Raw genomic sequence first — 230686 nt, forward strand, 5'->3', positions numbered from 1 at the left:
CATTGAAAGAAACATTGTTATAGTTTAATTGAGGACGCGTCAAAATTCTGTTTTGATCAGTTTTCACATAAAATTCTGGAAAAACGTTGGCATATCTTCCTTCCCAATCGCTTTTGTCATACCATTTCGTGACATCATAACGGGCGAAATCATATCTCGCTCCAGCTTCAAAATTAAAATGATTCGAAATTTTATATTTAAAAACCGAATAAGCACCCGCAGAATATTTGTCATAATTAGGAATCAGACGTCTCGCTTTTGTCGCAGGATCTGAATAATTGTTTTGAAAACTACCGTCAATACCTGTTTCTAACGACCATTTTTCTCTTTCCAGTAAATCATTCAAATTAAACTGATGCGTCATCAATTCAAGATCCAGAGAAGGCGTATCTTTCAATTCACCTCTTCTGATGTCGTACTCCTGTCTGTGATTGTACTGATAACTGTACGTTGCAGAAAGTTTTCCGATCGTTGAAAATCTTTTAAAGGCCGAAACTTTAGCAATATGATGCTCAATCACCTGTCGCGGATTATCAATATCATAACTGAAATTCCCCGAATAAACAGGAATACTTGCAGTCATGGCTCTGTCATAATCACCCGTTGTAGAAACGTGAGAATCTCTTAAAATCCCTATATTCTGATTGGTCAAATAATAATCAAATGAAATTCCTTTTTCAAATGTATTATTCTGAACCGTGAAATTGAAGGAAGAAAAATCCATTCCCGTGTTTTTCAGGTTATAATCCGGAGCACTTTGATCGCCTAATTTTTTGATGCTTCCTCCAGATTTAACCGCCCATCCGTTTTTCCATACCTTGGCAACATCTACATCAAGAGCTAAACCTCTACCATTTGAAATTCCCGAAAGACCGATCGAACCTTTAATTGTATCTTTTTTAGGAAAAATCTCAGGCTCAAGGACGACAACTCCTCCGATCGCATCGCTTCCGTATTTCAAAGCCGAAGCACCTTTAATGACATCGATATGTTGAAAGTTGTTGATATCAACATTTGGCGCATGCTCAACGCCCCATTCCTGCTCGGCAAGTTTCACTCCGTTGTTTAAAATAGCGATCCGGCTTCCGTAAAGACCGTGAATAACCGGTTTTGAAACATTATTACCCGTTTTTAAGGCAGTAACGCCAGAAATTTTTGATAATAAATTCCCAAGATTATCGGTCGTGTTTCTTTCGATTTCAGACTTGTCAAGGGTTTTAATTATTAAAGAACCATTTGTTTTATGACTTCCATGAATGGTCACTGTTTCGATTTCGCCAGCGTGATGTTCTAACGTAATCGACAGATGAACATCCTTCGTAACTCCTACATTTTCAGTATAATCATTACAATCAGGATGCTTCGCAATGAGTTTGTAATTTCCCGCAGGAATTTTATTGAAAGAAAACTTTCCGTTTTTATCTGTTTTGGCAGTGAAATCTCCCAATTTGACCACAGCATTTTCGAGCATGGTTTTGTCGTGGAAATCCTGAACTGTACCCTGAACAGAAAAAGTTTTCTGTGCGTTTGTAATTACTAATCCACAAAAGATCAGTAATAAACTATATATCAGTTTCATTGTAAATAGCTTGAATTGACTTTACACAATGATGCGATTGGCAACACCTGTAAAGTTGTGTTTGTTTAAAAATTTGACTGGATTTTTTGTTTAAATTAAAACTCACAGCCATTCATATTCTGAATATATTTTCATTAAAAATTTAATGAAAAAACTTGAGTTTCAAATTTGAACCATTAAGATTGATAAGTGAATAAGGTTTTTAAGATTCAAATAAATTTGAAGTAAGCGAACCGCTTATCAATATCTTTTAGATATTAAGCTTAAAAAAACTTAATATTTTCACTTTCTTAATGTTTAAATTTTGCGGTTTAAAATCAAAATATCGTTTAAACATTTAATTTTTAAAAATTAAATCAAAAAATCCGGCAAGTAAATTGGAAATTAAGAAATTGTGGGTGGACCCCGAAGTTGAAAAGTATATTTGGTTTGAGACCAAATTTTTTCCTGTAATGTAAGAATCTGTTCTACTTCCTGAGTGTAATTTTCAAAAGTAAAATTAAATTCTTCAGGAACTAAAGTATTTCCTGTAGCCAAAAAATGACACGCCAGACAGTCACCGGCTTTTTCTTTGGCATCAGATTTTGAAATGTTGTTTTCTGTTTTTTTAAAATTAAATCCTACAAAAACATCTGAAGATTCATGACTGTGAAAACTTGAAGAAAACAACGCAAAAAAGTAGATCCCAAACAGAAGTTTGGAAACGAAACTTTTCAGATTTCTGCTTTCTTTGAAAATCATTTAGCAAAAATAAGAATAATATTTTAAAGGATTTTAATTAAACATTAAATTATGGATATTTATGATGATTGTATTCACCTAATAAAATTCCATGTTTACGAAACTGATAAAACAGCACAACTTCCACAAAAAAAGGATGAGTTATAAACCCATCCTTTCATATATTTTTAAAGAAATAAAATTACTCAAGCTGAGTTCCAAGATATTCCCATTCCTGCAATGCTGCGTCAAGATCTTCTTTTGTTTTATTGTATTTTTCTAATGTTTCGTCAGACGGATTTTCAGAAGTGAAAGTTGCTTCCATAGTTTCTATTGCCGTTTCCAGTTCAGAAATTCTTTCTTCAACTTTTTTTATTTTATTCTGAATATTTTTTTGCTCTTTGCTTACGATGACAGTCGATTTTATCTCAGCTTTGGCTTGTTTTTCTTCTGCTTTAGCTTTTTCCACAATCTTTGCATCTTCGTCATGAAGTTTTGCTTTTTCGGCAGAAATTTCTCTGATTGATTCTTTTTGTCTGAATTCAAGATATTCATTCACACTTCCTAAGAATTCTTTCATATGTCCGTCACGGAATTCATAAATTTTATCACAAAGTCCCTGTAAAAATTCTCTGTCGTGAGAAATAACGATTAAAGTACCTTCAAATTTCTGTAGAGCCAGTTTGATAATCTCTTTAGATTGAATATCAAGGTGATTGGTAGGCTCATCCATAATCAACGTGTTGAACGGACGGAGCAATAATTTACAAAGCGCCAAACGGTTTCTTTCTCCTCCGGAAAGTACTTTCGTTTTTTTATTCACCGCTTCACCCTGAAATAAGAAAGATCCTAACAAATCTCTTACTCTCGGTCTCGTTTCTTCGGTTGCAGAATCTTCAGCTTCTTCCAGAACAGTTTTATTCGGTGTTAAAACCTCTTCCTGATTTTGTGCAAAATAACCGATATTTACATTGTGGCCTAAGTTCCAACTTCCAGAATAATCTTTAATATCTCCTGCAAGAATTTTGGCTAAAGTTGTTTTTCCCTGTCCGTTTTGCCCAAGAAGCGCAATTCTGTCACCTCTTTGAACAATAAAGTCTACCTCATCAAAAATCTGCTTTTTACCGTACGCTTTTCCTAAATGTTCTGCTTCGAAAATCACTTTCCCAGGAACAACAGACTGTTGAAAACGGATATTAAATTTAGAAACGTCTTCGTTATCAACTTCAATACGGTCAATTTTATCTAATTTTTTAATAAGCGACTGCGCAAAAGATGCTTTGGTGGCACTTGCACGAAACTTATTAATGTTATCTTCCATTTGCTTCTTCTCCGCATCCTGATTCTTTTTAGCCTGAATCAGTTTTTCACGACGTTCTTCCCGCATTACCAGATATTTAGTATAATTAGTCTTATAATCATCTACTTTTCTGTTGTTTACATCAAAAGTCCTGTTACAAACTGCGGTCATAAACTGTTTATCGTGACTTACCAAAACGATTGCTCCTGGATAATCTTTCAAAAAGTTTTCCAGCCAAATGATCGATTCCATATCCAGGTGATTGGTAGGCTCATCGAGAAGCATCAGATCATTTTTCTGAAGAAGCAATTTTGCCAGTTCAATTCTCATTCTCCAGCCTCCTGAAAATTCATCAGTTATTTTTTGAAAATCATCGGCTTTAAAACCTAAACCAAACAATACTTTTTCAATATCACCTTCCAGATTATACGCGTCATGATGCATCAAAAGATCATTCAGCTCCGTCATTTTGTTGATGATATCCGTATAAGCATCACTTTCATAGTCGGTTCTTGTTGCCAACTGATGGTTAACTTCTTCCAACTCATTTTTCCATGCATTAATCTGCTCAAAAGCCTGCATAGTCTCTGCCCAAACGGTTCTACCCTTCACGAAATCCAGATCCTGCTTCAGAAAGCCGATCGTAATATTACCTTCCGGAACGACCACGCCTTCGTAAAAAGTGATTTCTTTGGAAAGCATTTTTAACAAAGTGGATTTCCCCGCTCCGTTTTTACCGACCAAACCAACTTTATCATCCTTTTTGATGGTGAAATTGACGTTTTGAAACAGATAGTTTCCCGAATGATGTAAACCTAAACCTTGAACCGAAAGCATCTTTATGAGTAATTAATGATGAATAATGTATACTGAATATTTTTCGGGTGCAAAAATACGCAAAATAAAAGACTTTAAATTTAATAATTCCGAACCGTCACATGAAAACAGCTTTGCTGCCTCTCTTTGATGTAAAAAATCTGCCCTGCATTGACGTAATATTTTAAAACTTTTTCAAGTGCGGCTTCCATTTTCTCATCTGGTCTCAATTTATTATTAAATCTTACATATGAAATATCAAAAGAATTACCGTAATTGTGCGAGCTGATTCCTAAAGACGCATTGGTATTAACTTTTCTTAATCTGCATTGATCTTCCAGCGTTCTGGTAATAGAAGAAACAGTAAATGTGCGCCCTTTTGTTTCTTTGCTGAATCTAGCTCCTATTTTTTCTAAAGTTTTTTTTGCCTTAGAAACCAGGTATGGCCTGCTATAATCTAATTTTTGCACTCTATATCCTTTTCCTGTCTTATTGATAGTGTGAAATTTACCTTTATTGATATATTTCTGAACGTTTGATGTGTTTTTCAGAATATTTACATTAAAACTTTTCGAAGCATCCAAATGAGGTTTATAAAGTGCGGTAGGCTCAACTTTCAAAACCTCGGTGAGATCATAGCATGGCAATGTTTTCTTCGATGCCTGACCTTGGGCAAACTGATAAAAAGCCAGTATTATAATGTATAAAAACTTCCTCATAGAAACTATTTTCAAATTTTAAACGTAAAAAACAGAGATTTTGTTATTGCCAAAGATATTAATTTAATAAAACGACATAAAATATTATGATTGAAATATAATCAATGATATATAAAATAATTATAACTAAATCTAATAAAATATAATATTATTTATTTAAAATTAAATTTATTAACCATAATTATGAATAATTAATTTTTGTACATTCGCTCAACAATTTAAAATACATTAAAAGATGATTTCAAAAACTTCAAAATTTGTTGCAGAAATGCTCGGTACCATGGTACTTGTTCTAATGGGATGCGGAAGCGCAGTAATTGCGGGCGCAGACGGCACTACAGGAGTCGGACTTCTGGGAATTTCTTTCGCATTCGGTCTCAGTGTAGTTGCTATGGCTTACGCAATTGGTCATATTTCAGGATGTCACATCAATCCCGCGATCTCAATTGCAATGGTTGCTGCCGGAAGAATGAAAATGGATGAAGCCATCCGCTATATTATTGCGCAGATTATTGGCGCTATCATCGGAGCAGGAATTCTTTATATAATTTTCATGAATCATCCCGGTGCAGAAATGAAAGAATGGGCCTTGGGTTCCAACGGTTGGGGAACGGGATATCTTGATGCTTACAATACAACAGCAGCTTTTGTAGCAGAATTTATCTTTACCTTTATTTTCCTTATGGTAATTTTGGGATCAACTTCTACAAAAAATATCAATGGCGGCTTTGCGGGTTTGGCGATCGGATTTTCTTTGGTTTTAATTCATATTGTAGGCATTAAAGTGACCGGAATTTCTGTAAATCCTGCAAGAAGTATCGGTCCTGCAATTTTTGCGGGTGGTGCTGCTCTTTCACAATTATGGTTATTCGTTGTTGCTCCGGTTTTAGGAGGAGTTGCAGCAGCTTTTACCTATAATTTATTGATGGAAAGACCTGAACAGGCAAAATAATAAATACAGATATATCAAAATCCTGTCTTTTGACAGGATTTTCTATTTTAATTTCTTTATTTCAAAAGGGTTTTTGAAGATAAGCTCTTCATGTTTTCCTTTAATCTCCATTTTTCGCTGGAGTAAGTTTAAGGCCATTTTTCTGATAAAAAGATCTTTATCATTCAGTTTCCAATAAGAATCTTCGTGTACTTTTTTGGGTTTCCGAATGAGATAAAATTCTGTTTCCCAAGTATCAGCATTGTGGTAAAATTCAATAATTCCACAATGTTCCGGAATCTGAGCATGCTCAATCATTCCCATCGGAAGCAAAAAACTGAATGAGTTGCACGGATAATCGCCACAACATATTTTATCATGCTTCAGAAACTTCTCACCAGTTTTAGCATTGACGTACGATTTTTTAAAATCATTTTTAAAATCACTTTTTGAAAGTTTAATTTCAATTTCGTGACTGAATCCTTCAAAATCAATAATCAAAATATCTGCTTCCCAATCTGAATGAAAATGGTTGCTCAAAACAATTTCTTTTTCAAAATCACAGTTTGTGTGAATGTAAGCGTGAACTAATTCTTCTATTTTTAACACTTTTAATGCCTTTAAATTTTTAACGCAAAGTTTGCTAAGATTTTTTTTAAGTATTGAGAATATTTTTTCGTAAGCAAAGGCGTGTCACTCAGCAAAGATCACAATCCCTAAAACTCTCTCTTATTCTCCCACTCTCAAACCCATCAACTCACCAACAAACTACATCCCCGAATATCCGAATGATCAATTCTTCCCAAAACCTGAAATTTCTTATGATCTTCAATCAATAATTTACCCAAATCCTGTGTTGCAATAAACGAACACGAATGAATATTTGCCAGATCAATTATGTTGACAGCTCCCGTTCTCCCGGCTTTCTCATATCCGAAAGGATCTTCGGCATTTCGTATCAAAACCCGCATCCAATTCGGACATTTGTAAATATTTTTGCCCAAAGAATAGGCCTGCGAAAGCAATTCTGTCATCGAATATTCTGAATATATTTGTTCAGTACTAAAACCGTTCTGAAGAATTTTTAAAAGTTCGTCTTTCGTCATTTCTTCTTTCCTCCCTTTCATTCCGCCTGTTTCAATAACTGTCAAATTATTAGATTTTATCAGAGCCTGCGAATTTGAATTACAGAAATCCAAAAAATCTAAAAGAGCAAATGAAACACCAAATAAAATGACTTTTTTGTCTTTCAGTTCATTTAAAAGGTTGAATAAATCTGCGTGATTGTAAAGGAAATATCCATTTTCCGGTTTGCCAGATTTTTTCATTAGAAAATCTACCATATAGATCAGCGAAGAATTCTGTTTTTCGAGGTAACTTGGCAACAATCCAAGAAAAATATAATCTTCCGGCTTTCCTATAAATTGCTCAAAACTCTTGTAAATACTTTCCTGATAAATGTTTTCGTCTGCGATGAAATGTTTAGACAAATTCATCTGAGTAGTTCCTGAACTTTGAAAATACAGATCAGTAGAGATATTTTTGTCTAAGATCTGATGATTTTTAAACATTTCGATCGGCAAAAAAGGAATTTTATCTAATGACATTATTTTTTCAACATCAATATTGAGATAATCTACAAATTTTCTGTAGACTTCTATGTTTTTATACTGGTAGCGAAAAGTCGTCAGCGCCAGATTTTCAAACTCCTGCTCGGTTGTGATATCAAATATACTTATCAACGTAATATTTTTTAAACTTTATTGATTCATTATGAATCACTTACAACATTATAATGAAAACTTTACAGTTTATTAATCTATAAATGATCAGGTTGGTCGGTTTATTGCAAGTCAATCTGCGGAATATGGATTAGAAATAACAGCCGTAGAAACTGTTATTCGGAATTACCTCTTCGGAGGTAATTTTTTTTATTTCTGTTCAAAAGTTTTCAATTCAAAATCATGTCGAAAAACTCCGTAAGTGAAATAAGAGATCCAGTCCCCAAGATTGATGTACTTTGAATTTTCACTTAAATCTAATACCATTGGCAGATGTCGGTGACCATAGATAAAGTAATCAATTTTTTCAGTTTTCAGCTTTTCTTTGGAGTAAATGATCAGAAACTCTTTATCTTCTCCCAAAAAAGCTTTGTCTTCATCTCCTGAAATCATTTTATTTTTCTGTGAAAGATACAGAGCCACTTTCATTGCAATATCAGGATGAAGCCATTTGAAAAACCACTGTGCAACAGGATTTGTAAAGACTTTTTTCATTCTTTTATAGCCTTTGTCACCTGGTCCCAAACCATCACCATGAGCTAAAAGAAACTGTTTTCCGGCGATTTCAAAATATTGCTTTTTATAGAAAACAGTGCAGCCAATTTCTTCTTCAAGATAGTCTTTCATCCAAAGATCATGATTTCCGACAAAAAAATAAACATGAACGCCGCTATCTTTCAATTCAGCAATTTTCCCCAAAACTCGCACATAACCTTTCGGAATGACATGCTTCCATTCGTGCCAAAAATCAAATAAATCACCCATCAAAAACAAAACCTGAGCATCTTCTTTGATCTCATTCATCCAACGGATAAATTTTTCTTCCCGAATTTTGCTCTGTTTCGGATCGGGAGCACCAAAATGCTGATCTGATGCAAAGTACACCTTTTTTCCGGGTTCTAAATTGATGGTCGTTTTTAGCACTCTTTACTTTTAAATTCAGAAAAATTATTGGTTATCTTCTGCAAACCACTCTCCGTAAGAGTTTTCTGTTTCGTGAAGTTTTAAATAAGCCAAAGAAACATCCGCAGGAAGTTTTGATTTTATTTTTGCAGCAATTGCGTACAACATATTTTCACAAGTTGGCTGAAAGTTGCAGTAAATCACTTTCTGACCTTTATTTTCTAATTCCTCTCCCATTTCTCTATGCGGAGAAACCCCGTTGATCAACACCGAATGATCCCAAACATCTACGATTTCAGCTTTTACAATGGCTTTAATATCTCCGAAATCTACTACCATACCGTTCTTAGGATTTTCCAGATCATTGATCGGTTTTCCTTTTACGGTAACAAAAAGTTTGTAAGAATGCCCGTGCATATTTTTACATTTCCCATCATAATTGTATAAAACATGAGCTGTCTCGAATGTAAAAATTTTTGTAATACGTATCATATTGCAAAGATATAGAATTTGATTAAAAAACCAGAGTTTCAATCGTAATGCTGGAATATGATATTTTCATTAAATTTACACTCAGACACACACAAATGATTTTAGATATATTTTTTCCGAATCGCTGCATTCACTGTAACAGAATTATCAATGGCAAACTGCTTGTCTGTAATCTCTGTTTTGAACAAATTCATTTTACTCATTTTGAATATTCTGAAGAAAACAGTTTAAAAGAAAAATGCAAATTGCTGTTTCCGATCGAGAACGCTTATGCATTGATGCAGTTTGAACAAGAAAATCTCAGTCGGAAAATCATTCATGAGTTAAAATACAGAAGTCGCGAAACGACAGGAAAAATTCTTGCAGATTGGGTAATTGAGCGTTTGGATTTTAAAAACGAAAAACCTGATTTGTTGGTAACCGTACCTCTTCATCCCAAAAAAGAGAAAGAGAGAGGGTATAATCAATTGCATCTGTTTACAAAAGTACTTTCAGATTTTCATACTATTCCGTTTGATCATCATTTATTTAAGCGAAACCATTACTCAAAGGCTCAAGCGTTAAAAGATAAAAAACACCGTCTTGAAACCCAACATACTTTTTCTTTAATTAAAAACGTTTCCAATCAGCATATTTTAATAATTGATGATGTTTTCACCACAGGAAATACTTTGGCTACAATTGCCTGGGAAATTTTGAAAGCAGGAAATAATAAAGTGAGTATTTTGGTGATGGCGGTTGATGAATGATGAGCGGAAGGATTTTACTGCGAGAGTGCAAAATTTAATATAAATTAATCTTTATCCTTATTTACTATTTGTTTTGTACATAAATAAAATATTCTGATCGAAAAGAATATAAGTAAGATTCCAAAAAAATAAAATACTGCTGGCTTTTCGTCAGCAGGGATTATGAGGAAAACAATTCCTCCAATTAAAAGAAATACAGCAACGCCAAAATTAGTTTCGACACTCCCTAAAGAAACTTGAAGAACTCCGTACAGAAATTCTTTAACGATTTTCAATATCAAACTTTTTTTCATCTACATCAATTATCGCTGCAGTTTTTCACCATAGCTCAAATCTCCGGCATCACCTAAACCCGGCGTTATATAACCTTTCGTTGTTAAATTTTCATCAATGGCTCCAACCCAAATTTTTGCCTGTGGATAAGCTTTTTCAATGGTTTCTACACCTTGTCGGGAGGCAATTGCCACAACGATGTGTAACTGAGAAGGTGTTCCGTTGGTCAAAAGATCTTTAATGGCTTCGATTAACGATGCTCCGGTTGCCAACATCGGGTCTGCAACAATCAAAGGCCGTCCTTCAATATTCGGACAGGTAAGATAATCCTGTTTGATTGAGAAATAATCATTGGCATCATGTTTTCTGTAAGCGGCTACAAAACCACAATCTGCTTTGTCAAAATAATTTAAAATTCCTTCAAATAAAGGTACCCCGGCTCTTAAAATGGTAGTAATAACCGGTTGAACGGCAATTTCGTGAACTTTTATTTTATCTAAAGGAGTCTGAATTTCAATTTCCTTTGTTTCTAAATCTTTGGAGATTTCAAAGGCCGAAATTTCACCAATTCGCTCCATATTTCTACGAAATCTCATTCGATCGTGCTGAATTTCTACATTTCGAAGTTCGTTAATCCACGAATTAACCAAAGAAAAAGTTTTTGAAAGCTCTACCGTCATAATTTTTGAATATTCTGCTCACAAAACTATGAAATTTAAAATAAAAATCCCTCTCAGAAAATTACTGAGAGGGATTTGTTTGTATGATTTAAAATCGCAAATAATTACGATTATTTTTGTCTGAAATATACTTCGATCGGAACTCCTGTAAAGCCAAATTCTTTTCTAAGTTGGTTTTCTGTAAACCTTTTGTATGGCTCTTTCACATACTGAGGAAGATTACAGAAAAATACAAATTGCGGTGAAGGCGTTGGAAGTTGCACACAATATTTAATTTTAATGAATTTTCCTTTGTTCGCAGGCGGCGGTGTACGTTCGAAAACAGGAAGCATTACTTCATTTAATTTTGAAGTTTTGATCTTCTTTTTACGATCTTCGTAAACAACCATTGCCATTTCTACAGCTTTTAAGATTCTCTGCTTCGTCAAAGCGGAAACAAAAAGAATAGGAATATCACTGAACTGACCAATTTTTTCTTTGATAGACTGCTCAAAATCTCTTACGGTATTTGTCGTTTTATCTTCAATCAGATCCCATTTGTTGACAACGATAACGATACCTTTTCTGTTTTTCTGAGCCAGACCAAAAATATTCATATCCTGAGATTCCCAACCCAATGTTGCGTCTACCATGATGATCACCACATCAGAATATTCGATGGAGCGAATTGATCTCATTACAGAATAAAACTCCAGATCTTCATTTACCTTTGATTTACGACGCATTCCGGCAGTATCTACCAACACAAACTCATGACCAAATTTATTATAAAGTGTCTGAATACTGTCTCTTGTGGTACCTGCAACATCTGTTACAATATTTCTTTCTGCATCAAGCAAAGCGTTAGTTAAAGTAGATTTTCCTACATTCGGACGACCTGCAATCGTGATTTTTGGAAGACCTTCAAAAGGATCTTTATAATCAGTTGTTGGAAAATCATTTATCACAGCATCAAGAATCTCACCTGTACCCGAACCTGTAGCCGAAGATAAAGTGTAGTATTTTTCGATTCCCAGCTGATAAAATTCTGTAGCCGCCAATTCTTCTTTCGAAGAATCTACCTTGTTAATCACATGATAGACAGGTTTTTTAGCTCTCCTTAACATTTCATGAATCTCAATATCTGTATCGGTAAGACCTTCTTCTACATTCATCATAAAAATGATAGAAGTAGCTTCATCAATTGCAAGCTGCACCTGTTTTGATATTTCTTCCTGAAAAACGTCTTCACTATTTACTTCGTATCCACCTGTATCAATCACAGTAAAGTCTACACCACTCCAGTCAGATTTTCCGTAATGACGGTCTCTGGTAACTCCGGAAGTAGAATCTACGATAGCTTCTCTTCTTTCTAGCAGACGATTAAAAAGTGTGGATTTTCCTACGTTGGGACGCCCAACGATTGCAACAATATTTGACATAAAAAATGTTTAATAATCCTTGAGATATACTCAGGATCAGATTATCAATGGGTTACTCCAACTATTGGAGCCCAATTTTTTTGCAAAGATAAGGTTTTTATTATTTAAAAATAGAAAAGCTTTTTTTAAAGATCTAATTCACAAACCTATACTCAGAATTTTTTCATAAATTTATAGCTATGCATGAGATTTGATTTAATCAAAATCCCGTATATTGATTTAGCTATGAAAAAAATACTTACAATATTGTTGGTTGCATTTATCATCATTCAGTTTTTCCCTATTGATAAAACCAATCCGCCGGTGAATGAAGGAATGGATTTTCTGAAAATTAAAAACACGCCGGAAAACATCACAAAACTCATTAGTAATTCTTGCTATGATTGTCATTCTAATGAAACGCGATATCCTTGGTATTCAAATATTGCTCCTTCTTCATGGTTTTTAAAAAATCATATCGATGAAGGGAGACAAAATTTGAATTTCTCCACATTCGCAATGTACGAACCTAAGAGACAGATTCATAAAATGGAAGAATGTATTGAAATGATTGAAACTGCTGAAATGCCTTTAGAATCTTATTATATTGGTCATCAGGACGCAAAACTTACGGATCAGCAAAGGAAAGAACTTGTTGTTTATTTTAAGAAACAAATAGAAGATACCAAAATTAAAATGCAATAAATTATGCAGGAAAAATGGAACGATAAACACATTGTTTTTTTTGACGGAGAATGTGGTGTTTGCAATTTTTGGGTTCAGTGGATTTTGGAAAGAGATAAAAATGATCAGTTTATGTTTGCTTCTCTACAATCACCATTCGGGCAGAAGTTTCTTTCTGAGAGAGGTCTCGAAACGAAACAATTCAAGACCATGTATCTTTGGAAACTTAAAAGTTATTACCTTACAAAATCTGAGGCCGTTCTAAAAATCGCCAATTTACTGGGAGGAATTTACAAACTTACAGTTATCGGAAAGCTGCTACCATCTTTTTTGAGAGATAAGATTTATGATCAAATTTCGGAGAACAGAATGAAAATGGCGAATCAAAAATGTTATCTGCCAACACCTGACGAAAGGAAAAAGTTTATTGAAATTTAAGATAAAAAAATAAGACTGCCTCACAATTGAAGCAGCCTACTTTCACTCACTGATTTACACAGATTTTTGATTTATAAATTTCTAAAATTATTGATTTAATGACCAAACCGAATAACTGTTTGGCGGACATTGAATTTTCACCCATTTGTCTCCCTGTGTTGTAGGATACCACGAAGAATTACCTGTAAAATCTTTGATTTGCTGACTTGCCCAATTGGTCTGAATCCATCGTTCCTGCCAGTTTGAAGAACTATTGATGTAAACAACCAATCCCGGATTTCCGTTGTAGCCGTTTCTTCTTGCAATATATTCATCATTGTCGGTGTAAAGAATTGAGGTATTTCCTGTTGCTTTATTATTATGAATCCAGATCAGATTATTCATCTTTTCTTTGTTCAGCCATTCTTCATAATCTCTGTAAAAAATTGTAGGATATCCTTCATGAGTTAAAATGTAAGCGTACGCCAAATTTTTATTATGAATAATATCTGTGTCATGATTTGAAACGAAAGTTACCGCTTTGTAAGGATTTCTCTTCCACATCATGTCGTCGTTCAAAACATTTAAATTTCCGTTATCAAAAGCTTCATCCATTTTGTAATAAGCGGCAAAATCAAATACCGAACTGTTGGCATTATTTGCCCACCATTCAAGAGTATTAACATTTGAATCCCATAATTCGCCGACAGAAAATCCTCCAACATTTGAGTTCCAGTTATTGACAACCCACGGTCCGAAACCTTTAACATAATCGAACCTCCAACCATCAAATTTCATTACATTTTTGTAATATTTCCCGACAGAATCTTCTCTTTCCCACAGCCAATTTTGCACGTAAGGATTGGCATGACAAAGATCTGGAAAACCACCGAAAGCGCCTTCGTCATTGTTTCCGTAAGAATTTTTGTAAAAATCATTGTAACCTCTCTGAAATTTCCCTGAAGCTACACCCGAAAAATCAGTCCATGTGTTTGTTCCTGTAAAAGGATTGGCCTGCGATTGCCCACCACTGTTGTGATTAATAACAATATCGGCATACACCTGCATATTTTCTGCATGTGCTTTTGTAATTAATCCTTCCAATTCAGTCTTTGAACCGAAACGGGTTTCTACAGTTCCGTTTTGATTGTAATTTCCAAAATCGTAATAATCTGTAGGATCGTAACCCATAGAATACGCACCATTTTGCGCTTTTGAAGCCGGGGGAAGCCAAATTGCGCTCATTCCTGCATTTGACCAATCGGTCACTTTGTCTTTGACGGTATTCCACCAGATTCCGCCATCCGGAACATCCCAATAAAAGCCCTGCATCATAACTCCTCCACCGGGTCCGGCAACAAACTTTCCATTAGCAGAAGAAGAATTTCCTGTACTGAATGGTTTTCCGTCATGGGTAGTAACATTCACTATTTTGTCATGTACTTCTAATTGTTCTGGAGTTTCACCAATCGCTTCATCACTATTCTGGCAAGAATTTATAAACCCTAAAACCACAAGGGAAGCTAATAAATGTGTTTTTTTCATATAAAATTGTTTTAATTATTAAACTGACAACTAAATTACACATTTTGCTGAATAAATTTCATAATGCAGAAAATTTTTTACTGACTTGTGAGTATTGATGTACAAATTGTTTTAAAATTTTTATTAAAAAACCATAAACTTTTCACATTTTGGAGCCATATTTTTTATTAATCCATATATTTGCATATTATGGAATACAATACCCAAAGAACTCAGCTTAATATGCCTGAATATGGCAGAATTATACAACAACTGGTTGAGCGTTGCAAGGAGCTTTCTACGAAAGAAGAGAGAAACGATATGGCAATGGCAATCATTGATTTTATGGGTCAGAGAAACCCACAACTACGCGACGAAGACAATTATAAACATAAACTTTGGGATCATTTATATATTTTGGCTAAACATGATCTGGATATCGATCCCGTTTATCCTTTCCCTACCAAAGAAGAACTTGAGGAAAAACCAAAAAGAATGGAATACCCTAAACTTCAGGGTGATTTTAAATTTTATGGAAAAAGTATCCTTCAATTGATAGAGAAAGCAATCGAGCTGGAACCAGGCGACGAAAAAGAAGCCTTGATCGAAGTGATTGCCAATAACATGAAGAAATCTTACAATGTTTATAATAAAGAACATGTAACCGATGATGTGATCTTCCGTCATCTGAAAGAACTATCATCAAACAGACTTGATTTAACGAATATTGAATCTCTTGAAAAAAGCAAAATCTATTACGCTACAGCCAACCGTAATAATCTTAACAAGAACAACAACAATAACAGGAATCAGGGAAATACTAACAACAATCTAAACAAAAGAAGATTTACAAATAACAACAATAATAAGAATAGAAGATAATGAGTGGGACATTTCAAATAAGAGGAGGAAAGAGACTGCAAGGTGAAATCACTCCACAAGGAGCAAAAAATGAAGCTCTTCAAATCTTATGCGCGGTTTTATTAACGGATGAAGAGGTAAGAATAAAGAATATTCCGGATATTCATGATGTCAACAGATTGATTGAGATTTTAGGCGATTTTGGTGTAAAAATAACCAAAAATGCACATGGCGACTTTACCTTTAAGGCAGATCATGTCAATTTCGATTATATTAAATCAAACGAATTTAAAAAAGACGGAGCAAAACTTAGAGGATCGATCATGCTGATGGGACCAATGCTGGCTCGTTACGGCGAAGCTTACATGCCAACTCCGGGAGGTGATAAAATTGGCAGAAGAAGACTTGACACTCACTTCCAGGGTTTGGTAGAACTGGGTGCAGAATTTCACTATGACGAAAATGAATTTTTCTATTCACTAAAAGCGAAAGAGCTTAACGGAAAATTTATCCTTCTTGAAGAAGCTTCCGTTACAGGTACTGCAAACATCGTGATGGCAGCAGCTTTAGCAAAAGGAAAAACAAGAATATACAACGCAGCCTGTGAACCTTATCTTCAGCAACTATGTAAAATGCTGAACAGAATGGGTGCTCAGATTTCAGGAATCGGTTCAAACTTACTGACTATTGAAGGGGTTTCGGAACTGAACGGCACAGAACACACAATGCTTCCCGATATGGTAGAAATTGGTTCATGGATTGGTCTTGCAGCCATGACAAAATCTGAAATTACCATTAAAAATGTAAACTGGAATCAACTTGGTGTTATTCCAAATACATTTAGAAAACTGGGAATTGAGCTTGAACAAAGCGGAGATGATATTTACATTCCTTCTCAGGAACATTATAAAATTCAGAAATTTATTGACGGATCTATTCTTACGATTTCCGATGCGCCTTGGCCGGGATTTACTCCGGATCTACTTTCTATCATTCTGGTAGTGGCAACACAGGCAAAAGGAAGTATTCTGGTACATCAGAAAATGTTTGAATCGAGATTATTCTTTGTTGATAAATTAATAGATATGGGTGCACAAATTATTTTGTGCGATCCTCACAGAGCAACCGTTATTGGTTTGAATCAGGAATCACCTCTTCGTGGAACAACAATGGTTTCTCCGGACATCAGAGCAGGGAATGCACTTTTGATTGCGGCATTATCTGCAGAAGGAAAATCTATCATTCACAACATTGAACAGATCGACCGTGGTTACGAAAATATTGATGGAAGATTGAAGGCGATAGGTGCCGATATTGAAAGAATTTAAGTTTAGACAAAATTACAATTAAGGTAATAACTCAACTAATAATAAAAGAAGCGTTTAGAAGTAATTTTCTGAACGCTTTTATATTTAATTATAGATAATTTGACATTATTTTATAATTTTTTGCACGACAGATTACCAGCCGCCACCGCCACCGCCACCTCCGCCGCCGCCGGAAGAACCTCCGCCGGAAGAACCACTTGAGTCGGAGCCGCCTGAATACGAAGAACTGCCTGAAGAACTTGAGGATGAGGATGAAGATGAAGAAAAACTGCTTACAGGAGACACCGTAGATCCTTTCAAAGTGCTTGTGAACGAATCGGCAAAGCTATAATCGAACTGATTTTTGATTTCTAATGGTTGAGAATCTATGCTATCCTGTAATTTATTTCTAAATCTTTTGCCCCAAATTCCTTCTACTCCAAAAACGATTGCATAGGGAAGAAATTTTTCATAAACATCGGTCGTCATTTCCGGAGGATTATGAAATTTCAACTGATTTTCTTCGGCTGCACTCAAGTACATCTTAAAGCCTGCAATTTCAGATTCCATTTTTAATTTTTCTCTACTCGGACTTTTTATAAAATATCTGAAGACAAACAGTGAAGCAATTGAAAATATAAGGAATTTATAACAATTTGACTGAAATGATGATAGTTCGGAAGACTCTGAAAATGCCATCACGAAAAAAGGAATGATAACAGCACAGGCAAAAAACAGAACAACATAAAATACAACTTTATTTCTGTCTTCCCATATAACCACTAATATTGCTGCAAATAATCCTGCAAACACACTCATTACAGCCGTCATTCCTAAAACCTCAAAACTCCGGTAAAAGAACGAATGAATAATCAGCGCAAGGAAAAAACTCACGACAATAATTTTAAGAGCTTTGTACACCAACTTTATATTTGAGTTGTTTTGGACGTAAATTTTATTCTCCGTAACGATCTCTTCTTCAAAATCTTCAATAGCGTCCTTAAGATTTGAATTGTATTTACCGTCGACAGATATCGTATCTTGCTCTCCAAAAATCTGTTTTAAAAGTAATTTCTGATCACTTTGTAAATCGTGAGAGCCTATTTTTAATTTTTTCAAAATAAATATTCGCGACAGAAAAGTTTCCTTACTATCTTTTACCTCATCAATATCCACCAAGCCTTTTATTGATAAATCTACAAGACTCGCGGTAACCAGGTTGGCATCAAATACACCATTATCAATATAACCCAGAGATGCGGGAGACAAGTTTCCAGGAGCATTAAACTGGGGAATTACCACTGGTTTTTCGGGATCTACTCCGTGTTTTTTCCAGTTTCTGTAGTAAAAAAACAGCAGATAAATTCCAACCAAAAATAATGGCAGACTTTCTAAATTTCTCCTCATCCATTTAAAAAAAGAAGAAGGTTCTTTTAAAACTCCATTTTTAAATCCCACAGCAACTGTAAGATTTTCATTTTCTTTTAAATCGTTAGCTTTAAAAACAATTTCCGTGGAAGATATTTTGTTACTCGTGCAGTTTTTATCTTTACTTCCATGAAGCCCGGTATAACATGAGTTTTGAAGAATATCTGCATTTTTGGGAAGGTGAATCGTTGCCTGAATATTTTCTACAGGAAAATCCCAGTCTGTACCATTGACATTCCAGTAAAATTCATCGTACCCTTTAAATTTACCTATTTGATCTTGCGTTTTGTAAACAATTTTATAAGTATAAATGCCGGAACTTAGTTGATAATCCTTATCACCAATGTAGATCGTGAATACTCCATTTTCTTTTTTGCTGTGGTGCGGCTCTTTCGCTCCTTCTCTTTCTACAGCAATAATTTTGTAATCAATATCAATCTTCCCACCGTTAATATTTCTTACAGTTGGCAATGCGCGGAAAATACCTCTTTTAATTGCACCTCCGTTTGCAAATACTTTAATTATTTCTGTAACGGTGACATCTGCATTTTCTGCAATAGAAATATTTGAATTAAATGAAATAATTCTTTCTTGATCAGCTTCAGGTTCAATTACATCTGTTGCAACAGCGCTGGAAGGCGATAAAACATAGTCGTCTTGTGCAAATGTGAGAAAGCAGAATAGTACCGCAAATATTTGAATCAACTTTTTCATAACTGTTATTTTACCAGCCGCCACCGCCGCCGCCGCCACCGCCGCCGCCGGAAAAACCACCCCCACCTGATCCAGAACCGGAACTGCTGCCAGAACTTGAAGGTTGCGTTGATGAAGACTGTATAGAATTGGTTAAGCTTGAATTTAGAACATTCGACATGGCAAAATGATTCATAGATGAGCCGACATACCAACTGCTTTGATATTCGGCAGACATTTTTTGAAGTAAATCATCAAATTTCTTCCCCCAAATCTCATCAACTCCTAAAACCATCGCAAAAGGGAGTAGTTTTTCAAAAGACTGCGGAGTCATTTCGGGTGGATTATGAAATTTAATCTGTTCGTTTTCTGCTGCACCCATGTACATTTTGAAACCTTCAATGAGCGATTTTTTCCGAAGTTTTTCTTCTGACGGCCGTTTAATCAAAAACTGATAAATCACTAAAAACATACTGCTCAAAATAATAAAAATGTAGCAAACATTGAAGTTATTGTCAATCGTAAAATCACTTTCATTATGAATGAGTATCGCCAAAAGCACGAAGGCAATCACTGGGAACGCCAGAAAAACTTTAAATAAACCCGGAAAGAATTTAAACAAGACAACCGCAACTATAAAAAATACCGTTAGCATCGCAAGAATAAAAATCCCTAAAAAAACTTTCTCGAACTCTGGGAAAATCCTGAAACTCAAAAATAATCCTAAGAAATATACAGACAAAATAATCAGAATGGGAGATATCAGTTTCTTAGAATTATTACCTTCCTTTAAGAAAGAATCGTGCTGAAACCTCATTGATGACTGGAAAGTACTTACCGCATTGTGAACTTTAGGATCATATTCTCCATTAAAAGTAACAATGTCTTTGCCGATTGTAAAAAGACTGTTCATCAAACCAATTTCCTCTTTCGGTAACGTTTGATCTGGTTCTATGAGTTTTTTGACAGTGTAAATTTTTGATTTAAATAAACCCAAAATTCCAGAATCTGCACCCTCAATAATCTGAACATATCCTTTCACAGCCAAATTGACTATGGCTGCGGTAAGAAATTTATTTTTAAAACTTTCATTCTGAATATATCCCAATGAAGCCGGCGAAAGATCGTCGGGTGAATTAAATTGTGGATAAACAACGGGTTTTTCAGGATCTACACCATACTTTCTCCAGGTTGAATAATAATAAAACAGTAAACCTAAAAATATAAGAACTCCTGCAATTAAAATCCCGAACTTCTCAAGAAAAGTTGGCGGTGGCGGAGGAACCATCACACCTTTTTTAAAACCTACAGCAACCGTCAAACCCTCACCGGAACTTAGATTTTCTGCACTCCATTCAATGGAATATTTTGATAAAATATTGGCAGTACAATCCTGAGAATTACTTCCGTAAGATCCTTTGTAACACGAGTTCTGAAGAATTTGCGCACCTTCAGGGAGATTGATTCTCGCCGAAATACTGTCCACCGGAAAATCCCAGTCATTGCCATTCACATTCCAGTAAAGTTCATCATATTTAGGGAAAAAGCCAATTTGCTTTTCTGTCGTATATTTTATTTCATAGTCATAATCGCCCGGTTCTAAAATGACGTCTTTATTTCCAACATAAATTTTAACAGTACCATCTTCAAATTCTTCATGATAATCTTCATCTACCCCATTTTTCTTCACAGAAATAATGTCGTATTGCACTTTCTGTCTGGTATTATTAAGATTTCTTGTCAGTGGAAGAGACCGGAAAATCCCTCTTTTAATTTTATCTCCAAGACTGTGTACTTTTATTTTTTCAGTAATGCTTAATCCAGAATTTTTATCAACATTAATATCTGCATAAAACGAAATGATCCTTTCAGAACCTTCATAAGAAGTACCAGATTCTAAACTCACAGTTTGAGCACCTTCTGCTTCCTGAGCATAATTAAAGGAAAATACAATAATAAAAAGAAACGCAAATATATTTTTCATTCTTTAAAATTTCACCATTGGAACTTCCCTTTCTGCAACATTTTCAAGCTCAAAGAATTTGGCTTTTTCAAATTTGTACATATTAGCGACGATATTACTAGGAAAAGATTCTACCAAAGTGTTATTTTCTCTCACGGTTCCGTTGTAATATCTTCTAGATTTTTCGATGTCGTTTTCGATTGAACTAAGTTCTGCCTGCAACTGCTGGAAATTGGTATTTGCTTTCAAATCAGGATATTGCTCTGCAACCGCAAAAAGATTTACCATTGCCTGGTTCAGATTTTTCTCTGCAATCTCCTTCCCTTCTACAGAATCTGCTCCTACTGCAAGATTTCTGGCTTTAGTTACATTTTCTAAAGTTTCGCGTTCATGTGTCGCATATCCTTTCACTGTTTCCACTAAGTTCGGAATGAGATCGTGACGTTTTTTCAGCATCACATCAATACTGCTCCATGCTTCCTGAACAAGATTTCTGAATTTTACAAGACGGTTATAAATGGAAACTCCGTACAAGGCCGCAATGATTAAGACCCCAAGAACAATAATAATTGTCATCATATATGTAATTTTATTTTAGCTAAAAATAATGTTTTTCTCTGACAATTGAATAAAAAAAGCGCTCAATACATTGAACGCTCCTCAAACTATATGGACTTACAGCTTACGAATACTTTCTGCAGGTATAATCTACAGTTGTATTCATCAGTTTATGTTTATTAAGGAAAAACTCCAGCTCCTGAGATTCTTCTTCGTTTGCTTTGATATGTAGTTGAAAAGATCCGAAATTTGCTCCGTTCATATATTCTACATTGACGCTCAAAACCTTATAGCAGATTCCTGTTTGCTGATAAATTACATGTAGAAGATGATCAAACTTCATTTTGCCGTTCAGTTCGACTTCGATGATCAAATCTTTTTTAGCAAGGCGACCATTTTTTGGCAAGGTTTGGAAATCTGGAATCATCATAATTTAAACAATTGATTATTAAAATTTTCTGAATTACATCTTGAAATATTGAATCATTAATTCTTAACAAAAGTATAAAAAAATATTAGTCTACAAAATTAGTAGGGTAATAATTTTTGATTTTAACAAAAAAAGAGAAGATTTATACCTTCTCTTTATATTTAAAGCTCTCTAATTCTTTCTATTTTGTCTGAAGCGGCAAGTCCGTTTGGATTACACCCTAGCTCGCCTTCCGGGACTTTGAGTTTTTTTCTGGAATAAAATTCTTCCCAAAATGTGTTAGTTTCACCAGTTTTAGGATCAATAAAAGTCATGGGTTCTAATTTGAAAATATGATCTTTCCTCAATGCTCTTTCAATAAAATCTGAACAGTAATATGAATTTTCGTCTAAGATATAATTGAAATTGTAAGGTTTCCCCAACATTGAATTTGCTTTTTCAATCGCATTAGGAATCACATTTCGGAATTCGGGCTTTAGCCTGTAGACAATAACTTTTTGTCCGTCATTTGCCTGATCTTTTAAAAATTCTTCGAGATTTTGTTTTTGAGAGCCATTCTTTGGGGCCGCGTGAAGCACAAAAGTATTTTTTCCTTCTTTTTGTAAAATTCCGATATGATCAAATGAGGCATTTTTTTGCTTTTGGGTAACATTATTGATCGCTCCGGAAAGTCCGTCTTCTTTTGCTGTTACAAATAGCAAATCACCGTTTTTCAGATTCGAGGAAATCGAGTTTTTGCAAGCCGTTAATAGAATAAAAAAACAGGTAATTGCTACGATTTTAGCAACATTATTATTTTTTAAAATTGCTTTCATAAATATTAATCCATTCATCAACGGTCATTTTTTTGCTCAGTTCGGCGATTAATTCAAAAGGAATTTCATCCATCTTTTTAAAACGGATACAAGATTTTCCCATATCCAGTTTTCTTTTAGAATGTTTAGGAAATTCTTCTACGAACCAGTCTAAGAGCTCAGGTTTTGCATAAATTCCCATATGATATAGTGCAATAAAATTTTTCTGTGAAACCAGAGCCAAAAAAGGTAATGGTGAGCCCGGTGTACAGTGATAACCTGCCGGATATTTTTCCAAAGGAACGTTCCAGCCGATCATTCCGCTGCTGAGGCCGTTTTCAAAACCTGCCGGTAAATTTTGATTGATGATATCAAAAAGCTGTTTAAAAACAACCTTTCTTTCTTCAGGAATTTGAGAGATATAATCTTCTACAGTTGACGCAGGAATTTGCATACTATAACAATTTTAAGTTTTCAAATTAACAAAATAATATTTAAATAAAAAAGCAGCCCTACTTTCGTAAAGCTGCTAAAAAATAATTCAAAAATAAAGGTTATTTCTTGATTGCTTTTGTAACAGATTCTGTTCCGTCCTTAAAGCTTACTTTAATCATATACAATCCTTCTTTCACTTCAGATAAATTGATTTCTTTCGAAGCATCATTTAATTGTTTTACGATACGACCGGCAACATCGTAAACTGTTACTGATTTGATATCTTTCGTTTCAGAAATATAGATTACGTCTTTGAATGGGTTTGGATAAACTTTGACCTCTTTTTTAACCGCAGAAGTTTCCGCAGTCGCTAAAGTTGCATCATAAGCAGAAATTCTAAACTGTCCGTTTGTAGAACTTGAGTAATTCCAAGCACTAATCAGCAAAGTAGCTCCAGGAGTTTGGCCTGTTAAAGTGACAAGAGAGAAGAGTCCATCTGTTGAGCCGTCGTCATCACAGCCAACCTGCGTTAAACTACCACAAGATCCTGTATAAACTCCTAAAACAGTATCTGTAACTGATGACCCAGTTGCAGATTGCGTCTCTATAGTAAGGCTTCCGCTTGCAGGAACTATTACAGAATACCAAGTTTCATTGTAGCCTGTATTTTGACAGCTATGAGTAGCAGTTGTATCTGATGTAGTAGTTGCTCCTACAGTTGTCGCGATCACAGGATTTGTTCCAAACGTTGCTCCGGGAGTAATAGCAACAGGTGCAGAACACTCATCATTTATAGCTTTGGTAGCAACTGTGGCACTCATCCAAACGCTCGCACTGGTGGCAGTACATTTTGATCTTACCCATAAATAATAGGTTGTGGAAGGAGAAGGTAAAGCTATCGTAGCCGTGGTTCCTGAAACAGATGTTCCACTTCCTGTAGGTGCAACATTCGTAGTTGTAAAAGCATACTCATATCCAGATGCAGGAACAGCAGTAGGTGCCGTCCAGCTTAATGTAGCAGAAGTTGCTGTAATAGCAGAAGTTGTAAGTGCTGTAGGTGGAAAACAAGAAGGAACAGCTTCCCAAACCACATCATCCCAGTAATAACCTTTACCATCAGCAGTATTACGAATTGCCAATCTTGCATTTGCAGGAACGGAAGACGGTACAATGACAGTATATTCAGGGTTAGTACTCGTATAGTTTGTATTGGCAATACTTAAAGCCTGTATTAAGACAAAAGTGCTTGGATCTGTAGGATTAGTAACATATCCAACATTTAATGTTCCGGTCGCAGTATTGACTCTCGCTTTTAATTTCAGCCAATGAGTACCGGCACTGATATTACTAAATTCTGGCAAAACTGCAGTTGTTGGAACTTGTGTTGTTGAACTCGTCTGGTAGACATTTCTATTTCCAGATGCTGGAGTAGTACTGCTGATTGATAAGGTACCTGTAGTAACAAATCTAGCCCAACAATCAGGAAAAGTAGTTCCTGTAGCATAAGAATCAAAATTTTCAGATAATGACGTCACCGCACCGCAAGCTGATTTGAAAGTTGTAGCGTAAGCCCATTGTCCTACATTTCCTGAGCAGTTTGATCTTATCCAAACATGATATTTCGTTAAAGCAGATAATCCACTCATAGAAATTATTGTTCCTGTAACCCCTGTAAACGAAGGTGTTGTTGCTGCAGCCGGAGCAACCGTAGAAGAGGTATAGTACACATCATAGCTGCTTGGTGCAGTTGCGGGCGCAGTCCAGCTTAGTGTTGCTGAAGAAGCTGTAATAGCAGAAACTACAGAAGCAGTCGGAGCCAAACATGTAGTATATTTATCTGCAGAAACACCAAAAATATTTACAAATCCGGAACCTGAAGTTTTGGTAAAGGCAACACTTTGTACAGTTTTAGTTTGATTAGCTGCTGTTATTGCTAATGGAATCTGATAAATCCTTGGATTAATACCTGCCCCATCTTCTAATACGTTACTAACAATATTAATTCTGCCAATGCCTTGTATTGCAAAATTGGGTTTATCGTACCAGTCGCTCACCGCTAAATTTGTAAATGCCTGTGATGTTCCGTCTGAGAAATTCACTGTTGCTCCTACAACTGCATCACCACTACCTCCGGTTGCTAAAAAATAAAGATTGTAAGCCGCAGTAGGAGTAGCAAAAGTTAATGTTCCGACATCATTTGCTACACTCAGCTTTATTGCATTACTGCCGCTGTAAGGAGCTAACTGGAAAGTAAGACCTGGTGTAGATGTATTAACTGTCATAAACTGACCAGTTACAGGAAGACCGTATGAAAGTACGGGACTTGTAGCAGTAGACTGAAAATCTTTAGCTACATAAGCAAAGTCAACAGCATCAACCGAAGTAGTTGTACTGGTATTGGCATTACCAACTCCGTTTGCAATTACATCTTGCGTAAAACCAGATACCGATACCGGATAATAGTACTGAGCCGATAAGCCTGAGGAAGCTAACAGAAAGGCCAAACTGGCAATTCCAAAAAATCGATTTGTTTTCATATTATTAATTTTAGATGCGCTAAATTAATAAAAAATCAATACAAATTATTTAAATTTAATTATAATATGTTAATATTTTACAATTTAACTACTAAAACGCAATTCTATAATATTAACAATTTTAGCATAAATTCAACAATTAAATTCTCACAATGAGACAACAGTAAAGTTATTGTTGAAAATTTAAACAAAATTCAAATTCTAGCGAAATATAACATTCTTTACATAGTTTTTAATTATTAAGAATTTTAATCTTATTTTTGTCGTACAAATTTTAGAACAATGCCCAACATCTCAAACAGAGCACAACAAATGCCGCCTTCGCCGGTAAGAAAACTTGTTCCTTTTGCATTAAAAGCAAAACAGAGAGGAACTAAAGTGTACCACCTGAATATCGGCCAGCCGGATATAGAAACCCCGGAAACTGCTCTTAATGCTTTAAAAAACATTGATTTAAAAGTATTGGAATATGCACTTTCTGAAGGAAATATAGAATACAGAAAAGCACTTACCGATTACTATCACTCGTTAGATTTCACAGATCTTACTCCAGATAATTTTATCGTAACAAATGGCGGATCAGAAGCGTTGAACTTCGCAATATCTACCTTGTGTGATGATGGCGATGAGGTAATTATCCCAGAACCTTATTATGCAAACTATAACGGATTTACAAGTACCTTCAATGTGAATGTTGTTGCCGTACCCTCAACAATTGACACAGGATTTGCGCTTCCTCCGATTGAAGAATTTGAAAAAAAAATAACAGCAAAAACTCGGGCAATCGTTATTTGCAACCCCGGAAATCCTACCGGATATCTTTATACAAGAGAAGAGCTTCAGCAATTGGCTGATATTGCTTTAAAATATGACATCGTAATCATTTCCGATGAAGTTTACAGAGAATATGTTTACGATGGCAAACAGCAAATTTCAATGTTTGCTTTTCCTGAATTGGCAGAAAACTGCATCATTATCGATTCAGAATCTAAAAGATACTCAATGTGCGGAGTAAGAATTGGCTGCCTGATTACCCGCTCAAAAAAAATTCATGATGCCGCGATGCTTTTTGCACAGGCAAGATTAAGCCCTGTACTTTTAGGACAAATTGCGGCAACTGCTGCTCACCAAAATGACGGAGCATATATCAGAGCAGTGAGAGAAGAATACACACACAGAAGAAATGTATTGGTTGATTTACTGAATGCAATTCCCGGTGTTATCTGTCCTAAGCCAAAAGGCGCATTCTACTGCGTGGCAGAACTTCCGGTAGACGATACTGAAATATTCGCACAATGGCTTTTAGAAAAATACACTTTGAACAACGAAACCATCATGGTGGCACCGGCAGGAGGATTCTACAGCAACCCCGAACTGGGCAAAAAGCAGGTAAGAATCGCATATGTTCTGAAGGAAGATGATCTTAGGAAAAGTGCTGCAATTCTGAAAGACGCTCTCGAAAAATACAGACTGGAATTTAATTTCTAATAAAACTGATGTCAGCAATAAAACTGAATATTCTGAAAATATTTTTTTCAATATTATTATTGCTGACATTACTTTTTTGCACAAAAAATGAGTCTGCAAAAAAAACATCTTCCGCAAATCATGAGGAAATCACTTTCATCGAATTATCACATGTAGGAGGAGAATTAGGAAGCTATAGCAATCTGAAAATCACAAAAGATTCCATCCATTTTGAGCGCGGAATGTCTGCCAATAAAACCCATAATGAATGGCACAATAAAATAAGCACGAAAGATTGGAAAAACCTTACATCTTCTTTCAAAATTAAAAATTTTAATTCGATAGAAAGTTCGCCCAGCATTCAGCCAATCGATGGTATGGACGAAACTTTTCAGATTAAAACCACAAAAAACTCTCACGTATTTGTTAACGCATACAGCGACAAACATTACAGACAATTTGAAGAATTTAAAATAAAACTTCAAAATATAATTCCTAAGAAACATCAATAGCATCATAATTCTTGTCTGCTAAAAACAATTTAAAATTCAAATCTTTAATGCACGAAAATTTTTCTTTAAAAGCTTACAATACTTTCGGCGTCGATGCAAAAGCCCAATATTTCGCAGAAGTAAATTCAGTAGAAGAATTAATTAAGTCAATCAAGCCGGCAAATTCTCAGATTTTCAAGATCCTTTTTCTTGGAGGAGGAAGCAATATTTTGTTCACCAAAGATTTTGACGGATTAGCTATTAAATTAAATTTAAAAGGAATTACAGAAGAAATTTTAAATGAAAACGAAATTCTAGTTACCGCAAAAGCAGGAGAAAACTGGCATGATTTTGTGATGTTTTGTTTAAATAAAAACTATGGCGGACTGGAAAATCTTTCGTTGATTCCGGGCAACGTAGGAACTTCACCCATGCAGAATATCGGAGCTTACGGAACAGAAATAAGAGATATTTTTGTAAACTGCAAAGTTTTAAATCTCGAAACGCTTGAAGTTGAAGCATTTGATCTTGAAAAGTGCAGATTCGGATATAGAGATTCTATTTTTAAGCAGGAAGGAAGAAATAATTATGTAATTCTGGAAGTTACCTTTAAACTTACAAGAAAAAACCACATCATTAAAACCGAATACGGCGCAATAAAAACCGAACTGGAAAACTTAGGAATTCAAAACCCTACAATTCAGGACGTTTCTAGAGCTGTAATCAATATCAGGCAAAGCAAATTACCTGATCCGAAAGTTATTGGTAACGCGGGAAGTTTTTTCAAAAACCCAACCATTCCTTTAGTTCAGTTTGAAGATTTAAAGCAAAAATTTGAAAACATTCAAGGATATCCAAAGGGAGATTTCGTAAAAGTTCCTGCTGGTTGGCTGATCGAACAGTGTGGCTGGAAAGGAAAACAGATCGGGAATGTGGCTTCTCATCAATTACAATCTTTAGTCATCATTAATGCTACCGGAAATGCTACGGGAAAAGAAATTTTTGATTTTTCGACGATGATTATTGATTCGGTGAAAGAAAAATTCGGGATCGAATTAGAGAGAGAGGTGAATATTATTTAAAAATAATACATCAAAATCTAGTTTTAACGATAGAATTCATTACTTTTAATGTTTAAATAACTTTCAGAAAACAACTGAAAGACTTCATCGTTTAAACAACACACAAATGAAAATTGCCATCATCGGAGCCGGAAACATGGGCTTATCTTTCTCAAAATCATTTCTAAAATACGATCTCATAAAACCTGAAAATCTTCAGTTGATCACGAGAAATGAATCTAAAATTCCAAAAATATCTGCAGAGTTTCCAAAATCTAAAATCTCTATTTTTCACGATGTTGAAGAATTAACTGCTGATTTAATTATTATTGCTGTAAAACCACAGGATTTTCAACATGTTGCAGATTGTTTTAAATTCAAACTCAATGAAAACCAGATGATTCTGTCGATAATGGCCGGAATTAAGATTTCTAAAATCCAGAAACTACTTCATCATCAATCGGTTGTAAGAGCAATGCCAAACTCTCCTACTCTTCTCGGAATGGGAATTACAGGCTACACTTCTGCGGCAGGAATTGCCTTCAATGAATTAATGAATGTGGAGCGACTTTTAAACAGTACTGGAAGATCAGTTTATCTGGAAAATGAAGACTTACTTGATGGCGTCACCGCACTCTCAGGAAGCGGCCCGGCATATTTCTATTATATCGTTGATGCCATGATCAAAGCCGGAATCAAGATGGGAATTGATGAAAATCTCTCGAAACTTTTTGTAAAACAGACGATGCTTGGTGCTTATCATTTGATTAATAATTCGGAGAAAAATCTTGAAGAACTCATTAAAGATGTTGCATCAAAAGGCGGAACAACTGAGGCTGCTCTGAAAACATTTGAAGAAAATGATTTTAAGGAAATTTTACAAAAAGGAATTTTGAATGCTGAAAAAAGAGCAAAAGAACTGAACGGGTAGATATTTTGGAGTGAAATTATCTTTTTAAACAACTAAAGATTTAAAACGTAATTCCAGAAACTCACAGATTTTCCATCCCAAACAAACCCCAAAAGTATTAAGAATAACATCATCTACGTCAAAAACTCCGCGTCTCGAAAAATATTGAAAAGCCTCAACAATTATAATTACAGAAACAAAATCTATTGTAAGACTTTTTAAATCTTTCAGACGAGGAAAAACCCATCCTAGAAATCCGAAAGGAATAAACATCAGAACATTTCCCAATACGATTGTCAAAATATCTTTTAACGAAAACGTTTCTTCAATAAAATATATAGTAGAAAGAATTGGTTTAATTCTAATGATATTATATTCCATCTGATGTCTCCCCATCCCAAAAAACATTAGATAGAGCAGAAAGATTGTGTATGGTAAGATTATGAATTTATATAATTTCTTTAACATCATTTGCAAAGTTATTCATTTCAAAAACATTAAATTTGTATGTTAAAATAATTTAATGAAATACGTTTTACTTACGCTCATTTCAGCGATGCTTTTATCCGTATCGTGGCCAACATACGGAATTCCGTTTTTTATATTTTTTGCGCTTGTTCCGCTTTTAATGATGGAACACGGCGTTTCAAAGTTTTCACAATTTAATAGAAAAAGCTGGGTCGTTTTCGGACTCTCTTATCTCTGCTTTATTATCTGGAATATCGTAACTACAGGCTGGCTTTACGGTTCAAAAAACCCGGACGGAAGCCATTCTATGATGGCAGTTGTTTTTCCTGTTTTGGTTAATTCCTTTTTATATTCAATCGTATTTCAATGCTATCATTGGTATAAAAATGCACAGGGAAGTTATTGGGGGCTGGCTTTTTTTGTTGCAATCTGGATGAGTTTCGAAAAATTTCACTTAAACTGGGAATTTACCTGGCCTTGGCTGAATTTAGGAAATGTTTTTTCAGATTACCCTCAGTTTATTCAATGGTATGATACCTTAGGGTCAACCGGCGGAAGCTTCTGGATATTGTTAATTAATGTGCTCATATTTTACACAATCAGAGTATTTGAAGCGGAAAGAAAAAGAAAAACGCTCATCAGAAATTCATCAATTGTTACTTTATTGATCATTGTGCCGATGATTATTTCGCTGGTTAAATTTCACAACTTTAATGAAAAACCAATCGGCGAGGTCAATGTGTTAATGTTACAACCAGCGCTAGATCCATATGCCGAAAAATATTCTAAAGAAAGCGTCACCATCGTAAAAGAACTTCTGTCGCTAGCCGAACAAAATACAAAAGGGAAAATCGACTATTATATTGCTCCGGAAACGGCAATTCCTGGGAGAGGCTCTATTTCTGAGACAGCATTCGAAAAGAGCGGACTTCTGAATGATGTGAAAGGATTTTTAGCCAAACATCCCGGTTCGGTTTTCACAACCGGAATTTCATCGCATCGTTTTTACAAAAGCGGAGAAAAATTACCAAAAGAAGCTTATCAACTCAATCCGCAATTATGGGTCGAAAATTATAATTCTGCGGTGCAAATTATTCCTAATCAAAAGGTTGAAGTTTACCACAAAGGCAAATTGGTTCCCGGCGTTGAAATATTCCCATATATGAGCGTTTTTAAGCCTCTTTTAGGTGACGCAATGATTAATCTGGGTGGAACCGTAGCGTCACTTGGAAAAGACGATGAACGTGTGGCTTTTTCTAATCCTTATAATAAAGGAAAAATTGCTCCGATTATCTGCTATGAAAGTATTTACGGCGAATTTGTAACGGAATACGTAAAGAAAGGAGCAAACTTTTTAGCAATCGTAACCAACGATTCTTGGTGGGGCGTTACAGAAGGTCACAAACAGCTTTTATCGTACGCAAGACTGAGAGCCATCGAAACGAGACGTGAAATTGCAAGATCTGCAAACAGCGGAATTTCTGCCCACATTAATGCAAAAGGTGAGATTTTGGAAGACACTTTTTACGGAGATCAAACAGCTTTATTTGCAAAGGTGAACCTTTATGACCATGAAACTTTTTATGTAAAATCCGGAGATTTGCTGACTAGATTTTCTATCTTTTCTTTTGGCTTCCTTCTTTTTTACTTTTTAATTAAATGGGCTCAGAACAAATTTCAGAAAAAGAAAGTTTAATATTAAAAAAAATTAGACAAAACATAAGGGAGAAAAAGCTAGAAAGAGCTTACGATCGCAGTATTCAACTACTACTAAATCAAAATTGTTTCAGAATAAGAATAAAATACAAAAAATTATTATAAAAGTTTTGCAGAAAACTTGTCTGTCTAAAAAATTATTCGTTATTTTGCAACCTCAAATATTATACAAATAAGAACATCGAGATATGTCAAGAATTTGCCAGATAACAGGAAAGCGTGCAATGGTTGGTAACAACGTTTCCCACGCTAATAACAAAACGAAGCGTCGTTTTGAAATTAACTTATTGGAAAAGAAATTTTACCTTCCAGAGCAAGACAAGCACGTTACGCTTAAAGTTTCAGCTCATGGATTGAGAATCATTAACAAGATTGGAATCGAAGAAGCTATCGAAAGAGGCATCAGAGAAGGATTGATTAAAAAGAACTAAGATCATGGCAAAAAAAGGAAACAGAGTTCAAGTAATTCTTGAATGTACAGAGCACAAAGAAAGCGGTATGCCAGGAATGTCTAGATACATTTCTACAAAAAATAAAAAGAACACAACAGAAAGATTGGAATTGAAAAAATACAATCCTGTTCTTAAGAGATCTACCCTTCACAAAGAAATCAAGTAATTTATAAATATAATTTACCATGGCAAAGAAAGTAGTAGCAACCCTACAAAGCGGACAGTCAAAGAAAATGACTAAAGTGGTGAAAATGGTGAAGTCTTCTAAATCAGAAGCTTACGTTTTCGAAGAAAAAGTAATGAATGCAGACGAAGTTGACGCTTATTTGAAAAAATAATCAATAACTTTATTTACAATACAAAAAACTACTCATATTTTGGGTAGTTTTTTTGTTATCTTTGCTTTTAATACGCTGGGTGTCGGATATCTGATGCTAGATGTTTCTAATATATATATTTTAGATTCTAAATATCCATCCACCACATCCTTCGTGCCACAATAATTAAAATTCCATAATTCATAAGATGAGTTGGTTTAAAAATATTTTTAAAAAAGAAGAAAAAGAAACGCTAGATAAAGGTTTGGAAAAATCTAATCAGGGGTTCTTTGAAAAAATGACGAAAGCCGTAGTCGGCAAAAGCAAAGTAGATGACGAGGTTCTTGATGATCTTGAGGAAATACTTATCGCTTCTGACGTTGGCGCGTCTACCACCATCAAAATCATTCAGAGAATAGAAGAACGTATTGCCAGAGACAAATACGTCAATACAAGCGAATTAGATCGTATTCTGCGTGAAGAAATCTCAGGACTTCTGCTGGAAAATCCACAGGCAAATACAGGAAACATTGACAATTCAAAAAAACCTTACGTCATCATGGTAGTAGGCGTAAACGGTGTAGGAAAAACCACAACAATCGGAAAATTAGCTCATCAGTTTAAGGCTGACGGCAAAAAGGTTGTTTTGGGCGCAGGAGACACTTTCCGTGCAGCTGCAGTTGATCAATTGACTATCTGGAGCGAAAGAGCAGGTGTAACAATTGTAAAGCAGGAAATGGGCTCTGACCCGGCTTCCGTTGCTTTCGATACTGTACAAAGTGCCGTTGCTCAAGATGCTGATGTAGTGATTATCGATACTGCTGGGAGACTACACAATAAAATCAATTTAATGAATGAGCTTTCTAAAATCAAGCGAGTGATGCAGAAAGTAATTCCTGATGCTCCTCACGAGATTTTATTGGTATTGGATGGTTCAACCGGCCAGAATGCATTCGAACAGGCAAAACAATTCACAGCCGCTACCGAGGTAAATGCTTTAGCGGTAACAAAATTAGACGGTACCGCAAAAGGCGGAGTTGTGATAGGAATTTCAGATCAGTTCCAGATTCCTGTGAAATATATCGGCGTTGGTGAGAAGATGCAGGATCTCCAATTATTTAATGGTACAGAGTTTGTAGATTCATTCTTCAAGAAGAGGTAATTACTTTTATCTCTTGAAAATAAATCACATTCACTAACATTAAAAATTTAAACTATGGGAATTTTAACATGGATCATTTTTGGTCTTATCGCAGGGGCAATCGCTAAAGCTTTACATCCGGGAAATGACCCAGGAGGCTGGATCGTAACGATCATCATCGGAATTTTAGGAAGTATGCTGGGAGGCTGGATAGGATCAATGATCTTCGGAGTAGATGTTTCAGGATTTAACTTATCAAGTTTCCTTGTTGCAATCGGAGGTTCAGTTTTATTACTTGCAATCTACAGGATGGTAACTAAGAAATAAAGAACTACAAAAAATAAAAAGCCGGATTTGAAATTTCAAATCCGGCTTTTTTGTGAACAATTTAGTTGATTTTAATCTGATATGGCATTTCCATTTTTACTTCAGATTTCAGTTTCTGATCTGTCATCTGCTGGAATATTTCGTAGTTTGCCTTACCAATTTTGTTTTTGATCACTCTTGCAGAAATATCATCTTCATTTAAATCCTCAAAAATCTGTTCGAATGCAGTCTTCGTTTTTGGGTAAGAAGAAACATGATAAGATTTTAAGCCTGCTTTTTGTGCTGCAAATTTCACAGCATCTTCTAGACTTCCCAGCTCATCTACCAAACCAATTTGTTTTGCACGTGTACCACTCCATACTCTTCCTCCACCAATTGCATCGATATCTTCGAAAGATTTTTTTCTGTTCTCTGTAACAAAATGTACAAATCGTTTGTAAGTTCCTTCTACACTTTTTGTCATCAGCGTTACTCCATAAGGTGTTAATCCGTTTAATGAAGAATAATATGCTGAGTTGGCATTTGTAGCAACGATATCAGATCGTACACCGTTTTTGTTGGCCAATTCTTTAAAGTATGGCAAAACACCAAATACTCCAATCGACCCTGTAAGCGTATTAGGTTCGGAGTAGATTTTATCGGCAGCCATCGCAATATAATATCCTCCTGAGGCAGCATAATCACCAAAAGACACAATTAGCGGTTTTTTCTTTTTTAATTGTTGAAGTTCAAATAAAATTTCATCAGAAGCATTAGCACTTCCACCCGGAGAATTGATTCTAAGAACCACTGCTTTCACTTTTTTGTCTTCCTGAAGATTTTTAATATAATCAATATATTTATCAGAATAAATATCGCTGTATTCATCGCCATTATTGATAGATCCCGATGCGTACAGTACTGCTACTTTTTCGCCTGATTTATGTTTATCAAAAAAAGAATCTATATATTTTGTTAATGAAATTTTATTTAATTTATCATCATCTTTTAAACTCAGTTTCGCTCTGATCATTTGATCATATTCAGTTTTTTGAATCAATTTATCTGCAAGCTTAAATTTCAAGCCTTGATCGGGAATCATACCGTACAAACTGTCTACAACAGTTCTAAACTGAGAAACATCCATTTTTCTGGAAGCAGCAATTTTTGACGCTGTGTTATCCCAGATATCGTTCAAAAGCGTGCTAAGTTGTTCTTTATTTTCCGGTGAAATATCGTTTCTTAAAAACGGCTCAACGGCAGATTTAAATTTTCCATGACGAATTACTTCAATACCTATTCCGTACTTTTCAGCAAAATCTTTGAAGAAGGTAACTTCGGTTGAAAGACCCTTCAACTCTATACCACCTGAAGGATTAAGATAATACTGATCGGCAACAGATCCCAGATAATAAGAAGACTGCGAAACAACATTACCATAGGCGTAAACGAATTTTCCGCTTTTCTTAAAATCCTGAATTGCAGCCCTTAAATCATCGATTTGAGTAATCCCTGCGTTAAGATTATCAACCTCAATACTTATACCTTTGATTTTATCATCAGTTTTGGCTTTTTTTACCGCCTGCAAAACATCATAAATAAGAACGTTTGTATTTTTCTTATTCATATTAAAGATACTTTGCTGATCTTCTGTCGGGCTATCGATGATATCAGTATTAAGATTGATCGTAAGAACAGATTTATCTTTTACACTGACTGATTTTTCGCTACTCATAGATCCAAACGCAATCATCATGATAAAAAAGAAGAAAAACACTACGCACAATATTGCAATTGCGACTATATTTGCCAATACATTTTTAAAGAAACTCTTCATAAATAACCATTTTTCAATATGTCGCAACATAAGGTAGTTTTGTTACTGGGAAGTAACATTTGTGATAAAAAAAACAATCTTGATCACGCTTTAGAAAGGCTAAAAGAGGTGGGTGACATATTAAAAAACAGTGAATATTTAACATCCGAACCTGTGGAATTTGTAAGTTCCAATAATTTTTGTAATATTGCATCGTTAATATTTACGCATCTTTCGCCGATTCAGTTATTAAATTTTATAAAGAAAATTGAGATTGAAATGGGCAGACTTAATGATTCAAAGATATCGGGAAGCTACACAGATAGAATTATTGATATTGATATTGTTACTTACGATGCCTTGAAGTTTTCATCAGAAAGATTGGAGATCCCTCACACAAAACATCTTTTTGAAAGAGACTTTTCGAGAATATTATTAAAAGATTTTATTTAATCAAAACATAAAACAAATTGTATGAAATTAGGTTTATTCTTATTGGCCACATTGCCTATTGCTACGTATGCACAGGACACCATTGCGGTTAATACATCAGACCAGTATCCCAACACTTTTTCGTCTGGTTCTGCAAACATTCAAAAATTTGACAATAAAGCACGTAGATTCAACGATTGGTCTGTTTCGATTGGTGGAGGCCCGGCTTTCATGACATTCGCAGACGTAACATCGTTTTACGGAGACAAAATCAACTGGGGCTGGAGTGCTTATGCAAGTATTGATAAGCAGATTACCCATACCTTTGGATTGAGTCTGCAATATCAAATGGGTGAAACAAAACAACAAGCTCAACTTCCGACAAATCCAAAAGCAGGTGTTGCCAATGCATGGACAAAGTTTAATCAGGTATCAATCTTAGGAGATGTGAACTTCTCAAATTTATTGAGAAGAGTTGATAACAAATCACCATTCAGATGGGCTCTTCACGGTTATTTAGGAGGAGGTTTCCAAGGTTATAAAACTGAGCTTATCGATAAAGACATCTCTCAATGGCAGACCAACCCGCCAAACTTTCCTATCATGGTTGACCAAAAGCTAGGTATCGCATCATTTTTTATGCAGGCAGGAGTTGGTTTGAAATATAATGTTTCTAGGCTGATTGATGTTGAGGCAAGAGTAATGTATATCAATAGTTTTGATGAAGAATTTGATGGCGGAGGTGATGTGAGAGAAGTAAATGGTCCAAATGGATACAGACTGAACTATAATTTAATTAACGACTCTTACTCTGATGCAATGATGTCATTTAATTTGGGCTTATCATTCAAATTAGGAAAACAGCAATCTCACTTAGCTTGGCACGATCCTTTGCAGGAAGTTTATTACAAAACATATCTGCTTGAAAATACAGCGGAAGATCTTGTAGTATGTGAAAAAGGAGATAACGACAATGACGGAGTTTGTGACGACTGGGATAGAGAACTAAATACGCCTGCCGGAGCTAGAGTTGACGGAGCTGGTGTAGCATTAGATATAGATCTTGACGGTGTAATCGACTTGTACGACAAGTGTGTAACTGTTGCGGGACCTACAGACAACAATGGTTGTCCAAAATAATTCAAATAATAACAAATCAATTAATTAAAAAAATACACTATGAAATTAAGTTTAGCAATTGTTGCATTTGCTTTAGCAGTACCTACTGTAGCGTTTGCACAAGATTCAATAGCGGTAGTTTCAAATGATGGATATCCAAATACATTCTCATCTGGCTCTGCTAATGTTTCTCCATTTACTCAGAAATCAAAAAGATTCAATGATTGGGCAGTTTCATTCGGTGCAGGTGTACCTCTGCTTCAATCGGCTGATTTGACTTCCATTAAAAACGGTAACGGAAAAAACCTTATTGGTTATTCTGCTTACGTAAGTATTGACAAAGCAATTACCCATGCCTTTGGTATTAACTTACAGTATGACAGAGGAGAAACTAGACAAGGCTGGTTTAATACCAAAGATGCAGCTCCAACTAATGCAGCAGCAAACAGACAGGAAGGTGCAAGAACTCAATATGATGCAATTTCAATCTTAGGGGATATTAATTTTTCAAATCTTTTAAGAAGAGTTGACAATAAATCTACTTTCAGATGGGCACTACATGGTTACGCAGGTGTAGGAACTTTAGCATATAGAGCATATCAGAAAGACGATTCAGGTCAGAGATTAATGACAGAAGTTAAGCCTTTCAAATTTGGCTCATTTTTCGGCCAGGCCGGAGCAGGGCTTAAATTTAAAGTAAACAGAAGATTAGATCTTGAGACAAGATTAATGTATGTTTACACCGGTGATGATGAATTCGACGGTGGAGGTGCTCAGTATAGTAACATTAATAAAAGAGAAGATCAGATTTCTGACAACTTCTTCAACGCTACTGTAGGTTTATCTTTAAAGTTAGGAAAACACGAGTCTCATCTAATGTGGCATGACCCATTGCAGGAGATTTACTACAAATTAGATGTTTTGGCTAACAAAAACCAAGATATTGAAGTTTGTAAGAAAGGTGATGCAGATAACGACGGAGTATGCGACGATTGGGACAGACAACTTGATACTCCTGCAGGTGCAAGAGTTGACGGTGCTGGTGTAGCTCTTGATGCAGATTTAGATGGTGTAATTGATCTTTACGATAAATGTGTAACGGTACCGGGACCAGTTGAAAATGACGGTTGCCCTTTAACTCCTACCACTCCTGTAGGACCCGTTGATGAGAAGGTTACAAACATGGAAGGAATTGAATTTGATTTAAATTCTGACAGAATTTTACCTTCAAATACTCCAATTCTTAACAATGCTGTAAGCTATATCAATTCTTCAAGCGGTTCTTATACTGTAATCGGAGCAACTGATACCAGAGCTTCTGACGCTTACAACCAAAAGTTATCTGAAAGAAGAGCAAACAGTGTGAAAAATTATTTAATCAAAAATGGTGTAGATTCTTCTAAGATCAACGCTGTAGGTAGAGGCGAAAAAGACCTAAAATACCCAGAGTGTGATCCTGCTACTAAATGTCCTGAATGGAAAAACAGAGCAAACAGAAGAGTTTATTTTGAAGCAAAATAATAAACTTCTTATATAGTAAAAAGTCACGCAGTGCGTGGCTTTTTTTGTTAAATTAGTTTCTATATTATTACAGTATGATTTCTTCAGATGATTTTCAGGAATTGAAAAGTAAAACCCTTAAGCACTTTTGGGGTTACGACACCTTTAGGGATTCTCAGGGTGATATTATTGATTCTGTAATTACGGGCAACGACACCTTGGTATTACTTCCCACCGGTGCAGGAAAATCACTTTGTTACCAGCTTCCCGCATTACTCAGAGAGGGAGTTTGTCTTGTAATTTCTCCCTTATTGGCTTTAATGAAAGATCAGGTTAATCAACTGAAATTTAAAGGAATTGAGGCCGAATATTTATCATCAGAATTAGAAGATTTTGATGCTGAAGTAATCTATAACAGATGCAAAGACGGTTTAACCAAACTACTTTACATCTCTCCGGAAAGGCTGACAAATACTCAGTTTATTCAGCAAATTGAAGAGATTCAACTGTCATTTATTGCAGTAGATGAAGCACACTGTATTTCAGAGTGGGGACAAGATTTCAGACCGAGTTATCAGAATATCAAAGAGTTCAGGAGAAACAACCCTGAGATTGCTTGTTTAGCATTAACGGCCACCGCGACTCCGAAAGTTTTAGAAGAGATAAAAAACAAATTAGAATTAAAAAAGCCAAACGTATTTCAGCGAAGTTTTAAAAGAAGTAACATAAAAATATTTTCCGAGCAAGTTTCAGACAAATATCAAAGGATATTTAATATTCTGAAATACGCAAAAGAATCCGGCATCATCTATGTGAGAACAAGAAAGGATGCGGAGTTACTCACAGAATTTCTTCACCGAAATAAAATTAATAATGTAGATTTTTATCATGCAGGTCTGGCGACGAAAGAAAAAAACGAGCGCCAAAACGCATGGAATAACAGTGATCAAAACGTGTTGATTTCCACCAACGCATTTGGGATGGGAATCGATAAAGACAATGTACGATTCGTTATCCACTTCTCTCCTTCCCAGTCGATTGAAAATTATTATCAGGAAATAGGTCGTGCTGGAAGAGACGGAAAAAAAAGTTTTGCATTCATTCTCTGGAATGAGCAGGAAGTCTTAAACTTTGACCAGATTTTAAGAAATCAAATTCCTAATAAAGATGAATTTCTTAAGATACTTTCCTATCTGTATTCTAAATTTCAAGTTGCAGAATTTGAACTTCCGGAGAAAGTCTTTCAACTGAATATCTCTGGAATTCAAAATTTTACTAAACTTTCGACAGCAAAAATTAAAAATGTTTTAAACTTTTTGCATACTCAGGAGATTATTTATTATAACAGCAACAAAAGCTTATCTTCATTAGAACTCCTGATAAAGCCTGATGAAATTGATCAGATTCCGCAGAAAGATGCTTATTTCGTGGAATTGCTTTTGCGTTCAGTTTCCGGAATTACGACACACAAAGTAATGTTCAGCGAACAGAAAGTAAGTGATAAAATTGGAGTGAGTATTCATTTGATTAAAGAAAGGCTAAAAGAACTTCAGCAGAAAAACTATCTTGAATATATTGATGGCGCTTTGGCGAGTGTAAAATTTCTTAAACCAAGGGATGAGAGAGTCACCAAAAGCATTTACTGGAAACTCTTTGAACAGATTCAAAAAAACAAGATTCAGAAATGGGAAGAAATGAAATTTTACATTGAAGATTCTACTTATTGCAAAATGAAATTGATTTTGGCTTATTTTGGAGAAAAGAATTCAAAAAATTGTGGACAGTGTACCGTATGCGAGAAAAATAAACAATCTATTTTTGGGAAAAATATGGGTGGTGAAATCTTGAATCTTTTAGCTAAAAAGCCTGCAACTATTGAGGAGCTTTCGATACAGTTAAATTTTCATGCGAAAGAAGATATTTTGGAAAACCTCATATTTCTTTTAGATTCAGGAAAAGTGAAAATGCTGAATTTCAGAACGTACGCTTTGACGTAAGCAATAAGTAATAAGCAATAAGCAATAAGCAATAAGCAATAAGCAATAAGCAAAATTAATCTTTGATCTTTAATCTTTAATCTTTTATAAAATAAAAAGAGAATTATCTTTGTGTTATGAAATCATTGAAAGTCGTTTTTTTTGGCACTCCTGAGTTTGCAAAGACAGCTTTGGCAGCCATTCATCAGTCAAATCACGAAGTTGTAGGCGTTGTTACCGTTGCAGATAAAGCAAGCGGACGTGGACAAAAAATTAATCAATCTGCCGTAAAAATGTATGCGGTTGAAAATAATCTACCTGTTTTACAACCTGAAAAACTAAGAAATTCTGAATTTTTAGAAGATATAAAAAATTTAAATGCTGATGTTTTCGTTGTCGTGGCGTTTAGAATGATGCCAAAAATTTTATTTGAAATGCCAAATCTTGGAACTTTCAACCTTCATGCTTCCCTGCTTCCGGACTATCGGGGCGCAGCTCCCATTAATTATGCTGTGATCAATGGGGAAGAAAAGACAGGAGCGACAACATTTTTTATTAATGAGAAAATTGATGAAGGAAATATTCTTCTACAGGAAGAAATTGAAATTTTACCCGACGAAAACGCCGGAAGTCTTCATGACAGACTCATGGAAATGGGTGCTAAACTAATTGTAAAAACTTTAGACGGTTTATCTGAAAATTCAATCACAGAAAAGCCTCAGCCGCATGTAGATCATCCGAAAAATGCTTTTAAAATATTTAAAGAAGATACAAAAATCGACTTTAATAGAACTTCAAAAGAAGTGCATCAGTTTATCTTAGGAATGTCACCTTATCCCGCAGCTTTCACTACATTAAAAATTGCAGAGGAAGAAAAAGGCTTGAAAATTTATGGTGGTAAATTTGAAATATCTGATCACGGGAAAACTTCGGGAACTTTAGATATTTCTAAAAATGAACTTAAAATTTACACCCAAGATGGAATCTATTATCCGCTAGAATTACAGCTAGAAGGTAAGAAAAGAATGAAAGTAAAAGATTTTCTGAACGGTTTTAGAAATTTTGATGAAATAAAAATGGCTTGAGTACATCAAGCCATTTTTTATGTTTTAATTGTGAATTTCATTCGAAGTCAATTCACTTTTAAAGCTGAACCATTTCCGTCACCTCAACGTCATAACCACCAACTTGCGGTTTTACATTAGGGTTTTGAGTGATTACTTTAAATTTATTGATTCCTAAATTTTTCAATATCTGAGTTCCGATACCGTAATCTCTGTAATTAAAGGCTGCGGTTGGATGTTTTTGCTGACCATCCTGATAATTTAAAAACTGTTGTAATTTTCTTAAAGTATTTTCAGAATTAGAAACATTATTAATAAAAATAATAGCTCCCTTTCCTGCTTCATTGATCATACTGGTCACCTTTTCCAACTGTGGTTTTTCACCATTATTCAATCTGGTCAAAACATCAAAGTAAGAATCTGAGGACTGTACTCTTACCAAAACAGGCTCATCAACCGTCCACGTTCCTTTGGTTAAAGCAAAGTGAATCTGGTCGTTAGAAGTTTCTCTAAAAGCCAGAAAATCAAAATCGCCATATGCGGTTTTCACTTCTCTCTCTTCAAGTCTTTCAATAAGGTTTCCTTTTTTCAACTGATAATGAATCAAATCTTCTATAGAAATGATTTTCATATCATGTTTTTGCGCAAAAGTATATAATTCCGGCAGACGAGACATACTTCCGTCATCATTCATGATTTCACAGATTACTCCACCCTCTTTCAAACCTGCAAGACACGTAAGATCAATTGCAGCTTCTGTATGTCCGGCTCTTTTTAAAACACCACCTTTTTTTGCACGAAGCGGGAAAATATGACCGGGACGCATAAAATCTGTAGGTTTCGATTTTTCGTCCATTAATGCTAAAATCGTTTTAGCTCTGTCGCCTGCAGAAATTCCTGTAGAAGTTCCGTCACCTAAAAGGTCGACAGAAACCGTAAATGCAGTCTCTTTAGGATCACTGCTTCTACTTACCATTATATCCAGACCAAGTTCATCGCATCTTTTTTCGGGAAGTGGCATGCAAATTAATCCTCTTCCGTGAAAAGCCATAAAATTGATCAGTTCAGGAGTTGTTAGCTCGGCAGCACATAGAAAATCTCCTTCATTCTCTCTATCTTCATCGTCTACCACTATGATTATCTTACCATTTTTAAGGTCTTCAATAGCCTCAGGAATAGTATTTAATTTAATCTCAGACATTTTTTTACTATAAATTTTCGCAAATATACTCATAAAAATAAGCATCAACAATTAATATGGATGGTTTGTGTTTATCTTAACTACAAAAGATTTTCTACACATAAGTCACATCAGTTTTCACTTCATGATTGGATAATATTCAGAAAGAATCTGTTGCTTTGCGAATTATTTCGTACGATTCCAATCTTTTCTGATGGTCGTAAATATGAGAATTGATCATTAATTCATCCACCTGATATTTCTCCTGAAAGTCTTTTAGCTGATTGCAAATTTCAGATTGATTACCGATAAAGCTAAATTTCAGCATCTTTAAAACCATTGCTTTTTCCATCGGAGACCAAATATTATCCATATCTGAAATCGGTTTCGGAAATGGTTTTCTGTCGTTTCTGATGATATTAATGAATGCTTGGAATAGAGTAGTTGAAAGAAAGTTTGCTTCTTCGGAAGTTTCGGCTGCAACTCCGTTTACGCAGGCAATTATGTAAGGTTTATCTAAATATTTTGACGGCTCAAAATGTTCTCTGTAAATTTTAAAAGCCATTTCCATCTGATCCGGAGCAAAATGACCTGCAAAAGCATAAGGCAACCCTAATTCTGCAGCCAGCCAGGCGCTGTCTGTACTTGATCCTAAAATATATAATGGAATATCTAAACCTTCGCCAGGAATTGCACGAACCAACGAATCAGAATTTTCTTTAGAAAAATATCTCTGCAGCTCAAGAATCTGTCTCGGAAACTGCTCGTTAATCGTCATCGGATTTCTTCCCAAAGCTTTTGCAGTCATGCCATCAGTTCCCGGAGCTCTTCCTAAACCCAAATCTATTCTTCCCGGAAAAAGTGATTCTAAAGTTCCGAACTGTTCGGCAATCACTAATGAACTGTGATTCGGAAGCATAATTCCTCCAGAGCCTACTCTGATTTTTTTTGTTCCGTTGGCGATAAAACCGATCAGAACTGAAGTTGCCGAACTGGCAATACTTTCCATATTATGATGTTCGGCAAGCCAGAATCTTTTATAATTTAAATTTTCAGCAAAGTTCGCCAAAGAAAGACTGTCCTGAAAAGTATCGTTAATGCTTTTTCCCTGCTTTACTGGAGCTAGGTCTAAAACAGATATTTCAAAATTTTTCATATTGATATATTTTTTCGTCGAAAGTGACGTTTAACTTTTTTTATTGAGTTCATTAACAAAGATTGAAATACAAATTTAAAGCTAATAAATTGCATTAGTTACTTTTTGTAATTGATAGGAATAATGGTTATGTTGTGAGAAAAACTATTAATAATAATTTTGTTTAGATCTATGAAATTTGATACATTTAAACATGGAAGAAAATTTATCAATAGCAGAAATCGAAGAAATAATCAATAAATCTAGAGAGGAGCCTTACAACAACTTATCTTTACTCCATCTTTCATTTAAAAAAACTGACATCATAAAGATATCTCCAAAAGGATTAATTTTTTTTCACGGGAATAAGGATACAGGATTTATACATATAAATGAAAGACATTCTAATTATTCGTTTAAACCATTTTGGAAAAACTCAAAATTAGATAATCAGTCGAAATTTCATATCTCTATATTTCCTCTTCAATATGTGACAATTGCTGATGAAGTTTTTAAATCGGAAAATTTGAATAATGAAAAAAACTCTTCAAACAAAGTTCTTGACTTATACATTGGAAAAGCTGTAATTAATTATATAGAGGAGGATTATAGATTAATGCTCTACAAAGACACAAAAATTATTCATAATTTATATCCTGTAACAAAACATAATAATATTAAGTTTAATAAAAAATTTTCTCGTGGCCCAATCGAATTAAAGTATTCCTTTGACGAAGATTCAAAATCCTTATTTCTACCGTATTACAATGAAAATAAGGAAATTTGCTACAGTATTACTATAACCTTTGAGATATTAAAAAAAGTCAAAAACATAAAGATCACTAAATATTCCCAGCAAATCGAAACTAATAATATAATATTTACTGAAAAAAATATTACTGAAAGTACTTCCGATATTGATTTATTAAATTACAAGCTTAAAGAATTATTAGATTATGAAAAAGAATTTCTAAATCTCTAACTTTTAATTATTTCTCCTTCAAAAAATTAAAATGATTAATCAAAATCCTGATTTCATTAAAATCAAAATCATTAGGCAATGCAGTTTTCCATTCGTTTAAAGTTTCTTTTGGATCGGTTTTAAAAGCTTTTTCGAAAGTTTTAATTTTATCAGAAGTGATTACTCTAGACAAATCAAGCAAACCCTGTTCGGCAAATCTTGCCAAATGTCCCAAAACCGTTTCTTTGACTAAACCTCTTTCCAAAGCGATTTCTGAAATGGTTTTTCCCTGTTCAAACAATTGAAAAGTAAGAACCTGAGAAGGAACTTTCGCAATTTTCATGCTAAGTTCTTTGTCGTTTTTTTCGTCTAAAAGCTTCGTTTCCAAAAGATGAGCGGTTTTCAGACCATTCAGATATTCTTCAATATCTTCGAGCCAGCTTCTGAGTTCTTCATTGTAATTTTTCAGACCTTTCACTCCTTTTATTTCAGAGTAAAATTCTTTCAACGGACTGAAAATTTTATCTTTCACCTCACTGAAAAAGAAATTAACGGCACCCTTGGTTTTACTTTCAATCTCGCTCCATTCTTCGGTTTTACTGATGAAATTATTGACTTTTTGGAAAATAATTCGTTCCAGTTTTTCGAAGATTTTACCCAAATTGACAACGTCACGTTTCAGTTGAAGATAAAGCTGTTTAGATTTTGCATGGTCAATGCTTTTTGTGGTAATCGAAAGATTATTCCACAACTCCACTTCTTTTAACAACCATTGAGAATCGACATAGCGCAGCACTTTTCTGATGCTGTAATCGTATTTTTCTTTATTGATAATATCTTCCACATGATCATTAGCAAAAGTAGCACCTTGAAACTGAAGAATTCTGTTGTCCTTAAAAATAACTTCAGGAGTAATTTTAGATTTTAAAACAATTCCTTCTAAAGTTCGGCAACGCGATAAAGCCACATAAACCTGACCTGCGGTGAAACTTTTCCCGGCATCGATAATCACTTTATCAAACGTTAAACCCTGACTTTTATGAATTGTCACTGCCCAAGCTAATTTTATTGGAAACTGCTCAAAGCTTCCCAAGACTTCCTCTTTAATATTTTTTTCGCCGTCCAGAGAATATTTTTTTTGTTCCCAGACTTCTCTTTTTACGGTAATTTCTCTTTCGCTTCCTTCAAGAATAACCTTGATTTCTTTCTCGTCCAGTGCAGAAATTTCACCAATTTTTCCGTTAAAATATTTTTTCTCACCGGAAATATCGTTTCTGATAAACATTACCTGAGCGCCAATTTTTAATTCTAAAAACTGCTCATTAGGATACTGATTTTCTTTAAACTCACCAAAAAGTTTTGCTTCAAAAGTGGCCGGACTCACTTTTATTTCAGCCAATTTCTGCTGATTGATATCGTCGGCCAATTTGTTGTGCGAACAGAGATAAATGTAAGAATCTTCACCCGCATTAAAGTCAGGATTATATCTTTCATTTAAATGTTCAAAATCTATATTGTCTACGTCGCCATCACGAATTGCATTTAAAATTTCGAGAAATTCTTCATCGGTCTGACGGTACACTTTCGTCAGCTCAATCGTGAGCAAAGGAATATCTTTTATGGCAAGGCTGTCAAAAAAGAAAGGCGAATTGTAATACATTTTTAAAATATGCTCATCTCTCACCACAGGCGGAAGCTGATACAAATCTCCAATAAATAACATCTGAACACCACCAAAACGCTGGTTATTTCTTCGGATAAATCGTAGAGAAAAATCCATCATATCCAAAACATCGGCACGCAACATCGAAACCTCATCAATAATAAGAACTTCTACCTCTCGCAAAAGCTTGAGTTTGTCTTTTCTATATTTAAAATGCTGTTGTAGATCTGCAATGTTATTCCCTAAACTTCCGTCAATTCTATCTGTTGTCGGTAGAAAAGTACGCAAAGGCAATCCAAACATCGAGTGAATGGTGACGCCACCAGCATTGATTGCAGCAATCCCGGTAGGAGCCACAACAATGTGTTTTTTTCTGGTTTTTTTTACAAATTCGTTAAGGAATGTTGTTTTTCCCGTGCCTGCTTTTCCGGTAAGAAAAACACTTCGGTTGGTATGTTCTATTAAGTCAAAAAAATGATTATTCATCGCTGCGAAATTACAAAAAATGAAAATAAGGAACGAAATTTGATGACGATAAAAAATTAAAATCTGCCTATGAAAAACCAATTTATCAAAATCACCTCGGTTGCTCTGCTTGCAAGCATTACAATTTTCTCATGCAAATCTGCTCAAAATAATGATCCTTCAGAAATGCCAAAAGATATTTCAGAAAGACCTGCCGACGAAAGTTCTCAAAAATATGATGAAGCACAGCTTGATAAATTGAAGGCCTCAATAGAGTCGATGGCTACTAAAGAAAAATGTACAAATGCAGAAGAATGGGCTTTTGCTCCCTTGGGAACTAAAGCCTGTGGCGGACCCGTTTCTTATATTGCTTATCCAAAGAAAAACGAAGAAACTATTCTGCCGAAAATTGAAGAATATACTCAGAAGATGTCTGATTTTAATAAGAAATACAGCATTACTTCAGACTGTATGATGGCGGCTGAACCTACAGGTGTAAAGTGTCAAGCTGAAAAGGCAGTTTTAATTTATCCGTAATCAATCAATTTTAAATATAATAAAAGCTCTGAATAAAATTAGTTCAGAGCTTTGTGTTTTTTCCGTGATTTAAAAAAAAGGTTTGGATAAAGCCAATACATTCTTTCCTTATTGAAAACGGGCTAAAGCCCGTTCCTCTTGAACAATTTCATATCACTCTTTATACCAAGAAGAATATTTCACATAATTATTGGCAATTCGGTTAACTTCGCCTTCCAATAATTCAGAAGAAATATCTTTTATCTTTCTTGCAGGAACCCCGCCCCACACTTCTCCTGATTTTATATGAGTTCCCTGCGTCACTACAGAACCTGCGCCAACGATCGAATTTTCTTCTACCAAACAGTCATCCATTACGATGGAACCCATTCCGATGAGAACATTGTCTTTAATTCTGCATCCGTGAACGATGGCGTTGTGACCGATTGACACATTATTTCCGATTTCAAGAGGAAATTTTTCGAAAGTACAATGCAGCATCGCGTTGTCTTGTACATTTACTTTATCTCCCATTTTGATGTAATTTACATCACCTCTTATCACCGCATTATACCAAATACTGCAGTCTTTTCCCATAACAACATCTCCAATGATGGTTGCTGTTTCTGCCAAAAAAGTATTTTCTCCGATTTGCGGTGCTTTTCCTAAAAGTTCTTTTACAAGTGCCATTTATATAAATTTGAAATTTGTTAATGAGTCCAATTGAAAAATTAAATAGTAAAATCACGAATTCTAAATTACAGTGATAGCAAAAATCTAACTCTCTAGCTCCGACTTCTAAGTTCTAAATCCGTATTTTTGTATCTCAAATTTAAAGAAAAAATGCATACTATTCTTATAGAACCAACAGAAAACCCGAAAGTGATGAAATTTGTAGCTGATTACAATTTGATTCCCGGGTCTTTAGAGCTGGACAGAAATTCAGATATATCAGAAATCCCTTTGGCACAGGAAGTTTTCAACTACCCTTTTGTAGAAAGAATTTTCATCACTGCTAATTTTGTTGCAGTTGCAAAACAAGATACTGTGGAATGGGAACACATTGCCGAAAATCTGAAAAATGTAATTGAAGACGAGCTTTTGGCCAACCCAAGAATTTATCTTCAGAAGAAAAAAGAAATGATTCAAATCTATGCAGAGATGACACCGAATCCTAATGTGATGAAATTCGTTTCGAGCAAAATTCTTATGGAAGGTTTCGTAGAAGTAAAATCCAGAGAAACTTCGGAAGGAGTTCCTTTGGCTCAGGCTATTTTTAAAGATTTTGATTTCGCCAAAGAAGTTTTTATTTCAGATAATTTTGTTGCAGTAACGAGAGACAATTCTGTAGAATGGCATCAGGTAATGATGGCGGTTCGTGGCTTTATCGCTGAATACCTTCAAAGTGGTGGCGAAATTTCAAATATCGTCGCACAAAAACACGAAAGTCCGGTTGAGAATATTATCAACAGAGACTATACAGATAACGAACAAAAAATTTCAGATATTTTAAATGAATATGTAGCTCCCGCTGTAGAAAATGACGGTGGAAAAATTTCATTAATTGAATATGATGAAGCCAACAAAACTGCAAAAATGCTTTTACAGGGCGCTTGCTCAGGATGCCCAAGTTCTACTGCAACATTAAAAGGTGGAATTGAAAACATTCTTAAACAATTTGTTCCGGATCTTGTCGAACACGTGGAAGCCGTAAACGGATAACCATTTACATGAAAATATTTCTTTATTTAATCTGTCTAAGTCTTTTTTCATGCAAAAAAGAACCACAATTGAATGACGGCATTCATGATGATCTGGTGGAAATGGGTGTTGCGAAAGACAGCCTTCAGAAAATGGATGTTATTCTGGAAAAATTAAACAAGAAAAACACAACCTTTCTCGATTACTATTTCCACAATTACTATATACTTGATCAGGAATCTCATGAAGAAATAAAGAAGTTAAAAGGAGAAGAATTTGCCTATGATGCAGATGAAGAATACCAAAAGATGTTCACAAAAACCATTATTCAAAAAAGTGGTCAATACTTAAAATCTTTCGGAATTACGGATGAAGAAAAGCATTTAGCACTTGAAATTTATGTTTTACGCTTAAAAAAGAAGTACGGGCCGACAATAGACTCGCAACTGGAAAATCTTAATAAATAATGAAAGGAATATTATTAGTCAATCTCGGTTCGCCAAGATCAACCTCTGTCCCCGATGTAAGAGAATATCTTGACGAATTTTTGATGGACGAAAAAGTGATTGATTACCGATGGTTTTTCCGGGCACTTTTAGTTCAGGGAATTATTTTAAATACAAGACCTGCAAAATCTGCCGAAGCTTACAAAACTGTTTGGACAGATGAAGGTTCGCCATTGATCGTCATCACTCAGAAAATTCAGAAAAAACTTCAGAAATTGGTGGATGTTCCTGTAGAAATCGGGATGAGATACGCTCAACCGAGTATCGAAGCCGGAATTCAGAAATTGGTAGATCAAGGTGTTACTGAAATTGTGTTATTTCCCTTGTATCCGCAATATGCGATGAGTACTACAGAAACGGTGATTGATAAAGCGGAAGAGGTGAGAAAAAAGAAATTTCCGGGTATTAAAATTAATTATATTCAGCCTTTTTACAACAGAGAAATTTACATCGATTGTCTTGCAGAAAGCATCAAAGAAAAACTTCCTGAAAATTTCGATGCATTGCAGTTTTCTTATCACGGTGTTCCGGAAAGACATATTTATAAGACAGATCCTACAAACACCTGTAACCTGAACGATTGCTGCTCGCGAGAGAATAATCCGAGTCATCAGTTTTGCTATCGTCATCAATGTTTTGATGTAACCAATTCTGTGATTAAAAAATTAGGTTTACCCAAAGAAAAAGTGATGGTAACTTTCCAATCAAGATTAGGAAAAGATAAGTGGATGGAACCTTATACAGATGAAACTTTGGAAAACATTGGCAAAAAAGGAATTAAAAACCTGGCAATTGTTTGTCCGGCATTCGTTTCTGATTGTCTTGAAACTTTAGAAGAGATTTCTGTTGAAGGAAAACATCAGTTTGAGCATGGCGGCGGAGAAAATTTCCATTACATTCCTTGCCTGAATGATGAAGACCGATGGATTGATGTTGTGAAAACTTTATGTGAAGAAAAACTGAACGAGTTTTATCTGGTTTAGTATTTAATTTTCTAAAAACAATAATAAAGAAGACCACATGAAATTCCTGTGGTCTTACTCTTTTTAATTATTAAATAGTATTATTTCTTAATTAAGTTCCCTGCTTTCTGTCCGTTTACGGTTACCAGATAAATTCCAGGAAGGATATTACTTGGGAGTTGAATTTCCAATCTGTTAGCTCCATCTATTAGCTTCACTTTTTCGGAAACCTCTCTTTTACCAGTTAAGCTCGTCAATTCTACCACTCCGCTTCCCGATTTACCATCAAATGAAATAGTAAATCTGTCTGTTGCCGGATTAGGACTGATTGTATATAACGATGCATCTGAAACAGCAATTTTTCCTGCAGCAGAAAGTCCGCCTCCCACTCCTACAGCATTCCAAGCATTGATAACCTGCGTAACTTCATTACTTCCTGCACCATAAAGATCAGCTGCGGCCTGAAGAGAATAAGTTCTTGCATTCATATATGTAGAAGAAGAAGATAAATAACTTGTTAGAGTTCTATAAGCGATTGCTGCCGATTTATCAAGACCAATTCCTGAAACATTATAAGCAAATCCTTTATCATTTGTTCCGCTTCCTCCTGTTACTAATAAATAATACCAGAAATTAAGAACTCCTGAATTAGTATGAACTCCACAATAGTCATTAGATTCAATAGGACTAAAACAACCTACAGTAGTTGTTGCTTTCCAATACTTTCCAAGATATGTATCGGGTTGGGAGAATGCATTAGGATTTGACATATCTCTAATTGCATAACTAAAATCTTCTCCTAAAGTCCAATTGTATTGCGTAGGTCTTGCCCAACGCTCAATTGAATTTCCGAAAATATCAGAAAATCCTTCATTCAATGCGCCGGATTCTCTTTGGTAAGCGAGGTTTGCGGTTTTTGTAGTTAATCCGTGAGTAATCTCGTGACCGCAAACATCTAAAGCGGTAAGTGGTTTCCCTCCGTTTGCTGAGCTTCCGTCACCGTAAGTCATTCTGGTTCCATCCCAGAAAGCATTGAAAAAATTAGTAGAATAATGTACATAAGATTTTATTGCGAAATGATTGTTATCGATACTCTTTCTTCCGAATTTTGTAAAAAGATAATCCAATGTCATTTCAGCTCCCCAATGAGCATCAGTTGCATATTGATCTTTATTTGTATTTACGTTGTTCCAGCTATTATCGGTGTCTGTAAAATCTACCGCAGAAGAGTAATTAGTTCCTTTCTTCAGATTAAAAGTCTGTACAGCAGTTCCTCCGTTTCTTCCGGCTTCTCTCAATCTGTAGCTTCCGCTATAAGAATCTGTCATAATATTTCTGGTTGAGCTATAAGCTGTAACAGCCGTTCCCGGAGTATTTACTTCATGGATGATCGCATCAACACCCAAGATTTTTCCGCTTTTTGCATCTACAAAAACATATTGTCTGCTTAACGGCTTTTCTGCGTAGATATCAAACTTATAAGCAAGCTTCAGATCGTTCATTTTTTCGTCTGTAGGATCAGAATAATAAACTACTTCACCTTTAGGAGCGAAAGAAGCATTCGCATCATTCGATTCTTTCTTAATAAATTCTTCCTCTTCTTTATTCTGCCATTTGTAAGATTCTGCGCCTACAAAAGACATAGCATTCTGTAAAGCTAAACCTTCCGAAATTTTAACAGTTTTTTCTAAATTCTTAGGAGCTTTAACGATCCATTTTCCAGTTTGACCTTCAATTTTACCGTTTTTGGTCTGTACAGCCATCATGCCGTATTCTACAGGAATTCCATCGATTGTCTGCTGAAATCTATATGTTTCAAATCCTAACTGATCTTTCTCAGAACCAAGTTTAAGACCTTTAGCTGCAGATAACCGTTGAGTTGCCTCGTCAAATAAGACCGGATTTCCCTGAAAAGCAGGCTTGTCTTTTTCAAACCTCATAAAATCTGCATGAAGCCCGTCTTTAGCAGGATTTAATTTTGATGGAACACTTTGTCCGAAAACCAATGAGCAAGCTGCAACGCTAGATAATAAGATAATTTTTTTTCTCATAATGATTTGATTGTATTTTTAGTTAATTAATAAATTATTTACATCAAATTAACAAATAAATTATTTAATATTTATCAAAAATTTAAATCAAATGAAAAATAACAATCTTGAATTTCATCAAAAGTCTATGATATTTTAGCGAATAATAACACATATGCTGATATTGACTCAAAATAGATAATTTAAAACAATTTATAATGTATAATTATTTCAATATGCAAAGCATAGTATTAAACTTTGGTGAATTTTGACAATTTCTAATTTATAATGAGGATCTTTCTGCCACTTAATTTTTTATGCTAAGAATTACAATCAATACGAACTCTCTTTTGGTTACTTTACAATTTTATAGAAAGACATTAAATAATAAAATTTTTATCATTTTCTACTGACACCCCATAAAAAACAGTATCAATCGATTAAATTTTGAAATTTTTAAAAATAATATTCAAATTTAATGGGGTTAATTTTGTTTTTTAATATTTTTTTGTACATTTACCCTATCAAATGACAGAGGCCATTCAAAAATTTAGAAATTATGGATTCAAGTATAGAAATTCTTAAAAGAAAAATTGAAAGTTTCACTCCGGAACTTGCAGAAGCGTTTATTAGAATTGTGGATAATCTAGATACAACTCCAAAATCTGATGTTTTGCAATTTCAGTTAGATGAACTATCTCAAAGAATTCAGTTTCATTCTGAAAACACAAAGACAAAACTTGATTTTTTTGAAAGCTTATCAGAATTAGAAAAAATCTGTGCATAATGAAAGTTTTATTGTCCTCCATCGCAAAAAATGACATCAGAATGTTGATGAGAGTTTTTAATGCTGAAGAACACAATAAAGACAAATTTTTTTTGGATGATTTAAAAGAATCAATCAAGACAATTTTAAAAAACTGCGACAATTTAGATATCAAAAGTAGAGAGATTCAGGTTTATAAGACCGAAAAATTTCCCGTTAACATTCATTATTTATTTGAAGACAATGACAGTCTTTTTATCACAGCCGTCTTTAAGAATTAATAAAATGAGACTTTTTTGACATTATTATATAGTTTGATTTTATCTGTAAAGGTCTTGTACACCTTAAGCAGCAACCTTACAAATTTTCATTTGTAAGGTTTTTTTATTTAAATCTAATTTCTCCTAAGAAAATGACAATTATCTCACAGGCGTTCTAAATTCGCCATACCCCAATAAGCCATCATAGTTTCTGCCAAAGGGTTTGTAGTACAAAAATGCCTGATATAAGTTTTCTGTCTGCCAAAAATTCCCGTTGATTTCGCCAAAATTTAAAGAACCGTTAGTTTCTTTTGTTGCCAGAATATAATTGTAGAAACCTTGTTTCAGAAAAATTTTCGCAACATATTTTTTCTGTTCTGCATCGTAAATCATCTGTGATTCTTTGGTCGCCTTAAAATCATTAAAACCTCCGAGAATGTACAATTCTTTTTCCATAGGATCGGAGTCTAATGAGAAATGAACCCATGCGTAATCTGCTTCTCTTTCTGCATTTCTTTCTAAGCCTAAATCATTTCTCCGGTAATAAAATGCTCCGTTTACATCCGGCTGGTACTGATAATTAAGCGGATACGCCCACACCGGATGGAGATAAGTATGATTAATCCCATCTTTCAAACCTGTTTCATACACCATATCCGCAGGCATATTCATGTTTTTATTATCAAAATAATAGAATTCGTTATTCCCTGGAAACACAATACTCATTTGCTGAAACAAAATCTGACTTCCCAGCGTAGAACTTGGCCTCAGATTGGAAATCCTCATATTCGGATTGTTATTTTGCATTACATTCAGCGTCATAGAATTTACATTTGACGAAAGATCTCCACCTTTTGATGTCACCTGCACTTCTACTCGTTGGTTTACATTTGGATTTCTCGCATCTGAAATCCTGGAAATATTTAATGCTAAATTTGCCTGATCTTCAACCAGCGAAAATCTTTTGGTGAAAAGCGGTTGATCAGCAGAATCTTTGTAAACGATGATTTCAAAATTTCCAGATATTTTTGGTCTGATCTTATCGTTTGGAAAATTCAGTTTATAATGCGTGTAAGACTGTATCGTATTGAAAGAATATTCAAACTGATCCAGCAGCGCATTCATGCTTCCGTTGGCAATTTCTGTAAAGAAAAGATTGTCATCCTGCCAGTTTCTGTCGTAATGTTTGATCGTATATCTATAAACATTACTTGAATTTGTAAGATCATCAAAACTCAAAATCAGCTGCTGATTCATAGTGATGACCGGCGTTTCGTCATTTGTCTGAGGATTAAATAACTGCACACTTTGAATGTTCTGCCCGAAAGCCAGAGAACCTAAACTAAATAAAAATATCTGCAACGTTTTCATTATGACGAAGATAACGAATCTCTAAAGAATATTGTATTTTTGATAAAAAAATATTCAGAATATGTTTCAAATACAAGCTTTCGTGTGCAACTTTGCGAGTGAAAATACTTATGTTCTTTTTAACGAAAATAAAAATGCCTGGCTGATTGATCCGGGAAATATGAATGAGCAGGAAACCAAAGCGATCGAAAGTTTCATCACAGAAAACAAACTGAACATTGAAAAAATTATTTTAACGCATGCTCATATAGATCATGTTTTGGGTTTACAATGGGCATTCGACACGTATAAAGTTCCTGTGACGATGCACGAAGATGATAAGGAGGTTTTGGATATGTTCCAGATCAGCGGAATGAGATTCGGATTTGAACTCGACCACATCAATGTCGATTTAGAGTATGTAAATGAAGGAGACGAACTGGATTTTGACGGAGAAAAATTCAAGATTTATCATGTTCCGGGGCATTCTCCGGGAAGTGTTGTTTATCATCATGAAAATCAGAAATTTATTATTTCCGGAGATGTTCTGTTTGAAGGAAGCATCGGAAGAACAGATCTTTACAAAGGAAATTACGAACAGCTTATCGAAGGAATTAAAACTAAACTTTTTATTTTAGATGAAGAAACCAAGGTTTTTTCAGGACACGGAAATCCTACAAAAATTGGTTTTGAGAAGCAATACAATCCGTTTTTCAAATAAAATTTATTTATTTTTAAGAGAAATAAATTTTTAAGTTTCGGTAAAATATACAAGCGAAAACCGTCAGAAAAATCTGACGGTTTATCAATTTATTAAAAACTAACTTTAGAAATCTAACGTAATTGAAGCTCTCGCTGCAGCACCCATGATTGGTCTTGCCATAATTGTTGAATTTCCTGCAGACTGTACTGATGGTGATCTTGGATCTCCTTCTGTAATACCGATCGTATTAAACACATTTGTAGCATCAACAGCAAAACGTATTTTTCCTAACTGATAAGACATTCCCGCTCCCACTTCACTGAATGAAGGTAAAGTATCCTGATTGGTCTGATCTTGGAAACGTTTTCCGTAATAATTTAAGCTCACATACGTTCTCCATTCTTTTGTAATATTTACAGCAGGAGAAATATTGAAGTACAGTTTCGGCATTCTTCTTACTGTGTTGTCTTCCAAAGTACTGTTTCCTGCAAGTCCTGTATATTTAGGATCCTGAATTGTTCCATTGAAGTTTAATTCAACTAAATTGTTGAAAAAACGTGCAAAACCTTCAATCTCAACACCCATATTTTTGGTATCGGCAAATGTATTTTCTGAACTTCCGTCTGAGAAAACATCTGTAAATGATAAGTTTTTAAGTGTAGAATAAAAAGGAATTACTCCGATATCAAAATTACGAGTGTAATATTTGTAACCTACTTCTACCTGATTTGTAGTAACCGCTTTCAGTGGCTGATCAGGATTTGTTGTCGTGAAATAATTGTAATACGCTTCCTCGTTTGGAGATCTGAAACCATGAGAGAAACGACCGTAAACTGCATTGTTAGAATTAATCTTATAATTCGCAGCTAAAGTGTAAGAAATTTTATCGATGTCGTATTTCCAGTAAGAATATTGATTGCCCAAAACACTCATGTTATCATCTGCCGTTGTGGTAAGAAAACTGTGAGTACCGTCAGTCGTCAAACCCGAATTATTAAGGTTTCCGCTTGTTGTATTTACAGAATATCCTTTGTAGAAATCTCTGCTGTAACGGATTCCCGCATTAAGGTTTAAATTATCTGTTACATTTAAATCTAAATTTGCATACAGATCATTCAGACTACCCTGAACCTGAGAATCTCTCTGTAAAAACGATAAAGCCGTAACACCATTGTATGTTTTAGAATACCCTGTTGAAGTTGGTAATAAAGAGTTGTCTACAAGATTCAGCAATTCCGGTTTATCGGTCGCCGTTGTAAGAATATTGCTCCAGTTCCAGTTTTGTTGCGATTTCCAATTAGATTTATAGAAACCTGCGGTAACATTTCCTTTATCAAATTTATAATTAAACTGTAAATCGTTGACGAAGTTATTCATCTTTTTATCAATTGCCCAAAAACCTAATTCCTGAACAAACTGAGGATTTACATTTTGCGCGTTACTTACCAGAGAATATTGGAAAGTGTTGCCAGTGATTCCTTTTTTCTTGGCAAAATCTGCCGCAGAAGTTGGTCCGCCTGCAGGGAAAATTCCGGTATAGCTCAGATCAATATTCGTGTATCTTGTTTTGTTTAAAACGGTAATGTTATTTCCAAGATCATATTTAAATTCTGCTCCTACTACATCAACTTTTGGATGAATTCCGTCTTCCAGATTTCTGCTGAAAAATCCTCCTCCAGCTTGTGGAATGTTAAGCTGACTGATATTTCTGTAGCTGTACGTACCGTAATTGGCATCGAACCCCGAAAATTCTGAAATATCATTCCCGTTTCTTACCAATGGAATTGGCAAATAGAATGTATTTCTATCGTCCAGTTTCTTGTAGTAAACTTTAGCATATCCTTTATCGAAGACATATTTCAGATTCATCCTGATTTGTCCACCCTGATTGGCTTTGAAATCAGTTTTTCTGATACCGTCATCCGTTCTGTAAAAACCTCCTACGTTGAAGAATAATTTATCCTGAATTAATGCGCCGCCAAGGTTCACATCAGTACGCATCAAACCATAAGTACTGGTTTCTAATTTTGCCGTTCCTTTAAAGTCGTTTGTTCCTTCTTTAGAAATAAAGTTGATTAAACCTCCAGGCGAATTGGTTGCAAAAATAGAACCCGATCCTCCTCTTAAAGCTTCTAATCTTCCCGTTGTATTATCTACTCTGAAAAAATTATCTGCATTGGCAAATTGCAGTGCGCCGTCTTCAAAAACCGGTAAACCATCTTCCTGAACCTGAGTAAATTCGTATGCCCCCGCAGAAGGAATTCCTCTTGCGAAAAGGTTGTTACCTACTTCACCACCAGAAGTTTCGACAGCAAAACCGGGAACTCTCTGCAATAATGCAGCAGCGCTTATCGGGTTTTGTTTCTGAATTTCTTTTGCTGTAAAAGTTGAAATTGCGGTACTTGATTCAATTTTTGTTTTCGGTCGGGAATTCCCTGTAATAACTACCTGATCGATGGATGCTGTTCTGGTAGAATCCTGAACAGTTTCCTGCGCGTAGGTGTTGTTAAAGTAGAATGTTGCAATACCTGTAAGCAACAGAATAGATTTTTTTTTCATAGCTTTTTGATTTTTATTATATGTTAGTTTTGTTTTAATTTTAAATAGACACCGTTGGTCCAGCCAAAACCGTCCTGATTGGGATATTCTCCTCCACCAGCGATGTTTTCTGTGTCCAGAGCGTTATATTTTTCCATAAGTTTTCCAGTGTTATTGTAGACTCTTTCTACATTTGAGCACCAGTTATTTTTAATTTTATTCGCCAGATCATCAAATCCATAATTTTTTGATGAAACAAATCCTAACCATTGATAAGGAGCCCATGCATTTGGAAGATCCCATTGCTGTCCAGAATTTTTGGTCGTAGTAACCAATCCTCCCTGATAAAGAAATTTATCTTCAATGGTTTCTATCACCGCTTTTGCCTGTCCTAAATTTGCCAACTTTAAAAACACAGGATAAAGCGTTGCTATGCTTTCTGATGAGGTTTGCATGTGATTTTTTATATGATAATCTCTATAGATTTTCCCATCTGCATCCCAAAAATATTGATCGATTGCCTTTTTCCTGTTTTCAGCTCGCTGAGTATAATATTCCTTTTTTTCTGAAAGATTTTTGAGCTCGGCAGCCTGAGCTAAAGTTTTTTCTAAATGCCACAAAAGACAGTTAAGATCTACCTGAGCAATATCTAAAGTTTCAATGGACTGAATTGTATTTCCATCGGCAAACCATCGGCTTGAAAAATCCCAGCCAGATTCGCAGGCAGCTCTTACATTTCGGTAAAACTCGCTTCCTAAAGCTTTTTCAGCATCTTCAATATCAATTAAATAACTTTCAGGACGAGGTGTATTTTCTTCATCACAATATCTGTTTAGAATTGCTCCTTCCTGAGTTTTAACAACCCTTTTAAAGGCAGAATCATTTTCCAAGCCTTCTTCGCCATCCATCCAAAACTTATATTCCTTTTCAAGACTTTCGTAATACTTAATGTAGATTTCTCCATCATTTGTGCTTTCAAAGAGCAAATCAAGCATTAGCGAAAAGTAGGGTGGTTGTGAGCGGCTCAGAAAATGCGTTCGGCTTGCATTAGGAACAAATCCGAATTTCTGAATTAGATATGAGCAATTTTCAACGATGTTTTCCATCATTCCAAATCTTTTGGAAACTTGCAATCCCAACATTACGTAATAACTGTCCCAATAAAAAAATTCATTAAATCTTCCTCCGGGAACAATATATGGTTTCGGGAGTTTCAGAAGTGTTCCTTTTTCATCGGTAGCGGTTCTAGTTAATTCGTCCCACAGTTTCTCAATATGGTGATCAATTGGTAACTGATCTGCTCTTTCAATGGTAATTTTAGTTCCCAAAAAATCGAAATTTGAAACAACAAAAGATTTCAGATTAAAACCTGCAGCATTTTTTTCTTTTTCATATTTTTCATTGATTTCCGAAACAGGAAATAAAGGAACGGCATCTGTCATTGTTTTCTGATCTTCAAAGATTTTTGATCTTTGGACATCATCAAACAGAGACTCAATATCTTTTATATATAGTTGAGGACTCATATTTATTTTTTAGGATTTATTTTTAATTTATTCATGATTATTGCCGAAACTATAAGCAAAGTCAAAGGAATCAAAGACAGATAAAAAGCCTGTTGTCCGCTAAATTCCTGAAATACAAAACCTGTAATAATTGACCCTATTGTTCCGCCGATTGCAGAGAAAACCACTATTAATCCTGCCATTGCGCTATGTAAGTATTTAGGAATTGAAGCCAGAATCACAGAATTGATACTTGGATAAATGGGCGCCAACAAACCTCCCATCAAAGGAAATAAATAAACAACCAGCGGCGCATTCAGCCAGTTTGTATTGGTTCCGATGACAACATTGTGCGTTAATGGTAAAACCAGTAAAATACTTATCGCAAAACCAACAACACAGAAAGAAACAACATAGATCCAACTGATTTTTTTTGAGAAAAAGCCCGATAAAAATCTTCCTAAAGCAAATGCTCCCGCCAAAACCGCGCCCGCCTGAATGCTCATAGAAGTCGGAACTTTCAAAATTTCTTTATAGAAAGTCGGCGTCCAGGTCTGGAAACTTTGTTCGACCAAAACAAATAGGAAAGCACACAGTAAAAAAAACAAAACTTTTTTATAACTGAATAAACTGATGCTGTTTTTAAGATCTCCAAGCAAGCTTGTCTGTTCGCTTTTAGCTTCATTTTCATTCAATTTGGAAAAGAAAAGAAACAGAAAAGACAGAACCGAAAGACCTCCCAAAACCCAGTATGCATTTAACCAATATGTAGATTTAGGATTATTATCATCCATAAAAAGACTGAAAAGTACGTTTCCCATCAAAACTCCGATCATGAAAAAACCCTCAAGAAATCCCATAAAACTGGAATGCTCTTTATCGGTTTCTGTCACCAAACCGATCGATGTAAAAACTGAAATTTTAATTAAAGCGAAAGAAATCCCGACGATAGCAAATAACAATTTGAAAAACCAAAACTCATTGGCAAAAGGCATTACAAAACACATGCAGCTTACCAAAAAAAGTGCGATAAGCATTGAGTTTTTGATTCCTATTTTTGGTAAAAAAGATGCCAGTAAAAATGAGCATATTGCGATCGGAAGATCTTTAAAACCTTCCAAAATACTAGCCTGAGATTTTGAGATTCCGAAGTTTTGCTGCATCTGCAAAATCACTGTACCAACAGAATTGAGCAGAATGGCAAAGACGAAATAATTTAAAAACAAAGCTGCCTTTATATTGAAATTTTTCATGGAGTTAATTTCTTGGTGGCTAAGATAGAAGCATTTTACTTAACGTTAATTTAACATAGTAAATCAATATTTGAACTATATTAATATAATTAGTATTTTCAGAGCTTAAATATCATTAATTAAATGAAAGTAACTTTTGAAAGAGTAATTACCGATGAGAAGAGTTCTTTTCGCACAATTCACAATACGGCACCAATTTCAGAATTCAAATGGGAGTATCATTATCATCCGGAAATTGAACTCGTCTGCGTTGTTTCGGGGAGCGGAACCCGTCACGTAGGTTATCATAAAAGCAATTACACAAATGGAGATTTGGTATTAATTGGTTCAAATATTCCGCATTCGGGTTTTGGTTTAAACTCTATTGATCCGCATGAAGAAATCGTTTTGCAGTTTAACGAAAATATTTTGCAGTTTCCGGAGCAGGAATCTGAAGCAAGGTCAATCAAAAGTCTTTTGGAATTATCAAAATTCGGAATACTTTATAGTACAGAAATAAAGACAAAACTACTTCCAAAGCTAAAACAAATGTTGAAATCTGAAGGTTACAAGCGGTATCTTTTGCTGCTGGAAATCCTTTTTGAGCTTTCAAAATGTGAAAAATATGAGCTTCTCAATCAGGAAATCATGCCTTACACCATCATCGCAAAAAATAAGACAAGATTACAAAATATTTTCACATATGTAGAACACAATTATGATAAATATATTGATATTGAAGATGTTGCCAGATTAGCAAATCTCACTTTACCGGCATTTTGTAATTTTTTTAAAAAGGCGACGCAGATTACTTTTACTGAATTTGTAAATCGCTACAGGATCAATAAAGCCTGTCTTCTAATGACGCAGGATAAAACGATTTCCGAATGCAGCTACAGTTGTGGCTTTAATAATGTAACTTATTTCAACAGAATGTTTAAAAAATACACAGAAAAAACACCTTCTGAGTTCATTAAAAACTACTCTCACAATAAAGTAAATGTTGAATTAAAAGTTGAAGCTAATATTAAAGCTACATTTTTAGAATAAAAAAAGCTGTTCAAAAGAAGTGAACAGCTTATCTATCTTTAAATAAATCAAATTATTTCCATTTAATATTACAACCCATACTCGGACGTTGAATTTCTTCCTGTGGCTCACCAATTAAAAGATTTTCGAAAGCAATAATTAAATCTTCACCAGTAACTTCTTTATGATTTCCCGGTCTAGAATCATCCATCTGACCTCTGTAGATAAGGTCTAGCTTGTCATCAAAGAAAAAGAAATCTGGAGTGCAGGCAGCATCATATGCTTTTGCAATTGCCTGACTTTCGTCATATAAATAAGGAAAATCGAAATTTCTCTCCATTTGGAACTCAATCATTTTCTCCGGAGAATCTGCCGGATATTTCTCAACATCATTAGAATTTATTGCGATAAATTCAATCCCGGCTTCATTATAATCTTCATACAATTCTGTCAGTTTATCGATAACATGAAGTACAAACGGACAATGGTTGCATATAAAAATTACCAAAGTTCCTTTTTCACCTTTCAAATCATCAAGTGACTGAATTTCATTTCCTGTAGAAGGATTCGGAAGTTCGAAAAATGGTGCTTTTGTACCTAATGCCAGCATATTTGAAGGTGTATTCATTTCTTTTTATTTAATTACAAAGATAAAGATTTCTTTTAGTAGTTGAGTAAATAATGAGATGATTGACACTGACTATGCAATCTATTAATTTATGCAATAATAAAAAAAATCATCTTTAAAGCTGCATTTTGTCGGGCTTTTGTTAATGATTCGACCTTACATTCTTAATTATGATTAAAATTTTAAAAAAAGATTTGGTTGGTATGGTTAAATCTTTGTAGTTTTGCTAACACTGTTAGTAAAATAAAATCATGGGTTTACATGAACGTCGCCAAAGAGAAAAAGAATCTATCCGAGCAAATATTTTGCAGGCTGCATTCACTTTGGCTAAAACTGACGGTTGGGCTTCGCTTTCTATTCGTAAAATTGCAGATGCAATTGAATACAGCGCGCCTGTAGTTTATGATCATTTCGAAAACAAAGAGGCGATTCTGTATGAAATCTCAATCAATGGTTTTCACTGTTTACAAATAGAATTACTAAAAGCTCAGAAAAAACACGAAACTCCTGAAGATCAATTGACAGCAATTGTAGATGCTTACTGGAATTTCGCTTTTAAAAACAAAGAATATTACCAGTTGATGTTTGGTCTGGGAATGCAGTGCAGCGGAAAAGGTTTAATGAAAGAAGAGTTTTCATCTTTTCAGGATATGATTTACGACTGTACTTTTGAAATTATTAAGAAAAAAGGATCAAATCCCGATAATGCATGTCACTCTTCTCACGCTTTGTTTTCTGCAGTTCATGGATTGATCTCAATTATGATGATGAGAAATGATGACATCCCTTCTACAATGAATAAAACAACTTTGGACGAAACAGTTTCGGCTTTTATTAAATCTTTGTAAATTTTTTTTAAACCAAAAATTAACACCGTTAGGAAAAGTAACACGAATTGATTAATACATTCATTAATAATATTAAAAAATAAAAATTCTTTAAAATGAAACATAACTTCTTTACCTTATTTTTGGCTATATTTTTTCCTTATCATTAACACTGTTAAGAAAAATAACATCTAAAAACGCTCAACCAAAAAATATATTTAAAAATTGTAATCATGGAAACGATAACTTAGTTAAGCAATAAAAGCGTAATTTTTTTTAACCAGAAATTAACACCGTTAGAAAATATCACATCTATAAAATTATAATTACCTACTCAACATTTTATTAAAAATAAACTAAAATGAAAATAACTGTAAAAACAAAGATGATTGTACTTATATCAAGTATAATTCTTTTACAAAGTTGTACTAAAGCTGCAGAAAGCACAAACGCAGCACCGCCTGCACCACAATTACCCGTATTTACCGTAACATCAGCACCGGCAACTATCTATCAAGAGTTCCCAACTGCTTTAGAAGGGAAAAACAATGTAGAAATCCGTTCACAGGTTGACGGATATTTAGATAGAATTTATGTAGAAGAAGGCGCTTACGTAAGAGCCGGACAAGCATTATTTAAAATAGATTCAAGAGCTTACGGAGAACAAATGAATATGGCCAACGCCAATTTACAGGTTGCCAATGCCAATATTCAGAAAGCTAAAGTGGAAGTTGACAGACTTCAGCCGCTGGTTGCCGCAAAAGTAGTTTCTGATGTACAGTTGAGAACTGCAAAAGCCAATTATGCAGCAGCAGTTGCAGCAGGATCACAGGCAAAAGCTTCAGTTGGTGGAGCCAGAATCAACGTAGGATTTACAACAATTACAGCACCCGTAAGCGGTTACATCGGAAGAATTCCTTATAAAAAAGGAAGCCTGATTTCAAGAACAGATGCCAATCCCTTGACCATGTTATCTGACATCAGCGAAATTTATGCATATTTCTCTCTAAGCGAACTTGATTTTATCGGTTTCCAGAAAAAATATCCCGGAGCAACGCTGAATGAAAAACTCAAAAATATGCCAATGGTAGAATTAGTGATTGCTGACAACAGCACGTATCCTGAAAAAGGTAAAATGAGTATTGTTGACGGACAGTTTGATAAAACTACAGGTGCAATCAGCGTTCGCGCAGTGTTCCCAAATGCAAACGGAGCTTTGAGAACTGGAAATACAGGAAGAGTTCGTATGCCACAGTTATTCGCCAACACACTTGTTATTCCTCAAGAATCAACCTTCGAAATTCAGGATAAAGTCTACGTTTATGTAGTTGGAAAGGATAAAAAAGTAACCTCAAAACCTGTAACGATCTCAGGAAAAACAGACAGTTATTACTTTATTTCTGAAGGACTTGCTACAGGTGATAAAATCGTTTACACTGGAATCGGAGCGTTGAAAGATGGGGTTACCATTCAACCAAAAGCTATTTCTTCTGACAGTCTTTTGAGAGCAAGACCTCTTTAAAACGGCTTAAAACTTTTGACACAAAAGTCAGAATAGCGTTTAAACAACATTAAAAAATAAACTTCTTATGTTAAAAAAATTCATAGATAGACCGGTACTTTCTACGGTTATCTCCATCATATTGTTGCTGTTGGGAGCGATGTCGGTATTCAACCTTCCGATTACGCTGTTTCCCGATATTGCACCACCGAGTGTTCAGGTAACGGCGTTTTATCCGGGAGCGAATGCAGAAGTTGTTGCGCGTTCCGTGGCTGTTCCTATTGAGGAAGCCGTGAATGGTGTTGAGAACATGACGTACATGACCTCAAATTCAAGTAACGACGGATCAATGACCTTGAGTGTATTTTTCAAACAAGGTTCAGATCCTGATAATGCAGCGGTGAACGTTCAAAACCGTGTTTCTAAAGCGATGAGCCAGCTTCCGCAGGAAGTTGTACAGGCGGGAATTTCAACACAGAAAGTTCAGAACAGTATGATTATGTTTATGGGATTATCAAGTGATGATCCAAAACAATACGACGAACTTTTCTTACAGAATTATTTAAAAATCAACGTCATTCCGCAGATACAGCGAATTCCGGGAGTTGCGCAGGCTCAGGTTTTCGGAACCAGAGATTATTCCATGAGACTTTGGCTGAAACCAGATCGTTTAGCCGCCAATAATCTTTCTCCGCAGGAAGTCCTGGCAGCAGTAAAAGATCACAATCTTGAGGCAGCACCAGGACGTTTGGGACAGGGAAGCAAGGAAACTTACGAATATATTTTAAAGTATAAAGGTAAATTAAATAAAAATGCAGACTACGAAAACATCGCCATCAAATCAAACAGTGACGGTTCATTTTTAAGATTAAAAGATGTTGCGAGAGTAGAATTTGGTTCTTATACGTACACCGCAGCCAACAGAATGGATGGGAAACCTGTAGCAGGATTTGCAATTTTACAGACTGCAGGTTCTAATGCAAATGAAATCTTAACTGATATTGAAAAGCAGGTTGAGCAAATGAAAACTACCCTTCCAAAGGGAGTTGAGCCCATCATCATGTACAATTCAAAAGACTTTTTGGATGCATCAATTCATCAGGTTGTGGAAACCTTAATCATTGCATTTATTTTGGTATTTATTGTTGTGTATATTTTCCTTCAGGACTTCAGATCTACATTAATTCCTGCGATTGCCGTTCCGGTAGCAATTATTGGTACATTCTTCTTCCTACAGATGTTTGGTTTCAGTATCAATATGTTGACATTGTTTGCATTGGTACTCGCCATCGGGATTGTGGTGGATGATGCGATTGTCGTCGTAGAAGCCGTCCATTCAAAAATGGAACAGACTGGTATGCCAGTCGAGCAGGCAACTACAAACTCGATGAGTGAAATTTCGGGAGCTATTATTTCTATTACTTTGGTGATGTGTGCGGTATTCATCCCCGTTGGTTTTATGGAGGGTCCTGCAGGAGTTTTCTACAGACAGTTTGCCTTTACTTTGGTGATTGCGATTTTGATTTCAGCGGTTAATGCATTGACTTTAAGTCCTGCTTTATGTGCTTTATTATTAAATGATCCTCAGGGAGAACATGGTGATCATGGTCAGAAAAAAGGTTTTGGAGCGAAGTTTTTTAATGCTTTCAACAAAAGCTTCAACAACATGACCAGAAAATACATCTACAGCCTTAAATTTTTAATTAAAAATAAATGGGTTGCGGTTACCGGTTTAGCGTTACTCACAGCGGCAAGTGTTTTCTTGATTAATAAAGCTCCGACAGGATTTATTCCTACAGAAGATCAGGGATTTGTTTTGTATGCAGTGAATACTCCTCCGGGAAGTTCATTAGACAGAACGCACAGAGCCACTGAACAGATTGATAAAATCATCAACGGTGAAAAAGCCAAAAATCACCTTTGGGTAGCCGACGGAATGAACTTCATCAGTAATTCCAATGCTTCTCCTTATGCTGCAGGTTTTATTAAACTGAAAGATTTTGAAGACCGTGGCGAAGTGAAAGATCCCGATCAGATTGCTGCGGGATTGACAGGAAAAGTAGCACAGGTAAAAGATGCCAGTGCATTCTTCTTCAACTTCCCTACCGTACAGGGTTTTGGTAACGTTTCGGGGTTTGAATTTATGTTGCAGGATAAAACCAACGGCTCTTTTGAGCAGTTGGGAACAACGACTCAGGCGTTTATCGGAGAATTGATGAAACGACCGGAAATTGCTTTTGCCTTTACAACGTATGCAGCTGGGAATCCTCAATATACAATTGATGTCGATACCGATAAAGCCAACCAATTAGGCGTTTCTATAACCGAATTGATGCAGACCATGCAGATTTATTACGGAAGTAGCTTCGTTTCAGATTTCAACAGATTCGGGAAATATTACAGAGTGATGGCACAGGCAGATATTCCTTACAGAACTGATGCGAATTCTATGGAAGGAATTTATGTTAAAAATAAAACAGGCGAAATGGTTCCTGTAAAGACTTTGGTGACTTTAAAAAGAACTTTCGGACCTGAAACGGTTTCAAGAAACAACTTATTCAACGCCGTGACAATCAACGGAACTCCAAAACCTGGCTACAGTACCGGAGATGCTATTAAAGCCGTAGAAGAAGTTGCCCAAAAATCACTTCCTCGTGGATATGGATATGAATGGACAGGAATTACCCGTGAAGAAATCAAAACCGGTGGACAGACTGCTTTTGTATTTTTGTTAAGTATCATATTTGTGTATTTCCTGTTAGCTGCACAATATGAAAGTTATATCCTTCCGTTTGCGGTTATTCTGACCATTCCCACAGGGGTTTTCGGAGTATTTGCCTTCACAGGATTGGCTGGAATTGATAACAATATTTATGTTCAGGTTGGATTAATCATGCTCGTCGGATTATTGGCGAAAAATGCGATTCTGATTGTCGAATTTGCCGTTCAGCGAAGAAAAGCAGGAAAAACACTGATTGAATCTGCACTTCAGGCCTCAAGATTGCGTCTAAGACCCATTTTGATGACTTCATTCGCCTTCATCATCGGTATGCTTCCGTTGGTTTGGACTCAAGGTGCAGCAGCAAAAGGAAATCACTCTATCGGAATCAGTACTGTTGGTGGAATGTTTACAGGAGTTGTCTTCGGGATTTTCATTATTCCGGTGATGTATGTGATCTTCCAGTATTTACATGAAAAAATGCCAAGCCGAAAAAATAAAAGACTTCAAAAACAAAAATTGGAGGCAGAACTTTTAGCAACAGCACATTAATAAAAAATGATTAACAAAACTTTGAGATCTGAAATTCGCATAAAAATTTTTCTTCAAATTTAATTTTTAAGATTTTCTAAAACGAGCAAAATATTTTCTCCTACTAAAGACAACTTTGCTTACCACTCAAAGTTTTGTGATCAATTTAAATATATAGACTTATGAAAAGAGTAAAAAATATAATCATCGCTTTTGGGATTGCATTAGGTGCAGTTTCTTGTGTGCCGAAATTGGCATACCAGGAAACGAAACCCGAACTTCCCGAAACATTCAAATACACAGCGACCGCAGACACTGCAAGCGTTGCTAACTTAGAATGGAAACAGTTTTTCAGCGATCCGATCTTGCAAAATTTAATCGAAAAAGGAATAAAAAACAATTACGATTTACAAATTGCCTTAAAACAAGTCGCCTCTTCCCAGGAAAAACTGAAACAGGCAAAATATCTTCAATATCCGGATGTAGGTTTCGGAGTTTCTGCGCAAATTTCAAAGCCTTCAAAAAACAGCATGAACGGACAAAGCTTAAATTTATTTTTAGGTCAAAGTCATGTTGAAGATTATAATGCAGCATTCAACTTATCTTGGGAAGCAGACATTTGGGGAAAAATTAAAAACCAGCAGGAAGTTTCAAAAATGCAGTATCTGCAGACTTATGAAGCGACAAAAGCAATTCAGACACAGGTTGTCGCAGCGATTGCTCAAGGGTATTATAATTTATTGATGCTTGATAAGCAATTACAGATTGCAAAATCCAACTTAGATTTAAGCAGCAATACACTTTCACTTACAGAAAAATTGTGGCAAAGCGGCGACACGACTTCTTTGGGAGTTCAGCAGGCGACTGCTCAAAAGCAATCGACAGAACTTTTGATCACTCAATTAGAACAAAATATTGCCATTCAGGAAAATGCTTTGAGTATTTTGGTCGGTGAAAATCCGAATAAAGTCAACAGAACCATTGAAATGTCTGATACTTCTTTACCACAGGATATTTCAGCAGGACTTCCTGCAGCAATGGTGAGTCGTCGTCCGGATGTTCGTCAGCAGGAATTGGTTTTATTGGAATCTAATTCAATGGTGGGAATTGCTCAGGCTAATATGTATCCTTCATTAAAAATTACAGCTGCCGGTGGAGTTAATTCATTTAAAATTGATAACTGGTTTTCAATCCCGGCATCATTGTTCGGTTCTGTTTTAGGAGGATTGACTCAGCCTATTTTCCAGAAAAGACAGTTAAAAACAGATTTAAATGTTGCTAAAATTCAGAGAGAGAAAAACGTATTGGCATTCCGTCAGTCTGTTTTGAATGCTGTGGGTGAAGTTTCTGATGCATTGGTTTCCAATGAAAGTTTAAAAGTTCAGGAGCAAAAAGCAAACGAACAGGTGACAACTTTGAAAAACGGAATCAAAAGTGCCGAACTGTTGTACAAAGGCGGTATGGCCAATTACTTAGAAGTGATTACTGCTCAGGGAAATTCTTTACAGGCTGAACTTAATCTTGCGTCCGTAAAAAGACAGAGATTGAGCAGTATTGTAGATTTGTACCGAGCTTTAGGTGGCGGATGGAAGTAGTAAATTAATTATATTGTTTGAAGTGCGGTCTTTCGGGATCGCATTTTTTTTATTTATACTCTAAAAGTGGAGTTTGGAAATCTAATCTGTATCTGTTTAAAAACATACCTGAGATTTCTAATTGGAACTAAAAGGCTTTTTACTTTGTGTTAAATATGAATTTCACTAGCTAAGAATAGTTTTCATATTTTTTAACTAATCACGAAAAAGAAGATTTGTACGTAAGTTAAAATATTTGTGCTTCATCGTATGAAGAAGCACAAAAAATCGCAAACCTTAAAGGTTTAAAAGAAACTGTTACTGATTACATTTCTTTATAACCTGAAAATTTAGCATTATTAATTGCATTTTGCTTTGAGGAAAAACCTTCACTTGAAGCAGCAACTATTTTACCATTACTGGCTGTCGCTCTCCATCTCCACTCATTTTTAGAATCTTGATAAAATTCCCATTTAAAATCATTCATACAAATATGTTTTTATTAAGACAAATATACAAAAAATTAACACTTTGTATTAATTTAATTGAAAATTTTCTTAATTTAACATACAACCCTTTCATTAAATCGTACATTTCCCAGTATTTTAGAACCATCAAATTTCCTTAATGAACAATCCTGTCCTAATTTTACCAAACAATTTCGTGAAAAGTAAGTTACAATTTCGTTTTATTTACCATCAAAAGTTTTCGAATAAGAGAAATAGATATATGGCAAAATACAAGAGATATTTCGAAGAAACATCCAAAGTTAATTTGGCAATCAAAAAGTATAAGAAAATGAAGAAAAGCTATTTGAAAAATTTATAAATCAGTAAAAAAGTGAAAGAATTGACTATTATTTTCGGGATTGCACATTTATATACTCAGTCAATTGATCAAAATCCTCTTTAGAATATCCTGCATGAATATAATGAATATTTTCTTCCTTTCTATACCAGGTCAATTGCCGTTTTGCAAATCTTCTTGAGTTTTTCTTAATCTCAGAAACCGCAAAATCAAGATCCCATTCTCCATCAAAATATTTGAAAAGTTCAGAATAGCCAACCGTATTCAATGATGCTAAATTCCTTCCTTCCTGAGATTTTCTTAATTCATCAAGTTTTTTTGCCTCATCAAGCAAACCATTTTCCATCATTTTATCGACACGAAGATTGATTCTTTCATAAATCTTATCCCGTGGTGCCTCAATGCCAATTCTTATCGTTTGGAAGTTTCTTGGATTTTTGTCGTGAGAAATATTTTCAGAATATGTTTTTCCGGTTTGCCAAATCACATCAATTGCTCGCAAAAGCCTTCTCTGATTATGAATATCTACATTTTCATAATATTCAGGATCTAAATCTTTCAACATTTCCTGAAGTTTTTCGATTCCTTCAGTTTGCCAGATGGCTTCCAGTTTTTCCTGATTTTCTTCGTTGGCTTCAGGCAAATCATTCAGACCTTCAATCACTGCTTTCTCATACATCATACTTCCGCCAACCATAATTACAATGTCGTATTTTCCGAAAAGTTGATCTAATAATTCCAAAGAATCATGCTCAAACTGGCCGATAGAATAATAATCTTTTACAGAAAGCTGGCCAATAAAATGATGTTTTGCCTGCGAAAGTTCGTCTTCTGAAGGAGCCGCGGTTCCGATTTTCATTTCACTAAAAAACTGCCGGGAATCACAGGAAATAATTTCGGTGTTAAAATGATTTGCCAGTTCGATAGCAAGTTTTGTTTTGCCAATTCCGGTGGTTCCTACTACGGAAATCAATGTTTTATTTTTCACTTGGCTAATTTACGAAATTGCATTTATTTGAATTTTAACTTAAATCCAAAAACACAAGACAATTAGAATATATGAAATATATAATTATTCCTTCTAGATTTTGAATTTTTGTATTTCTAAAATAAGTGAAAACGACTTTGTTTACCTTATTTCCGCTTCTTTTGAGTAATTCTTTATCTTTCCTTGCGTATTTTTTAAACGCAAAGAAAAACAAGGTATTGTAATGGAAATGCTTTAATGAAGACATACTAAGGCATTTCATTTAACAAAGAAATACAATTATTCTGAACATCAAATACTTGTAATAAAACTGTAAAATATCTAATTGATTTAATATAAAGTTTTTGAATTTCACATTACATAAGTAGAGCAAAAAGTTAATTGCTAACAACTACTTACACTTAAATGTTTATCTTTGTAAGACAATAAAAAACTATGATTTTATCAATGACCGGCTTCGGTAGAGCCGAAGGTGTTTTTGAAGGAAAAAAAATTTCTATCGATATTAAATCACTGAACAGCAAGAGCTTTGATTTAAATATTAAAATTCCTCTGCGTTATAAAGAAAAAGAATTTGAAGTAAGAAAAATTCTGAACGATAGAATCATCCGTGGAAAGGTAGATTGCTACATTAATATTGAGAACCTTGAAGAGACGAATGATGTAAAAATCAACAGAAGCCTAATCGATTCTTACATGAATGAGCTTAAAAATATCGCTTCTGACGGACCAGATTTTGAATACCTGAAAATGGCAGTTAGACTTCCGGATGCTATAACATCAAGACCAGACGAACTGACAGAAGGTGAATGGGAATCTTTGGCTAAAATTGTAAATAATGCTGTCGATAAATTCCAGGAATTTAGAAAAACTGAAGGTAAAATTCTTCACGAAGAACTGGAAAGAAATATCAGAAATATCGATAAATCCTTGGCGGAAGTTGTTCCTTATGAGCAATTGAGAATTGATGCCGTGAAAGAACGTTATATGAAAACTTTAAAAGAGTTTGAAAACGTTGACGAAACAAGATTCTATCAGGAAATGGCTTATTTTACTGAAAAATTAGACATTCAGGAAGAAAAAGTGAGACTTTCCCAACATTTGAAATATTATTCAGAAGTAATGGAAAATGAAGATTTTAATGGAAAAAAACTAGGTTTTATTTCACAGGAAATCGGAAGAGAAATCAATACTTTAGGTTCAAAAGCCAATCACGCTGAAATTCAGAAATTGGTGGTGATGATGAAAGATGATTTGGAAAAAATAAAAGAGCAAACGTTAAACGTGTTGTAAACAGTTATAAGTTTTAATGATGAGTTATAAGTTGATTGTTGCACACTTTTCTAATAATTCATCATTTAAAACTCATAATTCATAACTAAAAAACATGAATAAAGTTATCATATTTTCAGCGCCGTCGGGCAGCGGGAAAACGACATTGGTAAAGCATTCTTTGGAAGCTATTCCGGAATTGGAATTTTCCATTTCATGCACCACAAGACAGCCGAGGGGGACTGAAATTCATGCTGTTGATTATCACTTTTTGAGTCCTGACGAATTCAGGCAGAAAATTTCTGAAGAAGCTTTTGTAGAATTTGAGGAAGTCTATACCGATAAATATTACGGAACTTTAAAATCTGAGGTAGAAAAGATCTGGAATCAGGGAAAAGTTGTTATTTTTGATGTAGATGTAAAAGGCGGCATTTCATTAAAAAAATATTTTGGAGACAAAGCATTGTCCATTTTCATCGAACCACCTTCGATTGCCGAGTTGGAACGAAGATTGATCTCAAGAGGAACAGATGATGCCGAAACCATTAAAACACGCGTTGAAAAAGCTGAAGAAGAGCTTACCTACGCCATAGAATTTGACGAAATCGTGATCAACAGCGATTTAAATCAAGCAAAAGTAGAAATAGAAAGTTTAATAAAAAGTTTTATACAAGAAACTAGAAGTTAGTAAAAAACACCCGTAGATTTGGTTTAGAAACTAACTTCTAATTTCTAAAATTTAACTTCTATAAAAGAAAAAACATTGAGGCTGAAATGAGCATTGAAACATTAGAAAAAGCAAAATCTGCAATTCCTGTAAGAGGATTTTTAGATATAAAAGATATAGCGATTCCTCAAGGTGAAGATTTGGTAAAAGCCATCCTTCAACTGAAAGAAGAAAAAAACGCAGTAATTCTGGCGCACTACTATCAACCGGGAGAGATTCAGGATATTGCTGATTTCCTTGGAGATTCTCTTCAATTGGCAAGACAGGCGAAAGATACAGATGCCGATATGATTGTATTTTGTGGAGTGCATTTCATGGCCGAAGCTGCAAAAATTCTGAACCCGACAAAAAAAGTAGTTCTTCCAGATACAATGGCAGGATGTTCTTTAGCAGACGGATGTTCAGGAGAAGGTTTGAGAAAAATGCGTGAGCAACATCCAAACGCTTTGATTGCTACTTACATCAACTGTAATGCAGAAACGAAAGCTGAAAGTGACATCATCGTAACCAGTTCAAATGCCGAAACGGTGATTGAAGCTTTACCGACTGACAGACCGATTATTTTCGCTCCGGATAAAAATTTAGGAAGATATTTATCAAAAAAAACCGGCCGTGATATGATTCTTTGGGACGGAAGCTGCATCGTTCACGAAGCTTTCTCCATGGAAAGAATTGCACAACAGTTAGCCGATAATCCTGATGCAAAAATGATTGCTCACCCCGAAAGTGAAGAAGCCGTTTTGAAACTGGCTCACTTTATCGGTTCAACTTCTGCACTTTTGAATTTTGTGGAACAAGACGACTGTCAGAAATTTATCATCGCAACTGAGGAAGGAATTCTTCACGAAATGAGAAAACGTGCACCACACAAAGAATTGATTCCTGCTTTGGTTTTTGACGAGAGCTGTAACTGTTCAGAATGTTTTTACATGAAGAGAAATACAATGGAAAAATTGTATTTGTGCATGAAATACGAACTTCCTGAAATCATTATTGAAGAAGAGCTTCGACTGAGAGCACTGAAGCCGATTGAGGCAATGCTTGATCTTTCTAAAAGTATTAAATAAATTCTCTACTTGATGATAAAATTTCTCAGCATGTAAATAAATTTATTACATTTGATATTCATAAAAATATTTACATATGAAAAATTTAAAAAAATTAGACCGATCAAGCTTGAAAAAAATTAAAGGTGGAGATCTAACTTTATAATGTAGTTTAGAATGTAGAATTAGCTACGAATGCAAAATAGGATGTTACGGAATTCCTCAATGCGTTCCAATGGGACAATATATTCCACCAAATTGCTAAAAACTAAGTACTCGTAAAGAGTACTTTTTTATTTTAAAAACAAAACTATGAGCAAAATATTCTTAGAAGACGTAAAGATTTACGCTTATCACGGCGTTCTTCCCGAAGAAAACATAATCGGGACTTATTATATTGTAAATGCAGAAATTCATACAGATTTGTGGGAAGCAGCAGTTTCGGACGATTTAAATGATACAATCAGCTATGCAGATATTAATGAAATCATTCATGACGAAATGAAAATTCAATCTAAATTGCTTGAGCATGTCGCAGGAAGAATTATCGCGAAAATCAATGAAAAATTTGATCAGATTTCTTACATCAAATTAAGAATCACCAAAACCAGTCCGCCCATGAAAGGCGAAATGAAAGGCGCAAGTATTGAGCTTGAAAAAAGTTTTTTATTAGGTGGAATAAAAGGAAATGAGTAATTTTCGGTTTAATAAATTTAAAACACAGTGAAGTTATTCAACATATTATCTTTATTTCTTTCTCTTGGAATTTTTGCACAGAGCAACACAACTTCCGGCGATCCCATCTACAGTTTCCCGAAAATAAAATCGAGTATTACAATGCCGGTGACGATCCCGCTGTCGGAGATTAGCAATATGATCAATACTTCGGTAAAAGATCTGATTTTTCAGGACGATTCTTACAGTGACAACGACAATGATCAGTTTAAAGTAAAAGTCTGGAAAACCCGAGCAATAAGACTTGTAGGAGATGCCAACCAAAATATTTTAATTGAAGTTCCTTTGAAGATCTGGGCAGAAAAAGGAATAGGAACGTTAGGCATTTATTCTTATCAGGAAACTACTTTCGAAACGGTGATGTACTTTAAAACTGCTTTAAGTTTTAAAAATAACTGGACGGTGAACACATTTACTCAACCGATGGGTTTCAAATGGGTAAAAAAACCTGTACTTACTTTTGGGAAAATTCAGATCCCCATCACTTCTTTGGTCGAAAAAAGCCTGAAAGAACAACAATATAATTTTTGCAAAACTATTGACAAACAAATGGCTTCACAGCTAAACTTTCAGCAATATGCAGTTTTAGCTTGGAATGCTTTTTCGCAGCCTTTCAACATTTCTGAAGAATATAATACGTGGTTGAAAATCACACCGATCAACGTAAATATCACTCCATTAAAGTTTTATGGTAACGAAATAGACACCAACATAGGCATTGATATTTTCTCTGAAACTTATACCGGTACAAAACCCGAAGCGGCACAACCTGCAAAAGCGGTTATGAATTTTAATTTCATTCCACTTTTAGCAGACCAGTTTATATTGCAGACCACGGCTAATATTCCGTTTTCTGAAGCAACAAATATTGCGAAAAAAACTTTTCTCAATAAAGAATTTGATGTTAGAGATTCAAAAGTGACAATTACCGACATTAAAGTGTACGCAGAAGATAAAAGAATCATGATCGAAGCTGAAACAAAAGGTTATGTGAACGGTACAGCATTTATTTCCGGCATTCCTGTTTACGACGAAACAAAAAGAAAAATAGTGCTTTCGGACACAAAGTTTAAGCTTAGAACGGCCAATATTCTTCAGAAATTGGCAACCTCTCTTTTTAAAGGAAAGATTGTAAAAATGATCGAAGATGAATACGGAATTCCTACTGTTGAACTGGAGAATTCATCTAAGAAAAGTATTGAAGAAGCTTTTAATAAAGAGTATTACAAAGGTTTGAAAATGACCGGTAAAGTCTCGAAGCTGAAACCAAATCAAATATTACTGAACGATTCCGGAATTACTGCAGTAATTGACACCAATGCGAATTTAAGATTCACTTTAAAAGGATTTTAATATCATACAAACTAAAACCATTATTAACCATGAGAAAATATTTACAGATTATTGACAGAAACAGAGCTACAAAATGGACGAGGGTGGGAAACAATGTTATCGACAGGATTGTTTTTAATTTACTCTTTTTTGCAATTGGTCTCCTAGGAGGAATTGTAGACAGTATTTTTGAAATGTATTACTTCACCAAATATTTTGAACAATTAGCAAATCTGGGAAAAGTTGCTGATATTTTTATTACAAGCATTTTGTTTTTCTTTTACATCTTTATACTTGAATATCTTACCAAAGGAAGAAGTATAGGCAAATTCGCGACGGGAACAAAAGTAATTATGATAGACGGAACAGCACCAACTGCAAAAGATTATTTTATCAGGAATATTTGTAGGCTTGTGCCATTTGATGCATTATCATTTTTGGGTGAAAACGGTTGGCACGACAGCTGGAGCGACACACGAGTAATCAATACAAAAAACTATGAAGCTGAAAAACAGGTTAAAATCGATATCGAAAATCTTGGTAGTAAAGAAATCGCGTAAAAATTTTGCATTGAATGAGAAAATCTTCTATATTTGCACCACTTAAAAATGGTACTTTGGCCGAGCGGCTAGGCAGTGGTCTGCAACACCATCTACAGCGGTTCGAATCCGCTAGGTACCTCAAAAAAACTCCGTTCTTACGATCGGAGTTTTTTTATTATTATATCGCGAGAATTCATTCCAATTATTCAGGATAGCAGTAGGTTTCACAATCTTTAAAACATTAATAACCTTCCCAATCGCTTTCCCACTCTGTAAAAATAAATTTTAACAGTTTCTTAACTAAAACTTGGCTTCATAATTGAACATACCACATCAATAAATTGTAAAGTTTATATAAAATTTAAAAAATTTGAGTTATGAAAAATATAGTTTTAACAGGTTTTTTGTCAATCATGGTATTGGCCGCCTGTAAGAAAGATGATCAGGTCGCCGAAAAGTCACTCGAACAGCAAAAGATAGAATTTCAGGCTAGACAACTTGAAATAGAAAAGCAAAAACTGGCAATCGAAAAAGAAAGATTTGCTTACGAAACTCAGAAAAGAACAGACAGTATCGCAGAAGTTCAAAAAGCAAAAGAAACTGCAGCTGCTGCTAAACCTCAAGTAATAAGAGAAACAAGAACGGTATATAGAGATAATCCTTCGTCATCAAACAACAGTGTTGCAAGTAACAGCGGAGGATCATCACAAGGTACAACTGCCAAGAAAAAAGGTATCAGTGAAGCCGCAAAAGGCACTGCCATTGGTGTAGTGAGTGGTGCTGCATTAGGTGCTCTTGTTAATAAGAAAAACCGTGGTGGTGGTGCAGTAGTTGGTGGTATTATTGGTGGTGCAACCGGTTATACATTAGGTAGATCTCAGGATAGAAAGAGCGGAAGAGTACAGCCGAGATAATATTATCAGTATCGAAATATATAAAAGATTGCTTATTTTTAAGCAATCTTTTTTTATGCTTTTTATTTTATTTTCAATGATCGTGGTTATTCCTGTCCTGATTGGCTGGGGAAAATTCTTTGAGATCATTACCAAAACACAGCTACTTGAAGGAATCTCCGGAAAAATAATCTTCGGTATTTTCGGGATCAGTATGATTTGGACAGTTTCAGCATTTTTTGTTCCCCTGAATATATATGTCGAGGCTTCTACAATATTGATCGGTTTGCTCTATTTTTTTAGGGAGAAATTATATCTTGAATTATACAGTTTCTCATCAAAAGATTACATAGTCATAGGAATAGGTTTATTGATAATTTTATTTTGTGGCTCATTTTATCCTTACATTTTAGATCATTTTGGATATTATGTTCCAAGTTTATTATGGCTGAAAGACTACGGCTTGGTAAAAGGAATATCAAATCTCGATCTTGTACTGGGTCAGATGTCGATATGGCATATTTTTCAGGCAGGATTTTCAAATTTCACTGATCCTTTTTTAAGAATAAACACGGTTTTACTTCTCGTATATTTACTTTACATTATTGAAAAAAGAAGCTGGATTCAATTATGTTTCCTTCCCATTTTACTGCTTTTTTCGCAATCTCCAAGTCCCGATTTGCCTGTTATTATTTTTTCATTAATTACTTTACAAGAAATTCTTGCCAACAACAGAAAAACAGCAATACTTTTTGCTTTTTCAGTTTTTGTTTTTGCAATTAAACCAACAATGATCTGGTTGCCGATTCTCGCCTTCCTCTACTCTATTTTCATTATTAAATCTCCATTAAAAAAACTGACTGCCGGAATTGTGATTTTCGTTTTATTTTGTGTGAAAAATATCTGGACTTTTGGATATCCTTTTTTTCCTATTTCAATTATTGATCTGGGACTTAGCTGGAAGCCCAGTCAAGAATTATTAAAGGCGTCATCTGAATTTGCCATTCTGAAAACCTTCGACAACCAATACTCATATCAACAAATTCAGCAGTTTTCTACATTTGATTATATTAAAAACTGGCTTCTTTTAGATGGAATTAAATCTGTGATCAATATCTTGTTTATATTGAGTTTATTGGTTTTCATCATATTTACTTTCATCAAAAAAAACAAAATCATTACTTGTATCTGCATCTCGCTGGTAATAAAAAGCACTTTTGTTTTGCTGTTTTCTGCACAATACAGATTTTTTATTGATGTGTTTTTTGTGATCATTTTTGTGATGTTTCTAAAATATTTTAATGAAAGAAAATCATTAATTCTCTCTATTTGTTTAAATCTCGTAATTATCGGTTTTATGATTTTCCCTTCGATTGCCGCACAGTTGATTCCTAGTTACAGAATGTCGTCAATGATGGGAAAATTTGAATTTAAACAACTTTACAAACCGTCCTCTTACAATTACAAAACATATCATTCTTACGAAGTTGGTAACTTGAAATTTAATGTTTCTAAAAAATATCCTTTTAATTTCGATACACCTGTTCCTGCAATTTCTGAAAGTTTCGTTTTTGACTATCAGAAAGCCGGAGTTTTTCCTCAGATGATTGATAAAAAAGACCTTAAAAAAGGCTTCTATACAAAGAAAATGTCTGTAAAAGAACAAAATAAGGTTAAAAAAATCACAGAGAACATCACAAATTCATATAAATAGTATAAAACCAAAAAACTTTATTATGTGAATAAAAAACGGTAATTTTGTACTATGTTCAATACTTTAGGTAATCTGCTCAGCCTTACAACTTTCGGTGAAAGTCATGGTCTGGCTTACGGCGGAATCATCAATAATTTTCCGGCTGGCCTGGAAATCGATCTGGAAAAAATTCAACACGAGCTTGACCGTAGAAAACCTGGTCAGTCAGCAATTGTGACTCAACGGAAAGAAAGCGATACAGTGAAATTTCTGTCAGGAATTTTTGATGGTAAAACAACGGGAACGCCGATTGGTTTTATGATTGAAAATGAAAATCAGAAATCGAAAGATTATGATCACATTTCACAATATTACCGTCCCAGTCATGCAGATTTCACATATGATCAGAAATTTGGGATTCGCGATTATCGTGGTGGTGGAAAATCTTCTGCACGTGAAACGATCAATTGGGTAGTTGCCGGAGCTTTAGCAAAGCAACTTTTATCAGATATTGAGATCAATGCATATGTTTCGTCTGTAGGCGATATTTTCTGTGAAAAACCTTACCAAGCCTTAGATTTTTCTAAAACCGAAAGCAATGATGTTCGTTGTCCGGATGCGGAAACTGCCGAAAAAATGATTTCAAAAATCAAAGAAATTAAAAAAGAAGGCAATACCATTGGCGGAACAATTACCTGCGTCATTAAGAATGTTCCCGTGGGAATTGGTGAACCTGTTTTTTCTAAATTGCAGGCAGAATTGGCAAAAGCAATGCTTAACATCAATGCGTGCAAAGGTTTTGAATACGGAAGCGGTTTCTGTGGCGCAAAAATGACAGGAAGCGAGCACAATGATGCTTTTAATACAGATTTTTCTACTAAATCTAATCTTTCAGGTGGAATTCAGGGTGGAATTTCAAACGGAATGGATATTTATTTTCGTGTTGCTTTCAAGCCTGTAGCAACCATTTTGAGACCTCAGGAAAGTGTAGACAAAACCGGAAACGCTGTTACGGTAGAAGGAAAAGGCAGACATGATCCTTGCGTGGTTCCGAGAGCGGTACCCGTTGTGGAAAGTTTAGCTGCTTTTGTGTTGGCCGATCTTTTTCTGATCAATAAAACAAGAAATTTAAATCAATTTTAAACCTAAATATTTTAAGTAATGCAAAATTACTGGGAAAAAAGCATCTCCTTTGAGGACTATCTTGAAGTAGGAAAACAAAGATTAGAAAATCCTGCCACACAGCAGGAAATTGATTATAAGCAGTACTACGAACTGGGGATTCAGAGGATCGACCGAACATTAAAAAAATATACTCCAGACGCAGATCAGTTAAAGGAATTAGAAATCAAAAAATTTAAAGGAAAAATTTTGATCATTTCTGAAGTCTGGTGCGGTGACGCAAGTGCAACCGTTCCTGCTTTGGTTAAATTTTTTGAAGGCAAAAACGAGGTCAAAATTTTTCTTAGAGACAGCGATAAAAGCTTTATCAATCAATTTCTGACCAATGGAACAGAATCTATTCCTAAAGTTATCATTCTTAACGAAGATTTTAGCGTCAAAAATTCTTGGGGACCACGCCCGAAATATGGCAAAGAATTGCTCATGAAGCACAAAGCAGATCCAGAAAATTACACAAAAGATCATTTTTATAATGATCTGCAGGTTTATTATTCAAGAAACAGAGGGAAAGATGCTGTTCAGGAAATTTTAGAATTATTATGAAAAAATTAGTAGTATACATCGTTATTCTGGCGGCTCTGGGTATCATTTTTCTTGTTCCGGGAATCAGAAATTCTCTGAAAGAATTATTCTTTCCGGTTGCAACGGTCGAAAGTGCTGTACATATTGAGGCAGACGATTACGACGTCGATTTGCAGGGAATCAATGTACCAAGTACCAACATGAAAAACTTTAGAAACAAGCCTGTTTTTCTGAATTTTTGGGGAACATGGTGTCCGCCTTGCAGAAAAGAATGGCCGTCAATTCAAAGATTGTATGACAGGAGAAAAGATCATATCGATTTCGTTTTAATAGCGATGAAAGATGAAGAAGCCGCTGTAAGAAAATTCATGAAAGAAAACAATTATACCGTTCCTGTTTATATCGCTCAAAGTCCTATCTCAGAGAAGATTCTTCCAAAAGCATTTCCCACAACGTTCCTTTTGGATGAAAATGGAAGAATTCTCATCAAAGAAGATGCTGCAACCGACTGGGATTCAGAATCTATCCACCAGTTTATTGATAATATATTAAAGTAAGTTTTAACTTAAATTATAATTTGTTGGTATAGAATTTGCGAATTTTATTAGGTTGAACTACTTTAAAGCGAACACAATATGAAATATTCTAAATTAAATTTAGCTAAACAAGCTATCAGTCACAAAGGCTTCGTAAAAAAAATACCAGATATTTTCAGAATGGTGAAGATGTGGAAGAGAGGAGAATATCCCGTAAAATCTATCAATATTATTTTGCCATTGGTGGGTCTTCTGTACGTACTTTCTCCTATAGACGTCATACCAGATTTCATCATCGTTGCTGGAGTTTTAGATGATTTGGCAGTCTTGTCTTTAGCGATACCAAAGCTAATCAGAGAGGTAGATAAGTTTCTACTTTGGGAGGCAGAGAGGAAATATGGAACTGAAGGCGCAAAAATTATTGACGCAGAAATTATTGGCTAAAAATTAAACCATCTTTACAGGATGGTTTTTTTTTGAGTTGATATTTGATGTAATTAATTTAAATTCAAAAAATTTAAAAATTCTTACAATTTACAAGCGAATTAAAATTCGCAATTGACTTTTAACATCATTTCCTTAAATTTGCAACATCTAATAAAAAATAATGGAAAGTAAAAAAGAATTCTTTTTGGAGTGCTACAAACTCGGCATCATCAAATTTGGGAGATTTACCTTAAAAAGCGGAATTGAAAGCCCATTTTATGTAGATTTAAGACCGTTGGCTTCAGATCCTAAAATTTTGAAAAATCTAGCTAATTATTTATTGGAAATGCTTCCACTGGATAATTTTGATTTGATCTGCGGAGTCCCTTATGCTGCACTTCCCATGGCGACCGCGATGTCTCTGGAAAGCTATATTCCATTAATCATTAAGAGAAAAGAAGCTAAAAATTACGGAACAAAAAAACTGATCGAAGGAATTTATCAGAAAGGACAAAACTGTCTTTTGGTAGAAGATGTCATCACATCAGGAAAATCTTTAATCGAAACTATTGCCGAAGTTGAGCAGGAAGATCTGAAAGTTGCTGATATTGTAGTTGTTTTAGACCGGGAACAAGGCGGAAAACAACTTTTGGAAAGCAAAGGTTACAGAGTTCATACGCTTTTCAATATTTCAGAAGTTTGTACAATTTTACAGGAAAAAGGTGAACTTTCTGATGATGAAGTAAGAAGAATTCAGGATTTTCTTGCAGGAAATCATATTCAGTTTGAAGAAAAAACGAGACTTTCTTATCAGGAAAAATTTGAAGCTTCACAACATTCAGTTTCAAAAAAATTATTAGAAATCGCTTTAGCAAAAGAATCAAATCTTATTGCTTCAGCTGATGTTACTACAACCCAGGAACTTCTTGAACTGGCAGAAAATGTTGGCCCACATGTGATTGCTTTAAAAACTCACATTGACATTATTTCTGATTTTGATTATCAAAATACAATTGTTCCGTTAAAAGAGATTGCAGCAAGACACCAATTTTTATTGATGGAAGACAGAAAATTTGCAGATATCGGAAATACTCAGGAGCTTCAGTTTACGAGCGGAGTTTTCAAAATAACAGATTGGGCAGATTTCGTAACCTCACAGGTTATTGGTGGTTTTGAATCTTTAGACTGCTTCAAAAATGTAGGTGTTGTGGCAATTATCGGGATGTCTTCAAAGGGAACTTTAACGACAAACAGCTATCGAGAAGAAGCTTTGAAAGTCGCTTTATCGCATCCAAATGTTATTGGCGGAGTTTCTCAAAATGTGCTTCCTGAAGAAATGTTGCTTTTTACTCCGGGCGTAAATTTAGCAGATTCAGGAGACGGAAAAGGTCAACAATACAATACTCCGGATCATGTTTTTAAAACTCTTCACACAGATTTTATCATCGTAGGAAGAGGAATTTACAAGTCTGAAAATCCTGCAGAAGCTGCTATCAATTACAAAAATGAGGGTTGGAAAGCTTATTTAAATTCTTTAGAAAAAAACACAATTCAGCAGTAAAATCGGCTTTATTGTATTTAAAATAAGTTATATTTGATGCTTTATCATCAGTTTGAAAAAGTTTAGTATTTGTTTTATTTTGTTTTGGGGCATTGTACAGGTTTCTGCGCAAAAAGACAGCATTTTTATTGTTGCAAAAATATCTCAGGACAAAAAAATTCTTGACGTAGATCAGGAAATTATTTATCACAATCAATCCGGAAAAGCATTAGACAGCATTAAACTTCTTAATTGGGTCGCTGCCTACAACAAAAGAGGCACTTCTCTGGTTTACAGAAAGTTGGAAGACAGAAACAACAGTATCCACTTCGCCAAGTCCGGATTACTAGGCAAAACTTTTGATTTGAAGATCAATAGCAACGAAGATCAAATTGTTACAAAGAATAATTTATCGGAAGAGAATTTATACTTTGTTTTAAATAAAGCTTTACCGGTTGGTGAAAGCATAAAATTACATCTACAGTATCAGATTCAGCTTCCTGATAAGCAATTTACAGGATACGGAACTTCTGAAAATACGATCGCTTTAAAATATTTTTTTATTGTTCCGGATCATTTTGATCCGGACAATATTTCTTCAAGAAATTATCAGGACATTGAAGAATCTGTCAACTTTAATACAAACTGGACGGTCAATTTTGACGTTCCAAGTGATTATTTTATTGAAGGAAATCTTCAACAGGCTGTCAAAAACTCTTTCAGCGGTTATCTGGATACCGATCCCGAATTTATAATTTCTCAAAATCAGTTTCAGACCATAAAAGTAGATTCTGATGACATTGAAACTGAAATTAAATTTGGCTATGCCCTAAGTCCGCAGGAAATTCAAAATCTGGAATTTTTCCTTCCGCTTCAGCTAAAATTCATCAAAGAAAAAATTGGTTATATACCGGAAAGTCTTTTTATATCTGATAAATTCAGGGCTAAAGAAGATTTTTTTGGGAATAACGACATCAGTTTCTTGAAATTTAGATTTAAACTTTTTACTGATGCCGAAAAAATTGATCAGGATTATTTCGGAATCATCACAAAAAAAATTCTCGATAAAAGTATCATTACCGACAAAGAAGATCATCATTGGTTTAAGAACGGTTTAAAATCATATCTTGAAATTCAATATTTAAAGAAATTCTATGGCGAAGCCAAGCTTTTAGGAAAATTACCGGAAACGAATATTTTGGGAATTAAACCTCTGAAATGGTTTCATGCTTCAGATGTAAAACTTTTAGATCGCTATGGTTTAGCGTATCAGTATATAATGTCTCAGAATCTTGATCAGAAAATAGACGAGCCTTTTTCTGCTTTAAGCAATTTTAACGATATGGCGATCAGCAGCTTCGAAACAGGAAGTCTTTTCAGTTTTTCTGCTGATAAAATGGGTGAAGATAATTTCAATGATTTACTTAAAAAATACATTACTGAAAATAGAGATCAGGAAATTAACCCTGAAGATTTTCTAAAACAGCTTTCACAAAAAGAGCCTTCGACAGATTATTTAGCAGAATTTTTAAAACAAAAAAACAGAGTTAATTTTAAACTTAAAAAATTTAAAACTAAAAATGATTCTCTGGAAATCAGAATTGCAAAAAATACAGATGATGCAATTCCTGTAAAACTTGAAACACAAACCAGAGATGGCGAAAGGAAATCATACTGGATAGAAACCGAAGAAAAACAGAAATTGAAAACTGTAATTCTTCCTTCAGAAAATATTTATAAAATCACCTTAAATGATGATTACATTTTCCCTGAAGCCAATTACCGTGACAATTTTTTGTATACAAAAGGTCTATTTTCGAACTCAAAAAAAATTAAATTTAAACTGATCAAAGATATTCCTAATCCTGAGTTTAATGAAATTTATCTAAACCCAAGAATCAGATTCACCAACACCTACGACAAGTTTCTGATTGGAATGAATTTTAAAAACCAATCGCTTTTTGATCAGAAATTCCTCTACTCTATCACTCCGTCTTTCAGCACTGGAACAGGAAAACTGACGGGATCCGGAGCAGTGGAATATTCTTTTCTTCCGGCAGAAAGCATGATTCAAAGTCTGACCTTCGGAATTTCAGGATCATACTTTCACTATGATTATGACCTTGCCTATCAGAAAGCATCAATATATTCTTCTATAAGATTCCGAAAAGACCCACGAAGTACAGTGAGCCGCGGAGCCAGTTTTTCATATAACTATTTTCAGAGAGATCTGAATGCCAAAATGATCGCCGAAAACGATTATAAAAAATATAATCTTTGGACACTTGGTTATGGTTTTTCTGACAATCAGATGATTCATGAGAAAAGTTTCAGCATCAGCACCCAGGGAATGCAGGATTTTAATAAAATTACTGCAGAAGCTTTCTACAGATGGGAATTTGCGCCAAGACAAAAACTGAGTCTCAGATTATTTGGTGGATATTTTGCCAGAAATGAAACGAGAAATAACACGTTCGACTACGGAATTTCACGGGTTTCGGATTACTCTTTCTCATACAATCTTTTGGGACAGAGCGCAACCGGAGGAATTTTGTCTCAACAATTTGTTTTGGCAGACGGTGGTTTTAAATCTTTCATTCCGGGAACAGTAAATCAGTGGATTACGTCATTGAATGTCGATACAAGTGTCTGGAAAATTTTCCATATTTATGCAGACGGAGGAATTTATAAGAATAAAAATAACCCTACACAGTTCATCTGGGACAGCGGAGTGAAAGTGAGAGTAATTCCGGATTTTCTTGAAATTTATTTTCCTGTGCAATCTTCGTTAGGCTTTGAACCTGGTTTTAAAGATTATGGAAAAAGAATCCGTTATACTTTGATTCTTAATCTGAGCACAATTATTAATGCTGCGAGAAGAGGTTGGTACTAAAAAAAACAGCTGCCGAATCGACAACTGTTATATTTTGTTTCTTTTTTCTGATTAAATCAATCTTTTAAGATCTTTTGAGATACAGGTTGATTATTAACAACTCCAGTTACAATGTAATTACCTTTTTGTAATTCAGCAATATTCAAAGTTGTATTTCCTTTTACTGAGGCAGTTTTTACAAGTCGACCGCTCAGACTGTAGATTTTCACGTCTTTTACATCGCTTCCAAATGTAATCTCTTCATTCTTTACAAATGAATTTTTAATAAACTGTGATTTTACAGAATTGTTTGATACATCACTAACAGCTAATGTGCCCGATGATTGAGGAGTTGGCAATGTGATGGTAAAATCAACATTATTGTTGTTGGTGTCGCCATTTGTTCTCGTAATAGAATTAAGAATTGTTGGTGACGGCGCAGATCCTATGCCTTCGTACTGATTGGCAAGACCATATCCTACAAAATCTAAAACGTTGGAAGCAGTAGGGCCGGTAACTTGGGTTGCATTACTGGCCAAGGCTACTTTTCCGGAGGTAAGTGCGAGACCAACCCCTACTCCAACACTTGGCGAGCCGTCAAGATTTAAGAAAACACTTACAATAAGATTGGGATTCAATAAATTAATCAGTCCACCCAAGCCGTCAGAACCTTGTTGAATCAAATACGTCTGACCAGGTCCCAATGTGATGCTTGGTAGATTATTGTACTGAGTAAAAGCACCCGATGCAGAAGCATATTGAATGGTAGCACCATTAAGAGTTGCGGTAGAACTACCGATATTCTTCAGTTCGATGAAATCATTGGTAATTGCCGCACCCAGAAGTCCGCCTCCAGAATAGATTTCATTAATAACAATCTGAGCATTAGAGAATGCAGCTATCGAAACAAGTCCGATAAAAGTAAATACTTTTTTCATAACTATAATATGTTGGTTTGTTCATAAATAAGCAGCAAAAACAATACCATATTCTTAATAAAAACACAAATACTGTTAAAATATATTAAAATGTAATTTTTCTAAATAAATACAAAAAGACCACTTCATTGAAGTGGTCTTTAGAACTAATATGATAGAAAATTTAGTCTTTTAAAATCTTCTGAGAAACAGGTTTATTGTTTACAGTTCCTGTCACAATGTAGTTTCCTTTAGAAAGCTCTGCAATATTTACATCATATCCAGCCTTCACGGAAGCAGTTTTTACTACCTGCCCGTTTAAATTATAAATCCTAAGATCTTTCACATCTGCTCCAAAAGTGATTTCGTCATTTTTAACGAAAGTATTCTTAATGAAGTTTGATTTAGCTTTAGTCAAATCAGAAACTGCAAGGCTTCCAGCTTGCGCAGTTATAGAGAAGTTGTCAACCGCCAACATGCAGTCACTTCCCGGATCATTTGCATCAGTCCATTTAATCCATAATGAACCACTATTTGGAATATTCAGACCTGAAATTGTAAAACTTTTAGCCATTTGATTAGCTGCCAAATTACCATCTACTGGCGCATTATCAATTGCACTGGTTAAAATTTCAGTTAAATTTCCAGAAGCCAATGGCGTCCAGGTTGCTGATGCGTCAGTAAATGATGAAGCATTGGTACTGTATGCAAAACTTACAACTTCATTCACGGTTGCATTACTGCCAGTTCTCCATTGCTCTTCAGTAAACGAAATACTAACAGAAGTTATAGCAGATCCTGTATTATTAGAAAACTGCGCACCAAATGCAGGTACAGTAGAACCCGAAGCGATAGTTCCCAACGCTCTGTCTGCGGCAGAAGCTGCACCCACGCTATAAACAGCACCCGAGTTTGCACTTCCATTATCAACAACCGGAGCCAGAACCTGCCCTATAGTTCCTGTACCTGAATCTCTTACAGCATTCCATCCCGCAGGTAATGTTGTTTCTAAATTATCAAAATTTTGTGTCACCGCTGTTCCTGATGACGGAATGCTCACCTGAGCAAAAGACAATGCCGAAAGTACTATACAAGACAGAAGATAAACTTTTTTCATAATATTAAATTTTTTAATTATTTATAATTTATCCTGCAAAATTAGAGGTAATTTTACGTCTAATACAATATTAAGGTTAATTTATTGTTAATTATACTATAGACTCTACTGTTCATATTTTTTAGCTATTTTTACCAATTATTTTATAAGAGTTGCGGAATTCCTTCCTGATTTTTCTGTTTTTTATCTTGGGCTTATCACTGAATAGCGCTCAGATATTTTCATGGAAAAATCCCAATATTCCGCAAGACAGCGTGAAAAAAGACAGTATTCTTGCGGCACGGCTGGAACAGGATATTTTCGCAAAAGACACAATGGATTTTGTGAAAACCAGCAACAGAATTATAGTTGATGAAGCCGTTTTGGCAAAAAACGATAAAAAGCGTTTCTTGGGAGAACTAAATTCTAAGGGTTCGATTATCAGAGGAATTACATTCGGTAACAATCAGGGGCAATCTGTGCAAAGTTCGATGGATCTGCAGATTTCCGGACGATTATCTAAAGATGTCACTATTTTGGCCAGTATTTCTGATCACAATTTACCAATTCAGGCAGATGGATACACACAAACGCTGGAAGAATTTGATAAAATCTATATGCAGCTTAATATTAAGGATAAATCTATTCTGAGAGCAGGACATTTAGACTTACTTGATGATAAAAATTATTTTGCAAAATATCAGCGAAGAAGCATGGGACTTCAGTTTCAGACACAGTTCGGAACTGAAAGTAAAACTTTTGTAGATGTTTCTTTGGGAGTTGCACGAAGCGAATTTCACCGAATCCGTTTTCAGGGTGTGGAAGGAAATCAGGGACCGTATCGACTTACCGGGAAAAATGGCGAACAGTTTATCACTTTGATCTCCGGCTCTGAGCAGGTTTTTATTGACGGAATTTTAATGAAACGTGGCGAAAATCAGGATTACATCATCAATTACAATACCGGCGAAGTAACTTTCACAAGTTTTCGGCCGATCTTCCAACAGAACTTTATCACGATTTCTTTTAATTATACCAATCGAAATTATTCGAGATATTTATTTACAGGAAAACTGGAACATCAGCGTGAGAAATTCAGAATCGGCCTAAACTGGTTCATGGAAAATGATAACAAAAATGCACCTTTAGCTTTAAACTTATCAAAAGAAGACGAGCAGATTTTAGCAGATGCCGGAAATGATCCTAATTTAATGTATGCACCTTCCGGAGTAATTACAGAATATGACGTTAATAAAATTCTTTACAGTCTTGTGCAGGATACCAACGGAAGTCATTATCAGTTCTCTACCGATGTTACACAGACATTATACACGGTTTCTTTTACCTATTTCGGAGCCAATCTGGGTGATTACAAGCTGACACAGACAACAAATAACGGACGAGTTTTTGAGTACGTCGGTCAGAATCTAGGAGATTACAGAGCGGTAAGAAAACTACCTTCCCCTCAAAAATCACAGGTCTATACTGTAAATTCAGAATACCTTTTAAAGGACGGAAAAATAGGTGCAGATATTTCTTTAAGCAATTATGATCTGAATCTATTTTCATCAAAAGATTCTGATCAGAATCTGGGTTATGCTGCAAGAATTTTTGGAAACAAAACATTTACTAAAAACAGCTGGAAAGGAACTCCGAGCTTTGAGTATCAATATATCGACAAGCAGTTCCACATTCTAGACCGTATTAATGATGTAGAATTCTCCAGAGACTTTAACCTTGCACAGGAATTTAGCGGTAAAACGCAGAACAGATTTATTTTTAATTTCCTTAATAAATGGAGCAATAAATCGGTTTTAAATTATCGCATCAACTATCTGGACGAGCAGGATTCTTATAAAGGAATTAAAAACGATTTAGACTTCAGCTGGATCAAAGGGAAATTCCTCACCAAAGGAAACTTATCTTATCTTGATACCAATGCCATTTTGCAGGACACCAAATTCATCCGGGGAGGAGCCTCCTCAGAATATACAGGTAAAAAAGGAAGCTGGGCGTTGGGCGGAAGCATGGAACACAATGAAAAGAAATTTAATGATACTCAACTGTTGGATGTCACAAGTTTCAGCTGGAAAGAATTGTTTGTTCAGAAAAAAATAGGTGACAGCACCAGAACGAAGCTGTTGGCAAAAATGTATGTCCGGGACAACGATTCGGTGCGTGACAACAGACTTCAGAATATGAACAGGATCTTAGGTTTCATGGCAGAAAGTCAATTGATCAAAACAGAAAAAACTACTTTAAATGCTTTGATTCACTACAGAAAATTCTTTTATAAAAATGAAGACGTAGACATGAATCAGAATAAAGATTTTGTTGTTGGAAACCTTCTGTATAATCAGCAGTTGTTTAAAAACGGAATGCGTTTGCAGGCATTTTACGAATTAGGAAACGGACAGGAAGCGCAGCGCGAATTTCAATATATTAAAGTAACCGACGGACAGGGAGTTTATAAGTGGACTGATTATAACGGCGACGGAACGCAGCAGCTCGATGAATTTGAGATTGCCGAATATTCTGATCTGGCGCAGTATATAAGAATTTACACCAATTCCGTGCGCTACATACCTTCCAATAAAAACAAATTGCAGCTGGCATTATTTGTAAATCCTGCGATTGTTTTCAACTCGGAAAACAAGTTTTTAAAGAGATGGAATTTTAATGTTTCGCTAAATTCTCAAAACTCTTATTTCAAAGGAGACAAAGTATTGGTGATTAATCCTTTTGAAAAAAGTGAAGATCAGATTCTTAAAAATCAGAATATTCTGGCATCCGTACAGTTCAATCCTACCGAAATATCCGGCTGGAACGGAAACTACCGTTTCATCGCCAACGACAACCTCATCAATGCAAATTTCAGTAACGAAGAAAGAAATCAGACTTCACATTTCGTCAATCTCGGCTATTGGTTTAATAAAGAATTCAGGGTAGATTGGGAAAACTCTGTACATGATCTGCAAAACTCATCACAGCTTTTTGCGACAAGAGATTACCGTTTGAATAATTTTGAAACCAAACCAAAAGCTACCTACAAATTCACAGACGCTATACAGGCAGAATTTTCTTCTGCTTACCGCGAAAAGAAAAGAGTGGATGGCGAAGAACTTCTGAAAGCTTTTGACATCACCGGAACCATACAATGGGAACGTAAGAAAACTTCGATCCGTGGGAATTTCTCTTTCATTAATAATGATTTCACCGGAAACAATTTCAGTATTGTTGGAAACCAAATGCTTGATGGTTTAAAACCCGGTAAAAACCAGGTTTGGAGCGTCTTTATTCAACAGGCTATTAACTCTTTCTTACAATTGAATTTAAATTATGAAGGCAGAAATTCCGGTGAACGTACAATTCATATCGGCAGTATGCAGGTGAAGGCGAGTTTTTAATGAGTTAGAAGTTAGAAGTAAATTAATAATTATTTTTCTTTCTAATTAAACCACTGCTTTTGTCATTCCGGAGGAATCTAAACATTTTAGTTTACAGTGTTGATATTTCTCCAGAATGACAAAGTGCATTCTATCATTAAATTTTAAAATTACCTATATTTGTTAAAAAAAAATAAACCAATGAGCATAGGAAATAATATCAGAAGAATAAGAACGAAATCTAAAAAGACACAGCAAGAAATTGCAGACCTTTGGGTGTTGAGCGAAACACCTATGCCAATTGGGAAAGTGAAACCAACGATATAAAGTCTGAATATCTGCCGAAACTTTCTGAAATCTTCAATGTAGAAATTAAAGACTTGTTTGAGGATAAAGAGAAAGTAAGTTTCGTTAACAACTCAACAAATAGCGATCATGCTTCAGGTGGACAACATGGATTGATAATTAACATTACTGATAAAGAAGCTGCTGAGAAATTAGTAATGCTGGTCGAAAAGTTACTACAAAAATTAGATAAAGAATAGAATAAAACCGAAGAAAATATCTTCGGTTTTATTTAACAAAGCCCTGAATCATGCCATCAAGTTTGTCATTCACTTCGTTGAATCTTTAATTTCCGGAAGAATCTCAATCACTTTAGGTGCTATGTTTAGATTTCTACGAAATGACAAAGTGTATATTTAGGGAATTTGGAGCTGAGAGTAGTTTGAAAAAGCTAAGTAATCAAAAATAAAAAGCAGGCATGCTTTTAGAAATTGCACGCCTGCTTTTTTGAAAAGCTCTCGACCTTTTGTACAAATCGTCGATAGCTTTTGTTATAATCCTCGAAGGGATTTAGAGTTAAACATGAGAACAAACAAAATACCACAGAGTTTCCTGTGGCTTTCATTTTAAATTATTTGTAAATTAATTACTACAAACAATAATATCTTTAATTGTTTTATCTATGTAAAAATTCTTTTCGTTAGTTGTAAAACGAAAATTGTTCACCTTTTCAAAGTGTTTTATAGGCATAGGTAGAAAGTTTTGTTCCCAGAAGATAATTAATATTACTTGTTTATTATAAAAATCTCTTTCCGAAAATTTGAAAATAGTATTTATTTTCTTGTCAAATACTATTCTAGTAATCTTAGGTTTTAGTAACCCTAAGTCATTTAATAAATTAGAAAAGGGTTTCCCTATATATTTCTCTTTATTGATCTCTATTTTTTTCAAATAAGATACAGTATCAGTAATCGGTCTCTTCGTACAGGTTGTAAAAACATTAAGTCCTTGTGCTTTAACAAAGAAAATATTCATAAATAAAAACAGAATAATTATTTTCATTATTTAAAGATTTTGTAAGCAGATCTTATAATTAGCATTATTTGTTTCAAATTGTTTAAGAAATTTATAGTATCAAACTTTGGCTTCTTCATACGACAATTTAAAATAATACAAGTTTCACCATTTTCCCCTTTCACTACTTCCTGTGCACATGAAAAGGTAAAAAATATAATTAAAAGTAGTGAGAGTTTGTAACTGCCAATCATCGGTAAACAACAATATTCTTTATTATTTTATTACCATAAAAAACTCTTTCTTCATTGGTAAAATAAAAACCGTTTTTCTGTTCATAATATTTAGTTTGATCTCTCGGAATTGGACTTTGCCATTCTACTAACAATGTAATTGTATTGTGAAAGCTTAATTCCATATCGCAAAACTTAAATCTTGTACCCGGCGTTATTGTTTTCTTGCGACCATGTGATGCAGACCAAGCGGTTTTTGGTTGTATTTGTGTCATATCATTTAATAACACTGACAAAGGCTGATTGATGTAATTGGCTTTATTGGCTTCGAACTGTTTAAGATAGTTTAAAGTATCAAGCTGCGCTGATAGTGTACCAAACCCAATTATCAAAAGTACAAAAGCATATAAGTATTTTAAATTTTTCATTTTTTTCATTTTAAATTACAAGTCGTGGTTTGAGTATATGTTGTGATTGGCACATTTACTCCTCCGATGTTTACATTGATGATATTTTCTTTAATAAATATTGAATTAAAATTACCAGCAGCATCTTTTTGACTTACTGTAGCTCCCATATCATATTTGTTTAAAACAAATGCTACTGCATTGGCATAAGCATCATCATCTGATAATCCCTGCTTAGCAAATATATCTTTTATATTCTCTGACTCAGCATAAATTGGAGAAGTTGGCTTCCAATATGATGTTGTTATATCCAAATGAGTTCCTGCAGGATTATTAGCTACAAAATTAGCGTATTTTACCGGATCTGTGATCGTTAAAGCATATACAACACCACCATTGGCAAAAACAAAAAATGTTTTAAAATTAGAATTTATAGCATTAGCTCCCTGCAGAGAATAAATATCTCCAGAAGAAAAACAATTGTACAAATCAATTGTGTGTGTATGTCCCCCTCCTTCTATGGCTAAGTTCGGGTTGTTTGCTTGTACTCCTACTTGATTTCCAGCAGTTGAAGTATTTATTGGGGTTGTATCATAATCACCAATAGCGTCTTTCCCGAATGAAAAAGATTTTTCGTTGGTATCTGTCGCAAGACTTGAGGTAAGCTGAGTTTGTGCTGCTGCTATTTTAACATCTGCTAATAATTCTTTTGAATGTACATTATTATTAATTGCCTTCTGACACGGGCTACCTTTCGGCGGCAGATTCGGTGCAGTAGTTGTCTCATCTGGGGGATTGCTTCCTAATCCACCCGGTCCGCTTCCTCCTCCTTCTCCGTTTTCTCCCAAACCGGTATCTGCAGGAAGTGCAACTGTACATTTTTTCACCAAAGAGACCACCAACACCGAGGGCGTTTCAGATCTACAAGGGCCAGCTGTCCCCGTTAGTTCACCATGATGATGATCATCTGTATCGCCACACCTAGTGTAGTAAGTGCTGATTTCCATATGGCAATTCATAACATCCTGCTGCATGATTGCAGATGAGTAAGTTCCGTTTTGAAGTATTTCATGAGTTACCTTTCCGGTAAAATCTACTGTACCTCCCGAAAGCAGATTCTGTCTTTCCAGAGGAGTAAGATAATACGTTACCAAAACTTCTTTCCAGGTACCATCAGGACGCGAACTGATCACAAGGTTCTCAATTGGTGCATTGGCAGGAGCATTCTCATGATCGATACGAAAGGTATAGCTGTGGAAGTCCGGGCCTTTTTCGAGGTAGATTACATCATCGGTATCAATAGAAATTCCGTTTCCGAAATTCACGGTTTTGCCCTGCAGATTGTTTTTTGAATCATTGTAAAGGTTAGTCTCTACCTGTTTAATCTTAGAGACAAGATTAGCTTTGTGTTTAGCTTCATTTAAAGAGATTCTTTTGGAAGTAAGCTGAAATGCTCCGCTGTTGTTGTAGGTTTCCTGCTCAGGAATATCCTGCCTACACGCATTGAGAGATAATAATCCCATCGTCAGGCAAAGCCTGAGAAATAAATTTTTCTTCATTATTATGTTTTGAAATTAACTTTAGCAAATATGAAAATAATAATTCACAATTCATGCATTTATTTTTAGGCAAAATATGCATCATTTTTATGGTATTCTCGTCAACTATATATATTTAAAATTTCTATATTTGTTACAGTAATAAATACACGGGGTGCCGAAAGGCTGAGATTATACCCGATGACCTGATTTGGATAATGCCAACGTAGGGATGTCTGCTTAAAATATTTTCATTTTATGCTTTATTCGTTCGCATGCTTATCTGTGGTCTGAACCGAATATATCAACATAAAATAAAATGGAAGTAACAAAGTATTCCGGAGAACTGATCCCAAAACAAGACAAGAACTGGCAAGGAAGACCCGAATGGTTTTTCAACCGAGAACATACCGACACCTACGAATTGTGGTATGAAGGCCGGTACAAACGCGCCGAAATCTGGCAGAAAAAAGTAATGGAACAGCTCGTTTCCAAAGATCAAAGAGTAAAAACGCTTTTAGAATTCGGTTGTGGCACTACCCGATTTACCCGTTGGTGGAAAAACATCGGGATAGAAGCCACCGGAGGAGATATTTCGCCTTTGATGTTATCGCAGGCCGTACATCTTTTCGATGGCGATCTGGTGATGGCAGATTCTCATTTTATGCCTTTTAAAGATCATACTTTCGATTCACTGGCATTCATCACAACATTTGAATATTATAAAGATCCTGTGAAAGTAATTCGAGAGGCAGCCCGTGTCGCCAAATACGGAATTGCAATGGGTATGATGAATAGAAATTCTCCTAAAGTTGCCCGAAGACGAGTGCAGCAGTTGTTCGGGAAAAATCCTTTTTATGTGACGGCAACGTTTTATACTCCAAAAATGCTGACGGAAATTATCGAAAAAGCTTTGGTAGGAAGAAAATATACGATTGAATGGACGTGTACCGGACTTCCAAAATGGTTTCCCGTACAGCAATGGAATGTGCCGATTGGAGATTTCTTCGGACTTTATATTAAACTAAATGATGTGGAATGAGTGACACTTTAGGGAAAATAAATCATTCCGAATTTGAAGATTTCCTCAAACATCGATGTGGAAAAGAGCGTGACGAAGTACGGATAGGTCCTGAGTTTGGTGTAGATGTTTCCGTTGTTGATCTGCATGGCGGAAAAGCAATGGCGTTAACGAGCGATCCTCTTTCTTTGATTCCGTCTTTAGGTTTGGAAGAATCTGCCTGGCTGTCGGTTCATCTGATGGCAAATGATATGGCAACTACAGGTTTTGCACCGATGTTCGGGCAATTTGTTTTAAACCTTCCTGCACAGCTTTCTAAAAATGATTTTGAAATTTATTGGAATTACATTCACAAGTTCTGTAAAGAAATCGGTGTAAGCATCACGGGCGGACATACCGGATTTATTGAAGGACAGAATTCTACCATCGCAGGTGGCGGAACTTTCATCACGATTGCTCCGAAAGAGGAAATTTTAGTTTCAAAATATGCAAGACCCGGCGATTCAATTTTAGTAACCAAAACAAGTGCACTTTCATCGGCAGCCATTTTAGCGATGAACTTTCCTGAGACGGTTAAAAATAAGGTCGGAAAAGAATTTTACTATTCAGCCTCTGCTTCATTTTTTGAAACCTCATCATTAAAAGATGCTTTAATTGCTTTTCAAATTGAAAACTCCGGAGTATCTGCAATGCATGATGTGACGGAAGGTGGTGTTTTGGGAGCGATTTATGAATTGGCCATCGCATCAGGAAATGGTGCCGAAGTTTTTAATGAAAAGCTTCCGATTGGAGAAGTGCAATCGGCGGTTTGTAATTTTTTTTCTTTAGATCCGAGATATTGTATTGGTGCAGGTTCCATGATTATTACCTGTAAAAAAGAGAAAGCTACGGAAATTATCTCAAGATTGGAAACGAATCATATTCTCTGTACAGAAGTGGGAACGATTACAGAAAAATCTAATGGAATTAAACTGATTGAGAACGAAAAAGAAAGTGATTTAACGTATTTCGATGAAGATCCTTATTGGAAGGCTTTCTTTAACGCTTATAAAAACGGCTGGAAATAATGAAAAAGCAAACCGTACAATCGGGAATTTATTTAATTATCGATCCTTCGATGGATGAGGAAATTCTTTTTTCAAAATTAGATTTAATTGTAAAAGAAAAGATAGCAGCTATTCAGATTTGGGATAATTTTAAAGACAATCAGAATATTGAAGAACTGCTTTTAAAAATTTATAAAAAAACTTCTTTACATAACATTCCGTTGATTATCAATAACCGCTGGGAATATTTAAATAAAATTCCTTTGGATGGAATTCATTTCGATGAAATTCCTGAAAATTTGTATGAAATTAAAAAAGAAATCAATCGCAATTTCATTGTAGGAATTACCTGCAATAACGAACTTTTAACGATTGAATATGCTGAAAGATATCATTTCGATTACATTTCTTTCTGCTCGATGTTTCCCTCAAAAACAGCCAACAGTTGTGAATTAGTCAACTTTGAAACTGTTCAGCAAGCGAAAAGTATTTTTAGTGGAAAAATCTTTTTAGCCGGAGGAATTGATTTAGATAACATTAAAAATTTAAGTGAATTAAATTATGACGGAATCGCTGTGGTCTCAGGAATTATGAGTGCAGAAAATCCTTCAGAAACTATTAAAAATTATCATCAAAAAATTAAAAAGTAAAATAATGAGAATAAAAACCATAGAAAAATTATGCTGTCCGTTTGACAAATCAGATTTAAATTTAACCATCATTTCGCAGGATGAAACTGAAAATATTATGGAAGGTTTACTCATCTGCGACAACTGCAAAAGAGTCTACCCGATCATCAGCGGAATTCCCATCATGTCTCCCGACGAATACCGAGAATTTAAACTGGAACAACCTGTTTTAGAACGTTGGGAAAAGAATCTGGAAGGTAAAAAAGTTGAGAATTTCAGGCTGATTTCGTAGCGATAACAGCAATAGATATTTTCAAAACTCAGAAAGTTTAGAATTTCGTAAATTTGCGGCATGATAAAAATAGGCAACATAGAACTGCCGGAATTTCCGCTTTTGCTTGCACCCATGGAAGATGTGAGTGATCCTCCGTACAGACGCCTGTGTAAGTTGCACGGTGCAGATATGATGTATTCAGAATTTATCTCTTCTGAAGGCTTGATTCGTGATGCGATGAAGAGCAGAAAAAAGCTGGATATTTTCGATTATGAAAGACCTGTTGGGATTCAGATTTTTGGAGGTGATGAAGAAGCAATGGCGATGTCTGCAAGAATTGTGGAAACCGTAAATCCTGATTTGGTAGACATTAATTTTGGTTGTCCGGTAAAAAAAGTGGTTTGTAAAGGCGCCGGAGCCGGAGTTCTGAAAGATGTTGATATGATGGTTCGCTTAACGAAAGCTGTTGTAAGTTCTACGAGTCTTCCAGTGACCGTAAAAACACGTTTGGGATGGGACAGCAACTCAATCAATATTGATGAAGTGGCCGAACGTCTTCAGGAAACAGGAATCAAAGCGTTGACGATTCACGCAAGAACCCGCGGACAAATGTACAAAGGTGAGGCCGATTGGGAACACATTTCAAGAATCAAGCAAAACCCGAATATTGAAATTCCTATTTTTGGAAACGGTGATATCGATTCACCTGAAAAAGCTTTGGAATATAAAAAAAAATACGCTTGTGACGGAATTATGATCGGTCGTGCTGCGATTGGTTATCCGTGGATTTTTAATGAAATAAAACATTTCTTTGCAACCGGAGAACATCTTGATGCACCTACAATTTCAGACCGACTTTTAGCAGTACGTCAACACGCAGAATGGAGTGCAGAATGGAAAGGTGAGAAATTAGGCTTGATTGAAATGAGACAGCATTACAGCAATTATTTCCGTGGAATTCCTCATTTTAAAGATTTCAGAAGGAAGTTTCTTGAAGTTTATTCTTTAGTAGAAATGGATGAAGTGATTAAAGAAACTGAAGGATTTTACGCTGAATATCAGGCGCAGGTTTAGTTTAGGCTGAGAGTAATTTTTAACCATTAAAGTTTTATTAAGAGGTTTAGAATAATTAAGTTAGCTTCGCTATAAGCATAAACGCTAAATTAAAATCTTTTTGATTTTATTTAATAAAGATTAACTCCTAAATTATTCTTCATGGTTCAAAATTTACATAAAAAGCAAACCCATCAAAATTTTGATGGGTTTATTTATTTAATTATGGCTGGTAGAACTGTTTATTTTTTAATATCAGCTTTCACATCCTGATATGCTTTTCCTACAGCTTTTGCACCTTTTTTACTTTTATCACCTACCCAATTGGCACCTTTTTTTACGCCTTTTTCTGTAGCTACAGCTCCTTTCTTTACTGTCTTGCCTGTCCATTTCGCGCCTTTCTGCACGCCTTTTTTGGTTGCGTCTGCTCCTTTTTCAGCAGCATTTCCTACCGCTTTAGCATCTTTCTTTACTGTTTCTTTTACAGTTTGTTTTTCTTGTGCATTGACAGATAATGTAATCAATAAAACTGTCAGAATTGAAATTGTTTTTTTCATCGTATTTAAAAATTTAGAATAAAATTACTAAATTATTTTTATTTACCATTAAATTTTTCATTTTTGTTTTACGGCACCATCTTATCTAAGCTTTCGTCATTAGCACAATATTTAAAAAAACCTTCCAGCTTTTTTAAAAACTGGAAGGTTTAATTATTACAGCGGGAAAATATACAAATAACAAACCCATCAGCACTTGATGGGTTTTGTAAATTTAATATCCTTCCGTAGAAGATTCATCTTTAATTAAAGCTAACGCTGAGGAAGTTCCTATCCGTTTAACACCGAGATTAATCATTTTTTCGGCATCTTCGGGAGTTCTTACTCCGCCAGCAGCTTTTACGGGAAGTTTTCCGGCATTGTCGAGCATCAATTTAATACCTTCAAATGTTGCTCCGTTTGGTTTTCCATCTTTAGTTTCGTAAAAACCTGTGGAAGATTTCACAAAAATTTTAGACCAATCATTTTGAGAAAAATTTTCCTCTGCCCAACAGGAAATTTTTTTAGTTAAGTCTGCAATTTGCTCATCCGTAAGAGCTGCGATCTCAATAATCCATTTCGCAACTTTGTGATGATTGATACACAGTTTTGTGCATTGCAAAAATTCATCTTTTACAATATCTAGATCTCCTTTCAGATATGCAGAATAATTGATCACGAAGTCTAACTCGTCTGCACCGTCTTCGATAGCTTTCAGTGCTTCTGTAAATTTTTCAGTAACAGAATATGTGCCTTCGTGGAAGCCAATCACTGTTCCCAACACCACATCTGAATTATTTTGCTTAATAAAATTTCTGACAGCGGAAACATAATCCGGACGTATCATCACAGCAAAAATACCGTTATCAATGGCAACTTTTACAAGATCTATAACCTTAGCGAATGTTTCTTCCTCTGATAAATTGGCCTGCAATGGCGTTTTTAAATATGTGGAATCTAGATATTGGGCAATATTCATAGTAGAGATTAAACTTTCAACTGTCTGTTAATACCTTGCTCCAATGAGATGAAAGTTTCCGTTCTTGTAACACCTTTCATTTTCTGAAGTTTATTAAGAATTTCCATTAAATGATCATTGTCTTTACAAAGGACTTTAAGGAAAATTGTATAATTACCTGTTGTGTAATGTGCTTCTACCACCTCATTAATCTCCTTCAAAGCTTTTATTACTTCATTGTAATGGCTTGGCTGATCCAGAAACATTCCGATGTACGAAACTACTTTGTACCCTATTTTTTTTGGATTCAGAAATGAAATAGAATTTTCTATTACACCTGCATGCTCCAGTTTTTTAATTCTCTGGTGCACCGCCGTGGTAGAGATCCCCACCTGTTTTGAAATGTAGGCTAACGAACTTTTGGTATTATCCATCAGCATGTAGATAATCTCTTTATCTAACGGGTCTAAATGATAGCTTGTACTTGTTGAGTTTTTCATCTTAGATTATTACTTTTATATTGTCATTTATTTCTTTAATACTACATAAACAGGAAAATGATCGCTGTAACCACCCAAATATCGGGTTCCTGCATAGGTTCTGAAGGGTCTGTCATTAAACATTTTATTACGGCTCCTAAGCTTTTCCGGCTTAAATATTCTTGCGTCGTAAAAAGATAAAGCACGATCGTTTTCAAAAAAAGACTGTGATAAAAGAATCTGATCAAACAGCAGACCAGATTTGTAATGAAAAGCAGAGTAATTCTTTTGTGAGTACAACTCCTGGAAAGGATTCTGCAACACTTTCTCGTGCGTATTATCAAAAAGAATATTCACTAAATTTTCATCATCCGGATTTTCATTAAAATCCCCACACAGAATTACATTTTCTTTTTCTACATTCACGATCTGAAGAATTCTGTTTCTGATCTCGCTCAGAATATAATTTCTTTTGGGCTGATTAATATCTTTTTCACGTTTTGATGGCAAATGAGCTACGAAAACATTAATGATATCATCTTTATATTTTACTTTTGAAAACAAAACATCTCTTGTAGTGTCATAGTTTTCAGGATTTTTATCTACAATTTCAAAAAAGAAAGTGATGGCTTCAGAATCGATGATCTCAATTTTAGATTTGTCATAGAGCAAAGCAACATCTACCTTTCTCTCGTCCATAGAGTTGTAATGTACAATACCATATTGCGAATTAAACGGGCTCATTTCTACGAGATCTTCCAAGACTTTTCTTCCTGAGATCTCCGAAAGGCCGATCATACACGGCAAAATACCTGTTTCTTCTTTCATCAGCTGGAAAACGTGAGATATTTTATGAAGCTTATCTCGGTATTTTCTTTCGTCCCAATTTCTAAGTCCCGATTTGGTGGGATCTAGCCTATGATTGGGAGGAGGATCCGGCAAAAATAGATTTTCTACATTATAAAAAGCAAACAATTCCATCTACAAATTTTCTATTGACAAGTCTGAAATTTTATTTTCAGCATGTAAATTTATTCTTTTTTTCAGTACCACACTACTTTTCATAATTAAATTTTCACATAAATGGCATAAAATTTACCATAATCGTAAGCTTGTGAAATTATTCTAATCAAAATTTTAATTAATTTCAAAATATATTCAACAAAATCACGATAAATATTTCTGAAATAATCAACAATACTGTAATTGGAAACGATTACATATTTAATTTCTTGAGGATTTGGTTGATTATTTTAAAAGATCAGGACGTTTTTCCTGAGTAATTCTTAATGCCTCATCATGTCTCCATTCTTCGATTTTACCAGAATTTCCGCTTAAAAGAATTTTAGGAACTTCTAAACCTTTGTAAGATTCCGGCCTTGTATAAATTGGTGGTGACAACAGGTCATCCTGAAAACTGTCTGTTAAAGCACTTTGCTCATCATTTAGAACTCCGGGAAGCAATCGAATAACAGAATCTGCCAAAACGCAGGCTGCCAATTCTCCTCCAGTAAGTACATAATCGCCTATAGAAATTTCTTTTGTAATATGCAGATCTCTCAATCTCTGATCAATACCTTTATAATGACCACAAAGGAAGATCAGATTATTTTTTATTGAAAGTGTGTTTGCTATTTTTTGATTAAGTGTAATTCCGTCGGGCGTTAAATAAATTACTTCATCATATTCTCTTTGCGATTTTAATTCAGATATACATTTATCTATCGGCTCAATCATCATTACCATTCCTGCGCCGCCGCCGTAAGGTTCATCATCAATCTGTCTGTGTTTGTTAACCGACCAGTTTCTCAGCTGATGAAAGTGTACTTCTACCAAACCTTTATCTACTGCTCTTTTCAGAATAGAAGTTCTGAACGGACTTTCCATCAATTCCGGCAGCACACTTATTATATCAATTCTCATTGTTCCGTACTATTTTTCTTATTGGGCGAAATAATCAGTCGCAGAGATGAATCTTTATTGAAATAGCTCCACATCCAGTTAAAAAATATCGCCAGTTTATTTCGAACGCTCAAAATAAGCATTAAATGTAAAAACATCCAAAAATACCATGCTAAAAATCCCTGAAATTTTATAAAAGGTAAATCTACAACGGCTCTGTGCTTCCCGATTGTTGCGAGCGAACCCTGATCTTTATATTCGTATTCACTCCACTCTGAAGCGTTCTTTGTTAAAAAATTTCTTCCTAAATTCTTTGCCTGGTTGATCGCTACATTCGCAACCTGAGGATGACCTTGAGGATATTTTGGTGTTTCCATATAAGCGATGTCACCTACCGCATAAATATTGTCGTACCCTTTTATTTTATTAAACCGGTCTACAATGTATCTGTTTCTCATCAGCTTTTCAGAAGGGAAACCGTCAACTACATTTCCTACAACACCGGCTGCCCAGATGACATTATTAGACGGTATCATTTTACCGCTTTTAAGATGAACTTTATCACCATCATAATCTGTAACCACTTCCCCGCTCATAAAATTAACGCCAAGCTCTTTCAGATACTGCTCAGATTTTTCCTGAGCTTCAGCGCTCATCACCGCCAAAGGTTTTTCTGTGGAACTTACCAGGATGATTTTGAGATTATTAAAATTCATGTACGGATAATCTCTCGGCAGAATTTCTTTTTTCATTTCCGAAAAGGCTCCGGCTAATTCTACTCCGGTCGGTCCGCTTCCAACGATCACAATATTCCAGTTACCATCATCGCTGCGGCTTTTTTCAAGTATCAGTTTTTCAAAAGTCATCAGAACATGATTTCTGATCCCGATGGCTTCCTGAGTATTTTTCATCCCGAAAGCTTTACTTTCAAGATCTTTATTTCCAAAAAAATTGGTTTTACAGCCTGTAGCGATGATCAATTTATCGTAAGTAAATTCCGCTTCATCCGTGATGACTTTATTTTGGGAAGGAACAATTTCTTTAACTTCCGTTAGACGAAACTGTGTGTTTCTGGAGTTCTGAAAAATTTTCCTGAAAGGAAAAGAAATATTGGAGGGTTCTATCCTACCGCATGCAACCTGATAAAACAATGGCTGAAACATGTGATGGTTTACTTTGTCTAAAACAATTACTTTTTTGTTTTTATTATTTAGTGTCTTCGCAAGCTGCAGCCCCGCAAAACCGCCTCCGATAATGATGATCTTTTCGCGTGTTTCCATATAAACAAATTTACTGAAATTATTTAGCATTTTCAGGCGCAAAAAGTTAGTTTTGCAAAACTTTATGACTGCTAAAAAGTACACGAAAAAAACTGCCAAAAAAATCCATAAAACACGACGAAAAAATTATTTTTTCCGCCGCAAAATGCTTTTTGTAATATTGATTATTGCACTTATCGGAACAGGTTTATATTTAAAGCAATCAATAAGTTACTATTATGCTTTATACTTTAATAAATTTTCTCATAAAAAGCTTCATAACAACGAAAAAGAAACTTTAAGGATCCAGAAAATCCTCAGTAATAATCTTGATAAAACCTATGGTTTTGATATTTCCCATTATCAAAATAGAGAAGATATCAGCTGGGATAGTCTGAGCATTGGAAACAAAACTATTTCCTTGGAATTTGTCGTAATGCGTGCAACGATGGGAAATAGAAGTGCAGATAAGCATTTTAGCGAATTTTGGCAACAGGCGCAAAAACACAAATTGATTCGTGGTGCATATCATTTTTACAGAGCTGATGAAGATCCTATCATTCAGGCAAATAATTTTCTGGAGAATGTAAAACTGCAAAGTGGAGACCTTCCGCCAATTTTGGATATTGAAAAAATTCCGAGAAGAAAATCAAACAAAAAACTGATAGAAGATCTTAAAATCTGGTGCAAAATTATAGAAGAAACCTACGGCGAAAAACCTATTATTTACACTTATTACCATTATTACAAGGACTTTCTAAAAGGCGAATTTGATGATTACCCACTTTGGCTGGCCAATTACAATGACGTTCCTACTCCATCACCAGATGATCAATGGGATTTCTGGCAATTCAGTGAAAACGGAATCGTTCATGGGATCAACACAAAAGTTGACTTGGATGTTTATAATGGTGGAGTCTGGTCGTTGAAAGGTTTGACTTTAGATTAAATTATTTATTTAAAAATTCAACGATATCTTTATTCAGCTGATCCGCATTTTCAAACGGAATCATGTGTGTAGCGTCTTTGTAAATTTTTAGCTTTGCATTGGGAATTTGCTTAGACAATAATTCAGAATGTTCAGGCTTGATAACATCTTTTTCTCCGGCAATCACCAAAACTTCAGATTGAATTTTATTTAAATTTTTATTGGAAATATTCGGTTCTTTCAACATCAGTTTAAGCAGTCTTCTTTCGTTGAACTTTTCCGGTTTATTTTCATACTGCATGGCTTTGAGGCTCAATTTAAACTTACTTATCAACTCTTCATCTACTCCGTCAGCAGAAGCATTGGCTCCAATGGTAATTAATTTATTTAAATTTTTAGGATATTTCAGCGCAAACTCAAGTCCGGTATTTCCACCATCGCTCCAGCCTACGATATTTACTTTTTTTAAGCCCAAACCATCAATTAAAGCTTTCATATCATCTGCGAAAATTTTATAATTGAAATCATTTTCTGTTTTATCAGTACTTTTTCCTTGCGCTCTCGTGTCAACAACAATCACTTTAAAATACTTTGAAAGTTCGGGAATTTGCTGATAAAAATCTCTGATGCTGCCTGAGTTTCCGTGGATCAAAAGCATAGGCTCTCCTTCACCGTAACTTTCGTAATATATATCTGCATCTTTTAGTTTTAATGTTTTTCCGGCAGATGCATTTTTACCGTAAATTGATTGTTCAGCTTCCATTTGATATTTGCTTACATCATAGAAGAGATTTGACAGACCGCTGTCATTATCATATTCTTCCTGAATTTCATTTTTCCCATTTTTATCTACTTTCACATCAATGTTGATTGCAGGCGCAGCGATGGTCATTTTTTTCCAATCGCCATAAAATTTTCTCAGATAACCTGTTCTGAAAAGCGCAGCACTGATATTCAATCTTCCCTCAAACTCTTTTAAAAACTGAATTCCGACAAAAAACTTGCCCTGCACCCAAATATTTTTTTCATTGACATCTAAAGTAAAGGTATCATCTATAATTTTATCCTTGGTTAGTTCCACCGTTATTTCCTCATCCAAAATACTCTCTCCCGGCAAACCATTTTTCTCACTATAAATGGTGTAACGCATAATGATCGGTCGGTCTGCAGTGATGCTTGCAATATTCAGATGAATATTTATGATCTTTGATTTCTTAGTAGCCTTAAATTCCAAAGCGGTTTCACCTAAAAAATCATCTTTGCTTAACTCTGGTTTTACAGAATACATCACACTTTTCGTTTTCGTATTCACACCCCAATTTTTATCAACCAGTTTTTTAGGGGCAATTTTTACTTCCTGAATATTTTTGAATTTCTCTTTTAAAAAAACTTTCCTGTCATTTTGTTTTACGAAATGCTGAACAGTTTCTGTATAGCTTTCGTACCCCGCAACATCGATTCTGACTTTAGCAGCAGGATTGATTTTAGAAAGATCAATAGCAAACTCTCCTTTTTCATCACTGATGATTCCCACATTTTCTTTTTCAACACCGATCTTTACGTAAGCAATCGGTATATTTTCTTCCCTGGACAAAACAGTTCCGGAAATTACCTGAGCATGAAGCAAAAAAGCAGCGAATAAAAGAATTAAAGCGTTGAGTTTCTTCATAATAAAAGTTTGATGCAAAAATCAATATTTGAAGATGAAAACAATCTTAATTTCTTATTAAATTTAAAGAAGATTTAGTTAAATAACATTTAAAAAATCACAACCATGTGAGCATCTTCATTAAAATTACTTAAAGGGCTTTCTCTGAATCCAATCAACTGTTGGATTGAGTGATTTAAAAATCCTTCCTATGAATTTATTGATAAGTAAATTATTATGTTTAATTAATCCAAAAATCTCTACTGGTTGCGCACCGATCGTAGATTTTATTTCGAGTGCTGTTCTTCCGAAAATAATTCGGTTAAATTTTTCCTTGATTCCGAATTCAACCATATCTAAGAGCATATTTAGGTAGATTTGTTTTTCTTTTTGCAACTCCTTGTCATACCCAAGAAAATAGGTATCAATATCTTGATTGTTGAGGATTAAAGTATAAAAACCGATCAGTTTTTCATTTAAATAATATCCAAAAACTTTGAAATTTTTTTTTAAAGATTCTTTCATGCTTTCAAAGTGATTTTCGGTGAGAAAAAAAGTATTGAAAGGCGCATTTTCAGCTACATTTTGATACAAGAGATTCATTTCTTTCTGATGAAATTTAATGTCGTGAAGATTCATTTCAGATTTTTCAATTCCAGCAATTTTTTTCTTTGCAGATTTGGCTCTGGTTCTGTATTTTGTAGAAAATGCATTCAGATAATCTTGAAAGGTCGTCCAGTTTTCCGTTAAATCTAAGAGCATATTCGGCTGTACAGAAAATCTGTAGAATGATAGGTACTTTTTACCTTGAAAATGTTTGATAAAACCGGCCTGATAATCTTTATAAATGATCAAAGAAGTTTTACCTTCCTTTTTTTGCATTTCATGAACAGCTTCATCTAAAAGCATAATCATATCCGGAACAGTAATTTTCTCAGCATCAAAATAAAATCCGTTTTGTCCGGTCAACATATTATTCCCGAGAATCATCACGTTTTTACTAAACTTTTTCGCCACAAAATTTTTTAAATTACAAAAAGCTTCATCCTGCTGAAAAGTTTTGTGCCGGAAAAAATCTAAATATTGAAATAAAGAACCGCCGATCAATTCATCACCTGAGAAAAATCCGACATAAAAACACTTCATATTTTCGGGACATGAGGTTTCTAAAGTTTCAAAATATTCTTTAGACAACATAATATTATGCTGCCCGATGACATCGTTCCAGTTATGTGGAATTTCTGACGAAGATTTGTATATTTTGAAAGTGTAAGACATAAAAAAGGCCACAAATGTAGCCTTATAATTTAGATTTAAATGTTTTATTTTTGAGTAACCCAATTGAAGCCATCCATGGCATACCAACCGCAGATAATTCCTCCCATAATGGTGATGGTGATCGTCCAATAAGCAGCATTAATCAGAGCATATTTCCAGGATTTTCTCTCAAACATCGCATTGATTGATATTAGGGGAAGTACAAAGAAAATTCCTGCCATAAAAGAATGTAAAGCACCATGACCAAAAGATCTGAAAGCAGTTCCGTAATCTTGCATAAATGCTGTAAATGAAGGTTTTGCCAGATCCGGATTTCCACCAACCATTCCTACAGCGCCAAACTGATGAATCGTAACAAACTGTAAAAACATTCCGATGAGTACCGACAAAACAACAGATGAAATGAAGATCACTCCCATATTTGCTCCTTTCATTTTATCTTCAGCCAACCCAGCTTCTCTCATCCATATTTTTCCGAAAACTTGTGGGCTGTACCAAATAAATCCCGTCAGTAATGGCACTAATGCAGCAAATAGTATTGCTAAAAAGTTGATTTGTATCATAATTTAAAGTTTTTAGGTTATTGTTTCAAATTTACATTAAAAAAATTACGTACAGATATTTATCATTTAAAAGCTTTAATATTTTGTACTTTTGCACCACAAAATTTGGATATTAATGAATTACGTTGCGGCAGAGAATCTTACAAAATCTTACGGGATAAAAACTTTATTTAAAAAAATTTCTTTCAACATCAATGAAGGTGACAAAATTGCCATTGTTGCCAAAAACGGAAGCGGAAAATCTACCCTTCTGAAAATTCTGATGGGTAAAGAAATAGCCGACAGCGGAAACGTGGTGATTAATAAAGATATTCAGGTGGTTTTGTTTGATCAGGAGATAGATTTTGAATCTGATTTGACGATTGAAGAATTCATGATGACTTTGGATTCAGCACCAATTTTGGCTTTAAAAAAATATCATCATGCATTGCTGTCGGGAAATCCGGATGAAATGGAAACTGCATTGGCCGAAATGGAAATTCACAAAGCGTGGGATCTTGAAAATGAAATGAGCCAGATTCTGTCTCAGCTTAAAATCACTGATCTGACTGCCAAAATGGGAATGCTTTCCGGTGGACAAATAAAACGTGTTGCCTTAGCTAAACTTTTAACGGAAACCAGAGCCGAGCATCGCCACACGCTTTTAATAATGGATGAACCTACCAACCACCTGGATGTGGAAATGGTAGAATGGCTTGAAAGCTATTTAAATAAAGCAAAAATCACTCTTCTTCTTGTAACTCACGACCGATATTTTCTTGATGCAGTGTGCGGAATTATCTGGGAAATGGAAGATCAGAATCTATATTTCCACAATGGTTCCTACGCTACTTATCTTGAAAATAAGATGATTCGTGAAGACAACATGAACTCGACCATCGACAAAGCACAAAATCTTTACAGAAAAGAATTGGAATGGATGCGAAGACAGCCGAAAGCGCGAACGACAAAATCAAAATCGCGACAGGATGATTTCTACGAAACTGAAAAAGTAGCCAAAACCGATACCCGAAAGGAATCTCTGGAGCTTGATTTTGAAATGAAAAGATTGGGTAACAAAATTCTGGAGCTTAAAGACATTTCAAAAAGTTATGGTGATAAATTATTACTGAAAGATTTCAGTTATTCTTTTCAACGTGGCGAAAAAGTAGGAATTGTAGGTAAAAATGGCGCTGGAAAATCTACTTTATTGAATATTATTCAAGGTTTTGAACCGAAAGATTCCGGGGAAATTGAAACCGGAGAAACAATTAAATTCGGATATTTTTCTCAGAAAGGCCTTAAATATAAAGAAGAGGAACGAGTTATTGATTTTATTAAAGATATTTCAGAAAACTTCCCGTTAGCAAACGGACGAACGATTACGGCCTCGCAGTTTTTGAGATTATTTTTATTTGATGATCAAACACAATATTCTCCGATTTCTAAACTTTCGGGTGGAGAAAAAAGAAGACTGCATTTGATGTATATTTTATATCAAAATCCAAACTTTTTGATTTTTGATGAGCCAACGAATGATCTTGACCTTCCGACTTTGACGGTTTTGGAAAATTTCCTTTTAAATTTCCAGGGAAGTTTAATTATTGTTTCTCACGACAGATATTTTATGGACAGAATTGTTGACCATATTTTAGCATTTGAAGGAGAAGGAAAAATAAAAGATTTTATAGGAAACTTCTCAGAGTACAGAGAAAATAAAAAGCTGGAAGACGGAAACCAGAAGAACGAAGATAAAAAAGCGAAAACTGTCGTTGAGAAAGTCGTTGAAAAACCTGTAGAACTAGTTGTTTCAACACCGCAAGCTCCAAAAAAGAAATTGTCTTTCAAAGAACAACGCGAGCTTGAAACAATCGAAAAAGAAATTCCTGAATTTGAAGCAAAAAGAGCAACTATTCTTGATCAGCTAAATAATGAAACAGAATATGAAAAAATTGTAAAACTGTCTGCTGAGCTTGAAAGTCTTTCAGAAAAACTCGAAAATCACGAAATGAGATGGCTTGAACTTCAGGATTAAGCAAAATTTTAAGTATAAAAAAGAGCTGTTCGGTATATTGAACAGCTCTTTTTGTTTTAAAATTATTATATAAAAATATCAGATATTGAATTAGTATTCCTATGTTTGGGAAATAAACTTAAGCTTGTCATGCGAAGTTTTATTACCTCAAAAAAATCATTATGCGAAACTTTCATTTAAAACTCATTATTTTTATTATCCTTCTTTCGTTTTCAAAAACATTCGGGCAATATTTCATGGTTTGCCAACCCGTAGAAATTGAAAAATATCGGGGGAAAGATTTTATTCTTGAAGGAAAAATATTTTATAATAGAGAAATCAAGAATGATTCCTGGGTTGTTTTGTCGGCGCTTTTCGTTGATGAGAAGGGCAAAGGAATGAAAAACACTATTAATAATGATGATGCCCAGGCGTATTATAAGAATGGGAATTGGAGCTCTTATCAGCTACAGGGAAAGATTGAGAAAAAAGCAAAATACATAGCCGTAGGAATTACTGTTGCCGGGTCGGGAAGTTATCACGTTGACGATTTTAAATTATTTATACAGGATGGCAATAATAAAATAGAAATTCCTGTAAGAAATGCCGGTTTTGAGGACGCTTCTTTAACTCCTTGGCAAGCACAAAACATTGATAAGGATACAAGATTATCTCTTGCTAATGATCAATATTTTTCGGGAAAACAATCTCTTTTCGTTGACAATTCTAACATCAAAATGACACCAACTTTTGGTAATAATAAAGAAAACGGAAAATTTACGGATGTGAACGGCGTAAAACTTTATTATGAAGTTTACGGTAAAGGTGAACCGCTTTTGTTGATTCACGGAAACAACTCTTCAATGGCGAGTTTTAATCAGCAAATTGACGTTTTAAGCAAAAAATACATGGTCATTGGTTTAGACAGTCGTGGCCAGGGAAAGTCTTCTTCTGATGACCAAAAGTTGACCTATGAACTAATGGCAGATGATATCAATGTTTTTTTAGAAAAGATAAACCTGAAAAAGGTTAATATTTTAGGCTGGAGTGACGGTGGAAATATTGCAGTTATTTTAGGAATGGAACATCCTGATAAAGTAAAAAAAATGGCGATTATGGGAGCCGTACTTTACAATAACGAAACTTCAGTTTTTCCTGAGATTAATAAAATACTGAATGAGCAGGTAAAAGAAATGAAGGAACGCGGAGTATCTGAAAATGACATGAATTATCGTCTTAAAATTCTTCTCCTTACTGAACCTAATATCAATCCCGATTCTTTAAAGAAAATACAGGCACCGACATTGGTAATGGCAGGTGAACGTGATGTAATGCCTGAAAAACATACAAAACTGATTGCAGAAAAAATTCCAAACGGTAAAATGTTGATCTTTAAAGGTGCTGATCATGAAGCTCCTTCCAAAATACCCGAAAAATTTAACCAAGCAATTCTAGATTTTTTCGAGTAATTCATTTTGGATATTCGGTTGAAATAAAATACAAAAGTTAGATATTCGATATCTAACTTTTTTTTATCATCGTAGAAATACTGTACAGTAAAAAAGCAGTTCCCAAAATCAAAAAACCATATTTGAGATACATATTGTCATTAACCAAAGTCAGACCGATTCCTAAAAAAAGAAGACCGATCACTGTAAAACTTGAGCTCCTTTTTTTCATATTTTTAATGTAAATCTAAAACTTTTCCTTTATCAGAACTCTCCAATGCCGCTTCGATGATTTTCATATTCTGAACAACTTCATTTCCTAACGAAGGCAGAGCATATCCGAATACGATGTGTTCATAGATTTGTTGATAGTAATTCATATAATTTCCGGGTTCGCTGGATGTGAGAATTTTTTCAGTTTCTTTATTTTCATTCAGCACATTCAATATTCCGTCAGATTCTTTCAATGGCTGCATCCAGTTTTTTCCATATTCGGGAATTGCTCCTGCTACCAGTTCATTTTCCTGATCGTCAGTTCGTTCCTGAAGAAAACTTCCTTTACTTCCAAAAATTTTATAAGCGAAATGATCTTCTTTAGTAAAAACAGAAGACTTCAATCTTACTCTTAAATCATCTTTATAATAAAGTAAAATTTCAAAATAATCATTGGCAAAATCGGTTCCTTTCATTGAGAAAATGTCAGCAAACAATTTTTCGGGAAAGCCAAACAGTTGCGTCGCCTGATCTACAAGATGAGAACCTAAATCGTGAACTGATCCGGAACCGTTTAATGCAGGATTTTCTTTATGCTCTTTTGCACTTGGCTCAGTTCTGAATCTGTCAAAACGGATTTCAACTTCTTTGATTGTCCCTAATTTACCTTCTGAAATAACTTTCTGTACCTGAAGATAATCACGATCAAACCTTCTGTTCTGATAAACGCTGAGAAAGAGATTTTTAGATTCAGCCAGTCTTACCAATTCTTCGGCTTCTGCAACATTTACGGTAAATGGTTTTTCTACAATTACATTTTTCCCCGCTTCTAAAGCCATTTTTGCATAATCAAAATGAGTCTGAACCGGTGTATTTACCACCACCACGTCAATATCTTCATTTTTGAGCATTTCTTCTACTGAAAGATAAATTGTAGCATCAGGATATTTTTCTTTTGATTCTTCCTTACTTCTTTCTACAATCGCCGAAAGAAAAAATCCGGGATGTTCTTTTAAAAATGGTGCGTGAAAAACTTTTCCACTCATTCCAAAGGCACAAAGACCAACTTTTACCAATTGCATGCTGTAATTTTTTAACAAATATATTTATAAATGTCATTGAAAAGAAAAAAATATAAGCGTCAAAAGAGTTACAGTACAGCATATGATAAAAATCACCATATTTATTTTTATTAATTCTAAATAACAAGTTGCAAATTCTTACTTTTGCTGCGCTATTTAAATCCATTCCAAATAAATAAAAATGAATAGAAACATTATTTCTTTAGGTTTTCTTGTTATTGCAGCATCTGTAAATGCTCAAATGAAATATAATCCTGAATCTGATACTATTAGAATTCAAACCATTGAAGACGTGAATCTTCATAAAACAGGAAACCCGAACACAGCGAAGCCAGCAACTACAAAATCTAATCTAACGGTAATGGAAAATCCGCAGGCGATTTCTATTGTTACCCATGAGATTATTGAGCAGCAGCAAGCTAAGCAACTAAGCGATGTTCTGCAAAATGTAAACGGAGTGTATGTGACTTCTTCGCGAGGTGGCTCTCAAGACAGTTTCGGAGGTCGCGGTTTTATTTTTGGAAACGATAATATCTATAAAAACGGAGCCAGAGTAAATAGTGGGGTTTTCCCTGAAGTGAGCGGTCTTGAAAGAGTGGAAGTTTTGAAAGGTGCAACTGCAATGCTTTACGGAAATGCCGCAGCGGGAGGCATCATCAATTTGGTTACCAAAAAACCTAAATTCAATTTTGGAGGAAGTGTAGGAATGAACGCCGGAAGCTGGAATTCTTACAAACCGACGGTCGACATCTACGGACCAATTTCTAAGAACGTTGCATTCAGAATCAATGGTGCTTATGAATATGCGGAAAGTTTCAGAGATGTTGTACAATCTACAAAATACTATTTCAACCCCTCATTTTTATTTAATTTAGGTGAAAAATCTCAATTAATAATTGAGGCTGATTATCTTAAAAATGATCTTACTCCGGATTTCGGAATCGGTTCGATTACCAACAAAGATCAGAGCTACCAACTAATTGATTGGTTACCGAGAAATACTTTTTTCGGAACCGACTGGCAATATCAAAATGTACAGCAAGCATCAACAAACGTAACTTTTAATCATCAAATCAATGACAAATGGACGCTGAATGCTTCTGCATCGTATCAAAATTATACGAAAGATTATTTTTCAACAGAAAGAGTTCAGTGGACTTACGATAAAATTTTTCCCAACAGACTTTCCTGGAATACACCGCTAAATAAAACTTATAACGAACAAAACTATGGTTCTGCGCAAGTGAACGTGAATGGAGATTTCAATACAGGAAAAATAAATCATAAGGTATTAATAGGTGCAGATGCAGACTACGGACAATCTGATGCGAATGCTTACAATTTAATTCAAGCTCCTACCAACATATTATATTTGGATGACCCAAGTTCTTGGGACAATGGAAGTTTAGCAATGCCAGATTCTAATTTAAATACAAAGACAAGAACAACAGCAAGACGAGTTGGGGTTTATGTTCAGGATTTTGTTAGTTTAACAAAAGAATTTAAAGTACTTGCAGGTCTTCGCTGGTCGTATATCGAAAATATGCCAAGCATACTTACTCGTTTTACCACAAATGTAAAAACTGAAGTATTAAATTCGGCGACATCCGACAATGCTTTTTCTCCAAAAATTGGCTTCGTCTATATGCCAAATGATAATTTTTCAGCATTTGCGACGTATACCAATTCATTTGCGACCAATGCAGGGTATACTTCTGATGCGGTGAACAATTTAGATACCTCAGGATCTTTGCAAACAGTACAAGGAAGAGTAGCAATATTGCCTAAACAAGGGATAAAACCTACCACCGTAGATCAATACGAAGTGGGAGTTAAGAAAAATATCTGGCACAATGCAGTAGCGGTTAACGTTACGCTTTATCAGATTTTATATCATAACTTCTATCAAACATATTTCTATGTTGAGTCTCCTAGCGGAGCTCCTCAAACACCAGACACAAATTTAAAAGAGTTTGCAGGAAAAATGAGAAGCCGCGGCGTGGAAGTAGATATTACCGGAAATCCTACTGAAAACATTTCTATTATCGGAGGTTTTTCTTACAACAACTCTGTATATTTAGACACACCAGAAAAAGGGTATGTAGAAAAGCAGAGATTAGTAAGAACACCCGCAACTACTGCAAATGCGTCTGTATTTTATAAATTCACCAATTATGTTCCTGGTCTGAAAGCGGGAATCGGAGTTTATTATATTGGCGACAGAATTGCAGGATGGAACGATTCTAAATCTACGAATATCACCAGAAAAGATGTCAGCAGAATGATGGATCTTAAAGATTACACTACCTTTTCCTTATCTTTAGGATACGACTGGAGAAAATTCACATTACAGGCAAAAGTAGGAAACTTGTTTGATGTCGTTAATTATAATGTGCACGAAAATTATTCCGTAAACCCTATCACACCAAGAAATTACTATTTCACATTAACATACAGACTTTAGAATTTTATAACATTAAAAAATTTTCAAATAAAGGTGGAAGTTGCATTTTTGCAACCTCCACTTTTGAGATTTAAAAACAAACTAAAAATTTATGGATAAGATTAAGGATACAAGAAGTTTTATGAGAATCACTCACCGATATTTGGGCTTTTTTATGGCAGGAATCATGGCGATTTATGCGATAAGCGGTGTCTTGCTTATTTACAGAGATACAGATTTCTTGAAGAAAGAAAACAAAATCGACAAAAAAATTGCAGTAAATCTTGGTGAAAAAGAGCTTGGAAAAGAGCTAAAAATCAAAAATTTTGAAATCGAAAAAAAGGAAGGTGATCTCATTAAATTTAAACAAGGGACTTATAATGCGGCGACCGGCCAGGCAAAATATACGAAGAAAGAATTGCCTTTTGTTTTAGATAAAATGACAAAGCTTCACAAATCGCAATCCAAAGACACGTTATCACCGCTTAATGCCTTTTTCGGTTTCTGCTTATTCTTCTTTGTAATTTCAAGCTTCTGGATGTTTAATACCAAAAGTAAAGCCTTCAAGAGAGGAATTAAATTCGCAATCGCCGGGCTAATTATTTCTGTAATTCTAGTTTTTATTTAAATAATACTTCATTATAATTTCAGGTAAATTTTAACATTTAGACTTTAGCCGTTTTACATGATATATTCCCACATAATGGTGGTAGAAACCTTGTGGCACATTTATTGAATTGAACTGCATATCAAAATAATTAACATTAACTTATTAAAATTATAAATTATGAAAAAGCTAATTTTTACAGGAATATTAGCTGTTGCAGGATTGACGGCTACAGCAAATGCACAAATCCAGGAAGGTAACTGGATGGTTGGTAGTAGCTTACTTTCTAGCAACTTTGGATTAAACACAGGTGCAGGATATGATATTAAACTTCAGCCAAGAGCAGCATATTTTATCAAAGATAACGTTGCATTAGGAGGTTATGTTACCTTAGGATTTTCTAAACCAGGTGCAGGTGCATCAACTCAGTTTGATTATGGTGTGGGAGCTTTAGGACGTTACTTTGTATCACCAGGTGAAAAAGGTATTGATAATGTACTTAATCACGGTAGATTCTTCTTAGAAGGTAACTTAGGTGTAGGAGGATTCAATGTTGAAAACGGTATTTCAACTACAGGTTTAGACTTCGGTGTTGGTCCTGGTTATTCTTACTTTATCACTCCAAACATTGGTGTTGAAGGTTTAGTAAAATACAATGGTGTAACAGGTTTCGGTAATGAAGGGTTAACTTCAAGAATCAGTTTCAATGTTGGATTCAGTATTTATTTACCTTCTTCTAAAGCAAAAGCAATTGCTAACGATGTGAAATAATTAAAGATTCATACAATATACAAAAGCGGCTCGGAAAATTTTCCGAGCCGCTTTTTCAATTAAAACTAAACTATATATAATAAATAAAAAATCTAAGCCTACTTAATGGGTTGTGGAGTATATCGCAGATAGGGTTTTATCTCGTTGACGCCTTTGGGAAAAATATTTTTAGCATCTTCAGTCGTTATAGAAGGCGGAACGATCACATCATCACCGTCATTCCAGTTTGCCGGAGTAGCAATTTTATGCGAATCAACCAACTGTAAAGAATCTAAAACTCTTAGAACTTCGTTGAAGTTTCTGCCGGTAGACGCAGGATAAGTAATGATTAATCTTACTTTCTTATCAGGATCTATAATTAACAAAGAGCGTACAGTTGCTGTAAGAGAAGCATTTGGATGAATAAAATCATACAATTCAGAAACCTTTCTATCCTTATCTGCAATGATCGGAAACTGCACATCTGTATTTTGAGTTTCGTTGATATCTTTGATCCAGTTTTTGTGATCTTCTACTCCATCTACACTTAATGCGATAACTTTAGTATTTCTCTGTTCAAAATCTGCTTTCAGTTTTGAAGTGTAGCCCAACTCTGTCGTGCACACCGGAGTATAATCTGCAGGATGTGAGAATAAAATACCCCACGAATCTCCCAAATATTCGTAGAAATCTATATTTCCCACAGTAGAATCTGCTTTAAAATTGGGCGCGGTATCTCCTAATCTTATCGACATATTATTTGTTTTTATTAGTCTACAAATTTAATAGACTTTTTGATACTGGCAAAATTTTTGCTTAACAATTATTTTAAAATTTAAAAAAAACTTCTAATGGAATATGGTTTGAGTTACGTAGACACAGTTTACAAAGTTTTACAAAACTGGTATATTGCTTTCGCACGACTCACTCCGAAGCTTATTGTAGGAATTCTTGTATTTTTCTTTTTTCTTCTTAGTAGCAAATATCTGAGTAAAGTTGCTGTAAAAGTAATGCACAAGCTTTTTCCTAAAAGCAAGAGAGAAGGATCAATATTGACAGTTATTGGTATTTTCCGTTTTATTATTGTCTTGATGGGCTCATTTATCGCTTTGGAAATAATGGGTTTTAGCGGTTTCCTATGGAAATTTATTGGAAGTCTGGGAGTTGCGGGTGTGATTGCCGGAGTTGCTTTAAAAGATTTGGTTTCAAGTATTTTTTCCGGTATGCTGATTGGGATCGATAAAGCCTTCAAAGTTGGAGACTACATTATTATCGGAGGCAATTCTGGAACTGTAATAGAAATAGGATTTCTTACGACAAAAATAATAAGCGACGACGGTAAAAAAGTTTATATCCCGAATCAGGTAATTTTCAATGCTCCCTTCTCAAACATTACAGCTTCACCTCAGCGAAAAATAATCTTAGATTTTGAAATTCCCGCAGATGAAGACATTACAAAAGCACAATCCGGGATTCTAGAAGTCATCAAAAATTTAGACAATATTGACAAAATTGAAAGTTCTGAAGTTATTTTCACTAACTTAAAACAGGGAATCTTTACTTTACAGGCAAAATTCTGGATTGCCGTTGGTGCCAATATGCTTCAGATAAAAAGTGAGGCACTTATGAAAATTAAGAGTCGTCTCGACGAAGACCAAATTCCGCTGCTGACGCCTACAAGTATAAATATTACCAATACTTCAACATCTGATTCGACAAAAGAGGAGTTACAATAATCGACAAAATTTTAATTAAAACATAAAAAAACCTTCCAATCGGAAGGTTTCTATTTTTATAAGCTTATTCAGATTATTTTGTAAGAGAAGAAGCGTGGATCAGCATATCAACCAATTTGTTAGAATAACCCATTTCGTTATCATACCAAGAAACAAGCTTCACAAAGTTTGGAGAAAGCATAATACCTGCATCTTTATCAAAAATTGAAGTTCTCTTATCTCCGATGAAATCCTGAGAAACCACAGCGTCTTCAGTGTATCCAAGAATACCTTTCAATTCACCTTCAGAAGCAGCTTTGATTACAGCACAGATTTCTTCGTAAGAAGCACCTTTTTCAATTCTTACCGTTAAATCTACTACAGAAACGTCAACTGTTGGTACTCTGAAAGACATACCAGTCAATTTTCCGTTCAAGGCAGGAATTACTTTTCCTACTGCTTTTGCAGCACCAGTAGAAGAAGGAATGATGTTATTTAAAGCAGCTCTACCACCTCTCCAGTCTTTCATTGAAGGACCGTCAACCGTTTTTTGAGTTGCTGTTGTAGCGTGTACAGTTGTCATCAAACCTTCCACAATACCGAAGTTATCGTGAATTACTTTAGCCAAAGGAGCTAAACAGTTTGTAGTACAAGAAGCATTTGACAAGATTTTGATATCGTCAGTCAATTCTTTATGGTTTACACCCATTACAAACATTGGAGTATCATCTTTAGAAGGAGCAGAAAGAATTACTTTTTTTGCACCAGCGTTGATGTGAGCAGCAGCACTTTCTTTATCTAAAAATAAACCTGTAGATTCTACAATATAATCTGCACCTACCTCATTCCATTTCAGGTTGTTTGGATCTCTTTCTGCAGTAACTCTGATTTTTTTACCATTTACCACAAGATCATTTCCTTCTACAGAAACTTCTCCCGGGAAAATACCGTGTACAGAATCATATTTTAACATGTAAGCCATGTATTCTGCATTGATAAGGTCATTGATACCAACGACTTCGATGTTGTCTCTTTCAGTCATTGCTCTGAAAACGAGACGACCGATTCTACCAAACCCGTTAATACCTACTTTAATTGTTGACATAATTGTTTTGATTTATTAATTATATAATATTTAGATTGCTAAAATTTCTGAAATCAACAGAAGATCTTTATTGATTTCGTTATGTTTCTTGATGGCGTCTTCAATTGGTGTGTAAACAATTTCGTTGGATCTCATTCCTGCCATCACATTGTTCTCTCCTACCATTAAGCCTGTTACAGCGCCAAAGCCCAGTCTGCTTGCTAAAACTCTGTCTGCACAACTCGGCGAGCCGCCTCTCTGAATATGCCCTAAAATCGCTACTCTGATATCATAATCAGGAAACTCAACTTTAGTTTGCTCAGCCAGTTCGTAAATATTGGCAAGCTTCTCTCCTTCTGCAACAACTACAATACTTGAAGCTTTACCAGTTTTTTCAGCATTTCTGAAATTAGCAAAAAGCTCATCCATACTGTCTTTTTTCTCAGGAATCAAAATATCCAAAGCACCAGTTGCCAAACCGCTGTTCAAAGCAATAAAACCTGCATCACGGCCCATCACTTCAACAAAGAAAACTCTGTTGTGAGAAGTCGCCGTATCACGAATTTTATCAATGGCATCCATCGCGGTATTCAAAGCAGTATCGAAGCCGATGGTATTATCTGTACCGAAAATATCGTTATCAATCGTTCCCGGAACACCAATTACTCGGATTCCAAATTCTTCGTTGAAAATTTTTGCTCCTGTGAACGTTCCGTCTCCTCCGATACATACCAAACCGTCAATTCCGTATTTTACGCAATTGTCATAAGCTTTCTGACGACCTTCTTTGGTTCTGAATTCTTTGGATCTGGCAGATTTTAGAATAGTTCCACCCTGGTTGATTATATTTTTTACAGAACGAGGTCCCATTTTCAGGAAATCATCATTGATAAGACCATTATAGCCTTCTCTCACTCCGTAACACTCGATATTGTAATAATTGGCAGTTCTTACAACCGCTCTTAATGCTGCGTTCATCCCCGGAGAGTCACCTCCCGACGTAAGAACTGCAATTTTTTTTACAGCACTTTCTTTCATCTAATAAAAAATTTCAAACACAAATTTACGAAAACAAGTTCAGATAACGGCAGTATCTTGCCAATACTTTTCATCCTTTACTATCCTGCAATTTTAAATAATGTCTCTAAAATCCCTAAAAATTACATTATGAAATTTTATTGTGCTCTTGTGAATTAGTTTTTTTCAATTAAATATTTCCAGTATCTTTTCGGAACATGCTGAATGTGCAGTTTTAGATTCTTTCGCTCAACAATATTTGTTTTGAAGAAATACCGTTGCCACAGTGTCTGATAATTTTTTTCCTCATCATGAAATTTCTGCTGATATTTGTTCAAATCGATCTTTTCTTCCGGATAAAAGAAATCACAGGTTTCCAGGTCATAAAGAAGTCCATAATTTCTTCTCAGATCGTAAATCATCCATTTCTGATCCTGATATCGGTTTTTAAAATGAGTTCTTATCAAAGGTAAAACATTAAAATCCGGATCAATTTTAGCAAAAAAAACTTCATCCTGCATTTTCTCAAACCGTACAAAAGCCGTCATTCTGTGCCTTTCCCGACTAACCGATTTTGAAATTTTAGCAATCCTCAGAATATCCTGATCTGCATAATTCTGGAGAATATTTTCTTTCGGATATTGCACCGATTGCCTCACTGCAGACAGAATAATTTGTTCTAAATCTGGCTCCTCTGACAAAAAGACTTTCACCAGCTCATGAATGCCCGTCTTCCCTACATTTTCTTCTAATTTATTTAAAACTCTTTCAGATTTTGCTTCCTGCGTGATCACTTCATGAATTTCTGCAAAGATATTTTCCTGATGAAATCTTTCTCTTGAAAAAATTTCTACCTCTTTATACTTATACTCGAAAACTTCGAATATTGCGGTGAAAAGTCCATCGAAACTTCCGTCGTAGAGTATGGTCGTCATTTTGAGTTGGCGGATTTTTGGAGTGAATTGATTTTTCAAGTAAGAATTCTTAGTGAAATTCGTGAAAATATTGTGCTATTTCTCTGTAAAATTATTCTTTATAACAAAACAGTTTTAATTCGTTTTCATCAATTTGAAGATAAAACTGACCAACGTTTTCTATTATCAATTTAATTCTTTCTAAATTTTGGATGTTATTAGAATCAACAATTTTTGGGAAAATCAAATATTCAATTTCTTTATACTCAAGCCAATCATTGAAAGAATTATTCCCTTCAAATCCAGTTTGCCAGTAATCAAATTCAAAAATACTGTCTTTATCTAAATATAACTCTCCAATTCTAACATTTTGGATTTTCTTGAATTGAATTTTCTTAAAATCATCAGCGTTTTCCACAATTGCTTCTATCAGTCGAACCCACTTGGAATTTGACATCAAGTGTTGAGAGAATTGAGCAACAGCTTTTTCAATATCTCTAATTTTCTGTTCATCGTACCTTAAGGCTTTTTTAATTCTCATCATTAGAAAAGTGTCAGCTGCTGCGAAAACTGATCCTGAAATTTAGAAGTACTTCCGCCAATTAAAAGCTTTTTCAAATTTAAATCTGTTAAATGTCTTAGAAAAATATTTCCAGCATTAAAATCTATAAAATATTTTGCTCGGTTTACTGCTGCGCCCAATTTCTTTAAATGGTCGATCGTTAAAACCTGAAAACGTCTCGCGGAAACAATTTTCTTTGCAGTTTTCACTCCAATTCCTGGGATTCTGAGAATCATTTGATAATCTGCACTTTGCAAATTAATCGGAAATTGATCAAGATGTCGCAATGCCCAACTTAATTTCGGATCAACCTCCAAATCCAAAAACGGCATGAGCGGATCTAAAATTTCATCAGCTTTAAAACCATAAAAACGCATCAGCCAATCCGACTGATACAATCTGTTTTCTCTCAACATTGGAACAGCTGTCGTCAAAGCAGGCAATCTGTTATCTTCCAAAACCGGAACATAACCCGAATAATAAACTCTCTTTAGATTATAATTTTTATAAAAATGATCTGCAACTTTGATGATTTGTAAATCATTTTCATTGGTTGCACCCACAATCATCTGCGTAGATTGACCAGCCGGAGCAAACTTCGGAACTTTTCTGAAAATCTTCTTTTCTTCCTTATATTGAGTAATTCCGCTCTGAATATACTTCATAGGATTGAGCATATCTTCACGGTTTTTCTCTGGAGCTAACAACTTCAAACCGCTTTCTGTCGGAATTTCGATATTAATCGACAATCGATCCGCATACAGCGCAGCTTCCTGCATCAGTAGATCACTCGCTCCGGGAATCGATTTTAAATGAATATACCCATTAAAGTTTTCTTCAAGCCTAAGTTTTTTCGCCACCCGCACCAAACGTTCCATCGTGGTGTCGGCATTTTTAAAAATTCCCGAACTCAAAAACAAACCTTCAATATAATTTCTACGATAAAAATTAATCGTTAAATCAACCACTTCTTCTACCGTAAATGCAGCTCTTTTAATATCATTTGAACTACGGGAAACACAGTAAGCACAATCGTAAATACAATGATTTGTCAAAAGAACTTTTAATAAAGAAACACATCGGCCATCTTCGGTGTAGGTATGGCAAATTCCGCTTGCAGAACTGTCACCCAAAGCACCTTTTTTATTCTTCCTCGAACCTCCGCTGGATGAACATGACACGTCATATTTCGCAGCATCAGCAAGAATTTCTAACTTTTCTTTCAGACGGTCAAAATTCATTTATTATAGCTGGAATTTATTATAAACATTTAATTTACTATACAAAACTATGTCCAAAATTGAGAAATATCACTCTTTTTTCAACGAACTTATCCACAATAGGCACAAACAAATTTACTATATTTACCATCATTAATTTATGCGTGAAATCGTAAACGGTCGATTTTACAATTCTTTATCAAAAAATAACTTACCTATGAATCATCAACCGGTAGAAGGTTTTTCTAAATTGACAAAACAGAGAAAAATTGATTGGCTCGTTAATGAATATCTTGAAGGAAATGCAGATTTTCAAAATATACTCAAGCAATATTGGAATGACGATGCAGATCTTCAGAAACTTCATGACGAATTTTCAGAAAATACAATTTCTAATTTCTATATGCCTTACGGAATCGCTCCGAATTTCTTAATCGATGGAAAGCTGTTTGCTCTTCCGATGGCAGTTGAGGAAAGCTCAGTTGTGGCAGCTGCTTCAAAGGCGGCAAAATTCTGGATCGACAAAGGAGGTTTTAAAACAACCATTATTAATACCGAAAAACTTGGGCATACCCATTTTATTTTCGATATTGAATCTCACAAACTTCAGCATTTTTTTAATTTTAAATTAAAGAAAAAACTATTTGAAGCCACAGAAAGCATCACGGCAAACATGCAAAATCGTGGTGGTGGAATTCTAGAAATTAAATTAATTGATAAGACAGCAGAAATGCCGAATTATTATCAACTGAAAGCAAGTTTTGATACTGTAGATTCTATGGGAGCAAACTTTATCAACTCTTGTCTTGAGCAATTTGGGAAAACTTTAAAAGAAGAAATAGCTCTAGAAAAAGACTTTACGCAGGAGGAAAAAGATTCTTTGCAGGTTGTGATGAATATTCTTTCTAATTTTACTCCGGATTGTATCGTGAGAGCGGAAGTTTCCTGTAAAATTGAAGATTTAAAAGACGACAGCGGAATTTCAAACGAAGAATTTGCAAGAAAATTCAAACAGGCAGTAACGATTGCAGAAATTGAACCTTTCCGTGCAACGACTCACAATAAAGGAATTATGAACGGAGTGGATGCTGTTGTAATTGCAACCGGAAACGATTTCCGTGCGACTGAAGCTTGTGCGCACGCGTACGCAGCAAAAGATGGAAAATATTCTTCATTGACGCATTGCACAATTGATAACGGAATTTTTAGATTCTGGATCGATCTTCCGATTTCTGTGGGCGTTGTAGGAGGCTTAACAAATCTTCATCCTTTAGTTAAATTTTCTTTAGCATTACTTGGAAAACCTTCTGCTCAAGAATTAATGAGTATTTTGGCAGTTTCCGGCTTGGCTCAGAATTTCGGAGCGCTGAGATCTTTGGTCACTACAGGAATTCAGAAAGGTCACATGAAAATGCATTTGTTTAATATTTTGAACCAAATGGGTGCGACGGAAGAAGAAAAACAGCATTTTGTGACTTATTTCAAAGATAAGACAGTAAGTCATCATGAGGTAATTAATGAATTGAACAGGTTGAGAAGACAATAATGTTCGGAATTGTTTTAGCCATTTTTATGCTAATTTTTGGGATTTTTCTTAAACTTACCAAAAAACCGCATTTGCTCAAAACAAAAAAAATTACATGGATTTTTATTGCAATCGCAATATATTATTCTCTTTAAAATATTAATCTATAAGATGAAAAACTTTAATTTAATTATAATTTGCAAAAATGTTATGAAATGCAACATCGTTTAATCCTTATCATTTCATCAATCATCTTTTCTTTAAGTTTTCAGAAAATTGACGCACAAAAGAAGAAAAAATTCTTTAATGAAAATATTTTGACGGAAGTGAAAATTATTCAGAAACGCTTTTCAGACAGCGTTGCCCGTTATGATTATAAAAAAGATTCGATTTTATTTAGTTCAAAATATAGACAATTTTATAGTGACAAAATTGATGGACTGAAAAATTTATATGAAAATTTATATGATCAACATAAATTAATAGGAAAATATGATTTTGGCATTTTCATTAAGGATACCGAACCGCCAAAAGAAGACCAGAAGCCGGAAATTTTCACTGAAATAGAAATAAGGGAAATCGTGGATGCTGACCAAATTGAAAATTATCAACAAGTTGACGATTTAAGAAAATCTTTACCCATTAATTTTCCCTTCTATCTTTTTGAGGATGGTGCAGAAGACCTGTACAAATGTATTTTGACTTATATTGTAGATGTGGATGGAAAGTTTAAAAGAATAAGATATAGTGGTAAAAACATAGAGTTTAATTTGATAAGCGCCCTATATCTTTATGCGATTGAAGGTTTTGAAAAGCCACTTTTTTACAACAAAAAACCTCTTGTTCGAAAATTTGCGCAACCAATAACTTTAAATTTACAATAATATAAAAATGAAAACAATTACTTTAATCTTCGGTGCCACTTACGGAATGTTATCCGTTATATTGGGAGCTTTCGGAGCACACGCTTTGAAGAAAATATTATCTGTAGAAAGACTTGAAAGCTTTGAAACCGGAGTAAGATATCAAATGTATGCTGCATTCTTTTTACTGATTGCAGGCTACATTTTAAAATTTGACACTTCATCTCAAAAATGGATTTCCATTTTGATGATTGTAGGAACGATGTTGTTCTCTTTTAGTATGTATGGTTTGAGTTTACAGGACTATTTGGGTGCAAACCTGAAGTTTTTGGGCCCGATTACTCCGCTTGGTGGATTGTTTATGATCTTGAGTTGGCTGTTGCTGATTTTTTATTTTGTGAAGAATAAAATCTAAGAAATCATTTTTAATTTAAACCATTAAGATTTATTAAGAAGTTAAGTATAATTAAGTTGAGCTTCGCTTTGAGTAGAATGCTTAATAAAATCTATTTGACTTTACCTTAATTGCTTAAATCTTCTTAATGGTTCAACAAACGATTTCTATCTTAAAAACAAACACACTTTCAACAAATGATGATCGTAATTTTAAATAAATTAAAATGAAAATCAACAGAAGACGTCGCTTACTACAAACTTTTAATCTCTTAGATCAACCGATTAAATTCAATCCGTTTGTATTCAGCCGTACTTTTTTTATGTGGGCAATCACAGGTTTGGTCGGTGGAATTATCGCCGGATTATATTGGATTGTCTTGGAATATTTCACGGAATTTTTACATCAGTTTCATGGTTGGATGGTCATTCCGACAATGGCGATTTGTGGTTTATTGGCTGGTTTGGTGATTCATTTTATCGGAGATCCGGGAGAAATTCATTTGATCGTTAACAACATCCGATTTAACAAAGGAAAACTGGATCCGAAGAATAATCCGTCGATGATTTTGTCGTCACTTTTTTGTGTGGCATCAGGTGGAAGTTTAGGTCCGGAAGCTCCCTTGGTTCAGGTTACTGGTTCTACAGGAACTTATTTAGGGAAGCTGTTCAGATTGAAAGGTGAAGAATTGCGTTCTCTGAGTATTGCAGGAATGGCTTCAGGTTTTACATCTCTTTTCGGGGCGCCGCTTGGTGGAAGTCTTTTTTCATTAGAAATTCTTCATCACAAACATGCTGTAGAATATTACAAAGCTATTATTCCCGCATTGGTGGCGAGCTGTTTCAGTTATCTGATGTTTGCTTTGATCATTCATTTGGGAATTGGGGCGACATGGGATTTGAAAGCCTATCATTACACGGGAGTTTACGATTTTGCATACGCAACAGCTTTTGGAATGGTAGGAACTTTATTTGGCTGGATTTTTATTTTTGTAGTAAAATTTTCCAAGAGAGTTTTCGAATACAGAAAATTACCGATTTATATCAAAACTTTAACGGGTGGAATTTTATTGGGAATTATTGCGTTTTACTTTCCGTTAACAAGATATTTCGGACACCATGAAGTGAATGAACTGATCAATGGAAACTACACTTTGAATTTTCTAATCATCATTTTAATTTTCAAAATTTTAGCGATTGCCATTACCGTAACATCAGGCTGGAGAGGTGGTTTTATCATTCCTCTTTTCTTTGTAGGAACAACGTTAGGATTAATTATTCATCATTTATTTCCGACAGTTGATACTACTTTAGCGATTGTAAGCTGTATGGCTGCAATCAACGCTTGTGTGACGAGAACGCCGATGAGTACAACGATCATTTTGGGAACATTAACGGGTTTTACGTATTTCGTTCCTATACTTTTTGCAAGTTTAACCGGATATTTTCTGGCTCCTAAAATTCCTTTTATAGTGTCGCAATCGGAGAAATTGTCTGAGGAATAATTTTGAAATTGAACCATTAAGGTTTATTACGAAGTTGAGAATAATTAAGTGAGCTTCGCTTTAAGCAGAACGTCTATAAAAAAATTGATTTGATTTTTCTTAATAAAACTTAACTCCTTAAATCATCTTAATGTTTACAAATAATTAAGTCTAATTTTAATTATACTCAATTTTTATAAAAAACTTCGTTAAAGTTTAAGCTTTAATCATAAGAATATTTAAAAAGACGAATAGACTTTTAATTTTTGTGCTAATAATCTTGGACTTCCGTGTCTTTTTATTAAATTTGTCAACCTTTAAAAATTAAAATATAATAATAAAAATAATATGAATCTTCACGAGTATCAATCAAAAGAGATTTTATCAAAGTACGGAGTAGCAATACAACGTGGTTTCGTTGCTAATAACGTAGACGAAGCTGTAGCTGCTGCTGAAAAACTGGCTGCTGAAACCGGAGCTCAGGCTTGGGTTGTAAAAGCACAAATTCACGCAGGTGGTCGTGGTAAAGGTGGTGGTGTAAAGTTTTCTCCGAACATGGATAAGCTTAAAGAAAACGCTCAGAACATCATCGGAATGCAACTAATCACACCTCAGACTTCTGCTGAAGGTAAATTGGTGAATTCTGTATTGGTAGCAGAGGATGTATATTATCCTGGAGAATCTGAAACTAAAGAATTTTATGTTTCTATTCTTTTAGACAGAGCTGAAGGTAAAAATACAATCGTATATTCTACTGAAGGTGGTATGGACATTGAGCACGTTGCTGAAGTAACTCCTCACTTGATCCACAACGAATTGATCGATCCTACTTTGGGTCTTCAAGGTTTCCAGGCTAGAAAAATTGCTTTCAACCTAGGTCTTGAAGGGAATGCGTTCAAAGAATTTACAAAATTCATCACTTCTTTATATAATGCTTATGTAGGAATTGATGCTTCTTTATTCGAAATCAACCCTGTTTTGAAAACTTCTGACAACAAAATTATCGCTGTAGATGCTAAAGTAACTTTGGATGGTAACTCATTATTCCGTCACAAAGATTTAGCTGAATTAAGAGATACAAGAGAAGAAGATCCGTTAGATGTTGAAGCTGGTGAAGCTGGTCTTAACTTTGTAAAGCTTGACGGTAACGTTGCTTGTATGGTAAACGGAGCTGGTCTTGCAATGGCTACTATGGATATCATCAAATTATCTGGTGGTAACCCTGCAAACTTCCTGGACGTTGGTGGTACTGCTGATGCTGCAAGAGTACAGACTGCTTTTGAAATCATCTTGAGAGATCAAAACGTAAAAGCGATCTTGATCAACATCTTCGGAGGTATCGTAAGATGCGACAGAGTTGCTCAAGGTGTTGTAGACGCTTACCATGCTATGGGAAGCCTTCCGGTTCCATTGATCGTGAGATTGCAAGGAACTAATGCTGTAGAAGCTAAAAGATTAATTGACGAGTCTGGTCTTCCGGTACACTCTGCAATTACTTTAGAAGAAGCTGCAAACAAAGTAAAAGAAGTTTTAGCTTAGTCTGAAATTTTTATATAAATCTAAACCGCTTCATTATTGGAGCGGTTTTTTTATTAAATTTTAATTAAATACTATCCAAGGAATTTTTAGATGAAAAATATTTCATAAAAACGCAGCAGAATCATATTAAAAAGATTTAACTTTACGATAATTAAGTTTTAAATGAAAATTTTTCTTTATTCATATTTCTTTCTGTTTCTGAACTGTCAATCACAGATGGTGAAAAATACTTCTATGCAAAAAGAAGAAATTCCATTTGAAGATTTGCATCACTACTCCTATTCCCTTACAGATAAAGATTTTTTTATCGTAGAAACACAAGATGAAATGGATGAAATCTATTCTATCATCCATAAAAAAAGTGGCGGACGCAGACTCGCACCCATTCCTGCTATATCTAATGATGAAACTTTTATCATCATTAAACCTAAACTAAAAAACACGAATGACGTTTCGGTAGAAAATATGGGTTACGAAAAAGGGGAAATTATTGTTAAAATAAAAGAGTTTAATAATCCTAACATCAATACATCTAGTCGTCAATCACCAAATATTCTTTTGAAATTATTAAAAAAAATTCCTGTACAAAAAATAGTCACCCAATATTAATGTTTAATATATAATAGAATGAAAACAAAATTATTCACTTTTTCCTGTTTGCTTCTCGCAATCGTAAGCTTCGGACAGCAAAATTACTGGTCTAAACTCAGCAGAAATACATCGGATGAACTTAGACCCCGATGGACGACACCAAAAACTTTTTCTCTATATCAGTTAGAGTTAGCGAATATTAAAAATGATCTTAAAAATGCTCCCAAACGCTTTTCAGGTGATGAAAGTCTTATTATGAAATTTCCGGATGCTGATGGAAATACAAGAAATTACATTGTACAGGAAGCGTCAATCATGGAGCCGGCCTTACAGGCACAATTCCCGGATATGAGAACCTACGTTGGCTGGCAGCAGGGTAACAAATTAAATACGATTCGTTTTAGCGTAACACCACAAACCGGGATCAGCATTATGTATTTCGATGGCTGGGAGGTCAGTTATCTGGATAGCTACACAAAGAACAATTCATCATTTATTCTTTATAAAAGAAAAGATTTGCCTGCGAATGACCGTCTGTTTGAATGTCATGTAGAAGATGCTTTAGATAAAAATATTAATTTAGATAATGCCTCAAAAGCACCTTTGGTTTCAGATGGCTTTTTGCGCACATATCGTATTGCTTTGTCAGCGACAGGAGAATACACTACTTTTCATGGAGGAACCGTTCCTTCGGCAATGGCAGCAATGGTAACTACGATGACCAGAGTGAACGGTATTTATGAGAAGACGATCTCTACCACAATGGTGATGGTTGCTAATAACAGCTCGCTTATCTATGTAAACGCCGCAACCGACCCATTCACCAATGGTGCACCCGGCACGATGATCATTCAAAACCAATCCAATACTACAACTATAATTGGATCTGCGAATTATGACATCGGTCATGTTTTCGGAACCAATAGTGGTGGTTTAGCTGGTTTAGGAGTTGTTTGTATCAGCGCGCAAAAAGCGAGAGGAGTTACGGGATCCGGCGCACCAATCGGCGACCCTTTTGATATTGATTACGTAGCTCACGAAGTTGGTCATCAGTTTGGGGCAAATCACACGTTCAGAAATTGTGGTGGTAATGAGAATAGCTCAACAGCCTATGAGCCTGGCAGTGGATCTACTATTATGGCGTACGCTGGTATTTGTGGATCTGCGCTTAATGTTCAAAACCTCAGCAGCCCGTACTTTCATGCTGCAAGTGTTGTAGAAATGAATAATGTAATCAAGAGAGCAAGTGACTGCTCGGTAAGAATATCTAACAATAATGGAGTTCCTACAGCAGATGCAGGTGCCGATTATATCATCCCGAAAGGTACAGCATTTGTGCTAACAGGTACAGCAACAGACCCTACAAACGATCCCCTGACCTATCTGTGGGAACAGTATGACAATGCTTTAAACACTCAACCTCCGTCTTCAACAGATCCTATAGGACCTGTATACCGATCGCTTTTGCCATCTACTTCTCCAATGAGATATTTCCCGCATATGACTTCTATTTTAGCGAATAATCTTATTCCAAAGTGGGAAGTAACTCCTGATGTTGCAAGAACGCTGAACTTTTCGCTGCTTGTAAATGATAATAAAATTACAGGAAATCAATCTGCAAACGATGCAATGATGGTTACCGTAACCAGTGATGGTCCTTTTGCAGTAACTTCCCAGCCTACAAATATTTCTTACAGTGCGGCAAATCCCGTTACTGTAACCTGGAATGTTGCAGGAACCAACGCAGGAACGATCAATACCCAAAATGTAACCATCTTACTTTCTAAGGATAACGGATTAACCTTCAATACTGTTCTTGCTGCAAGCGTTGCGAATAACGGTTCTGCTGTGGTTAATTTACCAAATGAAAATATTGCATCAGCAAGAATCATGGTAAAAGCTGTTGGAAATATTTATTTCGCATTAAATCCTTCATTTTTCTCAGTTACAAGCTTCCTTGGAACTTCAGAAACAAAAGAAACCGGATTTTCTATCTTCCCTAATCCTGCAAAAGATGAAGTTAATGTAAGGATGAAAAATCAATCTGATTCAGGCAAATATTCAATATATGATATGTCTGGAAAATTGATAAATTCCGGAGATATAAAAGGTGATACTAAAATACGAACAGATGCATTTTTGACGGGAACTTATATCATCACAATCAATCTGAAAAATGGTGAAATCTATAATGAAAAACTGATCATTAAAAAATAATCTTCAATTTTCACATTAAATTACAAACCTGCTGTACCACTACAGCAGTTTTTTTATTTTTAAAAATCATAATATATAATTTGAAGCAGTAATTTTTTCGGCTTAAATCTTGTACTTTTATCACTTTATGGAAAGGATAATTTTACAGCCGCGATTTAAAGACTTAAAACATTTCAAAGATTTCTGGACAACAGGAAACGGAAAACAGCTGACCGATTTTTCTGGCGCAGAAGTGAGTTTTAAAGATTTTGAAAAATTTTCAAAGTACTTTTATCACGTAGATGAGATTGGTGACGAAGTTGTAAAAGAGGTCTACTTTGCTAAAAAATACAGTGAGGCATCTAGAGAAATTGAAAAGTATATCCGCAACGGAGTTTCAGATCAAGACGAAGTTCCAGAAAGTGTGAGAAATCTATTTAAGCAGACACAGGCAATTCCAGATTGGCTAGATGAAAATTTATTAAAAACGGGAGCTGAACTTTGCATGCGCTGCAATTTAGATTCTCTTATTTCGCTTCGAGACTACTGTCTTATGGGTGGTTACGATTTTGCCTATCTTAATAAACCGCTCATCGTCACAGAAGCACTAAAAAAAGGTGCCGTAAAAAGACTTTCAGAAACTCTAGATTTTTGGGTCAATGTAACAAGATACGATGCTCTTGAAATTCATAAAAAAGGATATGAGTTTGCTATCAAAACCAGACTCATCCACTCGTATGCGAGACTTTCTATTAAAAAACATTACAAAAACTGGGATACTGAAAATTGGGGCGATCCTATCAATTCCTGGGATATGATGGCTACTTATATAGGTTTTAGTCTTGTTTTTCTGCACAGCCTTCACAAATTGGGAAACACAATTTCGGAAGAAGAAGAAAAAGGTCATTTTCACCTTTGGAAATACGTTGGTTATCTTTTGGGAATTCCAGAAAAACTCTTACCTGAAAATAAAAAACAGGCAACCGAATATTTTTACTTATGGACTTCTATTCAGCCATCTTCGGATGAAGATTCTGTTTTATTAGCACATTCTTTACTTAATGAATCTCTGGAAAACCCGATACTTAAATTTAATTTCCAGAGAAAAAATCTGAGATATTTACACATTTGCTGTACCTGGTATCTTCTTGATGATGAAGTCTGCAAAAGACTTAAAATTCCGGAAGTACCTTTGAGCAAAAGCTTTCCTTTAATAAAGAAATCTTTAAACAAAATTTACGACAATACCGTTAGCAGAGAAAACCGTATAAAAAAAGGAAATAAAGATCAAATGAAAGTATTAGAAGATTATTTGAAGATTACTCAAAACTCTAATTTTCATTAATGAATGTCATATTCCACATATGTAGTTTTTATGATTAGAATGCAACATTACAAATAATTTATCATCAAAAATAATCTACTTATCTTTAGTTCTGAAATGTAGTTTCAATGCCATAAATTTTATCATTTTTTTAACGTAAAATGACATTCCAAATAACAAAAAATATTAGATTATAATCTTAAAATTCCGTATTTTTGATAAATTATTTAATACGATATGAGTAACATTGAAGATAAGAAAAAAGCACTGGCTTTGGTGCTTGATAAACTAGATAAAACATACGGAAAAGGAACGGTAATGACTTTGGGTGATAGTGCGATTGACACTAATATCGAAGTGATTCCTTCAGGATCTTTAGGATTAGATATTGCGTTGGGCGTTGGTGGTTATCCGAGAGGAAGAATCATTGAAATCTACGGACCTGAATCATCCGGTAAGACAACTTTAACTTTACATGCAATTGCAGAAGCTCAAAAAGCGGGAGGAATTGCAGCTTTCATCGATGCCGAGCATGCATTCGATCGAGGTTATGCAGGAAAGTTAGGAATTGATCTTGAGAATTTGATTATTTCTCAGCCCGATAATGGTGAACAGGCATTGGAAATTGCTGACAACCTTATTCGTTCGGGTGCTATTGATATTGTAGTAATTGACTCTGTTGCAGCATTAACTCCAAAAGCTGAAATTGAAGGCGAAATGGGAGATTCTAAAATGGGTCTTCACGCAAGATTGATGTCTCAGGCTTTAAGAAAATTAACTGCGACTATTTCGAGAACGAAATGTACGGTGATCTTCATTAACCAGTTAAGAGAAAAGATTGGCGTAATGTTCGGAAATCCTGAAACCACAACGGGTGGTAATGCCCTGAAATTTTACGCTTCTGTGAGAGTTGACATCAGAAAAGCAAGTGCACCGATCAAAAACGGTGACGAAGCTGTGGGAAGCCGCGTGAAGGTTAAAATTGTAAAAAACAAAGTTGCTCCACCTTTCAAAATGGCAGAATTTGATATTATGTACGGTGAAGGAGTTTCTAAAACCGGAGAAATCTTAGATACTGCTGTTGATATGGGAATTGTGAAGAAAAGCGGTTCTTGGTTCAGTTATGGTGAAACAAAACTTGGTCAGGGACGAGACGGCGTAAGAGATTTGTTGAAAGACAATCCTGAATTAGCTGAAGAGCTTGAAAACAAAGTAAAAGAAGAAATTATTAACAACAAAAAATAATTTCAATTTCTGAAATAAAATAGAAAGACAGCTTTTTGAGCTGTCTTTTTTTTATCTTAATCACGCATTTAAGAATAATTTTATTATTACTGATTTTCATTAAACCGTTACTAATTTTTATCATTCTGCCATTACAACCGTCCTACAATATTCTTCAACAAACCAATTTTTCATTTTAAATTTTAAAAAAATGCCAATCTGTCACTTTCCGGTCGATGGTATTTTTTTTGAGATTTGATAATCAAATTTAAAATTCAAATAAAATGACAAAAGGAAATATCAATGTTTCGGTGGAAAATATCTTTCCGTTGATTAAAAAGTTTCTTTATAGCGATCACGAAATATTTTTAAGAGAATTAATTTCTAACGCTACAGATGCAACTTTAAAATTAAAACATCTTACCAATATCGGTGAGGCAAAAGTTGATTACGGAAATCCGAAAATCGAAGTAAAAATCGATAAAGAAAATAAAAAACTTCATATTATCGATCAAGGATTGGGAATGACTGCCGAGGAGGTAGAAAAATATATCAATCAGGTGGCATTTTCCGGAGCCGAAGAATTCTTAGATAAGTACAAAGATTCTGCTAAAGATTCCGGCATTATAGGACATTTCGGTTTAGGATTCTACTCTGCATTTATGGTAGCAGAAAAAGTAGAAATCATTACCAAATCCTTTAAAGAAGAACCTGCTGTTCATTGGATCTGTGATGGAAGTCCAGAATTTACTTTAGAAGAAACTACTGCAAAAACAGACAGAGGTACAGAAATCATTCTTCACATTGCAGAAGATTCTACGGAGTTTCTGGAGGATTCTAAAATCACCGAGTTATTGTCAAAATACAATAAATTCATGCCTGTTCCTATTAAATTTGGAACAAAAACTCATACGCTTCCAATTCCTGAAGATGCTCCGGAAGGAACAACTGCGGAAACTGAAGAGATCGACAACATCATCAACAATCCAAATCCTGCGTGGACGATTGCTCCGGCAGATTTAAATAAAGAAGATTATACAAAATTCTATCATGAGCTGTATCCAATGCAGTTTGAGGAGCCTTTGTTCAATATTCATTTAAATGTAGATTATCCTTTCAACCTTACGGGAGTTTTATTTTTCCCAAAACTGAACAATGGTCTGAATATAGAAAAAGATAAGATTCAGTTATATCAAAATCAGGTTTTTGTTACTGATGAAGTGAAAGGTATTGTGCCAGACTTTTTGATGTTGCTACGCGGAGTTATTGATTCACCGGATATCCCATTGAACGTTTCTCGTTCTTACCTTCAAGCAGACGGTGCCGTGAAGAAAATCTCTTCATATATCACGAAAAAAGTAGGCGATAAAATGGCTTCATTAATTAATGAAAACCGTGAAGATTACGAAGCTAAATGGAACGACATCAAGATCGTAATCGAATATGGAATGATTTCAGAAGACAAATTCTTCGAAAAATCAGATAAGTTTACATTGTATCCTACAACTGACGGCAAATATTTCTTGTGGAACGAGCTTGAAGAAAAAATAAAGCCTAATCAAACAGATAAAGACGGAAATCTTGTAATACTTTATGCAACTAATGCCGATGAGCAGCACTCATATATTCAATCTGCTAAAGATAAAGGGTACGAAGTGATACTTTTAGATTCGCCAATTGTTCCGCATCTTATTCAAAAACTTGAAACTTCAAAAGATAAAATTTCATTTGCAAGAGTAGATGCAGACCATATCAATAATCTGATTAAAAAAGACGAGCCAGCGATTTCAAAGTTGACCGAAACCGAAAAAGAAACTTTAAAGAAAATAGTAGAAGAATCTATCAAAGACTCGAAATTCACGGTGCAGCTTGAAGATTTAGAAAGTACAGATGCTCCTTTCACAATCACACAGCCGGAATTCATGAGAAGAATGAAAGAAATGCAGGCGACAGGCGGCGGCGGAATGTTTGGAATGGGCGGCTTCCCGGAAATGTATAATTTGGTGGTGAATTCTAACAGTGAATTTGCAACTAAAATACTTGCCAATGAAAATGAAGAGGAAAAAAGTTCTCAGATTAAATATGCTCTGGATCTTGCTAAACTTTCGCAGAATCTGTTAAAAGGAAAAGATCTTACAGATTTTGTACAAAGAAGTTATCAGCAGTTAGGAAAATAAACTTTTAAATTTCCATATATACTTTGTCAAAGCTCTCAACAGATTGTTGTGCTTTGACAAAGTTTTTTTTAGGAGCTAATACCGCTATCCGCTATATCTTTTTTGCTTACAAAAATTGGTTAACAGTAAAAAATGATCGTGAAAAGCAAAAAAGGATGTCGCTACTATCGGGGCTAGAAAGCGCGTGTTCCAAACGAAAGTTTCCGATACTCAGAAAGTCTGACAATATTTTTCAGTTTTTCGCTTTTTAAGATCTATCTGCAAAAAAATTCACCAACTTCTTTTTACAATTCTTCCATGGGATTCCAAAACAGAGTTTTGAAATTCTTAATTCTGAAATTCTCAACTTCAATTCCTTCTGCTTCCAATCTTTCCTTAAATTCCGGAACCGATAAAGTTCCTGATGCAGAAATTACCCGATGCGCCGGAACATCTTTTGGGCAGCCACCCATCGCTTTACCAACATGCCGTGAATGATTGGGAAAACCAACGGCTTTTGCAATCGCTCCGTAGCTCGTCACTCTTCCAAAGGGAACAAGTTTTGTGATTTCCCAGACCTGTTGTTTGAATACATCATTCATTATTTCTCATTTAAACTCAAAGGTAAAAAAATATCAGGATTATTGTAAAGCATTTATAATCCTGACGATTTCTTAAAATATTTAACAAGCTAAAACCTTCACAAAAAAATCTTTCAAAAAGGCATCATTGTTGTATTAAGAAGCAATGAATTAAATATTTAAATTATGGCAAATTTAAAAGGAAAAGTAATTATAGTAACAGGAGCTGCAATGGGTTTAGGATTAGCAGCTGCAGATATTTTAGCCTCAAAAGGAGCAGATATAACCTTGGTAGATTATAACGCTGATGCGCTGAATAAAGCACAATCAGAACTTCAGTCAAAATATCCCAGCAATAAATTTCTAACAGTTACTGCAGACGTTTCTGTAGAAGAAAACGTAAAAAACTATGTCGACCAAACAGTGAAAGAATTTGGAAAGGTAGACGGCTTATACAATAATGCAGGAATTGAGGGAAAACAGGCACCGTTGGTTGAATACGATATTGAAGTGTTCAAAAAAGTAATCGACATCAATTTACTTGGAGTTTATTACGGTATGAAATATGTAATTCCTGAACTGCAGAAAAACGGTGGCGGAAAGATCGTTAATGTAGCATCAGTTGGCGGTATAAGAGGCGTCATCAACCAAACAGCTTATGTTGCAACGAAACATGCTGTAGCGGGAATGACCAAAAATGCAGCTCTAGAATATGGTAAAGATAATATTCTGACCAATGCCATTGCTCCGGGTGCGATTTTAACTCCGATGGTTGCCCAAGCTTTTAATCAGGTAAATCCTGCTGATCCCAAAGCAGCTGAAACCGAATATGCATCGAGAAACCCTACAAGAAGGTTAGGCGATCCCAAAGATGTCGGAAATCTTGTAGCTTATCTTCTGAGTGATGATAACGGATATGTTTCGGGACAGGTGATTGCAATCGACGGAGGAGAATCAAATATGTATGGAAACTCATAAGCAACATTGCTGGTACCTAGGATCATACTCGAATATTTTCAGCACAATTTTTGGATGATAGACTTTACTAAATGTGCAATTATGAAAAAGTCAATTTTTAGAGTACTCAATAAAATAAATAAAGCTGTTTTACCAAAATTGAGTGATAAAGACCCTTCAAAACTGACCAAAATTCAAAAAGGTATTTTAGCATACCGATATTTTGTGTTGACTAATTCTTTAGATTAATCTTAAAATATATGCGAATCATAGCAGTGTTATTAGAATCAGTTTAAACAGATTTGCTCAAAAAAAACGTCCCAACATGGGACGTTTTTTATATGTAAAGCGTTAAAGAAATTATTGCTTTTATTAATTTTCTAAAATATAAGAGAACATCAATGGCGCACAAATAGTAGCATCACTTTCAACGATAAATTTCGGTGTAGTAATATCTAATTTACCCCAGGTAATTTTCTCGTTAGGAACTGCTCCCGAATAAGAACCGTAAGAAGTCGTAGAATCTGAGATCTGACAGAAATATGACCAAAACGGAATATCATGCATTTCCATATCCTGATACAACATCGGTACCACACAAATAGGAAAATCTCCGGCAATACCGCCGCCAATCTGGAAGAATCCAACTCCTTTTCCTGCTGAATTTTTTGTATACCAATCTGCTAAATAAGTCATGTATTCGATACCAGATTTCATCGTAGTAGCCGTCAACTCACCTTTGATACAGTAAGAAGCGAAAATATTCCCCATTGTAGAATCTTCCCAACCCGGAACTACAATCGGAAGATTTTTCTCTGCCGCCGCAATCATCCATGAGTTCTCTCTTGGAATTTCATAATACTGCTCAAGAACTCCCGAAAGGATCATTTTATACATAAATTCATGCGGAAAATATCTTTCACCTTTCGCTTCAGCATCTTTCCAGATCTCAACGATATGTTTTTGCAATCTTCTGAACGCTTCTTCTTCAGGAATACATGTGTCTGTAACTCTGTTTAAACCTCTTTCCAACAAATCCCACTCATCCTGAGCCGTCAAATCTCGGTAGTGAGGAACTCTTTCGTAATGAGAATGTGCAACCAGATTCATCAGATCTTCTTCAAGATTTGCGCCTGTACAAGAAATAAAATCAACTTTATCCTGACGGATCATTTCAGCCAAAATTTTCCCCAACTCAGCCGTAGACATTGCCCCAGCCAAAGTGATCATCATTTTTCCGCCCTCTTTAAGATGCGCAACGTATCCCTTTGATGCGTCTACCAAAGCTGCTGCATTGAAGTGCAGATAATATTTTTCTATGAACTCAGTAATAGGTTTGCTCATTTTTAAATTTTTTACAAAGATAAAATTTAAAAACGGAAAGTCGCAGCCGCGCTTAAAGAAAGTCTGCTTAATCCTTCTCTTTCATCTTCACCAAAATCAACGGTGGTTCCGTTATACTTCATCTTACTTAGTGCTCCGCCTGTAAGACCGATTTTCGGACCGATAAAAATATGGTTGCTAATTGCGTACTGATATGCAAAATTGGCCTCCAGACCAACATTAGAACCTGTACCTTTTACAGAACCGGTTTTTGTAGTATAAGTAATCACTCCCACAGCAATATCATAAAACAGTTTGTGTCTTGTTTCATCTTTGAAATTGGAGAACATATAAGCCGGTCCGATAAAACTGATATTATCTTTAGTACTTACAAATCCTGAAACGATTTGTCCGTTTGAGTTTTGAACGCTGATGCGGCCATCACTGGATGCAAAATAAGTAGAATATTTTAAACCTACAGCTCCATTTCCCTTTAAGTGATAATATGCAGAAACACTTACATCTACTCCACTTTTTAAGCCTCTGATATAATCTTTTGATTCTTTTGAAATCCCTTCAGGCATTTTTGCTAGACGCCATGCATATCCCACGGATGGAATTATCGAAACTCTGGATTCTGAAACAGTTGTCTCCTGTGCTGAAAAAAAGAAAGGGATCGCGAAGGCTCCCGAAAGGAAAAGTTTTTTTAACATTGTTATCAATTTTCGTCAAAAATACTATTTTTTCCAATTGCGGAGAATTAAAATTTAAAACGTCTGTTTTCTTTTTTGTCTGAATTTTGCTTCTTCTGCTGAATGCGTTTTTCTACCGAAGATCTTGTCGGTCTTGTCTTTGCTCTGAATTTTGGAATCACTAATGATTTTTCCACGATATCAAGAATCTTTTCAATCGCTATTTTCTTGTTCTGAAGTTGAGTTCTGCTTTCAGAAACATTTAAAAATAATAATCCATCAAGATTAATCCTGTTTTTAAGTTTTTCTTTGATTAAACTTTTCTCTCTTTCATTAAAAAATTCTGAGTCATCAACTTTCCACATGACGGTAACAGCGGTTTCCACTTTGTTTACGTTTTGTCCGCCTCCGCCACTGCTGCGGGAAGTTTTGAAGTTGAGTTCTCTTGAAAAGTCTTTCATAATATTTTTAATTCTCTTTGAATGAGTGGATTCATTGCGTCTTATTGAAATAAGGTGGTACTAAGTTTAAAATTAAATTAATTACCTTCAAATATTTCCAAAAGTTTAAGTCGATTCACTTTTCCATTTGGGGTTCTGGGAATTTCTTCAACAAACATAATTTCTTTTGGTTTGTGAAAACTTTTTTCAAATTGAATTTTGGTCATTTTATTAATTAAATCATCAGATTTTTTTCCTTCAATTACCGCAATCAATTTCTGTCCCAGACTCTCATTTTTTATTCCTAAAAAAATCACTTCGTTTGGTATTTCTTTTTTAACTAGACTTTCCAATGTTTCCGGAAATATTTTTGCACCACCAGAATTGATAACATTATCTATTCTCCCTAAAAATTTAAACTGATTGTCATTACTAATTTCAACTAAATCATTAGTCTGCAAAATTTCAGAATTCAAATCTGGTGCTGAAATTTTCAGACATCCAAGCTCATCTTTTGATATAGAGACATTTTCAAAAACCGTAAAATAGTCATTAGAATGAGGATAGATTTCTTTCAAAGCAATGTGAGAAAGAGTTTCAGACATTCCATAAGTCTCGTAAATGTTAGTCTGAGCGTCAGAAATTTTGAGTGTTTGACCGATTTTTGATTTTAGAGATTCCGAAACTGCCGCACCTCCGATGATCAGATTTTTAATAAGATAAATCTTCCCCAGCGAATTTTCAACCTGCAAAGGTGTCATCGCGCAAAAGTCAATTTTCTCAGTTAAATTTTTTAATGGTTCTATTGACGGATTTTCAATTTTTAATTTTAATTTTCTTTCAAAAGACCGCACCACCATCATTTTTCCTGAGATATATTCTACAGGAAGACAGATTAATGCTGTATCATTTTCCTGTAATCCTAAAAAATCACAAGTCATTTTTGCAGAATTCAGCATTTTCTTTTTCTCGATTTCAAAAATTTTCGGAACTCCGGTTGACCCAGAAGTCTGAACATCCACAGTTTTTGAGGGTGAAAGCCATTCTTTTATAAAAAAAATCACCTTGCTGTCAAATTCCTTCTGAGAATGTAAATTATTAATTTCGAGATTATTGAAGTTGATTACCATTTTTTAACTGATACAAATATTCTGTAAATTTAAAAAAATTTAAAAAACGATTTGCAAGTAAATAAAAAAACTGTAAATTTGCAGCACCAAAATAAAACAGACCCATAGTGTAGTGGTAACACACCGGTTTTTGGTACCGTTATCCGGGGTTCGAATCCCTGTGGGTCTACAAACCATCCTTTTTTAAAGGATGGTTTTTGTATGTAAAAGAGTCATCAAGCATCACAAACCAATTTACTTGTATAAAATTTGAACTTTATTAAGAATTTCTTGCGTATAAAGAAAAAATCTGTAAATTTGCACCACCAAAAATAATCAGACCCATAGTGTAGTGGTAACACACCGGTTTTTGGTACCGTTATCCGGGGTTCGAATCCCTGTGGGTCTACAAACATCCTTTTTTTTAAAGGATGTTTTTTTTTGCGTATATCTAAAAAATTCTATTTTTTTTCACATATTGTTAGAATTGCAAATATTTTATTACTTTTCACAAACATCAATTTCCCTCGAATAACCACGAGAATGTAAAATTCAAGGCACGGAGATTTTAATTTAACATGAATTAATGCGGGTTGGCAAACATATTGCAGAGGTTTTTTATTATAAATTTTCTTTCAAACTAAATCATAAAAAATTAATCATGAAAATATCACTACATACTCAATTTAGTATTGATAAAACTAAGCATAAAAAAAACCTGTACTAGGGGAAATTTAAATGCATCACGACTCAAAATCAAATAGTTAATCAGTCTAAATTCGAAGAGAAATTGAAAAGAAAAGTAAACTTTAAAAAAATAATTAAAGGTATCGTTATAACAATTATTTCGATACTTATTCTCGTTATTCTCGCAATTTTCAGTTTGAGAATTCCTGCAGTTCAAAATTACGTAAAAGACAAACTTGTTGTTTATTTAGAGAAAAAGATCAAAACAAAAGTTAGTCTGGAAAAAGTTTATATTGGTTTTCCCAATAGTCTGGTGATGGAAAACCTTTATTTGAAGGGTCAGAATATCGACACTCTCTTAGCAGTAAGAAAATTTGATGTAGGTCTTGATATGTGGAAACTGATCAATTCTAAAGCAGATATTACCTCTATTGATCTGGAAGGTGTTCGGGCAAATGTGATAAGAAACCCACAGGGGAAATTTAATTTCGATTATATCATTGATGCATTCGCTACTTCTGATAAAGAGCAGGAACAGAAGCCTTCAAAGCCATTCATCATTTCTCTAGATAAAATCAAACTAAAAGACATTGGGTTAACTTTCGATGATCAGCAATCGAAAAATGACATTAAAGTATATTTTAATTCATTCGATACGAGGGTGAAAACTTTTGATCTCCAAAATAATTCTTACGCCATCAACGATATCAATCTTGACGGTTTAAAACTAAAATTAAAACAGGATCTGGTAGAAGAAGTTTCTAAGAATGTTGAGGAAAAGGTAGATTCTCTCAACCAGAAAAAGCCGATGAAGCTTGGTTTAAACGGAATTAAACTAACCAATTTTAATATTGATTACGGTGACGACAATTCTAAGACTTTTGCGAAAGTTTTATTTAAAGAACTAAGCACAAAAGTTAACAGCATCAACCTTGAAAATAATGATTACAATATCGGAAATCTTTATTTAAGAGGAGCTAACATCAATGCCAATTTATTTCTTCCCACAGCAAACGCCAATTCAAAAAAGGAAGAAAAGCCAGAAGTTAACACAGTTTCAACGAAAGAAAAAGCGATGAAATTGATGTTAGGAAAATTATTTTTAGGTGATGTAAAAGTAGCTTACAATAATACTGCAGTTGCACCTACCAAATCAGGAATGGATTTTAATCATCTTAATTTTGCTAAATTAAATCTCGACGTCAGAAACTTTAAAATGGAAAACAACGGTTTTGCAGGCTCTGTGAAATCAGCCGAAATTCAGGAAGCAAGAGGCCTGAATGTGCAAAAGTTTAATACAGATTTTGTTTATGCTGAAAAAGAGGCATATTTAAAAAATCTTTATCTGCAAACTCCGAAAACAATTTTGCGAGATGAGGTGGTTTTAAATTACAACTCGATTGAGCAACTGTCATCTAATTTGGGTGCCGTAAAGATCTCTGCCGATATAAGAGATTCTAAAATCGGTTTTTCTGATATTTTAAATTTGGTTCCGACTTTAAGAAATACTGCACCGTTCAACAAATATCCAAATGCGACTTTAAATGTCAACGCTTTTATCAGAGGAACTGTGAATGATCTGGCAATTCAAAATCTGAAAGTTTCAGGGTTAGATCAGTTGAAAGTTCTTGCATCCGGAAAAATCAAAAATGCTATGAATCCTGATCAACTGTATTATGATTTAAAAGTTGCCGAATTATCTTCTTCATCCAAAACAATATATAATTTAGTTCCTAAAAATACGATTCCAAAAAACATTACTTTACCGTCATTCTTCACAATTCGTGGAGCAGCAAAAGGAACTACGAAGCTGGTTGACACCAATTTACGTCTGACTTCCACATTAGGAAATGCCGCAATTATTGCCAAAGCCGATCTTCGCAGAAAAAACAGAGAAACATTTGACGTTAAAGCTAATCTCCAGGGTCTGCAAATCGGAAAACTTATCCAGAATAAAGATCTTGGAAGTACTACAGCTCAAATCAACGCAAAAGGACAAGGCTTTGATCCTAAAACAATGTCTGCAAATCTCTCAGGCACTGTAAGGTCAGCGACTTACAAGGGTTATACTTATCAGAATATGAATCTGAAAGGCAAAATCAACCGTGGTGCTTATGATATCGATTTAAACTCAAAAGATCCTAATGCCAATCTGCATCTTGCTGCAAAAGGAGTTTACAACGAAAAAAATCCGACGGTAAAAGTCAATGGAAATATCAATAAATTAGATTTAAACAAACTCGGATTCTATAGTTCGCCAATGATAGTTGCGGGCGCAATTGATGGCGATTTTAAAACTTTGGATCCTGACAATTTAAACGGATATTTAAATTTAAAAGACTTTGCAATTTCAGACACGAAAGAAGTTTATCCTATTCAGGAGGTAAATTTGCTGGCAGTTTCAACGGCAGATTCTACACAGATAAAATTCAATTCTCAGATCGCCGATGTAGAACTTAACGGAAAGTATAAGCTAACTCAGATTTTTGGAGCGTTAACCCAAACAATCAATCAATATTATCAGTTTCAAAAGCCGTCAAAATCACAAAAGATTGATGCCGGACAGTTTTTCACTTTTAATGCTAAAATAAAAAATGACGATCTTATCCGAAAATTTGTTCCGGATCTGAAGAGTTTTGAAACCATCAATATCAATGGAAATTACAATGCAGATTCTCAACAGATTCTTCTGGATGCACAGATTCCGCAGGTCTTGTATGGAACAAATACTCTAGAAAATACAAGTCTAAAAATTACCAATGAAAATCAGGCATTGCAATACGATCTTAGTGTCGCTTCTTTATCAAGTGAAAGCTTTGCCCTGAAAAAAGTAAATATTAATGGTGATGTTGCGCAAAATATCCTCAATTATAATATCACCACAAAAGATGATAAAGATGAAACGCAGTTCCTCATCGCAGGAAATGCCAAGTCGATGAACGACATAACTGAAATTTCGCTTAATCCAAATGGTTTAAAACTGAATTATATGGATTGGACGGTTGCTGAGAATAATAAAATTCAGATTTTCAGCCAGGGAATTGTGGCAGATAATTTCACACTTTCTAACTCGGGAGCAGAAATTTCTTTACAGTCTGAAAGCAATTCACCGAGCAGTCCGCTGAATGTTTCATTAAAAGATTTTAAAATTGAAACTATTACGGAAATCATTAAAAAAGATTCTCTTCTAGCAAAAGGTACTATCAACGGAACGGCTCAACTTAGAGATTTAACAAAGAACATGACATTCACTTCAGACATTAATGTTTCTGATTTGATTGTGTACGGAAGTCCGGTTGGTAATTTAGCCATCAAGGTCAATAATCAGTCTGCTAATCTTCTGAATGCAGATATTGCGCTTTCAGGAAACAACAATGATGTGAAAATTTTAGGAAATTATAATACTTCATCAAGCAGTTTTGATTTAAATTTAGATATGAATCAGCTTCAGATGAAAACGCTGCAAGGATTTTCCATGAATGCAATCACCAATACAGAAGGGTATCTTTCGGGAGATTTAAAAATTACCGGTACAACGACTGCACCAAAAATTCTTGGCGATCTGAAAATGAATAATGTAGGATTAATGATTTCGCAGACCGGAAGTGATTTCCGCGGAATTGATGATACCATAGGATTTACAAGCCGAGGAATTGAATTTGACGAATTTAAAATCAAAGACAAAGACGGAAATTCTTTAAATATTGACGGGCAGGTTCTTACGCAGACCTACAGAGATTTTGACTTTAATCTAGATTTGGATGCGAAAGATTTTAAAGTGGTAAACTCTGAGAAATCAAATGATGCTTTGATGTATGGAATTTTGTCGATTGATGCGGCTTTAAAAGTGAGAGGAAATTTAGATTTACCAAAAGTAGACGGAAGACTGGCTATTGCAGAAAACACCGATTTTACTTTTGTTCTACCTCAATCTAGCCCATCATTACAGGAAAGAGACGGAATTGTAGAATTTATTGACCAAGATCAGGTAGCTTTAAATAAAACCATTAAAGCAGATTCTATTGACACACAAAGTCCCATCAAAGGATTGGATGTGAACGTAAATATTGAAGTTGATAAAGAAGCAAAAATGTCTATCGTTATTGATAAAGCAGCCGGAGATTTTGTAAAACTGCAGGGTGAAGCTGATCTGACAGGTGGAATTGATCCATCCGGAAAAACTACTTTGGTCGGCGTATATTCTGTCGAAAAAGGAAGCTATGAAATGTCTGTGAGTGTTCTGAAGAGAAAATTTGATATCCAAAAAGGAAGTACAATTACCTGGACAGGTGAACCTACGACCGCAAATCTTGATATTACGGCAATTTACAAAACTGAAACTGCGCCAATTGATTTGGTAGAACAACAGGTTGGCGATGCAGATTTAAATCAATACAAACAAAGAATTCCGTTTAATACTTTATTGATTCTGAAAGGCGAATTGTTGAAACCTGAAATCTCCTTTGATATTACAACGGATGAGAAAAACAATGCTGTATCATCTACTGTTACAGAAACGATTGAAGGAAAACTTGCTCAGCTGAGACAAGATCCGAATGAAATGAATAAACAGGTTTTTGCTTTGCTTTTACTGAACAGATTTATAGGCGAAAATCCTTTCCAAAGCAATTCCGGAGTTTCAGCAGAAACAATGGCGAGACAGAGCGTAAGCAAAATTCTTTCTCAGCAGCTGAACAATTTAGCCGGAGATTTAATTAAAGGAGTTGACCTCAATTTTGATTTGGAATCTACGGAAGATTATTCTACAGGAAGTCAAAATACAAGAACTGATCTTAATATTGGTTTAAGCAAAAAATTATTGAATGACAGACTGAAAGTATCTGTAGGAAGTAATTTCGGATTGGAAGGTGAAGCGAGACAAAATGAAAATACCACAAACATTGCCGGTGACGTGACTGTAGATTACAGCCTTTCACGAGATGGAAGATACATGCTCCGAGCGTACCGTAAAAATGATTACCAAGTGGCATTACAAGGTCAGATTGTAGAAACGGGAGTTGGGTTTATCATTACGCTAGATTACAATCAGTTCAGAGATATTTTCCGAAAATCCAGAAATAACCGAAATAAGGAAAACAGAGAGAACAAGAAAAAACAAGATAACCAAGTCGTAGAATTTAAGTAATGAAGAATAAGTTGAATATATACTGTAAATATTTTTTAGCATCGGGAATGACGGCGGCAGTTGTTTCATGTAGCAACACGAAGTTTTTGAAAGACGGACAAATGCTTTACACCGGAGCAGAAGTGAAGATCGAAAATGATACGCTTCCGAAAAAGAAAAAAAATGAACTGAAAGCTGCACTTGAAGAAAATTTAACTCCAAAACCAAACTCTTCGTTTCTTGGTTTAAGACCAAAACTTTACGCTTACAATGCTACAAAAGAACCAAAAAAAGAAAAAGGACTAAGATATTGGCTGAAATATAAATTTGGAGAAGAGCCTGTTTTATTGGGAGATGTAGACAGAGAATTCAACAAAGACATTATCGTTAATTATTCTGAGAACAAAGGTTATTTTAATGCTAAAGCAAAATACGATACAGTTTCAAAAAATAAGAAAGCACAGGTAATTTATACTCTAAATCCCGGAGCGCAATACATGATCAGCAATGTAAATTTTGTGCAGGATTCTAGTCTGATCAATCAGGAAATACAGGCTTTAAAGGAAAAAACATTGCTTAAAACCGGAAATCCGTTTGATTTGGATGTGATTAAAGCTGAAAGACAAAGAATTGATGATGGTTTGAAAGACAAAGGCTTTTACTATTTTAGTCCAGATAACATTATAGTTCAGGCAGATAGTACGGTTAGCAAGAATCATAAAGTAGAAATGATTGTCAAATTAAAAGACAATACTCCAAAACTTGCAACCGAACAATTTACCATAGATAAAGTTGTTGTTTTTCCAAATTATAATTTACGAGATGCGAAAAATGGATTGTACAATATCCCGATGACCGAAGATTCTCTGAAAGGTTATAAGTACAATGATATTTACGTAGTTGATCCTAAAAAGAAATTTAAACCGAGAATGTTTGATCGTGCATTATATTTTGACAAGGGTGATATTTACAACAGAAAAGATCATAATTTATCGCTAAACAGACTTATTAGTTTAGGTGTTTTTAAGTTTGTAAAAAATGAATTTGTTGTTTCAGATTCGCTAAATCATAAGTTTGATGCGTACTATGTTTTGACGCCGAGAGAACTTCAGTCTTTACGTCTTGAAGCTTTGGGAAGAACCAATTCTGCGAATTATGCAGGAAGTGAGCTGAATCTAAACTGGACACAAAGAAACTTTTTCCGTGGTGCAGAGCAATTTAAAGCTTCTGTTTATGGTGCTTTTGATGTTCAGGTCGGTGGACCGGCAGATGCTGAAAATATTTTCAGAGCAGGAGCAAATGCGCAGCTTTCTATTCCGAGAATTGTGGCTCCTTTTCAGTTTAATTCATCAAGCGCTTTTGTTCCGAGAACAAATATTCAGCTGGGATATGAGTTTCAGAATCGTACGACTTTATATACTTTAAATACATTCAATGCTTCATTTGGTTATCAGTGGAAAGAAAATGTAAGAAAAGAGCATGAACTGAAATTGATTGATATCTCATTAATTGCCCCAGCGAATGTTACAGAAAAATATACGGACAGATATTTTTTAAATCCTTATTTAGAAAGAGTTGTTGACAAACAGCTTATTTTCGGGCCGACTTATTCTTACACCTATTCCACCACGATGCTACCTCGAAAAAATACATTCTATTACAAAGGAATGCTAGATCTGGCAGGAAATATTACTGGTCTGGTAACCGGAGCCAATAAAAAAGAAGGTAAGGAAAAAACTATTTTTGGAGTTCCATTCAGTCAGTATGCAAAGATTGAAAATGATGTGAGATTCTATCACAAATTTGGTGAGAAAACATCTTTTGCTACGAGATTTATTGCAGGTGTTGCTATTCCTTACGGAAATTCTGAACATATTCCTTTTTCGAGACAGTTTTTCGTTGGCGGAAGTAATAGTATCAGAGCTTTTCGCGCAAGAACTTTAGGTCCCGGAAGTTATGATCCACGAACACAGCAGGCACAGGGCGGTTTTGTATTTGATCAGGCGGGTGATGTAAAATTAGAACTGAATGCAGAATACCGAGCAAATCTGTACAAATTTTTAAATGTTGCTGCATTCGTTGACGCTGGAAACATCTGGCTCATCAATGATGATATTGACGAAAACGGTATTAATACAAGACCCGGCGGGAAATTTTCTAAAGAATTTTTGAGTGAGATTGCAGTGGGTGCAGGTGTTGGTTTAAGACTTGACTTTTCAATTCTTATTTTGCGACTTGACCTTGCAATGCCGTTACGTGTTCCCTACTATGAAAAAGGCGAAAGATGGGCTTTCGATAAAATCAACTTTGGAGATTCTAGCTGGAGAAGAGATAATTTAATTCTGAATATTGCGATTGGATATCCTTTCTAAAAGTAATTTTAACTTAATTAAAAAACTAAAATTTAAATTAGAAATAGGAACGGGCTTTAGCCCGTTTTCTGTTTTAAGATAGAAACAAGGCTTTAGCCAAAATCTATTTTTTTAGGTTTCGAAAATATAGCTTATTTTTTTTCAAAATTTATTAATATCACTTTATGAATTAGCAATGATAAAGTTACCAATCATTCTACAGCATTTAATCTTTTAATTTTAAAATTCTAAAAGATGATTGTTTAAATGATAAATCTTTTCAAAAATTACCTTTAAGGAATAGTCTTTGTGTTGTTAAATGAGATAAATTTTTATCTTTTAAGAGTAATTATCACCAATTAAATCACATCTACTAATATTAAATCTATGCTAAAAGAACTAAAATTTTTCTGGGAAACCGTCAGAGAAACATTTAAAGAATGGAATAATTCGAGCGCATCAAACGATTCAGCAAGTTTGGCGTATTACGCAATATTTTCAATTCCCGGTTTACTAATTATCATCATCTGGCTTGCAGGATATTTTTTTGGGGAAGAAGCGATCCGTGGACAGATAAGTACCCAAATCAGTGGTATGATGGGTACTGAAGCTGCTAAAAGTGTAGAAGAGATGATAGCCGGAGCATTAATTGATAAGGAAAATATTTTTATGAAAATTGTAGGTATTGGTTCTTTAATATTTGGTTCTACTACCCTCTTTTTCCAGTTGCAGAAATCTTTGAACAATCTTTGGGATGTAGAAGCTGCACCAAAGAAAGCTTTGGTTAAATTTTTATTAGACCGCGCCAATTCTCTCGGAATGATCTTAATATTAGGTTTTTTACTGATGATTACCATGGTTTTAACATTACTCATCAGTATTTTGAATAATTTCATTACAAGATATTTCGGTTTGGAAACATATTATATTGTAGAAATAATCAACTTCACGGTAGGATTTGCGATTACGGTTTTGCTTTTTGCATTGATGTTTAAAGTACTTCCAGATGTAGAAATTAGTTGGAAATCAGTTTGGAAAGGAGCAATATTAACTTCAGCATTATTTACGTTAGGCAAGTTTTTCTTAAGTCTATATTTCAGTGAATTTAAACCTACATCTGCATTTGGAACCGCCGGGACAATCATCTTGGTAATGCTTTGGATCAATTATTCCTGTATGATGATTTTCTTTGGAGCCGAATTCACAAAAGTTTATACCTATAAGCGAGGATACAAAATTGCTCCTTCAAAACATGCCAAATGGAGCAGCGCAAAATTATATCGCGACAGTCAGCTCAAAAATGATGAGATGAAGGTGAATAAAACTTAAAATAAAAAAGCCTCTCAGAGATGCTGAGAGGCTTTTGCTTACATTCTGTTAACGGTTTGTATTCCGAGCAATTGAAGGGATTTCTGTATAGTTTTTCCAGTCAAATTAGACAAGTTGAGTCGGTACTGTTTTATATTTTCATCTTCCTGAATTAAGATTGGATTATTCTGATAAAATGAGTTGTACGACTTCACTAAATCATATAAATAATTAGCTACCAAGGCAGGACTTAAACTTTCTGCAGCTCTTACAACCGTAGGTTTGTAATTGGAAAGCTGCATGATTAACTCCTTTTCAGATTGACTGAGATCGATAGCTTCAGTTTGTCTCTGGACAAAATCAGCTTTTGCCAGCAAAGATTGAATACGTGCAAATGTGTACAGAATAAAAGGCCCTGTATTTCCATTAAAATCAATGCTTTCTTCAGGATTGAAAAGCATTTTCTTTTTAGGATCTACCTTCAGCATAAAATATTTTAAAGCTCCTATCCCTATTCTTTCGTAGTTGAGATTTTTTTCTTCATCTGTAAAATGTTCTAATTTTCCTAATTCTTCAGATTTAAATTTAGCAATATCAAACATATCCTGCATCAATTCATCTGCGTCAACCACAGTTCCTTCACGAGATTTCATTTTCCCGTTTGGTAGTTCCACCATTCCATACGATAAATGGAATAACTGATCTGCCCATTCATATCCTAGTTTCCCTAAGATTTTAAATAAAACCTGGAAATGATAATCCTGCTCGTTTCCTACTGTGTAGATTAATTTCTGTAGATTATTTTCTTTAAAACGCTCAACTGCCGTTCCCAAATCTTGAGTCATGTAGACAGAAGTTCCGTCAGAACGCAGCAAAAGTTTCTGATCTAAACCTTCATCAGTCAAATCACACCAAACCGAGCCATCTTCTTTCTGATACAAAACACCTTTATCCAAACCTTCCTGAATAAGGTCTTTTCCTAAAATATACGTATTGCTTTCATACTGAACCTGATCAAAATCAACTCCTAATCTTTTATAAGTCTCACCGAAACCTTTGTAAACCCAAGAGTTCATTTCAGTCCAGAGATTTCTTACTTTTTCGTCACCATTTTCCCAGTCGAGAAGCATTTGTTGAGCTTCTTTCATCAGGGGAGCCTCTTTTTTTGCTTGATCTTCAGAAAGACCCTGCTCAAGAAGTTCAGAAATTTCTTTTTTATATTCCTGATCAAATTTCACATAATAATTCCCAACAAATTTATCACCTTTTACTTGATCAGTTTCCGGCGTTTCTCCTTTACCGAATTTCTCCCAAGCCAACATCGATTTACAGATGTGAATTCCTCTATCGTTGATAATCTGACTTTTGATTACATCGTAACCTGCTTCCTCAAGAATCTGAGCTACAGAAAAACCTAAAAGATTATTTCTTACGTGACCTAAATGAAGTGGCTTATTGGTATTTGGGGAAGAATATTCCACCATTACGGTTTCGTTTTTCTTTTCAATATTCGAAAACTGATCAGCAACGGTCTGAAATTGATCTATAAAAAAATGATTCTTAACTTTTACATTTAAAAACCCTTTAATTACTTTGAAGCTTTCCAGCAGTTCTGTTTGCTGTGTTAAAGCCTCACCCAATTCTACCCCGATACTTTCAGGATTTTTTTTCAGCTGTTTCACCAAAGGAAAAGTAACGATTGTAAAATCGCCTTCAAACTCAGTTTTATTCTCCTGGATTTCTAGTTTTATATCTTTTAACTGATAAACGTTTAGAATAACATTTTCCAGCTTTTGTTCTATGATATGTTTAATATTCATTATTCTAATTTGAAGTACAAATATACGGAAATAAAAAAACCGCCGAGAGGCGGTTTTTTTATAAGATTGGATGCTTAATTAATTAGTATCCCAGATAAGTTTGGTATTCATTTTATCACCTCCTATTGCAGTTGAAGCAGCCTGATAATTTGCTGTATTCAATGTTTGAACTGAAGTTGGGTAAAATAATCTAGTTGGTAAATCTGTAAGACCCGCTATCAGCGATGTGAATGTATAGGTCGTTTGTCCATCAGTTTCTACATTCAACGTGCCAGTTTGTCCAGGTAATAATAAAGTGTTTGGATAACCTGTTCTTCGATACTCAGACCAAGCTTCATAAGGTTGCATGAATAATGTAATGTATTTTTGAGTCAACACATTCTCCTTTGTAGCAGCTGGAAGAGAAGCTATATAAGCATCTATATCTGCAGTTGCAACACCCCATCTTTGCATAGAGGCTCTAACACCATTTACATAGTTCGTTTGCGACCATCCGTTTGCTTCTGCTAAAAGAAATTGAACTTCAGAATATTCCATTAATATCTCCGTGTAATCAGGTTTGAGAATATTCTTGCTAAAGAAGTTGGAGGATGAAGCCTGACTCGGAGCCAATGAGCTAGGAATTCCATAAGGCATTCCATTGAAGTCCGCTGGATTCGTTGATTCAGGGGCACTTCCATCTAAAATTGTAGCTTTTGGAGTTCCTTTAGGAGTAGCAAATTTGAACAATCTTGGATCTAGATCAAAATTACCTGAGTTACCTTTAAGTAAATCAACAAATGTTTTAGAAATTGCAAAATCAGATCTAGTTCTAAAATCATTGAATAATGGGGCAGGATTGATTAGGTTATTTTCATAACCCACACCCACATTATCAGCATTAGATGTCATTACACCAGATGCAATTGCATCTTGAATATGTGCTTCAGCTCCTGGAACAACTCCTTTTACACGTGTCGCGACTCTAAGTCTTAAAGAATTCGCAAATTTCTTTAATTTTTCACCGGACCCAAAAAGAACGTCACCTTGGGTGAAAACTACTTCGTTCTCATCGAGCATTTCTGAAGCCTCCTTCAGCTCTTTTAAAATATCTGCATATACTTTTTGCTGGCTTGCAAATTTTGGTTGTAGTTGCCCATTTACATTTAGTGCCTGGAAATCTGCATCTTTATTGCCATACGAATAATAAGGGATATCTCCGAATGAATCTGCTAACGTTAAGAATACGTAAGAAAGCATTACTCGAGAAGCTGCTATTTGATTTTGCTTTGGACCGTATTTCGCCATTTGCACACTAGTTGCAGGATCATTATTCAAGTCAATTATTGACTTATAATCCTGTGCTACTCTGTATGAAAAGCTCCATAAAGATACACCAGTAGATAGTCTATATTGATACCTATCTTCTTCTGTATATGCTCTCTGGGCTGAATATTGCACCCATGGTAAAGTAATTCTTGCAGATTGCCATTGGTCTCTTGTATTGTCCATTAATTCTTTATTGGCACTATTGAATAAACCATAAGTTAGTGCTTGTTCTGTCGAATTTGGATTGATATCTATTTCATCAAATTGATCTGAACAACTATTGAAAGTAAAAGTTGTTGCAACAACCGATAATATTAAAACTATTTTTTTCATTTTCATTAAAATTTAAAATTAACATTTACCCCATAAGTTCTTGTAGATGGTAAAGAACCTCCTTCAAGACCTTGAATATTCCCAGAACCATAAGATGTATTTTCGGGATCAATACCTTTATTTGAAAGATTCCAAGCAAATAAGTTTCTTGCAAATGCAGAAACCCTTACACCTTGGAAAACATTTCCAATAAGAGACTTAGGTAAATCATAGCCAAGAGTAATATCTCTTAGTTTAATATAACTTGCATCAAAAACATTTTGAGCATCAACAGTGTTATAATAAGTACCACCCCAGGTTGGAGCATCCAATAATATATCGTTAGGAGTACCATCTTCTTTCACTCCCGCAAGGACAACACCAGCTTCTCTGTTTCCACCTAGAGCAGATTCTTCTAACATTCCAGAGTACATACCCCACATGTTTGTTGTAGAAAAATATTTACCTCCTTCTTGAATATCAATTAAGAAAGACAAACTTAATGTCTTATATCTCAATGTATTTCTGAATCCCATATTATATTTTGGGAGTATCGAACCTAAAGATTGAATTTCAGAAGCCTTATAAAATCCGTTCTCATCAACTACTTTATTACCTTGAGCATCGTACACATAATCCGTTCCCATTATACTACCATACGATTCGCCGACTTGAGCAACTAACTGAGCTCTGAAAGGAGCGTTTGTTAGCACTAAATTCTGAAGATTTCCATATAGATTAATTAACTTGTTTCGATTCCTTGCAAAATTCCATGCGATATCCCAAGAAAAGTTGTCTGTCTTAACGGGAACAACTGTTACCATTGCCTCTATACCCTTATTAGTCATCTCTCCAGCATTAATACTTTTAAAGAGGTAGCCTGATGCTGGGTCAACAGGGACTGCGATGATAAAATCTTTTGATTTTGTATCGTAGTAAGTTACATCTAATCCCACTCTGTTTTTGAAAAATCTCGCTTCAATACCAATTTCCTTTGTGATCTTAAGTTCTGGTGATAAGTCACGTTCTCCTGCCACATTCGGGTTAGAATATTGCGGTGATCCATTAAATGGTGATCTTATGTCAATATAGGTCCCTCTAACATATGGCGTCCCTCCTTGTGCAATGCTTGACCATCCTGCTCTAACTTTACCAAAGGATAACCAATCTGCTTTTAGTGCATTAGAAAACACAAAACTTCCTGTCACTGATGGATAAAACCCGCTATCATTAAGCATCGAATACCAGTCATTTCTGCCGGTTGCTTCTACGAAAAACATATCCTTATATCCCAGCGAAGCTGAAGCAAATATACTTTTAACTGAAGCGTGACTGTCTGCGTTTGTTGCTAAAGAATTTTCAACCCCATTTGCTAAATTATACAATCCAGGAATTATAAGTCCTCCAACAGTTGTACCATCCAAAAGGCTTGTTTTGTTATCTCTAATGTTGAAACCAGCAAATGTATTTACACTAAATTCTCCAAAATTATTATTATAATGCGCTCTACCTTCATAATTAAACTCAGACACATTTCTTTTCTGTATAGAATAATTAGATACAGCTTGCGAACCTACGGCAACTCTTGAGCTTATAGTTTGCGTATAAACATCACCATAAACTTTACCTACCACAAAGAAATGATCTGTAAAATTATAAGTAAGACCCGCATTACCAAAAAATCTGTGTCTAGAATCCGCTGAAGTATTTTCATATATTGTCCAATAAGGATTATCGGAATAAAGAGGCGTTGCATCATCAAAGGCAGTTCTATTCCACGTTCGTTGCGAACCATCAGCTAATTTATAGTCTTTCAGCTTTTCAAAGTCAAGATTTCTCTGACCAAAATGATAAAATTTCTGTGCCACGGAGTTATCGCCATACCCAACTTCTGGTCTATTGAAGCCCTCTGTGTGAACATAATTAAAAATAGCATCAGCCTTCAACTTTTCAGAAAGCTTAGAATTCATATTTAAACTAAAATTATCTTTTTTAATCTTAGACGTTGGAACAATACCGGAAATATTGGTATTGGTATACGACATTCTTACATTCGTATCGCCAAATGATTTGGCAACTGACACATTATTTGTATAAGTTACTCCTGTATTAAAGAAAGAATCTACATCATTTTTAGGTGCAACAAATGGTACTGGCTTGAGATAATCATTTGAAAATTCAGGATCAAAAGCATACCAAGGAAGATACATGAGGTTGGCATCATATTTAGGACCCCATGACGCATCCGTCTCATATTCCTGAATATTATATGTCTCTCCATTAATAGTTGCTGTGGGTAATTTATCAGAATATCCACCACCATACTGATTCTGTAATTTTGGACGAATGTAAATGCTTTCGAATGCTAGACCAGAGTTTAGTTGAATATCTGTTCTGCCTTTTTTTGCAGACTTTGTGGTATAAATAATTGCTCCGTTTCCAGCTCTGGAACCATATAGTGCCGCAGCTGGGCCTCCTTTCAATACTGTTACAGTTTCAATATCGTCCGGATTTATGTCAAAAGATGCGTCACCATAATCTCTACCTCCCGCACCTCTCTGGGTGTCTGTGCTGTTCACATTAGAATTGTCTAATGGCACACCGTCGACAACTATTAATGGCCTATTTTCACCTGAAATAGAGCTAATTCCTCTCATGGTAATTCTGGTAGACCCTCCCATTGTACTTGGTGCAGTAACCTGTACACCTGCAACATTTCCGGACAATGCACTTACGGCATTTGTTTGTCCAGCATCAGATATAATATCTCCTTTAATCTCTTGGGCCGCATAACCTAACGCTTTCTTTTCTCTTTTGATCCCTAAAGCAGTTACCACAACTTCTTGAATCTCTTGCGTTCTAACGGTATCATTCTTCGTGTCTTGTGCATTAACAACGACAAGAGAAGAAGATAGTACTATAATTAGCACACCTGCTGTCAATTTCTTCATATTTATACATTAATTTTGTGTTAACAAAGTTGTGAAACTTTTTCTTAAAAAACTGTTAAAAAGATAAAAAATTGTTATTCATTTCATAGTATCAATATTTTTTCTACTTTTGAAGATTATAAATTGTTAATTTTTATGGAATTACTAAAAAAATGGTCAAATTTTTATATAGAAGCTGGTTGCGACGAAGTTGGAAGAGGATGCTTGAGCGGGCCTGTTGTTGCGGCGGCGGTTATTCTTGATGAAAGTTTCGAGCAAAGATTAGTAAATGATTCTAAAAAACTGAACTTTAAGACGAGAACAGCACTCGATTTATATATTAAAGAGAATGTCAAAAGTTATGCAATTGCCGAACTCCCTTCAGAGTTTATTGATGAACATAATATATTGAATGCCAGTATTCATGCGATGCATCAGGCACTAGATAATTTAACGGTACGCCCGGAGTTGATTCTTGTTGATGGAAACAGATTTCACCCTTATAATTTTATTCCTCATCAATGTATTATTAAAGGAGATTCAAAAATTTTGTCGATTGCCGCAGCTTCTATTTTAGCTAAAAATTATCGAGATCAGTTAATGATTCAGTTGCATGAGGAACATCCCGAGTACGGATGGAATACTAATTACGGATATGCAACAAAAAAGCATCAGGAAGCCCTGATAAAGCATGGTTCAACAAAATATCACAGGCAATCTTTCAGGTTGAAATATGATTAACTAGAATGAAATATGAATTATTATATTAAAAGCTTTAACATTTTAAATTTAAAATGATTCTAAATAAAAAAGAGAAGCAATATTTACTTCTCTTTTTTGTTATATATTATTTATTTCTTTTTACCTCTCGTCTGCTCCTGCGTTTTCTGCTGTTCCTGAGCCTTTTCCATCATTTCTCTCATTCTCTTCTGGAACTTTCCTTCTGCTTTTGGTTTTTCTTTATTAGCCTGAATTTGCGCATGAATTTTCTTTTCATCCAAGATCACATATTTTATGACTAGAATAATCAAAATGTTAATCGCATTCGACACAAAATAATACCAAGATAAACCTGATGCTGAAGTATTCAGGAAGAATAAGAATGTAATCGGGAAAATATACATCAATACTTTCATATTTGGCATACCTTCCTGTTGTGGCTGCTGCACATTTCCTGAAGTCATTACTGTATAAATTAAGATCACAATTGTACACGCAATCGCAAACACACTTAAATGATCTCCCAAGAAAGGTATTTTAAATGGTAATTTAATCAAGTCATCATAAGCCGTCAAATCTTTTGCAAACCAGAATCCTTGCCCTCTCAAATCAATAAAGTTCGGGAAGAATCTAAACAATGCATAGAAAATAGGAATCTGTACCAAAGCCGGTAAACAACCCGCCATCTGATTTACACCTGCTTTCCGATAGATTTCCATTGTTGCCTGTTGCTTCTTCATAGGATCTGCATCCTTGAATTTCGCAGTAGCCTCGTCAATTTCCGGACGAATTACTTTCATCATCGCACTCAATTTATGCTGTTTGTACATAATTGGCGATAAGATCAATTTAACAATGATTGTCATTAAGAAAATAACCCAACCTGCGGTGATTCCCCAAGATGCAATCAGGTTATACATCGGCATGAAGAAATAACGGTTCATTCCTCCGATGAATGACCAGCCTAACGGTAAAATTTCGTCAAAATTCTTATCGTAAGATTTTAATAATGGTAAATCTAATGGCATGAAATACCAGGTAAAATCCTGATTCAGTTCATTACCTGTCATTTGAACAAAACCTTCGTAATTCAGTTTTTTCAGATATTCTCCTTCTTCAAAAGCTTCCTGATTTCCTTTGCTTTGAGTAAAACCATTTTTAGATTCAATTACAGAAGCGAAAAACTGCTGTTTTACACCAATCCAGTTAAGCGTTTCTTTTTCCTCTTCCATTGTTGTTCTCCCGTCATATTCATAATCTTCATAATTATTAAACGCATAAGAGAATTCTGAGTGAGACTGTTCCTGTGCTCTACCTTTTTCAAGGTTTCTAACCTGATAATCCCAGATAAAATCTGCTTTGTTATCTGAAGTCACTTTAGCAAGACCTTGAGTTCTCACTTTGTAATCTAATCTGTATTTATCTAACAATGTATAAACAAACTGAATGACTGCTCCATTATAATTGGCAGTCATAGTCACCACATTTCCTGCAACAACCGGCGAGAAAACCAAATCTTTAGTATTGATTGTTTTGCCCGTTTTATCTTTAAACTGAAAACCGTAGTTTGAGTTATTTTTAGTGATCAGATTAAGCGGAAGATCTGCAGTGTCGGTTTTACGGTCATAAGCTTTATATTCTACGAGCTCTACTTTAGAAACCTGCCCCCCTAAGCTTGAAAACTCAAGTTTCAATTGTTTGTTGGCCAAATTTGCAGTCTGAATTGAATTTGGAGTTACATTGGGATTGATATTGGCTGCCGGAGTTGGTTTTACAGGATTTTTTGCCTGCTCGGTTTTCTGCTGTTGTGCTTTTACGGCGTCTTCTTCCTGCTGTTTATTCTGGAAATAAAACATAAATCCGAAGAGTACCAAACATAAAACTGCAAAACTAATAATCTGGCTTTTATCGAGTCCGTTGTTCTGTTGCATTTTATTTTAATTAAAATTTTTAAATTTAAACATAGCAATGCCATGCTTTTTGAGTCGACAAAAATACTGTTTTTTTATCAAAACTCTATACTATAATATGTTACTATATAATAAACTCAGACTGACAAAAATCAACCTGAGTTTAGATATTATATATGACGTCTGTAATTTTATAATTACTTTATCTGTTTCTCACATGCCTTAATAAAAGCTCTGAACAAAGGATGCGGTGTTGCAACCGTACTTTTGTATTCCGGGTGATATTGTACACCAACGTAGAATGGGTGATCCGGCATTTCTAATGCTTCTACCAAACCTGTTTCCGGGTTTGTACCAGTTGCTAAGAAACCGTTTTTCTCAAATTCCTGAATATATTCACTATTAAATTCATATCTGTGACGGTGTCTTTCAGAAATATTTTTGCTTCCGTAGATTTCATAAAGTTTTGAACCGTTTTTCACAGCACATTTCCACGCTCCAAGACGCATTGTACCTCCTTTATCTACTACATTTTTCTGTTCTTCCATTAATGAAATTACAGGATGTTCTGTTGACGTATCAAATTCCATTGAATTAGATTTGGTATAACCTAAAACATTTCTCGCAAATTCTATAGTCATGATCTGCATTCCCAAGCAAATTCCCAACATCGGAACTTTGTTTTCTCTTGCATACTGAGCCGTAAGAATTTTCCCCTCAATACCTCTGTCGCCAAAACCTGGTGCTACCAAGATCCCACAAACTCCCGCTAAGCTTTCTTCAATATTTTCTTTGGTTAAATCACCACTATAAACCCATCTGATTTTTACTTCTGTCTCAATATCTGCACCTGCATGCTTGAAAGCTTCAGCAATTGAAATATAAGAATCCTGAAGAGAAATATATTTTCCAACCAAAGCGATCTCTACTGTTCTTTTCGGATTTTGGAATTTTTTAAGAAAGGTTTTCCAGTCTTTAAGGTCTGCTTCTTTGTCGCTTTTCAGATCTAATTCTTTAAGAACAACGTCGTCAAAATTCTGCTTTTGCAGATACATCGGAACCTCATAGATTGTTTCCAAATCTTTACATTCGATCACATTGTCTAAAGAAACGTTACAGAACTGAGCCAATTTTGCTCTCTGATCTTTTGGAATTTTATGTTCTGTACGGCAAACCAAAACATCTGCCATAATTCCGCTTTCCATCAACTGACGTACAGAATGCTGAGAAGGTTTTGTTTTTAATTCTCCACTTGAAGCCAAATATGGTAATAAAGTAAGGTGAATCACCATAGAATTTTTCTCACCTAATTCCCATTTCAACTGACGAACGGTTTCAATGTAAGGTAAGGATTCAATATCTCCCACAGTTCCACCGATCTCAGTAATGATGATATCGTAGTTCTGTTTAGAAAGAATTTTAATTCTTCGTTTGATTTCGTTGGTAATATGAGGGATCACCTGAACTGTTTTCCCAAGAAAGTCTCCTTTTCTTTCTTTTTCGATTACAGTCTGGTAGATTTTTCCTGTGGTAACGTTGTTATTTTGAGAAGTCGGAGAGTCTAGATAACGCTCGTAATGTCCTAAATCCAGATCCGTTTCAGCACCATCTTCGGTCACGTAACATTCTCCATGTTCATAAGGATTCAGCGTTCCCGGGTCGATATTGATGTAAGGATCAAGTTTTTGAATCGTTACATTAAATCCGCGTGATTTTAGCAATAGTCCCAGAGAAGCAGAAACGATTCCCTTTCCCAAAGATGAAGTTACACCTCCTGTCACAAAGATGTACTTTGTATTCTTTTTACTCATTAGATTAGGTTTGTGCAAAGTTAGGGGAAAAACAAAAGCAAAGCAATTATGTTATGCTTTTAAATTGCAATAATTGATATGAAATGAAAAATTATCTTGTCAAAAGTCGGTGACTGAAGTTCCCGAAGTCACCACAGTATATAATAAAAAGGTTTCCCAAATTGAGAAACCTTTACTAAACCAAATTATATATATGAAAATTATTATTTCACTAATTCAAAAAACAATACAATCTCAACATCTTTAGCAACACCTGCTCCTGTAGGATCATATTTAATATTGTAATCTAAACGGTTAACTGTAAATTTTGCCTGCAAACCTGCAACATCTTTTCCCTGTTGGTTTTTTGTAACCCCACCGAAGGTTACCGGAATACTTACTTCTTTTGTAACATCTTTTACAGTCAGTTTACCTTTTAAAATATAAGCATTGTTTTTTCCTATAACTAAAGAAGTGCTTTCAAACTTCATTGTCGGGAATTTTTCAGCATCAAAGAAATCTGCACTTTTCAAATGCTTATCTCTTGGCTCAACTCCTGTATTGATAGATTCAGTTTGTACTGAAAAGTTAAATTTTGCATTATCTAAAGTCGCTCCCGGAGTAGAAACTTTTCCGTCAAATTTATCAAATCTACCTTGCACAAAACTGATTCCCATGTGCTTGATATTGAAATTTACAGATGAATGCATAGGATCTACAGTCCAAGTAGATTGTGCAAAACTGATCATGCTTACAAAAGCAAAAACAAAACTTAGTATTAATTTTTTCATTTTCTTAAAAATTTATACTGCAAATCTACAGATAGTTTCATTTCGAAACATTGACCTATGATAAGATGTGAAAATTAACATATTATTTTTTTAATTTTACAGCATGGCAAAACTGAGAACAGCATATTTCTGTCAAAACTGCGGATCGCAGTATTCACAATGGATGGGACAGTGTAAAAACTGTGGCGAATGGAATACTTTGGTAGAAGAAATTGTAGAAAAAACTCCGAAAAAAAGTTTATCTCCTTCAAAAACCAAACAAAGCGTCATCAACATCATTGAAGTTGAAGCAATTGAAGAACCTCGTATCAAAACTCCTTCCGATGAACTCAACCGTGTTTTGGGAGGCGGAATTGTGTTAGGTTCGGTCACATTGATCGGTGGAGAACCGGGAATCGGGAAATCTACTCTACTTCTTCAGCTTGCATTAAAGATGAAGAAAAAAGTTTTCTATGTTTCCGGTGAAGAAAGTGCTTCTCAGATCAAAATGAGAGCCGACCGATTGGCTGATGTGAAAAACCCAAACTGTTTTCTGTACACCGAAACTTCATTAGAAAAAATTCTTCACGAAGCTAAAAAATTGGAGCCGGATTTTGTCATTATTGATTCTATTCAAACTCTGCAGTCACAGCTTATCGAAAGTTCACCGGGAACGGTTTCGCAAATCCGTGAATGTTCTAATGAAATCATTAAATATGCTAAAGAATATAATGTTCCTGTCTTCCTAGTCGGTCACATTACAAAAGACGGACAAATTGCCGGTCCGAAAGTTTTGGAACATATGGTCGATGTAGTTTTGAATTTTGACGGAGACAGAAATCACCTTTTCAGATTATTGAGAGCCAATAAAAACCGTTTCGGATCAACCGCGGAAATCGGAATTTACGAAATGGTATCGCAAGGTTTAAAGGAAATAAAAAACCCTTCAGAAATTTTAATCACTAAAAAATTCGAAGAACTTTCCGGAAATTCTGTCGCAGTAACTTTAGAAGGAAACCGACCAATGCTTCTGGAAATTCAGGCTTTGGTAAGTACCGCAGTTTACGGAACTCCACAAAGAAGCTCTACTGGTTTCGATTCTAAAAGACTAAACATGCTTTTGGCGGTTCTTGAAAAAAGAGCAGGTTTTCAACTCGGCGCAAAAGATGTTTTCTTAAATATTACCGGAGGAATAAAAACCGATGATCCTGCTTTGGATTTGGCGGTTGTCGCATCTATTCTTTCATCAAATGAAGATATTGCGATTTCAGAACATTATTGCTTTGCAGGAGAAATCGGTTTAAGCGGAGAAATTCGGCCGATTGCACAAGCAGAACAAAGAATAACTGAAGCTGAAAAATTAGGCTATGAAAAAATTTTTATTTCAAATTTAAATAAACTTCCGAAGAAAAAATTCGGAATCAAGATTGAAGAAGTAAGTAAGGTTGAAGATTTTCATGAACGGCTGTTTTAACTCTATATAATATTAAATCTTTAAGGTTTTTTGTATACATTTGTGTTTTTATTACTATATAACCACTATTGATTATGAAAACCCAATTAACTTGTCTTTTCCTGTTCTTTGTGACTTTTTTGATGGCACAGACTAAGATTTTTCAGAATCCGATCAATAATAACAGTCTCAGTACAATACAAAAAATTAGTAGTAGCCTTGCTTCAAATTATATTCTGACAAAATATTATTCGCAATCTTCTTTTGATTTAAAATCTGATATAGAAGTTGTATTGCCCGATAATAGAGTAATAAAAGCAAAATTTTCAAAAGAATTTTCGTACAGTAACAAAAGTGAATCTTCTACATACATAATCGAACATGAACCAAAATCTGAACTGGTTTTTTCTAAGTTCGATAATATCATCACCGGAATGTACGCTTCAGGAGAAGGTGAGAAAATCATTTTTCATCAAACAGACAATGGTGTTTTTGCAGTTTCTGTTGTGAATGAAGCTCATCTTATCAATCAGGATTCTAAAAATGATTTTATTTTAAACGAATCTTCGATCAGTCAGAAAGTAAATGCTAATATATGCTTAGACAACACGCCTGTATGTGCAGCGACCACCATTGATGTTTTGGTGGTTTATACCTCGGCAGCGAGACTTTCGTGGGGAGGTATAGCCCAAAGCAACTCAATGATCGCAACAGCTATTACCAATTTTAATACAGCGCTACTCAATTCAGGCGTATCAAATGTTACTATCAATTTAGTTTACGCAGGCGAAATTTTATACACAGAAACAGGAAATATCAATACAGATCTTGCAAGTTTTAGAAATAGTAATGATGGTATAATGGATGATGTACACACATTAAGATCAACTTATGGCGCAGATCTTTGCGCACTTGTAACCTCAACGCCTACAAACACTTGCGGACTTGGGTATTTGAATTCTAATCCTACTAATTATTCGGCAAACTCTGCTTTTACAGTTTCCATTTACAGTTGCGTAGTATCCAACTATACTCTTGCTCACGAGATGGGTCATAATATGGGACTTAATCACGATTGGTTTGTAAGCCAGTCAACAGCTCCTTGCAGCAACCATCATGGTTACAGCAACCAGACTGCGGTTACTTTAGGCACTTCAAGCACCAATTCTCAACGCTGGAGAACCATTATGGCATACAATGACGAATGCGCTGCAGCAGGAATTGGATGTTCAAGAATCAACAGATGGGCAAATCCCAATGTAAATTACAATTCTGAACCTACAGGAATTGCCATTGGAAACCCCAATCCTTCCAATGAAGCTTTTGGTTTTTCACGATTTGCGTGCGTCGTTTCACAATTTACACCTTCTTCTCTTTTATCAACTACGGAAAGTTTTTACAAAGAAGTGAATGATTTTACAATTTTTCCAAATCCTGCAAAAGACGAGATCAATATTTGGATTAAAAATGATGAAAAATACACCTTTAAGGTCATCAATCCTTTAGGCCAGATCGTTCTTACCTCTGATAAAAAAACTATTAATCTCCGCGGATTATCTTCCGGACAATATTTTCTAAACATATATTCTGATAAAAATTCTTTGATCGGCAGTAAAAAATTTATAATTAAATAGTTTTCAATTGATAAAAATTAAATCCTCCGAATCGTTTAAAAATTATTCGGAGGATATAATTTTATACCTTAACTTGCAGTATGAACTTTCTTGCGCATTCTTTTCTCACCTTCAATGACGGACAAATTGTCGGGCAATTTCTGGAAGATTTCATTCGAAACAAAGACCGATATTCTTTTCCTAAAGACATTCAGGACGGTATTACTTTACACAGAGCGGTTGATACTTTTACAGATTCTCATCCCGCAATTCATGAGGCAAAAAAAGTTTTTAGTCCGCTTGTAAGGTTATATGCCGGAGCCTTTGTAGATGTTTCTTTGGATTATTTTGTCGCCAACGATTTGCAGCTAAATTCATTAAAAGAGTGGAAAGAACATTCGTTGAAAGTATATCGGGTGCTTCATGAAAACTACCAATATCTTCCCGCTAATTTCAGAAACATGCTTACAAGAATGGAACAGGACAACTGGCTGTACAATTACCGTCACGATCAGAATATTAAATTTAGCATGACAAATGTTTTAAATAAGGCCAAATATCTTGAAAAAGACATTCCCGTATTTGAGGCTTTTTTGGATAATAAAGATATTTTGCAGAAATGCTATGACGATTTTTTTCCAGATCTCTTGGCACACGCTAAAGCTGAAAATGCTCTTTTGCAACTTCAAAAATAGTATCAGACTAAAATTGCTGAAATAGATATCTGTTAGGATAAAACAGTTTTTCGGTTTTACGATTACCATCGACGATGATATGCACAATGTTGATTTGATCATCAAATAAATTATAGAGAAAACTCACCGCAGCCTCAACTTTTTTGGGATTAGCAACTGCATCAGATTCCAGAAAAACATTTACAGACTCGTTATCTTCTTCGTAACCGACATAATTAACTTTCAACAATTGATTATTGGTTTTTAGTTTTAAATATTCTGCACAATAGTTTTTCAAAGCCATATTGAGTTGTGCTTTATAATTGGTATCATTAAAATGAAAAGGTTTTTTATATTTTTCGCTTAAGCTGTTTTCCAGATCATCAAGAAAAAAACGTCCTGTAATTTCAAATGTTTTTGATTTCGAATTGTAGTTGATTTCCACAGAACCTACGTGATAAGGATGTTTATCTCTGGTGAAGGATGAGAAAATCAGAGAAAATATGAAGACAAAAAATATTTTTTTCATTTTAAAAGCTCGTTTATTTTTTGTGGATCTTGTCGCATATCGAAGAAAAGGAGTATGATAATTTTATCTTTATTTTCCTTTTTGAAAAACATTCTTACATGATTTTTTCCGATAAGTGCTGAACGAATATCTTTAGAATATTTTTGATACATTTTAAATTTACCTTGTAACAAATCATCCGAAACTTTTCTTATATCTTGAAGAAAGCTCACCATTTCCTTACCTGTCCAGATTTTTTCAAGAAATGCAATCTGATTACCTAAAGTTTTTTTAGCTATTTCTGAGAATTCAATCTGCATATTTCATCATCGACATATTTAAAAAACTCTTGCTCAGAAATCATATCTTTTTCTTCAAGGCGGTCTGCATAATCTGCGATTTTATCAATGAACCATTTTGGTGTACCATCTTCATAACATTCCTCCTCTTCTACAGAAACAGACTTCACACCTTTTATCTTTTCTATAATCTGTTTGATAAAAGTAAAATCCTCCCCGTTTTCTAATTCTATATTGACAATCATTACATTCAATTTTCAACAAAGTTAAAATAAATTTTGTATCATCGCATTTCCAAAAAAAATATTGAAAAATGCAGGACTTTTTATTTTACTTAAAACTCGGTTGGGAACATATTATTTCGTTGGATGCGCTAGATCATCAGCTTTTTGTTTTGGCATTGATTGCCATTTATTCATTTAAAGAATGGAAAAAAATTCTGATTTTGGTAACCGCATTTACCATCGGACATTCCGTTACTTTAGCATTAAGTATTTTAGATATTGTAAGATTGCCGTCCGATTGGATTGAATTTTTGATTCCGCTGACGATTGTTTTGACGGCTTTTGGAAATATTTTAATGAAAAATAAAAAACAGACGCAGGATAAAACGCATTACTACCTTGCCTTATTTTTCGGACTGATTCACGGGCTGGGTTTCGCCAATACAGCAAGAGTAATGATCGCAAAAAGCCAGAGTATCGCTGTTCCGCTTTTGGGTTTTAATATAGGATTAGAATTGGGACAAATCGTGATTGTTTTTGCAATTTTGATTGTTCTTTTTATTTTACTAAATTTATTCAAAGTCAATAAAAAAGACTGGATTTTATTTGTTTCTTCAGGAGTTTTCGCTTTATCATTAAAAATGACTTTGGAAAGAATTCCTTTTTAAAATTAAAAACGTCAAAATTGATTTGAACTTGTAAAATTTGCTGTTTTACTTTTATAAATTTGGTACTCGATTTAGAAGTATTCTCTGAAAAATAATCTTTTACACCGCAAGAACAGAACTCGCCATCGTGCCAATATAAAATTACATCGTGAGAATATTACTTTACATTTCAATAATATAGAATGACATTACGAGAATATAACTTGACATCGAAAGAATATTACTCATCATCGTAAAAATATTACTTTACCTAACAGAAATATAAAGTTACACTGCGAGAATATCACTTGACATAGCAAGAACATTAAAAACGTTCTCTTTTTACGAATCTTTCATACTCTCTTCAATTTCCTATGCAACCTTTACCATTTATAATTCATAAATAATCAAATCTACCTCTGAAACATTTCTAAATTTTCAAATACTTATTATTATATTTGAAAATTCTTAATTTTTATTTACATGAAACTAAAAGTAACTGCACTTTCGGTATTTCTATATATGGGCTTGTCGGCTCAAAATATTCAAAACAATCCCGGTAGTAACCACGGAAACAGGTTTGAACAGCTGGGAACAATTTTACCGACACCCAATGTTTACAGAGCTGCATCAGGATCTCCCGGACAGGCGTATTGGCAAAACAGGGCTGATTACGACATCATGGCGTATCTTGATGAAGACAAAAGGAATTTAAAGGGTTCGGAAACAGTTACGTATCATAATAATTCGCCGGATGATTTAGATTACATCTGGCTTCAGTTAGATGAAAATCAACAGTCGAGCGTAAAAAAAGCAGATTATCCGTCTTCTTCTACTCTACCGAAATCTTTAAATGATCAACAGCTTAAAACTTCTGATTTACCAGCAAAAGATAACGGCTACGGTGTTAATCTTGAGAAAGTTACAGACGCTTCGGGAAATCCTTTGAAATATACGGTCAATAAAACAATGATGCGTATTGACTTGCCTAAAGTTCTGAAAAAAGGAGAAAAATTTATCTTTAAAATTGAATGGAATTACAATATTCCAAACCGTATGAAAATGGGTGGTCGTGGCGGTTACGAAAACTTTGCTGAAGATGGAAACGACCTATACACAATCACACAATGGTTCCCAAGAATGTGCGTATACAGCGATTTTCAAGGGTGGCAGAATCATCAGTTCACAGGACGGGGTGAATTTGCCTTAGTTTTTGGAAATTATAAAGTTTCTATGAACGTTCCGGCTGATCATGTGATTGGCGGTACCGGAGAATGCAAAAATTACGAACAGGTATTAACTTCTGAACAATTATCGAGATATAAAAAGGCTCAGACTTCTAACGAACCCGTTGAGATCGTAACTTTGGATGAAGCTAAAAAAGCAGAGAAAAATCATTCAAAACAGAGAAAAACATGGGTTTTTGAAGCGAAAGATGTGAGAGATTTTGCATGGACGGCTTCAAGAAAATTTGTCTGGGATGCTATGGGCGTTACAATTCCTGAGAACAATAATAAGGTGATGGCAATGAGCTTTTACCCGAAAGAAGCTTATGGTCTTTATAGAAAATTCTCAACAAAAGCAGTTGCACATACGATTAAAACATATTCAGAATTCACAATTCCTTATCCTTATCCTGTTGCACAATCTGTAGAAGCAGCCAATGGAATGGAATATCCGATGATCTGTTTCAACTTCGGAAGAACAGAAAAAGACGGTACCTACTCTGAAGGAACAAAAAACGGAATGATCGGCGTTATTATTCATGAAGTGGGACACAATTTTTTCCCGATGATCATCAACTCAGACGAAAGACAATGGAGCTGGATGGATGAAGGTTTAAATACATTCACAGAATATCTCACGGAAGAAAAATGGGACAATAAATTTCCATCAAAACGGGGTCCGGCATGGACGATCACTGATTATATGAAACTTCCGAAAGACCAGCTGGAACCAATTATGAGTAATTCTGAAAACATTATTCAGTTTGGTCCGAATGCTTACGCAAAACCTGCAACAGGCTTAAATATTCTTCGTGAAACCATCATGGGAAGAGAACTTTTCGATAAAGCTTTTAAAACGTATTCGAAAAGATGGGCATTTAAGCATCCTGAACCTGCAGATTTTTTCAGAACAATGGAAGATGCAAGTGGTGAAGACCTTGATTGGTTTTGGAGAGGTTGGTTTTACGGAACCGATCCTGTGGATATTGCCATCGATAAAGTTACTATGGCAACACCAGATTTCAACGCATCAAAAGAAGCTGGAGAAATCAAATACAAAGTAGAAAAACCTATTCAGAATGAGTTTGAAGATATTTCTAAAATTAGAAACAGAGAAGATAAAACCATTTCGTTCGAAGTGGAAAAAGATAAAGATCTTCAGGATTTTTACTACCGTTATGACAGAGGACAGGAAAAAGTGGATGTCAATAAAGAATATACCTTTAAAACTGAAGGAAGCAGCTCTTTAGATAAAAAGGATCAGGAAAAATTAAAAAATATGACGGCTTATCAAATAGATTTCGTCAACAAAGGAGGTTTGGTAATGCCCGTTATTCTTGAATTTACATTCGAAGACGGAACAAAATTAAAAGATAAATCTTCTGCACAGATCTGGAGACACAATGAAAGTAAAGTTTCTAAGACCTTCTATTTTGATAAAAAACTTAAATCTATTCAGCTTGATCCAATGAAAGAAACGGCAGACATTGATACGTCAAACAATTTCTGGAGTAATGACGGCGGCAGTTCAGAGACTTCAAAATTCCAGGTCTTTAAACAGAAACAAGATGGTGCCGTACGAGGCGGTGCAAACGGAAGAGTAAACCCGATGCAGGTAAAAAAATAAAAAAATTCGCAGAAATTTCTGCGAATTTTTTTTAAGGTTAAATTAATTGCTTGGTTTAAAGACCGTCCAGTTTGAACCGTCACTGATAAACATCACTGTTTTTGTTTTGGTAGAATCATTATTCAGACCAACCATATAGAAATTATTAGCACCAAATGTACTTGAGGCATTAAATATACTTCCAACCGGAGTTTTAATCTCAGCAGTACGTACATCGGAAATGTTTCTTATGAAAATAATTGCTCCCGGCATAGCAATCGGGCTCGGCAAGATAAAATCATCATCATTATTCGCAGGGTTTACATTAACGACAGTACTTGTAATAAGGTCTCCGTTAGCTGATAACGTTTGAGGAGTTGAACTTATAACTCCGTTCACTTCAAGCTTGGTTTTTGCAGTTCTCAAAGAAGGATCTACTCCGATACCGAAATTTCCATTATTATCAATCGAACTGTTATAATGATCTGCGTAATTGCTTGCATTGCTTGGCGAAGTCCCAAACCAAATCTCGCCACCGCCAGATCTTCCTGTTCTTACCACCATCGATCCCAACAAATTTGGTGCTGTAGCAAAAACATTGTAAGCATACCCTTCGAAAGCTGCGATTGATCTTCCATTTCCCACAAGTGTAGGAAGAGCAGGCGTACCGCCAAACATCATATTATGGTAGGCGATCGACTGAATCGTATTGGTTCCCGAAAACATAGCGATATCAATATCTGCATCTCCTTGACCTATCATTGTTAATAATTCCGTTGGAGTTGTTGTTCCAATCCCTACCTTACCATCTTGCTTTACAGTAAAATCATTGAGTTGCTGTATAAGAGTTGGAGTTGTTGCATTATCTTTTTCACCATCGATATGAAAAATGCCTTTTGGATTATCTGTGTTGATCCCGACTTGAGAATTGAACATGAGCGGACACAGTACACTAAGTAAAACTTTGTAATTCATCATTTATATTTTAAATTCAAATATACAATTTTCTGATATTCAAAATTAAAAAAGTGCCAAAATTTCACATCTTTCATAAAAAATCTGCCAAAACTCTACTTACAGTTCATTGGCATAGATTTAGAGATTTACGAATCAGAAATAATTAAAAAATAAAAATATTATGTCAGTAAACTTTAAACCCTTAGCAGACAGAGTGCTTATTGAGCCCATCGCTGCAGAAACTAAAACAGCTTCAGGTATTATTATTCCAGACACTGCAAAAGAAAAACCTCAGGAAGGTACAGTAGTAGCAGTAGGTCCGGGAAAAAAAGATGAGCCTACAACTGTACAGGTAGGTGACAAAGTTCTTTATGGAAAATATTCTGGTTCCGAATTAAAATTAGACGGAAAAGATTTCTTAATTGTAAAAGAAGGAGATCTTTTAGGAGTAATTGGATAAAATTGCTTCTGGCTTTTGGCTAATAGCTTTTGGCATTAATGCATATAAATTAGCATGAGAGATTTTAAAAAATTTGAAGTTTGGCAATTAAGTCATCAATTAACTTTAAAAATTTATACTTCAACTAAAAGTTTTCCTAAAGAAGAAATTTTTGGATTAACCTCTCAAATCAGAAGATCATTTGCTTCAATTGGATATAATATTTCAGAAGGAAGCGGCAGAAATTCTGACAAGGAATTTGCCAATTTTATCAACATAGCATTAGGGTCATCAAATGAAGCTGAAAACCAATTGCTTCTTGCTAAAGATTTAGGGTACATTAATGAAATAGATTATCAGAATCATTTAGGAGAATTAACAACATTAAAAAAGAAGCTTGTAAGCCTTTGGAACAAGCTTAGAATAAATTAAAAATATAAACTTGCGAATTGCCGGAGCCAAAAGCCAACAGCAATTCGCCAAAAGCAAAAAATAAAATGGCAAAAGAAATAAAATTCGATATCGAGTCAAGAGACGCTCTAAAAAGAGGGGTTGATGCATTGGCTAATGCAGTAAAAGTAACTTTAGGACCAAAAGGTAGAAACGTAGTAATCGAAAAATCTTTCGGTGCACCTCACGTTACTAAAGATGGTGTTTCTGTAGCAAAAGAAATCGAACTTGAAGACAGAGTAGAAAACATGGGAGCGCAAATGGTAAAAGAAGTTGCTTCCAAAACTAATGATATTGCAGGAGACGGTACTACTACCGCTACTGTTTTAGCACAGGCTATCGTAAGAGAAGGTCTTAAGAATGTAGCTGCAGGTGCAAACCCAATGGACTTGAAAAGAGGAATCGACAAAGCAGTAACTGCTGTTGTTGCTAACCTAAAAGAGCAGTCTAAACAAGTTGGTGATTCTACAGAAATGGTGAAGCAGGTTGCTTCAGTTTCTGCAAACAACGACGAAACAATCGGATCTTTGATCGCTGAAGCTTTCGGAAAAGTAGGTAAAGAAGGTGTAATCACTGTAGAGGAAGCTAAAGGTATCGATACAACGGTAGACGTTGTAGAAGGGATGCAGTTTGACAGAGGATACCAGTCTCCATATTTCGTAACGAACCCTGAAAAAATGACCGTTGAATTGGAAAACCCTTACATTCTTTTAGTTGAGAAAAAAATCTCTTCAATGAAAGAATTGCTTCCTGTTCTTGAGCCTATCGCACAAAGCGGAAAATCTTTATTGATTATTTCTGAAGAAGTTGAAGGTGAGGCTTTGGCAACTTTGGTAGTAAACAAATTAAGAGGTTCTCTTAAAATTGCTGCAGTAAAAGCTCCAGGATTTGGTGACAGAAGAAAAGCAATGTTGGAAGATATCGCGATCCTAACTGGTGGACAGGTAATTTCTGAAGAGCAAGGTTTCACAATGGAAAACGTATCTCTGGATATGTTGGGAACTGCTGAAAAAGTATCGATCGACAAAGACAACACAACTGTTGTAAACGGTGGTGGTGAAGAAAGCAAGATCAAAGGTAGAGTAAACCAGATCAAAGCTCAGATGGAAACGACTACTTCTGACTACGACAGAGAAAAACTACAGGAGAGATTGGCTAAATTAGCTGGTGGTGTTGCCGTACTTTACGTAGGTGCCGCTTCGGAAGTTGAAATGAAAGAGAAAAAAGACAGAGTTGACGATGCATTAAACGCTACGAGAGCAGCTGTTGAAGAAGGTATCGTTGCTGGTGGTGGTGTTGCTTTTGTAAGAGCAATCTCTGCTTTGGCGAATCTTGAAGGAATCAATGCTGACGAAACTACTGGTATTAAAATCGTAAAAAGAGCGATCGAAGAGCCATTGAGACAAATCGTTGCCAATGCAGGAGGTGAAGGTTCTGTAATCGTAGCTAAAGTTGCTGAAGGTAACGGAGACTTCGGATACAACGCTAAAACTGACGAGTATGTAAACATGCTTGAAGCAGGAATCATCGACCCTACGAAAGTAACAAGAGTTGCCCTTGAAAACGCAGCTTCAGTTTCTGGAATGCTATTAACTACTGAGTGTGTGATCACTGAAATTAAAAGCGCAGAACCTGCTATGCCAATGGGAGGTGGAATGCCGGGAATGATGTAACGGTCAGCGACCGAGGCAAATATATATATAAACCGTTCTGCTTTTGCAGAGCGGTTTTTTATTTTAATTATGGTTTTTCATAAGGAATTCATATTTTTATATTTTAACTTAGGAGTAAAATATAAATAATTTAATTACAGTGTTTAATAAAGGGGTAGTCTATCACTTATAGAAACATTAAAATTCAGTAGAAAAAATCACAAAACTAAATTACATAGACAAGCAAAGTACTAAGAAGCCATGAGTAAAACGACATTTGATAATATAACAAGAAGTAGTATATGGACTGCACATAATTATTTATGCTTTTATTGCAGCCAAACATTAGACTGGGGAGATTTACAAATTGATCATATCATTCCTGAATCACTTCAAAATAAGCAAAAAGAATTTGACCTCATTAAAAATGATTTAAGATTAGATAAAAATTTTGACCTTAATGAAATTTATAACTTAGTTCCCTCCCACAGTAAGTGTAATTCAAGAAAAAGTGATGATATATTTATAAAAAAAACTATACTATATTATCTTTCTCTTGCTTCAAAAGCTGAACCAAAAGTTAGAACTGAAATTGAAAAGTTGAAAACAAGAAAAAATAAAGGACTAATTATTTCTAAACTTCAATCTGCACTTTCAGCAAGAATTATAAATACCGAAGAATTAAAAAGAATTTTATACGAGGCAGAACAGAAGAGTTGGAATTTAAAAGAAATAAAACTGCCACTCGGAATTGAATTTATCGACGATATCTATGATATATTTTATTTTGACACAAATTTTGACGCTATTTTAGACAAAAAGTTAATGATAAATAGTGAAGATGAATACCTTGAATTAGCAAATGATAACAATGATTTATTTAAGGTTTCTACATTAAATGAATGGAAGGATGCTACTAAAAAAGGGTTTTATCCTATGACAACATATGCAATTAAAATGTCGAATACTTTTACTTTTTTCGAAGAGTTTATTGAAGCTCTACAAAAAGCCAAAATGCCCAAAATTTCATTTATCAATGATCCGTGGATAAAAATAAATATGTTAGAATATTTATCTCCCAATATTATATATGACGCGGAAGGAGGACTAACTGAATATATAAAAGAAGGCTTATCAATTGGGGAATTGGTAAGAAGAGGAATTATAAAATATAGTATTTCCAATGGAATATTTGAATTTGGCTTAAAGTTCGAAGGTTTTGAAACACTATTTTTAGAGCAATTTAGAGCAGATTTTAATGATGACGGAATAGAAGATATTTTTGTCAGTGGCTGGGTAAGGTCAATTCAAGGTACAATGGGATTTGGATTTACAGAAGTATTAACGCGACTTTCTAATAAAAGTCTCATAGATAAAGACTCAATGAATAGTAATTAGATAAGAATCTTAATGACTTATTTGACTTTCCTTTTTTATTATATAAAAATACAGTTTATAATTTCGTTACTACTTTACATAAGCACCTTTCTTAAAATATGACAACAGTTAGCACTGATTTCGCATTATACCACTATTGTGACGAAAATGTATTAAGTTCCATAATATCAAATAAGGAGATTTGGTTATCAGATATAAACTTCATGAATGACGCTACAGAGTTAAAATGGGCTAGGGACCTATTCCTTAACACATTAAAAGCTTATAAAAATGAATTTACCCAAGATTTTAGATTTGCGATAATTAATTCTGTTTTCACAGTCGACAATTACGTGCTACCATTAATTGGTTGCTTTTCTTTTAATGGAGACTTACTAAGTCAATGGAGAGCCTATGCGGATGACGGAAAAGGCTTTTCAATAGGCTTTTCTTCAAACCTAATTCAGCAAGGACTTGGTGTAAATATTCAACCAATAAGTTACGATTTAAAAGAACAAAAAGAAATCATCATAGATAGCCTAAAAGAGTTATTCATAGTTTGGAAAGAAAATAAAAAATTATTCCTTAATATTAGTAAAGGTTTTTCAATAGATTTAAATTACCTAAAAAATCCACATTTTAAAGAGGAGGCGGAAGTTAGAATAGTTCGTCTAATAGTTAAGGATCAGGATTCTCTAAAATATCATGACGTTGGTGGAAATAGCGAAATAAACAAAATACAACCTCTCTCTATTTTAGAAAGAGAACGAAATGGGCAAAAAATTAAATTTATTAAATTGCCAATTACAATTCCCAATCATCAGATAATTAAGGAAATAATTCTTGGTCCAAAGTCAACGCTTGATTATGATAAAGTAAAAAAATTATTAGAATATAATAATTTTAAAAACGTAAAAATAAAAAAATCACAAATCCCTTATAGATAACTGAAATAGAATAATGAAAGTATAGTAATTCCCTGCTAGTGCGAGCGTCTCGCTCGCATCATAAATATAAAAACCGCTCAATTCCAAGAGCGGTTTTCCATTTCAAAACAAACTCGATAATGCAAATTTACAATCCCCCACTTTTCCCTATCTTTAAAACCAAATCCCATCATCATTGAAAACAAAATTATTACTCCTTTCACTTTTCGGTTTCTGCTTAGCCAATGCACAAACCCTAAATTTTAAACATCTTTCGGATATGTCTGTTCGCAGAGGAGCGATAAGCAGTGCTATTGCAGATGACAATATCTATGTGAGCAATGGTTATAAAGATTCGGATGGTAACGCTACCATTATTGAGAAATACAGTATTAAAGATAACCGTTGGAGTGTAATCAATTCTACTTTGGTTCCTAAAAGATTTGCCAATTCGGAGACTTACGGTAATAAAATTTATATTTTTAACGGGTGGGGAAACAGCCATCTTGAAATTATAGATCTTGAAACTCATCAAAAAACGAAGGGAGCTGTTAATCATGCCTACACAGGAAATGCAGGTTCTGCCATCCATAACGGAAAAATATATACGTTCGGCGGAAGTGGGCTAAACAATGCCGCCACAACTGTATTTTCTGATAGATTCCAATATTACGACATCGCTTCAGACACATGGCATCCATTACCGAATATGCCAACAGCCAGAGAAGCAAGGGGCAAAATAGTGAATGATAAGCTTTATGTTATTGGTGGTTTTAACGGTACATCATCCCGTTTGGTGAACGTGTTTGATCTCAACAAAAATCAATGGACTGAGCAATATACGATGCCTGATGCAATATCGGGTCATTCATTAGCGGTATCCGGTAATAAGATTTTTATTGCAGGAGGTTACAACAATCAATCTTTTCTGGCCTACTTTGATACAGAGACCAATACGTTGCATAAGTTATCATCCAATATGATTCCCAGAAGACATGCTGCTGCGGAAATATATAATGATAAATTATACATCATCGGCGGAAGTACAACATCCTCAACAAAATCATCTATTAAAAGCATTCAGGTTGCTGATATTAGCCAAGAAGCTCTTTCTGCTAAATAATCAATGAAGATGTATTTAAATCAACAGCGTGTCGCTGAGAATATATAAAATTAAAACCGTTCAGATTTTTCTGAGCGGTTTTGTTTTTAAAGAAAATCCAGTGGACTTTTTACTTGAAACCTTGTGACATCGGTAATATGGGTATAGATTTCTGTTGTTTTTATATTATTATGTCCCAAAAGCTCCTTAATAATCCTGATATCTACACCGTTTTCTAAAAGATGAGTTGCATAGGAATGTCTCAGGGTACGAACAGATGCAGGAGAATCTAAACCCGCTTTTTTCAAGGAAGCTTTCATTATCTGTTGCACACTGCGCTGGGATATTTCTTATTTTCAGGACCTTCAAATAAATATTTTGTAGGGTTATAGATTTTATAATATTCTCTCAATAGCTCAACAAGTTTGGAGGAGAGCATTACTACTCTATCTTTATTTCCTTTTGATTGTCTGATCAGGAGGATATTTTGATCTGTTTTGATATCAGAAATTTTAAGTTCTAATAATTCACCTAATCTTAGACCACACGAGTAAATGGTTGTAAGAATTGCTTTATGCTTTATGTTGGAAGTAGAATCTAAAATCTTTTTCACCTCTTTTTTAGTTAGAAATTTTGGTAATTTATTTTCACTTCTCTGAGGGTAAAGATGTTTTAAATTGACTGTTCTTTGAAAAGTTTCTTTATAAAATTTCACAATAGTGGAAATCATTGCTTTTTGATAAGATGATCCCACTTTTTTCTTTTCAACGAGCCAGATAACAAAATCTTCCAATTGTTTTTGTGTGATATCTTCAGGTTGAAACTTTGCGGAAAGTTTCAAAAAATAAGACAAATGAGAGGTATAGGTTTTAATACTGCTTTTTGCATACCGCTGAAGGCGCAATATCGTAGCAAAATCTTCTACATAATTTTTATTCATTTTTAAAATTTGTGCGTTTATCCAAATATAATAAATTTTAATCTTTTGATTAACAAATAGATAACTAAATTTAAAACAACATTAGCGCAATTTTGTATAGTGCATATTGGCGCATTGCGTAAATTTGGATGTTAGCAGACATTTTAAACCATTATTACGTAATGAAACAAATTTTTCAAATTTTAGCCTTATTAATTATTTTTTCCTGCAGCAAAGTTGGAGTTTCTAAAACTGAAGTTGAAGCGGTTGATAAAGTTTTTCAATTTTATGGTGGACAAGTAAATCGTTCAATAGGATTTAAAATCGCAAATGGAAAAAAAGCAAATTATTTTGAATTGCAAGTAAGTAAAAGTGATTTATTGAATAATGAACAAAGATATCTAACAGAGCAAGCTGGAAATATTGCTTATATATTTTACACCAATTTAAAAGATGAGAAGTCAAATTATAATGAAATACGAGTTAAAATCGATTTAGATAATGCAACTTCTCAAGAATATAATTTTTCCACCACAGAATTGAAAGAAATTGAAGAGTTATATCCTGAAATTGAAAAAACAAAAAATTTTATTAGAGATGCTGATTATAAATCTCTTATTAGAGATTCTGATTATAAATCTCTTGCAACTCAAAATGGAGAAATTGGTGTTGGCATTACTGAAAATAAATTAAAAAATATCTTTGACCAACGAACATCAGAATTTGGAAATATTAAACAAATTCAAAATCAAGGATTTAGTTTCCATAAATCTGAATATCGTGGAGACTTTATAAATGTAAAAGAAGTAATACTTTTTGACAAAAATGCTGAAGATATGATTTTAAGTTATGATCGTAAAACAAAAAAATTAATTGCAATCTATTAACCATAAAAAAACTTCTGCTAACAAGGGTTTTGCTATAGTGGGGCTAAACTGCAAAGTTCAACAGCAGTTCTTCGATTGAACTTTTGTGCAAAACTGAACATTTTCGCTTCGATTGCCCCACCATCGCAAAGCCCCAAAACGTTACAAGCAACCCTTAAAATACGACAACATAATGCCAGGAAAATATCAAAATAAAATTTCCGAATTTCTAAAAGCAGACAATGAAACTGTTGTTGGTCATTTAGCTATTGGTGTTACAAATCACCAGCTTTTAATGCAGCAAAGAACATCCTGGAATCATCAAGTTACATTTTTAAAAGAAGCGTTTCAGCATCTGCCACAAGACTGGCAATTGATCCTTGAATATCCAATTCCCAGACGTTCAAAACGAATTGACGTTATTCTTTTGGCTAACGACTTAATTTTCGTAATTGAATTTAAAGACAAGGAAACAAAATACATGCCTGACGCTATTAGCCAAGTAGAGGACTACTCGTTAGACCTTAGAGATTTTCATAAACAATCAGCATCATTTGCTTTAATACCAATTGTTTGGGCATCTGAAGCAACGGATAAATCAAATCGACTGTTCGACAACGGAGACTTTGTAAAACCAACATTGTTTTCAAATAGACAGAATTTGCATTCAACAATCAAATCCGCATTTGAATTTTATACAAATACAACGAATACGAAAATAGATCCAGGTGATTGGAACAATAGTGAATATCTTCCCACTCCTACAATTATAGAAGCAGCTCAACATCTTTTTTCTGGGCAAAATGTAAGAGAGATTTCTCGTTCGCACGCTGGTTCAGAAAATTTAACTGACACCACAAATGCTATATTAAAAGCAATTAAAGATGCTCAAGAGAAAGATGAGAAAATCATATGTTTTATTACTGGTGTTCCTGGTGCAGGAAAAACTTTGGCAGGACTAAATATAGTTCACAACGTTGAAAATCATTCAGGAAAAGGGGTTTTCCTATCTGGAAACGGCCCATTAGTAAAAGTATTAACTGAAGCATTAGCGAGAGATAATTCAAAAAGAAATCAAATATCATTGGTCCAATCAAGGAGAGAAATTGCCTTCGTTCAGAATGTTCATCAGTTTCTTGACTTCTACCATAATAACGACCAGACTCCACAAGACAAAATAATTCTATTTGACGAAGCTCAAAGAGCTTGGAACGCGGAACATTCAAAAAGAAAATTTGATAGAGACTTTTCAGAAGCAGAAATGTTGTTCAACATAATGAATAGAAACGAAGGTTGGGCTGTCATTGTTGCATTAATTGGCAGTGGGCAAGAGATAAACACCGGAGAAGCTGGACTTGCAGAATGGGGCAAAACGATAAGTGAAAAGTTTTCAAATTGGAGAATTTATATTTCACCCGAACTTAAAGATGGAACTTCAAATATTGCGAACTATAAACTTTTTGAAACTGCACCGACTAACCTTTCAATTACAGAGTTGCCAGAGCTACATTTAAAAGTTTCTATTAGGTCTTATAAAGCAGAAAAGCTTTCCGAATGGGTTGTGGCACTTTTAGAAGATGAACCATTAACAGCTAAAGAGCTTTTGCAAAATCATCTAAAGGATTATCCAATTTTCATAACTCGTAATCTTGAGACAGCTAGAAAGTTTTTAAGAAATAGAAATCGAGGACATAGACGTACTGGAATAGTAGCAAGTTCTGGTGCCAGACGGCTAAAGCCTTTTGGGCTGGACGTAACCGCAGAAATTGATGTTGCTAACTGGTTTCTAAATCCTAAAGAAGATGTTCGTTCATCTTGCTTTTTAGAATTACCTGCAACTGAATTTGCAGTTCAAGGTTTGGAACTTGACTGGGTTGGTCTTTGCTGGGGTGACGACTTTAGGAAAGAAGATTCCGGTTGGTCTTTTCACGCATTTAAAGGAACTAAATGGCAACTTGAAAGACAAGATGAAAGAAAGCAGTTTATAAAAAACAAGTATCGTGTTTTATTAACTCGTGGACGTGAAGGTTTAATTATATTCATTCCAGAAGGTTCTGAGACTGACCACACGAGACCAAATAAAAATTACGATACAACATATGATTATTTAAAACGGACAGGAATAAAAGAACTTTAAAATAATGACAAAAAAAGGGCAGCTTGTAACAGCGGTTTGGCAAAAGTGGCGGTTTCGTGTTCCGCAGACACATTTGTGGTTAATCAAAGTTTGGTTCTCCGCATCAACATTTGTGGTTAAATCGCTACCTTCGCCAAGCCGCAAACCGTTAGCTAGATGTTGCAGATTTCCAATCCCGTGACTTATACTTTCGGTGCAGCAAAAGAGTTTCCAATGTCATAAAAGCAAAAAGCCACAAACCCATTTCGATAAAACCTTCAACCACTTCAACATAACTTTCAACTGATCCGTTGAAGGCGTCAACTTATTCGTAAAGTCAATCAATCATTTCGAAGAAGCGATTAACCAATTCGAAGAGGCAATTAAGTGTTTCGAACCGCCGTTCAACCAGTTAGAAGAAGCAATCAACCATTCTGAAGACGCGATCAACTATTCCGAAAAGGCAATCAACCACTCCGAAGAGGCAATCAAGTACAATTTGTTACATTTCAGCACTTTACAAGCCTTTTCAATCTCTAGGATATTCAAATATTATCAATTGTAACTTTTAACAAGAACAATTTAGACCCAACAGTTCTCTTAAGAATTAATTTCCAGCCTATACCCTTTCCCGCGGATCACCACAATTTTAATATGAGGATCGATCTCTAGTTTTTTTCTGAGTTTTGAGATAAACATATCCAGACTTCGTCCTACAATCACGCCGTCATCTTCCCAGATTTCCTTTTGCAGTCGGCTTCTCTCGATGATTTCGTTGGGAGACGATGCGAAAATGAGCAATACTCTACTTTCCGTTGCAGTAAGATCGATGGTCTTATCATCAATGATCAGTTTTCTGTTTTTGGAATCAAATACTATCGAACCCAAAGTGAAAAGATCATTTTGCTGAATTTCGGGTACAGCTTTTCTTGATTTTAAAGATTTAGATTTAAATAAAACAAGACCCATAAAAGCTAAAAACGAAAAGCCACCAACAAGAAAAGCACCTTTGGTAGTGTTGATCGCAGTGGGTTTAAATTTAAGGTTGATCATATAACAAGCTTTGGGTTGTTTTCTTCCCAGGCAAGATACAATGTCATCTTTTTGATTCCTGGAAACCGAATATCCATAAGCGACACTGGAGTTTTTACAGTTGAGAACGTTGACAATATAATCACTTGACATCTGATCTTTAGCCAGCAGACGTTTAGTAAGATTTACCAAAGAATCGGGTTGAAAAGTAAGTTCATCCTCAAAACTAATTTGATATTCATTTTCTCCGATCTTTTTTACAGGAAGGACTCTTGAAGTACGGTCGCCCGACTGCAAAAGCAATTCATGTCCTACCCTTCTAAGTAACACTTCCCTCTTGGCAACGTCAAAGTCTTCACGACTGTCTGTATCGAAAGCCGCAAAAATGGTAAAGATCATTGAGAGCAAAATCAATAAGAAAATGTATTTGCGTGATCCAGAGAAGAGATTTTGGCTAATTTGCATAGTGTCAAGTCATTATTTACAAAGTTTACAATTTTATTTACAATCTGAATCCCCAAATCTGAAAAATATCAAAGTATTTTCGCTGAACAAATCTGATCAAAACAAAAGTATCACGTATCAAATCTGACTGATCAGGAAATGTCTAACAATTTAAATCTAAAAAATTATGAAAAAACTAATGTATGCAATGGCCGCAACACTTGTTGTAGCAAGCGGATTTCTATTTGCCAATCGCGAAATTAAGAATGAAACTGCACAAAAAATATCAGTAAAAACACTGACTTCCACAGAAAGAGACCTGGAAAAGGAAAAATGGGAAGCTACACCTGCAGGCGTTAATTTCAAAAAGTGGGAAGTTTCTCCTGCAGGAAAAAAGGTGTATGCCGCGGAAGATAAAATCTGGAAAAACCTTAAAAATTTTACTGGTATGGAAGGAGTTGTAACATCACTTTCTCTTCCGCAAGAATCGAAATTGGGATTTGGAATGATGATCAGGATTAATAATGATGACTATATCGTAACATTTGATGCAGAAAAAACGCAGCTTAAGCAATTAAAAAACCTGAAAGTGAACGATAAAATAGTAATAAAAAGTCACTACGTATCCCATGCTCCGAAATATTTTTATCCGATCATATCATGCGAATCTGCAGCACAAGATGGTAAAGTAATCTTTAAAAGAATTCTGCGAAAAGGAGGTTGCTGAGAATTGCTTTTACTAAGAAATAATTTTATTATTGATTATAATTCAAGGTATTGCTGCTTAAATATAGTGATCTCAAATTCATCATCACAGTGAAAACTTTCTTGCTATTTATAAACCGTTTTACTTATGTAAAACGGTTTTTTATTATTTTTACGAGAGAATATTAGAATTATGAAGAAATATTTGTTTGCCTATTTTCTTATCTGCTTTGAATGTTTTCTTTCTGCCTCAATTCATTCTTCATTACATAAAGAAAGTTAACTGACATCAAAATCTAAATACAAATGCAAAACACAAGAATTTTTACGACATCATTTGCCAGCGTTTACCCACATTATATTGCAAAAGCAGAGAAGAAAGGCCGAACAAGAGAAGAACTTCATCAGATCATTTTTTGGCTGACAGGATACAATGAAAAAAGCCTCGAAGAGATATTGCAAAACAGAACAGATTTTAAAACCTTTTTTGATGAAGCGCCACAAATAAATCCTAATGTTGTTTTAATAAAAGGCGTCATTTGCGGGTATCGTGTAGAAGAGATAGAGGAGGAACTGATGAGAAACATTCGATATCTTGATAAAATGGTTGACGAGCTGGCAAAAGGGAAAGCAATGGAGAAAATCTTAAGAAAAAACTAAAAGCAATGTAATATCTGCACTTTCTGAGTTGTCATCAACTTATACTTTAACTGTTGTACCCAAATATGAAATACTCTTTTCTTACGTTGCTATTTATTTTCTTTTTTTCTAAAACCTTTTCACAGGAGGCAGAAAAAGTAACCTTCTCTGACTCTAAAAACTTCTATTACCGCATCGTTCCGGAAGATCAACCTGAAGGAATGATCATTGTGCTGCCGGGTGGTGGCGAAAGTGCAGAAAGGGTGATGAATCAAATTTATCTTGAAGAACTGGCCTTTGATAAAAACATTCTGGTGCTCTTTCCTAACTGGGAAGAAGAAGGAGATTTTTTCTTTAAAGAAGATCAGAAATTTCTTGACAGAATTGCTAAAGACAATGTCGAAAAATATAAAATTCCTAAAAGTAAAATCTCTATTGGCGGTCTTTCCGGTGGCGGAATGTTGGCTGTTACCTACGCAGAAAGTGCTGTACGTGATAAGAATACTTACTTCGTTCCCAATTCGATATTTGCCATAGACCCACCGCTAGATTATGAAAATATGTACTACCGACTGGAAAGAGATATTGAAAGAAATTTTTCGGAAGCAGCAGTAAACGAAGCTAAGATGTTTAATAAAGAATTGGTAGCAGCCATCGGAAAGCCTGATAAAAACAGAGAAAAATATTTGCAGAAATCGATGTTTACCTATCGTGATAAAGACGGCGGAAACGCAAAATATCTTTTAAACATTCCGATTCTGATGTATACTGAGCCCGGAATTATTTGGCAGATGCAGAATAGAGGAAGAGATCTCTACGACCTCAACTGCACAGATATTACCGCAATGATGAATTTACTAAAACTAAAAGGACACAAAAATGCCGATTTAATTATTACTAACGACAGAGGGATAAGACCTGAGGGCATCAGACATCCGCATTCCTGGAGTATCATGGATTCTGAGGAATGCCTAAACTGGATCATAAAACATTTTAAATCTCAGCAATAAAATTGAGGATTACAAAATTCACTATAACCTGATTATCAAATAAATAAAAAATCGATTTACTTTTTGATTATCTTTATCGAAAAAGTAAATATGAAAACAACTTTATTCTTTTTATGTGCATCTGCTGCGGTTTTATCTGCACAAACAACGATTACAAAAGCATTTAATGATCCATTGATCGGCGAAACCATAAATAATGTGAATGTGAACGGAACCGTAAATAATTCGGCTACCGGAGCAAATACAACTTTCACAAACAGCAGTCTGACACAAGGATCCGCATCGGTAACGACCTACTCTGCTCCATCAGCAGGCGAAATAACTACATTTCCGGGGTCGACCCTCAAAATGGTGGGCGGAGGAAGTACAGTTTATTATAAGCAGACCGCCACAAAATTGGAAATTACAGGACTGGTAACCACCGATGCAACCCTCAACTTTTCTTCGAACAACGGAACATTTATCAGTTATCCTGCAGGCTTTGGATTTTCTGAAAATGATGCCGCCGCAGGAACTTTTTCATCTACCGCTGGTTCAGGAAATTTCAGCGGAACTATCACTATTGACGCAGACGCATCAGGAACGCTTCTGATTGGATCGAAAACCTACACCAATATTTTAAGGATTAAATCTGTACAGAATTTTAATCTGACGGTGTTTGGGTTTTCTGTGGGAACGGTTGTGAATACAGCATATTCTTATTATGACAGCGTGCACAAATTTCCGCTTCTAAGCACAACGAATGCTGTAATTACAGTGCAGGGAACTCCACAAAGCACCAATATTGCACAGGCTCTTAATGAAACTTTTCTGGCAGTATCTGATTTCACGAAAAAAGATTCATTCAAAATTTATCCTAATCCCGCATCCGATTTTTATTGAATTCCAAGGAGATCTGTCAAAATATTCTACAGCCAACATTTACAGTTTAGACGGAAAATTGATTAAAATGTCAGATTTAAAATCAGGAAAAATACAGATTTCGGAATTGCCTTCTGCTTCTTATTTTATTGAAGTTTCTGGAAATAAATCACAGTCTGAAAGTGTAAAATTCATTAAAAAGTAATTATCTTTAACTAATTGAAAAAATACGAGCCGTTTTAAATTTTTTTAGAACGGTTTTTGATTTAACGAAATTGTAATTTAAAATTGTTTTAAAATTCATCACACCAATCATCAATTTATTTAATTTAAAGTAAAATTTACTGCCATGAAAAAACTTTTAATCATTGCTCCACTCCTCTTTATATCTACTGTAAGTGCGCAGGAAACCGCCGTAACTGAAGTAAATACAGTCGCCGAGGATAAAATGAACATCGTCAAAACCAATGTGACGGGATACGCTTTCAGAAACATTAATATTTCTTACGAAAGATCGATCAACAGATGGTTTGCAATCAATGTCGGTTTTGGAACCGTCGCAGAAGGAAAAGTTCCTTTTATGAATGCTTTTCTTAACGAAGAAGATGAGAAAGATTTTAAGAATCTTAAAATAAAGGCTACCAATTTTACCATAGAGCCAAGATTTTACATTGGCCAGGGATATGGCAAAGGTTTTTACTTTGCACCATATTACCGCTACTCGAAAGTTTCTACCAATACATTTGACTACACATATGACTACAGCGCGTTTGGTACTACAATTCCGATTCCGCTAAAAGGTCTAGGGGATGCCAAAGGAAATAGTGGAGGCTTGATGGTAGGCGCGCAGTTTTTCTTAAACAAGCAACATAGTTTTGTTTTAGATTTCTGGATCGCAGGTGCACATTATGGTTCCGGGAAGGGAGATTTTAGCCTTACAAGCGATATTTTTCTGACTCCGGAGATGCAGGCAGAATTGAAACGAGAGATCGAGAATCTTGATATTCCTTTTGTAGATTACACCGTAGAAACTAACACCAACGGAGCCAGAATTAAAGTTGATGGACCGTGGGCAGGCTTCAGAAGTGGTTTTTCTTTGGGTTATAGATTTTAATTACCATTATAATATGCAAAAATACCGTTCACAACGAACGGTATTTTTTATTTGTAAGCATCTTTAAATTTTTCAATAAGATGATCTAACGTATGACGTTGCACATAAACAGTTCTTACGTCATCATATCTTGGAGATTTGTAGAAAACTTCATGGAAATCCATACTTCCGTTTCCTACCTTTACCACTTTCTGCACATCAATATTTAATTTTTTTAATTCTTCTTTCAAAATCTGAAATTCGTCGTGTATGTTATTCATTTCTTATAATTTTTTGTTTAGGTTAAATTTCTATCTTTTTGTTAGTGTAACCCCTGTTAAATTCAAACAGACTCTCAATTTTTAATAAATTTATGAAATTTGTATGAAATATCAGTAGGGTTTACGAAATATATTACGATAATATTTTATATCAAAAACTATACCTAACTGTATAGTTATTACATAAAAATGAATTAAATATGAACTGAATGTTAACAAACTATATAGAATGGTAATATCTGTGTAACGAAAAAGACAAACTGACAACTAACAAATGATGATAAAGAACGTTCAAAAGGTAAGCTCAAAAATGCTGCTATCAGATTTTTTCAACTTTTTAAAAAACCCCAGCGACCAGCAAATTAACCTCTCAGTCAATGACAGACTGTTGTTTGTTTTTAGATTTCTTATAATTGAACTGCTTTTTACGCTGATCATTATATTACCGATTGATTATCTAATCAACCAATTTATGACTGTGAAAGTACCAAGTTTACCATATAAATTTAAAACATTTCACGCTATTATTTTTTGGATTATTCTCACAGTTCCATTTTTAGAAGAATTCGTCTTCAGGTTAGTCCTTAGATATAATTCTGTATTCGCGGGAAAAATCAACAGACAGAAATGGGATCAGTATTTTCCTTATTTAGTCTACATCACCAGTATTTCATTCGGTTTAGTGCATGTAAGTAATTACTATAACGACTCTGCAATATTTTATGCTTTGCTGCCACTTATACTTTTGAGTCAGCTTTCCGGGGGATTTGTACTTAGCTATATCCGTGTCAGAATTAATTTTTACTACGGTTTTATTTATCATGCATTATGGAATTTCACTGCTGTTATAATTATTCCTGCAATATTTTTACTATTTTCCGGTTCGATCGAAGAACATACAAAAAGTTATAATTTAAGAATTGAAGAACAAATTCTATTTCATCAGAATCAAACTCAGAAATTTTCTAATGATATTCGGGATAACAAAATTTACAAAATTGAAGCAGAGCAATTTTATCTTCAGGACATTCTTGATATGGTGTATGGTAAAAATCAGTTTTACGTTGAGGAGTATTTAATAAATATAAATTTTTCTTCTAAAGGTGGTGTTACAAAAGATGAATTTAAAGAAATACTTGAAAAGGAATATGCATTAAAATAAGACGTCATTTATCAATAAATTAAAAAAAATCCTGTAAAAGTGATTTTTTGATTTAACTATGATGAAAAATCTGCATCAAAAGAATAAATATAAACGATGAATAAACTTAAATCATTTTCCGCTTTACTGTTACTGACTTTTTCAGCTCTTACATTCGCTCAGAAGCAATCGAAGGAAAATTCTTTTCACACAAAATCCAAAGCAGAAAATAGCAAAAAGGTTTTACCGAATGAAAGTCTGCCGCACTTCATGCAGTTCGGAATCATGTCTCGAAACCATGAAGAGTTCACAAAAAAATACGGTATTTATGTAATTTACCAGAATTGCGTCATTAGCCAGTTTCAGTCAAAAAAAGCAAAAGAAAACAATCAGTTTGTTGCCAAAAGTCTTACAGAAAAGTACGGAAACGGGTGGGAAAAAGATCTCGGTTTTATTCCTTACGGATTATAATTAATCTAAATATTCTACTGAACTTCGATCTCATGTCGCAACTGCGCCTTATATAAAGTTGCGTAATAACCGTTTTTGTCTAGAAGTTCAAGATGTTTTCCTTCTTCAACGATTTTACCGTGTTCCATTACGATGATTTTATCTGCCTTCTCAATCGTTGAAAGTCTGTGTGCAATGATAATTGATGTACGGTTTTTGGTAATTTTTTCTGTCGCTCTCTGAATCAGTTTTTCACTTTCGTGATCGATTGATGAGGTTGCCTCGTCCAGAATAAGAATCTTAGGATCAGACAGATAAGCTCTTAAGAACGACAATAACTGCCTTTGTCCTAGCGAAATAGATGAGCCTCTTTCGCTCACCACATATTCATAACCTCCGGGAAGACTTTCTATAAAATCATCAACCTCAATTTCCTTTGCTCCGGCTTTTATTTTTTCTAAAGTCACCGTGTCATCTCCGAAAGCAAGATTCTCAAAGATACTTCCGTGAAACAGGAAAACATCCTGTAAAACAACTCCAATATGACTTCTGAGGTTATAAAGTTCGTAATCTTTCAACTCAACATCGTCGATATAAATTTCACCGGAATTAATATCGTACAGTCTTGTAATTAAACTGATTATCGTAGATTTTCCGGCTCCTGTTGCACCTACAATAGCTACAGTTTCTCCGGGATTTACTTTAAAATCAATTCCTTTTAAGACTTCCTGCTTGTCGTCATAAGCAAATCGTACATCTTTAAACTCTATTTTTCCGTCGAAATGATCTTTGGAAATTTTTCCGTTGTTCGGCATCGCATAATCTTCATCCATGATTCCCAAAACTCTCTCTGCACCTACAATACCTCTTTGGATATTATTAAAGCGATCAGCAATTTGTCTTAAAGGACGAATTAACATTGATATAAACTGAATAAACGCAATCACAACACCCGCGCTGATGGTAATATAGCCGCCGTAGAATAATACGAAACCAATAAAAAGTGAAGAGATTAATTCAACAACAGGAAAAAATAACGAGAAGATAAAAACCGTTCTTAGCAAAGCATTTTTCAAAGTAATGTTGATGTCGTCAAACTTTTTAAACTCCGCCTGTTGTCTGTTAAAAACCTGAATGATAGGCATTCCGGCTAATCTTTCCTGTACAAACGAATTTTGGTTTGAAGTCCATGATCTTTCATCGCCAAAAGCTTTTTTAAGCCGTTTCTGAAAAAATCTTGTAATGACAACCATTAAAGGTAAAATCGCAAGAGAAATATAACTCAGGTGAACATCTACCTGAAACATCATAAAAAGAACGAAGATAATTCTCAAAACATCTCCGAAAACCATGAGAAAACCATCGGTGTAAACTGTAGCAATAGTCTCTACGTCACCAACCGCTCGGGTAACCAATTGCCCGATAGGAGTTTTATCAAAAAAAGCGGTTCTGAAATAAATTAATTTATTGTATAATCTTTCGCGAATGTCTCTGATAACATTCTGCGAAATAAAATTTGAAAAATAAACCAAAAAGAAATTTAATATGGTTTCTGCAAAAACTAAACCGACCAAAGCATAAATATGCTTCATCATCAAGGCTTTATCTTTCAGTTTTGTAATATCATTATCTACAATCTGCATGGTGAGATATGGCCTGTATGTAGAAACGATGGAAAGTATAATGGATATAATCAGGGTAAAAATAAACCAAGACCGAAACTTCATACCAATGAAGAAAAGCCTTTTTACAATTGCCCACGTATCTTGTTTTTTCATTATTGAAATTGACGTAAAGAATTAATTAGAAAAATTCTATGCAAAAATACGGCTTTATAATTTTACAGCCTTTACTCCATCTTCAAATAGTCATAGAAAATTTCCTATCCTGTGATTTACAGAATAAATAAGGAAGCAGATAAGACATGATGATTTTAAAGAATTAAACTTTTTCTTTTGTACCTATTTCTTCAATTTCCCATATAGGTTTTTTAATACTTTCTCTCTTAAATTTTCTTTCGAGAAGATGATAAACCGCATAAACACCACCGATCGCAAAGAACCAACTTATAATGTTAATCAATGAAAAACCTGTATAATTGTTGTCATTTGCAGAACCTGTAAATGCTTCGTACATTCCGTAAACTATTAAAAAAGCGATCTGAAATCCTAAATATATTGCAATAGCCAAAAGCCCAAACTGCCATTTTATTTTTCCAAATCTCTCAGCTAAACCCGCATAATATCTGTATGCTCCGATTAAGATAAAAATTGACATCATAAATTATTAGTTTTTAAATTGGTTTAAATAAAATTCATAGCCTACATCCACCAAAAAAAGTCCGTGGGCGGGCGCAGATGTTCCTGCTGAGTTTCTGTTTTTATTTTCTATGATATTTCTGACGTCTTCAGGTTGAATTTTGCCCGAACCCACATCCACCATTGTTCCTACAATTGCTCTGACCATATTTCGGAGAAACCGATTGGCTGAAACCGTGAATCTTAACTCCGTTCCGTTTTGCTCCCATTCTGCTTTGTAGATTTTGCAGAGATTGGTTTTGTTGTCTGTATGGAGCTTTGCAAAACTTGTGAAATCTTCATATTCGAATAATATTTTACAGGCTTCATTCATTTTATCAACATCAATATTTCTTCGCCAAAGCTGCCAGGCAGAATCTTGAGTAAACGGATTTTTTTCTAATGAAATATAATACTCATAAGTTCTGAAAGTTGCATCAAAACGTGCATGAAAACCATCCTTCACAGGAAAAATCCTTTTAATGGAAATATCCGGCGGCAAAAAACTGTTCATTTTATGAATAAGCTGATCACTCAAAACCTGCTGAGTTTCAAAATGCGCAAACATTTTTTTTGCGTGAACTCCCGTATCAGTTCTACCCGCTCCGGTAGTCTTTATCTTTTCTCTTAAAATGGTGGAAAGTGCTTTTTCCAGTTCTTCCTGCACAGAAATATCCTTCGGCTGAATCTGATAGCCAAAATAGTTTTTGCCGTTGTAAGAAAACTCTATGAAATATCTCAAAGTAATGCAATTGACTTGCAAAAATACTTTAATTTGCTGATACTGCGGAATGATATTTTTACAATAAATGTTGAAAAGTCATTTGCAATAAGCAGCAAAATACACCTGAAATTGTTATTTTTGCAATCGTATGAAAAGATGGTATCTCTATCCTTTTTCTCTGGGTTACAACATGGTTACGGGCATCCGAAACAGCATGTATGATCTGGGGATTTTTAAATCTACAAAATTCAAAACTCCGATCATCAACGTCGGCAATCTTTCTGTGGGCGGAAGCGGAAAATCTCCGATGGTCATGTATCTGGCAACTTTCCTGTCAAAATACTACAGAACCGGTGTTCTTTCAAGAGGTTACGGAAGGTTAACGAAAGGTTATGATGTGACCAACTACGAGAGCAACTACAAAACCGTAGGAGATGAAGCCATGCAGCTGTTTGAACGATTTAAAAACCGTTTTGTCATCGCAGTTTCTGAAGAAAGAGTTCCGGGAGCTAAAAAAGTGATTGATGATATGGATCTTGATGTGCTCGTTTTAGATGATGCCATGCAGCACAGAGCCATCAAAGCAGGATTCAATATTTTGATGACAGATTTTAATGATCCCTATTTTAAAGATCACCTTCTTCCGGCGGGCGATCTTAGAGAATCACGAGCAGGTGCAGGCCGCGCAGATATCATTATGGTAAGCAAATGTCCCGATGAGCTGACCGAAGAAACAAAGCAATATTATATTTCGAGAATAAAGCCATCGTACAAACAAAAAGTTTTTTTTTCATCTATCGGATACGATGAAAATGTGTATTCCAGAGAAAAAATTCTGCCCGACAATAATCTGAATTATTACGATATTCTTCTAATTACCGGAATTGCCAACCCTAAACCTCTGCTGGATCATTTGGCTAAATTTTCCCAGAAAGTAAAACATTTAAAATTCAGAGATCATCACAATTTTTCTGATGCAGATATAAAAAACATTGTTGCAGAATACAAAAAACTCGGCGAATACAAATTGATCTTAACAACTGAAAAAGATTATGTTCGCCTGAAAACATTTGATTATCTGAGAGAGCTTGTCTACTATTGGCCGATCAATGTGATCATTGACAGAAAAGAAGAATTTAATCAAATGATCTTAGACTATATCAACAAAAAATAAATAAAATCCGCGACATTGTTGCGGATTTTTTCTTTTGAACTGATTCAGAATAGAATTTTTCGATATATCAATTTATCCTAATTCATGATATTCATGTCATAAGTTGAGATCCGTTTGCTAGATTTGTAAAAATTTTGAATATGAAACAGCTGTTGACTTTTTTGATGTTAAGTATTTTCACTTTGGGATGTTCGCAAAAGGCACCCGATGCTTCGAAGAAAGAATTTTCGAAAAATGCTCTTAGTCAAAAATTAGAAAATGAAGAGGGAAAAAGTATTACGGTTCAGGAAATTCTTAATCAGCACAAAGGCAAAGTCGTCGTGATCGATTTTTGGGCCGGTTGGTGCAGAGATTGCCTGAAAGCTTTTCCGAAAGCTCTCGAACTCGAAAAAAATAATCCCAATGTAGATTTTGTTTTCTTTTCTCTGGATCGTACAAAAGAAGGTTTTGATCGAAGTCTAGAAAAATTTAATATGAAAGAAAAAGAAAATTACTGGTTTACTTCAGGCTTTAAAAATGACTTTAATGATTATATCGAGCTTAACTGGATCCCAAGATACATGGTAATTGATCAGCAATCTAAAATTGCAAAGTATTATGCTATTACGCCGGAAGATCCGGAAATTCAGGCAACAATTGATAAGCTTTTAAAATAAGCAGAGCCGACATTTATTTAAACTTAAACAGAAATAACAGAATCCATATCTTTGTGATATGGATTTTTCTTTGCCGGTTCGCAAAATTATACATGTTGATATGGATGCATTCTATGCTTCTGTGGAGCAGCACGACAATCCTGAACTGAAGGGAAAAGCAATCGCCGTGGGCGGCGGTCATCGTGGTGTAGTTTCAGCAGCGAGTTATGAAGCCAGAAAATATGGAGTGCGTTCTGCAATGCCAAGTAAAACTGCAAAAGAAAAATGCCCACATCTTATATTTGTTCCTCCCAGATTTTCACGTTATAAAGAAATTTCCAGAAAAATAAGAGAAATATTTTACGAATATACAGACCTTGTAGAACCTCTTTCTTTAGATGAAGCGTATCTCGACGTTACAGAAAACAAAAAAGGAATAGAATCGGCTAATCAAATTGCTAAGGAAATTCGGCAGAAAATATTTGAAGCAACCGGTTTGACGGCTTCTGCAGGAATTGCAATCAATAAATTTTTAGCGAAAGTAGCATCAGACATCAATAAACCTAACGGACAGAAAACCATACATCCCGATAAGATGGAAGCTTTTTTAGAAGAGCTTCCTGTAGAAAAATTCTATGGAGTCGGAAAAGTAACTGCCAATAAAATGTTTACTTTCGGAATTTTTAAGGGAAAAGATTTAAAAAAACGAACGCTGGAAGATCTTACGAGGCTCTTCGGGAAATCTGGCGGATATTACTACAATGTCGTTCGCGGAATTCACAACTCTGAAGTAAAACCTCACAGAATTCAAAAAAGCGTTGCCGTAGAAAGAACTTTTTTTGAAGACCTTGCAGATGAACAGCAGATTGACGAAAAGCTAAACAGTCTTAGCGAAGAACTTCATCAGCGCCTGCAAAAAAACAACGTTTTGGGACGATCTTTAACTTTAAAAATAAAGTACAAAGATTTTTCACTGTATACGAGAAGTATCACAAAAGAAGAATATTTCTCATCGCCCGCTGAGTTTTTTCAAACTTCAAAAAAGCTTTGGGAACTACGCCCTTTTGATAAAGCGGTACGATTATTGGGATTATCACTTTCTCATCTCAATACAGAAGAGAAAAAACAGGTATCAGTTCAACTAAAAATCCCGTTTCAGGAATTTGAATGATCCTATACCGATAACTTTCATTAAATTATACACTAAATCAATAAACTATGAACCAGACAATGATTCAGTATTTCCACTGGTATACCGAAGGAGAAGGTAAGCTATGGAAAGAAGCCGAGAAAAATGCAGAATATTTATCACAACTAGGCATTACGTCGGTTTGGTTTCCGCCGGCATATAAAGGGACAGACGGTGCAACTTCCATCGGATATGATGCTTATGATATTTATGACTTGGGAGAATTTGATCAGAAAAACAGCATCCCCACGAAATACGGAACCAAAACAGATTATAAAAATGCCATAGCAGCTTTACAAAAGCAGAATATCCAGGTTATTGTAGATGTAGTTCTAGGTCATAAAGCAGGCGGTGACGAGCTTGAGACATTCAAAGCCGCGAAAGTCGATGAAAACAACCGTGAAAAAATAATCTCTGAATTTGCAGATATTCAGTCATACACAAAATTTACATTTCCCGGAAGAGGTAAAAAATATTCAGATTTTGAATGGAATTTCACCTGCTTCAGCGGAGTTGATTACGCAGAAGGAAAAGAATCACACATTTACAAAATACAGTCTGAATACGGAAACGACTGGGAAGAAATGATCGATGATGAGAAAGGTAATTACGATTATCTGATGTTTAATGACGTTGAGCATAGAAATCCACACGTAAGAGAAGAGCTCAACAATTGGGCAAAATGGTATTTTGAAGAAACTAATTTTGACGGCGTAAGACTGGACGCTCTTAAGCATATATCTTTTGACTTTTATAAAGAATGGCTTACGTTATTACGAGCTAATTCCGGTAAAAATATTTTTGCAGTAGGAGAATATTGGGCTCCCGGACAACTCAATCTGCTTCAGAAATACATTGACGCAACCGAAGGATGCATGAGCCTTTTTGACAGCTCACTGCAAAATAATCTACATACAGCATCTAAAGAAGGAGATTCTTATGATCTTAGAAGAATCTTCGACATGACTTTAACCGATGCTGACCCGGAACATTCTGTAAGCCTTGTCGACAATCATGATACGCAGCCGTTACAAGATCTGGAAGCTCCAGTAGAAAATTGGTTCAAGCCTCTCGCTTATGCACTGATTCTTTTGAGAGAAAAAGGTTATCCTTGTGTATTTTATCCCGATTTATATGGCGCTCACTATAAGGACAATGACCGCGAAGGTAACGAGCAGGAAATATTTTTGGATAAAGTAGATGGCATCGAAGAAATGTTGAAAGCACGAAAGGAAAACGCATATGGTGCACAGAAAGATTATTTTGAAGACGCTAACTGTATTGGATGGACTCGTGAAGGTGATGATGAACATCAAGGTTGTGCAGTTGTATTAAGCAACAAAGATTCTTACGTAAAACCTATGGAAATGGGTGAAAAATACGTAGGAAAAACTTTCTATGATGTGCTGGGAAGATCTGAGGAGAAGATTGTAATTCGCGAAGACGGATGGGCAGATTTTCCGGTTCCCGCCGGCAATGTGAGCGTTTGGATTCCTGAATAAGCTTTACTCAAAACGAATGACAAAAATTTAAAGTAAGAATTTCAAATTATTTTGTGTGATGGTCAAAACATTCGTATCTAATTCTTAAACTAAACTTTTCGTAGTTCTAAAATTTCCGGTCTGTCAGAAAGATCGGAAATTTTTCCTTCTGTGGCAAACTCTGCCCAAAGTGCACGAAGCTTTTTTCCATTTTCATCAATATATTTCCACGGAATGTTGTTTAAAATTCCCGCATTTTTCCAACCATTTTCATTTCCGAAAATAAAAGGCAGATCAATCGCATGAGCTCCCATAAAATGATTCGAAGTAAATCTGGGATGAATTCTGAATAAATAAACATTTCCTCCTGCATCCGCAAAATTTTCAGCGAAATCTTTTGCCGGTTTTCCGTAAATAATTTCTGTAGTTGTGCGAATCGTCTTGTTAATAATTTTTATGGGAAGAAAACGATTCATTGTCTCCGAAGTTCTAAGATAAAAAGCGGTCTCTTCGTCATTAATTCCAATTAAAACATCATACTTTCCGGCACTTTTCTTCCATTGTTCTTCCACTTCGCTTTCTCTGCATAAAGGTGGAAAACCATATTGAGTCGCAAAAGGCATGGCAGCTTTCAGACCATATTTAAAAAAAGAAGGCCTGTGATTTCTATAATTCTGAACGACTTCAAAAGCATCTGAGTCAGCGGTTACATCTGCTGTTTTTGTTAAAAATTCCGAAGACATTTTTTCTCTGTTTTTCTTTAAACCTAAAGGCGCACTGTGAATAATTGCACGATGAAAAAGACCTTCTACTCCATCAGAAATCATAAGATCGGCAATAGCATCGCCTCCGGAAGACTGTCCGAACAAAGTAATATTTTCAGGATTTCCTCCAAAATATAAGATGTGTTTTTTGATCCATCTGAGTCCTTCAATGATATCGAATAATCCAAGATTTGCCGGTTTTTCTTCAGTTCCGCCCAAAAATCCGAACATTCCTAAACGATAGGAAACTGTTACGATGATGATATTTTCTTCTCTCACCCAATCGGTAGGATCGGCTGTTGATAAATCTCCGCAGCCCAACTCGTAAGAACCGCCGTGAATCCAGACGATGACAGGCAATTTTTCATTTTCAGTGAAATGATCTGGCCGAAAAACAGAAAGATATTGCGGGGATTCATCAATTTCAAAATCGTCTAAATTTATCTTACCAATCATTTTTTCTAAAAGCGGACTGATATTTTGCGGGCAGACAGGCGTTTTTTCAGAAAACAAAATCTCAGAAGTGGATGCCGAGGCCGGAATTGGTTTTTTAAACCTCTCAGAATGCGCATACCGAATGCTTTTTGCTTTGATGATACCCTTTTCTTTTAAGCCTAAAACCTTCCCGAAAGAAGTTTCAAAAAGATAGGTTGCATTATTGTTATGTAATGTCATTTGTCAGTATTGATTGTATTCAGTTCAGTAGATTTTCACTCTACTTTGCTAAGATTTTCTTCTTGTTGATCATATATTATCCTTAGTTCTGCAGGCATTTTTCTTATTGCACTTGATCTTTATGATAAGTAACTCCCGATTTATCTTAGTGCACTCGGTATTTTGCTTAGTATACTCGGTATTTTGTTTAGTACACCTGATTTACAGATCCCGGTTTTGATATTGTGATAAAATTAATATTGTTTAATTTAAAAACAAAGTATTTGAATTATTTTTTGACCGTATTTCAGGATATAATTTCCGCTTTCTAAAATTTAATTGAGGCCAAGAAGAATATCTGTATTACATAAATCTTTCAGTAAAGGTATAATTGGTTTTTAGTAAAAAGAATCGATTTTTGTATAGTCTTAAATAATTAACAAATTAAAAAAATGAATTCATATTCAGTAAAAGCTTACGGAACGGAATCTAAGGAAGCCGACCTTAAAGAAATGAACATCGAAAGAAGAGAACCAACACCAAATGACGTTGAAATTGAAATTCTTTACTGTGGTGTTTGTCATTCTGATCTTCACACGGCAAGAAATGATTGGGGAGGAACAAAATATCCTGCCGTTCCTGGTCACGAAATTGTAGGAAAAATTACAAGAATTGGAAGTGATGTTACAAAATTTAAAGTCGGAGATCTTGCCGGAGTCGGCTGTATTGTAGACTCTTGCGGAACTTGCGAAAGCTGTAAGAAAGATCTTGAACAATATTGTAAAACAGGATTTGTAGGTACCTACAACGGAAAAGATGAACATTTGGGAGGTCATACTTTTGGAGGATATTCTGAGAAAGTAGTGGTAGATGCGGGTCATGTTTTAAAAATTCCTGAAAATTTAGATTTAGCAGCAGTAGCACCACTTCTTTGTGCAGGAATTACCACTTGGTCTCCGTTAAAACATTGGAATGTAGGACCTGATTCTAAAGTTGCTGTCGTAGGTTTAGGCGGATTAGGACATATGGCAATTAAACTTGCTAAAGGTTTGGGAGCTGAGGTGACGTTGTTTTCAAGATCGCCGGGAAAATCTGATGATGCAAAAAATTTGGGAGCAGATCATGTTGTAATTTCAACAGACGATGCTCAAATGAAGGAAGTGAGCGGCAAGTTTGATGTAATTATTGACACGGTTCCTTACGATCACGATGTGAATCCTTATGTTGCTACACTTAACATTAACGGAACATTGGTTTTGGTAGGATTTATCGGAAAAATGGAAGAAGCACTATTCACACCGCCAATGATTATGGGAAGAAGATCTGTTGCAGGATCAGTAATTGGTGGAATTGCTGAAACACAGGAAATGCTTGATTTCTGTGGAGAACACAATATCGTTTCTGAAATCGAAATGATTAAAATGCAGGAAATTAATGAAGCATATGAGAGAATGCTGAAAAGCGACGTGAGATATCGTTTTGTGATCGATATGAAATCTTTATCATAAACTTCATTTAAATATTATAGAAAAATACTCTTCTTTTTGAAGGGTATTTTTTTTTAAAACTATATGGATGATAGTAGTTTATAACACAAAATACTCTAGTCGAAAGATCTTTTATCTTTTATCTTTTATCTTTTATCTAAAAAATTTACTGATATCTCATTTCCATATCCTGATATGCCCAATCTGCCATTGCATCAATTACGGGAGCAAGTCTGTTTCCGGCATCGCTCAATTTATAGGTAACATGAGGCGGAACAACTGGTTTTGCGGTTCTTATGATTAATCCGTCACTTTCAAGTTGTTTCAAATGCTGAATGAGCATTTTTTCCGTTACTTTAGGGATTGCCCTTTTTAGTTCACTATACCTTTTTTCTCCAGTAGAAAGTTGAAATAAAATAATAGGTTTCCAGAAACCCGAAATTTTTTCCATCACATACATTACCGGACACTGATCGAGCAAGTTTTTTCTATTCTCCTGAATAGTTGAGTTTTCTTTAATAGCTGTCATAATACATACTTTAGGGTAAGTACTTGTATAAAAGTAGGTACAAATATAACTTTGTTATCAGAATTAAACAACATACAAACGGCAAAAAATCTACTTATGAAAATCATCATTACAGGTTCTTTAGGGAACGTCGCTAAACCATTAGCAGAACAATTAATCACAGAAAACCATGATGTTACCGTAATCAGCAGCAGCGAAGTCAGAAGATCAGAAATTGAATCTCTGGGAGCAAAAGCCGCAATCGGTTCCGTTTCAGATGTCCAATTTTTAAAAGAAACTTTTAAAGGTGCAGATGCTGTTTTCCTGATGACTCCGCCTTTGGTAAGTGATAACAATATCGTCAAAAACACTATTGAAATAGGAAGAAATTATGCGGAAGCTGTAGCAAGCAACAATATCAATCGTCTGGTGATGCTCAGCAGCGTAGGTGCAGATTCGCCAATAGAAAACGGACCGATTGCAAGTTTACATCATATCGAAAAAATATACAGTGAACTAGAATCAGTATCCTCAACTTTTTTAAGAGCGGGCTACTTCTATACTAACTTCATGAACGATATTCCTCTGATTAAAACTACAGGAATCATCGGAGCAAATTATTCTGCAGAAGTTAAAGTTCCGTTGGTACATCCGAAAGATATCGCAAAAGCTGCGGCCGAAGAATTGGTAAAAATTACATCAGATCAAAAAATCAGATACGTTGTGGGCGACAATCGAAAAGCCGGAGATTTTGCAACGGTTTTTGGTGCAGCAATCGATAAACCAGATTTACCATGGGTAGAATTTACGGATGAACAGAGTTTTGAGGGAATGTCTCAAGCCAGACTTCCCGAAGAAATGGCAAAACTATATGAAGAAATGGGAAGAGGAATCAGAAACGGAATTGTGCAGGAAGATTTTATTAAATATGGCTCACCGATAGATGGTGAAACCAAATTAGAGGATTTCGCGAAAGAATTTGCGGATCGATTGATTTCTTAGTTTGAAGACAGTTTCGGCGGGCCTTTGGCCCGCCGAAACTATTTTCTTATTGGATTTTACAACTAATAGGATTTTATCATAATCTTTGAAAAATCGTCCAGTTTTTTACTTTTTCAATGTTTGTTTCAGGACTTTCAGTTTTCCATCAATCTCATTTTCTAATTTTAAATCTAAAATTTTGGCGACCAACGGATAAACATTTACATTAGAAAATTCATCAACGACTACATTATTTTTGAATTCCGGTCCCCATGCATAGAATGTAGCCTTCATCTCAGGAACAAGTTTTGGGTCGTAACCGTGTTTTCCGACAGAAGTTGTCTGATTTTTCTCCAAAAAAACTTTTGGAGCTTTTGGAATTAAAAGAATCTCTCCTATTCTACTATAACGATCATCTCTCGTTGCAAAATGCAGATATTTGGGAAGTTTTTTATCTAAATAGACTTTATTATCAGCAGTTTTATTTGCTTTCAGTTCCTTAAAAACAGATTTTACCTCATCAGAATTTTTCACATGAACTCTTACCAAAGTCTGAGAATTGTAGAAATCAAAACGATCTTTATTGAATAAAACTGCTGGTATTTCCAACGGATTTCCGCCATCTACTTTTATCATTCCGTGATCGGAAACGAAGACGAAGTTTACATTTTTCAAACCTAAATCATTTACCTTTTTAACGAGATTTCCAATCGCTTTATCAATAATCTGAACTGCATTTTTAGTTTCTTCAGAATCAGGACCAAAATGATGTCCGGCTCCGTCAACTTCCGGAAAGTACATCGCAATAAAATGTGGTCTTTGATCTTCGGGTAATTTCAACCAATTGATCACTTTGTTTACTTTTTCTTCAGGCTTAAATTTTTCATGATACGGATAATAATAAGTCGGTCTTTTTCCTCCGGCATCACTCGCAGAACCCACCCACTGCAGAGAAGCACTTACGATTCCCTGTTTTTCAGCCAATGTCCAGAGCGGAGTTCCGCCGTACCAACTTCCGTCTTCGGCATTCTCTTTTTTGTTCATTGCATAACCTTTTCCGATTTTATAATCGTAAAAAAAATTATCTACCAACCCATGATGAGAAGGATATAATCCGGTAATCAGACTCCAGTGATTGGGAAAAGTAATACTTGGATAACCCGGAATCATGGCTTTTGCCCGAATTCCTGAATTTGAAAGTTTCAGAAGATTCTGAGCATTGTATTTTTCAGCGTAATCATATCTAAAGCCGTCTGTAGAAATCATGATTACGTAAGGTTTTGATTTACCTTCCTGACTGTTAAACCTGTTAGGTGTGATTATCTGAGCTGTGTCAATGGTTATTGATTGTGCAAAACCAATGATTGAAATAAAGAGTAATAAAAACGGTATTCTTAGTTTCATCTGAATTTTTTGGCAAAGTTACAGTATGCGATGATCTAACAAAAATTTAAGCCGTTAAATAAAATTCACTTTCTGCAAGCAGATTTAAATGACTTAATGAAATATTATTTGAATTTCAATAAAATCTGCATTACTTTATAATACGTCAAGTTTTGTCGCAGGACATTTATAACCCTGACAGCATATATTTCAATTCATCCAATAAGAAGTTTTTAGATCTAAAAAAAGCCACTTTTCAGTGGCTTTCAATTATTCTTTAATTAATTTTTCAAAAGATAGAGTTCCGTCTTTTAAAGTCATCTCAAGATAATAACTTCCGGATTTCAGATCGGCAACATTCATGTTGTCACCCTCTAATTTCACAGATCTTACTTTTCTTCCTGTAGATTCGTAGATGTCGATCGATTTTATTTGATCTGCATTTTTAAAACTCACCGTTTCTTTAGCAGGATTCGGGTAAAGCTTTACCTGGTTTTTTTCCAAAGCATTCAATTCGTCTACACCCAATACAGTTGTGAAAGATGCAGTAGCGTATCCTACATTGGCGGTTCCACCATGTGGCGCAACTGTAGTGGTTGCACTAGGAGGTCTTACACCGGCAATACTTATCGAATTGGTTGTTGCATACGGAAGCTGGAAATCCTTTGTGTCAGAATTGGTTAAGTTTCTGGTTAAAGTTAAAGTTCTAACTCCAGCAGCCACATTATCACTTACGATTGTCCAGTCTTGTGCGGTATCAACCGGAGGCTGTTGTGTACCTATGAAGTTTCTGTCTGTCAGCATTGGAGATGTAACCGCAGAATAAACCAGCGCATCACCTGCAGACATACTGAAGCCTGCATTCACTCCTATTCCCAATCCGAACCATCGGTCTGATGGGCCTTTCAGCAGAAGCGTTACTTTAGAAGTTGCATTATCTAAAGTAAAATTTGCCATTACACCATTATTTGGCGATAAAGTGATATCTCCGGTAGTTTTTTGCTGAGCAGAGCTCAAAAATCCGATTAATGAAAGTGAAAGAATTACAATTTTTTTCATATTTATTTTTTTAATTCGTTTATAAGTTCTTGATTTTTTGAAAACACAGCATACTCAAAAGCTGTTTTTCCTTCGTTATCTTTTGTCTGTTTTTCTGCTTTGTATTTTTGAAGAAGTTTTACCATATCAATATTTCCTAGTTTTGCAGCAAAAATAAGAGGCGTTGTTCCATTAGAATCTGCCCTGTTGATATCAGATTTATTATCTAGTAACTTTTGTGCTAATTTCAAATCACCTTTAAATATTACAGCCATAAGCGCAGTACCCATAGGCGAATTGTAATTAACATCCTTTACATTATGCACAAGAAAATCAGCCACTTCAATATTACCACGGTAGCAAGCTAAGATAAGTGGAGAATATTTTTGGTCATTGGTCTCATTGATCACATCAGGATTTTGTTTCATTAAATCTTTCAGTTCGGTCAAACTGCCGCTCCTCGCAATATCAAAGACTGATTTTACTTTGTCCTGAGCCGATGCAACACAAAAGCTCAAGATAAACAATCCGGTTAAAATTAATTTTTTCATTGTTTTACAAGGGTATAATTGTATTCAACATTCACATTTTCAGCGACTTTTTTCATTACCATTTTTGGAACAGTAACTTTAAAATCTACCGGTTTTGCTACAAACCCACCCTGCATAAATATCTTACCGTCTTTCATAGAAATCATTGCAGTTGAAGAAACTGCTTTGTCAACACCATGGAAATTTAAGGTTCCCTGAATTGTGTATTTCTGCGGATTGGCAGTCAATTTAGTTTTATCAAAGCCCTGTATTTTACCTTTGAAAGTCGTTTTCGGATATTTTGCCGTTTCGGCGTAGCTTTCATTAAAGTGTTCCTGCATCAGTTTCACTGTAAACTGAAAATTTTTCACCATTGATATTGACGCCATTTCGCCTGTGTCTGAATTTAGAATAACAGTATTAGAGTTATCCTTTGCAGATACATCTTCAAATAATGGCACAGAAGCTTCAAAGCTTACTTTACCTGTTTTCGAACTGTATTTTTGTGCTGAAATCATATTTCCAAAAAATATTGAAAATATGATGATTGTTAAATTTTTCATATTCTAAATTTTAATTCTCCACAAGACCATCAGCCTTCCATTTAATGAAAGTATTGATCTGACTCACAGATAAAGCTCCTCCTTGAGGCATTTTCTGAGGATCTCCGTTTGGTCTCTGGATTCTGTCTATGATGTTATCTATGTTATTCTTGACCTGATTGTAGTTCGTTAACGGCTGAAATGAAGCCGATCCCGTGGCAGAGTGACATGAAATGCAATTGGCACTGATAATCCCTTTGACATCAGTTTCGTAGCGTACAGTTTGCGTAATCGGTGTATTGTCTGAAATCTCTTCGTAGGTTCTGCTCTCACAAGACGTAACGAAAAGAATAAGACCCGATATGTAAATTATTTTTTTCATTTTAAAATACCCTGTAAAGATTAAACCCAAAGAAAATCTGTCCTTTTTCCCATTTTCCGGTTGCGTTAGTCAGATAACCGATGTCGGAATTGAGTTGGGAATTACTAAATAGAAGTTGAAAAACGTGACCTCCCGTTTCGATATCCATTCCTAGCGAGAGCGGATTTTTATAGAAACTGTGGTTGTCAAAATTCACAAAATATTCTGCGTTGATAGAGATCCTTTTAGAAATCTTGTATCTTCCTCCTAATCCTGCCAAAAACTGATTGTTTTTTTCAATGTTGGGATCATACAGATTTTTATGAATGTAAGACGGACTCAGCTGTAAAGAAAAACCGTCACTGAATCTACGTGAAATAAGAGCCTGCGTTAAATAAGAAAGCCTGTCACCGAACTGAAGATGCGGATAATTATCTTTATCTAAATCTGTATTGGCAGCCATCACATTGTAACCGACAATTTCTACAGGAAAGTTCTCGTTTTGTTTTAGAAGCTCGTATTTAGCTCCAAATTCAAAAGTTTTCATGTTTGTTTCCCTTGATAAACTGAGCGACAAACCGTCGGTCAAACCGTAGATTACTCCCAGTTTCGTTGAAGCATCATCTAAACCGAAAAAGTTTTTAAAACCTGTACTGATGTCGCCGAACCGATGCGCCACAACAATGTACCATTCTTTTTTAGCAGTGAGTTTCGTAGACTGGCCGGTGACAATCTGGAGTGCTTTAAAAGCAGGCGGATTGTTTTCTGTTGTTTGAAGAGTGTCGATATCTTTCAGCAGATCGTCCTGTGCAAAGGCAAGACCCGAGATTAACACCGACAAAAAGAGTAGAGTTTTTGTCATATAAATTCAATTAAAATTATACAACAAACTTAGAAAGTTATGCTTTTAAAAGTGTGTGATAAAAGTCACCGACAGAATTGTTTTTTTCAATCAATTGCATATGTTTCAAAGGTCATTTAATATTAATAATTAAAGATTTAAATAAAGTTTAATAATTTGATCTTAAAAACCAACAAGTAGACATCAGCATTTAAAGCGTTTTTATGTATAATTTTAAAAAATAAATTTTTAGACAAAAAAAATGCCCAAACTTTCGCTGGGGCATTCTTATATATTTAAGAAAATCTTACGCTTGTACGTTGTTTCCACCTAATACGAAAGGCTCAACTTCTTTGATTTCTCCGAATTGCTGCTCGTAGTTTGTGATGTTTTGCTGAAGAGCTGTAAGAACTCTCTTAGCATGAAGTGGAGCAAGAATTACTCTTGAACGCACGTTTGCTTGCTGTACACCTGGCATTAATTGAATAAAATCTACTACAAACTCAGATGGAGAATGGTTTACTAGAGCAAGGTTACAATAAACCCCTGAAGCTACCATTTCGTTAAGTTGAATGTTGATGTTGTTTGGATCTTGGTTTTGATTTTGGTTGTCCATTATTTTTGTTTAAGTTTTATGTTTAAATAATTCAAGGCTCAAAAATAAATTAAATCTTTGAACCTTGAACATTAAATTTTGAATTAATTTAAATCTTCGAATTCTTTCTTAGAACCTACGATTACATTTTGGTATTCTTTAAGACCTGTACCTGCAGGAATTCTGTGTCCTACAATTACATTTTCTTTAAGACCGTTCAAGCTATCTACTTTACCGGCAACTGCTGCTTCGTTTAGAACTTTAGTCGTTTCCTGGAATGATGCTGCAGACATGAAAGATTTCGTTTGTAGAGCCGCTCTTGTAATTCCTTGCAATACTGGTGTAGCTGTTGCAGGAAGTGCATCTCTCACTTCAACTAATTTCTGATCTTCACGCTTCAACTTAGAGTTTTCGTCTCTCAGTTCTCTTGCAGTAATCATCTGACCTGGTTTAAATTCTTTTGAATCACCAGCTTCAGTCACTACTTTAAGACCAAATACTCTGTTGTTTTCTTCCAAGAAATCCATTTTATGCTCTAGAGCAGCCTCAAGGAACTGAGTATCACCTCCGTCAACGATAGATACTTTCGTCATCATCTGTCTTACAATGATTTCGAAATGCTTATCATCAATTTTCACCCCTTGAAGACGGTAAACTTCCTGAATTTCATTTACTAAATATTCCTGAACCGCAGTTGGTCCTTTGATCTTCAAGATATCGTCCGGAGTAACTGAACCGTCAGAAAGTGGCGAACCAGCTCTCACGAAGTCATTTTCCTGTACCAATATCTGGTTTGATAATTTAACTAAATAAATTTTTCTTTCACCAGTTTTAGCTTCAACGATCAATTCACGGTTACCTCTCTTGATTTTTCCGTAAGAAACTACCCCATCGATTTCTGTAACAACCGCCGGGTTTGAAGGGTTTCTTGCTTCAAATAATTCTGTAACTCTCGGAAGACCTCCAGTAATATCCCCTGACTTAGCAGATTTTCTCGGGATCTTGATTAAGACTTTACCAGCCTTAATTTTTTCACCGTCATTTACCATTAAGTGGGCTCCTACCGGTAAGTTGTAACCTTTCTGTTCAACACCTTTAGAATCTACTACTTTTAATGTAGGTACAGCTTTTTTATTTCTAGATTCAGAGATTACTTTCTCTTCAAATCCTGTCTGTTCGTCAATTTCCAACTGGAATGAAATACCCTGAATAATATCTTCGTATTCTACCTTACCAGCATTTTCTGCAATAATTACCGCGTTATAAGGATCCCATTTTGCAATGATGTCTCCTTTCTTCACTTTATCACCAGATTTCACCAATAATTGAGAACCATAAGGTACGTTAGCAATCATCAATGGAGTTCTAGATTCGTTATCAGCAACCAATCTAAATTCTGTCGTACGGGATACTACTACTTCCGCAGTGTTTCCGTTTTCGTCTTCAGAAGTAATCGTTCTTACCTCATCCAATTCTACGATACCGTCTCTTCTTGCAGCGATTGAAGGATTTTCTGATACGTTTGTAGATACACCACCCTGGTGGAAAGTTCTCAATGTTAACTGAGTTCCCGGTTCCCCAATAGATTGTGCAGCAATTACACCTACCGCTTCACCCATGTGGATTTTCTTACCAGTTGCCAGGTTTCTACCATAACATTTAGCACAGATTCCTTTTTTGGTTTCACAAGTAAGTGGTGAACGTACTTCTAAAGATTCAAGACCCATTTCTTCGACTCTCTTCGCCAAAGCTTCATCAATAATCTGATCAGCATTAGCAACCAATTCGTCTGTTTCAGGATCATAAATATTATGAAGAGATACTCTACCTAAGATTCTTTCAGAAATTCTTTCAACGATTTCGTCATTTTTCTTAAGTGCCGTAACTTCAGTTCCTCTTAATGTTCCACAGTCGTTTTCTGTAACGATAACATCCTGAGCAACGTCTACCAATCTTCTCGTCAAGTAACCCGCATCGGCAGTCTTCAAAGCGGTATCCGCAAGACCCTTACGAGCACCGTGAGTAGAGATAAAGTATTCTAAGATCGAAAGACCCTCCTTAAAGTTTGCAAGAATCGGGTTTTCAATAATTTCCGCACCGGTAGAACCAGCTTTCTGCGGTTTTGCCATCAAACCTCTCATCCCTGATAACTGACGGATTTGTTCCTTAGAACCCCTCGCACCAGAATCAAGCATCATGTATACAGAATTGAATCCACCTTGGTCAACTTTCATTCTGCTCATGATCATTTCAGTTAATCCAGCGTTGGTGTTTGTCCAAACGTCAATTACCTGATTATATCTTTCTGTATCTGTAATAAGACCCATGTTATAGTTGGCTCTAATTTCGTCTACAGTTTCAATAGATGTTGCGATCATCTTCTTTTTCTCAACAGGAACTACAATGTCACCTAATGAGAATGAAAGACCACCTTTGAATGCATTTGAATACCCTAAGTCTTTCATCGCATCCAAGAACTTCACAGTGGTAGGGAAATCTGTATCGGCAAGTACTTTACCAATAACATTTCTTAATGATTTCTTTGTAAGAAGTTCATTAATATATCCTGACTGCTTAGGAACGATTTGGTTAAATAAAATTCTACCAACAGAAGTTTCAGTTAATTTCGTAGTGATTTCACCGTTTTCTTTGATAGGTAATCTACATCTTACTTTAGCGTTCAATGAAACTCTACCTTCCGCATAAGCGATTTCCGCTTCTTCCGGAGAATAGAATGCAAGACCTTCTCCCAAAACTTTTTTCTCATCTGTAGATGCTAATTCTTTGGTCATGAAATATAGACCCAAAACCATATCCTGAGATGGTACTGTAATTGGAGAACCGTTTGCAGGGTTCAAGATATTCTGAGAACCCAACATCAATAACTGAGCTTCCAAAATTGCTTCCGGACCCAACGGTAAGTGTACCGCCATCTGGTCACCATCAAAATCGGCGTTGAATGCTGTCGTTACCAACGGGTGTAATTGGATTGCCTTACCTTCGATCATCTTAGGTTGGAAAGCCTGAATACCCAGTCTGTGCAAAGTAGGTGCTCTGTTTAGCAAAACAGGGTGACCTTTCATTACACCTTCTAAGATATCATAAACTACCGGTTCTTTTCTGTCAATAATTCTCTTTGCAGATTTTACTGTTTTTACAATTCCTCTTTCGATCAGTTTTCTGATGATAAACGGTTTGTAAAGTTCAGCTGCCATATCTTTAGGAATACCACATTCGTGAAGCTGTAAGTTTGGACCTACAACAATTACCGAACGAGCCGAGTAATCTACCCTTTTCCCCAATAAGTTCTGACGGAAACGACCTTGCTTACCTTTCAATGAATCTGAAAGTGATTTCAATGGTCTGTTTGATTCAGATTTTACTGCAGAAGATTTTCTTGTATTATCAAATAATGAATCTACAGATTCCTGAAGCATACGCTTCTCGTTTCTTAAGATTACTTCAGGAGCTTTGATCTCCAATAATCTTTTCAAACGGTTGTTTCTGATAATTACTCTTCTATAAAGGTCATTTAAGTCAGAAGTTGCGAAACGTCCTCCATCCAATGGAACCAATGGTCTTAATTCTGGTGGTATTACAGGAAGCACACGCATAATCATCCACTCTGGTCTGTTGATCATTCTAGTGTTTGCACCTCTCAATGCTTCTACTACGTTCAATCTTTTCAGAGCTTCAGTTCTTCTTTGCTTAGAACCTTCGTTGTGAGCTTTGTGTCTCAAGTCGAAAGACAATGCATCAAGATCAATTCTTTTTAGCAATTCTTCAACAGCTTCAGCACCCATTTTGGCGATAAATTTGTTTGGATCTGCATCATCAAGATATTGATTTTCCACAGGAAGAGTGTCCATAATATCAAGATATTCTTCTTCTGTAAGGAATTCTTTGTCGTCAAAATCTGAACCATCTGCTTTCTTAGCGATACCTTGCTGAATAACAACATATCTCTCGTAATAGATGATCATATCTAATTTCTTAGATGGAATACCCAAAAGGTAACCGATTTTGTTTGGTAAAGAACGGAAATACCAAATGTGCGCAATAGGAACAACCAAACCAATATGTCCGATTCTTTCTCTACGTACTTTTTTCTCCGTAACCTCTACACCACAACGGTCACAAACGATCCCTTTGTAACGAATTCTCTTGTATTTACCACAAGCACATTCGTAATCTTTGATAGGACCGAAGATTTTTTCACAGAACAAACCGTCTCTTTCTGGTTTATGCGTTCTGTAGTTAATAGTTTCCGGCTTAAGAACTTCTCCTCTTGAATCCTGTAAAATGGACTCAGGTGAAGCTAAACCGATGGTTATTTTATTAAATCTACTTGATTTATTTTTATTTGACATAATAATTTAATTTATTGGAAATAATTAAGATTCCAAATTCCCTGAACAGAACCGTCAATAATCCCTCTCCAATACTCATGTTCCGCTCCTTGTGAATTATTCATTCTATAATATCTATAATTTAATCTATTTTGGAAATTTTGATCTGAATAAAATCTTATATTAAATGTAGACATATCAAAATAGGTTCCAACAATTGTTACAGTACCGTGATCGTCTTTGACCCATTTTGGAGGTGTATAACCATCACTAGCATCATTATCAAATTCTATAGATCCTGCAGCAGTTTTAAAAGCAGTTCCCCAGTCAGAGTGATATTGTAGAAAATCTTTCTTCTGAATCTGTACATCTCTAAAACCAGTTTTATAACCACATTCATAAGGATCTACATTTCCACAATAACTATTCGGAAATTCTAAAGAAAGAGGAGTAGGAAATGAAGGGAAATTATTTTGACCAACAGTTGTAGAATCAATTACAAGACTATCTATTGGTGGTCTCATCATCGCTGAATTAGAATTTGAAAAATCCTCTTCATTGTTATTTGCTAAATTATCATTCCCAACGCATGATAGAAATGTAATTACACAAATTAATATTACGAATAAACTTTTTAGTACTTTCATATTCTTGATCTTTATTCCTCTAGTCTTACGTCTAATCCAAGACCTTGTAACTCGTGAAGTAATACGTTGAAAGATTCCGGAATACCTGGTTCAGGCATTGCTTCTCCTTTCGCAATCGCTTCATAAGTTTTTGCTCTACCAATCACGTCATCAGACTTCACAGTCAAGATTTCTCTCAGGATATTTGATGCTCCAAATGCTTCTAGAGCCCAAACCTCCATCTCTCCGAATCTCTGACCACCAAACTGAGCTTTACCTCCTAATGGCTGCTGAGTAATCAATGAGTAAGGCCCGATAGAACGTGCGTGCATTTTGTCATCTACCATGTGTCCAAGTTTCAACATATAGATAATACCTACAGTCGCAGCCTGTGTAAATCTTTCTCCGGTACCACCATCATAAAGGTGAGTGTGACCAAATGTAGGAACTCCAGCTTTTTCAGTGTACTCTGTAATCTGATCAAGAGTTGCCCCATCAAAGATTGGCGTAGCGAACGTCATCCCCAATTTCTGACCCGCCCATCCAAGAACTGTTTCATAAATCTGTCCGATGTTCATACGAGAAGGTACCCCAAGTGGATTCAATACGATATCTACCGGTGTTCCGTCTTCCAAGAATGGCATATCTTCCTCACGAACGATTCTCGAAACGATCCCTTTGTTACCGTGACGACCCGCCATTTTATCTCCAACGTTTAGTTTACGTTTTTTAGCGATATATACTTTAGCCAATTTCATGATCCCTGCAGGAAGCTCATCTCCGATAGAAATTGCGAATTTCTCACGGTTTTTAACTCCTTGAATATCGTTGAATTTGATTTTGTAGTTGTGAATCAATTGTTTGATCAATTCATTCTTATCGTTATCAACCGTCCAGTCTGCACCGCTAACGTTTACGTAATCTTCAACTGAAGTCAATAATTTGTGAGTAAATTTCACCCCTTTACCGATAATTTCTTCATCTAAGTCATTCGTAACTCCCTGAGAAGTTTTACCGCTAACTAGAGTGTTTAATTTTTCGATTAAAGTATTTCTCAACTCGTCAAACTTAGCCTTGTAAGTGTTTTCAATCTCTTCAAGTTTAAGTTTTTCTTCAGTTCTTTTCTTTTTATCTTTAATGTTTCTAGAGAACAATTTTTTATTGATCACAACACCTCTTAATGAAGAATCTGCTTTCAATGAAGCATCTTTTACATCACCGGCTTTGTCACCAAAGATTGCTCTTAGAAGTTTCTCTTCAGGAGTAGGATCAGATTCACCTTTTGGAGTGATCTTACCGATCATAATGTCGCCAGGCTTCACCTCAGCACCAATTCTGATCATTCCGTTCTCATCAAGATCTTTTGTAGCTTCTTCAGAAACGTTTGGAATATCTGCCGTCAATTCTTCCATACCTAATTTGGTATCACGAACTTCAAGAGAATACTCATCCACGTGGATTGAAGTAAACCAGTCTTCACGTACAACTTTTTCGTTGATTACAATTGCATCCTCAAAGTTGTATCCTTTCCAAGGCATGAAGGCTACCACTAAGTTTCTACCAAGAGCCAATTCTCCGTTTTCGGTTGCATAACCGTCACAAAGAACCTGACCTTTTTCCACTGTTTCACCTACTCTTACATTTGGTCTTAGGGTAATTGTCGTACTCTGGTTAGTTTTTCTGAACTTAGTCAGTTTATATGTTTTCGTAGCAGATTCGAATGATACTAGATCTTCGTCATCGCTTCTTTCATATTTAATCGTAATCTGATCAGCATCAACATACTCTACGATACCTCTACCTTCAGCGTTGATCAAAATTCTAGAATCTTTTGCAACTTGTTGTTCCAGACCTGTACCTACGATTGGAGCTTGTGGCTTCAACAAAGGAACTGCCTGACGCATCATGTTTGATCCCATCAATGCACGGTTCGCATCATCATGCTCCAAGAATGGAATCAATGAAGCTGAAATACCGGAAATCTGGTTTGGTGCAACGTCGATCAAATTAACCTGAGAAGGCTCAACAACTGGATAATCACCATCTAATCTGGCAATAATTCTGTCTGTTAAGAACGCTCCGTTATCATCTAACTCAACGTTTGCCTGAGCAATTACTTTATCTTCTTCGTCTTCTGCATTCAGATAAATAGGATCAGCATGTAGATCTACAGTACTACCTTCTACTTTTCTATATGGAGTTTCAATGAAACCTAAAGTATTGATTTTAGCATAGATACCTAAAGAAGAGATCAAACCAATGTTTGGTCCCTCAGGAGTTTCGATAGGACAGATACGACCATAGTGAGTATGGTGAACGTCACGTACCTCGAAACCTGCTCTTTCTCTTGATAAACCACCAGGTCCCAGGGCAGAAAGTCTACGCTTGTGCGTGATTTCTGATAGAGGATTGGTTTGGTCCATGAACTGAGAAAGCTGGTTGGTACCAAAGAATGAGTTAATAACTGATGTTAAAGTCTTCGCATTTACTAGATCAAGCGGAGTAAAGATTTCGTTATCTCTAACGTTCATTCTTTCCTTAATTGTTCTTGCAATTCTAGAAAGACCTACGCCGAACTGTCCTGCTAATTGCTCACCAACAGTTTTAATTCTTCTGTTTGATAAGTGGTCAATATCATCGACATCAGTTTTTGAGTTTACTAACTCAATTAAATGTCTTACAATCGCAATGATATCTTCTTTTGTAAGAACTTCAGTTGTAGTTGGGATATTTAGGCTTAACTTTTTGTTTAGTCTGTAACGTCCTACTTCACCAAGTGAATATCTTTGCTCAGAGAAGAATAATTTTTCAATAATTCCTCTTGCAGTTTCCTCATCGGGTGGATCTGCATTTCTTAACTGACGGTAAATATATTCAACCGCTTCTTTTTCTGAGTTGGTTGGATCTTTTTGCAAAGTATTCTGAATGATAGAGAATTCATTTGAATTTTCTTTGTGAATCAAGATAGATTTCACACCTGCATCCAAAATAAGATCTAAATGTTCTTTTTCAAGAATCGTTTCTCTATCTAAGATGATTTCGTTTCTTTCGATAGAAACAACTTCTCCAGTGTCTTCGTCTACGAAATCTTCGAACCAAGTGTTCAATACTCTCGCAGCCAAAGTTCTACCTTCTACTTTTTTAAGCGCCGCTTTAGAAACTTTCACTTCTTCTGCAAGGTCAAAGATCTGAAGAATGTCTTTATCAGATTCAAAACCGATCGCTCTTAATAATGTAGTTAAAGGTAATTTTTTCTTACGGTCGATATACGCGTACATTACGCTGTTGATATCGGTAGTAAATTCCATCCAAGATCCTTTAAAAGGAATGATTCTTGAATAGTACAATTTTGTTCCGTTTGCGTGATATGTCTGTCCGAAGAATACACCCGGAGATCTGTGTAACTGAGTTACAATAACACGCTCTGCTCCATTAATAATAAATGAACCAGACGGAGTCATATAAGGAACCGGACCTAAATAAACATCCTGTACAACGGTCTGAAAATCTTCATGTTCAGGGTCAGTACAATACAATTTAAGTCTAGCTTTTAGAGGAACTGAATACGTTAAACCTCTTTCCACACATTCGTCGATCGAATAACGTGGAGAATCTACCAAATAATCTAAGAATTCCAAAACGAATTGGTTTCTAGAATCGGTAATTGGAAAGTTTTCCTGGAAGGTTTTATGCAAACCTTCTTTCCTTCTGTCTTCCGGAAGTGTATCTAGCTGGAAAAAATCTTTAAATGACTCTAATTGGATATCTAAGAAATCCGGAGTAATGATTTTTCCTTTCGCTGTAGAGAAATTGATTCTCTCATTTCCTTTAGTAACTGCTGTTGTTTTACTCATAAAACTTTTAAGAAAGGGTTAAAAAATATTTTGATTTATACAAAAAATATCAGAAAAAGAATGAAAGAGAAAGAAGGCAAAAAAAAGACATTTGATGTTTGGCGCTATCAGAAGTGGTCTTTATTCTTCAATCTTTATTCTTAAACACTAATTCTAACTGCAACGCTGGTATATCTTTTCACAGCGTAATGCAAAATATTTTTAAATTTTACTTTTGGTTTAAAATAACAAATACTATAAACACAGAAAAATCCCTTTCAATATTATGAAAGAGTTGATTTACAATGTTTTACGGTAATATGTATAGTTTTAGCGCCAAAAGTGACTGCAAATATACTAACTTTCAGCGGATTATGCAAATTTTAAATCAACCTCAACATGTTTTATTGCTTATTTAAACCTGAAAATTATTGATAGAGATTTGATAAAACATTGAAAATTCACCAAATATTGCTTTATCTGCTCATATCGCAAATATTTTTTAAAGTCAAATTTAACGGAATAAACAGATATTAAATTTAAATAAAAACATTTTGCTGAAAAAAATAAAAAGCCACTCCGATAAGAAGTGGCTTTAGTTTTTACAGATAATTAATATTTATTGCTTTGACCAAAACGACCATTTGTTTCCGTTGAAAACTGCTAATCTTTTCGCTCCGGCTTTGTTCACATAGACCATCATTCCGGGGGAAGGACTTAGAATATTCAGAACATTATCAACAATTGGCAAGATCATAGCCTTTGTTGTTGACTGCAAAACCAAAACACCATCTGCAGAACTGGAATCTGCCCCCATTATAGCCTTTGCAGAAACCGGTTCTGGAGCCTGCGCAGCAGTTGGCTGATCTGCCAAAGCTGACGTAACATTCGCATCCTGTCCGCTAAGATCTAGCCATGAAGAATCGTTATAAAATTTCACCCTCGCAGCGGTGGCGGAAGTTGCATCTAAAACAATCGTACCTCCTGCCGGCAACGTTGGCATCGTTCGCACATAAGGCAATATTAGTCCTTTATTTTGCCCAAGAGCAAAGTCTAATAATACGGAAGTTTTAATGGTAGCACTGCCTAGAGCATCTCCTATGATCACCTGAGCATTTACGGATGCTGTCATCACAAAACATATGATTAATATTATTTTTTTCATTTCTTTATTTGTTTAATTATAATGATAGATTCTGATAGAAATAAGTTTCTTGTCACTTAAGGACATGTCGCCTTTGTAAAGCAACTCCATGTTGTTCCGTCAAAAAGTTTCAAACATTTTTCAATCGTATCATATACCATCATTCCTTCCTGAGGCGAAACGATTGCAGAAATTTCAGCTGTTGTCATTCTAGTAATCACAAACCCTTTAGAATTAGACTCAAGAACTGTATGCGCTGATTTTCTAACCATTGGCCAGTTTCCATTTGTATTACCAGCTCTTTGAAGAAGTGTAATTCCGTGTTTTGAATCTTCTCCGGCAACCGTGGTATTGGGGTCGATGTAACAAACTCCGGAAGCAATAGGAATAGTGATAGAACAACTACTTGCTGTACGTGGAGAACTTACAGTAATCGTTCTGTTCCCTGCAACTCCACTGCCGTCATATATAAAAGGTACATCTATAAAAGTAGCACCTTGCGGTACAAATACACTATATGGAGAAGGTGAAGTAGAAATACCTGTCGCGCCGGAAAGCGTAATCTCTGCAAGACCGTTTACAGCTCCGGTTACAGGTACTCTCAAGATACCATTTTGTGTGGCACCACTTGCTAATAACTGTGCCCCAACCAGTCCTGCGGCTGAATCTAAACAGTTAAAAGTAAAAACGGCAGGTACATTTGTCACTGTGGCACAAGAACCTAAATCACCAAAATTTCGGCGATTACCCGCGCTCGTGGCTCCTAAAACAGTTCCCACAGATGAAGAAACACCTGTCATTGCATTTAATTTCCATATATCTGTACCATTTACATTTGTTCTGCTGTAATAGAAAAAATCTCCCAGATACGCCAGACCGTTACCGTTTGTGGTACGCAGATTCGGAACCGTTCCTGATAACTGTGTTACAACGGTAGCTACAGCTGTTGCAGGATTAATTCTGTAAAGCCAGATACTGGTATCAGAAACTGAGGTTATCACATATAAATTCCCTGCATTGTCTACGGCAATATCATTAAGCGTGATACCATTCGTCCAGTTAGCATCTCCCGTTACATTTCCCAACGAAGTTGCCGCACCAGAACCCTGCCATACTGTTAATGCTTTATTACTGATCCCATAAACATAACCGGTGGCGGGATCTGTCCCAAGACCAATAGGGTTTCCCCAGGTAGTTGTTGTAGATTGCTCTTGATAAGTTGTTGTTGCAGAAGTTGCCACACCAAGCCAGATTCTGCCAAACGCATTATTAGGAGAGGAAATAAATTGATTTTGTGTAAGGTTTGAAGGTACAGGGCCATAAGCCATATTTCCATGAGTCGTAGGAGTACCGCTAGCAACCTGAACAGTTTGATTTGCAAGTGTAGTTCCTGCAAGATTACCTGTAGAATTTAGATTAATTTTATATGTAAAACCCTGCTCAGAATTAATACCAAATAATTCATTACAAGTAGGTGCAGTAGTAGGAGTAAATACTTGGCATGATGCAAGATCTAGATCATCAGCACTCGTAAATGGTCCAATTAACGTATTTAAAGTATATGATGTTTTTACTGTACTTACGCCTGTATTTGGGTTGATTTCGTAAACTCTCGCATTAAAAGAACTCACAAAAAATATATTCGTCACGAAACCTTCAACTGCATAAATATTACCACTGTAAAATGCCAATCCCTGAAAACTGGTTGGCAAACTACCACTCAACTGTACAACCTGTGAAGCCACAAGTGTAGTTAAATCAATTCTATAGATGTATCTGGAAGCACCCGAAATTACTACGACATTCATTCTTCCATTCGAATCGAAAAAAGAATCACTCGATACCGTTCCCGCCGTCCATATTGCATCTCCTGTTACCACACCAAGATCGGCTGCAGGGGCCGGACTTGCTTTCACTATCCTCTTATCACTAGAAATTCCGTACACGAAACCTAATGTAGCTCCCGCATTCGGATTTGCTGTGAGACCACCTAAAGAAATAGGAATAGTAGTTCCTATAGAAGCATTAGCCTTATACACAGGAGAATTAACCGGCGTATTGGAAGAAGTAAAAACGGTCTGCGCAGTGTTTGCCGGATCTGCTCCTACAGCCAAATTGCTTCGTGCTGCAGTTGCAAGCGTTGTCGTGGCCGTCGGCAAAGTTCCGGTGAGTGTAGAAATATTATAGACATTCCCATTTTGGGCATTTATAATGTACAACGCATTGCAAGCCTGTGCTTTTATTAATAATGAAGAGAACAACGCGATAATGTATAGCGATCTTATAAGATATTTTTTTTCCATTTTGTTTAAATGAGTTTTAGATTTAAGGTCGAACTTAAATCTGATGTTAAAAGTTTAGAAAAGCTTTTACAATCAGCAAAAGCTCTGTAAACTTAAACCCGGAGGAGGTCTCACCGAAAAAACTACAGAAAAACAATAATCTAAAGATTTGTTATTGTAATGGGTAAAATTATGAGTGTATAAATGACTTAAAGTCTTTTTGACAAGATTTAAGTTTTCGAAAAAACATGTTTTTGAAAAATCTTTACGATCAGTACGATAATTTATATAATCGGAATTTCGCTTTAGCGTAGACGAAAAATGACCCGAAGGAAGCGACTCTTTAAAATGATTCTCAAAATCTTCTTTCTTTATCTTCGGATTATCTCCTTTTTGTTTATCCGGTATATGCGAAATAACGCTTCTGAAAGCTGTTCTATTCCCTACCTGGACTTTGTTATTGCTGAGTTTTCCATTAAAAATAGCTGAAGAAGTGATGATTAAAATTTCATCATCGGAATCATCAGACTTTGAATACATTGCGCTACTAAAAGTAATTGCATGGTCGTCGATTTGCTGATCGAAATCCTGATTTGCCGAAAATATTTTAGCAACACTTGTAAGGGAAATTAATTGTGCCTGGTTTGCTCTTTTTGAAGTCTTATATAATTTTTCTTTGTCAGAAACGTATATTAAACCAAAATCCTTCTCATTCCCTACCTGATATCCTTCTTCAAAAAAATCACTCGCAAAATCCTGATTCAATGTTTTCTTGAATATAACTTTTCCAGATTTAATTTGTTTGTTAAAGTCATTATCTTCAGAGTAAATTGTAGCTTCATTTAACGAAATCACATTAGACGCATCCGTTCTATGATAAAGATTAGTATTTAATCTTTCAGATACAGAAAGCTTGTTACAAATTTTCTCATTCCCTACCTGCTTATTTTCGACTAAAAAATTCTTAACGTCAGCGTGTTTTGAGCTCTTTTTAAAAGCAATTTTTTTACTTTTAATTTGTTGGTTAAAATTCTTATCGCTTGAATAAATTGTAGCACCATTGGAGACAAAAATTGACGCCAATTGGTCTTTATCAGCTTCATATTTTTTCTGCGCCGAGAAAAAATTACATTGAAGCAGAAAAAACACTAACATACAAGTAAATGCAAAACCCTCTGATCTCCTCATAGAATCGGGAATTTTACAATATTTGAATGTTAAATAATTAAGTAATCTCAATGTTGCCAATTATGTGTTAAAATTAGTAAAATATTCGAGATAAATAAATAAAATGACAAAAACTGCAAAATATTAATGAACGAAAAATTTAAAATGGAATATAATTGGTTTATAACATTGTTTTCTATGTGCCGGTTTAAAATACTTATTAATCAAAAAAAATAACCACTTCGACATGAAGTGGTTATTATAATATTTAAAAAATTTTAAGGTCTCCAAAAAGACCATTCTCTTCCATTGTATACCGCCAATTGCTGGGGCGTAGTCCCCGTAACATAAACAATCATGCCGGGACTAGGATTTACAATATCAGCATACGAATTTACCCGGGGCAAAACCATCGCTTTATTTGTATCTGCCAGAACCAATATTCCGTTTGTCGCGTTTGAAGCAGCATTGGCAGCATTGGCAGAAATCACTGTTTTTGCCGTCCCCACCTCAGCATTTGCATCAGCTACACCAACCGTTGATACAGGAAGAAAGGCACCTGCAGAAAGATCAACCCACTGACTGACAGCTGTAGCATCTGCCGTAGCTGAACGTCCAAATTTCACCTTTTTAGCCAGAGAATCAAAAAACAAAGTTCCTGTTATTGGTGCAGTAGTCGCTGTTGCGACAGCATTTTCGCTTGTTGCCCATGGCAGTACGATGCCACGAACGCCTCCTGTTGCATCACCAAATTCGATAGAAACTGATGCGCTGGCAGGAGCTGAAGTCGCTGACGATTTCCCAACAGTTATCTGACTGAAAACATTGCCTGAGATAATCAAACTTAAGGCTATAATATAGTTTTTCATTTTACTTTAAATTTATTGATTAAAATTATCACAAGTCTGAGTACTGAAACATCTCCAAGCGTTTGTACTGTCATAAATTTTAAGACAATTTACGGTTGTATCATAAACCATCATCCCAACTACAGGAGCGGTTATAGCATTCACCTGCGTTGTCGTAAGTCTATTAATAACCAGTCCTTTCGTTTTTGCATCTAAAGCAGTGTACGCACCCGTAATCTTCATAGGCCAGTTACCATTGCTCACTCCCGCTCTTGAAAGCGCCGTGATACCGTGATTTGTTGCCAAAGTAGTACCCGTTGTTGTTGCAGTACGGAAACATCTGTCGCATTCTGCATCTCTTGCAGCGGAGTTCTGAGATGTTCCTACTGATTGACCAACATCTGCCGTTCCATCCGTATTATCTGCCAAACCTGCTACAGCACCTGTATTGTTTACCGAATTATTCACCAATAATGGGACGCCATTTGCAGCAGCGACTGTACTTATAACCTGTGATGGGGTTCCTGTCGTTACGCCATTTGCTAAAACTCTTATCTGCCCTCTCAACGATGTTGTAGCAAAGTTCAGTGGATAAACCTGATTATATCTTACCGTTTCCGAACCTTCCAATGCATCAGCACAACCGTCATTATCGGAATCGGGATCCACGTAATTGAGTACAGTATCATTATCGGTATCTACAGTACAGTTCTGTCTATAAACTCCAAAAATAAAACCATGCGGATCATTTCCTCCGGTGATACTCATGATAAATGTAGCAACCTCTTTAGGAATAAAAAAGAAAGTATACCCCTGTGCAGGACTAGCATTCGGTAAGCTGGTTGAAAAAACAGTACCGGTCTGTCCTGGAGTTGGCGTAACACCTTCAAACAACGAGAATCTACCCGAATTAAAAACATCCACATTTTCTATCACTGTCAGGGGAACTGAAAACGTAGAGCTTATTGTGGCACCCTCATTCCCTAAACCTGCAATTCCGATTATATATTGGTAGTCATTATTTGCGGTACTTATTGACTTTGCACTTGCACCAAAATTAAAATTTAAAACTCTTGGAACTCCAGGCGTAGTTCCTCCCGCAATAACATCTAAATAAGTCGTGGAGAAAGTTGCGGTTGCAGAGCCATTGACTGTTAACGAAGCGGTGGCATTAGGAGGGGTAAAAGTTCCCCACCCATTTCCTCCAGACGTTTTTGTAATTCTAACACCGCCTTCGGGAAGTGTTGCTCCAGGCGGAACCAAAGGAAAAACTACCGTATTTGCTGTACTTAAAGTTGTTGCCAATGCGGGTGTTACTGTTGCCATTGTGACGGTTCCGGCACAACCTTCAGCTGTATCTAAAATACCATCATTATCATCATCAAGATCTATACTGTCTGCCAATGCATCACCATCTGTATCTAATTCCACAAAGACTGTTTCGGTACATGTTGTAGTACTTAAACTTACAGTGAGAGCACGTGTACCGACCGCACCACCTCCCGTATAAGTCATATCGACATCAACGTATGTTGTTGTACTCGTCACATTTACACTTTGATTTGCAGTAGTAAAGTTAGTTCCGCTTACAGAGATATTATATGTTCCCGGAATATAAACTGCTGTAATGGGAATCCTAAGTGTTCTAGTTGCTGTAACACCAGGAACAAACGGACTTCCGTTGATAAACGCCGAACCACCACAGACAAACTGAAACGGTAGATAATAATCAACAGACGCTAAATCCTTACTTCCTGTGAAATTTACTGAATTATCAAAAACTCTGTCGACAACAGAAACACCCGTAACTAAATCCACAGTGTAAAGCTGCTGTGGGTTTGTGTTATCCACAACGTACATTTTACCATTAAGGTAAGCTGCACCTAAACCATTAGCAATGGTAGCAACAGGACCAGAAACCTGGGCAACTAATGACGCCGTTGCCGTTGTAGCATTTACCAACGTAATTCTGTATAGATATCTGTTAGTATTTGCTGAATTTACTACAATTGTATAAATATTATTCTGATAATCAAATATGGCATCATTAACAAAGATAGTTGTTGTCGCCAAATTCCAAATCGTATCGCCTGTTGCACCGGTAACAGTGATAGGTGTTGCACTTGGCGTAGGATAAACCCTGTATAAGTTCTTTGTATTACTACCAAAGCCAAACACCTGACCGAAATATGTTCCTGGCACATTATTAGTACCAAACCCTCCCATATCTACCGGAAGGTTTGTCCCAGCTACAGCAGTTCCGTTTTTATTAATTGCAGCTGCAGCTGTTGTATTTGAACTGATATAAACTAAGGTATTAGGCGCAGTCGGAGCGTCATAACCTATTGCAAGGTTTGTAACGGCTGTCCCTAAATTAGTATTCAATGGTGCAGGAGTATTAATCACTGTAGGTGTAACGCCTGTAGTGATATCATAGATCCTTCCTGTTGTTGCAGAGGAAATATAAATTCTCCCTGCTTGCTGGGAAAACAAAGTTGTATTAAACAGCATCACAAAAAATGCTGCTAGTAAAAATATATTCTTATTCACTTTTTTATTTTTAATATTTTATAAAAGATTCAACTTGATTTATAAATAACCATCAAGTCATTTACTATTAAATATTAAAAATGGGCGGCGGTCTCACAGAAAAGATCTCAGAAAAACAAAAATCTAGAGATTTATTATTGTAGAATTCAAATTGTTGAGTATGTAGATAATCTAGTGCACGCTTTATACAATAATTTTTTGGTGCAGCGGATATTTTTGAAAAAACCTGCACATTTTGGCTTGGTGCAATATAATTTTTCGAAGCTGAATGAGACGAGAAAAACTGCGATGGTGAAGGAGTACCTTCATAATCTTCTAAACCATTGGATTTGCTTTGAGTCTCATATTGATCAATTTCCTTTTTAATCTGCTTGATCTCATCTTTACTTTTCTTTTCTTCCGCGGCTTTGGCCTGAATTGCAAGATCTTGATCATTACTATGATTCGGGAAAGAAGCAGACAGAATTTTCTCATTTTTGAGATTAGCCTTAATAGTAACCGCTGCATTCTTCAGGATTACTTTTTTTTCAGCAATCTGATTATTGAAAAATTCATCTGAGGAGTAAATCTGAGCTCCTTTTTCTAAAACAATAGATCCAGTTTGCTTTTTATCCTGACTTTTAGAGAAATTGAACAGTAATAAACTTACCAGAAGTATAAAACGGAATGCATGAGAACTCTTAATAGGACTCATTTTTTTCACATCAATAAAGCGATAAGGTAGATTTTCTGTCAATCAAAAATTCTTTAGCGCGAAAATACACATTATTTTCATCAATAACACAATACAATTAATTAATATTAAAACGTAAACTTTACATGTTATAAATTTAGTAATAATAAATACTTTATATTCAATATATTGAATAGTCACTTTTATATTAAAATCATAGATTTTAAGGATTAAATCTTTTCAGTTTCGAACTATCTTACCAATAAAAAAACCACTTCTCTTCGAAGTGGTTTTTAAAAATATAGTTAAAATTTAATTATCTGCTCTCCAGTAAGACCAAACCGTTCCGTTGTAGACACAAAACAATTTTTTCGTCTGGTCGTAAACGATCATTCCGGCAGCAGGACTTCTGATAGCCGTATCAGGATTTGTAACCAGTGGCGGAATCATCGCCTTATTTGTATCTGCCAAAACAAGAATTCCCGGAGTATTATCGCTGAACACACCTCCAATCTGAGATTTTGCGGTCGATTGTTCTACTGCAGGACTCGCCTGAATAGGTGCTGCAATAACGATATTACCTCCCGTTGCAGGCGCTTCATTAGTATGTACAGTAAGATCTACCCAGCTCCCATTGTTTCTAGAGAGCTTCACCTTTCTGTCGGCTCGGTCAAAAATTAGCGCTCCACCTCTCAAATTGGCACCAGGATTCATAGTAACATTTGACGCAGCCGTAACCCATGGTAATATCAAACCTTTAGGTCCTGTCCCGAATTCTAACGAAACCCCTGTTTGAGTAGTTGTTTTTCCTATTGCCACCTGCGCTGAAAAAAGCGTTGCGCAGGCGATACTCAATATAACTGAATATATTAATTTCATTTGTTCAATTTTTAATATTAATTTTCTTCAGGACAAGACTGCGTATTAAAACACTTCCATCCCGCTCTTGTACCATCAACATTCACCTTCATACAGTTATTGGTAGTATCATAGAATGTCATTCCCACTATAGGAACAGCTATAACAGGAGCAGTAAGTGCTACATTTACAGGCTCACCAGCGACCAATGCAGCTGTAGTAACAGTTGCAGCCGGCATTCTGTTCATTACAAATGCTTTAGTATTAGCTTCCAACGCCGTCCAACCATTATTTCTCAACATAGGCCAGTTAGAATTGTCTGCGCCAGCTCTGTTAAATGCTGTCACACCATGCTGTGTCGCATTATTTGTACCTAAAGTTGTAGTAGCGCTTCTGTAACATTTACAATCATTCAATGCATTATTAGCAGAATTCCCAACTGCCTGACCAACTCCTGCAACTGGGGAAGTACCCGTATTATCTGCAACACCGGCTGAAGCTGCGCCAGCGACAAGAACAATACTTGCATTGCTGTTGTTTGCACCATTGTTTACAAGCTGAGGAACACCATTTGCCGCTGTAGCAGTACTTATAATCTGAGAAGGAGTACCTGCCACAGAACCGTTGAACCTTACACTGATCTGTCCAGGATTCGTTGTGGCAGTCAAAGGATTTACCATCTGATAAGTAACATTTTCTGAACCTTCAATTGCGTCTGGACATCCGTCATTATCAGAATCTATGTCAAGGTAATTGGGAACGCCATCTCCGTCAGTATCGGTAGAGAAGCAGTAAGAAACACTGTCAATATGAGCATTATCGTTAATCGCCATTTGAAGTCTATAGGTACCTGCCGGTAAAACAATATTATTCAAACTACTCTGTGTCCAGATGTAGGGAGAGTTTGAATTATAACTGATGACATTCCCCGACCATGTCTGATTAGTCCCTGAAGTCTTAACAATCTCAATTTTAGATTGAAATGCTATCGCCGTCCCGATAGTTTCTCTAGGAGCAAAGTACACAGAAGCATTTAATACTGTGGGTGTGGTAAACGTAAAATCTCTGTAAAAATTTGCACCAGCACCATTAATATCCAAATACTGCGAACCAGCCTGAGCACTCGCAGGACCAGAACTATATGTAGTATTATTAACGCGAATAATATTGAAAGGACTTGCCTGCGGTGTAGAAAGATTATTGACAGACCAACCATTATAAACCGTGACACCTGTTTGTATGTTGTTACCGTTTATATTTGTCTGCAACGGATTAGTCTCAAATCCCTCGAAACCTGTTGTTGCACATAATCCTTCAGCAGCATCCAAAATACCATCATTATCATCATCTAAATCTATAAAACTATCTACCCCGTCATTGTCAGGGTCATTTGCCAATACCGTTACTGTTGCTATTGCAGTTTTGCAATTGTCAAGAAAAGTCAAATCACAAATTTGGTAATTAACGGTATAAATTCCCGGAGCAGTTCCTGGCGCGACACTAATCAAGCCTGATGCAGTATTTAAGTTAATACCACTGTTTGATGTAGAAATCTGAGACAGCGTAACATCTGAAAGCGAAGCATTAACAACACCATTTACGAGATCATTTACCAGAACAGAGGTTGTAGAATTAGAGCCCGAAGCAATAGTATAAGCATCATTAGTGGCCGCCAAAGTTGCTGTCCCATAAATTGTATTGATAAACAAACCTGAATCATACTGAGTATCTCCCGCATCAGCAATAACAATTTTAAATGTGTAAGCTGTATTTGGCAATAAACCACCTAATGTATAGGTCAGCAATCTGGTAATACCATTAAACTGTACCCCTATAGGTCGTACAGGCACGGGAGGACCGTTATAATTAGCCGCATTATATTCAGTTAATTTTACATTTGGTGATACACCTGTCGTTGTTACAGGATGTCCATTATTAATGTATAATGAGGCTTGCGAAGGATCAAATACAACAACAGGTGTTGGCGATGCGCTTCCTGGAATTCCAAAATTCACATTATTGATTGAGGTTGTATTACCGTTCGGAAGTCTTCCGATATTCTGCGTAGTTGCTAGATTACCGCCAGAAACAAAGAACCCAAACGCGTCATTAAATTGTGAACCCACAAAATTCGGATATTCTTCCGATCCAAATTGATATTTTATATTAAGAGTTGTCGCTTTAGGACCTGTGGTAATTGTAAAAGAGTAAGAAAGTGTATTATTAACTGCATTAGGTACCAACTGTATTAAATCCGGATCACTGGCAACACCGCCAGCAATTTGATTTGCAGGATCTCCGTCTCTTCTAACAACACTATTCAGCGTTAAAAGTTCACTATTTAGACCTGTTCCAAAAAAGACACCACTGTTCATTCCTAAGTTAGCTGCGGTTCCACCGGAAAAAGTAGCAATCTGCTGAAGTCTGTTGCCGTAATTTAAAGTGGGATTGGTAATTGTAACATTGCTACCAACCAATGCATTATTTATTTCAGCATTTTGTGGTCCGGTAGCACTGGCTGAATTCCATGTTACAGAAGCCGTCGCAGATGTTTGGGCATAGTAAGAATTATGAAAAAAGGACAGCACAATTGCCGTCAATATATTATATAAAGATTTAAGTTTCATCGAATAGAGTATTAGAATACTCTGCAATAATGCAGGTATTTGAATTAATAAAATTTTATATTATCAAACTAATACTGGTGGCGGTCGAACGGAATAGACCTGAGAATAACAATAATCTAATGATTTATTGTTATAAAATGTAAATCTTTGAGTATGTAAATGATCTAACGCCCGTTTTACCGAATAATCCTGAACCTGAAGATGAATTTTCGAAAAATCATTCGCATTAGAAGTAGGAGTAATATAACTTTTCGACGTGGCGTACGAAGAGCTGAACTGTGACGAAGAAGGTACTTCTTTATAATCGTTGAATTCTTCCGTTCTGGTTTTAGCAGCATACTGATCGATCTGATCTTTGATCTGTCTTATTGCATCCTTCCGTTTCTTATCCTCAGCATTCTTAACTTCTTGTGCAAGATTTTGTCTTCCATCAGAATTTTTGGATGTAGCGATTAAAACCGTTTTATTCTGAGCATTTGTTTCTGAATGGTGATCAGCGTTCTGTAAAACAACCTTCTTGTCAGCAATCTGCTGATTAAACTGCTCATCGGAAGAGTAAAGTGTAGCGCCTTTTCCGACAACGATGGAAATAGGTTCATCTTTTTCCTGAGCTTTAGAAAAATTGAAGAAAAATAAAATAATCAGAAATACGAAACGAAAAAAATGACAACTTTTAACAAAGCTGAATTTTTTCGAATCCGTAAACTTAAAAGGTAGATTATCCTTCAATCAAAATTATTTTCGCGCAAAAATACGCATTAATTTCATTTGAAAAGCATTACAATTAGTTAATTTTAAGACATTTACGATTTATGATATTACTTATTCAATAATAAATTAATTTGTTTACTATTTATAAAATATTTTTTACCTAAAATGATAGGGAAATACTAAAATAATAAACGATTAATAAGATTAATGTAAATTGTTAATATTTGTAATTAACCACTTTTAATTAACGAGTGGAAGGCCGACTTTGAAAAAAAAACTACATTAGAGAATGATCGACACTAACAACAATTGATTATTGAATAACCTTTTTTGAAATGATTGTTGTATCCGTCAACTTCTTTTCTAGCTCTTTTGAATTAAACACTTCGCTATTGTCCCTCATCTTTTTTAAATTCCTTTTAACATTCTTGTCTGGGAGCACATTTTTTAGAGAGGTAACTTCGAGTGTTTTACCGGTACTGTTTCCGGACTTAACTTCAGCATTTTTTAAAACAATTTTTTGAGACGCGACCTGATTATTAAAAGCATCATCAGCGGAAAACAATCTGGCACCATCAACCAGAACTACAGTT

Annotated in this window: 205 protein-coding genes, 3 tRNA genes and 1 riboswitch (2 of these 209 cut by a window edge); of the genes, 109 read left to right on the forward strand and 99 right to left on the reverse strand. The window is 35.1% G+C overall.

From position 1 onward, the window contains the following. From PGH12_RS08735 to PGH12_RS08750, 4 genes are all read right to left on the reverse strand, one after another. Positions 1 to 1579: the 5' portion of a TonB-dependent receptor gene (locus tag PGH12_RS08735; RefSeq protein ID WP_267599731.1), read on the reverse strand. 806 nt of this gene lie to the left of the window's left edge; only the first 1579 of its 2385 coding nucleotides appear in the window; the start codon lies at positions 1577 to 1579; its stop codon lies beyond the left edge, outside the window. Between the two features lie 384 nt (positions 1580 to 1963). Continuing rightward, entirely contained in the window at positions 1964 to 2320 is a 357-nt protein-coding gene (locus PGH12_RS08740) for a hypothetical protein (RefSeq protein WP_267599730.1), read from the reverse strand. A gap of 181 nt (positions 2321 to 2501) precedes the next feature. Next, on the reverse strand, positions 2502 to 4436 hold the full coding sequence (locus PGH12_RS08745; RefSeq protein ID WP_267599729.1) for an ABC-F family ATP-binding cassette domain-containing protein: 1935 nt from the start codon (positions 4434 to 4436) through the stop codon (positions 2502 to 2504). 80 nt (positions 4437 to 4516) lie between these two features. Further along, positions 4517 to 5134: a DUF5715 family protein gene (locus tag PGH12_RS08750; RefSeq protein WP_267599728.1), complete on the reverse strand. Its 618-nt coding sequence runs from the start codon at positions 5132 to 5134 to the stop codon at positions 4517 to 4519. 235 nt (positions 5135 to 5369) lie between these two features. On the opposite strand from PGH12_RS08750, the gene aqpZ reads away from it, so the two are divergent. Continuing rightward, positions 5370 to 6086: an aquaporin Z gene (gene aqpZ / locus PGH12_RS08755; RefSeq protein WP_267599727.1), complete on the forward strand. Its 717-nt coding sequence runs from the start codon at positions 5370 to 5372 to the stop codon at positions 6084 to 6086. 42 nt (positions 6087 to 6128) lie between these two features. Here the strand turns inward: aqpZ and PGH12_RS08760 are convergent, their stop codons facing one another. From PGH12_RS08760 to PGH12_RS08775, 4 genes are all read right to left on the reverse strand, one after another. Further along, the gene (locus PGH12_RS08760; RefSeq protein ID WP_267599726.1) at positions 6129 to 6674 is read right to left on the reverse strand and encodes a hypothetical protein; all 546 of its coding nucleotides are present in this window, start codon (positions 6672 to 6674) and stop codon (positions 6129 to 6131) included. A 143-nt stretch (positions 6675 to 6817) separates the two neighbouring features. After that, complete coding sequence (locus tag PGH12_RS08765) at positions 6818 to 7807, reverse strand: LuxE/PaaK family acyltransferase (protein ID WP_267599725.1); 990 nt, start codon at positions 7805 to 7807, stop codon at positions 6818 to 6820. 189 nt (positions 7808 to 7996) lie between these two features. Further along, positions 7997 to 8770, reverse strand: a complete 774-nt coding sequence (locus tag PGH12_RS08770; RefSeq protein ID WP_267599724.1) for a UDP-2,3-diacylglucosamine diphosphatase — start codon at positions 8768 to 8770, stop codon at positions 7997 to 7999. 24 nt (positions 8771 to 8794) lie between these two features. Continuing rightward, positions 8795 to 9241: a 6-pyruvoyl trahydropterin synthase family protein gene (locus PGH12_RS08775; RefSeq protein ID WP_047445211.1), complete on the reverse strand. Its 447-nt coding sequence runs from the start codon at positions 9239 to 9241 to the stop codon at positions 8795 to 8797. A gap of 95 nt (positions 9242 to 9336) precedes the next feature. Between PGH12_RS08775 and PGH12_RS08780 the strand changes: the two genes are divergently transcribed. Beyond that, positions 9337 to 9990 carry a ComF family protein gene (locus tag PGH12_RS08780; protein ID WP_267599723.1) on the forward strand — a complete coding sequence of 218 codons (654 nt, stop codon included), beginning with the start codon at positions 9337 to 9339 and terminating at the stop codon, positions 9988 to 9990. A 44-nt stretch (positions 9991 to 10034) separates the two neighbouring features. On the opposite strand, the gene PGH12_RS08785 is transcribed toward PGH12_RS08780, so the two are convergent. From PGH12_RS08785 to der, 3 genes are all read right to left on the reverse strand, one after another. Then, positions 10035 to 10283: a hypothetical protein gene (locus PGH12_RS08785; RefSeq protein ID WP_267599722.1), complete on the reverse strand. Its 249-nt coding sequence runs from the start codon at positions 10281 to 10283 to the stop codon at positions 10035 to 10037. Positions 10284 to 10292: 9 nt separating this feature from the next. Then, positions 10293 to 10943: a uracil phosphoribosyltransferase gene (upp, locus tag PGH12_RS08790; RefSeq protein WP_267599721.1), complete on the reverse strand. Its 651-nt coding sequence runs from the start codon at positions 10941 to 10943 to the stop codon at positions 10293 to 10295. A gap of 110 nt (positions 10944 to 11053) precedes the next feature. Further along, positions 11054 to 12364, reverse strand: coding sequence for a ribosome biogenesis GTPase Der (gene der, locus PGH12_RS08795; RefSeq protein WP_267599720.1), 1311 nt, complete (start codon positions 12362 to 12364; stop codon positions 11054 to 11056). A 225-nt stretch (positions 12365 to 12589) separates the two neighbouring features. Here der and PGH12_RS08800 point away from each other — a divergent pair, with 225 nt between their 5' ends. Together PGH12_RS08800 and PGH12_RS08805 are read left to right on the forward strand one after the other, a co-directional pair. Continuing rightward, positions 12590 to 13048 carry a heme-binding domain-containing protein gene (locus tag PGH12_RS08800; RefSeq protein ID WP_267599719.1) on the forward strand — a complete coding sequence of 153 codons (459 nt, stop codon included), beginning with the start codon at positions 12590 to 12592 and terminating at the stop codon, positions 13046 to 13048. 3 nt (positions 13049 to 13051) lie between these two features. Continuing rightward, positions 13052 to 13465, forward strand: coding sequence for a thiol-disulfide oxidoreductase DCC family protein (locus tag PGH12_RS08805; RefSeq protein ID WP_267599718.1), 414 nt, complete (start codon positions 13052 to 13054; stop codon positions 13463 to 13465). Between the two features lie 87 nt (positions 13466 to 13552). Here the strand turns inward: PGH12_RS08805 and PGH12_RS08810 are convergent, their stop codons facing one another. Further along, a complete protein-coding gene (locus tag PGH12_RS08810; protein WP_267599717.1) occupies positions 13553 to 14989 on the reverse strand; it encodes an alpha-amylase in 1437 nt (478 codons plus the stop codon). Between the two features lie 189 nt (positions 14990 to 15178). Between PGH12_RS08810 and PGH12_RS08815 the strand changes: the two genes are divergently transcribed. Next, entirely contained in the window at positions 15179 to 15850 is a 672-nt protein-coding gene (locus PGH12_RS08815; protein ID WP_267599716.1) for a DUF4290 domain-containing protein, read from the forward strand. Beyond that, complete coding sequence (gene murA / locus PGH12_RS08820) at positions 15850 to 17157, forward strand: UDP-N-acetylglucosamine 1-carboxyvinyltransferase (protein WP_267599715.1); 1308 nt, start codon at positions 15850 to 15852, stop codon at positions 17155 to 17157. Before PGH12_RS08815 ends, murA begins: the two co-directional genes overlap by 1 nt. Positions 17158 to 17289: 132 nt before the next feature. On the opposite strand, the gene PGH12_RS08825 is transcribed toward murA, so the two are convergent. From PGH12_RS08825 to PGH12_RS08855, 7 genes are all read right to left on the reverse strand, one after another. After that, entirely contained in the window at positions 17290 to 19278 is a 1989-nt protein-coding gene (locus PGH12_RS08825) for a DUF2207 domain-containing protein (RefSeq protein ID WP_267599714.1), read from the reverse strand. Between the two features lie 10 nt (positions 19279 to 19288). After that, positions 19289 to 21241, reverse strand: a complete 1953-nt coding sequence (locus PGH12_RS08830) for a DUF2207 domain-containing protein (protein ID WP_267599713.1) — start codon at positions 21239 to 21241, stop codon at positions 19289 to 19291. 3 nt (positions 21242 to 21244) lie between these two features. After that, entirely contained in the window at positions 21245 to 21799 is a 555-nt protein-coding gene (locus PGH12_RS08835; protein WP_267599712.1) for a LemA family protein, read from the reverse strand. 103 nt (positions 21800 to 21902) lie between these two features. After that, positions 21903 to 22208: a cysteine methyltransferase gene (locus PGH12_RS08840; protein WP_267599711.1), complete on the reverse strand. Its 306-nt coding sequence runs from the start codon at positions 22206 to 22208 to the stop codon at positions 21903 to 21905. Positions 22209 to 22369: 161 nt separating this feature from the next. Then, a complete protein-coding gene (locus PGH12_RS08845; RefSeq protein WP_267599710.1) occupies positions 22370 to 23023 on the reverse strand; it encodes a YiiX/YebB-like N1pC/P60 family cysteine hydrolase in 654 nt (217 codons plus the stop codon). Beyond that, entirely contained in the window at positions 23001 to 23456 is a 456-nt protein-coding gene (locus tag PGH12_RS08850; protein ID WP_267599709.1) for a DUF1801 domain-containing protein, read from the reverse strand. Before PGH12_RS08850 ends, PGH12_RS08845 begins: the two co-directional genes overlap by 23 nt. A 100-nt stretch (positions 23457 to 23556) precedes the next feature. Next, positions 23557 to 25974 carry a T9SS type A sorting domain-containing protein gene (locus tag PGH12_RS08855; protein ID WP_267599708.1) on the reverse strand — a complete coding sequence of 806 codons (2418 nt, stop codon included), beginning with the start codon at positions 25972 to 25974 and terminating at the stop codon, positions 23557 to 23559. 282 nt (positions 25975 to 26256) lie between these two features. On the opposite strand from PGH12_RS08855, the gene PGH12_RS08860 reads away from it, so the two are divergent. The 4 genes from PGH12_RS08860 to proC all read left to right on the forward strand — a co-directional run bounded on the left by PGH12_RS08860 (position 26257) and on the right by proC (position 29924). Next, positions 26257 to 27462: a pyridoxal phosphate-dependent aminotransferase gene (locus tag PGH12_RS08860; protein WP_267599707.1), complete on the forward strand. Its 1206-nt coding sequence runs from the start codon at positions 26257 to 26259 to the stop codon at positions 27460 to 27462. An 8-nt stretch (positions 27463 to 27470) separates the two neighbouring features. Next, positions 27471 to 27953: a hypothetical protein gene (locus tag PGH12_RS08865; protein ID WP_267599706.1), complete on the forward strand. Its 483-nt coding sequence runs from the start codon at positions 27471 to 27473 to the stop codon at positions 27951 to 27953. Positions 27954 to 28000: 47 nt separating this feature from the next. Continuing rightward, complete coding sequence (gene murB, locus PGH12_RS08870) at positions 28001 to 29014, forward strand: UDP-N-acetylmuramate dehydrogenase (protein ID WP_267599705.1); 1014 nt, start codon at positions 28001 to 28003, stop codon at positions 29012 to 29014. A gap of 106 nt (positions 29015 to 29120) precedes the next feature. Next, entirely contained in the window at positions 29121 to 29924 is an 804-nt protein-coding gene (gene proC, locus PGH12_RS08875; protein WP_267599704.1) for a pyrroline-5-carboxylate reductase, read from the forward strand. A gap of 24 nt (positions 29925 to 29948) precedes the next feature. On the opposite strand, the gene PGH12_RS08880 is transcribed toward proC, so the two are convergent. After that, a complete protein-coding gene (locus PGH12_RS08880) occupies positions 29949 to 30374 on the reverse strand; it encodes a VanZ family protein (protein ID WP_442867860.1) in 426 nt (141 codons plus the stop codon). 52 nt (positions 30375 to 30426) lie between these two features. Between PGH12_RS08880 and lnt the strand changes: the two genes are divergently transcribed. The 6 genes from lnt to PGH12_RS08910 all read left to right on the forward strand — a co-directional run bounded on the left by lnt (position 30427) and on the right by PGH12_RS08910 (position 34324). Beyond that, positions 30427 to 32067: an apolipoprotein N-acyltransferase gene (lnt, locus tag PGH12_RS08885; RefSeq protein WP_267599702.1), complete on the forward strand. Its 1641-nt coding sequence runs from the start codon at positions 30427 to 30429 to the stop codon at positions 32065 to 32067. 208 nt (positions 32068 to 32275) lie between these two features. After that, a complete protein-coding gene (gene rpmB, locus PGH12_RS08890) occupies positions 32276 to 32518 on the forward strand; it encodes a 50S ribosomal protein L28 (protein WP_034760742.1) in 243 nt (80 codons plus the stop codon). 4 nt (positions 32519 to 32522) lie between these two features. Continuing rightward, a complete protein-coding gene (rpmG, locus tag PGH12_RS08895) occupies positions 32523 to 32705 on the forward strand; it encodes a 50S ribosomal protein L33 (protein WP_027373683.1) in 183 nt (60 codons plus the stop codon). Between the two features lie 19 nt (positions 32706 to 32724). Further along, positions 32725 to 32877 (forward strand): DUF4295 family protein, encoded by a 153-nt coding sequence (locus tag PGH12_RS08900; RefSeq protein ID WP_082002123.1) that lies wholly within the window; start codon positions 32725 to 32727, stop codon positions 32875 to 32877. 187 nt (positions 32878 to 33064) lie between these two features. Continuing rightward, positions 33065 to 34018 carry a signal recognition particle-docking protein FtsY gene (ftsY, locus tag PGH12_RS08905; protein ID WP_267599701.1) on the forward strand — a complete coding sequence of 318 codons (954 nt, stop codon included), beginning with the start codon at positions 33065 to 33067 and terminating at the stop codon, positions 34016 to 34018. 54 nt (positions 34019 to 34072) lie between these two features. Continuing rightward, the gene (locus PGH12_RS08910; RefSeq protein WP_267599700.1) at positions 34073 to 34324 is read left to right on the forward strand and encodes a GlsB/YeaQ/YmgE family stress response membrane protein; all 252 of its coding nucleotides are present in this window, start codon (positions 34073 to 34075) and stop codon (positions 34322 to 34324) included. Between the two features lie 61 nt (positions 34325 to 34385). Here PGH12_RS08910 and sppA read toward each other — a convergent pair whose 3' ends face one another. After that, positions 34386 to 36140 (reverse strand): signal peptide peptidase SppA, encoded by a 1755-nt coding sequence (gene sppA / locus PGH12_RS08915; protein WP_267599699.1) that lies wholly within the window; start codon positions 36138 to 36140, stop codon positions 34386 to 34388. Between the two features lie 18 nt (positions 36141 to 36158). Here sppA and folK point away from each other — a divergent pair, with 18 nt between their 5' ends. The 5 genes from folK to fmt all read left to right on the forward strand — a co-directional run bounded on the left by folK (position 36159) and on the right by fmt (position 42231). Further along, positions 36159 to 36572, forward strand: coding sequence for a 2-amino-4-hydroxy-6-hydroxymethyldihydropteridine diphosphokinase (gene folK, locus PGH12_RS08920; protein ID WP_267599698.1), 414 nt, complete (start codon positions 36159 to 36161; stop codon positions 36570 to 36572). 21 nt (positions 36573 to 36593) lie between these two features. Beyond that, positions 36594 to 37691, forward strand: coding sequence for an OmpA family protein (locus PGH12_RS08925; protein WP_267599697.1), 1098 nt, complete (start codon positions 36594 to 36596; stop codon positions 37689 to 37691). A gap of 39 nt (positions 37692 to 37730) precedes the next feature. Next, positions 37731 to 39191: an OmpA family protein gene (locus PGH12_RS08930; RefSeq protein ID WP_267599696.1), complete on the forward strand. Its 1461-nt coding sequence runs from the start codon at positions 37731 to 37733 to the stop codon at positions 39189 to 39191. Between the two features lie 74 nt (positions 39192 to 39265). Beyond that, positions 39266 to 41167, forward strand: coding sequence for a RecQ family ATP-dependent DNA helicase (locus tag PGH12_RS08935; RefSeq protein WP_267599695.1), 1902 nt, complete (start codon positions 39266 to 39268; stop codon positions 41165 to 41167). A 116-nt stretch (positions 41168 to 41283) separates the two neighbouring features. After that, positions 41284 to 42231: a methionyl-tRNA formyltransferase gene (gene fmt, locus PGH12_RS08940; protein WP_267599694.1), complete on the forward strand. Its 948-nt coding sequence runs from the start codon at positions 41284 to 41286 to the stop codon at positions 42229 to 42231. Positions 42232 to 42289: 58 nt separating this feature from the next. Here fmt and ribB read toward each other — a convergent pair whose 3' ends face one another. Both ribB and PGH12_RS08950 read right to left on the reverse strand, forming a co-directional pair. Then, positions 42290 to 43411, reverse strand: a complete 1122-nt coding sequence (gene ribB / locus PGH12_RS08945; protein WP_267599693.1) for a 3,4-dihydroxy-2-butanone-4-phosphate synthase — start codon at positions 43409 to 43411, stop codon at positions 42290 to 42292. 139 nt (positions 43412 to 43550) lie between these two features. After that, complete coding sequence (locus tag PGH12_RS08950) at positions 43551 to 44546, reverse strand: LLM class flavin-dependent oxidoreductase (protein WP_267599692.1); 996 nt, start codon at positions 44544 to 44546, stop codon at positions 43551 to 43553. A gap of 193 nt (positions 44547 to 44739) precedes the next feature. On the opposite strand from PGH12_RS08950, the gene PGH12_RS08955 reads away from it, so the two are divergent. Then, a complete protein-coding gene (locus PGH12_RS08955) occupies positions 44740 to 45507 on the forward strand; it encodes a hypothetical protein (protein WP_267599691.1) in 768 nt (255 codons plus the stop codon). Positions 45508 to 45514: 7 nt separating this feature from the next. Here PGH12_RS08955 and PGH12_RS08960 read toward each other — a convergent pair whose 3' ends face one another. Then, positions 45515 to 47635: a helix-turn-helix domain-containing protein gene (locus PGH12_RS08960; RefSeq protein WP_267599690.1), complete on the reverse strand. Its 2121-nt coding sequence runs from the start codon at positions 47633 to 47635 to the stop codon at positions 45515 to 45517. Positions 47636 to 47704: 69 nt separating this feature from the next. Here PGH12_RS08960 and PGH12_RS08965 point away from each other — a divergent pair, with 69 nt between their 5' ends. Continuing rightward, on the forward strand, positions 47705 to 48151 hold the full coding sequence (locus PGH12_RS08965; protein ID WP_267599689.1) for a hypothetical protein: 447 nt from the start codon (positions 47705 to 47707) through the stop codon (positions 48149 to 48151). Between the two features lie 153 nt (positions 48152 to 48304). On the opposite strand, the gene PGH12_RS08970 is transcribed toward PGH12_RS08965, so the two are convergent. Further along, positions 48305 to 48820, reverse strand: a complete 516-nt coding sequence (locus PGH12_RS08970; RefSeq protein WP_267599688.1) for a gamma carbonic anhydrase family protein — start codon at positions 48818 to 48820, stop codon at positions 48305 to 48307. 153 nt (positions 48821 to 48973) lie between these two features. On the opposite strand from PGH12_RS08970, the gene PGH12_RS08975 reads away from it, so the two are divergent. Genes PGH12_RS08975 through hemH form a run of 3 tightly spaced genes read left to right on the forward strand, consistent with a single transcriptional unit; the run spans position 48974 to position 51320 of the window. Next, complete coding sequence (locus tag PGH12_RS08975) at positions 48974 to 49852, forward strand: NifU family protein (protein WP_267599687.1); 879 nt, start codon at positions 48974 to 48976, stop codon at positions 49850 to 49852. A gap of 8 nt (positions 49853 to 49860) precedes the next feature. Continuing rightward, positions 49861 to 50298 carry a hypothetical protein gene (locus PGH12_RS08980; protein ID WP_267599686.1) on the forward strand — a complete coding sequence of 146 codons (438 nt, stop codon included), beginning with the start codon at positions 49861 to 49863 and terminating at the stop codon, positions 50296 to 50298. Next, positions 50298 to 51320, forward strand: coding sequence for a ferrochelatase (gene hemH / locus PGH12_RS08985; RefSeq protein WP_267599685.1), 1023 nt, complete (start codon positions 50298 to 50300; stop codon positions 51318 to 51320). Before PGH12_RS08980 ends, hemH begins: the two co-directional genes overlap by 1 nt. A gap of 80 nt (positions 51321 to 51400) precedes the next feature. On the opposite strand, the gene PGH12_RS08990 is transcribed toward hemH, so the two are convergent. Continuing rightward, on the reverse strand, positions 51401 to 53350 hold the full coding sequence (locus PGH12_RS08990; protein WP_267599684.1) for a M4 family metallopeptidase: 1950 nt from the start codon (positions 53348 to 53350) through the stop codon (positions 51401 to 51403). A gap of 538 nt (positions 53351 to 53888) precedes the next feature. On the opposite strand from PGH12_RS08990, the gene PGH12_RS08995 reads away from it, so the two are divergent. Both PGH12_RS08995 and PGH12_RS09000 read left to right on the forward strand, forming a co-directional pair. Continuing rightward, on the forward strand, positions 53889 to 54116 hold the full coding sequence (locus PGH12_RS08995; RefSeq protein ID WP_267599683.1) for a hypothetical protein: 228 nt from the start codon (positions 53889 to 53891) through the stop codon (positions 54114 to 54116). Then, positions 54116 to 54376 (forward strand): hypothetical protein, encoded by a 261-nt coding sequence (locus tag PGH12_RS09000; protein WP_267599682.1) that lies wholly within the window; start codon positions 54116 to 54118, stop codon positions 54374 to 54376. Before PGH12_RS08995 ends, PGH12_RS09000 begins: the two co-directional genes overlap by 1 nt. Before the next feature lie 138 nt (positions 54377 to 54514). Here PGH12_RS09000 and PGH12_RS09005 read toward each other — a convergent pair whose 3' ends face one another. Continuing rightward, positions 54515 to 55726, reverse strand: a complete 1212-nt coding sequence (locus tag PGH12_RS09005) for a type IX secretion system plug protein (RefSeq protein ID WP_267599681.1) — start codon at positions 55724 to 55726, stop codon at positions 54515 to 54517. Positions 55727 to 55787: 61 nt separating this feature from the next. On the opposite strand from PGH12_RS09005, the gene PGH12_RS09010 reads away from it, so the two are divergent. Next, positions 55788 to 56426 carry an MBL fold metallo-hydrolase gene (locus PGH12_RS09010; RefSeq protein ID WP_267599680.1) on the forward strand — a complete coding sequence of 213 codons (639 nt, stop codon included), beginning with the start codon at positions 55788 to 55790 and terminating at the stop codon, positions 56424 to 56426. A gap of 105 nt (positions 56427 to 56531) precedes the next feature. Here the strand turns inward: PGH12_RS09010 and PGH12_RS09015 are convergent, their stop codons facing one another. The 3 genes from PGH12_RS09015 to PGH12_RS09025 are packed head-to-tail and all read right to left on the reverse strand — an operon-like array spanning position 56532 to position 61704. Further along, the gene (locus PGH12_RS09015; RefSeq protein WP_267599679.1) at positions 56532 to 58967 is read right to left on the reverse strand and encodes a TonB-dependent receptor; all 2436 of its coding nucleotides are present in this window, start codon (positions 58965 to 58967) and stop codon (positions 56532 to 56534) included. Between the two features lie 23 nt (positions 58968 to 58990). After that, on the reverse strand, positions 58991 to 60472 hold the full coding sequence (locus tag PGH12_RS09020; protein ID WP_267599678.1) for a trehalase family glycosidase: 1482 nt from the start codon (positions 60470 to 60472) through the stop codon (positions 58991 to 58993). A gap of 2 nt (positions 60473 to 60474) precedes the next feature. After that, the gene (locus PGH12_RS09025; RefSeq protein WP_267599677.1) at positions 60475 to 61704 is read right to left on the reverse strand and encodes an MFS transporter; all 1230 of its coding nucleotides are present in this window, start codon (positions 61702 to 61704) and stop codon (positions 60475 to 60477) included. 123 nt (positions 61705 to 61827) lie between these two features. On the opposite strand from PGH12_RS09025, the gene PGH12_RS09030 reads away from it, so the two are divergent. After that, on the forward strand, positions 61828 to 62733 hold the full coding sequence (locus tag PGH12_RS09030) for an AraC family transcriptional regulator (RefSeq protein ID WP_267599676.1): 906 nt from the start codon (positions 61828 to 61830) through the stop codon (positions 62731 to 62733). 52 nt (positions 62734 to 62785) lie between these two features. Here the strand turns inward: PGH12_RS09030 and PGH12_RS09035 are convergent, their stop codons facing one another. Continuing rightward, on the reverse strand, positions 62786 to 63340 hold the full coding sequence (locus PGH12_RS09035; protein ID WP_267599675.1) for a thioredoxin family protein: 555 nt from the start codon (positions 63338 to 63340) through the stop codon (positions 62786 to 62788). A 251-nt stretch (positions 63341 to 63591) separates the two neighbouring features. On the opposite strand from PGH12_RS09035, the gene PGH12_RS09040 reads away from it, so the two are divergent. The 4 genes from PGH12_RS09040 (at position 63592) to PGH12_RS09055 (ending at position 70513) form a co-directional block, all read left to right on the forward strand. After that, a complete protein-coding gene (locus PGH12_RS09040) occupies positions 63592 to 64188 on the forward strand; it encodes a TetR/AcrR family transcriptional regulator (RefSeq protein ID WP_267599674.1) in 597 nt (198 codons plus the stop codon). 340 nt (positions 64189 to 64528) lie between these two features. Beyond that, positions 64529 to 65689, forward strand: a complete 1161-nt coding sequence (locus PGH12_RS09045) for an efflux RND transporter periplasmic adaptor subunit (protein WP_267599673.1) — start codon at positions 64529 to 64531, stop codon at positions 65687 to 65689. Between the two features lie 67 nt (positions 65690 to 65756). Further along, a complete protein-coding gene (locus PGH12_RS09050; protein ID WP_267599672.1) occupies positions 65757 to 68939 on the forward strand; it encodes an efflux RND transporter permease subunit in 3183 nt (1060 codons plus the stop codon). A 161-nt stretch (positions 68940 to 69100) separates the two neighbouring features. Continuing rightward, positions 69101 to 70513: an efflux transporter outer membrane subunit gene (locus PGH12_RS09055; RefSeq protein WP_267599671.1), complete on the forward strand. Its 1413-nt coding sequence runs from the start codon at positions 69101 to 69103 to the stop codon at positions 70511 to 70513. Positions 70514 to 70817: 304 nt separating this feature from the next. On the opposite strand, the gene PGH12_RS09060 is transcribed toward PGH12_RS09055, so the two are convergent. Continuing rightward, complete coding sequence (locus PGH12_RS09060; protein ID WP_267599670.1) at positions 70818 to 70979, reverse strand: YegP family protein; 162 nt, start codon at positions 70977 to 70979, stop codon at positions 70818 to 70820. 369 nt (positions 70980 to 71348) lie between these two features. Then, positions 71349 to 72287 (reverse strand): tRNA (adenosine(37)-N6)-dimethylallyltransferase MiaA, encoded by a 939-nt coding sequence (miaA, locus tag PGH12_RS09065; protein ID WP_267599669.1) that lies wholly within the window; start codon positions 72285 to 72287, stop codon positions 71349 to 71351. A 435-nt stretch (positions 72288 to 72722) separates the two neighbouring features. On the opposite strand from miaA, the gene PGH12_RS09070 reads away from it, so the two are divergent. The 16 genes from PGH12_RS09070 to PGH12_RS09140 all read left to right on the forward strand — a co-directional run bounded on the left by PGH12_RS09070 (position 72723) and on the right by PGH12_RS09140 (position 87626). Then, a complete protein-coding gene (locus tag PGH12_RS09070; protein WP_267599668.1) occupies positions 72723 to 73580 on the forward strand; it encodes a YicC family protein in 858 nt (285 codons plus the stop codon). A 94-nt stretch (positions 73581 to 73674) separates the two neighbouring features. After that, on the forward strand, positions 73675 to 74247 hold the full coding sequence (gene gmk / locus PGH12_RS09075) for a guanylate kinase (protein WP_267599667.1): 573 nt from the start codon (positions 73675 to 73677) through the stop codon (positions 74245 to 74247). Positions 74248 to 74333: 86 nt separating this feature from the next. Then, on the forward strand, positions 74334 to 75353 hold the full coding sequence (nadA, locus tag PGH12_RS09080; RefSeq protein ID WP_267599666.1) for a quinolinate synthase NadA: 1020 nt from the start codon (positions 74334 to 74336) through the stop codon (positions 75351 to 75353). Positions 75354 to 75429: 76 nt separating this feature from the next. Then, positions 75430 to 75498, forward strand: a complete 69-nt coding sequence (locus PGH12_RS19145) for a bacteriocin-like protein (protein WP_420710333.1) — start codon at positions 75430 to 75432, stop codon at positions 75496 to 75498. A gap of 146 nt (positions 75499 to 75644) precedes the next feature. Next, positions 75645 to 76028 carry a dihydroneopterin aldolase gene (gene folB / locus PGH12_RS09085; protein WP_267599665.1) on the forward strand — a complete coding sequence of 128 codons (384 nt, stop codon included), beginning with the start codon at positions 75645 to 75647 and terminating at the stop codon, positions 76026 to 76028. A gap of 27 nt (positions 76029 to 76055) precedes the next feature. After that, positions 76056 to 77420, forward strand: a complete 1365-nt coding sequence (locus tag PGH12_RS09090) for a DUF4403 family protein (RefSeq protein ID WP_267599664.1) — start codon at positions 76056 to 76058, stop codon at positions 77418 to 77420. Between the two features lie 29 nt (positions 77421 to 77449). Then, positions 77450 to 77959, forward strand: coding sequence for an RDD family protein (locus tag PGH12_RS09095; protein ID WP_267599663.1), 510 nt, complete (start codon positions 77450 to 77452; stop codon positions 77957 to 77959). A gap of 50 nt (positions 77960 to 78009) precedes the next feature. Then, positions 78010 to 78080, forward strand: a tRNA-Cys gene (locus PGH12_RS09100). Positions 78081 to 78318: 238 nt separating this feature from the next. Next, positions 78319 to 78855 (forward strand): glycine zipper domain-containing protein, encoded by a 537-nt coding sequence (locus tag PGH12_RS09105; RefSeq protein WP_267599662.1) that lies wholly within the window; start codon positions 78319 to 78321, stop codon positions 78853 to 78855. A gap of 55 nt (positions 78856 to 78910) precedes the next feature. Beyond that, positions 78911 to 80548, forward strand: a complete 1638-nt coding sequence (locus PGH12_RS09110; RefSeq protein WP_267599661.1) for an LIC_10190 family membrane protein — start codon at positions 78911 to 78913, stop codon at positions 80546 to 80548. 51 nt (positions 80549 to 80599) lie between these two features. Further along, entirely contained in the window at positions 80600 to 81670 is a 1071-nt protein-coding gene (gene aroC / locus PGH12_RS09115) for a chorismate synthase (RefSeq protein WP_267599660.1), read from the forward strand. Positions 81671 to 81688: 18 nt separating this feature from the next. Next, on the forward strand, positions 81689 to 82252 hold the full coding sequence (locus PGH12_RS09120) for a thioredoxin family protein (protein ID WP_267599659.1): 564 nt from the start codon (positions 81689 to 81691) through the stop codon (positions 82250 to 82252). Then, on the forward strand, positions 82249 to 82788 hold the full coding sequence (locus PGH12_RS09125; RefSeq protein ID WP_267599658.1) for a TlpA family protein disulfide reductase: 540 nt from the start codon (positions 82249 to 82251) through the stop codon (positions 82786 to 82788). Before PGH12_RS09120 ends, PGH12_RS09125 begins: the two co-directional genes overlap by 4 nt. Positions 82789 to 82866: 78 nt before the next feature. Further along, entirely contained in the window at positions 82867 to 83211 is a 345-nt protein-coding gene (locus tag PGH12_RS09130) for a YkvA family protein (RefSeq protein ID WP_267599657.1), read from the forward strand. A gap of 163 nt (positions 83212 to 83374) precedes the next feature. Beyond that, positions 83375 to 84754 carry an orotidine-5'-phosphate decarboxylase gene (gene pyrF, locus PGH12_RS09135; protein WP_267599656.1) on the forward strand — a complete coding sequence of 460 codons (1380 nt, stop codon included), beginning with the start codon at positions 83375 to 83377 and terminating at the stop codon, positions 84752 to 84754. Between the two features lie 52 nt (positions 84755 to 84806). Further along, positions 84807 to 87626: a gluzincin family metallopeptidase gene (locus PGH12_RS09140; RefSeq protein ID WP_267599655.1), complete on the forward strand. Its 2820-nt coding sequence runs from the start codon at positions 84807 to 84809 to the stop codon at positions 87624 to 87626. 56 nt (positions 87627 to 87682) lie between these two features. Here the strand turns inward: PGH12_RS09140 and PGH12_RS09145 are convergent, their stop codons facing one another. Together PGH12_RS09145 and PGH12_RS09150 are read right to left on the reverse strand one after the other, a co-directional pair. Then, positions 87683 to 88543, reverse strand: a complete 861-nt coding sequence (locus PGH12_RS09145; RefSeq protein WP_267599654.1) for a lamin tail domain-containing protein — start codon at positions 88541 to 88543, stop codon at positions 87683 to 87685. A gap of 163 nt (positions 88544 to 88706) precedes the next feature. Further along, entirely contained in the window at positions 88707 to 89639 is a 933-nt protein-coding gene (locus PGH12_RS09150) for a T9SS type A sorting domain-containing protein (RefSeq protein WP_267599653.1), read from the reverse strand. Between the two features lie 314 nt (positions 89640 to 89953). Here PGH12_RS09150 and PGH12_RS09155 point away from each other — a divergent pair, with 314 nt between their 5' ends. Together PGH12_RS09155 and PGH12_RS09160 are read left to right on the forward strand one after the other, a co-directional pair. Continuing rightward, entirely contained in the window at positions 89954 to 93025 is a 3072-nt protein-coding gene (locus tag PGH12_RS09155) for a DUF8818 domain-containing protein (protein ID WP_416258844.1), read from the forward strand. 251 nt (positions 93026 to 93276) lie between these two features. Beyond that, complete coding sequence (locus tag PGH12_RS09160; RefSeq protein WP_267599652.1) at positions 93277 to 93549, forward strand: helix-turn-helix domain-containing protein; 273 nt, start codon at positions 93277 to 93279, stop codon at positions 93547 to 93549. Positions 93550 to 93931: 382 nt separating this feature from the next. On the opposite strand, the gene PGH12_RS09165 is transcribed toward PGH12_RS09160, so the two are convergent. From PGH12_RS09165 to PGH12_RS09175, 3 genes are all read right to left on the reverse strand, one after another. Further along, positions 93932 to 94351: a hypothetical protein gene (locus tag PGH12_RS09165; protein WP_267599651.1), complete on the reverse strand. Its 420-nt coding sequence runs from the start codon at positions 94349 to 94351 to the stop codon at positions 93932 to 93934. 202 nt (positions 94352 to 94553) lie between these two features. After that, positions 94554 to 94964, reverse strand: coding sequence for a hypothetical protein (locus PGH12_RS09170; protein ID WP_267599650.1), 411 nt, complete (start codon positions 94962 to 94964; stop codon positions 94554 to 94556). Between the two features lie 5 nt (positions 94965 to 94969). Then, positions 94970 to 96502, reverse strand: coding sequence for a hypothetical protein (locus PGH12_RS09175; RefSeq protein WP_267599649.1), 1533 nt, complete (start codon positions 96500 to 96502; stop codon positions 94970 to 94972). Between the two features lie 140 nt (positions 96503 to 96642). After that, a riboswitch (TPP riboswitch) is annotated at positions 96643 to 96731 on the forward strand. 69 nt (positions 96732 to 96800) lie between these two features. Between PGH12_RS09175 and PGH12_RS09180 the strand changes: the two genes are divergently transcribed. Genes PGH12_RS09180 through dusB form a run of 5 tightly spaced genes read left to right on the forward strand, consistent with a single transcriptional unit; the run spans position 96801 to position 100525 of the window. Beyond that, positions 96801 to 97523: a class I SAM-dependent methyltransferase gene (locus PGH12_RS09180; protein WP_267599648.1), complete on the forward strand. Its 723-nt coding sequence runs from the start codon at positions 96801 to 96803 to the stop codon at positions 97521 to 97523. Then, positions 97520 to 98569, forward strand: coding sequence for an AIR synthase family protein (locus tag PGH12_RS09185; RefSeq protein ID WP_267599647.1), 1050 nt, complete (start codon positions 97520 to 97522; stop codon positions 98567 to 98569). The genes PGH12_RS09180 and PGH12_RS09185 overlap by 4 nt, the downstream gene beginning before the upstream one ends. Next, positions 98569 to 99198: a thiamine phosphate synthase gene (locus PGH12_RS09190; RefSeq protein WP_267599646.1), complete on the forward strand. Its 630-nt coding sequence runs from the start codon at positions 98569 to 98571 to the stop codon at positions 99196 to 99198. The genes PGH12_RS09185 and PGH12_RS09190 overlap by 1 nt, the downstream gene beginning before the upstream one ends. 4 nt (positions 99199 to 99202) lie before the next feature. Next, positions 99203 to 99469: a Trm112 family protein gene (locus PGH12_RS09195; protein WP_267599645.1), complete on the forward strand. Its 267-nt coding sequence runs from the start codon at positions 99203 to 99205 to the stop codon at positions 99467 to 99469. Between the two features lie 60 nt (positions 99470 to 99529). After that, positions 99530 to 100525 carry a tRNA dihydrouridine synthase DusB gene (dusB, locus tag PGH12_RS09200; protein WP_267599644.1) on the forward strand — a complete coding sequence of 332 codons (996 nt, stop codon included), beginning with the start codon at positions 99530 to 99532 and terminating at the stop codon, positions 100523 to 100525. A 221-nt stretch (positions 100526 to 100746) separates the two neighbouring features. Here the strand turns inward: dusB and PGH12_RS09205 are convergent, their stop codons facing one another. The 6 genes from PGH12_RS09205 to PGH12_RS09230 form a co-directional block, all read right to left on the reverse strand. Beyond that, positions 100747 to 101061: a hypothetical protein gene (locus tag PGH12_RS09205; RefSeq protein WP_267599643.1), complete on the reverse strand. Its 315-nt coding sequence runs from the start codon at positions 101059 to 101061 to the stop codon at positions 100747 to 100749. A gap of 214 nt (positions 101062 to 101275) precedes the next feature. Further along, entirely contained in the window at positions 101276 to 102019 is a 744-nt protein-coding gene (gene deoC, locus PGH12_RS09210) for a deoxyribose-phosphate aldolase (RefSeq protein ID WP_267599642.1), read from the reverse strand. 8 nt (positions 102020 to 102027) lie between these two features. Continuing rightward, the gene (locus tag PGH12_RS09215; RefSeq protein WP_267599641.1) at positions 102028 to 102498 is read right to left on the reverse strand and encodes an Lrp/AsnC ligand binding domain-containing protein; all 471 of its coding nucleotides are present in this window, start codon (positions 102496 to 102498) and stop codon (positions 102028 to 102030) included. A gap of 27 nt (positions 102499 to 102525) precedes the next feature. Then, entirely contained in the window at positions 102526 to 103458 is a 933-nt protein-coding gene (locus tag PGH12_RS09220) for an endonuclease/exonuclease/phosphatase family protein (protein WP_267599640.1), read from the reverse strand. A 267-nt stretch (positions 103459 to 103725) separates the two neighbouring features. Further along, positions 103726 to 104400 (reverse strand): tRNA (guanosine(37)-N1)-methyltransferase TrmD, encoded by a 675-nt coding sequence (gene trmD / locus PGH12_RS09225; RefSeq protein WP_267599639.1) that lies wholly within the window; start codon positions 104398 to 104400, stop codon positions 103726 to 103728. Next, a complete protein-coding gene (locus PGH12_RS09230) occupies positions 104397 to 105659 on the reverse strand; it encodes an NAD(P)/FAD-dependent oxidoreductase (protein ID WP_267599638.1) in 1263 nt (420 codons plus the stop codon). The genes trmD and PGH12_RS09230 overlap by 4 nt, the downstream gene beginning before the upstream one ends. A 64-nt stretch (positions 105660 to 105723) precedes the next feature. Here PGH12_RS09230 and PGH12_RS09235 point away from each other — a divergent pair, with 64 nt between their 5' ends. After that, a complete protein-coding gene (locus PGH12_RS09235; protein WP_267599637.1) occupies positions 105724 to 106587 on the forward strand; it encodes a glycoside hydrolase family 25 protein in 864 nt (287 codons plus the stop codon). Between the two features lies 1 nt (position 106588). Here PGH12_RS09235 and PGH12_RS09240 read toward each other — a convergent pair whose 3' ends face one another. The 3 genes from PGH12_RS09240 to PGH12_RS09250 form a co-directional block, all read right to left on the reverse strand. Continuing rightward, on the reverse strand, positions 106589 to 108235 hold the full coding sequence (locus PGH12_RS09240; protein WP_267599636.1) for an alpha/beta fold hydrolase: 1647 nt from the start codon (positions 108233 to 108235) through the stop codon (positions 106589 to 106591). Between the two features lie 126 nt (positions 108236 to 108361). Next, positions 108362 to 109492, reverse strand: coding sequence for an 8-amino-7-oxononanoate synthase (locus tag PGH12_RS09245; RefSeq protein ID WP_267599635.1), 1131 nt, complete (start codon positions 109490 to 109492; stop codon positions 108362 to 108364). Positions 109493 to 109536: 44 nt separating this feature from the next. Then, positions 109537 to 110055, reverse strand: a complete 519-nt coding sequence (locus tag PGH12_RS09250) for a DUF1761 domain-containing protein (RefSeq protein ID WP_324290989.1) — start codon at positions 110053 to 110055, stop codon at positions 109537 to 109539. Positions 110056 to 110170: 115 nt separating this feature from the next. On the opposite strand from PGH12_RS09250, the gene PGH12_RS09255 reads away from it, so the two are divergent. Beyond that, a complete protein-coding gene (locus PGH12_RS09255) occupies positions 110171 to 112069 on the forward strand; it encodes an ABC-F family ATP-binding cassette domain-containing protein (protein WP_267599634.1) in 1899 nt (632 codons plus the stop codon). Between the two features lie 161 nt (positions 112070 to 112230). Then, positions 112231 to 113517, forward strand: coding sequence for an alpha/beta fold hydrolase (locus PGH12_RS09260; RefSeq protein ID WP_267599633.1), 1287 nt, complete (start codon positions 112231 to 112233; stop codon positions 113515 to 113517). Between the two features lie 52 nt (positions 113518 to 113569). Here the strand turns inward: PGH12_RS09260 and PGH12_RS09265 are convergent, their stop codons facing one another. Next, positions 113570 to 113728 (reverse strand): hypothetical protein, encoded by a 159-nt coding sequence (locus tag PGH12_RS09265; RefSeq protein ID WP_267599632.1) that lies wholly within the window; start codon positions 113726 to 113728, stop codon positions 113570 to 113572. Between the two features lie 4 nt (positions 113729 to 113732). Continuing rightward, the gene (locus PGH12_RS09270; RefSeq protein ID WP_267599631.1) at positions 113733 to 114791 is read right to left on the reverse strand and encodes a Gfo/Idh/MocA family oxidoreductase; all 1059 of its coding nucleotides are present in this window, start codon (positions 114789 to 114791) and stop codon (positions 113733 to 113735) included. A gap of 181 nt (positions 114792 to 114972) precedes the next feature. Here PGH12_RS09270 and PGH12_RS09275 point away from each other — a divergent pair, with 181 nt between their 5' ends. The 3 genes from PGH12_RS09275 (at position 114973) to PGH12_RS09285 (ending at position 118612) form a co-directional block, all read left to right on the forward strand. After that, positions 114973 to 117255 (forward strand): TonB-dependent siderophore receptor, encoded by a 2283-nt coding sequence (locus tag PGH12_RS09275; RefSeq protein ID WP_267599630.1) that lies wholly within the window; start codon positions 114973 to 114975, stop codon positions 117253 to 117255. A 91-nt stretch (positions 117256 to 117346) separates the two neighbouring features. Beyond that, positions 117347 to 117862 (forward strand): hypothetical protein, encoded by a 516-nt coding sequence (locus PGH12_RS09280; RefSeq protein WP_267599629.1) that lies wholly within the window; start codon positions 117347 to 117349, stop codon positions 117860 to 117862. Positions 117863 to 118021: 159 nt separating this feature from the next. Beyond that, complete coding sequence (locus PGH12_RS09285; RefSeq protein ID WP_267599628.1) at positions 118022 to 118612, forward strand: hypothetical protein; 591 nt, start codon at positions 118022 to 118024, stop codon at positions 118610 to 118612. Between the two features lie 98 nt (positions 118613 to 118710). Here PGH12_RS09285 and PGH12_RS09290 read toward each other — a convergent pair whose 3' ends face one another. Beyond that, positions 118711 to 119346, reverse strand: coding sequence for a peroxiredoxin (locus tag PGH12_RS09290; protein ID WP_267599627.1), 636 nt, complete (start codon positions 119344 to 119346; stop codon positions 118711 to 118713). A 96-nt stretch (positions 119347 to 119442) separates the two neighbouring features. Between PGH12_RS09290 and PGH12_RS09295 the strand changes: the two genes are divergently transcribed. Beyond that, the gene (locus tag PGH12_RS09295) at positions 119443 to 120327 is read left to right on the forward strand and encodes a mechanosensitive ion channel family protein (RefSeq protein ID WP_267599626.1); all 885 of its coding nucleotides are present in this window, start codon (positions 119443 to 119445) and stop codon (positions 120325 to 120327) included. Positions 120328 to 120400: 73 nt separating this feature from the next. On the opposite strand, the gene gap is transcribed toward PGH12_RS09295, so the two are convergent. The 5 genes from gap to PGH12_RS09320 form a co-directional block, all read right to left on the reverse strand. Continuing rightward, positions 120401 to 121411 carry a type I glyceraldehyde-3-phosphate dehydrogenase gene (gene gap, locus PGH12_RS09300; protein ID WP_267599625.1) on the reverse strand — a complete coding sequence of 337 codons (1011 nt, stop codon included), beginning with the start codon at positions 121409 to 121411 and terminating at the stop codon, positions 120401 to 120403. 30 nt (positions 121412 to 121441) lie between these two features. Beyond that, positions 121442 to 122428 (reverse strand): 6-phosphofructokinase, encoded by a 987-nt coding sequence (pfkA, locus tag PGH12_RS09305; protein WP_267599624.1) that lies wholly within the window; start codon positions 122426 to 122428, stop codon positions 121442 to 121444. Between the two features lie 155 nt (positions 122429 to 122583). Beyond that, on the reverse strand, positions 122584 to 123342 hold the full coding sequence (locus PGH12_RS09310; RefSeq protein ID WP_267599623.1) for a TIGR03915 family putative DNA repair protein: 759 nt from the start codon (positions 123340 to 123342) through the stop codon (positions 122584 to 122586). Positions 123343 to 123433: 91 nt separating this feature from the next. Further along, positions 123434 to 123865, reverse strand: coding sequence for a hypothetical protein (locus tag PGH12_RS09315; protein WP_267599622.1), 432 nt, complete (start codon positions 123863 to 123865; stop codon positions 123434 to 123436). Further along, a complete protein-coding gene (locus PGH12_RS09320) occupies positions 123865 to 125124 on the reverse strand; it encodes a putative DNA modification/repair radical SAM protein (protein ID WP_267599621.1) in 1260 nt (419 codons plus the stop codon). The genes PGH12_RS09315 and PGH12_RS09320 overlap by 1 nt, the downstream gene beginning before the upstream one ends. A 196-nt stretch (positions 125125 to 125320) precedes the next feature. On the opposite strand from PGH12_RS09320, the gene PGH12_RS09325 reads away from it, so the two are divergent. The 10 genes from PGH12_RS09325 to htpG all read left to right on the forward strand — a co-directional run bounded on the left by PGH12_RS09325 (position 125321) and on the right by htpG (position 138419). Next, positions 125321 to 126649 carry a hydroxymethylglutaryl-CoA reductase, degradative gene (locus tag PGH12_RS09325; protein ID WP_267599620.1) on the forward strand — a complete coding sequence of 443 codons (1329 nt, stop codon included), beginning with the start codon at positions 125321 to 125323 and terminating at the stop codon, positions 126647 to 126649. Positions 126650 to 126843: 194 nt separating this feature from the next. Then, positions 126844 to 127512, forward strand: coding sequence for a hypothetical protein (locus PGH12_RS09330; RefSeq protein WP_267599619.1), 669 nt, complete (start codon positions 126844 to 126846; stop codon positions 127510 to 127512). A 7-nt stretch (positions 127513 to 127519) separates the two neighbouring features. After that, a complete protein-coding gene (locus tag PGH12_RS09335; RefSeq protein WP_267599618.1) occupies positions 127520 to 127906 on the forward strand; it encodes a DUF423 domain-containing protein in 387 nt (128 codons plus the stop codon). A gap of 205 nt (positions 127907 to 128111) precedes the next feature. Then, complete coding sequence (locus tag PGH12_RS09340) at positions 128112 to 129389, forward strand: chloride channel protein (RefSeq protein ID WP_267599617.1); 1278 nt, start codon at positions 128112 to 128114, stop codon at positions 129387 to 129389. A gap of 327 nt (positions 129390 to 129716) precedes the next feature. Beyond that, the gene (gene sucC / locus PGH12_RS09345; protein WP_267599616.1) at positions 129717 to 130907 is read left to right on the forward strand and encodes an ADP-forming succinate--CoA ligase subunit beta; all 1191 of its coding nucleotides are present in this window, start codon (positions 129717 to 129719) and stop codon (positions 130905 to 130907) included. A 234-nt stretch (positions 130908 to 131141) separates the two neighbouring features. Continuing rightward, positions 131142 to 131516 carry a hypothetical protein gene (locus tag PGH12_RS09350; protein WP_267599615.1) on the forward strand — a complete coding sequence of 125 codons (375 nt, stop codon included), beginning with the start codon at positions 131142 to 131144 and terminating at the stop codon, positions 131514 to 131516. 18 nt (positions 131517 to 131534) lie between these two features. Next, positions 131535 to 133715 (forward strand): reprolysin-like metallopeptidase, encoded by a 2181-nt coding sequence (locus PGH12_RS09355; protein ID WP_267599614.1) that lies wholly within the window; start codon positions 131535 to 131537, stop codon positions 133713 to 133715. A gap of 127 nt (positions 133716 to 133842) precedes the next feature. Continuing rightward, a complete protein-coding gene (locus tag PGH12_RS09360) occupies positions 133843 to 135039 on the forward strand; it encodes an oxygenase MpaB family protein (protein WP_267599613.1) in 1197 nt (398 codons plus the stop codon). 216 nt (positions 135040 to 135255) lie between these two features. Beyond that, complete coding sequence (recA, locus tag PGH12_RS09365; RefSeq protein WP_267599612.1) at positions 135256 to 136263, forward strand: recombinase RecA; 1008 nt, start codon at positions 135256 to 135258, stop codon at positions 136261 to 136263. Positions 136264 to 136526: 263 nt separating this feature from the next. Beyond that, complete coding sequence (gene htpG, locus PGH12_RS09370) at positions 136527 to 138419, forward strand: molecular chaperone HtpG (protein ID WP_267599611.1); 1893 nt, start codon at positions 136527 to 136529, stop codon at positions 138417 to 138419. Positions 138420 to 138703: 284 nt separating this feature from the next. Here the strand turns inward: htpG and PGH12_RS09375 are convergent, their stop codons facing one another. Next, positions 138704 to 139000, reverse strand: a complete 297-nt coding sequence (locus PGH12_RS09375; protein WP_267599610.1) for an MGMT family protein — start codon at positions 138998 to 139000, stop codon at positions 138704 to 138706. Between the two features lie 165 nt (positions 139001 to 139165). On the opposite strand from PGH12_RS09375, the gene PGH12_RS09380 reads away from it, so the two are divergent. Together PGH12_RS09380 and PGH12_RS09385 are read left to right on the forward strand one after the other, a co-directional pair. Then, complete coding sequence (locus PGH12_RS09380; RefSeq protein ID WP_267599609.1) at positions 139166 to 139957, forward strand: glucose 1-dehydrogenase; 792 nt, start codon at positions 139166 to 139168, stop codon at positions 139955 to 139957. 81 nt (positions 139958 to 140038) lie between these two features. Further along, entirely contained in the window at positions 140039 to 140185 is a 147-nt protein-coding gene (locus PGH12_RS09385) for a hypothetical protein (protein WP_267599608.1), read from the forward strand. Between the two features lie 123 nt (positions 140186 to 140308). On the opposite strand, the gene PGH12_RS09390 is transcribed toward PGH12_RS09385, so the two are convergent. The 4 genes from PGH12_RS09390 to PGH12_RS09405 all read right to left on the reverse strand — a co-directional run bounded on the left by PGH12_RS09390 (position 140309) and on the right by PGH12_RS09405 (position 143521). Continuing rightward, complete coding sequence (locus PGH12_RS09390; protein WP_047444737.1) at positions 140309 to 141280, reverse strand: deoxyhypusine synthase family protein; 972 nt, start codon at positions 141278 to 141280, stop codon at positions 140309 to 140311. A 26-nt stretch (positions 141281 to 141306) separates the two neighbouring features. Then, entirely contained in the window at positions 141307 to 141972 is a 666-nt protein-coding gene (locus tag PGH12_RS09395) for a hypothetical protein (protein WP_267599607.1), read from the reverse strand. 47 nt (positions 141973 to 142019) lie between these two features. Next, entirely contained in the window at positions 142020 to 142412 is a 393-nt protein-coding gene (arfB, locus tag PGH12_RS09400) for an alternative ribosome rescue aminoacyl-tRNA hydrolase ArfB (RefSeq protein ID WP_267599606.1), read from the reverse strand. Between the two features lie 77 nt (positions 142413 to 142489). Continuing rightward, complete coding sequence (locus PGH12_RS09405; protein WP_267599605.1) at positions 142490 to 143521, reverse strand: AMP-binding protein; 1032 nt, start codon at positions 143519 to 143521, stop codon at positions 142490 to 142492. Positions 143522 to 143619: 98 nt separating this feature from the next. Between PGH12_RS09405 and PGH12_RS09410 the strand changes: the two genes are divergently transcribed. The 5 genes from PGH12_RS09410 (at position 143620) to PGH12_RS09430 (ending at position 152992) form a co-directional block, all read left to right on the forward strand. After that, positions 143620 to 143690: transfer RNA gene (locus tag PGH12_RS09410), tRNA-Gln, on the forward strand. A 148-nt stretch (positions 143691 to 143838) separates the two neighbouring features. After that, a tRNA-Gln gene (locus PGH12_RS09415) sits at positions 143839 to 143909 on the forward strand. Positions 143910 to 144290: 381 nt separating this feature from the next. Next, positions 144291 to 149333 (forward strand): translocation/assembly module TamB domain-containing protein, encoded by a 5043-nt coding sequence (locus tag PGH12_RS09420; protein ID WP_267599604.1) that lies wholly within the window; start codon positions 144291 to 144293, stop codon positions 149331 to 149333. Continuing rightward, positions 149333 to 151684 carry a translocation and assembly module lipoprotein TamL gene (gene tamL / locus PGH12_RS09425; protein ID WP_267599603.1) on the forward strand — a complete coding sequence of 784 codons (2352 nt, stop codon included), beginning with the start codon at positions 149333 to 149335 and terminating at the stop codon, positions 151682 to 151684. Before PGH12_RS09420 ends, tamL begins: the two co-directional genes overlap by 1 nt. Positions 151685 to 152050: 366 nt before the next feature. Further along, on the forward strand, positions 152051 to 152992 hold the full coding sequence (locus tag PGH12_RS09430; protein ID WP_267599602.1) for a YihY/virulence factor BrkB family protein: 942 nt from the start codon (positions 152051 to 152053) through the stop codon (positions 152990 to 152992). A 38-nt stretch (positions 152993 to 153030) separates the two neighbouring features. On the opposite strand, the gene argS is transcribed toward PGH12_RS09430, so the two are convergent. The 3 genes from argS to PGH12_RS09445 all read right to left on the reverse strand — a co-directional run bounded on the left by argS (position 153031) and on the right by PGH12_RS09445 (position 159362). Then, the gene (gene argS, locus PGH12_RS09435) at positions 153031 to 154791 is read right to left on the reverse strand and encodes an arginine--tRNA ligase (RefSeq protein WP_267599601.1); all 1761 of its coding nucleotides are present in this window, start codon (positions 154789 to 154791) and stop codon (positions 153031 to 153033) included. 78 nt (positions 154792 to 154869) lie between these two features. Then, on the reverse strand, positions 154870 to 156432 hold the full coding sequence (locus PGH12_RS09440) for a SusD/RagB family nutrient-binding outer membrane lipoprotein (protein ID WP_267599600.1): 1563 nt from the start codon (positions 156430 to 156432) through the stop codon (positions 154870 to 154872). A gap of 5 nt (positions 156433 to 156437) precedes the next feature. After that, a complete protein-coding gene (locus PGH12_RS09445; protein ID WP_267599599.1) occupies positions 156438 to 159362 on the reverse strand; it encodes a SusC/RagA family TonB-linked outer membrane protein in 2925 nt (974 codons plus the stop codon). 135 nt (positions 159363 to 159497) lie between these two features. Between PGH12_RS09445 and rnhB the strand changes: the two genes are divergently transcribed. Further along, positions 159498 to 160082, forward strand: coding sequence for a ribonuclease HII (rnhB, locus tag PGH12_RS09450; protein WP_267599598.1), 585 nt, complete (start codon positions 159498 to 159500; stop codon positions 160080 to 160082). Between the two features lie 110 nt (positions 160083 to 160192). Here the strand turns inward: rnhB and yidC are convergent, their stop codons facing one another. The 3 genes from yidC to PGH12_RS09465 all read right to left on the reverse strand — a co-directional run bounded on the left by yidC (position 160193) and on the right by PGH12_RS09465 (position 164552). Further along, positions 160193 to 161992: a membrane protein insertase YidC gene (gene yidC / locus PGH12_RS09455; RefSeq protein ID WP_267599597.1), complete on the reverse strand. Its 1800-nt coding sequence runs from the start codon at positions 161990 to 161992 to the stop codon at positions 160193 to 160195. A gap of 176 nt (positions 161993 to 162168) precedes the next feature. Beyond that, positions 162169 to 163782: a CTP synthase gene (pyrG, locus tag PGH12_RS09460; protein WP_267599596.1), complete on the reverse strand. Its 1614-nt coding sequence runs from the start codon at positions 163780 to 163782 to the stop codon at positions 162169 to 162171. Between the two features lie 203 nt (positions 163783 to 163985). Further along, the gene (locus PGH12_RS09465; RefSeq protein ID WP_267599595.1) at positions 163986 to 164552 is read right to left on the reverse strand and encodes a YceI family protein; all 567 of its coding nucleotides are present in this window, start codon (positions 164550 to 164552) and stop codon (positions 163986 to 163988) included. A gap of 103 nt (positions 164553 to 164655) precedes the next feature. Here PGH12_RS09465 and radA point away from each other — a divergent pair, with 103 nt between their 5' ends. The 3 genes from radA (at position 164656) to PGH12_RS09480 (ending at position 168292) form a co-directional block, all read left to right on the forward strand. Further along, positions 164656 to 166005, forward strand: a complete 1350-nt coding sequence (radA, locus tag PGH12_RS09470; protein WP_267599594.1) for a DNA repair protein RadA — start codon at positions 164656 to 164658, stop codon at positions 166003 to 166005. Between the two features lie 74 nt (positions 166006 to 166079). Continuing rightward, positions 166080 to 167618 (forward strand): zinc-dependent metalloprotease, encoded by a 1539-nt coding sequence (locus PGH12_RS09475; RefSeq protein ID WP_267599592.1) that lies wholly within the window; start codon positions 166080 to 166082, stop codon positions 167616 to 167618. Between the two features lie 80 nt (positions 167619 to 167698). Further along, positions 167699 to 168292 (forward strand): acyl carrier protein phosphodiesterase, encoded by a 594-nt coding sequence (locus tag PGH12_RS09480; RefSeq protein ID WP_267599590.1) that lies wholly within the window; start codon positions 167699 to 167701, stop codon positions 168290 to 168292. A gap of 7 nt (positions 168293 to 168299) precedes the next feature. Here the strand turns inward: PGH12_RS09480 and PGH12_RS09485 are convergent, their stop codons facing one another. The 3 genes from PGH12_RS09485 to PGH12_RS09495 are packed head-to-tail and all read right to left on the reverse strand — an operon-like array spanning position 168300 to position 169323. Beyond that, positions 168300 to 168800, reverse strand: coding sequence for a DUF6702 family protein (locus PGH12_RS09485; protein ID WP_267599588.1), 501 nt, complete (start codon positions 168798 to 168800; stop codon positions 168300 to 168302). After that, positions 168797 to 169099, reverse strand: a complete 303-nt coding sequence (locus tag PGH12_RS09490) for a hypothetical protein (protein WP_267599587.1) — start codon at positions 169097 to 169099, stop codon at positions 168797 to 168799. Before PGH12_RS09490 ends, PGH12_RS09485 begins: the two co-directional genes overlap by 4 nt. Beyond that, positions 169075 to 169323, reverse strand: coding sequence for a hypothetical protein (locus PGH12_RS09495; RefSeq protein ID WP_267599585.1), 249 nt, complete (start codon positions 169321 to 169323; stop codon positions 169075 to 169077). The genes PGH12_RS09490 and PGH12_RS09495 overlap by 25 nt, the downstream gene beginning before the upstream one ends. Positions 169324 to 169391: 68 nt before the next feature. Here PGH12_RS09495 and PGH12_RS09500 point away from each other — a divergent pair, with 68 nt between their 5' ends. Then, positions 169392 to 169970, forward strand: coding sequence for a HupE/UreJ family protein (locus PGH12_RS09500; RefSeq protein ID WP_267599583.1), 579 nt, complete (start codon positions 169392 to 169394; stop codon positions 169968 to 169970). Positions 169971 to 170432: 462 nt separating this feature from the next. Next, positions 170433 to 172802 carry a M1 family metallopeptidase gene (locus tag PGH12_RS09505; RefSeq protein ID WP_267599581.1) on the forward strand — a complete coding sequence of 790 codons (2370 nt, stop codon included), beginning with the start codon at positions 170433 to 170435 and terminating at the stop codon, positions 172800 to 172802. Between the two features lie 42 nt (positions 172803 to 172844). Here PGH12_RS09505 and PGH12_RS09510 read toward each other — a convergent pair whose 3' ends face one another. Then, positions 172845 to 173756: a hypothetical protein gene (locus PGH12_RS09510; protein ID WP_267599580.1), complete on the reverse strand. Its 912-nt coding sequence runs from the start codon at positions 173754 to 173756 to the stop codon at positions 172845 to 172847. A gap of 163 nt (positions 173757 to 173919) precedes the next feature. Here PGH12_RS09510 and PGH12_RS09515 point away from each other — a divergent pair, with 163 nt between their 5' ends. The 6 genes from PGH12_RS09515 to PGH12_RS09540 all read left to right on the forward strand — a co-directional run bounded on the left by PGH12_RS09515 (position 173920) and on the right by PGH12_RS09540 (position 179705). Then, positions 173920 to 174198: a co-chaperone GroES gene (locus PGH12_RS09515; RefSeq protein ID WP_034723531.1), complete on the forward strand. Its 279-nt coding sequence runs from the start codon at positions 173920 to 173922 to the stop codon at positions 174196 to 174198. A gap of 54 nt (positions 174199 to 174252) precedes the next feature. Beyond that, entirely contained in the window at positions 174253 to 174609 is a 357-nt protein-coding gene (locus tag PGH12_RS09520; RefSeq protein ID WP_267599575.1) for a four helix bundle protein, read from the forward strand. A gap of 65 nt (positions 174610 to 174674) precedes the next feature. Then, complete coding sequence (gene groL / locus PGH12_RS09525) at positions 174675 to 176300, forward strand: chaperonin GroEL (RefSeq protein WP_267599780.1); 1626 nt, start codon at positions 174675 to 174677, stop codon at positions 176298 to 176300. A 240-nt stretch (positions 176301 to 176540) separates the two neighbouring features. Further along, on the forward strand, positions 176541 to 177677 hold the full coding sequence (locus tag PGH12_RS09530) for an HNH endonuclease (protein ID WP_267599574.1): 1137 nt from the start codon (positions 176541 to 176543) through the stop codon (positions 177675 to 177677). A 203-nt stretch (positions 177678 to 177880) separates the two neighbouring features. Further along, positions 177881 to 178603: a DUF2971 domain-containing protein gene (locus PGH12_RS09535; protein WP_267599572.1), complete on the forward strand. Its 723-nt coding sequence runs from the start codon at positions 177881 to 177883 to the stop codon at positions 178601 to 178603. A 175-nt stretch (positions 178604 to 178778) separates the two neighbouring features. Beyond that, positions 178779 to 179705 carry a Kelch repeat-containing protein gene (locus PGH12_RS09540; RefSeq protein ID WP_267599571.1) on the forward strand — a complete coding sequence of 309 codons (927 nt, stop codon included), beginning with the start codon at positions 178779 to 178781 and terminating at the stop codon, positions 179703 to 179705. 86 nt (positions 179706 to 179791) lie between these two features. On the opposite strand, the gene PGH12_RS09545 is transcribed toward PGH12_RS09540, so the two are convergent. After that, positions 179792 to 180004: a tyrosine-type recombinase/integrase gene (locus tag PGH12_RS09545; RefSeq protein WP_267599569.1), complete on the reverse strand. Its 213-nt coding sequence runs from the start codon at positions 180002 to 180004 to the stop codon at positions 179792 to 179794. Next, the gene (locus PGH12_RS09550; RefSeq protein WP_267599568.1) at positions 180004 to 180624 is read right to left on the reverse strand and encodes a tyrosine-type recombinase/integrase; all 621 of its coding nucleotides are present in this window, start codon (positions 180622 to 180624) and stop codon (positions 180004 to 180006) included. The genes PGH12_RS09545 and PGH12_RS09550 overlap by 1 nt, the downstream gene beginning before the upstream one ends. 161 nt (positions 180625 to 180785) lie before the next feature. On the opposite strand from PGH12_RS09550, the gene PGH12_RS09555 reads away from it, so the two are divergent. Then, positions 180786 to 181490: a hypothetical protein gene (locus PGH12_RS09555; RefSeq protein ID WP_267599566.1), complete on the forward strand. Its 705-nt coding sequence runs from the start codon at positions 180786 to 180788 to the stop codon at positions 181488 to 181490. Between the two features lie 172 nt (positions 181491 to 181662). Next, complete coding sequence (locus PGH12_RS09560) at positions 181663 to 183606, forward strand: DUF2075 domain-containing protein (RefSeq protein ID WP_267599565.1); 1944 nt, start codon at positions 181663 to 181665, stop codon at positions 183604 to 183606. Positions 183607 to 184185: 579 nt separating this feature from the next. Here PGH12_RS09560 and PGH12_RS09565 read toward each other — a convergent pair. After that, positions 184186 to 185016, reverse strand: a complete 831-nt coding sequence (locus PGH12_RS09565) for a winged helix-turn-helix domain-containing protein (protein WP_267599564.1) — start codon at positions 185014 to 185016, stop codon at positions 184186 to 184188. Positions 185017 to 185248: 232 nt separating this feature from the next. Here PGH12_RS09565 and PGH12_RS09570 point away from each other — a divergent pair, with 232 nt between their 5' ends. The 6 genes from PGH12_RS09570 to PGH12_RS09595 all read left to right on the forward strand — a co-directional run bounded on the left by PGH12_RS09570 (position 185249) and on the right by PGH12_RS09595 (position 189390). After that, entirely contained in the window at positions 185249 to 185788 is a 540-nt protein-coding gene (locus PGH12_RS09570; protein ID WP_267599560.1) for a hypothetical protein, read from the forward strand. Between the two features lie 284 nt (positions 185789 to 186072). Next, the gene (locus PGH12_RS09575) at positions 186073 to 186426 is read left to right on the forward strand and encodes a DUF2200 domain-containing protein (RefSeq protein ID WP_267599558.1); all 354 of its coding nucleotides are present in this window, start codon (positions 186073 to 186075) and stop codon (positions 186424 to 186426) included. Positions 186427 to 186491: 65 nt separating this feature from the next. After that, positions 186492 to 187415, forward strand: a complete 924-nt coding sequence (locus PGH12_RS09580) for a hypothetical protein (RefSeq protein WP_267599556.1) — start codon at positions 186492 to 186494, stop codon at positions 187413 to 187415. 90 nt (positions 187416 to 187505) lie between these two features. Then, positions 187506 to 188297, forward strand: coding sequence for a T9SS C-terminal target domain-containing protein (locus PGH12_RS09585; RefSeq protein ID WP_267599555.1), 792 nt, complete (start codon positions 187506 to 187508; stop codon positions 188295 to 188297). Next, positions 188215 to 188481 (forward strand): T9SS type A sorting domain-containing protein, encoded by a 267-nt coding sequence (locus tag PGH12_RS09590; protein ID WP_267599554.1) that lies wholly within the window; start codon positions 188215 to 188217, stop codon positions 188479 to 188481. Before PGH12_RS09585 ends, PGH12_RS09590 begins: the two co-directional genes overlap by 83 nt. A gap of 144 nt (positions 188482 to 188625) precedes the next feature. Next, positions 188626 to 189390 carry a DUF3575 domain-containing protein gene (locus tag PGH12_RS09595; protein ID WP_267599553.1) on the forward strand — a complete coding sequence of 255 codons (765 nt, stop codon included), beginning with the start codon at positions 188626 to 188628 and terminating at the stop codon, positions 189388 to 189390. A 47-nt stretch (positions 189391 to 189437) separates the two neighbouring features. On the opposite strand, the gene PGH12_RS09600 is transcribed toward PGH12_RS09595, so the two are convergent. After that, on the reverse strand, positions 189438 to 189650 hold the full coding sequence (locus PGH12_RS09600) for a hypothetical protein (protein WP_267599552.1): 213 nt from the start codon (positions 189648 to 189650) through the stop codon (positions 189438 to 189440). A gap of 472 nt (positions 189651 to 190122) precedes the next feature. Here PGH12_RS09600 and PGH12_RS09605 point away from each other — a divergent pair, with 472 nt between their 5' ends. Together PGH12_RS09605 and PGH12_RS09610 are read left to right on the forward strand one after the other, a co-directional pair. Next, positions 190123 to 190812: a CPBP family intramembrane glutamic endopeptidase gene (locus PGH12_RS09605; protein WP_267599551.1), complete on the forward strand. Its 690-nt coding sequence runs from the start codon at positions 190123 to 190125 to the stop codon at positions 190810 to 190812. 96 nt (positions 190813 to 190908) lie between these two features. Then, positions 190909 to 191262, forward strand: coding sequence for an FEKKY domain-containing protein (locus PGH12_RS09610; protein ID WP_267599550.1), 354 nt, complete (start codon positions 190909 to 190911; stop codon positions 191260 to 191262). A 14-nt stretch (positions 191263 to 191276) separates the two neighbouring features. Here PGH12_RS09610 and PGH12_RS09615 read toward each other — a convergent pair whose 3' ends face one another. The 3 genes from PGH12_RS09615 to truA form a co-directional block, all read right to left on the reverse strand. Then, positions 191277 to 193019 (reverse strand): ABC transporter ATP-binding protein, encoded by a 1743-nt coding sequence (locus PGH12_RS09615; protein WP_267599548.1) that lies wholly within the window; start codon positions 193017 to 193019, stop codon positions 191277 to 191279. A 163-nt stretch (positions 193020 to 193182) separates the two neighbouring features. After that, positions 193183 to 193521, reverse strand: a complete 339-nt coding sequence (locus tag PGH12_RS09620) for a hypothetical protein (protein ID WP_267599546.1) — start codon at positions 193519 to 193521, stop codon at positions 193183 to 193185. Positions 193522 to 193527: 6 nt separating this feature from the next. After that, positions 193528 to 194280, reverse strand: coding sequence for a tRNA pseudouridine(38-40) synthase TruA (truA, locus tag PGH12_RS09625; RefSeq protein ID WP_267599544.1), 753 nt, complete (start codon positions 194278 to 194280; stop codon positions 193528 to 193530). 130 nt (positions 194281 to 194410) lie between these two features. Here truA and lpxK point away from each other — a divergent pair, with 130 nt between their 5' ends. The 4 genes from lpxK to PGH12_RS09645 all read left to right on the forward strand — a co-directional run bounded on the left by lpxK (position 194411) and on the right by PGH12_RS09645 (position 198762). Beyond that, entirely contained in the window at positions 194411 to 195436 is a 1026-nt protein-coding gene (lpxK, locus tag PGH12_RS09630) for a tetraacyldisaccharide 4'-kinase (protein ID WP_267599542.1), read from the forward strand. A gap of 140 nt (positions 195437 to 195576) precedes the next feature. Then, a complete protein-coding gene (locus PGH12_RS09635) occupies positions 195577 to 196092 on the forward strand; it encodes a TlpA family protein disulfide reductase (RefSeq protein WP_267599541.1) in 516 nt (171 codons plus the stop codon). 58 nt (positions 196093 to 196150) lie between these two features. Next, positions 196151 to 197242, forward strand: a complete 1092-nt coding sequence (gene dinB, locus PGH12_RS09640; protein ID WP_267599540.1) for a DNA polymerase IV — start codon at positions 196151 to 196153, stop codon at positions 197240 to 197242. Positions 197243 to 197289: 47 nt separating this feature from the next. After that, positions 197290 to 198762: an alpha-amylase gene (locus PGH12_RS09645; protein WP_267599537.1), complete on the forward strand. Its 1473-nt coding sequence runs from the start codon at positions 197290 to 197292 to the stop codon at positions 198760 to 198762. An 89-nt stretch (positions 198763 to 198851) separates the two neighbouring features. Here PGH12_RS09645 and PGH12_RS09650 read toward each other — a convergent pair whose 3' ends face one another. Further along, a complete protein-coding gene (locus PGH12_RS09650; protein ID WP_267599535.1) occupies positions 198852 to 200180 on the reverse strand; it encodes a carboxylesterase family protein in 1329 nt (442 codons plus the stop codon). Positions 200181 to 200611: 431 nt separating this feature from the next. Between PGH12_RS09650 and PGH12_RS09655 the strand changes: the two genes are divergently transcribed. Then, positions 200612 to 201667 (forward strand): NAD(P)-dependent alcohol dehydrogenase, encoded by a 1056-nt coding sequence (locus tag PGH12_RS09655; protein WP_267599534.1) that lies wholly within the window; start codon positions 200612 to 200614, stop codon positions 201665 to 201667. 145 nt (positions 201668 to 201812) lie between these two features. Here the strand turns inward: PGH12_RS09655 and PGH12_RS09660 are convergent, their stop codons facing one another. Further along, entirely contained in the window at positions 201813 to 202175 is a 363-nt protein-coding gene (locus PGH12_RS09660) for a winged helix-turn-helix transcriptional regulator (RefSeq protein ID WP_267599533.1), read from the reverse strand. A gap of 96 nt (positions 202176 to 202271) precedes the next feature. Here PGH12_RS09660 and PGH12_RS09665 point away from each other — a divergent pair, with 96 nt between their 5' ends. Then, positions 202272 to 203156, forward strand: a complete 885-nt coding sequence (locus tag PGH12_RS09665; RefSeq protein WP_267599532.1) for an NmrA family NAD(P)-binding protein — start codon at positions 202272 to 202274, stop codon at positions 203154 to 203156. A 105-nt stretch (positions 203157 to 203261) separates the two neighbouring features. On the opposite strand, the gene PGH12_RS09670 is transcribed toward PGH12_RS09665, so the two are convergent. The 20 genes from PGH12_RS09670 to PGH12_RS09765 all read right to left on the reverse strand — a co-directional run. Continuing rightward, positions 203262 to 204539: an alkaline phosphatase family protein gene (locus PGH12_RS09670; protein WP_267599530.1), complete on the reverse strand. Its 1278-nt coding sequence runs from the start codon at positions 204537 to 204539 to the stop codon at positions 203262 to 203264. Positions 204540 to 204788: 249 nt separating this feature from the next. Further along, complete coding sequence (locus tag PGH12_RS09675) at positions 204789 to 205577, reverse strand: T9SS type A sorting domain-containing protein (RefSeq protein ID WP_267599529.1); 789 nt, start codon at positions 205575 to 205577, stop codon at positions 204789 to 204791. Between the two features lie 2 nt (positions 205578 to 205579). Continuing rightward, a complete protein-coding gene (locus PGH12_RS09680) occupies positions 205580 to 206107 on the reverse strand; it encodes an ankyrin repeat domain-containing protein (RefSeq protein WP_267599528.1) in 528 nt (175 codons plus the stop codon). Beyond that, positions 206104 to 206649, reverse strand: a complete 546-nt coding sequence (locus PGH12_RS09685; RefSeq protein ID WP_267599527.1) for a YceI family protein — start codon at positions 206647 to 206649, stop codon at positions 206104 to 206106. The genes PGH12_RS09680 and PGH12_RS09685 overlap by 4 nt, the downstream gene beginning before the upstream one ends. 10 nt (positions 206650 to 206659) lie before the next feature. Next, positions 206660 to 207010, reverse strand: a complete 351-nt coding sequence (locus tag PGH12_RS09690) for a cytochrome c family protein (RefSeq protein WP_267599525.1) — start codon at positions 207008 to 207010, stop codon at positions 206660 to 206662. A gap of 1 nt (position 207011) precedes the next feature. Further along, complete coding sequence (locus tag PGH12_RS09695) at positions 207012 to 207851, reverse strand: DUF5777 family beta-barrel protein (protein ID WP_267599523.1); 840 nt, start codon at positions 207849 to 207851, stop codon at positions 207012 to 207014. A 286-nt stretch (positions 207852 to 208137) separates the two neighbouring features. After that, positions 208138 to 208446 (reverse strand): DUF3467 domain-containing protein, encoded by a 309-nt coding sequence (locus PGH12_RS09700; RefSeq protein WP_073291426.1) that lies wholly within the window; start codon positions 208444 to 208446, stop codon positions 208138 to 208140. Positions 208447 to 208529: 83 nt separating this feature from the next. After that, on the reverse strand, positions 208530 to 212795 hold the full coding sequence (gene rpoC, locus PGH12_RS09705) for a DNA-directed RNA polymerase subunit beta' (RefSeq protein ID WP_267599520.1): 4266 nt from the start codon (positions 212793 to 212795) through the stop codon (positions 208530 to 208532). An 11-nt stretch (positions 212796 to 212806) separates the two neighbouring features. After that, positions 212807 to 213421, reverse strand: a complete 615-nt coding sequence (locus tag PGH12_RS09710) for a hypothetical protein (RefSeq protein ID WP_267599519.1) — start codon at positions 213419 to 213421, stop codon at positions 212807 to 212809. Between the two features lie 11 nt (positions 213422 to 213432). Continuing rightward, positions 213433 to 217254: a DNA-directed RNA polymerase subunit beta gene (gene rpoB, locus PGH12_RS09715; protein WP_267599517.1), complete on the reverse strand. Its 3822-nt coding sequence runs from the start codon at positions 217252 to 217254 to the stop codon at positions 213433 to 213435. Positions 217255 to 217852: 598 nt separating this feature from the next. Continuing rightward, complete coding sequence (locus PGH12_RS09720) at positions 217853 to 218398, reverse strand: phage tail-like protein (protein ID WP_267599516.1); 546 nt, start codon at positions 218396 to 218398, stop codon at positions 217853 to 217855. 56 nt (positions 218399 to 218454) lie between these two features. Next, positions 218455 to 220680, reverse strand: coding sequence for a phage tail-like protein (locus PGH12_RS09725; RefSeq protein WP_267599515.1), 2226 nt, complete (start codon positions 220678 to 220680; stop codon positions 218455 to 218457). A 72-nt stretch (positions 220681 to 220752) separates the two neighbouring features. After that, entirely contained in the window at positions 220753 to 221847 is a 1095-nt protein-coding gene (locus PGH12_RS09730) for a hypothetical protein (RefSeq protein ID WP_267599514.1), read from the reverse strand. Between the two features lie 257 nt (positions 221848 to 222104). Then, entirely contained in the window at positions 222105 to 222695 is a 591-nt protein-coding gene (locus PGH12_RS09735; protein ID WP_267599512.1) for a phage tail-like protein, read from the reverse strand. 12 nt (positions 222696 to 222707) lie between these two features. Next, positions 222708 to 225224: a beta strand repeat-containing protein gene (locus tag PGH12_RS09740; protein ID WP_267599511.1), complete on the reverse strand. Its 2517-nt coding sequence runs from the start codon at positions 225222 to 225224 to the stop codon at positions 222708 to 222710. 67 nt (positions 225225 to 225291) lie between these two features. Continuing rightward, positions 225292 to 225918 (reverse strand): hypothetical protein, encoded by a 627-nt coding sequence (locus PGH12_RS09745; protein WP_267599510.1) that lies wholly within the window; start codon positions 225916 to 225918, stop codon positions 225292 to 225294. 291 nt (positions 225919 to 226209) lie between these two features. After that, positions 226210 to 226776: a phage tail-like protein gene (locus PGH12_RS09750; protein ID WP_267599509.1), complete on the reverse strand. Its 567-nt coding sequence runs from the start codon at positions 226774 to 226776 to the stop codon at positions 226210 to 226212. A 17-nt stretch (positions 226777 to 226793) separates the two neighbouring features. Continuing rightward, on the reverse strand, positions 226794 to 229382 hold the full coding sequence (locus PGH12_RS09755; protein WP_267599508.1) for a choice-of-anchor L domain-containing protein: 2589 nt from the start codon (positions 229380 to 229382) through the stop codon (positions 226794 to 226796). A 63-nt stretch (positions 229383 to 229445) separates the two neighbouring features. Further along, positions 229446 to 230111 (reverse strand): hypothetical protein, encoded by a 666-nt coding sequence (locus PGH12_RS09760; protein WP_267599507.1) that lies wholly within the window; start codon positions 230109 to 230111, stop codon positions 229446 to 229448. Positions 230112 to 230406: 295 nt separating this feature from the next. Further along, on the reverse strand, positions 230407 to 230686 hold the 3' portion of the coding sequence (locus PGH12_RS09765; RefSeq protein ID WP_267599506.1) for a hypothetical protein. Its footprint extends 155 nt past the window's final position; the window shows 280 of its 435 coding nt (coding positions 156-435); the start codon falls outside the window, past its right edge; the stop codon is at positions 230407 to 230409.

Source organism: Chryseobacterium sp. CY350, assembly GCF_027945075.1.
Lineage (GTDB): Bacteria > Bacteroidota > Bacteroidia > Flavobacteriales > Weeksellaceae > Chryseobacterium.

Excerpts from the sequence above, each read along its gene's own strand:
- radA (WP_267599594.1), top strand. The coding sequence starts at position 164,656 with ATGGCAAAACTGAGAACAGCATATTTCTGTCAAAACTGCGGATCGCAG.
- htpG (WP_267599611.1), top strand. The coding sequence starts at position 136,527 with ATGACAAAAGGAAATATCAATGTTTCGGTGGAAAATATCTTTCCGTTG.
- PGH12_RS08990 (WP_267599684.1), bottom strand. The coding sequence starts at position 53,350 with ATGAGAAAAAAAATTATCTTATTATCTAGCGTTGCAGCTTGCTCATTG.
- PGH12_RS09280 (WP_267599629.1), top strand. The coding sequence starts at position 117,347 with ATGGATAAGATTAAGGATACAAGAAGTTTTATGAGAATCACTCACCGA.
- PGH12_RS08980 (WP_267599686.1), top strand. The coding sequence starts at position 49,861 with ATGAAAATATTTCTTTATTTAATCTGTCTAAGTCTTTTTTCATGCAAA.
- PGH12_RS09195 (WP_267599645.1), top strand. The coding sequence starts at position 99,203 with ATGAGAATAAAAACCATAGAAAAATTATGCTGTCCGTTTGACAAATCA.
- PGH12_RS09240 (WP_267599636.1), bottom strand. The coding sequence starts at position 108,235 with ATGAAGAAACTCAACGCTTTAATTCTTTTATTCGCTGCTTTTTTGCTT.
- PGH12_RS08865 (WP_267599706.1), top strand. The coding sequence starts at position 27,471 with ATGTCAGCAATAAAACTGAATATTCTGAAAATATTTTTTTCAATATTA.
- PGH12_RS09325 (WP_267599620.1), top strand. The coding sequence starts at position 125,321 with ATGAATCATCAACCGGTAGAAGGTTTTTCTAAATTGACAAAACAGAGA.
- PGH12_RS09605 (WP_267599551.1), top strand. The coding sequence starts at position 190,123 with ATGACTGTGAAAGTACCAAGTTTACCATATAAATTTAAAACATTTCAC.
- PGH12_RS09350 (WP_267599615.1), top strand. The coding sequence starts at position 131,142 with ATGCAAAAAGAAGAAATTCCATTTGAAGATTTGCATCACTACTCCTAT.
- PGH12_RS09145 (WP_267599654.1), bottom strand. The coding sequence starts at position 88,543 with ATGAAAAAAGTATTTACTTTTATCGGACTTGTTTCGATAGCTGCATTC.
- PGH12_RS09045 (WP_267599673.1), top strand. The coding sequence starts at position 64,529 with ATGAAAATAACTGTAAAAACAAAGATGATTGTACTTATATCAAGTATA.
- PGH12_RS09355 (WP_267599614.1), top strand. The coding sequence starts at position 131,535 with ATGAAAACAAAATTATTCACTTTTTCCTGTTTGCTTCTCGCAATCGTA.
- PGH12_RS08935 (WP_267599695.1), top strand. The coding sequence starts at position 39,266 with ATGATTTCTTCAGATGATTTTCAGGAATTGAAAAGTAAAACCCTTAAG.
- PGH12_RS09180 (WP_267599648.1), top strand. The coding sequence starts at position 96,801 with ATGGAAGTAACAAAGTATTCCGGAGAACTGATCCCAAAACAAGACAAG.
- PGH12_RS09510 (WP_267599580.1), bottom strand. The coding sequence starts at position 173,756 with ATGAATTACAAAGTTTTACTTAGTGTACTGTGTCCGCTCATGTTCAAT.
- PGH12_RS09130 (WP_267599657.1), top strand. The coding sequence starts at position 82,867 with ATGAAATATTCTAAATTAAATTTAGCTAAACAAGCTATCAGTCACAAA.
- rpoC (WP_267599520.1), bottom strand. The coding sequence starts at position 212,795 with ATGTCAAATAAAAATAAATCAAGTAGATTTAATAAAATAACCATCGGT.
- PGH12_RS09385 (WP_267599608.1), top strand. The coding sequence starts at position 140,039 with ATGAAAAAGTCAATTTTTAGAGTACTCAATAAAATAAATAAAGCTGTT.
- PGH12_RS09720 (WP_267599516.1), bottom strand. The coding sequence starts at position 218,398 with ATGAAAAAAATAATATTAATCATATGTTTTGTGATGACAGCATCCGTA.
- PGH12_RS08840 (WP_267599711.1), bottom strand. The coding sequence starts at position 22,208 with ATGATGATTCCAGATTTCCAAACCTTGCCAAAAAATGGTCGCCTTGCT.
- PGH12_RS08750 (WP_267599728.1), bottom strand. The coding sequence starts at position 5,134 with ATGAGGAAGTTTTTATACATTATAATACTGGCTTTTTATCAGTTTGCC.
- PGH12_RS09585 (WP_267599555.1), top strand. The coding sequence starts at position 187,506 with ATGAAAACAACTTTATTCTTTTTATGTGCATCTGCTGCGGTTTTATCT.
- PGH12_RS09575 (WP_267599558.1), top strand. The coding sequence starts at position 186,073 with ATGCAAAACACAAGAATTTTTACGACATCATTTGCCAGCGTTTACCCA.
- PGH12_RS09150 (WP_267599653.1), bottom strand. The coding sequence starts at position 89,639 with ATGAAAAAAGTTTATCTTCTGTCTTGTATAGTACTTTCGGCATTGTCT.
- aroC (WP_267599660.1), top strand. The coding sequence starts at position 80,600 with ATGTTCAATACTTTAGGTAATCTGCTCAGCCTTACAACTTTCGGTGAA.
- PGH12_RS09700 (WP_073291426.1), bottom strand. The coding sequence starts at position 208,446 with ATGGACAACCAAAATCAAAACCAAGATCCAAACAACATCAACATTCAA.
- PGH12_RS09375 (WP_267599610.1), bottom strand. The coding sequence starts at position 139,000 with ATGAATGATGTATTCAAACAACAGGTCTGGGAAATCACAAAACTTGTT.
- nadA (WP_267599666.1), top strand. The coding sequence starts at position 74,334 with ATGAGCATTGAAACATTAGAAAAAGCAAAATCTGCAATTCCTGTAAGA.
- dusB (WP_267599644.1), top strand. The coding sequence starts at position 99,530 with ATGATAAAAATAGGCAACATAGAACTGCCGGAATTTCCGCTTTTGCTT.
- PGH12_RS09500 (WP_267599583.1), top strand. The coding sequence starts at position 169,392 with ATGCAGGACTTTTTATTTTACTTAAAACTCGGTTGGGAACATATTATT.
- PGH12_RS08850 (WP_267599709.1), bottom strand. The coding sequence starts at position 23,456 with ATGCAAATTCCTGCGTCAACTGTAGAAGATTATATCTCTCAAATTCCT.
- PGH12_RS09185 (WP_267599647.1), top strand. The coding sequence starts at position 97,520 with ATGAGTGACACTTTAGGGAAAATAAATCATTCCGAATTTGAAGATTTC.
- PGH12_RS09480 (WP_267599590.1), top strand. The coding sequence starts at position 167,699 with ATGAACTTTCTTGCGCATTCTTTTCTCACCTTCAATGACGGACAAATT.
- PGH12_RS09205 (WP_267599643.1), bottom strand. The coding sequence starts at position 101,061 with ATGAAAAAAACAATTTCAATTCTGACAGTTTTATTGATTACATTATCT.
- PGH12_RS09070 (WP_267599668.1), top strand. The coding sequence starts at position 72,723 with ATGATTTTATCAATGACCGGCTTCGGTAGAGCCGAAGGTGTTTTTGAA.
- ftsY (WP_267599701.1), top strand. The coding sequence starts at position 33,065 with ATGAGTTGGTTTAAAAATATTTTTAAAAAAGAAGAAAAAGAAACGCTA.
- PGH12_RS08955 (WP_267599691.1), top strand. The coding sequence starts at position 44,740 with ATGGAAGAAAATTTATCAATAGCAGAAATCGAAGAAATAATCAATAAA.
- PGH12_RS09750 (WP_267599509.1), bottom strand. The coding sequence starts at position 226,776 with ATGAAATTAATATATTCAGTTATATTGAGTATCGCCTGCGCAACGCTT.
- PGH12_RS09390 (WP_047444737.1), bottom strand. The coding sequence starts at position 141,280 with ATGAGCAAACCTATTACTGAGTTCATAGAAAAATATTATCTGCACTTC.
- PGH12_RS09050 (WP_267599672.1), top strand. The coding sequence starts at position 65,757 with ATGTTAAAAAAATTCATAGATAGACCGGTACTTTCTACGGTTATCTCC.
- pyrF (WP_267599656.1), top strand. The coding sequence starts at position 83,375 with ATGGAAAGTAAAAAAGAATTCTTTTTGGAGTGCTACAAACTCGGCATC.
- recA (WP_267599612.1), top strand. The coding sequence starts at position 135,256 with ATGAGTAACATTGAAGATAAGAAAAAAGCACTGGCTTTGGTGCTTGAT.
- pfkA (WP_267599624.1), bottom strand. The coding sequence starts at position 122,428 with ATGAAAGAAAGTGCTGTAAAAAAAATTGCAGTTCTTACGTCGGGAGGT.
- PGH12_RS08800 (WP_267599719.1), top strand. The coding sequence starts at position 12,590 with ATGAAAAAAATACTTACAATATTGTTGGTTGCATTTATCATCATTCAG.
- PGH12_RS08780 (WP_267599723.1), top strand. The coding sequence starts at position 9,337 with ATGATTTTAGATATATTTTTTCCGAATCGCTGCATTCACTGTAACAGA.
- PGH12_RS09635 (WP_267599541.1), top strand. The coding sequence starts at position 195,577 with ATGAAACAGCTGTTGACTTTTTTGATGTTAAGTATTTTCACTTTGGGA.
- PGH12_RS09610 (WP_267599550.1), top strand. The coding sequence starts at position 190,909 with ATGAATAAACTTAAATCATTTTCCGCTTTACTGTTACTGACTTTTTCA.
- PGH12_RS09290 (WP_267599627.1), bottom strand. The coding sequence starts at position 119,346 with ATGTCGATAAGATTAGGAGATACCGCGCCCAATTTTAAAGCAGATTCT.
- PGH12_RS09645 (WP_267599537.1), top strand. The coding sequence starts at position 197,290 with ATGAACCAGACAATGATTCAGTATTTCCACTGGTATACCGAAGGAGAA.
- PGH12_RS09395 (WP_267599607.1), bottom strand. The coding sequence starts at position 141,972 with ATGTTAAAAAAACTTTTCCTTTCGGGAGCCTTCGCGATCCCTTTCTTT.
- PGH12_RS09520 (WP_267599575.1), top strand. The coding sequence starts at position 174,253 with ATGAGAGATTTTAAAAAATTTGAAGTTTGGCAATTAAGTCATCAATTA.
- PGH12_RS09005 (WP_267599681.1), bottom strand. The coding sequence starts at position 55,726 with ATGAAAACGTTGCAGATATTTTTATTTAGTTTAGGTTCTCTGGCTTTC.
- PGH12_RS09600 (WP_267599552.1), bottom strand. The coding sequence starts at position 189,650 with ATGAATAACATACACGACGAATTTCAGATTTTGAAAGAAGAATTAAAA.
- PGH12_RS09615 (WP_267599548.1), bottom strand. The coding sequence starts at position 193,019 with ATGAAAAAACAAGATACGTGGGCAATTGTAAAAAGGCTTTTCTTCATT.
- folK (WP_267599698.1), top strand. The coding sequence starts at position 36,159 with ATGTCGCAACATAAGGTAGTTTTGTTACTGGGAAGTAACATTTGTGAT.
- aqpZ (WP_267599727.1), top strand. The coding sequence starts at position 5,370 with ATGATTTCAAAAACTTCAAAATTTGTTGCAGAAATGCTCGGTACCATG.
- PGH12_RS09215 (WP_267599641.1), bottom strand. The coding sequence starts at position 102,498 with ATGAAAAACTCAACAAGTACAAGCTATCATTTAGACCCGTTAGATAAA.
- PGH12_RS08900 (WP_082002123.1), top strand. The coding sequence starts at position 32,725 with ATGGCAAAGAAAGTAGTAGCAACCCTACAAAGCGGACAGTCAAAGAAA.
- PGH12_RS09545 (WP_267599569.1), bottom strand. The coding sequence starts at position 180,004 with ATGAAAGCTTCCTTGAAAAAAGCGGGTTTAGATTCTCCTGCATCTGTT.
- trmD (WP_267599639.1), bottom strand. The coding sequence starts at position 104,400 with ATGAGAATTGATATAATAAGTGTGCTGCCGGAATTGATGGAAAGTCCG.
- PGH12_RS09250 (WP_324290989.1), bottom strand. The coding sequence starts at position 110,055 with ATGATACAAATCAACTTTTTAGCAATACTATTTGCTGCATTAGTGCCA.
- PGH12_RS09220 (WP_267599640.1), bottom strand. The coding sequence starts at position 103,458 with ATGGAATTGTTTGCTTTTTATAATGTAGAAAATCTATTTTTGCCGGAT.
- PGH12_RS08965 (WP_267599689.1), top strand. The coding sequence starts at position 47,705 with ATGAAAAACCAATTTATCAAAATCACCTCGGTTGCTCTGCTTGCAAGC.
- PGH12_RS09040 (WP_267599674.1), top strand. The coding sequence starts at position 63,592 with ATGGGTTTACATGAACGTCGCCAAAGAGAAAAAGAATCTATCCGAGCA.
- PGH12_RS09235 (WP_267599637.1), top strand. The coding sequence starts at position 105,724 with ATGACTGCTAAAAAGTACACGAAAAAAACTGCCAAAAAAATCCATAAA.
- ribB (WP_267599693.1), bottom strand. The coding sequence starts at position 43,411 with ATGTCTGAGATTAAATTAAATACTATTCCTGAGGCTATTGAAGACCTT.
- PGH12_RS09730 (WP_267599514.1), bottom strand. The coding sequence starts at position 221,847 with ATGAGGAGATCAGAGGGTTTTGCATTTACTTGTATGTTAGTGTTTTTT.
- PGH12_RS08745 (WP_267599729.1), bottom strand. The coding sequence starts at position 4,436 with ATGCTTTCGGTTCAAGGTTTAGGTTTACATCATTCGGGAAACTATCTG.
- PGH12_RS08925 (WP_267599697.1), top strand. The coding sequence starts at position 36,594 with ATGAAATTAGGTTTATTCTTATTGGCCACATTGCCTATTGCTACGTAT.
- sucC (WP_267599616.1), top strand. The coding sequence starts at position 129,717 with ATGAATCTTCACGAGTATCAATCAAAAGAGATTTTATCAAAGTACGGA.
- PGH12_RS09000 (WP_267599682.1), top strand. The coding sequence starts at position 54,116 with ATGAAAGTTTTATTGTCCTCCATCGCAAAAAATGACATCAGAATGTTG.
- PGH12_RS09405 (WP_267599605.1), bottom strand. The coding sequence starts at position 143,521 with ATGGTAATCAACTTCAATAATCTCGAAATTAATAATTTACATTCTCAG.
- PGH12_RS09535 (WP_267599572.1), top strand. The coding sequence starts at position 177,881 with ATGAATGACGCTACAGAGTTAAAATGGGCTAGGGACCTATTCCTTAAC.
- lnt (WP_267599702.1), top strand. The coding sequence starts at position 30,427 with ATGAAATACGTTTTACTTACGCTCATTTCAGCGATGCTTTTATCCGTA.
- der (WP_267599720.1), bottom strand. The coding sequence starts at position 12,364 with ATGTCAAATATTGTTGCAATCGTTGGGCGTCCCAACGTAGGAAAATCC.
- murA (WP_267599715.1), top strand. The coding sequence starts at position 15,850 with ATGAGTGGGACATTTCAAATAAGAGGAGGAAAGAGACTGCAAGGTGAA.
- PGH12_RS09165 (WP_267599651.1), bottom strand. The coding sequence starts at position 94,351 with ATGAAAATAATTATTCTGTTTTTATTTATGAATATTTTCTTTGTTAAA.
- PGH12_RS09755 (WP_267599508.1), bottom strand. The coding sequence starts at position 229,382 with ATGAAACTTAAATCTTTATATAATATATTGACGGCAATTGTGCTGTCC.
- PGH12_RS08950 (WP_267599692.1), bottom strand. The coding sequence starts at position 44,546 with ATGAAAAATTTTGAAATATCTGTTTTAGACCTAGCTCCAGTAAAGCAG.
- PGH12_RS09445 (WP_267599599.1), bottom strand. The coding sequence starts at position 159,362 with ATGAAGAAATTGACAGCAGGTGTGCTAATTATAGTACTATCTTCTTCT.
- PGH12_RS09155 (WP_416258844.1), top strand. The coding sequence starts at position 89,954 with ATGGATTTTGTGAAAACCAGCAACAGAATTATAGTTGATGAAGCCGTT.
- PGH12_RS09560 (WP_267599565.1), top strand. The coding sequence starts at position 181,663 with ATGCCAGGAAAATATCAAAATAAAATTTCCGAATTTCTAAAAGCAGAC.
- PGH12_RS09685 (WP_267599527.1), bottom strand. The coding sequence starts at position 206,649 with ATGAAAAATTTAACAATCATCATATTTTCAATATTTTTTGGAAATATG.
- arfB (WP_267599606.1), bottom strand. The coding sequence starts at position 142,412 with ATGAAAGACTTTTCAAGAGAACTCAACTTCAAAACTTCCCGCAGCAGT.
- upp (WP_267599721.1), bottom strand. The coding sequence starts at position 10,943 with ATGACGGTAGAGCTTTCAAAAACTTTTTCTTTGGTTAATTCGTGGATT.
- deoC (WP_267599642.1), bottom strand. The coding sequence starts at position 102,019 with ATGAATATTGCCCAATATCTAGATTCCACATATTTAAAAACGCCATTG.
- PGH12_RS09595 (WP_267599553.1), top strand. The coding sequence starts at position 188,626 with ATGAAAAAACTTTTAATCATTGCTCCACTCCTCTTTATATCTACTGTA.
- PGH12_RS09570 (WP_267599560.1), top strand. The coding sequence starts at position 185,249 with ATGAAAAAACTAATGTATGCAATGGCCGCAACACTTGTTGTAGCAAGC.
- PGH12_RS09125 (WP_267599658.1), top strand. The coding sequence starts at position 82,249 with ATGAAAAAATTAGTAGTATACATCGTTATTCTGGCGGCTCTGGGTATC.
- PGH12_RS09060 (WP_267599670.1), bottom strand. The coding sequence starts at position 70,979 with ATGAATGATTTTAAATGGGAATTTTATCAAGATTCTAAAAATGAGTGG.
- PGH12_RS09690 (WP_267599525.1), bottom strand. The coding sequence starts at position 207,010 with ATGAAAAAAATAATTTACATATCGGGTCTTATTCTTTTCGTTACGTCT.
- PGH12_RS09295 (WP_267599626.1), top strand. The coding sequence starts at position 119,443 with ATGGAATATGGTTTGAGTTACGTAGACACAGTTTACAAAGTTTTACAA.
- PGH12_RS09310 (WP_267599623.1), bottom strand. The coding sequence starts at position 123,342 with ATGACGACCATACTCTACGACGGAAGTTTCGATGGACTTTTCACCGCA.
- rpmG (WP_027373683.1), top strand. The coding sequence starts at position 32,523 with ATGGCAAAAAAAGGAAACAGAGTTCAAGTAATTCTTGAATGTACAGAG.
- PGH12_RS09695 (WP_267599523.1), bottom strand. The coding sequence starts at position 207,851 with ATGACAAAAACTCTACTCTTTTTGTCGGTGTTAATCTCGGGTCTTGCC.
- PGH12_RS08930 (WP_267599696.1), top strand. The coding sequence starts at position 37,731 with ATGAAATTAAGTTTAGCAATTGTTGCATTTGCTTTAGCAGTACCTACT.
- PGH12_RS09725 (WP_267599515.1), bottom strand. The coding sequence starts at position 220,680 with ATGGAAAAAAAATATCTTATAAGATCGCTATACATTATCGCGTTGTTC.
- PGH12_RS09655 (WP_267599534.1), top strand. The coding sequence starts at position 200,612 with ATGAATTCATATTCAGTAAAAGCTTACGGAACGGAATCTAAGGAAGCC.
- PGH12_RS08815 (WP_267599716.1), top strand. The coding sequence starts at position 15,179 with ATGGAATACAATACCCAAAGAACTCAGCTTAATATGCCTGAATATGGC.
- tamL (WP_267599603.1), top strand. The coding sequence starts at position 149,333 with ATGAAGAATAAGTTGAATATATACTGTAAATATTTTTTAGCATCGGGA.
- PGH12_RS09745 (WP_267599510.1), bottom strand. The coding sequence starts at position 225,918 with ATGAGTCCTATTAAGAGTTCTCATGCATTCCGTTTTATACTTCTGGTA.
- proC (WP_267599704.1), top strand. The coding sequence starts at position 29,121 with ATGAAAATTGCCATCATCGGAGCCGGAAACATGGGCTTATCTTTCTCA.
- PGH12_RS09230 (WP_267599638.1), bottom strand. The coding sequence starts at position 105,659 with ATGGAAACACGCGAAAAGATCATCATTATCGGAGGCGGTTTTGCGGGG.
- pyrG (WP_267599596.1), bottom strand. The coding sequence starts at position 163,782 with ATGAGTAAAAAGAATACAAAGTACATCTTTGTGACAGGAGGTGTAACT.
- yidC (WP_267599597.1), bottom strand. The coding sequence starts at position 161,992 with ATGCAACAGAACAACGGACTCGATAAAAGCCAGATTATTAGTTTTGCA.
- PGH12_RS09035 (WP_267599675.1), bottom strand. The coding sequence starts at position 63,340 with ATGAATACACCTTCAAATATGCTGGCATTAGGTACAAAAGCACCATTT.
- PGH12_RS09285 (WP_267599628.1), top strand. The coding sequence starts at position 118,022 with ATGAAAAAGCTAATTTTTACAGGAATATTAGCTGTTGCAGGATTGACG.
- PGH12_RS08785 (WP_267599722.1), bottom strand. The coding sequence starts at position 10,283 with ATGAAAAAAAGTTTGATATTGAAAATCGTTAAAGAATTTCTGTACGGA.
- PGH12_RS09120 (WP_267599659.1), top strand. The coding sequence starts at position 81,689 with ATGCAAAATTACTGGGAAAAAAGCATCTCCTTTGAGGACTATCTTGAA.
- PGH12_RS08960 (WP_267599690.1), bottom strand. The coding sequence starts at position 47,635 with ATGAATAATCATTTTTTTGACTTAATAGAACATACCAACCGAAGTGTT.
- folB (WP_267599665.1), top strand. The coding sequence starts at position 75,645 with ATGAGCAAAATATTCTTAGAAGACGTAAAGATTTACGCTTATCACGGC.
- PGH12_RS09620 (WP_267599546.1), bottom strand. The coding sequence starts at position 193,521 with ATGATGTCAATTTTTATCTTAATCGGAGCATACAGATATTATGCGGGT.
- PGH12_RS09565 (WP_267599564.1), bottom strand. The coding sequence starts at position 185,016 with ATGATCTTTACCATTTTTGCGGCTTTCGATACAGACAGTCGTGAAGAC.
- argS (WP_267599601.1), bottom strand. The coding sequence starts at position 154,791 with ATGAATATTAAACATATCATAGAACAAAAGCTGGAAAATGTTATTCTA.
- PGH12_RS09025 (WP_267599677.1), bottom strand. The coding sequence starts at position 61,704 with ATGAAAAATTTCAATATAAAGGCAGCTTTGTTTTTAAATTATTTCGTC.
- lpxK (WP_267599542.1), top strand. The coding sequence starts at position 194,411 with ATGAAAAGATGGTATCTCTATCCTTTTTCTCTGGGTTACAACATGGTT.
- PGH12_RS09710 (WP_267599519.1), bottom strand. The coding sequence starts at position 213,421 with ATGAAAGTACTAAAAAGTTTATTCGTAATATTAATTTGTGTAATTACA.
- PGH12_RS09010 (WP_267599680.1), top strand. The coding sequence starts at position 55,788 with ATGTTTCAAATACAAGCTTTCGTGTGCAACTTTGCGAGTGAAAATACT.
- PGH12_RS09315 (WP_267599622.1), bottom strand. The coding sequence starts at position 123,865 with ATGATGAGAATTAAAAAAGCCTTAAGGTACGATGAACAGAAAATTAGA.
- PGH12_RS09245 (WP_267599635.1), bottom strand. The coding sequence starts at position 109,492 with ATGTCTTACACTTTCAAAATATACAAATCTTCGTCAGAAATTCCACAT.
- PGH12_RS08810 (WP_267599717.1), bottom strand. The coding sequence starts at position 14,989 with ATGAAAAAAACACATTTATTAGCTTCCCTTGTGGTTTTAGGGTTTATA.
- PGH12_RS08835 (WP_267599712.1), bottom strand. The coding sequence starts at position 21,799 with ATGATGACAATTATTATTGTTCTTGGGGTCTTAATCATTGCGGCCTTG.
- PGH12_RS09095 (WP_267599663.1), top strand. The coding sequence starts at position 77,450 with ATGAGAAAATATTTACAGATTATTGACAGAAACAGAGCTACAAAATGG.
- gap (WP_267599625.1), bottom strand. The coding sequence starts at position 121,411 with ATGTCAACAATTAAAGTAGGTATTAACGGGTTTGGTAGAATCGGTCGT.
- PGH12_RS09275 (WP_267599630.1), top strand. The coding sequence starts at position 114,973 with ATGAATAGAAACATTATTTCTTTAGGTTTTCTTGTTATTGCAGCATCT.
- PGH12_RS09650 (WP_267599535.1), bottom strand. The coding sequence starts at position 200,180 with ATGACATTACATAACAATAATGCAACCTATCTTTTTGAAACTTCTTTC.
- PGH12_RS09110 (WP_267599661.1), top strand. The coding sequence starts at position 78,911 with ATGCTTTTTATTTTATTTTCAATGATCGTGGTTATTCCTGTCCTGATT.
- PGH12_RS08775 (WP_047445211.1), bottom strand. The coding sequence starts at position 9,241 with ATGATACGTATTACAAAAATTTTTACATTCGAGACAGCTCATGTTTTA.
- PGH12_RS09055 (WP_267599671.1), top strand. The coding sequence starts at position 69,101 with ATGAAAAGAGTAAAAAATATAATCATCGCTTTTGGGATTGCATTAGGT.
- groL (WP_267599780.1), top strand. The coding sequence starts at position 174,675 with ATGGCAAAAGAAATAAAATTCGATATCGAGTCAAGAGACGCTCTAAAA.
- PGH12_RS09430 (WP_267599602.1), top strand. The coding sequence starts at position 152,051 with ATGCTAAAAGAACTAAAATTTTTCTGGGAAACCGTCAGAGAAACATTT.
- rnhB (WP_267599598.1), top strand. The coding sequence starts at position 159,498 with ATGGAATTACTAAAAAAATGGTCAAATTTTTATATAGAAGCTGGTTGC.
- PGH12_RS09485 (WP_267599588.1), bottom strand. The coding sequence starts at position 168,800 with ATGAAAAAAATATTTTTTGTCTTCATATTTTCTCTGATTTTCTCATCC.
- PGH12_RS09555 (WP_267599566.1), top strand. The coding sequence starts at position 180,786 with ATGAAACAAATTTTTCAAATTTTAGCCTTATTAATTATTTTTTCCTGC.
- PGH12_RS09660 (WP_267599533.1), bottom strand. The coding sequence starts at position 202,175 with ATGACAGCTATTAAAGAAAACTCAACTATTCAGGAGAATAGAAAAAAC.
- PGH12_RS09490 (WP_267599587.1), bottom strand. The coding sequence starts at position 169,099 with ATGCAGATTGAATTCTCAGAAATAGCTAAAAAAACTTTAGGTAATCAG.
- PGH12_RS09340 (WP_267599617.1), top strand. The coding sequence starts at position 128,112 with ATGAAAATCAACAGAAGACGTCGCTTACTACAAACTTTTAATCTCTTA.
- dinB (WP_267599540.1), top strand. The coding sequence starts at position 196,151 with ATGGATTTTTCTTTGCCGGTTCGCAAAATTATACATGTTGATATGGAT.
- PGH12_RS08910 (WP_267599700.1), top strand. The coding sequence starts at position 34,073 with ATGGGAATTTTAACATGGATCATTTTTGGTCTTATCGCAGGGGCAATC.
- PGH12_RS09270 (WP_267599631.1), bottom strand. The coding sequence starts at position 114,791 with ATGCAATTGGTAAAAGTTGGTCTTTGTGCCTTTGGAATGAGTGGAAAA.
- sppA (WP_267599699.1), bottom strand. The coding sequence starts at position 36,140 with ATGAAGAGTTTCTTTAAAAATGTATTGGCAAATATAGTCGCAATTGCA.
- PGH12_RS09030 (WP_267599676.1), top strand. The coding sequence starts at position 61,828 with ATGAAAGTAACTTTTGAAAGAGTAATTACCGATGAGAAGAGTTCTTTT.
- rpmB (WP_034760742.1), top strand. The coding sequence starts at position 32,276 with ATGTCAAGAATTTGCCAGATAACAGGAAAGCGTGCAATGGTTGGTAAC.
- PGH12_RS09550 (WP_267599568.1), bottom strand. The coding sequence starts at position 180,624 with ATGAATAAAAATTATGTAGAAGATTTTGCTACGATATTGCGCCTTCAG.
- rpoB (WP_267599517.1), bottom strand. The coding sequence starts at position 217,254 with ATGAGTAAAACAACAGCAGTTACTAAAGGAAATGAGAGAATCAATTTC.
- PGH12_RS09335 (WP_267599618.1), top strand. The coding sequence starts at position 127,520 with ATGAAAACAATTACTTTAATCTTCGGTGCCACTTACGGAATGTTATCC.
- PGH12_RS09265 (WP_267599632.1), bottom strand. The coding sequence starts at position 113,728 with ATGAAAAAAAGGAGCTCAAGTTTTACAGTGATCGGTCTTCTTTTTTTA.
- PGH12_RS09105 (WP_267599662.1), top strand. The coding sequence starts at position 78,319 with ATGAAAAATATAGTTTTAACAGGTTTTTTGTCAATCATGGTATTGGCC.
- PGH12_RS09360 (WP_267599613.1), top strand. The coding sequence starts at position 133,843 with ATGGAAAGGATAATTTTACAGCCGCGATTTAAAGACTTAAAACATTTC.
- PGH12_RS09675 (WP_267599529.1), bottom strand. The coding sequence starts at position 205,577 with ATGAAAAAAATTGTAATTCTTTCACTTTCATTAATCGGATTTTTGAGC.
- murB (WP_267599705.1), top strand. The coding sequence starts at position 28,001 with ATGCACGAAAATTTTTCTTTAAAAGCTTACAATACTTTCGGCGTCGAT.
- PGH12_RS09495 (WP_267599585.1), bottom strand. The coding sequence starts at position 169,323 with ATGATTGTCAATATAGAATTAGAAAACGGGGAGGATTTTACTTTTATC.
- PGH12_RS08845 (WP_267599710.1), bottom strand. The coding sequence starts at position 23,023 with ATGAAAGCAATTTTAAAAAATAATAATGTTGCTAAAATCGTAGCAATT.
- gmk (WP_267599667.1), top strand. The coding sequence starts at position 73,675 with ATGAATAAAGTTATCATATTTTCAGCGCCGTCGGGCAGCGGGAAAACG.
- PGH12_RS08740 (WP_267599730.1), bottom strand. The coding sequence starts at position 2,320 with ATGATTTTCAAAGAAAGCAGAAATCTGAAAAGTTTCGTTTCCAAACTT.
- PGH12_RS09020 (WP_267599678.1), bottom strand. The coding sequence starts at position 60,472 with ATGAGTCCTCAACTATATATAAAAGATATTGAGTCTCTGTTTGATGAT.
- PGH12_RS09505 (WP_267599581.1), top strand. The coding sequence starts at position 170,433 with ATGAAACTAAAAGTAACTGCACTTTCGGTATTTCTATATATGGGCTTG.
- PGH12_RS09330 (WP_267599619.1), top strand. The coding sequence starts at position 126,844 with ATGCAACATCGTTTAATCCTTATCATTTCATCAATCATCTTTTCTTTA.
- PGH12_RS08805 (WP_267599718.1), top strand. The coding sequence starts at position 13,052 with ATGCAGGAAAAATGGAACGATAAACACATTGTTTTTTTTGACGGAGAA.
- PGH12_RS09735 (WP_267599512.1), bottom strand. The coding sequence starts at position 222,695 with ATGAAAAACTATATTATAGCCTTAAGTTTGATTATCTCAGGCAATGTT.
- PGH12_RS08995 (WP_267599683.1), top strand. The coding sequence starts at position 53,889 with ATGGATTCAAGTATAGAAATTCTTAAAAGAAAAATTGAAAGTTTCACT.
- fmt (WP_267599694.1), top strand. The coding sequence starts at position 41,284 with ATGAAATCATTGAAAGTCGTTTTTTTTGGCACTCCTGAGTTTGCAAAG.
- PGH12_RS08975 (WP_267599687.1), top strand. The coding sequence starts at position 48,974 with ATGCATACTATTCTTATAGAACCAACAGAAAACCCGAAAGTGATGAAA.
- PGH12_RS09515 (WP_034723531.1), top strand. The coding sequence starts at position 173,920 with ATGTCAGTAAACTTTAAACCCTTAGCAGACAGAGTGCTTATTGAGCCC.
- PGH12_RS09530 (WP_267599574.1), top strand. The coding sequence starts at position 176,541 with ATGAGTAAAACGACATTTGATAATATAACAAGAAGTAGTATATGGACT.
- PGH12_RS08880 (WP_442867860.1), bottom strand. The coding sequence starts at position 30,374 with ATGATGTTAAAGAAATTATATAAATTCATAATCTTACCATACACAATC.
- PGH12_RS08830 (WP_267599713.1), bottom strand. The coding sequence starts at position 21,241 with ATGAAAAATATATTTGCGTTTCTTTTTATTATTGTATTTTCCTTTAAT.
- PGH12_RS09260 (WP_267599633.1), top strand. The coding sequence starts at position 112,231 with ATGCGAAACTTTCATTTAAAACTCATTATTTTTATTATCCTTCTTTCG.
- PGH12_RS09670 (WP_267599530.1), bottom strand. The coding sequence starts at position 204,539 with ATGAAACTAAGAATACCGTTTTTATTACTCTTTATTTCAATCATTGGT.
- PGH12_RS09465 (WP_267599595.1), bottom strand. The coding sequence starts at position 164,552 with ATGAAAAAATTAATACTAAGTTTTGTTTTTGCTTTTGTAAGCATGATC.
- PGH12_RS09015 (WP_267599679.1), bottom strand. The coding sequence starts at position 58,967 with ATGAAAAAAAAATCTATTCTGTTGCTTACAGGTATTGCAACATTCTAC.
- PGH12_RS09255 (WP_267599634.1), top strand. The coding sequence starts at position 110,171 with ATGAATTACGTTGCGGCAGAGAATCTTACAAAATCTTACGGGATAAAA.
- PGH12_RS08825 (WP_267599714.1), bottom strand. The coding sequence starts at position 19,278 with ATGAAAAAGTTGATTCAAATATTTGCGGTACTATTCTGCTTTCTCACA.
- PGH12_RS09440 (WP_267599600.1), bottom strand. The coding sequence starts at position 156,432 with ATGAAAAAAATAGTTTTAATATTATCGGTTGTTGCAACAACTTTTACT.
- hemH (WP_267599685.1), top strand. The coding sequence starts at position 50,298 with ATGAAAGGAATATTATTAGTCAATCTCGGTTCGCCAAGATCAACCTCT.
- PGH12_RS09320 (WP_267599621.1), bottom strand. The coding sequence starts at position 125,124 with ATGAATTTTGACCGTCTGAAAGAAAAGTTAGAAATTCTTGCTGATGCT.
- PGH12_RS09580 (WP_267599556.1), top strand. The coding sequence starts at position 186,492 with ATGAAATACTCTTTTCTTACGTTGCTATTTATTTTCTTTTTTTCTAAA.
- PGH12_RS08855 (WP_267599708.1), bottom strand. The coding sequence starts at position 25,974 with ATGAAAACAAATCGATTTTTTGGAATTGCCAGTTTGGCCTTTCTGTTA.
- PGH12_RS09170 (WP_267599650.1), bottom strand. The coding sequence starts at position 94,964 with ATGAAAAATTTAAAATACTTATATGCTTTTGTACTTTTGATAATTGGG.
- PGH12_RS09680 (WP_267599528.1), bottom strand. The coding sequence starts at position 206,107 with ATGAAAAAATTAATTTTAACCGGATTGTTTATCTTGAGCTTTTGTGTT.
- PGH12_RS09665 (WP_267599532.1), top strand. The coding sequence starts at position 202,272 with ATGAAAATCATCATTACAGGTTCTTTAGGGAACGTCGCTAAACCATTA.
- PGH12_RS09380 (WP_267599609.1), top strand. The coding sequence starts at position 139,166 with ATGGCAAATTTAAAAGGAAAAGTAATTATAGTAACAGGAGCTGCAATG.
- PGH12_RS09590 (WP_267599554.1), top strand. The coding sequence starts at position 188,215 with ATGAAACTTTTCTGGCAGTATCTGATTTCACGAAAAAAGATTCATTCA.
- PGH12_RS09175 (WP_267599649.1), bottom strand. The coding sequence starts at position 96,502 with ATGAAGAAAAATTTATTTCTCAGGCTTTGCCTGACGATGGGATTATTA.
- PGH12_RS09475 (WP_267599592.1), top strand. The coding sequence starts at position 166,080 with ATGAAAACCCAATTAACTTGTCTTTTCCTGTTCTTTGTGACTTTTTTG.
- PGH12_RS08860 (WP_267599707.1), top strand. The coding sequence starts at position 26,257 with ATGCCCAACATCTCAAACAGAGCACAACAAATGCCGCCTTCGCCGGTA.
- PGH12_RS09190 (WP_267599646.1), top strand. The coding sequence starts at position 98,569 with ATGAAAAAGCAAACCGTACAATCGGGAATTTATTTAATTATCGATCCT.
- PGH12_RS08970 (WP_267599688.1), bottom strand. The coding sequence starts at position 48,820 with ATGGCACTTGTAAAAGAACTTTTAGGAAAAGCACCGCAAATCGGAGAA.